173 protein-coding genes, 1 tRNA gene and 5 pseudogenes are annotated in these 187,428 nt (G+C 70.6%); 96 read left to right on the forward strand and 83 right to left on the reverse strand.

Annotation, left to right across the window (positions count from 1 at the left end):
• Positions 1–89: 89 nt before the first annotated feature.
• The 12 genes from ADK36_RS17120 to ADK36_RS17175 all read left to right on the forward strand — a co-directional run bounded on the left by ADK36_RS17120 (position 90) and on the right by ADK36_RS17175 (position 16,800).
• Positions 90–1,451: an ABC transporter substrate-binding protein gene (locus tag ADK36_RS17120; protein ID WP_048587491.1), complete on the forward strand. Its 1,362-nt coding sequence runs from the start codon at positions 90–92 to the stop codon at positions 1,449–1,451.
• A 7-nt stretch (positions 1,452–1,458) separates the two neighbouring features.
• Positions 1,459–2,400 (forward strand): carbohydrate ABC transporter permease, encoded by a 942-nt coding sequence (locus ADK36_RS17125; RefSeq protein WP_053198120.1) that lies wholly within the window; start codon positions 1,459–1,461, stop codon positions 2,398–2,400.
• 2 nt (positions 2,401–2,402) lie between these two features.
• A complete protein-coding gene (locus tag ADK36_RS17130) occupies positions 2,403–3,293 on the forward strand; it encodes a carbohydrate ABC transporter permease (RefSeq protein ID WP_048587493.1) in 891 nt (296 codons plus the stop codon).
• Between the two features lie 4 nt (positions 3,294–3,297).
• Positions 3,298–4,563, forward strand: a complete 1,266-nt coding sequence (locus ADK36_RS17135) for a 6-phospho-beta-glucosidase (protein ID WP_048587494.1) — start codon at positions 3,298–3,300, stop codon at positions 4,561–4,563.
• Positions 4,554–5,525: an N-acetylglucosamine kinase gene (locus ADK36_RS17140; protein WP_048587495.1), complete on the forward strand. Its 972-nt coding sequence runs from the start codon at positions 4,554–4,556 to the stop codon at positions 5,523–5,525. The genes ADK36_RS17135 and ADK36_RS17140 overlap by 10 nt, the downstream gene beginning before the upstream one ends.
• A 548-nt stretch (positions 5,526–6,073) precedes the next feature.
• A complete protein-coding gene (locus tag ADK36_RS17145) occupies positions 6,074–7,261 on the forward strand; it encodes a hypothetical protein (RefSeq protein ID WP_234329797.1) in 1,188 nt (395 codons plus the stop codon).
• A 179-nt stretch (positions 7,262–7,440) separates the two neighbouring features.
• Positions 7,441–8,427, forward strand: a complete 987-nt coding sequence (locus ADK36_RS17150; protein ID WP_234329796.1) for a glutamate ABC transporter substrate-binding protein — start codon at positions 7,441–7,443, stop codon at positions 8,425–8,427.
• A gap of 80 nt (positions 8,428–8,507) precedes the next feature.
• Complete coding sequence (locus ADK36_RS17155) at positions 8,508–9,839, forward strand: hypothetical protein (RefSeq protein ID WP_053198123.1); 1,332 nt, start codon at positions 8,508–8,510, stop codon at positions 9,837–9,839.
• A 22-nt stretch (positions 9,840–9,861) separates the two neighbouring features.
• Positions 9,862–12,420: a serine/threonine-protein kinase gene (locus tag ADK36_RS17160; RefSeq protein ID WP_048587402.1), complete on the forward strand. Its 2,559-nt coding sequence runs from the start codon at positions 9,862–9,864 to the stop codon at positions 12,418–12,420.
• A complete protein-coding gene (locus ADK36_RS17165) occupies positions 12,421–13,800 on the forward strand; it encodes a PP2C family serine/threonine-protein phosphatase (RefSeq protein ID WP_048587403.1) in 1,380 nt (459 codons plus the stop codon). It begins immediately after the preceding gene.
• Positions 13,801–13,897: 97 nt separating this feature from the next.
• On the forward strand, positions 13,898–15,244 hold the full coding sequence (locus ADK36_RS17170) for a vWA domain-containing protein (RefSeq protein ID WP_048587404.1): 1,347 nt from the start codon (positions 13,898–13,900) through the stop codon (positions 15,242–15,244).
• A 125-nt stretch (positions 15,245–15,369) separates the two neighbouring features.
• Complete coding sequence (locus ADK36_RS17175; protein ID WP_053198125.1) at positions 15,370–16,800, forward strand: FHA domain-containing protein; 1,431 nt, start codon at positions 15,370–15,372, stop codon at positions 16,798–16,800.
• A 77-nt stretch (positions 16,801–16,877) separates the two neighbouring features.
• On the opposite strand, the gene ADK36_RS17180 is transcribed toward ADK36_RS17175, so the two are convergent.
• Entirely contained in the window at positions 16,878–17,864 is a 987-nt protein-coding gene (locus ADK36_RS17180) for a methyltransferase domain-containing protein (RefSeq protein ID WP_053198128.1), read from the reverse strand.
• Positions 17,865–18,014: 150 nt separating this feature from the next.
• Here ADK36_RS17180 and ADK36_RS17185 point away from each other — a divergent pair, with 150 nt between their 5' ends.
• Positions 18,015–18,419, forward strand: coding sequence for a globin (locus tag ADK36_RS17185; RefSeq protein WP_048584883.1), 405 nt, complete (start codon positions 18,015–18,017; stop codon positions 18,417–18,419).
• 19 nt (positions 18,420–18,438) lie between these two features.
• On the opposite strand, the gene ADK36_RS17190 is transcribed toward ADK36_RS17185, so the two are convergent.
• Genes ADK36_RS17190 through ettA form a run of 3 tightly spaced genes read right to left on the reverse strand, consistent with a single transcriptional unit; the run spans position 18,439 to position 21,284 of the window.
• Positions 18,439–19,188, reverse strand: coding sequence for a hypothetical protein (locus ADK36_RS17190; protein ID WP_053198130.1), 750 nt, complete (start codon positions 19,186–19,188; stop codon positions 18,439–18,441).
• On the reverse strand, positions 19,185–19,613 hold the full coding sequence (locus tag ADK36_RS17195; RefSeq protein ID WP_048584885.1) for an acyl-CoA thioesterase: 429 nt from the start codon (positions 19,611–19,613) through the stop codon (positions 19,185–19,187). Before ADK36_RS17195 ends, ADK36_RS17190 begins: the two co-directional genes overlap by 4 nt.
• Before the next feature lie 6 nt (positions 19,614–19,619).
• Complete coding sequence (ettA, locus tag ADK36_RS17200; RefSeq protein ID WP_048584886.1) at positions 19,620–21,284, reverse strand: energy-dependent translational throttle protein EttA; 1,665 nt, start codon at positions 21,282–21,284, stop codon at positions 19,620–19,622.
• 351 nt (positions 21,285–21,635) lie between these two features.
• On the opposite strand from ettA, the gene ADK36_RS17205 reads away from it, so the two are divergent.
• Positions 21,636–21,920, forward strand: a complete 285-nt coding sequence (locus ADK36_RS17205) for a hypothetical protein (protein WP_048584887.1) — start codon at positions 21,636–21,638, stop codon at positions 21,918–21,920.
• 103 nt (positions 21,921–22,023) lie between these two features.
• Here the strand turns inward: ADK36_RS17205 and ADK36_RS17210 are convergent, their stop codons facing one another.
• From ADK36_RS17210 to ADK36_RS17225, 4 genes are all read right to left on the reverse strand, one after another.
• Positions 22,024–23,445 (reverse strand): Cys-Gln thioester bond-forming surface protein, encoded by a 1,422-nt coding sequence (locus ADK36_RS17210; protein WP_053198132.1) that lies wholly within the window; start codon positions 23,443–23,445, stop codon positions 22,024–22,026.
• A gap of 260 nt (positions 23,446–23,705) precedes the next feature.
• Positions 23,706–24,170, reverse strand: a complete 465-nt coding sequence (locus ADK36_RS17215; RefSeq protein WP_048584943.1) for a single-stranded DNA-binding protein — start codon at positions 24,168–24,170, stop codon at positions 23,706–23,708.
• 435 nt (positions 24,171–24,605) lie between these two features.
• The gene (locus tag ADK36_RS17220; RefSeq protein ID WP_234329786.1) at positions 24,606–26,978 is read right to left on the reverse strand and encodes a GTPase; all 2,373 of its coding nucleotides are present in this window, start codon (positions 26,976–26,978) and stop codon (positions 24,606–24,608) included.
• A 3-nt stretch (positions 26,979–26,981) separates the two neighbouring features.
• Positions 26,982–28,589, reverse strand: coding sequence for a dynamin family protein (locus ADK36_RS17225; protein ID WP_048584889.1), 1,608 nt, complete (start codon positions 28,587–28,589; stop codon positions 26,982–26,984).
• A 320-nt stretch (positions 28,590–28,909) separates the two neighbouring features.
• Between ADK36_RS17225 and ADK36_RS17230 the strand changes: the two genes are divergently transcribed.
• Positions 28,910–28,982: transfer RNA gene (locus ADK36_RS17230), tRNA-Arg, on the forward strand.
• Between the two features lie 181 nt (positions 28,983–29,163).
• On the opposite strand, the gene ADK36_RS17235 is transcribed toward ADK36_RS17230, so the two are convergent.
• The 11 genes from ADK36_RS17235 to ADK36_RS17280 form a co-directional block, all read right to left on the reverse strand.
• On the reverse strand, positions 29,164–30,558 hold the full coding sequence (locus ADK36_RS17235) for a tyrosine-type recombinase/integrase (protein WP_053198136.1): 1,395 nt from the start codon (positions 30,556–30,558) through the stop codon (positions 29,164–29,166).
• Complete coding sequence (locus tag ADK36_RS17240) at positions 30,558–30,755, reverse strand: helix-turn-helix transcriptional regulator (RefSeq protein WP_053198138.1); 198 nt, start codon at positions 30,753–30,755, stop codon at positions 30,558–30,560. The genes ADK36_RS17235 and ADK36_RS17240 overlap by 1 nt, the downstream gene beginning before the upstream one ends.
• The gene (gene repSA, locus ADK36_RS17245) at positions 30,752–32,119 is read right to left on the reverse strand and encodes a replication initiator protein RepSA (RefSeq protein WP_199830202.1); all 1,368 of its coding nucleotides are present in this window, start codon (positions 32,117–32,119) and stop codon (positions 30,752–30,754) included. The genes ADK36_RS17240 and repSA overlap by 4 nt, the downstream gene beginning before the upstream one ends.
• Positions 32,120–32,246: 127 nt before the next feature.
• Positions 32,247–32,564, reverse strand: a complete 318-nt coding sequence (locus ADK36_RS17250) for a hypothetical protein (protein WP_053198141.1) — start codon at positions 32,562–32,564, stop codon at positions 32,247–32,249.
• Between the two features lie 24 nt (positions 32,565–32,588).
• Positions 32,589–32,744, reverse strand: a complete 156-nt coding sequence (locus ADK36_RS47960; protein WP_107086877.1) for a hypothetical protein — start codon at positions 32,742–32,744, stop codon at positions 32,589–32,591.
• Between the two features lie 12 nt (positions 32,745–32,756).
• Positions 32,757–32,948 (reverse strand): mobile element transfer protein, encoded by a 192-nt coding sequence (locus tag ADK36_RS17255; RefSeq protein ID WP_053198142.1) that lies wholly within the window; start codon positions 32,946–32,948, stop codon positions 32,757–32,759.
• Between the two features lie 63 nt (positions 32,949–33,011).
• Positions 33,012–33,716: a DUF2637 domain-containing protein gene (locus tag ADK36_RS17260; RefSeq protein WP_053198143.1), complete on the reverse strand. Its 705-nt coding sequence runs from the start codon at positions 33,714–33,716 to the stop codon at positions 33,012–33,014.
• A complete protein-coding gene (locus ADK36_RS17265; RefSeq protein WP_053198145.1) occupies positions 33,716–33,919 on the reverse strand; it encodes a hypothetical protein in 204 nt (67 codons plus the stop codon). Before ADK36_RS17265 ends, ADK36_RS17260 begins: the two co-directional genes overlap by 1 nt.
• Positions 33,920–34,001: 82 nt before the next feature.
• The gene (locus ADK36_RS17270; RefSeq protein WP_053198146.1) at positions 34,002–35,357 is read right to left on the reverse strand and encodes an FtsK/SpoIIIE domain-containing protein; all 1,356 of its coding nucleotides are present in this window, start codon (positions 35,355–35,357) and stop codon (positions 34,002–34,004) included.
• Between the two features lie 2 nt (positions 35,358–35,359).
• A complete protein-coding gene (locus ADK36_RS17275) occupies positions 35,360–35,716 on the reverse strand; it encodes a hypothetical protein (RefSeq protein ID WP_053198148.1) in 357 nt (118 codons plus the stop codon).
• Positions 35,717–35,854: 138 nt separating this feature from the next.
• Positions 35,855–36,634: a GntR family transcriptional regulator gene (locus ADK36_RS17280; RefSeq protein WP_053198149.1), complete on the reverse strand. Its 780-nt coding sequence runs from the start codon at positions 36,632–36,634 to the stop codon at positions 35,855–35,857.
• An 18-nt stretch (positions 36,635–36,652) separates the two neighbouring features.
• Here ADK36_RS17280 and ADK36_RS17285 point away from each other — a divergent pair, with 18 nt between their 5' ends.
• Together ADK36_RS17285 and ADK36_RS48875 are read left to right on the forward strand one after the other, a co-directional pair.
• On the forward strand, positions 36,653–37,117 hold the full coding sequence (locus ADK36_RS17285; RefSeq protein WP_053198151.1) for an NUDIX hydrolase: 465 nt from the start codon (positions 36,653–36,655) through the stop codon (positions 37,115–37,117).
• Positions 37,118–37,505: 388 nt separating this feature from the next.
• On the forward strand, positions 37,506–38,519 hold the full coding sequence (locus ADK36_RS48875; protein ID WP_159391167.1) for a hypothetical protein: 1,014 nt from the start codon (positions 37,506–37,508) through the stop codon (positions 38,517–38,519).
• 350 nt (positions 38,520–38,869) lie between these two features.
• Here ADK36_RS48875 and ADK36_RS48880 read toward each other — a convergent pair whose 3' ends face one another.
• Positions 38,870–40,177: a hypothetical protein gene (locus tag ADK36_RS48880; RefSeq protein WP_159391168.1), complete on the reverse strand. Its 1,308-nt coding sequence runs from the start codon at positions 40,175–40,177 to the stop codon at positions 38,870–38,872.
• Between the two features lie 430 nt (positions 40,178–40,607).
• Between ADK36_RS48880 and ADK36_RS17290 the strand changes: the two genes are divergently transcribed.
• From ADK36_RS17290 to ADK36_RS47965, 3 genes are all read left to right on the forward strand, one after another.
• Positions 40,608–41,231, forward strand: coding sequence for a hypothetical protein (locus ADK36_RS17290; protein ID WP_053198153.1), 624 nt, complete (start codon positions 40,608–40,610; stop codon positions 41,229–41,231).
• A 546-nt stretch (positions 41,232–41,777) separates the two neighbouring features.
• Positions 41,778–42,383, forward strand: coding sequence for a hypothetical protein (locus ADK36_RS48885; RefSeq protein ID WP_159391169.1), 606 nt, complete (start codon positions 41,778–41,780; stop codon positions 42,381–42,383).
• A gap of 148 nt (positions 42,384–42,531) precedes the next feature.
• Positions 42,532–43,269 carry a hypothetical protein gene (locus tag ADK36_RS47965; RefSeq protein ID WP_199830198.1) on the forward strand — a complete coding sequence of 246 codons (738 nt, stop codon included), beginning with the start codon at positions 42,532–42,534 and terminating at the stop codon, positions 43,267–43,269.
• Positions 43,270–44,067: 798 nt separating this feature from the next.
• On the opposite strand, the gene ADK36_RS17295 is transcribed toward ADK36_RS47965, so the two are convergent.
• The 4 genes from ADK36_RS17295 to ADK36_RS17310 form a co-directional block, all read right to left on the reverse strand.
• A complete protein-coding gene (locus ADK36_RS17295) occupies positions 44,068–44,370 on the reverse strand; it encodes a hypothetical protein (protein ID WP_053198155.1) in 303 nt (100 codons plus the stop codon).
• A complete protein-coding gene (locus ADK36_RS17300; protein ID WP_053198250.1) occupies positions 44,367–45,098 on the reverse strand; it encodes a GntR family transcriptional regulator in 732 nt (243 codons plus the stop codon). Before ADK36_RS17300 ends, ADK36_RS17295 begins: the two co-directional genes overlap by 4 nt.
• Positions 45,099–45,106: 8 nt before the next feature.
• Entirely contained in the window at positions 45,107–45,331 is a 225-nt protein-coding gene (locus tag ADK36_RS46325) for a hypothetical protein (protein WP_078942718.1), read from the reverse strand.
• 523 nt (positions 45,332–45,854) lie between these two features.
• On the reverse strand, positions 45,855–46,133 hold the full coding sequence (locus ADK36_RS17310) for a hypothetical protein (protein ID WP_053198161.1): 279 nt from the start codon (positions 46,131–46,133) through the stop codon (positions 45,855–45,857).
• 79 nt (positions 46,134–46,212) lie between these two features.
• Here ADK36_RS17310 and ADK36_RS17315 point away from each other — a divergent pair, with 79 nt between their 5' ends.
• Both ADK36_RS17315 and ADK36_RS17320 read left to right on the forward strand, forming a co-directional pair.
• Complete coding sequence (locus tag ADK36_RS17315) at positions 46,213–46,968, forward strand: GntR family transcriptional regulator (RefSeq protein ID WP_053198162.1); 756 nt, start codon at positions 46,213–46,215, stop codon at positions 46,966–46,968.
• 52 nt (positions 46,969–47,020) lie between these two features.
• Positions 47,021–47,269, forward strand: a complete 249-nt coding sequence (locus ADK36_RS17320; protein WP_053198164.1) for a DUF7660 family protein — start codon at positions 47,021–47,023, stop codon at positions 47,267–47,269.
• A gap of 658 nt (positions 47,270–47,927) precedes the next feature.
• Here the strand turns inward: ADK36_RS17320 and ADK36_RS17325 are convergent.
• Complete coding sequence (locus tag ADK36_RS17325) at positions 47,928–48,326, reverse strand: DUF5994 family protein (RefSeq protein WP_053198167.1); 399 nt, start codon at positions 48,324–48,326, stop codon at positions 47,928–47,930.
• 41 nt (positions 48,327–48,367) lie between these two features.
• On the reverse strand, positions 48,368–49,369 hold the full coding sequence (locus ADK36_RS17330; RefSeq protein ID WP_053198169.1) for an acyl-CoA desaturase: 1,002 nt from the start codon (positions 49,367–49,369) through the stop codon (positions 48,368–48,370).
• A gap of 502 nt (positions 49,370–49,871) precedes the next feature.
• Between ADK36_RS17330 and ADK36_RS17340 the strand changes: the two genes are divergently transcribed.
• The 8 genes from ADK36_RS17340 (at position 49,872) to ADK36_RS17375 (ending at position 55,871) form a co-directional block, all read left to right on the forward strand.
• Positions 49,872–50,219: a hypothetical protein gene (locus tag ADK36_RS17340; RefSeq protein ID WP_048584894.1), complete on the forward strand. Its 348-nt coding sequence runs from the start codon at positions 49,872–49,874 to the stop codon at positions 50,217–50,219.
• Positions 50,220–50,258: 39 nt separating this feature from the next.
• Positions 50,259–50,963 carry a DUF5994 family protein gene (locus tag ADK36_RS17345; RefSeq protein WP_048584895.1) on the forward strand — a complete coding sequence of 235 codons (705 nt, stop codon included), beginning with the start codon at positions 50,259–50,261 and terminating at the stop codon, positions 50,961–50,963.
• 10 nt (positions 50,964–50,973) lie between these two features.
• The gene (locus ADK36_RS17350; protein ID WP_048584896.1) at positions 50,974–51,249 is read left to right on the forward strand and encodes a hypothetical protein; all 276 of its coding nucleotides are present in this window, start codon (positions 50,974–50,976) and stop codon (positions 51,247–51,249) included.
• A gap of 354 nt (positions 51,250–51,603) precedes the next feature.
• Positions 51,604–52,845 (forward strand): PP2C family protein-serine/threonine phosphatase, encoded by a 1,242-nt coding sequence (locus tag ADK36_RS17355; RefSeq protein ID WP_053198173.1) that lies wholly within the window; start codon positions 51,604–51,606, stop codon positions 52,843–52,845.
• 365 nt (positions 52,846–53,210) lie between these two features.
• A complete protein-coding gene (locus tag ADK36_RS17360; protein WP_053198175.1) occupies positions 53,211–53,636 on the forward strand; it encodes an STAS domain-containing protein in 426 nt (141 codons plus the stop codon).
• The gene (locus ADK36_RS17365) at positions 53,633–54,313 is read left to right on the forward strand and encodes a hypothetical protein (RefSeq protein ID WP_234329787.1); all 681 of its coding nucleotides are present in this window, start codon (positions 53,633–53,635) and stop codon (positions 54,311–54,313) included. Before ADK36_RS17360 ends, ADK36_RS17365 begins: the two co-directional genes overlap by 4 nt.
• A gap of 61 nt (positions 54,314–54,374) precedes the next feature.
• Complete coding sequence (locus ADK36_RS17370; protein ID WP_234329788.1) at positions 54,375–55,076, forward strand: ANTAR domain-containing protein; 702 nt, start codon at positions 54,375–54,377, stop codon at positions 55,074–55,076.
• Positions 55,077–55,154: 78 nt separating this feature from the next.
• A complete protein-coding gene (locus ADK36_RS17375; RefSeq protein ID WP_048584901.1) occupies positions 55,155–55,871 on the forward strand; it encodes a GAF and ANTAR domain-containing protein in 717 nt (238 codons plus the stop codon).
• A 30-nt stretch (positions 55,872–55,901) separates the two neighbouring features.
• On the opposite strand, the gene ADK36_RS17380 is transcribed toward ADK36_RS17375, so the two are convergent.
• Together ADK36_RS17380 and ADK36_RS17385 are read right to left on the reverse strand one after the other, a co-directional pair.
• Positions 55,902–56,180 carry a hypothetical protein gene (locus tag ADK36_RS17380; protein WP_048584902.1) on the reverse strand — a complete coding sequence of 93 codons (279 nt, stop codon included), beginning with the start codon at positions 56,178–56,180 and terminating at the stop codon, positions 55,902–55,904.
• Between the two features lie 256 nt (positions 56,181–56,436).
• Entirely contained in the window at positions 56,437–57,270 is an 834-nt protein-coding gene (locus ADK36_RS17385) for a ribonuclease BN (protein WP_053198179.1), read from the reverse strand.
• A 160-nt stretch (positions 57,271–57,430) separates the two neighbouring features.
• Here ADK36_RS17385 and ADK36_RS17390 point away from each other — a divergent pair, with 160 nt between their 5' ends.
• A complete protein-coding gene (locus ADK36_RS17390) occupies positions 57,431–57,787 on the forward strand; it encodes a PRC-barrel domain-containing protein (protein ID WP_048584904.1) in 357 nt (118 codons plus the stop codon).
• 39 nt (positions 57,788–57,826) lie between these two features.
• Entirely contained in the window at positions 57,827–57,997 is a 171-nt protein-coding gene (locus tag ADK36_RS49545; protein ID WP_199830199.1) for a hypothetical protein, read from the forward strand.
• Positions 57,998–58,196: 199 nt separating this feature from the next.
• Here ADK36_RS49545 and ADK36_RS17395 read toward each other — a convergent pair whose 3' ends face one another.
• The 3 genes from ADK36_RS17395 to ADK36_RS17405 form a co-directional block, all read right to left on the reverse strand.
• Positions 58,197–58,628, reverse strand: coding sequence for a DUF2267 domain-containing protein (locus ADK36_RS17395; protein WP_053198181.1), 432 nt, complete (start codon positions 58,626–58,628; stop codon positions 58,197–58,199).
• Positions 58,629–58,749: 121 nt separating this feature from the next.
• Complete coding sequence (locus ADK36_RS17400; protein WP_048584906.1) at positions 58,750–59,145, reverse strand: DUF2267 domain-containing protein; 396 nt, start codon at positions 59,143–59,145, stop codon at positions 58,750–58,752.
• 94 nt (positions 59,146–59,239) lie between these two features.
• Complete coding sequence (locus ADK36_RS17405) at positions 59,240–59,674, reverse strand: Hsp20/alpha crystallin family protein (RefSeq protein ID WP_048584907.1); 435 nt, start codon at positions 59,672–59,674, stop codon at positions 59,240–59,242.
• Positions 59,675–59,800: 126 nt separating this feature from the next.
• Between ADK36_RS17405 and ADK36_RS17410 the strand changes: the two genes are divergently transcribed.
• Positions 59,801–60,481 (forward strand): hypothetical protein, encoded by a 681-nt coding sequence (locus tag ADK36_RS17410; RefSeq protein ID WP_048584908.1) that lies wholly within the window; start codon positions 59,801–59,803, stop codon positions 60,479–60,481.
• 312 nt (positions 60,482–60,793) lie between these two features.
• Positions 60,794–61,267, forward strand: coding sequence for a protease inhibitor I9 family protein (locus tag ADK36_RS17415; protein ID WP_053198183.1), 474 nt, complete (start codon positions 60,794–60,796; stop codon positions 61,265–61,267).
• Here ADK36_RS17415 and ADK36_RS17420 read toward each other — a convergent pair.
• A complete protein-coding gene (locus ADK36_RS17420) occupies positions 61,240–61,782 on the reverse strand; it encodes a hypothetical protein (RefSeq protein WP_048584910.1) in 543 nt (180 codons plus the stop codon). The two genes, ADK36_RS17415 and ADK36_RS17420, sit on opposite strands and share 28 nt — an antisense overlap.
• Positions 61,783–62,122: 340 nt before the next feature.
• On the opposite strand from ADK36_RS17420, the gene ADK36_RS17425 reads away from it, so the two are divergent.
• Complete coding sequence (locus ADK36_RS17425) at positions 62,123–62,881, forward strand: dienelactone hydrolase family protein (protein ID WP_048584911.1); 759 nt, start codon at positions 62,123–62,125, stop codon at positions 62,879–62,881.
• Between the two features lie 86 nt (positions 62,882–62,967).
• Here the strand turns inward: ADK36_RS17425 and ADK36_RS17430 are convergent, their stop codons facing one another.
• The 9 genes from ADK36_RS17430 to ADK36_RS17470 are packed head-to-tail and all read right to left on the reverse strand — an operon-like array spanning position 62,968 to position 75,423.
• Positions 62,968–65,028 (reverse strand): protein kinase domain-containing protein, encoded by a 2,061-nt coding sequence (locus tag ADK36_RS17430; RefSeq protein WP_053084737.1) that lies wholly within the window; start codon positions 65,026–65,028, stop codon positions 62,968–62,970.
• Positions 65,025–67,259, reverse strand: coding sequence for a protein kinase domain-containing protein (locus ADK36_RS17435; RefSeq protein WP_053198186.1), 2,235 nt, complete (start codon positions 67,257–67,259; stop codon positions 65,025–65,027). Before ADK36_RS17435 ends, ADK36_RS17430 begins: the two co-directional genes overlap by 4 nt.
• 24 nt (positions 67,260–67,283) lie before the next feature.
• Positions 67,284–67,682, reverse strand: coding sequence for a hypothetical protein (locus ADK36_RS17440; RefSeq protein WP_053198188.1), 399 nt, complete (start codon positions 67,680–67,682; stop codon positions 67,284–67,286).
• A 3-nt stretch (positions 67,683–67,685) separates the two neighbouring features.
• Positions 67,686–70,235 carry an Hsp70 family protein gene (locus ADK36_RS17445; protein WP_053198190.1) on the reverse strand — a complete coding sequence of 850 codons (2,550 nt, stop codon included), beginning with the start codon at positions 70,233–70,235 and terminating at the stop codon, positions 67,686–67,688.
• Positions 70,232–70,720 (reverse strand): hypothetical protein, encoded by a 489-nt coding sequence (locus ADK36_RS17450; RefSeq protein WP_159029270.1) that lies wholly within the window; start codon positions 70,718–70,720, stop codon positions 70,232–70,234. The genes ADK36_RS17445 and ADK36_RS17450 overlap by 4 nt, the downstream gene beginning before the upstream one ends.
• A gap of 17 nt (positions 70,721–70,737) precedes the next feature.
• Complete coding sequence (locus tag ADK36_RS17455) at positions 70,738–71,055, reverse strand: hypothetical protein (RefSeq protein ID WP_048584916.1); 318 nt, start codon at positions 71,053–71,055, stop codon at positions 70,738–70,740.
• Between the two features lie 21 nt (positions 71,056–71,076).
• Entirely contained in the window at positions 71,077–72,297 is a 1,221-nt protein-coding gene (locus ADK36_RS17460) for a hypothetical protein (RefSeq protein ID WP_048584917.1), read from the reverse strand.
• Positions 72,294–73,514, reverse strand: a complete 1,221-nt coding sequence (locus ADK36_RS17465; protein WP_048584918.1) for a serine/threonine-protein kinase — start codon at positions 73,512–73,514, stop codon at positions 72,294–72,296. Before ADK36_RS17465 ends, ADK36_RS17460 begins: the two co-directional genes overlap by 4 nt.
• The gene (locus ADK36_RS17470; protein WP_053198192.1) at positions 73,507–75,423 is read right to left on the reverse strand and encodes an AAA family ATPase; all 1,917 of its coding nucleotides are present in this window, start codon (positions 75,421–75,423) and stop codon (positions 73,507–73,509) included. Before ADK36_RS17470 ends, ADK36_RS17465 begins: the two co-directional genes overlap by 8 nt.
• Positions 75,424–75,584: 161 nt before the next feature.
• Between ADK36_RS17470 and ADK36_RS17475 the strand changes: the two genes are divergently transcribed.
• From ADK36_RS17475 to ADK36_RS17495, 5 genes are all read left to right on the forward strand, one after another.
• Entirely contained in the window at positions 75,585–76,991 is a 1,407-nt protein-coding gene (locus ADK36_RS17475; RefSeq protein WP_053198194.1) for an Hsp70 family protein, read from the forward strand.
• A gap of 115 nt (positions 76,992–77,106) precedes the next feature.
• On the forward strand, positions 77,107–77,691 hold the full coding sequence (locus ADK36_RS17480; protein WP_053084739.1) for a hypothetical protein: 585 nt from the start codon (positions 77,107–77,109) through the stop codon (positions 77,689–77,691).
• Positions 77,692–77,733: 42 nt separating this feature from the next.
• Complete coding sequence (locus ADK36_RS17485) at positions 77,734–80,220, forward strand: Hsp70 family protein (protein ID WP_048584920.1); 2,487 nt, start codon at positions 77,734–77,736, stop codon at positions 80,218–80,220.
• Positions 80,217–81,197, forward strand: a complete 981-nt coding sequence (locus tag ADK36_RS17490) for a hypothetical protein (protein ID WP_053198196.1) — start codon at positions 80,217–80,219, stop codon at positions 81,195–81,197. The genes ADK36_RS17485 and ADK36_RS17490 overlap by 4 nt, the downstream gene beginning before the upstream one ends.
• Before the next feature lie 44 nt (positions 81,198–81,241).
• Complete coding sequence (locus ADK36_RS17495) at positions 81,242–83,131, forward strand: hypothetical protein (RefSeq protein ID WP_053198198.1); 1,890 nt, start codon at positions 81,242–81,244, stop codon at positions 83,129–83,131.
• Positions 83,132–83,137: 6 nt separating this feature from the next.
• On the opposite strand, the gene ADK36_RS17500 is transcribed toward ADK36_RS17495, so the two are convergent.
• Together ADK36_RS17500 and ADK36_RS17505 are read right to left on the reverse strand one after the other, a co-directional pair.
• On the reverse strand, positions 83,138–83,944 hold the full coding sequence (locus tag ADK36_RS17500; protein WP_199830200.1) for an SDR family oxidoreductase: 807 nt from the start codon (positions 83,942–83,944) through the stop codon (positions 83,138–83,140).
• 64 nt (positions 83,945–84,008) lie between these two features.
• Positions 84,009–84,974 (reverse strand): NAD-dependent epimerase/dehydratase family protein, encoded by a 966-nt coding sequence (locus ADK36_RS17505; protein ID WP_053198199.1) that lies wholly within the window; start codon positions 84,972–84,974, stop codon positions 84,009–84,011.
• A 100-nt stretch (positions 84,975–85,074) separates the two neighbouring features.
• On the opposite strand from ADK36_RS17505, the gene ADK36_RS17510 reads away from it, so the two are divergent.
• Positions 85,075–86,034 (forward strand): D-2-hydroxyacid dehydrogenase family protein, encoded by a 960-nt coding sequence (locus tag ADK36_RS17510; RefSeq protein ID WP_053198201.1) that lies wholly within the window; start codon positions 85,075–85,077, stop codon positions 86,032–86,034.
• A gap of 36 nt (positions 86,035–86,070) precedes the next feature.
• Here the strand turns inward: ADK36_RS17510 and ADK36_RS17515 are convergent, their stop codons facing one another.
• From ADK36_RS17515 to ADK36_RS17535, 5 genes are all read right to left on the reverse strand, one after another.
• Entirely contained in the window at positions 86,071–86,670 is a 600-nt protein-coding gene (locus ADK36_RS17515; RefSeq protein ID WP_048584925.1) for a DUF2087 domain-containing protein, read from the reverse strand.
• 83 nt (positions 86,671–86,753) lie between these two features.
• Entirely contained in the window at positions 86,754–87,614 is an 861-nt protein-coding gene (locus ADK36_RS17520) for a tyrosinase family protein (protein ID WP_048584926.1), read from the reverse strand.
• Positions 87,598–88,095 (reverse strand): tyrosinase family oxidase copper chaperone, encoded by a 498-nt coding sequence (locus ADK36_RS17525; RefSeq protein WP_048584927.1) that lies wholly within the window; start codon positions 88,093–88,095, stop codon positions 87,598–87,600. The genes ADK36_RS17520 and ADK36_RS17525 overlap by 17 nt, the downstream gene beginning before the upstream one ends.
• Before the next feature lie 90 nt (positions 88,096–88,185).
• A complete protein-coding gene (locus ADK36_RS17530) occupies positions 88,186–88,806 on the reverse strand; it encodes a vitamin K epoxide reductase family protein (protein WP_048584928.1) in 621 nt (206 codons plus the stop codon).
• Between the two features lie 106 nt (positions 88,807–88,912).
• Positions 88,913–89,635 carry a glycoside hydrolase family 16 protein gene (locus ADK36_RS17535; RefSeq protein ID WP_053198203.1) on the reverse strand — a complete coding sequence of 241 codons (723 nt, stop codon included), beginning with the start codon at positions 89,633–89,635 and terminating at the stop codon, positions 88,913–88,915.
• 291 nt (positions 89,636–89,926) lie between these two features.
• Here ADK36_RS17535 and ADK36_RS17540 point away from each other — a divergent pair, with 291 nt between their 5' ends.
• The 4 genes from ADK36_RS17540 to ADK36_RS17555 all read left to right on the forward strand — a co-directional run bounded on the left by ADK36_RS17540 (position 89,927) and on the right by ADK36_RS17555 (position 91,862).
• A complete protein-coding gene (locus ADK36_RS17540; protein WP_234329789.1) occupies positions 89,927–90,316 on the forward strand; it encodes a hypothetical protein in 390 nt (129 codons plus the stop codon).
• Between the two features lie 444 nt (positions 90,317–90,760).
• Entirely contained in the window at positions 90,761–91,096 is a 336-nt protein-coding gene (locus ADK36_RS17545) for a hypothetical protein (RefSeq protein ID WP_048584930.1), read from the forward strand.
• Between the two features lie 63 nt (positions 91,097–91,159).
• On the forward strand, positions 91,160–91,480 hold the full coding sequence (locus ADK36_RS17550) for a hypothetical protein (RefSeq protein WP_048584931.1): 321 nt from the start codon (positions 91,160–91,162) through the stop codon (positions 91,478–91,480).
• Positions 91,481–91,541: 61 nt separating this feature from the next.
• The gene (locus tag ADK36_RS17555; protein ID WP_048584932.1) at positions 91,542–91,862 is read left to right on the forward strand and encodes a hypothetical protein; all 321 of its coding nucleotides are present in this window, start codon (positions 91,542–91,544) and stop codon (positions 91,860–91,862) included.
• 373 nt (positions 91,863–92,235) lie between these two features.
• Here the strand turns inward: ADK36_RS17555 and ADK36_RS17560 are convergent, their stop codons facing one another.
• Entirely contained in the window at positions 92,236–92,541 is a 306-nt protein-coding gene (locus ADK36_RS17560) for a hypothetical protein (protein WP_048584933.1), read from the reverse strand.
• A gap of 249 nt (positions 92,542–92,790) precedes the next feature.
• On the opposite strand from ADK36_RS17560, the gene ADK36_RS17565 reads away from it, so the two are divergent.
• The 9 genes from ADK36_RS17565 to ADK36_RS17605 all read left to right on the forward strand — a co-directional run bounded on the left by ADK36_RS17565 (position 92,791) and on the right by ADK36_RS17605 (position 102,879).
• A complete protein-coding gene (locus tag ADK36_RS17565) occupies positions 92,791–93,930 on the forward strand; it encodes a glycosyltransferase (RefSeq protein ID WP_048584934.1) in 1,140 nt (379 codons plus the stop codon).
• Positions 93,927–95,390: a sugar transferase gene (locus ADK36_RS17570; protein WP_048584935.1), complete on the forward strand. Its 1,464-nt coding sequence runs from the start codon at positions 93,927–93,929 to the stop codon at positions 95,388–95,390. The genes ADK36_RS17565 and ADK36_RS17570 overlap by 4 nt, the downstream gene beginning before the upstream one ends.
• A gap of 6 nt (positions 95,391–95,396) precedes the next feature.
• On the forward strand, positions 95,397–96,794 hold the full coding sequence (locus ADK36_RS17575) for an O-antigen ligase family protein (protein WP_078916539.1): 1,398 nt from the start codon (positions 95,397–95,399) through the stop codon (positions 96,792–96,794).
• On the forward strand, positions 96,791–98,497 hold the full coding sequence (murJ, locus tag ADK36_RS17580; RefSeq protein ID WP_048584951.1) for a murein biosynthesis integral membrane protein MurJ: 1,707 nt from the start codon (positions 96,791–96,793) through the stop codon (positions 98,495–98,497). The genes ADK36_RS17575 and murJ overlap by 4 nt, the downstream gene beginning before the upstream one ends.
• Positions 98,487–99,278 (forward strand): polysaccharide deacetylase family protein, encoded by a 792-nt coding sequence (locus ADK36_RS17585; RefSeq protein WP_053198205.1) that lies wholly within the window; start codon positions 98,487–98,489, stop codon positions 99,276–99,278. The genes murJ and ADK36_RS17585 overlap by 11 nt, the downstream gene beginning before the upstream one ends.
• On the forward strand, positions 99,275–100,417 hold the full coding sequence (locus ADK36_RS17590; protein ID WP_048584937.1) for a glycosyltransferase: 1,143 nt from the start codon (positions 99,275–99,277) through the stop codon (positions 100,415–100,417). Before ADK36_RS17585 ends, ADK36_RS17590 begins: the two co-directional genes overlap by 4 nt.
• Positions 100,414–101,091: a lipopolysaccharide biosynthesis protein gene (locus ADK36_RS17595; protein ID WP_053198208.1), complete on the forward strand. Its 678-nt coding sequence runs from the start codon at positions 100,414–100,416 to the stop codon at positions 101,089–101,091. The genes ADK36_RS17590 and ADK36_RS17595 overlap by 4 nt, the downstream gene beginning before the upstream one ends.
• The gene (locus ADK36_RS17600; protein ID WP_048584939.1) at positions 101,088–102,266 is read left to right on the forward strand and encodes a GNAT family N-acetyltransferase; all 1,179 of its coding nucleotides are present in this window, start codon (positions 101,088–101,090) and stop codon (positions 102,264–102,266) included. The genes ADK36_RS17595 and ADK36_RS17600 overlap by 4 nt, the downstream gene beginning before the upstream one ends.
• A 127-nt stretch (positions 102,267–102,393) precedes the next feature.
• Positions 102,394–102,879 carry a nitroreductase family deazaflavin-dependent oxidoreductase gene (locus ADK36_RS17605; RefSeq protein ID WP_048584952.1) on the forward strand — a complete coding sequence of 162 codons (486 nt, stop codon included), beginning with the start codon at positions 102,394–102,396 and terminating at the stop codon, positions 102,877–102,879.
• Here ADK36_RS17605 and ADK36_RS17610 read toward each other — a convergent pair whose 3' ends face one another.
• Positions 102,880–104,820 carry an AMP-dependent synthetase/ligase gene (locus tag ADK36_RS17610; protein WP_053198210.1) on the reverse strand — a complete coding sequence of 647 codons (1,941 nt, stop codon included), beginning with the start codon at positions 104,818–104,820 and terminating at the stop codon, positions 102,880–102,882. It lies immediately after the preceding gene.
• 157 nt (positions 104,821–104,977) lie between these two features.
• Here ADK36_RS17610 and ADK36_RS17615 point away from each other — a divergent pair, with 157 nt between their 5' ends.
• Entirely contained in the window at positions 104,978–105,610 is a 633-nt protein-coding gene (locus ADK36_RS17615) for a chorismate mutase (RefSeq protein WP_048584941.1), read from the forward strand.
• Between the two features lie 26 nt (positions 105,611–105,636).
• Here the strand turns inward: ADK36_RS17615 and ADK36_RS17620 are convergent.
• The 9 genes and pseudogenes from ADK36_RS17620 to iolC all read right to left on the reverse strand — a co-directional run bounded on the left by ADK36_RS17620 (position 105,637) and on the right by iolC (position 118,348).
• Positions 105,637–107,240, reverse strand: a pseudogene (locus ADK36_RS17620) (YfbK domain-containing protein).
• A gap of 147 nt (positions 107,241–107,387) precedes the next feature.
• Positions 107,388–108,254, reverse strand: a complete 867-nt coding sequence (locus tag ADK36_RS17625; protein WP_048585946.1) for an ABC transporter permease — start codon at positions 108,252–108,254, stop codon at positions 107,388–107,390.
• Positions 108,251–110,908: an alpha/beta fold hydrolase gene (locus tag ADK36_RS17630; protein ID WP_053198212.1), complete on the reverse strand. Its 2,658-nt coding sequence runs from the start codon at positions 110,906–110,908 to the stop codon at positions 108,251–108,253. Before ADK36_RS17630 ends, ADK36_RS17625 begins: the two co-directional genes overlap by 4 nt.
• Positions 110,909–111,021: 113 nt before the next feature.
• On the reverse strand, positions 111,022–112,536 hold the full coding sequence (locus ADK36_RS17635; RefSeq protein ID WP_234329790.1) for an APC family permease: 1,515 nt from the start codon (positions 112,534–112,536) through the stop codon (positions 111,022–111,024).
• Positions 112,537–112,742: 206 nt separating this feature from the next.
• On the reverse strand, positions 112,743–114,245 hold the full coding sequence (gene mmsA, locus ADK36_RS17640; RefSeq protein ID WP_048585948.1) for a CoA-acylating methylmalonate-semialdehyde dehydrogenase: 1,503 nt from the start codon (positions 114,243–114,245) through the stop codon (positions 112,743–112,745).
• Positions 114,246–114,259: 14 nt separating this feature from the next.
• Positions 114,260–116,143 carry a 3D-(3,5/4)-trihydroxycyclohexane-1,2-dione acylhydrolase (decyclizing) gene (gene iolD, locus ADK36_RS17645; RefSeq protein WP_053198214.1) on the reverse strand — a complete coding sequence of 628 codons (1,884 nt, stop codon included), beginning with the start codon at positions 116,141–116,143 and terminating at the stop codon, positions 114,260–114,262.
• Positions 116,144–116,249: 106 nt separating this feature from the next.
• Positions 116,250–116,357: pseudogene (locus ADK36_RS50240) on the reverse strand (5-deoxy-glucuronate isomerase); the annotation flags it as partial.
• 138 nt (positions 116,358–116,495) lie between these two features.
• Entirely contained in the window at positions 116,496–117,377 is an 882-nt protein-coding gene (locus ADK36_RS17650; RefSeq protein WP_048585950.1) for a Cgl0159 family (beta/alpha)8-fold protein, read from the reverse strand.
• Positions 117,374–118,348: a 5-dehydro-2-deoxygluconokinase gene (gene iolC / locus ADK36_RS17655; RefSeq protein ID WP_053198216.1), complete on the reverse strand. Its 975-nt coding sequence runs from the start codon at positions 118,346–118,348 to the stop codon at positions 117,374–117,376. The genes ADK36_RS17650 and iolC overlap by 4 nt, the downstream gene beginning before the upstream one ends.
• A 501-nt stretch (positions 118,349–118,849) precedes the next feature.
• Between iolC and ADK36_RS17660 the strand changes: the two genes are divergently transcribed.
• Positions 118,850–119,050: a helix-turn-helix transcriptional regulator gene (locus ADK36_RS17660; RefSeq protein ID WP_048585952.1), complete on the forward strand. Its 201-nt coding sequence runs from the start codon at positions 118,850–118,852 to the stop codon at positions 119,048–119,050.
• 61 nt (positions 119,051–119,111) lie between these two features.
• A complete protein-coding gene (locus ADK36_RS17665; protein ID WP_048585953.1) occupies positions 119,112–119,678 on the forward strand; it encodes a GNAT family N-acetyltransferase in 567 nt (188 codons plus the stop codon).
• Here the strand turns inward: ADK36_RS17665 and ADK36_RS17670 are convergent.
• Together ADK36_RS17670 and ADK36_RS17675 are read right to left on the reverse strand one after the other, a co-directional pair.
• A complete protein-coding gene (locus ADK36_RS17670) occupies positions 119,626–120,702 on the reverse strand; it encodes a zinc-dependent alcohol dehydrogenase family protein (RefSeq protein WP_048585954.1) in 1,077 nt (358 codons plus the stop codon). The genes ADK36_RS17665 and ADK36_RS17670 overlap by 53 nt on opposite strands.
• 116 nt (positions 120,703–120,818) lie before the next feature.
• Positions 120,819–123,053 carry an MMPL family transporter gene (locus ADK36_RS17675; RefSeq protein ID WP_048585955.1) on the reverse strand — a complete coding sequence of 745 codons (2,235 nt, stop codon included), beginning with the start codon at positions 123,051–123,053 and terminating at the stop codon, positions 120,819–120,821.
• A gap of 197 nt (positions 123,054–123,250) precedes the next feature.
• Here ADK36_RS17675 and ADK36_RS17680 point away from each other — a divergent pair, with 197 nt between their 5' ends.
• The 3 genes from ADK36_RS17680 to ADK36_RS17690 all read left to right on the forward strand — a co-directional run bounded on the left by ADK36_RS17680 (position 123,251) and on the right by ADK36_RS17690 (position 126,567).
• Entirely contained in the window at positions 123,251–123,934 is a 684-nt protein-coding gene (locus ADK36_RS17680) for a TetR family transcriptional regulator (RefSeq protein WP_053198217.1), read from the forward strand.
• Positions 123,935–124,013: 79 nt separating this feature from the next.
• Positions 124,014–124,253 carry a heavy-metal-associated domain-containing protein gene (locus ADK36_RS17685; protein ID WP_048585985.1) on the forward strand — a complete coding sequence of 80 codons (240 nt, stop codon included), beginning with the start codon at positions 124,014–124,016 and terminating at the stop codon, positions 124,251–124,253.
• 7 nt (positions 124,254–124,260) lie between these two features.
• Complete coding sequence (locus tag ADK36_RS17690) at positions 124,261–126,567, forward strand: heavy metal translocating P-type ATPase (protein ID WP_048585957.1); 2,307 nt, start codon at positions 124,261–124,263, stop codon at positions 126,565–126,567.
• A gap of 770 nt (positions 126,568–127,337) precedes the next feature.
• Here the strand turns inward: ADK36_RS17690 and ADK36_RS17695 are convergent.
• The 3 genes from ADK36_RS17695 to ADK36_RS17705 form a co-directional block, all read right to left on the reverse strand.
• Positions 127,338–128,627 (reverse strand): citrate synthase, encoded by a 1,290-nt coding sequence (locus ADK36_RS17695; RefSeq protein WP_048585958.1) that lies wholly within the window; start codon positions 128,625–128,627, stop codon positions 127,338–127,340.
• 264 nt (positions 128,628–128,891) lie between these two features.
• A complete protein-coding gene (recD2, locus tag ADK36_RS17700) occupies positions 128,892–131,147 on the reverse strand; it encodes an SF1B family DNA helicase RecD2 (RefSeq protein WP_048585959.1) in 2,256 nt (751 codons plus the stop codon).
• 65 nt (positions 131,148–131,212) lie between these two features.
• Positions 131,213–131,578, reverse strand: a complete 366-nt coding sequence (locus ADK36_RS17705) for a hypothetical protein (RefSeq protein ID WP_048585960.1) — start codon at positions 131,576–131,578, stop codon at positions 131,213–131,215.
• 234 nt (positions 131,579–131,812) lie between these two features.
• Between ADK36_RS17705 and ADK36_RS17710 the strand changes: the two genes are divergently transcribed.
• From ADK36_RS17710 to ADK36_RS17785, 16 genes are all read left to right on the forward strand, one after another.
• Entirely contained in the window at positions 131,813–132,850 is a 1,038-nt protein-coding gene (locus ADK36_RS17710) for a LacI family DNA-binding transcriptional regulator (protein ID WP_053198219.1), read from the forward strand.
• Complete coding sequence (locus ADK36_RS17715; protein ID WP_053198221.1) at positions 132,847–134,391, forward strand: sugar ABC transporter ATP-binding protein; 1,545 nt, start codon at positions 132,847–132,849, stop codon at positions 134,389–134,391. The genes ADK36_RS17710 and ADK36_RS17715 overlap by 4 nt, the downstream gene beginning before the upstream one ends.
• The gene (locus ADK36_RS17720) at positions 134,381–136,333 is read left to right on the forward strand and encodes a substrate-binding domain-containing protein (protein WP_053198222.1); all 1,953 of its coding nucleotides are present in this window, start codon (positions 134,381–134,383) and stop codon (positions 136,331–136,333) included. Before ADK36_RS17715 ends, ADK36_RS17720 begins: the two co-directional genes overlap by 11 nt.
• Positions 136,334–136,412: 79 nt before the next feature.
• A complete protein-coding gene (locus tag ADK36_RS17725) occupies positions 136,413–137,315 on the forward strand; it encodes a ribokinase (RefSeq protein ID WP_048585964.1) in 903 nt (300 codons plus the stop codon).
• Positions 137,312–137,701 carry a D-ribose pyranase gene (gene rbsD / locus ADK36_RS17730; RefSeq protein WP_048585965.1) on the forward strand — a complete coding sequence of 130 codons (390 nt, stop codon included), beginning with the start codon at positions 137,312–137,314 and terminating at the stop codon, positions 137,699–137,701. The genes ADK36_RS17725 and rbsD overlap by 4 nt, the downstream gene beginning before the upstream one ends.
• 248 nt (positions 137,702–137,949) lie before the next feature.
• Complete coding sequence (locus ADK36_RS17735; protein WP_048585966.1) at positions 137,950–138,336, forward strand: DUF937 domain-containing protein; 387 nt, start codon at positions 137,950–137,952, stop codon at positions 138,334–138,336.
• A gap of 93 nt (positions 138,337–138,429) precedes the next feature.
• Positions 138,430–138,759: a gas vesicle protein gene (locus ADK36_RS17740; RefSeq protein WP_048585967.1), complete on the forward strand. Its 330-nt coding sequence runs from the start codon at positions 138,430–138,432 to the stop codon at positions 138,757–138,759.
• 62 nt (positions 138,760–138,821) lie between these two features.
• Complete coding sequence (gvpJ, locus tag ADK36_RS17745; RefSeq protein WP_107083915.1) at positions 138,822–139,316, forward strand: gas vesicle protein GvpJ; 495 nt, start codon at positions 138,822–138,824, stop codon at positions 139,314–139,316.
• Positions 139,317–139,324: 8 nt separating this feature from the next.
• The gene (locus ADK36_RS17750) at positions 139,325–140,038 is read left to right on the forward strand and encodes a GvpL/GvpF family gas vesicle protein (protein WP_048585969.1); all 714 of its coding nucleotides are present in this window, start codon (positions 139,325–139,327) and stop codon (positions 140,036–140,038) included.
• Positions 140,039–140,084: 46 nt separating this feature from the next.
• A complete protein-coding gene (locus ADK36_RS17755; RefSeq protein ID WP_048585970.1) occupies positions 140,085–140,348 on the forward strand; it encodes a gas vesicle protein GvpG in 264 nt (87 codons plus the stop codon).
• Positions 140,349–140,393: 45 nt separating this feature from the next.
• A complete protein-coding gene (locus ADK36_RS17760) occupies positions 140,394–141,107 on the forward strand; it encodes an ABC transporter substrate-binding protein (RefSeq protein ID WP_199830201.1) in 714 nt (237 codons plus the stop codon).
• On the forward strand, positions 141,100–142,296 hold the full coding sequence (locus ADK36_RS50985; RefSeq protein ID WP_053198225.1) for an SRPBCC family protein: 1,197 nt from the start codon (positions 141,100–141,102) through the stop codon (positions 142,294–142,296). Before ADK36_RS17760 ends, ADK36_RS50985 begins: the two co-directional genes overlap by 8 nt.
• A gap of 17 nt (positions 142,297–142,313) precedes the next feature.
• Positions 142,314–142,853, forward strand: coding sequence for a gas vesicle protein (locus ADK36_RS17770; RefSeq protein WP_063784535.1), 540 nt, complete (start codon positions 142,314–142,316; stop codon positions 142,851–142,853).
• Between the two features lie 2 nt (positions 142,854–142,855).
• Positions 142,856–143,668: a GvpL/GvpF family gas vesicle protein gene (locus ADK36_RS17775; protein WP_048585973.1), complete on the forward strand. Its 813-nt coding sequence runs from the start codon at positions 142,856–142,858 to the stop codon at positions 143,666–143,668.
• Positions 143,665–143,934, forward strand: a complete 270-nt coding sequence (locus tag ADK36_RS17780) for a gas vesicle protein (protein WP_048585974.1) — start codon at positions 143,665–143,667, stop codon at positions 143,932–143,934. Before ADK36_RS17775 ends, ADK36_RS17780 begins: the two co-directional genes overlap by 4 nt.
• Positions 143,918–144,319, forward strand: a complete 402-nt coding sequence (locus ADK36_RS17785) for a gas vesicle protein K (protein WP_048585975.1) — start codon at positions 143,918–143,920, stop codon at positions 144,317–144,319. Before ADK36_RS17780 ends, ADK36_RS17785 begins: the two co-directional genes overlap by 17 nt.
• Before the next feature lie 87 nt (positions 144,320–144,406).
• Here ADK36_RS17785 and ADK36_RS17790 read toward each other — a convergent pair whose 3' ends face one another.
• From ADK36_RS17790 to ADK36_RS17800, 3 genes are read right to left on the reverse strand one after another with little or no spacing between them, the layout of a single operon-like run.
• Complete coding sequence (locus tag ADK36_RS17790) at positions 144,407–145,204, reverse strand: sugar phosphate isomerase/epimerase family protein (protein ID WP_048585987.1); 798 nt, start codon at positions 145,202–145,204, stop codon at positions 144,407–144,409.
• 38 nt (positions 145,205–145,242) lie between these two features.
• Positions 145,243–146,394, reverse strand: a complete 1,152-nt coding sequence (locus ADK36_RS17795; RefSeq protein WP_048585976.1) for a dihydrodipicolinate synthase family protein — start codon at positions 146,392–146,394, stop codon at positions 145,243–145,245.
• Positions 146,391–147,548, reverse strand: coding sequence for a Gfo/Idh/MocA family protein (locus ADK36_RS17800; protein ID WP_048585988.1), 1,158 nt, complete (start codon positions 147,546–147,548; stop codon positions 146,391–146,393). Before ADK36_RS17800 ends, ADK36_RS17795 begins: the two co-directional genes overlap by 4 nt.
• 351 nt (positions 147,549–147,899) lie before the next feature.
• On the opposite strand from ADK36_RS17800, the gene ADK36_RS17805 reads away from it, so the two are divergent.
• Entirely contained in the window at positions 147,900–148,949 is a 1,050-nt protein-coding gene (locus ADK36_RS17805; RefSeq protein ID WP_048585977.1) for a LacI family DNA-binding transcriptional regulator, read from the forward strand.
• 54 nt (positions 148,950–149,003) lie between these two features.
• Here ADK36_RS17805 and ADK36_RS17810 read toward each other — a convergent pair whose 3' ends face one another.
• Positions 149,004–149,801 carry a DUF4389 domain-containing protein gene (locus ADK36_RS17810; RefSeq protein WP_048585978.1) on the reverse strand — a complete coding sequence of 266 codons (798 nt, stop codon included), beginning with the start codon at positions 149,799–149,801 and terminating at the stop codon, positions 149,004–149,006.
• A 307-nt stretch (positions 149,802–150,108) separates the two neighbouring features.
• Between ADK36_RS17810 and ADK36_RS17815 the strand changes: the two genes are divergently transcribed.
• The 4 genes from ADK36_RS17815 (at position 150,109) to ADK36_RS17830 (ending at position 154,168) form a co-directional block, all read left to right on the forward strand.
• Complete coding sequence (locus ADK36_RS17815; protein ID WP_053198228.1) at positions 150,109–150,708, forward strand: dihydrofolate reductase family protein; 600 nt, start codon at positions 150,109–150,111, stop codon at positions 150,706–150,708.
• 107 nt (positions 150,709–150,815) lie between these two features.
• Complete coding sequence (locus tag ADK36_RS17820; RefSeq protein WP_048585980.1) at positions 150,816–151,748, forward strand: bifunctional helix-turn-helix transcriptional regulator/GNAT family N-acetyltransferase; 933 nt, start codon at positions 150,816–150,818, stop codon at positions 151,746–151,748.
• Between the two features lie 95 nt (positions 151,749–151,843).
• A complete protein-coding gene (locus ADK36_RS17825; RefSeq protein ID WP_053198230.1) occupies positions 151,844–152,644 on the forward strand; it encodes a sugar phosphate isomerase/epimerase family protein in 801 nt (266 codons plus the stop codon).
• A 285-nt stretch (positions 152,645–152,929) separates the two neighbouring features.
• Complete coding sequence (locus tag ADK36_RS17830; protein WP_048585982.1) at positions 152,930–154,168, forward strand: MFS transporter; 1,239 nt, start codon at positions 152,930–152,932, stop codon at positions 154,166–154,168.
• A gap of 52 nt (positions 154,169–154,220) precedes the next feature.
• Here the strand turns inward: ADK36_RS17830 and aroA are convergent, their stop codons facing one another.
• Positions 154,221–155,459 carry a 3-phosphoshikimate 1-carboxyvinyltransferase gene (gene aroA / locus ADK36_RS17835; protein WP_053198232.1) on the reverse strand — a complete coding sequence of 413 codons (1,239 nt, stop codon included), beginning with the start codon at positions 155,457–155,459 and terminating at the stop codon, positions 154,221–154,223.
• Between the two features lie 536 nt (positions 155,460–155,995).
• On the opposite strand from aroA, the gene ADK36_RS17840 reads away from it, so the two are divergent.
• The 4 genes from ADK36_RS17840 to ADK36_RS17855 all read left to right on the forward strand — a co-directional run bounded on the left by ADK36_RS17840 (position 155,996) and on the right by ADK36_RS17855 (position 163,317).
• Positions 155,996–157,867: a glycoside hydrolase family 3 protein gene (locus ADK36_RS17840; protein ID WP_048583986.1), complete on the forward strand. Its 1,872-nt coding sequence runs from the start codon at positions 155,996–155,998 to the stop codon at positions 157,865–157,867.
• A 218-nt stretch (positions 157,868–158,085) separates the two neighbouring features.
• A complete protein-coding gene (locus ADK36_RS17845) occupies positions 158,086–158,751 on the forward strand; it encodes a hypothetical protein (RefSeq protein ID WP_048583987.1) in 666 nt (221 codons plus the stop codon).
• A gap of 79 nt (positions 158,752–158,830) precedes the next feature.
• Positions 158,831–159,154, forward strand: coding sequence for a CU044_2847 family protein (locus ADK36_RS17850; protein WP_048583988.1), 324 nt, complete (start codon positions 158,831–158,833; stop codon positions 159,152–159,154).
• The gene (locus ADK36_RS17855) at positions 159,127–163,317 is read left to right on the forward strand and encodes a trypsin-like peptidase domain-containing protein (RefSeq protein WP_234329791.1); all 4,191 of its coding nucleotides are present in this window, start codon (positions 159,127–159,129) and stop codon (positions 163,315–163,317) included. Before ADK36_RS17850 ends, ADK36_RS17855 begins: the two co-directional genes overlap by 28 nt.
• 9 nt (positions 163,318–163,326) lie before the next feature.
• On the opposite strand, the gene ADK36_RS17860 is transcribed toward ADK36_RS17855, so the two are convergent.
• The 4 genes from ADK36_RS17860 to ADK36_RS17875 all read right to left on the reverse strand — a co-directional run bounded on the left by ADK36_RS17860 (position 163,327) and on the right by ADK36_RS17875 (position 169,637).
• The gene (locus tag ADK36_RS17860) at positions 163,327–163,719 is read right to left on the reverse strand and encodes a hypothetical protein (protein WP_048583990.1); all 393 of its coding nucleotides are present in this window, start codon (positions 163,717–163,719) and stop codon (positions 163,327–163,329) included.
• A 93-nt stretch (positions 163,720–163,812) separates the two neighbouring features.
• Positions 163,813–167,544, reverse strand: a complete 3,732-nt coding sequence (locus ADK36_RS17865; RefSeq protein WP_048583991.1) for an ABC transporter ATP-binding protein — start codon at positions 167,542–167,544, stop codon at positions 163,813–163,815.
• 93 nt (positions 167,545–167,637) lie between these two features.
• On the reverse strand, positions 167,638–168,678 hold the full coding sequence (locus tag ADK36_RS17870) for an esterase-like activity of phytase family protein (RefSeq protein ID WP_053198252.1): 1,041 nt from the start codon (positions 168,676–168,678) through the stop codon (positions 167,638–167,640).
• 77 nt (positions 168,679–168,755) lie between these two features.
• On the reverse strand, positions 168,756–169,637 hold the full coding sequence (locus ADK36_RS17875; RefSeq protein WP_234329792.1) for a serine hydrolase: 882 nt from the start codon (positions 169,635–169,637) through the stop codon (positions 168,756–168,758).
• 211 nt (positions 169,638–169,848) lie between these two features.
• Between ADK36_RS17875 and ADK36_RS46345 the strand changes: the two genes are divergently transcribed.
• The 5 genes from ADK36_RS46345 (at position 169,849) to ADK36_RS17900 (ending at position 173,573) form a co-directional block, all read left to right on the forward strand.
• Positions 169,849–170,274 carry a hypothetical protein gene (locus tag ADK36_RS46345; RefSeq protein WP_159029227.1) on the forward strand — a complete coding sequence of 142 codons (426 nt, stop codon included), beginning with the start codon at positions 169,849–169,851 and terminating at the stop codon, positions 170,272–170,274.
• A 125-nt stretch (positions 170,275–170,399) separates the two neighbouring features.
• Entirely contained in the window at positions 170,400–171,149 is a 750-nt protein-coding gene (locus tag ADK36_RS17885) for an ATP-binding cassette domain-containing protein (protein WP_048583992.1), read from the forward strand.
• Complete coding sequence (locus ADK36_RS17890) at positions 171,143–172,459, forward strand: DUF7224 domain-containing protein (protein ID WP_053198234.1); 1,317 nt, start codon at positions 171,143–171,145, stop codon at positions 172,457–172,459. Before ADK36_RS17885 ends, ADK36_RS17890 begins: the two co-directional genes overlap by 7 nt.
• Positions 172,456–173,052 carry a hypothetical protein gene (locus ADK36_RS17895; protein WP_159029228.1) on the forward strand — a complete coding sequence of 199 codons (597 nt, stop codon included), beginning with the start codon at positions 172,456–172,458 and terminating at the stop codon, positions 173,050–173,052. Before ADK36_RS17890 ends, ADK36_RS17895 begins: the two co-directional genes overlap by 4 nt.
• 26 nt (positions 173,053–173,078) lie before the next feature.
• Positions 173,079–173,573 (forward strand): nucleotidyltransferase domain-containing protein, encoded by a 495-nt coding sequence (locus tag ADK36_RS17900; RefSeq protein WP_048583995.1) that lies wholly within the window; start codon positions 173,079–173,081, stop codon positions 173,571–173,573.
• 77 nt (positions 173,574–173,650) lie between these two features.
• Here the strand turns inward: ADK36_RS17900 and ADK36_RS17905 are convergent, their stop codons facing one another.
• The 3 genes from ADK36_RS17905 to ADK36_RS17915 all read right to left on the reverse strand — a co-directional run bounded on the left by ADK36_RS17905 (position 173,651) and on the right by ADK36_RS17915 (position 175,524).
• Positions 173,651–174,046, reverse strand: coding sequence for a hypothetical protein (locus tag ADK36_RS17905; protein WP_234329793.1), 396 nt, complete (start codon positions 174,044–174,046; stop codon positions 173,651–173,653).
• Positions 174,047–174,140: 94 nt separating this feature from the next.
• Positions 174,141–175,037 (reverse strand): ArsR/SmtB family transcription factor, encoded by an 897-nt coding sequence (locus ADK36_RS17910; protein ID WP_234329794.1) that lies wholly within the window; start codon positions 175,035–175,037, stop codon positions 174,141–174,143.
• A 121-nt stretch (positions 175,038–175,158) separates the two neighbouring features.
• Positions 175,159–175,524 (reverse strand): hypothetical protein, encoded by a 366-nt coding sequence (locus ADK36_RS17915; RefSeq protein ID WP_425315477.1) that lies wholly within the window; start codon positions 175,522–175,524, stop codon positions 175,159–175,161.
• Positions 175,525–175,756: 232 nt separating this feature from the next.
• Here ADK36_RS17915 and ADK36_RS17920 point away from each other — a divergent pair.
• The 5 genes and pseudogenes from ADK36_RS17920 (at position 175,757) to ADK36_RS17940 (ending at position 178,759) form a co-directional block, all read left to right on the forward strand.
• Positions 175,757–176,555 (forward strand): annotated as a pseudogene (locus tag ADK36_RS17920) (helix-turn-helix domain-containing protein).
• Positions 176,548–176,763, forward strand: a complete 216-nt coding sequence (locus tag ADK36_RS17925; protein ID WP_053198238.1) for a DUF397 domain-containing protein — start codon at positions 176,548–176,550, stop codon at positions 176,761–176,763. Before ADK36_RS17920 ends, ADK36_RS17925 begins: the two are co-directional and overlap by 8 nt.
• Positions 176,764–176,823: 60 nt before the next feature.
• Positions 176,824–177,416, forward strand: a pseudogene (locus tag ADK36_RS47975) (hypothetical protein); the annotation flags it as partial.
• Between the two features lie 207 nt (positions 177,417–177,623).
• A complete protein-coding gene (locus ADK36_RS17935; protein ID WP_053198242.1) occupies positions 177,624–178,430 on the forward strand; it encodes an endonuclease I family protein in 807 nt (268 codons plus the stop codon).
• A gap of 101 nt (positions 178,431–178,531) precedes the next feature.
• On the forward strand, positions 178,532–178,759 hold the full coding sequence (locus ADK36_RS17940) for a hypothetical protein (RefSeq protein ID WP_048584003.1): 228 nt from the start codon (positions 178,532–178,534) through the stop codon (positions 178,757–178,759).
• 125 nt (positions 178,760–178,884) lie between these two features.
• Here the strand turns inward: ADK36_RS17940 and ADK36_RS17945 are convergent, their stop codons facing one another.
• The 7 genes from ADK36_RS17945 to ADK36_RS17975 form a co-directional block, all read right to left on the reverse strand.
• Positions 178,885–179,478, reverse strand: coding sequence for a hypothetical protein (locus ADK36_RS17945; RefSeq protein WP_048584004.1), 594 nt, complete (start codon positions 179,476–179,478; stop codon positions 178,885–178,887).
• Complete coding sequence (locus tag ADK36_RS17950) at positions 179,475–180,665, reverse strand: DUF7224 domain-containing protein (RefSeq protein ID WP_159029230.1); 1,191 nt, start codon at positions 180,663–180,665, stop codon at positions 179,475–179,477. The genes ADK36_RS17945 and ADK36_RS17950 overlap by 4 nt, the downstream gene beginning before the upstream one ends.
• Positions 180,666–180,733: 68 nt before the next feature.
• Entirely contained in the window at positions 180,734–181,432 is a 699-nt protein-coding gene (locus ADK36_RS17955; RefSeq protein WP_234329795.1) for an ABC transporter ATP-binding protein, read from the reverse strand.
• Positions 181,433–181,569: 137 nt separating this feature from the next.
• The gene (locus tag ADK36_RS17960; RefSeq protein ID WP_048584007.1) at positions 181,570–181,950 is read right to left on the reverse strand and encodes a hypothetical protein; all 381 of its coding nucleotides are present in this window, start codon (positions 181,948–181,950) and stop codon (positions 181,570–181,572) included.
• Positions 181,951–182,428: 478 nt separating this feature from the next.
• Positions 182,429–184,117 carry a thiamine pyrophosphate-binding protein gene (locus tag ADK36_RS17965; protein ID WP_048584008.1) on the reverse strand — a complete coding sequence of 563 codons (1,689 nt, stop codon included), beginning with the start codon at positions 184,115–184,117 and terminating at the stop codon, positions 182,429–182,431.
• A complete protein-coding gene (speB, locus tag ADK36_RS17970) occupies positions 184,114–185,094 on the reverse strand; it encodes an agmatinase (protein WP_048584009.1) in 981 nt (326 codons plus the stop codon). The genes ADK36_RS17965 and speB overlap by 4 nt, the downstream gene beginning before the upstream one ends.
• A 54-nt stretch (positions 185,095–185,148) precedes the next feature.
• The gene (locus ADK36_RS17975; RefSeq protein ID WP_048584010.1) at positions 185,149–186,618 is read right to left on the reverse strand and encodes a sodium:solute symporter; all 1,470 of its coding nucleotides are present in this window, start codon (positions 186,616–186,618) and stop codon (positions 185,149–185,151) included.
• A gap of 129 nt (positions 186,619–186,747) precedes the next feature.
• On the opposite strand from ADK36_RS17975, the pseudogene ADK36_RS17980 reads away from it, so the two are divergent.
• Positions 186,748–187,401 (forward strand): annotated as a pseudogene (locus tag ADK36_RS17980) (PucR family transcriptional regulator ligand-binding domain-containing protein); the annotation flags it as partial.
• Positions 187,402–187,428: the final 27 nt, after the last annotated feature.

Below are 187,428 nucleotides of genomic sequence, written 5' to 3' on the forward strand. Positions count from 1 at the left end.
CCCCCCCCCCGCCCGCCCTCCGCGGCCGTCCCCAGCTCCACCCCCCGCTTTCCTCACCCAACCCCGTCCCGCCCTTGGGAGACCTCGCCATGCCCGGAAAGTCCTGGAAAGTCACACCCTCACCGTCCCGCAAGGCAGCCGCGGCCCTCGCCGCCACCGCCTCCCTGGCCCTCCTCGCCACGGCCTGCACCGGCCAGTCGGAGTCCGCCGCCACCGACGACCCCAACGCCCGGACGACGATCACCTTCTGGCACGGCTGGAGCGCCCCCGCCGAGGTCAAGGCGATCCAGGCGAACGTCGACCGCTTCGAGAAGGCGCACCCGAACATCACGGTGAAGGTCGTCGGCAACATCAACGACGACAAGCTCAACCAGGCCCTGCGCGCGGGCGGTTCGAACGGCCCGGACGTGGTGTCGTCGTTCACGACCTCCAACATCGGCAAGTTCTGCTCGTCCGGCGCCTTCCTCGACCTGAAGCCGTTCATCGAGAAGTCGCAGCTCGACCTCGACAAGCTCATCCCGAAGCCGATGCTGGACTACACCCAGTTCGAGGGCATCCGCTGTGCCCTGCCCCTGCTGGGCGACGCCTACGGCCTCTACTACAACAAGGACGCCTTCGAGAAGGCGGGCATCACGTCCCCGCCGAAGACCTGGTCGGAGTTCGCGAAGGTCGCCAGGAAGCTGACTGTCAACAAGGGTGACAGTTACCGGCAGCTCGGCTTCATGCCGACGTACCACGGCTACGAGACGGTCGTGGACCACTACATGTCCCAGTGGGACCACGCCTACTTCGACAAGGACGGCAAGTCCAACATCGCCAAGGACCCGGCCTTCGCCGAGATGTTCACGTACCAGAAGAAGCTGATCGACGACCTCGGCGGCTTCACGAAGCTGGAGAGGTACCGCAACACCTTCGGTGACGAGTGGGGTGCCAAGCACCCGTTCCAGACCGGCCAGGTGGCCATGCAGCTCGACGGCGAGTGGCGCCTCGGCATGGCCCAGCAGGCCGGCACCGACTTCGAGATCGGCACCGCCCCGATGCCGGTCGCGGACGACGAGGTCGACGAGTACGGCAAGGGCTTCCTCTCCGGCACGATCATCGGCATCGCCCCGCAGAGCGAGAAGCAGAACGCGGCCTGGGAACTGGTGAAGTACCTGACGACCGACACCGAGGCCGTCGTCTCCTTCGCCAACGCCATCCACAACGTGCCGTCCACCTTCGCCGCCCTGAAGTCGCCCGACCTGAAGGTGGACGAGGGCTTCCAGACATTCCTGGACATCGCCCAGAACCCGCACTCGAACACCCCGCCGGCCTCCGTCAACGGCTCGACGTACCAGACGACGCTCCAGGACTTCGGCTACCAGTACGAGTCAGGCAAGGTGAAGGACCTCAAGGCGGGCCTGGAGAAGACCGCCCGGCAGATCGACACCGACATCGAGCAGGCGAAGTAGAGCCCCGATGTCCACGCACACTCTCCGCGCGAAGCGCCGCAGGTCGGCGCTTCGAACGGTGGCCTTCCTGTCACCGTGGCTCGTAGGTTTCGGCGTCTTCTTCGCCTACCCGCTGGTGTCCACCGTGTACTTCTCCCTCATGAAGTACGACGGCTTCGGCACACCGGTCTTCCGCGGCCTGGGCAACTGGGCCTACGTCTTCAACGACTACCCGCTGTTCTGGCCGGCGCTGCGCAACACGCTCTGGCTGGTCCTGGTGATGGTGACCTGCCGAGTACTCTTCGGCCTGGGCATCGGCCTCCTCATCACCAAGATCAAGAGCGGCGCGGGCGTCTTCCGGACCCTCTTCTACCTCCCGTACCTGGCTCCCCCGGTCGCCGCCACCCTGGCCTTCGTCTTCCTGCTCAACCCCGGCACCGGCCCGGTGAATTCGGTGCTCGACGGCCTGGGCCTGCCGACCCCCGGCTGGTTCACGGACCCCACCTGGTCCAAGCCAGCCCTCACGGCACTCGCGCTGTGGGGCGTGGGCGACCTCATGGTCATCTTCATGGCCGCGCTGCTCGACGTACCGAAGGAGCAGTACGAGGCCGCGGAGCTGGACGGTACGTCGGCCTGGCAGCGGTTCCGCTTCGTGACGCTCCCGAACATCTCGCCGATCGTGATGTTCGCCGTCGTCACGGGCGTGATCCAGACGATGCAGTACTACACCCAGCCCCTGGTGGCCGGGAAGGTCGCCTCCGGCATCATCGGCGGCTCCGGCCAGCAGTTCGAGCCGGGCTACCCGGACAAGTCGACACTCACCCTCCCTCAGCTCGTCTACAACCTCGGCTTCCAGCGCTTCGACTACGGCTCGGCCTGTGTGGTCGCGCTCGTACTCTTCGCCCTCGCCATGGCGTTCACCGCGCTGCTGATGCGGCGCCGGGGCGGACTGATCCAGGCAGGTGACTGACCATGACCCAAGTACTGGACAAGCCAGTGGAGTTGGACGCCCCGACCACCGCCGAGCGCACGGCCCGACGCAGGGCGCTCCTGGAATGGATAGCGATCCACTCCCTCGGCGTCGCGGCCGCGCTCTTCTTCACCCTGCCCTTCGTGTTCGTCGTCCTGACCTCGCTGATGAGCGACCAGCAGGCGCTCACCCGCGACCTGGTCCCGGACACCTGGGAATGGAGCAACTACACCAAGGTCTTCGATACCCCCGGCTTCCTGACCTGGTGGAAGAACACCCTGATCTACGCGGGCCTGGGCACGCTTCTCACTGTGGTGTCCTCCGTCCCCGTGGCGTACGCGCTCGCCAAGTTCCGCTTCCGTGGCCGGAACCTGTCGCTGATGCTGGTCATCTCGATGATGATGCTGCCGCCCCAGGTCATCATCATCCCGATGTACCTGTTCTGGGCGAAGCAGCTGGACCTCTCGGGCACCCTGTGGCCGCTGATCATCCCCATGGCGTTCGGGGACGCGTTCTCGATCTTCCTCCTGCGCCAGTTCCTGATGACGATCCCGAACGAGTACCTGGACGCGGCGAGGGTGGACGGCTGCGGCGAATTCCGCACACTCATCCGCGTCGTCCTCCCCATGGCAAAACCGGGAATAGCCGCGGTGGCCCTCTTCCAGTTCTTCTACGCGTGGAACGACTATTTCGGTCCCCAGATCTACGCGTCCGAGAACCCGGGCGCCTGGACGCTCTCCTACGGCCTGGAGTCCTTCAAGGGCGCCCACCACACCGACTGGAACCTCACCATGGCCGCCACGGTCCTCGTGATGGCCCCCGTGATCCTCGTGTTCTTCTTCGCCCAGAAGGCGTTCGTAGAGGGAGTCACACTCACCGGAGTAAAGGGTTGATGGCATGAAACTCACCGTGGTCGGCGGAGGCTCGACCTACACCCCCGAACTCATCGACGGCTTCGCCCGCCTCCGCGACACCCTCCCCATAGAGGAACTGGTCCTCACCGACCCCGCGACGGACCGCCTGGAACTGATCGGCGCCCTGGCCCGCCGCATCTTCACCCGCCAGGCCCACAACGGCAGGATCATCACCACCACCGACCTGGACGCGGCAGTGGACGGCGCCGACGCCGTCCTCCTCCAACTCCGCGTCGGCGGCCAGGCGGCCCGCGAGCAGGACGAGACCTGGCCCCTGGAATGCGGCTGCGTCGGCCAGGAGACGACGGGCGCCGGCGGCCTGGCGAAGGCCCTGCGCACCGTCCCCGTCGTCCTCGACATCGCGGACCGGGTCCGCCGCACCAACCCCACCGCCTGGATCATCGACTTCACCAACCCGGTCGGCATCGTGACCCGGGCCCTGCTCCAGGAGGGCCACAAGGCGGTCGGCCTGTGCAACGTGGCGATCGGCTTCCAACGCAAGTTCGCGACGCTGCTCGACGTCCCCGCCTCCGAGATCCACCTCGACCACGTGGGCCTCAACCACCTCACCTGGGAGACCGGCGTACGCCTGGGCGGCCCCGAGGGCGAGAACATCCTGCCGAAACTCCTGACCGACCACGGCGACACGATCGCCGCCGACCTGCACCTCCCCCGCGCCCTCCTGAACCGCCTCGCCGTGGTCCCGTCGTACTACCTGCGCTACTACTACGCCCACGACGAAGTGGTACGGGAGCTGCGAACAAAGCCCTCCAGGGCCGCGGAAGTGGCCGAAATGGAACGCCAGTTGCTGACCCTGTACGCCGACCCGTCCCTGGACGAGAAGCCGGACCTGCTGGCCAAGCGGGGCGGCGCCTACTACTCGGAGGCGGCCGTGGACCTGGCGGCGGCGCTGCTGGGCGGGGCGGGCAGCCCGTACCAGGTGGTGAACACCCACAACAACGGCACGCTCCCCTTCCTCCCCGACGACGCTGTGATCGAAGTACAGGCATCAGTGGGGGCGAAGGGCGCGACCCCCCTCCCCGTACCACCCGTCGACCCCCTCTACGCGGGCCTCATGGCCCAGGTGACGGCCTACGAGGACCTGGCCCTGCGAGCGGCCCTGCACGGCGGCCGCGACCGCGTCTTCAAGGCCCTCCTCTGCCACCCGCTGGTCGGCCAGTACGAGTACGCCGACACCCTCACCGACCGACTGATCGCACACAACCGGGAGCACCTCGCGTGGGCATGACCGCACGTGTCCTCGCCGTAGACGCGGGCAACAGCAAGACCGACGTGGCAGTCGTGGCACCCGACGGAACCGTCCTGGCCACGGCCCGCGGCGGCGGGTTCCGGCCACCGGCGGTGGGCGTCGGGCCGGCGGTCGACGGCCTCGCCGAAACGGTGAAGCAGGCGTTCACCGCGGCCGGCGTGACATCGGCCGACCACGTCTCGGCCTGCCTGGCGAACGCCGACTTCCCCGTGGAGGAGGAACAACTGGCGACGGCCCTGCACACACGCGCGTGGGGCACGACCGTCGAGGTCCGCAACGACACCTTCGCGATCCTGCGCGCGGGCGTGACGGAACCCCGCGGGGTGGCCGTCGTCTGCGGCGCCGGCATCAACTGCGTGGGCATGCGCCCCGACGGCCGTACGGCCCGTTTCCCCGCGCTGGGCCGCATCTCCGGCGACTGGGGCGGCGGCTGGGGCCTGGCGGAGGAGGCGCTGTGGCACGCGGCACGCGCTGAGGACGGCCGCGGAGCGCCCACGACACTGACGCACACCCTCCCCGCCCACTTCGGCCTCCCCACCATGTACGCCCTGATCGAGGCCCTGCACCTCGAACACATCGCCCCGACCCGCCGCCACGAACTGACCCCGGTCCTCTTCACCACGGCAGCCTCCGGCGATCCGATCGCCCGCGGCATCGTCGACCGCCTGGCCGACGAAGTGGTCACGATGGCGACGGTGGCTCTGACCCGGCTGGACCTGCTGGAGGAAGAAGCACCGGTGCTGCTGGGCGGAGGCGTCCTGGCGGCCCGGCACCCCCAACTGATCGACGGTATCCGCGACTTGCTCGCCTCCCGCGCTCCCAGGGCGGTACCGGGCGTGGTCGCGGCGAGTCCGGTGCTGGGGGCGGCGCTGTTGGGGCTGGACGCGGCGGGAGCGCCGGAGGAGGTGCACGCCCGGCTCCGCCGACACTTCGAGCCGTGAACAGCGACCCCACCAGGGGGCTCCCCGCCCCCTGGGCCCCCATCGGCCCGAAGGGCCTCGGCCGCGACCCGCGACCGCACCCACCCTCGAACCTGGAACCGAACAGATTCCCCCGGCGTATTCATGGGCAGGGGGCTCGTGCGAAACGTGTTTCGGTATGCCGGAATTTCGGGATCCGCGCTGCGATCCGATCAAGATCCAGCGAAGGCCGGTGCGGATGTCAGTCCCGGCAGCGATACTTGCGGCGACGGATGACCACGGGGGAGGTCAACAGTGACACAGACGCCGAACAGCAGCGCACCCACCATGCCGTCGGTTCCGCCACAGCCCGTACCCACCGCCAACGGCCACCCGGTTCGCCCCCCCCCCCCCCCCCCCCCCCCCCCCCCCGAACCCCCCCACCCCCCACGGAACCCCGCCGCACCGCCTTCGCCGAGGGCTTCGACCAGCTTCGCGCGGCCGCCACCACCGAACCCGGCCGCCTTCGCATCATCGGCGCCCTCCTCGCCGCCCTGGTCGTCGCGTTCGGCGCCGTAACGGCCTGGCAGATGACCGACAGGTCCTCCGCCGCGGACGACGTCGTCAACCGCAGCCAGCCCCTCAGCTCCGACGCGGCCGACATCTACCGCTCCCTCGCCGACGCCAACACCGCCGCCGCCAGCGGCTACCTGGCCGGCCTCCAGGAGAAGCCGGCCATGCGCGAGGGATACGAGAGGGACATCCGTACGGCCGCCGCCAAGCTCGTCAAGGCCGCCGCCAACTCCGAACCGGGCTCCGCCTCGGCGAAGACCATCGCGGACCTGAGCAGACTGCTCCCGGAGTACAAGGGGCTCGTCGAGACGGCCAGGGCCAACAACCGCCAGGGCTACCCCGTCGGCGGCGCCTACCTGCGCGCGGCGAACGAGATGATGCAGCAGAACATGCTGCCCAAGGCGGAGAAGCTCTACCAGACGGAGAACCAGCGCCTGCGCGACGACTACGCGGACGCGAAGTCCTTCCCCTGGGCGGCCGCCGGCCTCGGCATCGCCGCCCTGGCCGCCCTGGCCTGGGCCCAGCGCCGCAACTACCAGCGCACGAACAGGGTCCTGAACCACGGCCTGGTCACCGCCACGGCCGCCTCCGTGGTCGTCCTGCTCTGGCTCACCGTCTCCCACACCGTCGCCCGCGCGGGCCTGAACGACTCCTACGACCACGGCGTCCGCTCCCTGGACGTACTGCACCAGGCCCGCATCGCCTCACTGACCGCCCGCAGCGACGAGAACCTGACCCTGGTCCGCCGCGGCGCGGACACCAAGACGCTCGCCGACGACAGGGTCGTGGACGCGTACGAATGGGGCTACGACCAGCAGATCGACCAGCTGGGCAAGGCCCTGGACCGAGCCGGGGAACTCGCGGACGACTCGGCGGGCAAGAAGCCCGTACAGGACGCGAACGGCTTCATGAAGGTCTGGAAGGACCGCCACGGCATCGCCCGCGACGACAACAACTCCGGCGACTACCAGGCGGCCCGCGACCGTGTGATCGGCGCCGCGAAGGAGCCGACGAGCGTGTGCTTCGACAACGTGGACAAGGCCCTGGCGACGGCGCTCACGCACGAGCAGAACGAGTTCAAGCAGGCCGCGAACGACGGCCGTGGCTCGCTGACCGGCCTCCCGACCGGCGCCGCGGTCCTCGCGGTCCTGGGCGCGGCCGGCGCGGTCCTCGGCATCGGCCGCAGGCTGTCGGAGTACCGGTGAGAGGGGGCAGGACGATGAACGCACGCGAGAGTACGACCTCACACGAGACGCCGCCCGCACGCGAGACGACGACCTCGCACCCGCCGGCGCCCGCACACGATCGCTCGCCCCGACTCCGCGGCGCGGCCGGCTGGCGGCGGCTGCGGGCCGGCCTGCGCGGCTGGGGCGGCGTGGGCGCCATGGCGACCGTCTGCGCCCTGGCGGTGGCCTTCGCGCTGCTGCTGCCCCTCACCCAGCCACCGGGCCACCACCGCGGCACGGCCACCGCCGGCCAAGGCGTCGCCCGGGTCACCCAGGTCACCCAGGCGAAGGCGGACGACTGCGAGAACCCGCAGGACCAGAGCCTCTCCCCGTCCGGCGGCGGCGACACCCCGACCGTCGACGCCATCAAGGCCCGCAAGGACCGCCGCCTGATCGTCGGCGTCGACACCAACAGCTACCGCTGGGGCTACCTCGACCCGAACAACCCGTCCGGCGAGCTGGAGGGGTTCGACATCGACCTGGTCCACCGCATCGCCGAGGACATACTCGGCGACCGCGACGCGGTGCGGTTCAAGGCCATCCCGACCAGCCGCCGTATCGAGGCGATCCAGAAGGGCGAGGTCGACATGGTGGTCCGCACCATGACGATCAACTGCGACCGCATCAAGGAAGTCGCCTTCTCCGCCCCGTACTTCGTCACCGGCCAGCAGGTCCTGGCCCCCAAGACCTCGACGATCACCGGCTACAACAAGACCCTGGCCGACAAGAAGGTGTGCTCGGCGCAGGGCTCCACCGCGTACGACAACCTGGAAGAGGGCAGGAAGAACGGCGACCTCCCCGGCTCCACCGACATCGGGACCACCGTCCCCAACCAGCTCGACTGCCTGGTGAAGTTGCAGCTCGGCGATGTCGACGCGGTCGTGACGGACGGCGCCCTCGCGGCCAGCCAGGCCGCGCAGGACCCGGCGGTGGAGCTCAAGGGCGGTCTGTTCACGGACGAGTACTACGGCGTGGCGATGAAGCGGGGCTCCGACGATCTGGTACGCCAGGTCAACCGGACCCTGGAGAACTACATCGAGGACGGCGGTTGGAGGGACTCGTACGAGAAGTGGCTGCATCCGACCATGGACCAGGGCGACAAGAAGTCGGCGTCGGCCACCCCTCCCGGGGCCCGCTACAAGTGACCGACCATCAACTGACGGACGACCGACGGCCCGACAGCACGAGAAGAACTCACGTAACACGACTCAGCGAGAGGTGATCGATGGGCGTCACGGACCCCGCCGGGCCGGTGATGGACCGGGACGAGGTGGACCGTGCGCTGGCGCGGCTCGGCCAGGAGCACGAGGCGATCGAGACCTCGCTTCTCGCCCTGCAGGACCACGCGGGCCGCAGACTCCTCGAAGGCGCCGAGCTCACGGGCGTCACCAGGGAGCGCTGGACGACCGCGGAGGCGTCGATCACGCTGCTGTGGGCGTACTTCGACGCGTACACGGACGCGTTGCGCTCGGCCCGCGAGATCCGCTCCCGCCGCCGCTGGTCCAGCCGCGACGACCTGGTGGAGCTGACGGAACTGCTGCGCGGCGAGTCGGTGACCGTAGCCGGCTCGGCGACCGCCACGGCCAACGCACCGACGCTGCAGGGCGGTTCCAGCAAGCTCAGCGAGCAGTTCACGCTCGTCACCCTGGTCGACCGGATGAACGAGCTGTACGCGACGTCGCTGGACATGGTCGTCGCCGCCGACGCGGTGTGGTCCGCGCTGCCCGCCCGTATCGATTTACTGGCCGCGGAACTCCAGCGCACCCGCCGGCTCGCGCACTCCGTCGGCGTACGCCCCGGCGAGCACCCGGCCGGCGACGACCTGGAGCGCATCACCCGCACGCTCACCAACCTGCGCGCCCAGGTGGTGTCCGACCCGCTCGCGTACTGGGTTCCCACACAGGGGAGTTCGGCGCCGGGCGGCGGACGGCCGGACACCACGGTCTACGACCGTGAGGCGCGGGCCCTGGAGGACGTACGCCGTGAGATTGACGCCGTACTGACGGTCCGTCAGGACGCCGAGCAGCGCCTGGTCAAGCTGCGTGACGTGCTGTCCCGCGCGGACCGTACGCTCGCCGAGGCCCGCACCGCGCGCGGCGAGGTCCTCGCGAAGATCGCCGCGACGGAGGTGCCCGTCGTCAGCGGCCCGCCGACGGTGCTTCAGGAGCAGCTGGCGACGGCCGCCGAGTACCGCAGACACGCCCAGTGGCACCGCCTGTCACCGCTTCTGGAGTCCCTGGAGCAGAAGGCGGAGGACGAACTGCTGCGCGCCCGCGAGTCGTTGACCGCGGTCACCGCACCCCTGGCGGTCCGCGCCGAGCTGCGCGGCCGCCTCGACGCGTACAAGGCGAAGGTGGCCCGGCACGGGCTCGCGGAGGACCCGTTCCTCATCGAGCGGTACGACGCGGCGCGCCGGATGCTGTGGAGCGCGCCCTGCGACCTGCGCGTCGCCGAGCAGGCGGTCCTGCGCTACCAGCACGCCGCCGCCGAACTGCTCGGCGGCCCACGCGTGCCGGGTCCGCGCGGCCCCCAGGACCGCGGGGGGCCGGGAGCATGAGAGACAGGGGGGAGTCGTCGTCATGAGTCAGGCACAGCAGAGCTGCCAACGTCCGGACTGTGACGGGTCGTACGAGGACGTGGGCGGCGGTGAGCTGTACTGCGACACCTGCGGCCTGGCCCCGGTCGTCTCGGCGACCGGCATGGTCGGCTCGCCGCCCACGGGCGTGACGAGCGGCGGCAAGGGCTCACGCGGCTCGGCGGGCAGCGGCAGCTCCCGCTCGACCAGCCGCGGCAGTTCCCGTACGTCGTCGCAGTCGTCGAAGTCCCGGCGCTCGGTGTCGGGGCGGCTGTCACGCGCCCTGTCGGGCCGTTCCACGGGCCGCTCGGTGTCGGTGCGCAGCTCCGGCTCGACGGCCGGCTCCAGCGGCCGCGGCCGGCTCGGCGTCGGCCTGGTCCAGGTCCCGGACGTGCCGCGCCCCGACCCGCGCGCGATGGTGCTGGAGAACCCGGAGGTGCCCGAGCGCAAGCGGTTCTGCTCCCGTTCGGACTGCGGCGCACCCGTCGGCCGGGCGCGCGGCGAGCGCCCGGGCCGTACGGAGGGGTTCTGCACCAAGTGCGGCCACCCGTACTCCTTCGTCCCGAAGCTGAAGGCCGGCGACATCGTGCACGGCCAGTACGAGGTCGTGGGCTGTCTGGCGCACGGCGGCCTCGGCTGGATCTATCTCGCCGTGGACCGGGCGGTGTCCGACCGCTGGGTGGTGCTCAAGGGCCTGCTCGACACCGGCGACCAGGACGCGATGGCGGCGGCGATCTCCGAGCGGCGCTTCCTCGCGGAGATCGAGCACGCCAACATCGTGCGGATCTACAACTTCGTCGAGCACCTCGACCAGCGCACGGGCTCGCTCGACGGCTACATCGTCATGGAGTACGTCGGCGGCAAGTCGCTGAAGGAGATCGCCAACGGCCGCCGTTCGCCCGGCGGCAAGCGCGACCCGCTCCCCGTCGAGCAGGCGTGCGCGTACGGCATCGAGGCGCTGGAGGCCCTCGGCCACCTGCACAGCCGCAACCTGCTGTACTGCGACTTCAAGGTCGACAACGCCATCCAGACCGAGGACCAGCTCAAGCTGATCGACATGGGTGCGGTGCGCAGGATGGACGACGAGGAGTCGGCCATCTACGGCACGGTGGGCTACCAGGCACCGGAGGTCGCGGACGTCGGCCCGTCGGTGGCGTCCGACCTCTACACCGTCGCCCGCACGCTCGCCGTCCTGACCTTCGACTTCCAGGGCTACACGAACGTCTACGTCGACTCCCTCCCCGACCCGGACAACATCGAGGTCTTCCGCCAGTACGAGTCCTTCTACCGCCTTCTGGTCCGCGCCACCGACCCGGACCCGGCCCGCCGCTTCGCCTCCGCCCAGGAGATGACGGAGCAGCTGACGGGCGTCCTGCGCGAGGTCGTCTCCCTGCAGACGGGGCGCGCGAGGCCGGCGCTGTCGACGCTGTTCGGCCCCGAAGTGCGTGTCACGGACACGGAGTTGTTCCCGAAACTGGACGGGGAGGTGTCTCGGCTGGGCGCGCGGGTCGTGCGCACCGAGAAGGGGCCCGCGCTCGCCTCGGCCGGCCCGCCCGCCCTCGCCGTCGGCTCCGCCCCCACCGCCGCCGGTGCCGTAGGCGCCGCCGGCATCCCCGGCATCGTCAAGGGCGTCAACGCCCCCGCCGCCGCCCTCGCCCTTCCGGTTCCGCACGTCGACCCCGCCGACCCCAACGCCGGTTTCCTCGCCGGGCTGATGACGACCGCGCCGGCCGAGCTGCTCGGCGCCCTGGCCGCCGCACCGGCGCCGTCGACCGAGACACGGCTCAGGCAGGTGCGGGCCTGGCTGGAGAACGGCGACACCGGCACCGCGCACGAGGCGCTGCTGAAGCTGGAGGACGAACGGCCCGACGACTGGCGGGTCGTCTGGTACCGCGGCGTGGCCGCGCTGGTCACCGGCGACCACGAGGGCGCCGCGCTCGCCTTCGACGCGATCTACGACGCCTTCCCCGGCGAGCCCGCCCCCAAGCTGGCCCTCGGCCTGTGCGCGGAGGTGCTGGGCCAGTTGGACAACGCCGCCGAGTACTACCGGCTCGTGTGGGCCACCGACCCCAGCTATGTGAGCACCGCCTTCGGACTGGCCCGCGTCCAGCTCGCGACCGGCGACCGCCGCAGTGCCGTACGGACCCTGGAGTCGGTGCCGGAAAGCTCCATTCACTACACGGCCGCCCGGGTGGCGGCCGTCCGCGCCCGGCTGCGTCAACGCACGGCGGCCGCCGGTGACGTACCGTTCCTGGACGACCTGACCGCCGCCGCGGGCCAGGTCGAAGCGCTGGACGCGTACGGTCTGGACCCGGCGCGCCGGGAGCAGTTGTCGGCGGAAGTCCTCGGCTGCGCGCTGGACTGGATACTCTCCGGTGGCCAGGGTTCCGCCCCTTCCGCCGCCGGAGGACGGACGCTGCTCGGCAGCGGCCTGGACGAGCGGGGACTGCGCTTCGGTCTGGAGCGCTCGTACCGCACGCTGGCCCGGCTCGCGCGGGGCGGCGAGGAAAGGATCGACCTGGTGGAACGTGCCAACCGTTACCGCCCCCGGACGTGGGTGTAGTTGATGTCGCAGATGCCCCAGCTGTCCGCCTGCCCGAGCTGCGAATGGCCGCTCGAGTCGGGTGACCGTTTCTGCGGTGCGTGCGGATACGACCTGTCCGCCGTGCCCGTACGGCCGGACGACAACCCGACCATCGCCATGAACGGCTCACCGCCGCCCCCTGGCGTGCCCGGCATGGGCTGGCCCGTCGCCCCCGCACCGGACGGCTCCGGCACCCCGGCGGCCGCCCATCGGCCGACGGACCTCCAGAGCACCGACTCCGGCGGCCACGACCTGCCCCCGGGCACACCGCCGCTCCCGCAGTCACCGCCGCCCCCCGCTCCGGCCGGCTCCCCGGACTCCCCGGCCTCCGGCGTCCGCTTCGACCATCCGCCGCAGCCGGACGAGTACGCGCTGCCCGACGAGTACACCCTGCAGGCGCCCGACCCGCGCGTGGCCTCCGCCCCGCCGACCCCGCCCGAGGGCACCAAGGTGTGCGTCGCGTGCCGTGCGGGCCGTGTCGACCACGACGGGTACTGCGAGAACTGCGGGCACGCCCAGCCGCGCGAGCGCGACCACATGGAGCTGGACGCCGGTCCGGTCGCCGCCGTCAGCGACCGCGGCCTGCGCCACCACCGCAACGAGGACGCTTTCGCCGTCGGGAGCGGCACGCTGCCCGACGGCCGGCCCGCGGTGCTGGCGATCGTCTGCGACGGCGTGTCCTCGGCGACCCGCCCCGACGACGCCTCGATGGCCGCCTCCCGGGCCGCGAGCGAGTCGCTGCTGGCCGCCCTGCCGCGCGGCGCGCACCCGCAGCAGGCCATGCACGACGCGATCATCGCCGCCTCGAACGCGGTCAACGCCCTGGCGGGCGAGCCGGCCACGGCCCGCGAGCAGGGCCCCCACCAGAACGCCCCGGCCTGTACCTTCGTCGGCGCCGTGGTCACCGCGGGGCTGCTGGTCGTCGGCTGGGTCGGCGACAGCCGCGCCTACTGGGTCCCGGTGGACCGGAGCTCTCCCCCGGCCCGGCTCACCGAGGACGACTCCTGGGCGGCGCAGATGGTCGCCGCGGGTCTGATGAACGAGGCCGAGGCGTACGCCGACGAGCGCGCCCACGCCATCACGGGCTGGCTCGGCGCGGACGCCTACGAACTGGAGCCGCACACCGCTTCCTTCAAGCCGGACCGGCCGGGTGTAGTGGTGGTGTGCACGGACGGGCTGTGGAACTACGCGGAGGCGGCCGAGGACATGGCCGACGTGGTGCCCCTCGACGCCGCCGCGCGGCCCCTGCACAGCGCGCAGGTCCTCGTCGGTCACGCGCTCGACGGCGGGGGCCACGACAACGTAACAGTGGCCGTCCTGCCGTTCCCTGCACCGCCGATGGGGGCAGGATCGGCCTGAGGCCGCGCCGCGGGGACGGCCTCAACGGACCGGAGGGGACCGGTCCGTCGACAGCCGTTGCCCCACCACGGGGTGTTTTAGGGGGATTTGAGAACGCATGGCCAATTTCTCGAAATCGAACGTGCCACAGTTCTCGGTGGACGTGTACCAGAACGAGTACCTGCCGGAGGGCGGTCGCGAGGTCAACGCGATCGTCACGGTGACCGCGACCGGCGGCGGCACGGTCGGCAGCGCGGTCGCCGCGCCCCACCTCTACTCGCCGGGCCAGGGCCCGTCCGCGGCCGTGGCGATCATGGTCGACTGCTCGGGCTCGATGGACTACCCGCCGACCAAGATGCGCAACGCCCGCGACGCCACGGCCGCCGCGATCGACACCCTGCGCGACGGCGTGCACTTCGCGGTGGTCGGCGGCACGCATGTGGCCAAGGAGGTCTATCCGGGCGGCGGCCGCCTGGCCGTGGCCGACGCCACCACCCGCGACCAGGCCAAGCAGGCACTGCGCCGGCTCAGCGCGGGCGGCGGCACGGCCATCGGCACCTGGCTGCGCCTCGCCGACCGCCTGCTGTCCTCGGACGACGTCGCGATCCGGCACGGCATCCTGCTCACCGACGGCCGCAACGAGCACGAGTCGCCGGAGGACCTCCGGGCCGCGCTCGACGCCTGCGCCGGACGCTTCACATGCGACGCCCGCGGCGTGGGTACCGACTGGGAAGTGAAAGAAGTCACAGCAATCGCCTCGGCCCTGCTCGGCAGCGCCGACATCGTCGCCGACCCGGCCGGTCTCGCCGCCGACTTCACGCAGATGATGGAGACGGCGATGGGCAAGGAGGTCGCGGACGTCGCCCTGCGGGTGTGGACGCCGGTCGGCACCACCATCAAGTTCGTCAAGCAGGTCGCGCCCACGGTCGAGGAGTTGACCGAGCGCCGCACCGAAGCCGGCCCCCGCGCCGGGGACTACCCCACGGGCTCCTGGGGAGATGAGTCCCGTGACTACCACGTCTGCGTCGAGGTGCCCGCCGCGAACCTCGGCCAGGAGATGCTCGCCGCCCGGGTCTCCCTGGTCATTCCGCAGCCCGACGGCACCGCCCAGAACCTCGGCGCCCAGGGGCTCGTACGGGCCGTATGGACCGACGACATGGTCGCCTCGACCTCGATCAACCCACAGGTCGCCCACTACACCGGCCAGGCCGAACTGGCACAAGCCATTCAACAGGGCCTCGATCTTCGCAAGTCAGGCGATATGGATGGAGCCACGGCCAAACTGGGCCGGGCGGTTCAGCTCGCCAGCGCCTCCGGAAACGCGGATACGGCGAAACTCCTTGCGAAGGTGGTGGACGTGGTCGATGCCGCGGCGGGTACTGTGCGACTGAAGGCGAAGGTCGCGGAGGCCGACGAGATGACTCTCGAGACACGGTCGACAAAGACTGTTCGTGTAAAGAAGTGACCGAGTAGTGCCCCAGCAGTACCCCAGTAGTGCACTAGCAGGACCCTGAAAAGCAGCGAGCCTGACCCCTTGGGGTTGGAGAAATCCGGTCGAAGCGGCCGGAAAGGAGAGGGGGAAGCGCCGACATGCCGACCTGCCCGAACGGACACCAGTCGGGTTCCGACGACTGGTGCGAGGTCTGCGGTCACCGCATGGCCGGTGCCGTTCCTCCGCCCCCTCCCCCACCGCCCCCGCCCGGCGGCGGCTACGGCTTCCCGCCGCCCGGTGGCCCCGGTGGCCCCGGTCCGGGTCCCGGCCCCGGCGGTCCGTTCGGTGGCCCGAACGCCGGCCAGCCGGGCGGCCCGCCGCCCGCGCCCGCCGCCCGGGAGCCGGAGCTCTGCCCGCAGTGCCGTACGCCGCGTGAGGGCGGTGCGCCGTTCTGCGAGGAGTGCCGGTGGAACTTCCTCACCAACACGGCGACGTCGTACACCCCCGCCGCCCCGCGCCAGCCGGCGCCGGGCCCCGGCCCGGGTGGCCCGTTCCAGCAGCCGCCGGGTCCAGGACCGTCGTACGGCGGCGGTGACTCGTACGACTACCAGAGCTCGCGTCCGTCACAGGTGAACCGCCCGGCCGAGCCGATCCCGCCGTTCGGCGGGGAGCCTCAGGGGCCGGGAGGCCACGGCGGACCGGGTGGGCCGGGCGGACCGGGCGGCTTCGGCCCCGGCCCGGGCAACCCGAACTCCGGCGGCCCCGGCGGCCCGGGAGGCTTCGGCCCCGGCCCCGGCGGTCCGGGCAACCCCAACCCTGGTGGCAACGGCCCCGGCGGCTTCGGCGGCGATCCCTCGCGGCCGGTTCCGCCGCCGCCCGGCCCCACGCCCCCCGGCGGCCCCGGTGCCACCGGCGGCCTTCCGCAGGGCTTCATGCAGGGCGCACCGGGCGGCCCGCCGGCCCCGCCCGCCTTCCCGCAGGAGACGAACCGTCCGCAGCAGGGCGGCCCGTCCTTCGGCGGCGGTGACGACGACTGGGTGATCTCGCCGCCGTCCGGTCCCGGCGCCCCGGGCGGTCCCGGTGCACCCGGTGGCCAGGCTCAGGGCGGTTACGGCTACCCGCAGCCCGGCGCCACGCAGGCCCCGCCCCCGCCCGCCCCCGCCTTCCCGCAGCAGCAACAGCCGCTGAACTGGACGGCGACCATCGGGCCGGACCGCGAGTACTTCATGGCGATGATGCAGCGCTCCGGCCCCGAGGCCGCGGGGCTCAACCTGCCCGCGTACTCGCCCGAGCAGCAGCGTGCGCTCACCGGCAACCAGGTCACCATCGGCCGCCGCCGCCACTCCACCGGCGACACCCCCGACATCGACCTGTCGGTGCCGCCGGAGGACCCGGGCGTCTCGCACCAGCACGCGGTGCTGGTCCAGCAGCCGGACGGCACCTGGGCGGTCGTCGACCAGAACTCGACGAACGGCACCACGGTGAACGGCTCCGAGGAACCGATCCAGCCGTTCGTGCCGGTACCGCTGCAGGACGGCGACCGGGTGCACGTGGGCGCCTGGACGACGATCACGATCCGGCGCGGCTAGATCTCCGGATCTCTCCACACCGGGAGGGGGCGGTCGTACGGCGAGAAAGTGCCGTACGACCGCCCCCTCCCGGCGTCTCAGCCCGGCAGTGGCCAGGCGTACGGCCCCTCGGGGTCGTCCAGCCACGCCCACTCGTGCTCGCCGCTGACCGTGATCCCGTACCGCTCCCGCTGCGGCTGCCCCTCGCGCTCCCACAGCGCGTAGGCCTCCTGTGGGTCGAGGGTGCCGCGGGTCAGGGCCAGCAGGAAGCGGAACAGCTCGTGCTCCCTGGCCCGGCGCGGCACTCCGCCCACCTGCACGGGCTCCGGTTCGGACCGGGTTCCGCCGCGCAGCGGCACGAAGTAGGCGGGCGTGTGCAGGAAACGCCCTTCGGCGTGCTCGGCGTCACGTACGGCGAGGGCGACCAGGCCGGTGGCGAGCGGCGTCAGGATGCGGGCGCCGGGGCGGCACTGGGCGAGCCAGGCGCGTGGGATCGACGGCAGGGCGCAGGTGGCGATGACGCGGTCGAAGGGGGCGCGCTCGGGCACACCGCGTGCGCCGTCGCCCGTGAGGACGACGGGGTGGTATCCGGCCGCCGCCAGGTGCTGCCGGGCCGACTCGGTGATCTCCGGCTCCAGGTCGACGGTGGTGACGAGGTCGTCGTCGCCGAGCCGGTGGGCGAGCAGGGCGGCGTTGTAGCCCGTGCCGGCGCCGATCTCCAGCACCCTGTTGCCGTCCGCCACCTCCAGCGCCACCAGCATCATCGCCATCAGGGACGGCTGGCTGCTGGAAGAGAGCAGCTCACCGTCGCGCAGCCGGGTGGCCAGCGGGGTGTCCGCGTACGCGCCGCGCACCCATCGCTCGCGCCCGACCGGGTCGGGGCTCTGGCCCCAGCGCCGCTCGTAGCCGCCGGCGACGCCCACGTAGTAGTACGGCACGAACAGATGCCGTGGCACGGCGGCGAAGGCGTCCCGCCACACGGGGTCGTCGGCCCAGGCCCCGCCCAGGTCGATCTCACGCACCAGCGCGGCCCGCGCCGAGGCGGCGAGGTCCTCCAGGTCAGGGTCGAGAGCGTGCGCGCTCATACGTCCACTGTCCTGCGGGAGGCGACGGGAGGCGAGCACACAGCCGCCGGCTCGCCCCCTCAACCTCCTCGTCCTGTCGCCCCTCGCATGATCCAGAGCGCTGGTCCTAAGCCTGGAGTCCTCCGTCTCCGCGTCTGAGACCATGGACGGGTGAATGAGATTCGGCGCGGCACGCTTCAGGAGCAGACCTTCTACGAGCAGGTCGGCGGGGAGGAGACCTTCCGCCGTCTCGTCGACCGTTTCTACGAGGGTGTCGCCGAGGACCCGATACTCAAGCCCATGTACCCCGAGGAGGACCTGGGCCCGGCCGCGGAGCGCCTCACCCTGTTCCTGATCCAGTACTGGGGCGGCCCGACGACGTACAGCGAGAACCGCGGCCACCCCCGCCTGCGGATGCGCCACGCCCCGTTCACCGTGGACCGCGCGGCCCACGACGCCTGGCTGAAGCACATGCGGGACGCCGTCGACGAGCTCGGCCTGTCCGAGGAGCACGAGCGGACGCTGTGGAACTACCTCACGTACGCGGCGGCGTCCATGGTGAACACGGCGGGCTGAGCCACACCGCTTCGGGGAGTCAGCGGACGCTGACGTCCAACGCTCCGAGGCCCGCCCTGCGTACGGCGATCGAGCCGTAGGGCGTACGCAGTCTGAGCCACGCGCCCGACGAGAAGAGGCCGAGGGCCGCCTCGTCGGCAGTGGTGTGCGTGTCTGGGGTAGTGCGTGTGTCTGGGGTAGTGCGTGTGTCTGGGGTGGTGTGCGTGTCGCCTCGTGGGCGGAGGAAGCCCAAGGACTGGGCGGCGTGCACGGCCCGGACCGGGAGCCGGGTGTCCCCGACCGTCCGGGACCAGATCTCGCGCCCGATCCGGTCGAGTTCGGCCCGGGTACGCAGCTCGGGTGCCAACTCCTGGGTACGGGACCGGAACTCGGCGACCGCCGCGCCGACCATCGCCCCCAGCTCGCCCGGCGCCGGCAGCCCGGTCTCGCGCCGCCAGCCGCCGCGCGGCGGGAGCACGCCCGCCCACGGCGGCCCGGTGACAGCGGCCGGGACGGCGGCCGTGCACGCCGACTCGTCGACGGACTCCAGGAGTTCACCCGCGGAGACGGTCACGTCCAGCGTGACGTCGAGCCCGTTCTCGTACGGCTTCCCGAGCCGTACGGCACGGATCGCGAGTACCTCGAAGGACGGCGGGCGCCCGAAGACGGCGAGCGCGGTGCCGGCCGCCTGGAGGCGCACCGCGGCACCGCGGTCGTAGTGGAGCAGCCGGGAGAGGAAGGCCGCGAGATCCGCCGCCTCCCTCTCGTCGGCGAGGTGGAGCACCGTCATGCGGCGACGGCCTCCTCCTCGTCGGCTCCGTCGGCCGCGTCGTCCATGTACTCCCGGAGGAACTCCTTCTCCTCCGCGGTGATCCGGCGCGGCCGTTCCGCCTCGAAGTCGAACGGCACGACCACCGTCGAGGCACGGACGTAGACCAGGTCGTCGTCCTTCACCTCGTAGCTGATGGTGAAGGACGCGGCCCTTATCTCACTGACCCACAGCTCGATGTCCACCGGGTGGTGCCGGTGGACGAGCTGCCGCTTGTAGTCGATCTCGTGGCGCGCCACCACCGACCCCTGCTTGAAGTCCTTCTCCGGACGGAACAGGAAGTCGATACGCGCTTCCTCCAGGTAGCGGACGAAGACCGCGTTGTTGACATGCCCGTACGCGTCCATGTCGGACCAGCGCAGGGGGCAGCGGTAGATGTGGCGCAAGATCGATCAGCCCCGGGTCAGCTTCTTGTAGGTGGCACGGTGCGGACGGGCGGCGTCCGGGCCGAGCCGCTCGATCTTGTTCTTCTCGTAGGACTCGAAGTTGCCCTCGAACCAGAACCACTTGGACTCGCCCTCGTAGGCGAGGATGTGCGTGGCCACTCGGTCCAGGAACCACCGGTCGTGGGAGACGACCACGGCCGCGCCCGGGAATTCCAGCAGCGCGTTCTCCAGGGAGCCGAGGGTCTCGACGTCGAGGTCGTTCGTCGGCTCGTCGAGGAGCAGCAGGTTGCCGCCCTGCTTGAGGGTCAGCGCCAGGTTGAGACGGTTGCGCTCACCACCGGAGAGCACACCGGCCGGCTTCTGCTGGTCGGGGCCCTTGAAGCCGAAGGCGGAGACATAGGCCCGCGAGGGCATCTCGACCTGACCGACGTTGATGTAGTCGAGCTCGTCGCTGACGACGGCCCAGAGGGTCTTCTTCGGGTCGATGTTCGCGCGGCTCTGGTCGACATACGAGATCTTGACGGTCTCGCCGACCTTGATGTCGCCGGAGTCCGGGGTCTCCAGACCCTGGATCATCTTGAAGAGGGTGGTCTTGCCGGCGCCGTTGGGGCCGATGACGCCGACGATGCCGTTGCGCGGCAGGGTGAAGCTGAGGTCGTCGATGAGGACCTTGTCGCCGAAGCCCTTGGTGAGGTTGGAGACCTCGACGACGATGTTGCCGAGCCGCGGGCCCGGCGGGATCTGGATCTCCTCGAAGTCCAGCTTCCGCATCTTGTCGGCCTCGGCGGCCATCTCCTCGTAGCGAGCGAGACGGGCCTTGGACTTGGCCTGCCGCCCCTTGGCGTTCGACCGCACCCACTCCAGCTCTTCCTTGAGCCGCTTGGCGCGCTTGGCGTCCTTCTGCCCCTCGACCTTGAGACGGGTCTGCTTGGTCTCCAGGTACTTGGAGTAGTTGCCCTCGTAGCCGTGCAGCCGGCCGCGGTCGACCTCGCAGATCCAGCCGGCGACGTTGTCGAGGAAGTACCGGTCGTGGGTCACGGCCACGATGGTGCCCTCGTACTTGGCGAGGTGCTGCTCCAGCCAGTTCACCGACTCGGCGTCGAGGTGGTTGGTGGGCTCGTCGAGAAGCAGCAGGTCGGGGGCTTCCAGCAGCAGCTTGCACAGCGCCACGCGCCGCTTCTCACCACCGGAGAGATTGGTGACGGCCCAGTCGCCCGGGGGGCACCCGAGAGCGTCCATGGCCTGCTCCAGCTGAGCGTCGAGGTCCCACGCATTCGCGTGGTCGAGCTCCTCCTGAAGCTTGCCCATCTCGTCGAGCAGCGCGTCGGAGTAGTCGGTCGCCATCAGCTCGGCGATCTCGTTGAACCGGTCGAGCTTGCCCTTGACCTCGGCGACACCCTCCTGGACGTTCTCCAGGACGGTCTTGTCCTCGCTCAGCGGCGGCTCCTGCAGGAGGATGCCGACGGTGTACCCCGGCGACAGGAAGGCATCGCCGTTCGACGGCTGCTCCAGCCCCGCCATGATCTTCAGAATGGTCGACTTACCGGCACCGTTCGGGCCGACCACACCGATCTTCGCGCCGGGCAGGAAGTTCAGCGAGACGTCGTCAAGGATGACCTTGTCGCCGATTGCCTTGCGCGTCTTGCGCATGGTGTAGATGTACTCAGCCAAGAGAAACCGTCCGGCAGCTTGAAATCAGGCAGTGGGCAGATACACCCCATCTTGCCGGATCGCCACCCCTGGGGGGAAACCCGTTTGAGGGAGGGGCGCTGACCTGGGGTTTCACTGTTGGCAGCCGCGGCCGTTCCCCATCGGGAGGCGTGGCCGCCCATCACTGGCGGTCACCGCCGACCGCTCATCGCCGACCGGCCGCCCGCCCGGACTCTTTCCGTCTCTTCCGTGATGCGAGCGCGATTCCCGGCGCGCCATCAGGACATATAGGAATTCTTCACATTAGCCTCCCATAACTGTACGAAGTCGATCTCTCACGGATCGCACCCACCTCACTCCTTCGGAGATGACATGCACAAGCTTCGCAAGGCTGCCGTCGTGGTCGCGGCCATCGGCACCGCCGGGCTCCTGGGCGCCGGGACGGCCACCGCCGACGGTCACGGTGGCCATGGCGGGGACAAGGCCAGCGTCCTGCAGAGCTCCAACTGCAAGTCGCACGACCTGAACCTCGACGTCCTGGGCCAGGTCGGCATCCTCAACGGTGCGCTGGGCAACGCGCTCAACGGCGAGGGCCACACGGGCGCGCAGGACACCCACATCGGCTCGACCATGGGCTGCGACAACAGCGCCTGGTAATCGCGTTCCTTACCGGTGGAGAACGGACCGTGCCACACGGTCCACCTGCCAGGGGCCTGGTCCGCGTGCGTGGATCAGGCCCCTGGTCTGGCTTCTCCGAGTCTCAGTCCCGCGTCGGCTGTTGCTTCTTGCGTACGACGACCAGCGCCGCGCCACCGATCAGGACCAGGCCGATGGCGACGCCCGCGATCAGGGGGGTCGCGGTGGAGCCACCTGTGGCGGCGAGGTTGGTGTCGTCGGACGCCGTACCGACCGTGGCGGGACTCGGCTCGCTGAGGGTCTGGGTGGCGCTGCCCGCCTCGTCGGCCTCGCTCACCTGCGTCTTGCAGTCCAGCACGCCGGTGAACCGCTTCTCGAAGCCCCCCGGCCCCTCGATGGTGAAGTCGTAGGCCTGGTCCTCCTGCAACGGGACCGTCACCGTCTTCGACTCGCCCGCCGGGACGCTGTACTCGATGCCGAGCAGGTCAAAGGTGAACGGCTCGGTGCCCTCGTTGGCCGCGGTGATGTCGACGCCGCCCTTGTCGCAGTTCTCCGCTGCGGACAGCGCGGGTATCGCACCCGTCCTGGCCCAGGTCGCGGTCGCCGTCGCCGAGACGGTCGACTCGCTGGAGCCCGCCAGGATCTGCGTCTGGCTGCGGCTCTCGGCGGCGAAGGCACGCCCCACCGGCACTGTCGTCGAGGCCTGCACGGTCAGCTCCGCCTGCCCGGCCGCGGCGTCCTCGGGCACCTCGAAGAACACCTGGCTGCCGTCCGTGGCGGAGGTGACGGCCACGCCGTCCTTGTCCACGATCCGCACCCCGCTGGTGGCGGCGTCCGCCGGGGGCGTCACCGTCGCGCTGCCCGAGTTGGTGTGCACCGTCACCGGACCGAGCCGCTCACCGGGGAGGCCGGAGACGGCAGGCGGGTCGAGCGTGAGCGACGCCTGGGGCTCGGCCACGCTCCGCGCGTTCTTCTCCAGATAGTCCGCGAGCTGCTCGGCCTGCGGGTCGACGGCGTCGACGTCCACACCGTCCGAGTAGCGCCAGACGGCCACCTGGGTGCCGGCCGCCGCGTCCTGCTCGGTGAGGCCGCCCCTGACGCCCGCCTTGCCGGCGAGCACGGCGAGGTCGTTCACCTGCGGATAGGAGTTCTGCAGGATCCAGCGGATCCTGCCCGCGTCCTTGTTGGCCCCCAGCGAGGTGCCGCTCCAGGGCGTCTCGTGATACCTGGCGTCGCGCTGCGTGGGGTTGTGGATGTCGACGCAGTACGTCTGGAGCATGCCGCCGCCGTCGACGGACATCTCGAACAGACCGGCGGAGATCTCCTGGTCGCCGGAGCCGGCGTGGACGACCGCGGCGCCGTAGGTCTTCAGGCCGCCTATGGTGGCCGTCGCCCCACCCTGGCTCCACGCTGCCTCGTCGGCCGAGGCCGGGCCGGCGCCGGCCATCACCGAGGCGGCGACGAGCCCGGACACCAGGGTCGCGGCGGCGACGCGGGCCGCCACCCCTCGCCCGTGCACCGACAGCGCAGAGAACGCAGCAAACACAGAATTCCCCTTCGAGCAGGACCCGTTGACGTGGGGGTACGGTCCCACCAGCAGAATCAGAAGCCCCGAGGGCTACGTCCGGCATCCTAGGTACGCGACGCACCACGCTTCCCTGTGATCCCGTCGGAGGGCCGATCCGACTCGGAATCGTTATCCCCAAGATCCCTTACGAGCAGGGCTTATCGACAAATCCACCGGGGTCGTTCGGAACGCATTCGCCGATAAGCCGCAGTTCGGTCAGGGTCGCGAGGTGACTGACGTCACGTCACCGCCACTGGTTCCTGGGCCTGTTGGGCGTCGGCCTCGGCGGGTGGTGTCTCCCAGTCGGGCTCGGGCTGTGTCGGCGCGGCGGCGGCCCCCGCCTCCGGCCGCGGGGAGCGCCGGAAGGCCGACGTGCCGCGCGCGAGGTCGTGGCCGATCGCCGTCGCGTCGATGTCGGCCGAGGTCCAGCTCTGCCCCTCGCGCACGTCCGAGCGCACCTTCAGCCTGCCCTGCACCACGACGGGATCGCCCACGTTCAGCGACCCGGCGGCGTTGGTCGCCAGCTGGCGGTTGGCCCACACCGTGAAGAAGTTGGTGTGCCCGTCGGTCCACTCGTTCTTCCCCCGGTCCAGGTAACGCGAGGTCACCGCCAGCCGGAAGCGCGCCGACGGCCCCGTCGCCAGCTCCCGGTACACCGGCTGCGTCGCCACGTTGCCCACCGCGCAGACGATCGTCTCGTTCATCTCGAACCCCTCCCTCGCCCGGCCTCTCCGCCGGGCCGATACGCGTACGGGCCCGTCCCGTACGGCTGCGTCCGACATGACGGCCGCGCAGCCGGACAGGTCCTGCCGCGCCACCATCACCGTCACCGCGATCGACCGCGTCCGTCGCGATCGCCGCGAAGCCAGACTGCCTCCGTCGGGCCGAGCCCGCTGAGCCCTGTGGATCACCGCTCGTCTGTGGATATCTCCGCCACTCACACGGGTGACCCGCGTTCCCCCGACCAGATCAGTTCCCGGGGCTCTGGTCGCTTACCTGGTCTCAGGTCGCTTCGCCGGTCTCAGGTCACTTTCCTTGTCTCAGGTCGATTCCCCGGTCCCAGATCGTTTCCCTGGTCCCAGGTCATCTCCCCGGTCCCAGATCACCTCCCTGGTCCAGATCACCTCCCTGGTCCCAGGTCACCGCGCCGCAGAACCCACCCCCATCACCCGCCCGTACTGCTCCCGAACCTCCCGGTACCTCAGCAACTCCGCCGCCACCGGATCCAGCACCCGGGCCCGCCCGCACCCGGCCGCCGCCTCCCGCAACCGCCGTTCCGCGTCCATGCCGTATCGCCGGGCCGGGCCCCGTGCCGCCATCCGGCAACCCCACTCGACCAGCGGTCCGCCGACGATGCCGGCCACCATCAGCAGCACCGGCACGCCCAGATTGGGCGCCATGACGCCGACGATCTGCCCCACCAGCCAGAGCCCGCCGAGGACCTGAAGGATCGTCATGGACGCCTGTACCAGGACGGCCGCCGGCCACCAGCTGGGCCGCGGTGGCCGCCCGGGGGGCAGACCGGCCCGGGCGCCCAGCTCGTCCAGCGCCTCGGGCAGCCCCTGGGCGCCCCGTACGGCCGCCTCGCGCACCGCCTGTGCCCACGGTGTGGGCAGCCCTGCCGACGCCTGGTCGGCGACCGTCCGCACGGCCTGTTCGACACGCTGGCGCGCGGTGGCCTCCTCGTCCGTCTGGGCCCGCAGGGACAGTCGCCCCGTCGGGGGTACACTACGGTCCTGGTACCAGCGCCACAGCCGCAGCCAGGGCGTCCCGCACGCGCGGTTGGCGTTGCGCAGCCAGGCCCGCTCGGCGGCCTCGCCCGCGGCGGTGGCGCCGATCGCGTCCGCGAGCCGGGCGGAGAACTCGTCCCGCGCCTCCTCGCTGAGCCCGGTCCGCCGCCGCGCCGCGTACACCGGCCGCAGCTTCCACCCTGCGGAGTCCACGTCGGCCGAGATCCGGCGCGCGGCCGCCCCGCGCTCCGCCACGAACTGGCCGAGCGCCTCGCGCAGGTCGCCGACGCCGTCCCCGGTGAGTGCGGAGAGCGCGAGCACGACGGCGCCAGGTTCGCCGTGCTCGCCCAGCGCGATGCCGTCCTCGTCGAGCAGCCGCCGCAGATCGTCGAGAACCTGGTCGGTCGCCTCCCCGGGCAGCCGGTCGATCTGGTTGAGGACGACGAACATGATCTCGGCGTGCCCCGCCATGGGCCGCAGATAGCGCTCGTGCAGCACGGCGTCGGCGTACTTCTCGGGGTCGACGACCCAGATGACCGCGTCGACGAGCGCCAGGACGCGGTCGACCTGCTCACGGTGCTGTACGGCCGCCGAGTCGTGGTCGGGCAGGTCGACCAGGACGAGCCCGCGCAACTGCCCGTCCGCGGCCGCGTTCTGTGCGGGGCGCCGCCGCAGCCGTGGCGGGATGCCGAGCCGGTCGATGAGGCCGACCGCGCCGTCGCTCCAACTGCACGCGAGTGGCGAGGAGGTCGTCGGCCGCCGTACGCCCGTCTCCGAGATGGTCACTCCGGCGAGCGCGTTGAACAGCTGCGACTTGCCGCTGCCCGTGGCGCCCGCGATGGCGACGACGGTGTGCTGCCCGGACAGCCTGCGCCGGGCCGCCGCCTCGTCGAGCACCCGGCCCGCCTCGGAGAGCGTCCTGTTGTCGAGCCGGGTGCGCGAGAGCCCGACCAGTTCACGCAGCGCGTCGAGCCGGGACCGCAGCGCGCCGTCGTAGGCGAGCGGAGTCACGACCTGCGCCCCGGAAGCGCGGGGCTCCACGATGGCGGGCTGCTCCGGAACAGCGGTTTCATTAACCCTCCGTGCGATCAGCCCGTCGTCCCAGGGGGACGCGGATTCCGTACTGGTGGAGGAGTCCGTGCCGGTGGAAGAGTCCGTGCCGGTGGAAGCGCGCGTACCGGCGGGAGGTTCGGTACGGGAGGGGGATTCCGTACGCGCGGGGGATTCCGTACGCGCGGGGGATTCCGTACGCGCGGGGGATTCCGTACGCGCGGGGGATTCCGTATGCCGGGAGGTGCCGGCCGCCTTACGGCCCTCGGTGTCGCGGGCGCCCTCACGCGCGGGCGGGTCACCGTTCTTGCGGCCGCCGGGCTCAGGGACGGTCACCCGCGCCTGCTGCTCGTCACCCTCACGGCCGCCGGAGTCGGGGGCATCCACGCGCGCGTGCGGGTCGCCGTCCTCCGCGTCCTCCAGGCGTGCCTCCTCCACGCGCGCGTGGTCGTCGCCGACCCGGGACTCCTGCTTCGCCAGCTTCCTCCAGAGTTTGCGCATCTCCGACTCCTCGGCAGCTGCGGAATCCTCGCCCTCGTCGAGCTCTCCCTCCGCGCGGTCACCCGTCGCGGGGAAGCCGTTCTCGGAAGCGGAAGTGGGAGCGGAAGCGGAAGCGCCCTCCACAGGGGCCGCGCTCGCCGGGACGTGGTGCTCGCGCTCATCGTTCTTGGTCGCGCCGTCCTCCTGCTGATCGGCGTGTTCCGTGTGGTCCTGGTCAGTGACGGCAGTCACCGGTCACCTCTCCTTCTGCAGTACGGACAGCGCGGCGATGAGTTCGGCCTGGGGTTCCGGATGGACCTCCAGGGCGTCGAGCGGGGCGAGCCGTCGCTCGCGTTCGTTGTGCATGACCCGGTCCAGGTGCTCGGTGAGCAGCCGCCCGGCCCGGTCACGCAGCCGCAGCGCCCCGTGCGCCCCGATCCGCTCGGCGAGTCCCTCCCCCGCGGACCGTGCCCGGCGGCCACCCAGTAGCGCGGTGGCGACCAGAGCGGTGACGACCTCGGAATCCGGGGCGACGCTGCGGTCCAGGACGCTCACCTCGTCCTCGGCGTACTCCTCGAGCTCCCTGCGCCAGCGCCGTACGGCCACGCCGATGCGGTGTTCGACACTCGCGGGCCGCGGGTCACGGCCCGTCAGTTCGGGAGCCTCGGCGGCCGGTTCGCGCCGCCAGGCGTCGTCGACGCGCTCGTCGGCGGCGGTGACGGCGCACAGCAGGAGGGTGCTCAGGCTCTCCACCAGCGAGTCGAGGAGCTCACCTGCGGTGCTGTCGAGCGGGAAGGCGCGCCAGCGTTTCAGCGCGTCGCCGGCGAGCACGGCACCGGCCTGCAGCCGGCTCCGCACGCGCGCGTACTCGCTGTCGTACGCGCTGTCCACGGCGCCGGTGAGCCGCAGTGCTGCCGCGTACTGGGCGGCGGCGGCGTTGGCGAGCTCGGGCATGCGGACCTTGAGGGAGTCGAGCAGACCGTGGGCCGTACGGGCGACGGCCTGCTCCCGGGCTCCCGGGTCCAGGGCCTGCTGGCTGAGCCAGGTGCGCAGCGGAGCGACCGCCGTGGCCGGCAGCAGCCCGCCGCCCCAGGCCGACTCGGGCAGCTCGGGCACGGTGAAGCGGGGTACGTCGCCGAGGCCGGCCTTGGTGAGGAGTGCCCCGTACTGCCGGGACACCTCGGACACGACCTGGTGGGGCACCCGGTCCAGAACGGTCACCAGGGTGGCGTCGTACTCCTTGGCGGTGCGCAGCAGATGCCAGGGGACGGCGTCGGCGTACCGCGCGGCCGTGGTCACCATCACCCAGATGTCGGCCGCGCAGATCAGTTCGGCGGCGAGTACGCGGTTGTCGGCGATCAGGGAGTCGATGTCGGGGGCGTCGAGGAGGGCGAGGCCGCACGGCAGGGTGTCGGCGGTCTCGATCCGCAGCACGCGTGCGGAGTCCTCGGCGGACAGCATCGGCTCGTCCGCCGGATCTTGTTCGGGCACCCACACGCGCGTGAGGTCCGGCAGTACGCGCATCCCGCTGAACCAGTGATGGTCCTCGGGATGGCAGACCAGTACAGGGTTTCGCGTCGTCGGCCGCAGCACGCCTGCCTCGGTCACGCGTCGGCCCACGAGGGAGTTGACGAGCGTCGACTTGCCGGCGCCGGTGGATCCTCCCACCACGGCCAGCAAGGGCGCTTCGGGCTCCCTCAAGCGGGGCACCAAATAGTCGTCGAGCTGCGCGAGCAGTTCGTCGCGGTTGGCACGCGCGCGTGGCGCCCCCGCCAGGGGCAGCGGGAAGCGTGCGGCGGCGACACGGTCGCGCAGTGCGGAAAGTGCGTCGAGCAGCTGAGGCCGTACGTCCAAGGTCACCACATGCGAAGAATGCCCAATTTTAGGGGAATTCTGAAGCATATGAGCATGTCTGCGCGCCGACGGGACACAAGGGATGGAAGGGACGACCGGGACAGAGGCGCAGTCCAGGCATAACGAGTGCACAACACCCGGTGCGCGAGAGGCCGAAAGCGGTGCACGATTCGTACCTGCCTGCGATTATCAGGACCGCTTCACCGAACCTCCACATCGAGCCACGGAGGCGAAGCAACAGGGACACGGATGTGGGAGCCCTATCCTTGTCTCCGGCAACGTCACGGATCAGCCCCACCAGGGCACCAAGAACGAGGCCACCACAACCGGCCCCCGTAGCTCAGTGGATAGAGCAGGCGCCTTCTAAGCGCTTGGCCGCAGGTTCGAGTCCTGCCGGGGGCGCCCAGTCTCCGCCCTCCTTCGGGAGGGCGTTTTTGCTGGTCAGGGCGGGTGTCGACTGGCATGACGAAGCCCCGGACGCCCTCTTGATGATCAAGTGCAGGGTCCGGGGCTGTCCGGCTGTCACCGGGTTTTCGCGGGTGGCTGTGTCGAATACGTGTCGAAGTTCTGGGCGGCCGAGGGGTCAGCCAGCGGACGACCGCTCGGGGAGATCTCCGGCAGCTTCGAGCCGCCTCTTCAGGTCGGGCAGCTGACCTTCGACGCATCGGGCGTAGGTCGCCAGGAGCACGGCCACGCTGTTCCCAGCCCAGTCGGCCACCTGGGCAGGCGGGATCCCATCGTTCAGCCACTTCGTCAGGCGCGTGTTCCGGTTGTCGTAGACGCGCCGTCCGGTGGGTGACTCGAAGACGTGCGGGGGCAGTACGGCCTTACGCGCACTGCGCCACGCCCGTCGGATGACGGAACCAGCGAGGATGCCGCCCGACTCGCCTTGGAACAGCAGGTCACCCGGCTTGAGCCGTTCATCCTCGATGTGCTGCCGCAGGATGCGCGTGAGGGCAGGATGCCCTGGGACAGTGCGGGTCTCGCCCTCTGCGCGGCCTTTGAGGTCGCGTTGTTCGTGGATCTCCCCCGTGTCGGTCCACTGCTTTCCGACCTCAGGGGTCGCGGTGTGGATCAGCAGCTCGCACCACTGGTCGTCGGCGTCAGGCTCGGGCAGGGTCACGTCCTCCACCCGCATGGCAACGGCTTCCTCGGGCCGAGGGCCGCAGTAGTACAGCGTGGCGAAAAAGGCGTGAAGTCGCTCGCCGCCGCGCGGCCGGCGCCGTATCCAGTCGAGGATCGCCGCCGCCTGCTCCGGGTTCAGCAAGGAACGTTTGTCCACGGCGTTCGTGGTCTTTACGGCGGCCGTCGATTCCTTGCCCTTGGGAAGCGGGTTGGTCCGCAGGATGCGCCGCCGAATCGCGTACTTCATGGCGACGTTGAGGATCCGGCGGTTGCGCTTCCGGGACCAGGCCGCCGCTTGCTTGCCGTCGAGGCGGGTGTCGATAGCGCGCAGCACCTGGTCCACCTTTTCCGGGTCCTCCCAGGCCGAGACGGGCAAGGAATTCCGCTCGACCCATCGGAGGATGGCAACCACGTCTCGGGGTGCGTCGGGGCGCCGGTTGGTGTTGAAGGCCCACTCACGCAGAGCGGTGCGCATGGCCGCAGGTGCGAACTGGGTGGGCTTGGCCCGCAGCAGCGCGATGGTGGTCGAGGTCAGGGTCTTGGCGATGTTCTTGCGGCTGTTGCCGCCGAGTTGAGGCCAGCGGGCATCCATGTACTCGACGGCGAACTTGTACCAGCTCATGGCAGCCGACTTGGAACGGTGGGACACCGGAAGCCCGGTGGCCACGACGAATGCCTCGCCCTTGCCCGTGGCCCGGATGAGTTCGGAGCGGAAGCCCTCTGCGAGCGCGACAGTGTCGAAGGGCTCACGCCAGCGCTTCCCCGCGACCACCCAACGCACGGTGTACGTGTTCTTCCGGGCGCCCTTGTACGCGAGGATCTTGTAGACCTTCACGTCGTACGTCGTCTCCATCAGGCGGCGTCCTCGCGGTCATCGAGCCAGTGATCGAGGTCGCTCCGCCGGATCCTTAGGTCACCGTTCGGGAGCTTGATGCAGCGCGGCGCACGGCGCTTGGCTCGCCAGTCGTAGAAGGTCGAGCGCGAGACGGCCAGTTCGTCGCAGACCTCCGCGAGGGTGAGCATGGTGCGTGACCGGATGGCCGTGGTCATTCCGTGCTCCCTTCGGTCAGGAGAGCCTCGCGGGCGGTCTCGCGGTTGGTCTGGAGGTCCCGGGCGATGGTCGCGGCGAGGGCGGCTTCGCCCGGTGTGTGGCCGTGGCCGGCGTACTGCCAGTCCGTCAGCACGAGGACGGTGTCCGGCTCGCGGTCGTCGAGGCCGAGGAGGGATGCCTCCTGGGCGGCGCGGAAGTCGGCGCGTTCCTGGCGGAGGGCGCCGAGAGTGGTGGAGTACGTGCGCGACTTGGACGAGAAGTGCCCGCGGAAACCGAGCATGTGGGCCCAGGCCCAGAGGCGCCGATCCGGATAGAGGCTGTCCAGGTCGCGGCACGCGGTGATGAGCCGCCGGGTGTGGTCGGGGACCTGGTGGCGGTCGAGTTCGGCGAGTTCGCCTATGCGCCGGTCCAAAGTGCCGGTGTTCTCGGCGGCCTTGGTGGCGTACTTGGCAACGTACGAAGCGACGGCCTGTTCGGTGATGTCGGAACCGTCGCCGAAGGCCTTCACTGGCCGGACGTCGAGTTGGGTGCCCCAGCGGAAGGTACGGGTGGGCTGGTCCTCGGCGGCCGGCACCGACACCGAGGTGTAGGAGTGCGCGGCGGCGGCGCGTAGAGCGGCCGTGAGGAGGTCGACCGTGGCCCAGGCGGGCGGTGGCGTTCCGGGCCCCTCCGGGCCGTCGAGGCGTACGACGGCGTGGAAGTGCAGGGCGCCACGCTTTTGGAACTCCGCGACCTTGCCGTACGAGACGCGAAGGTGGTCGGTGAGTTCCCGGCGGGGCAGGCCGGCGCGGGCGGCGAGTTCGCGCCGGAGTCGGGTGGTGAAGCGCTGCCAGAGCTGTCCGGCGTGGTTGTTGAACAGCACGGCACCCGCGTAGTCGTAACTGTCCGAGTCGAGGGCAGTGCCCAGCTCCGGGGCGTCGGACGCGTGTGGGGTGCCGCAGCGGCAGGTGCCGTGATCGGGCCGGTTGTGGACCGGGCCGAACGACGGAGCCGTGAGGGTGGCGAACACGCGCGGGTGGTCGCGGACAGAGCCGGGGATGTCGCGTCGGTCGTCTCCGGCGAGGCCTGCGCGGATGAGGTGGTAGGTGTCGCCCGCGTAGGTCCAGGCGCAGGACGGGCAGCGGGAGGCGCGCCGGTTGCCGCAGGCGAGGCGGAGGCGTTCGCCCGGTTCGTTCGCGGTGGAGTAGTGGTGCAGGGTCTCACCGGTGGTCTTGTCCTTCTGGAGGACCCAGCCGGTGAGGTGGACGGGGTCGGAGCAGCCGCCGGTGCGGCGGATCTGGTCTTCCCATCGGGTGTAGTCGGAGGCCGAGGCCACCCGGAGCACGTCCCCGAGGGTGATCGGGTCGAGCGATGTGTCCGGCAAGGGCGCACTCGGTGTCGCGGGTGAGGCGCGGTGGGCCATGCTGGGGGTTCCTTCCGGTTGCGAGATCGGACAGGGACGGCGCCCGGGCGGCGGATGCTTGGCGGTATCGAGGCCGCCCGGGGGCCGGTCAGCGTCGCTTGGCTTCAGAGGCGAGCAGGGAGCGCAGGACGACCGCGCATACGGCGACCGAGGCGCCGGTGATGGCGACCGCCAGGAGCAGCGAAACCAGGACGGCACCGAGGACCAGGACGACGGCCGTGCCGCCGCCGACGAGGGCGAGTGCGGTGCCGGGGGTGAGCTGGACCGTGGGCCGGGACGGTGTCGGCGTCATCGGGGTGGCCGGCGGGGTCTGTACGTTCGGGCTGACGGTGGTCGGCTCGACGACGGCGGGCGGCTTGGCAAGGCCCGTCGGCGTGGGCATGGTGGGGATCTTCGGGCGGAACATCGGTGGTCTCCTCTCGCGGGTGGGCTACTTGACGAGCGCGTTGATGGCGGAGGCGAGGACGCTGTCGCCGAGGAGGAAGCCGCCGAGCAGGAGTACGGCGATGAGCCAGGCGGGCGGCCGGATGAGCTTGACGCCGAGGTAGCCAACGACGATCAGCGCGAGCCAGAGCGGGACCTGCATGACGGTGGCCTCCTAGCGGATGCGGCAGCGGTGGGTGCGGGCGGCGAGCTGGGCGGCGGACTGACTGGAGTAGTCGGAGGACCAGCCGCAGTTGTCGGAGGTGCACACGGCGGCGTGCTTGGTCTGGCCGTGGCGGTCACGGTGGGTGCCGATCTGCACCGGACCGATGCGCATCACGGAGTGGAAGTGGTCGCGGGCGGGCATGTCAGTCGGTCCCCTCTCGGGCCGTGGTTGGGGTGGAGAAGCTGGCGCGGACAGCGGCAGCGGTCAGGCGAGGTGAGCAGCGATGGCGTCGGCGAGGTGAGGCGGGACGCCGAGGCGGGAGCGCAGGGTGTCGGGGTCAATCGAGGCGCCGGTACGGGCGTGGTACTCGTCGGCGACCTTGCGGGCGTGGTCGAGCAGTACGGCGGGGACCTGAGGCGCGGTGGCCGGAGCGGGGTCCGGGGCCGGAGCGGCGTGGGCTGTCGCGAGGGTGGGGGTGACGTCGGGTTCAGGCATGGCTTCCGTGACCGAAGGGCGTGGGGCATCCGGTACTGGTTGCTCGGCCGAAGGCTCGGCGTCCGATGCATCCGCGACGGGTGCCTGCGGAAGCGGCTCCGGCTGGGCAGTTGCCGAGTGGGCGAGGAGTGTTCCGCCGAGGAAGGCGACCGCGGGCCATCCGGCGATGCCAAGACGGAGTAGGGCGGGCGGGTCGGTCAGGTCGAGGAACCCGGCGGTGGCCACGTTGGCGCCGAGCGAGGCGAACAGTGCGACGAGGAACCAGCACCAGGCCAGCCGGGACGGCCCCTCGCTGCGCAGGCGTCGCCATGCGGCGACCAAGAGCAGGTCGACACTGACGGGGTAGGCCCACGCCTTCCAGCCGTCCTGTCCGGCAGCGGCGGCCAGGTCGTGCAGGTGAGCGAAGGACAAGGCACCGGCGATCACGGCCTGAACCAGGACTGCATCGACACGGAGACCGTGACGGGTACCCATCAGAAGTCACCCGGGGAGGCGGGGCCACCGTCGGGGTCGTAGCCGTCCAGAAACACACCAGGCGGCGGCTCGGGCAGCGAGACGGCGAGGGACTGGCTGACGGCTTCCACGAAGTCGAGGTCAGCGCCAACCATGTCCGCGTACAGGGCGAGTTGGCCGAGCAGGAGCACTGTTCGGGCAAAGTCCTCGCAGTCGGGGCACATGGCGGTTCTCCCTTCTTTGGGCATGGCGGGGGTAGGGACTTGGCGCGAAGGCGGTCACGCCGGCCGTTGGGAATCCGAGAGATCAGGCGGTGGCCGGGGAAGGCTTGGCAGGCTGCAAGGGCGCGCCGGCCAGGGCGGAGAGGGCGGGCCGGTACGGAGCCAGCTCAGGCAGGTCTGGAGTCCGGTCGGCGTGCCGGTTGCAGATGTTCACGGCCTGCCGGAGCGAGGTGTGCGGAGCACGGATGCGGTGCCACCCTCCGGTCGAGTCGCCGGCGATGGCGAGCCCTCGCTTCTCCGCCGGGATCTGGATGGCGGCTAGGACAGCGTCCGGAGCGATGTCTCCGAAGGCCATGTTGGCGGAGGTCTCGTCGTTGACGCGGTGGGCGGTACGGCCGGTGAGCTGGGCACGGAGCATGGTGATGCCCTTGCCGAGTTCGGAGCCGAAGCGCTGCCCACAGATTTCGAGGTAGATGCCGGCCGCACGGCCGAGCTGGGCGAGGCGGACCAGGGAGGTGATGATGCGGTCCCGGCGCTTCTCCTCCTCCTTGTTGGCGTACAGGGCGAGTTCGGCAACCTCATCGACCAGGACAACGACCGGGACTGGGCGCAGATCGGTCGACAGATCCCAGATGTCGGCGGCGATCTCCGCATCCGGCACGTCGGCGGCGATCCGCTGCTGAGCCCGGATGAGCTGATAGTTGCGCTCCATCCGGACCACTAGCGCGTCGAGCACTTCGGCCGCGGTGTCGGGGTCGTCGGCCAACGCGGAGAACCGCCGGGCCAGCGGGAACAGCTCAACCCCCTGCTTGCAGTCGATGCCGACGAGGGCAACGTCCATCGGGGCGAGCCCGGCGACCAGGTTGCGCTGGTAGACGGACTTGCCGGACTCCGTGGCGCCGAGGGTGAGGGCGTGGGGTATCGCCCGGTAGTCGCGGTAATGCACTGAGCCGTCCTGCCGCAAAGCGACCGGGACACGCATCGGACGGATCTCGGTCTCACCCGGCATCTGCACCCGCTTGAGCACGTCGTAGCCGGTCATCCGCACCTCGACGACACCAGAGCGCAGCTCACGCGAGGTCACGCCGTACATCGAGAACGAGTGCCGGAGCCGGTCCGAGGCGGCAGCGATGTCGAAGGCGTCCTGCCCGGGGCGGAGCTTGAGCCGCAGGACCAGGCCAGTACGAGTCGGCCGCAGCCGCAGGATGCGCGGGGAACGGGACTCCGGCAACGGCCGGCTGATGGCACGGGCCAGGGCGAGCCGCCACCGCGCCGGCGGAACAGTCAGTCCACACGCATCCATGACTGAGCCGTACCGGACCAGCACCCGAACCACGGCCAGCGTGACCCCGAAGGTCAACCAGTACCAGGCGGGGCGCCGCCACCGCAGGAGTCCCACGGCGGCGACGACCAGCACCAGGGTGACCGTGAAGGCGGTCATGATCAGGCCGCCTTGGGCCCTGCGGCGGTGTCGGCGAGCGAGGTGACCGCGACCGCGCGGAACGCGATGCCGTGTCGCTTCTGGCCGTTGAAGTCGTTCTCCCAGGGCCGAGCGATCAAGCCGGTGAGCGCGACCGGCGTGCCCATGGACAGCTCGCCGGTGATCCCGAGCTCCGGGACGGTGACGGACAGGATCTCCACCTCCTCGTTAGCCGCGAACATCACGTCGACCGTCATCAGCTTCGCCCCGGTCTCCATGTCGGTCGCGACCTCACCGGTCCGACGGTCACGGACCTTGACCTGCGGGGTCTTGGCGACCATCACGACCGCTCCGGAGGTGTCTACAGGGATCTGACGCACAGAGATCACTCCTCTATAGATGCTGAACTTCGTCACTCATGTACATGAGTGACATGAAGAAGAGTGCATCACTCATGCACATGAGTCAACCCGCCGCTAGGAAGAACTCGCGACGGGTTGCGGGAAGTTGAGCGGTCGTCAGTCGGCGGCAGGGATCCGATACTCGAAAACGAACTGGTCAGCGGCCATGAGCGTGTCGCACACCTCGACCACGAGGCCCTCGGTCGTACGGGCCTCCCGGATGAGATGAACCACCGGCGCACCCGGGCTCAACGCCAACTCCGAGGCCTCCGCCTTGGAGGCCGGCCGCGCTTGCAGCGTCTCGACGAACTCCGTGAACTCATGCCCGTGGTCTTCGAGTCGGGCGTAGATGCCACCGCCGCCGGGGTTCTCAGCGAACAGCTCCGGGATCTCCTTCACGACCTCCCAAGGGAGGTAGGAGGTGGCGGTCTCGACCGGGGTGCCGTTGCGGAAGTAGAGGCGGCGACGGGCCAGCACCTGCGAGCCGACGGGGACGCCCAGGCGTTCGGCGGCATCCTCGGGCGCCTCCATGGGCCCGATGTAGAGGACGCTGACCTTGGCGGTGGCGCCGGACTGTGCGGACTCCGCGAGATACGCCGCCTGTCCCCCTTGCCGGAGCGAACGCCGGAAGCGATCGGAGGAGCGGTGCCTCACGGGAGGCCGGTTCTTCACGATCGAGCCCTTACCGTGCCGAGTCTCGACCAGCCCACTCGCCCGCACCTCGACCATGGCCTTACGGATCGTCCCGCCGGACACGCCGTAGCGGTCCACCAGCTCGGACTCACTCGGCACCATGTCACCAGGCTTGAGAACCCCCGCCCGAATCTGCTGCACGATCTCGTCCGCGATCTGCACGTACCGAGGCCCGGAACCGACCCCTCCAGCCGCAGTTCCCATAGTCCTTCCCTGCCTCCTATGCTCCTCTACATGAGTCAACCACAGGAAGCGACGCCGTCTCCCCTGCACTCCGTGTCCGTGGCCGGAGTAGTGGTGCGCGAGGACGGGCGCCTCCTAGCGATCCGCCGAGCCGACAACGGCACCTGGGAGCTCCCGGGCGGCATCCTCGAACTCGACGAGACCCCCGAGGCCGGCGTGGCCCGCGAGGTCCTGGAGGAGACGGGTGTCCACGTCGAGGTGGACGAACTGACCGGCGTCTACAAGAACTTGGCCCGCGGCATCGTGGCCCTGGTCTTCCGCTGCAAGCCTTCCGGCGGCACCGAGCGCACCTCAAGCGAGTCCACGGCTGTCTCCTGGCTCACGCCCGACGAGGTCAGCGAGCGCATGTCCGAAGTCTTCGCGGTCAGACTCCTGGACGCCTTGGACGGCGACGGCCCCCACGTACGAAGCCATGACGGCAAGCACCTCATCCCAGCGGGATAAGATTTTCTCTCCTTCATCAAGCCCGCGCACGGCGCGGGCGCGCGCCGCCTCTGCGGCGCGGCCTGCCTCCTGTCTGCGCCCCGGCTGGCCGCGCCCGGCGGCGCGCTCGGCGGCTGCGGGCATGAAGGTGGGAGACACCCTCTATGGCTGGGGCGGTCGGCTCCACGGCTTTAGGCAGCCACTTTGGGGCGAGCCTCTAAGATCATGGCCCCAACGTCGTGCTTTAACGGGCAGGTCCACAGACTGCCCGACTCGCCGGAAGCTTACGGGGCCATGATCACTCGCCCCAAAGCAGCTCCAGCCCAAAGCCGCTCCGCCGACCTCTCCGAATGTGCCCACACCCGTAAGCCCCACCCCTTATAATCACCTCAAAGTGAGAAGGTGGTAAATGGGAAATGCATCAGAAGCGCGCGACCTGATTGAGGAATACCAGGCTGAAAGCGCACGAAAATCTGAACTTCTAACAAATCTGCCAGCTTATGCCGGGGCAGGAATCCTGGCCGCCGTAGTACTGAAAGTCGCACTAATCTCCCATGGTTCCGTTGCAACTTCTCTCGCCCTAATCAATTCGGCCGGGCCAGTTCAGGTAATCGGTGGAGTTCTGGTACTCCTCGTGCCAACTCTCGGAACCCTCGCAATCGTGCTCATCAACTCAAGCATTGATTTTAAGGAGATGTCGAAGCCTAAACGAGTCAGCCTCTACATTGATTTCGCGGTTGCACTCCTCCTCCTCACCTTCGTCCTGTACTGGGGGGCGGTTCTCGTCCTACTGGGTATCATCGCCACTAAAGGAGTCGTAAATCTTCGGCGACACTTGAAGGCTAGGCGCCAAGCGAGTCCTGATACTAACGAGTCGACCAATGAAGATTCAAGGCCAAATTGGCCAAGCGACCCTCCACAAGACGTCGTGCTACATGAGATTTGGGAGAAGCAGGTAGCATGTGGGGGCCAACTGATCCAAGCTCGAAGCGAACCGGAACCGAACCTTGGAAGATTGAGCGAGCTTGAAAATCAAATAAGGTCACTCGCGGCAGAGTACAATTCACGGGTTCGTCAGATTAATCGGAGCCGTCCAAGCGCGGAGAGCTTGGCGCTCACCACGGCGCTTTCAGTCGTCACCTTCTACGTTGTGTTTACTTCATTGGTATCCGATCGCCCTTGGCTTCCAGCTGAGATTTTGGACATCAAGGGAGATAGAGCGACCGTAGGATACGTAGTCACCGAGGGTGACAATTGGACAACGATCCTTACGGAAGGAGATCGGCGCATCATTAGAGTCAATTCGGACTCTATTGTCGATCGATCTATCTGCGCAACAGAGAAATCAGAAGGAAAAGAGGTCAAAACATTGTGGAAGGTTTTCTCTGATGTGAAAACAATCTACAAGGAATGCCCCAACTAGGCTCGATTGGGGCATCTGCCGCGTTGAGGGTCTCTGGCGTCCAAGGCTGACATCAACGACGGCGGACGGAGATGTACCTCACCGCCCCGCTCGGCCGTTGCGCCAACTGGGGCGAATCCCTTGTTGGTTCGATCGAACTCCCGATGCGGTGATGATGAACGCGCCGTGGACCATCGCTAGCGGCCTCGTGGTCAGCTCGCAGACCTCCATGAGTGTCCGACCCGCAGTTCGCGTCGAGGGGGCAAGCGCCACAGGACGCGCAGCGGCCTTAGGGAATTGGACCTCGATTCCCTAATTTCACTTGTCGGCGCTTAACGCGCCTTTATCGAGTTCCGCAGACCTCGCGGGAGCTAGTCACTATCATAGTCGGGCGGTAGCTGAGAAGACATGGCCACAATGACAGTCATGAAGAATGACTCACCCAAGTCTTGGAGGCGCGTGATAGCCTCTTCGGTCGAGATTTCATATTCCTGTCTAAATCTCTTCTCAAGTTCCACGCCCGCAGTCTTGATCTTCGCCACGGCCTCCTGTGCGGCAGCATCCTGCTCGACCTGGCGACGATTGATTAGAAACTGAGTAACTAGCGCCGTAATAAAAAGCGGAGCTACGATGTTAGTTGCAATCTTCACGAAGATCGCAATTCCCGAAACGGGCGTAAGTGCGGACCCCGCACCGTTGAATAGTGAGTAGTAAGCTACCTGCAAATAGCTTGGATTCCCTGAGTAGGAGAAGGCTGCAGGGTCAATCTTGAGAATTGACCAGTTGATTGCCGAGAATGCGATAGTGCCTTGCAGGTAAAGGCTGGAGTATGCGACCGTACTCAGGATGAGTGCGGCTGCGCTCTTCCTGTACTTCTCCAGCTGATATGCCCAGTAGTAGGTTGCCCTGCTGCATAGCACTGCCATTCCCAAGTTCGACTGAAATGTAGCAAGCTGAGCCGCGCTGAACTTCTCAATGCTTGCATCTCTAAGCTGAGGGCTGACCGAAGTAATCTGAGCAACGAAGCTTGCGCTTGAGACGTGGTCGATCAGCTTTTGCTGAGACTTGAGAAAGTGTGAAGGTCTGACTGAGAACCAAATGGTTCGCGTCATGAGAAGGAAGAAATAGAGGCCTAGGTAGGCTGCACAAATAGCCAGGAGCACACGGTTCGAGATTACAGCTGATCCAACGAGGGCAAGAATGGCACAAAATCGGGTGATCAAATTGAACTTGAGGTGTCTGATTGCCGTAGCGGCTACGTTGACAAAAGTGAAGACCGCGACCCAGCTCTTCGCTTTGTAGAACCACTTGGGTACTTTCCAGAACGCGACAACAAACGGGAAGAAGCTCACGTAGAGATACTTTAACCGTCGACCCTTCGAAAACAAGATAAGCAGCACAAAAAGGCCGCCGATAAACAGGAATCGGTAGTTGAGGATCGATCCCGCACCCGGAAGGAATTTTTCGATTAGATAGTTGTCAACGTCGAAGATGAAGAGCTTGACGAAAATGTAAAGCCAAACAAGAGAGCCGACTCCGTCAAGCAGGCGAACCGTCCACTTCGGCCACGCCTTCCAACGACTCTCGAAGCTGGAGTCTTCACCCTCGCTAGGTGCCCCATGACTGGACGTGCCCTGAACTGATAGATCGATCTTGGACCACAGGCTGTCCACGCTCACGAGCGCCTCCGCTGAAAGACGTACCTCTGCGCTAGGTTGGGGGGGGCGAACGTGGAATGTCCGAGCCTGCGCACTTCCAGCGTAGCGATGGAGTCTGACAGTTGAGGTCCCGTCAGTTCAGTTCCTTGACACCGCCAGGCTGTCTAGATCCGGTCGACTGTCCTGTTCCGGGGCTGCAACCCAAGAAGCGCCTCTCCGGCTGCCGCAGTCGAAGGCGGAAGCCGTTATGGCGATATCTCAAGCATCCGTGCTGTTCAGCGCACACGTCGCATCGCAAGAACCTAGCGCCTTCAAGCCCTCGCTCCGAGCCTGTCGGTACACCACAGCAGACCCCTTCGCGGCGCATGGCCGGATCCGCTCCCTTGTTGATGCTTCATGCACGTGTCACACAGTTGGTAGGCAGGGGTGACTGGAGGAGGGGGGACTCTGCATGTCCGTGCTGGGTAGTAACCACGAGCCGTCGGACTGGGCCGTGGAGCGGTTTGGACGGCATGCCGGCAGGCTCGTCGAAGCGATTCCGGAGCAGCTGGCCAGGGCCCACGCTCGGGCTCATGCCGTCCACCTCACCGCGAGGCTGAAGAAGCGCAGCCCCTACGGCGTCACCCTGGCCGAGGCCGTGCGCGAGAACCTCGCGGATACAGCTCGTGAGCTGGACGAAGCCGTGCGGGACGTGCGCGGGTATGAGTACGCCGTCATCAACGACCACGCGCTCTTCCCCTTCAAGTACGCCGACCGTCCCAAGCCCCTCGAACGGGCGCGGCTGGCAGCCAACGCTTCCCCTACGCGCCGTCGGATGCTCCTGAGCCACGGGCCCGAGCCGCAAGACGGCCTCTTCCCCCTTGATGATGAGTTCACGACCGAGGAGTACGAGGAGCTGCACGAGACGTTCGAGGCCCTCGGCGCCTCCACGAAGCTCGTGTGTCTCTTCTTCACGGCCGACCCAGAGAACGGCATCCACCTCATCCACTGGGGAGACGCCCACCTCGAACCCGACCGCACCTTCACTTGGCTCCACAGCGAGCAGCTGCGGGTAGCGGCCCAGTCTCTTGAGTGAGCACCCCCGATCCTGGGCCGTCCCTGGGCCGTGCAAGGGCGCCCGACGCCGACCGGCGGCGACCGGCGTTGACAGTCGAGTCAGGGCCGCCAACAGGGAAACCCCAGGTCAGAGCCCCCCGCCCATACGCGTTTCCCCCCAGGGGTAGCCGTCGGGCAAGATGGGGTGTTTCTTACCGCTTGTGGCAGGGCGTCAAGTGGTGCCCGACCTTGGGCCCTTCTCCTGATCATGTCACCAGCCATCCTGCATAATGCCGCCCTCTGAGGCGAGAGGGCGAGAATGACATCGCGGCGTCAGCGGGCAGGGACATCGGGAGCTCACGCACGGCTCCGGCAGGCGCGGACACGGACACGGACAGCCGTTCAGCAACGAGTTCAACCGGGTATCACCAGGCCGGCACCGACGCCGCGTTGGAGATCGTCGATCGTTCGAAGCGTGGCACTTCGCTCGGCAGCTCGCTCTGTCCCAGCGACGCAGCCCGATCCGACAGCGCGCCGGGCCACTTGGCTCTCATCGTGGGGAACTTTTGCCTCCGCCATCGCAGCCGTGGTTGGTCTGATCGTTTCGGCAGTTGCCACCTATTACACGGGGCTTGCACTGCGCGACCAACAGATAATCAACAGGGATCAAAACGAACGGGAGCATAGGTCGCAGGCCATGCAGGTGGGCTTCTGGTACACGAATAGTCAACCCAATAACGGGGACGTTGCGGTCGTCAGCAATCGGTCTCCCGACGCGGTCTATCAGCTGACGGTGAGGTTCTCGTTCCTCAAGTGGCCGTCAGGACCAATCCCCACCGAAAAGGCCAGGCTTAAATTGCATAAGGTGGTTGCGGAATACACGTCAGCTAGCTTGCCCCCTTGTACACAGCTAGTCTTCACTAAGAAGATCCTTCATGCGTCTTTTGACCGACTAGAAAAGGAGGAGGATGTCGATGTCGAGCAACCAATATCGACGGCTCTCATATTCGAAGACGCCCAGGGAGCCAAGTGGGCGCGAGGAACTACGCTTCGCGAACTGAGTTCCCTCGAAGGATTTGGGATGGAAGTTAAAAATTTGGGACAGCGTATACAGTCAGGCAAACTTGTTCCGGAAGTTCCCAATGGAAATGTAGCCAAGACGCGCCCAGAGCCCAATTGCGGGAAGTTTTAGTCAAGTCCCCTTCTTCGCAAGTTCTCGCCACACTGGGTCTAGGCATTCACCGCTGGCATTAAACAGACCTATTCATCAGCAGAAACCCACGGACGGGCTCAGATAGAAGAAGTCGCGCGGTAGAGTTACACCGGCGAGAAGGGCACACGTGATCGAGAACTTCATTTACCCCTTGGGGCTTCTTGTGCTCGCCACAATCGGGGTCGCAGTAAGACGCTGGGTGAAGCGCGGTGATCCCCTAGCAGTGACGGGAGAGATCATCGTTCCTAAAGCCTGGGAGGTGGCCCTGCCAACGGTGGACTCCCTGCCGTCGAAGGTCCCTGAAGATCAGCGCACTTATTGGCCGATGTACTGGCTACTCCGTCAACGAGGTGCCGCTGACTTCCGAACCACCAGTGCAAGGGTCCTCGTGGAGAACCGTTCAGAGCAACCTCTGACCATCACTGATATCACGGTGCACAAAAAGCTTGAGGACGTTCCGTTCGATGCCGCCTGGGTTAGGTATCCCCCGGCCGGGGCCGCAGAGGCCCTGGTACTGGACTTCCTACTCGACGACGACCGCCCCAAGGCATGGAGTGCCACGTATGAAGGGTCGGCCGAAAACCTGATCCGCACAGGCAGTCGACCTTACTTCGAGGATCACTCCATTACGCTTTCCCCAGGAGAAACTCAAACTCTATTGATTACTGGCCGTGCCGATAGTGTGCGGTGCTCGTGGCGGTTGGAAATCGAAACCTTCCAGGCAGGAAGGCGCAAGGTAGTCCCCGTGGTGCCAGAGGGCGGCGCCTTCCTCACTTCCGGAACGCCGGCTGAAGGCTTCAGCAACCGGTGGGAGTGGAGTTGGTACGAAGGCGACGCTGCACGCTTCGTACCTCCGCCTACATGACTGATTCCCGGACTCATCCGGGAATCAGCAATCAGGCTCTGTGGATTCTTCTCACTGCCTGGCCGCACCAGGAGCCGGAGAGCCCGCTTCATGACGGGACGAGGTTAAGGAACCACTCCCGGAAATCCCACACCCGCCTCAGGGCCTTTCACCCCAAGGTCAGCCCGCATGGCCGATCTGAGGCTCTGGAGTTTGCTTTCAAATACACTAACAAGTTCGCGGTATTCAGACGTGTCTTGAAGGAGGCCGTTAGCGATGGGGTCTTTCATGTTCCGTAGCGATTTATATGCAGCTTCCGAGTGACGCACAACCTCAGGAGGAGCAGTGATGAACATCTCCATTCGCCTCTCGTAGGCCTGACTTTCAGGTAACGCCCGACGCGCTATTTCCCACCGTCCCTCAGACGTCAGGGAAGAATCGTAAGCCACTTCCCGGAGACCGTTACGCCATTTGGCGAGCGCTACCAAATAGGCCACATACACTTCCCTCCTCGTGGTCTCCTGTCGAGCATCTTTTTCTCGCCTCCACCTCAAAGCATCCACTATTAGAGTTGACCCCATTCCAATTCCAGCACCAACAAGAGCGCTCGCTAGTGAAAACCAATTCATGAGATGAGAATAACGGCGCAGCCCCAGCAGGTGAAGCCGCATGTCCGTTGGTCGACTGACACGCGAGTGCTAAAGCGGCCTTCGGAGCCGTGCGTGTCACCGACTCTGGCCCGCATAGTGCAACGGGGGAGAAGCCCAGGCGCATAACCGGACTTCTCCCCGACGTGGACGGGCGTCTTGCGGCCGCTGACTAGAAGCGGTGAGGTTCGCTTGCCGCTAGGACGTATCCGCGGCTGGTCGCAACACGGAGCACGTCCCGCAAAGCCCCCGTCAGCTCCTTCGCCAACCGTCGCAGGTCTTCCGGGCCCGCCTCCTGATCGACGAGTGTGTCTGAGGCCTCCTCCAGCAGCTCGACTGCCGTTCCCAGTTGCACCGCTTCGATGTTGTCTGCCAGGCGAGACATGTAGCCGCCGTTGTCGTCGGTGCTCAGGAAGCAAGGCTTACCCTCCGGCCCCGACCACGGGAGAAGCCGCAGCTCGTTCGGTTCAGTCATCTTTGCTTCTGCCTTTCGTCGGTCACGTGGTGAGTGGTGAAGACGGCATCAACGCGATCCCCCGGGAACACCAGAAGTGCGGCCTCGACGACTCGCCCGGTGGCGTCGATCGCGACGCGTGTGACGGCGAGGACTGCCACGGCGGAGCGGAGCCGGAGGCCTGATGCTTCGTCCGGTGTCGGTGGGCGGGCACAGACCGTCTCCCGGACAGTTGCCGGCGGCGAGCTCAGGACGGCAAATCGCGTTGCTGTCTCCCGCCATGAGGACTCGTCGTCCAGCACTCCGGCGGGTGCCTGGTCGCGCGGGATGTAGATGCGGGCCAGCCCATGCGGTGACTCTCCCTCGTGGCTGATGCAGAAGAGCTCGGCGAGAGGGCTGCCTGTCGGCACATTCAGCAAGGTCGTCAGATGCCCCTCTGCCGGAACCGTGTTGGTGCGGACCGTGACACGGAGAGCCGTTTCAGCGGCGGTCCACGGGTCCAGCGTTCCCCATCCCCCGACGTACACGATCTTCCGCGGTGGGCGGCGGACGAAATTGCCCTTGCCGTGGATCTTCTCGATGAGGCCTTCGCCCTGGAGGACCGCGAGGGCACTCCGCAGCGTCACCGTGCTGACCTTGTACCGGTCGGCAAGGCTGGCCTCGGACGGCAGGCGTTCGCCGGGCTCGATGTGGCCCGTCGTGATCTGTTGCCGCAGATCATCGGCGATCTCGTAATGTCTTGAAGGCACGGACCGGATCACCGCCTTCTCTGCATGCGAACGGCAACGAGCCGGGTTCGCGCATGCATGGTCAGCAGCTCTCCCGACTCGAAGAGAAGTCGCTTGCCGCCTTGGGGAAGTTGGAAGAGGTCGCTCACCCGGCGCGCCTGGCCACCGAGTTGGATGATGTCGCCGCGCTGCACAGTGGCCGCGGTGACCTCGACGTTGGCTGCCAGCGCGCCGCCAGGTGCCCAGCCGTTCACCTCTCCCCCTCCATGGGCGCGGAGTGGTGGGCCGCCGAGTGACACGGGCAGGCGCACGTCTCGTAGACAATCGGCAGGTCGACCGGTGCGGGGACTGGGGAGGACTCCGCGCAAGCAGGGTGTGTGCCGATACGGCAGGCGGTCGACCGGTAGGGAACGGCCGAGCCCTCGACGGCGTGGGGCTGTTGACGAGCAGGCATCAGCGCACCCCCGCGAGGGACGACCAGGCCTCAGCAGGCAGGTTAGAAGCGACTACCACCGCGCGTGGCCGTACTCGACGCTCCCAAGCCAGCAAGTACGGGCGGACGAGCGCGTTTTCCTCCCCCGCGAGCGGGTCACAGTGGTTCGCGGTATCGAGATCCCCGCCCAGGACCACCGTCGACACGTCAGCAGACGCAGGGACAACGAGCGCGGCCGTCGGCCGGGAGGGCCCTAAGGGGCGGCGGTGCCTGCCCGTGGGGAAGTACCGCGCTCTGGTGAGCGAGGCGGCACGGCGGATACGGTTGAGCACGCTGCTCAGCTCCTATCGCTGATGGCTCGGTCCCCCGACATCGCCCGTCGAGGGGACCGCTTTGTGTACGACCGCCCAGAGGGTGCGGCCGTTCAGGCTGGTGGCGAAGAGCCCGAACCGATCGGCCTCAGCCACCACTTCCAGGACCTCCCGCCATAAGTCGGCGGAGAGCGAGTCCGGCACCTCCGCTTCGACCGACGTGTACTGGTCGTGCTCCTCCACCCGCGCCGGGAGCCCGACGTCGGACAGCCGGGCAGCGATGGCCGCCGCGCTAACTCCCGAAGCGGGCACAGGGCAGCCTCCGTTAACCGGCGATCACTTTGAGTAAAGCTAGTTAACTAGATTAGAGCTAGTGGACTAGATTTTCCATATGCCTGAGCAGCCGCCTTATCTCCGCATCGCTGACGAACTCCGGCGGCGGATCGCGGAGCACGTGTGGGAACCCGGGGACCGCCTGCCTTCCCGCGCCCAGATCGGCCAAGAGTGCGGGGTGGGCGAGAACGTGGTCCGTCGGGCACAGGAGCTGCTGATCTCCCAGGGCGTGCTGGAGGGCCGTGCTGGATCAGGCACTTATGTCGCCGAGCCCCGGCAACGGGTCCGGGTCGTTCGGTCGTCGGCGCGAGAGCGGCCCGACTCGTCACCGTTTCGGGCGGACATGAAGGCCGTGGGCAGGCAAGGGGATTGGGAGAGCAGGACCGAGGCCAAGGTGCCAGCTCCGGCAGACATCGCGGCGCGGCTCGGCATCACCGAGGGCGACCTGTGCGTCCGTACGGCGTACGAGTTTCTGGCCGACGGCAGGCCGGTGCAGCTGTCGACGAGTTGGGAACCGTACGACCTCACCGCTGGCACGCTCGTCGTTCTCCCCGAGGGAGGGCCGCACGCCGGGGCCGGTGTCGTGAACCGCATGGCCGCGATCGGAGTCACCGTCAGCCACGCCGTGGAGCAGCCGGAGCCGAGGCAGGCGACCGCTGAGGAGGCGTCACTCCTCGGTATCCAGAAGGCTGCTCTCGTCACGCACATCCGGCGGACGTACTACAGCGACCAAGGGCGGCCCGTGGAGACGGCGGACATCGTGGTGCCCGCCGCTCATTGCGAGATCGTCTACGAGATCCCGATCAACCCCTAGCTAGCGCTCCCAGGGGCACTTCGGTGCTGGTGTCCAAGTAGGGTCCGCAGCCATGACCACTTCTCCCGATCACGTCACCAATAGAGAAGACCTGGCAGCCTTCGTTCGTTCCTTGCAGCGCAGTCACGCCGAGCACGGAAGCTCATGGGAGAACGCTGACCTTTCGAGCTTCCTGGAGGCCTTGGCGGCCTGGATCGACGACGCGGACGGCTGGTACAGCAACACCGACCAGGAGCTGCCGCCCGGCGGTGACTGGACGTTTTTCGCACGAGCTCTTCAAGCGGCGACCATGTACGAGTAGTCCGATAGTCCGGTCCGGGCCGTGTCGAATACGGGTCGACGGCCCAGTCGATGAGGCGCTCAGGAACGGGAGAAGGGCAGGTCAGCGCGGCTTCGGCACCCGACCCGCCAAGCGCCTTCTAAGCGCTTGGCCGCAGGTTCGAGTCCTGCCGGGGGCGCAAGTCTCCGCCCTCCCATCGGGAGGGCGTTTTTGCTGGTCAGATGCGGTTTCGCCACGGTCTGTGGTCGGCCACGGGCATCGCCCTCGGCCGCGCAGACGGGGGCCGCCGTCATGGACGGAGGCTGGCACCCGCCCACGCTGCGTTGACGCTGCCCGACGGTGGCAGGTGCCGTTGCCACGACGGATGAAAACACGTTGGCGGGCCGCCTCCTAGCTGCGACCATGCAGCCGTTTCCCTTACGGAGGGTGCCATTGTTCGTTTTCATTTGTGCGCGCTGCGGTGCCGAGGGGCGCCCGCTCGGCCGCCCGGCTGATGGCCGTCTGCGAGCGCGAACGCCCTCGGCGCGGCGGAGGCGGAGCAGGCCGGCGAAACCTCCTCGTCGTGCGCGGCCACCACCGACCTGCCCGGCCGACCGATGATGAGGATGTGACGGCCCTCGTCGCCGAACCCGGCCTCCGGTGCCCTGATGATTCGCCGGGCGGACCGTGGTGGGCCGGATCAGGCGTGGCCGCTTGCCGCGGCCGCCATGAGCGGTTCCGCGGCTTCCTCGGTCGTATCCGGAGGGACGACCAGCAGGTCCCAGCGCCCCCGGCCGGGGGCGAGCAGGAGGATCGTGTGCGGGGCGGATGCCGCCACGGTCCTGCGCAGTCGTACGACCTGGTTGGAGACGAGCATCCGGCCGGGCACCGCGGACCATGTCGCCCCGTTGACGGTGACGCTGGTGATGTGACCCCACGTGCGCGGCAACCCGGCGAGCAGCCGGGGGAGTTCCGCGGGCAGGTCGTACGAACGGGGCCACCACGCTCCGTCGATGAGCCGGGGCATGCCGCTGCGGGCTGCGAGACGCAGCCGGAGGACGGGGTGGGAGGGAAGCGGGGAATGCAGTGCGGTGGTCATGAGGCTCCTGCCAACTGCCGTAAAAGGCTCAATGGTTGACGTCAGGCGCGGCGGGCCGCGACCCGCTCCGCCGTCGGCCAGCGCACGTCGTGCACCCAGCCGAGGCGTTCGAGGAGTCGGATGACGGCGGCGGAGGGGTCGAGCTGACCGCGGTCGACGCCGTGGCGCGCGCTGGTGGGGTCGGCGTGGTGGAGGTTGTGCCAGCTCTCGCCGAACGAGAGCAGGGCGAGCGGCCACAGGTTGGTGGCCCGGTCGTGGCGCCGGGTGCGGAAGGGGCGCTCACCGATCATGTGGCAGAGGGAGTTCACGCTCCAGGTGACGTGGTGCAGCAGGGCGATGCGGACAAGTCCCGCCCACAGCAGGGCGGTCACGCCGTGCACCCACGTACCGCCGATGAGCCAGCCCGCCGCGAAGGGCAGGGCGAGGGTGAGGACGCACAGCGCCGGGAAGGCGCGGGCGACGGCGCGGATGTCGCGGTCGGCGAGGAGGTCGGGGGCGTAACGCTCGGGCGGAGTACGGTCGTTGCGGAACAGCCAGCCGACGTGCGCGTGCAGCAACCCGCGCAACTGGCCGCGCAGATGTGTGCCGTAGCGGTACGGGGAGTGCGGGTCCCCCGGCCGGTCGGTGAAGGCGTGGTGGCGGCGGTGGGTGGCGACCCAGCCGATGACGTCGCCCTGGAAACTCATCGAACCGGCCACCGCGAGCGCGATGCGCACGGGGCGGACGGCCCGGTAGCCGCCGTGTGTGAGGCCACGGTGGAATCCGACCGTGACGCCGAGACAGGTGATCGTGTAGAGGACGACGGCGAGCACGATGTCGGTGGGATGGATGAGACTCCCCCACAGCAGCCAGCCGGCGAGACCGATCGCCACGAACGGCAGGACGACGATCACCGCGGTCACCGTGACGTACAGCCGGTCACTGCCGCTGCGCGCGGGCGCCGGGCCGTCGGGCGGGAACGGGGACGTCCCGTCGTAGCCCTGGGGCGGCGGGGCGGGGTCCGACGGTGTCACCGTCGGGGACGTGGTGGGACTGAGTGGCATACGTGGCTCCTCGGCCGGGATGCGGATGGCGCGGCCGGGGTCACGGGCTGCCCATGTGAGGGAGACGCGAGGGCGGAGCCGGTTCGGACACCGGCATGCGAAGAGTCCTCGCTTCCTCCACCGTACTCCCGCAGGCTCCGGGACGAGGCGGGCCGGATCGCGTGGCCACCGCGTTGACACGGGCCGTGGCCGGACGTTGACTGGCGGCACGGTGCAGGGCCATGCCACCCCGGAACACACGGCGAAGCATTCCGCCTTCCCGCCTCGCCCAGACCCCGCGGGAACCCACCCACCGGACCACAGTGAGGCCGGCCATGACCGTTTCACGGACCATCAAGAACCAGGCGCAGACGATGAAGGGCAGGATCACGGAAGAACCCGGCCGAGTCACCCGCAACAGGCGACTGCAGCGCCGAGGCAGGACCGACCGGGTCTCCGGAAGCCTGAAACAGGCCGCGGAGAAGGCCAAGGGCGCCTTCAGGCGGAACGGAAGCGGCCCCCGATGATGTACGACCAGAAACGCGCCCAGCAGCCGGCGGGCCGGCCTCGGGGCCCCGCCGAGCGCCGTACCCCGGGCCCTGAGCCGCTGCTCCCGTCGGACGAGCAGGACAAGATCGTCCAGTCCCTCCGGCACGCTCTCAACACCTTCGCCGACACTCCGCTCAAGGCACTGGAAGAAGCCGAGAGCGCCTATGACGAAGCCACCGCCCAGCTCGTGAACGCCCTCGCGGAACGGCGGCGTCTCCTTCGCGCCGGCTGGCAGGACCAGGACCCCGGGACACAGTCCGACGGACTCCGGCTCGCGCTCAGGCAGTACCGGGAGATCATCCAGCGACTGCTCCACGTCTAGGGCGCCACTACTCCGCGCCGCGGGGCGGCGCGGAGTAGTGTGGACAGTACCGAGGGCATTTCGCACACCGGCTTCCACGCCGGGTCGTTCTCGGAGAACGATGAAACCCGGGCCGCCGCAGACGCGGCCCGGAGACGGGTCCGCATCATGTCGGCGACCTTGCTTCCACCACTGCCACAACCCGAGCCCGTCGCAGCCCCGGCCGCGCGTCTCGCCCTGAAGACCGACGGCACCTCCCGTGGACTCCTGGACGGTGCCTGGTGGCCCCGCTCCCGGGATCTGCTGAGCGAACTACCCGCACTGACCGACGTGTTGGACCCCTTGTGGGGCCGCATCACCCGCATCGCCGTCAACCCGGAGCACTGGCCGGTCATCCCCCGCAAGGTTCCCGTGGACGGCCACATCGTCAAGGTCGGCTGGTTCACCACGGAGATCGACCCGCACAAGCTGCTGCTGCTCTCCTACGGCACCGGCCGTTGGGACCTGCTGGTCATCCCGCCCGAGACCGGCGCGGAGTCGGCGGCCCGGCTGATGGCTGCCGCGTCCGACTACGACGGCCCGCCACTGACCGCGAGCGCACTCATCGCCGCGGACGAGGCCCGGCACGGCGTCTCCGTGACCGACGGGCCGATGGACCCGGACGCGGCATGGGAGTACGAGGGCGGCGCCTCCGCGGTGTCCGCGGCCGTTCCGGAACAGACCCGTCCGCCCGGCCGTACCAGCCGCCTGATCGTCGGTATGTGAGGTGGCCGCCATGAACGCCTTCCTGACGGCCGCTGCCTTCGTGGTTCTCATCGCGGGGGCGGCATACGTGATCCACCGGCTCAACATCCAGCACGCCGAGAGAATCGCCGTGCACCGGTACAGCGCTCCTCTGCCCGGCCGCCGCGGGCGCGGCGCCCCGCAGCCCCCGGTGGGACCGGACCGGTCCGAGTCGCCGACCACGGGCGAACGGCGGGACCACCGCGACGGGGGCCGCGGCCGCTTCCCACCGCGCCGCCGCAGCAGCCGTACCACTCACCACAGGTGACCAGGCGGTTTCCGTCGGCGCGCCATCGACCGTAGACCTCCGCGACAACAGCGGCCTGGCTCCGGGAGAGGTGTGACGCGCAACGGGACGGAGAGCCGTCTGTTCCGCTCGTGTGTGACATGCCGCCTCTGGCGTAATGGGCTGTTCGGCGTGGCCGGGCCCGTCACGCTGTGCGGGTTGACCGCGGTCGTGTCAGGAGCGGGCCCGTGTGTGCAGATCACGTGAGCGGGTCGAGCGCAGCCCTTGTGACCACGGGACGGACCGCACGTGTCGTGCGGGCGCTGGACGCGCGGCATGAGGTGAGCATGGACACGGCGGCCGAAGCTTCGACGAGGCCGGTGCGGGAGTGCGGCTATGGCGGAAGGTGAGCGCGGATCCGACAAGGGCATGCTGGACCGGTCGGAAGGGTTCGGTGAGCGGCTGCTGGGGGTGCTGCTGGACCGGGCGCACGAGATGCCGCCGCAGCTGATCGCCCCGCTGATCGCGGAGGAGGTGACCAGGGTCGGTGGCCGCGACGTCTCGATCCTGCTGCAGGACTACGGCCAGCTGGTGTTGGTGCCGTTGCCGGGTCGGCGACTGATGGTCGGCGAGCCCGAGCCGATCGGTGACTCTCCCGCCGGTACGGCCTTTCTGCACGCGACCACTGTCGAGGTGCCGCATTCCGACGGCGTGCGGATGTACCTGCCGTTGCTGGACGGCAGCGACCAGGTGGGCGTGATGGCCCTCACCCTGGACACCGTCGATGACGACGACCGGCGGCTGCTGCGCAGGCTCGCCGGCCTGGTCGCCGACATGCTGGTCACCAAGCACAGCTACACCGACCAGTTCTTCCTGGCCCGGCGCCGCGAACCGATGAGCGTGGCCGCGGAGATCCAGTGGTCCCTGCTGCCGCCGCTGGCGATGTCCGTCCCGCAGGTCGCGGTGGCCGGAATCCTGGAGCCTGCCTACAACGTCGCCGGCGACAGCTTCGACTACGCCCTCAACGAGGACATCCTGCACGTGGCCATGGTCGATGCGATGGGCCACGGCCTGGACGCCGCCACGATGGCGACCGTCGCCGTCGGGGCCTACCGGCACGCCAGACGTGCGGACATCGGCCTGTCCGAGATCTACACGTTCATGGACCGGGCCATCGCCGAGCAGTTCGGGCCCGACCACTTCGTCACCGCCCAGATGATGCGTCTGAACATCACGACGGGCCACCTGCAGTGGGTCAACGCGGGCCACCCCGCACCGCTGTTGATCCGTGACCACAAGGTCGTCCGGCAACTGGGAGGCCCGACCACCTTGCCCGTCGGCTTCGGCGGTGAAGAGCCCCGGATCAGCCGGCAGAGGCTCCAACGCGGCGACCGGGTGCTGTGCTTCACCGACGGCCTGATCGAGGAGCACGAAGCCGGCGAGGAACAGTTCGGCGAAGAACAACTCATCCACTGGGTCAACCGCATCGAACACACAGAGAAGGGAGTACGAGCGGTGGTGCGCTCGCTCTCCCACACCCTGAAGCAGCAACGGGGCGGCCGCACCACCGACGACGCGACCCTCTTCCTGATCGAATGGCGCGGGGGCGCCGCAGACCACCTCGTGCTCCTGGAGTGAGTCGACAACCGCACGACCGACTCCGTCACGCGTGTCACCGCGTCCTTCGCACCGTCCATATCCTGGGATTGGGCTGCTTCGGACCGTCCGACACACGGCGCGAGGACTACGCTGCTGTGTAGCGTCCCAGACCCCGGCGGCATGCTGTTGCTGAACACAGATGGCTGCGGGGTGCGGACGCTTCGTCTGTCGCCCGGCGCATCCCTGGAGGGAAACTGGGTGGGTCCTGCGACCTGCTGCGCAGGCTGTCGGACCGGCTGTCGCCCTGCCTCCGCCGAAAGTACGCCCCTGCCGGGAGCACGCCCAGGGGGCCGGAACTCCGGCTCACCGTGCCGCTGCCGGATCGTCTTCCGAACCGAGGCGTCATGCCCCTCTCACAGCTCACCGTCTACCGCCATGACCAAAGGGAACAGGCGCTGGTCACCCTGTCCGGTGAGATCGACCTCGATTCCGCGCCGTTGGTGCGCGAGTCCCTGGAGCGGTGCCTGCGGGACGGTATCCGCACCATCGACGTCGACCTCGCCCCCGTCACCTTCTGCGACTGCAGCGGGCTCAACGCATTCCTCCACGCCGCGCAGCAGACCACCGTGGCCGGTGGGACTCTGCGACTGCACCATCCGCCGACGACACTGGCTCGGATTGTCGACCTCGTCGGTTGCGGGTTCCTGCTCCTCGGCCTTCCCCTCGACCGCCTGTCCTCTCCTCTCTCCGACACCCCGGCCTCGCCCCGTCCAACCCCGCCGCATCGGCCTGTCCCGTCTGCGCCCGTTCTCTCGGGGGATGTGCGATGACGGCCGGACCTGGGCGGGGACCGGCACGGAAGCCGGGGGACGGCGAGCCGTCCGCCGTGGCTCCGGCGCGGTTGCGTCGGCTGAGCCGTTGGCTGGTGGAGGGCCTGCGTGAGGATCTGGTGACGCTGTATGCGGAGTCCCGCGCGACGCCGCCGGGTGACCCGTACCGCCGTCCCAGCAGCCAGAACTTCCTGAACCGTCTCACCTCGGACATGCGCCGACCGGGATTCGCCATGGTGATCGCCGAGACGGAGAGTCTGCGGGGATGCGCCTTCGGATTCCCGGTAGGCGGCGACGGCTCCTGGTGGCGCGACTTCGACGGAGCGCTTCCGCGCGGCATCGAGCAACTCACGGCGTCCGGCAACGTCTTCGCGTTCACCGCCATCCTGATCCGGCCAGGCCCGCAGGACCGGGAGCTCGCCCGTCGTGTGCAGGAACGGCTGCTGACCCACCATCAGTCATCGCTCGGCGCCACCCTGGTGGACCGGGCCGATCGCCCGACCCTCGCCGCGCTCCGCTCCTGGGGGTGGCTGGACATCGGAGAGCTGCGCAGGCCGGCGGGCGCCACCACGTTCCGCGCGCTGGTCCTTCCCTTCGGGGAACGCACCACGGCGAGGTTGGAGGGCCTTGTCACGATGCCCGGAGACGGTGGAGACGGTGGCCCCAGTGGGGTCTGACAGGCGGTCGACCCGCATTCGGATGCTGGTGGCCGAGCAGGCGGTCCGACGAGGTGCCCGGGTGAGTGTGGTGGACGTATGCGCCGCGGCCGTGGCCGCGCTGCCGGTCGGCGGGGCCGGGCTGTCGGCGATGTCCAAGGCCGCGGCGAGCCACCCGTTGTGCAGCACCGACGACATCAGCGAGCAACTGGAAGAGCTCCAGCTCACGCTGGGCGAGGGGCCCTGCGTGGACGCCTTTGTACGCGGCTCGGCCGTCCTGACACCCGATCTGCTCACCACTGAACTCCAGGACCGCTGGGCCGTGTTCGCCGACGCGGCCCTGGAAGCCGGAGCCCGCGCGGTGTTCTCGCTCCCCCTGCAGATGGGGGCGATCAGCCCGGGAGTGCTGGACCTCTATGCCAACATTCCGACCGTACTGGACACGGAGGAACTGGCCGACGCACTGGCGTTCGCCGATCTCGCGACGCTGCTCCTGCTCGACACAGGGATCGACGAGGCGGGCGCGCCGACCGGCGGGCCGACCGGCGGGCCGATGCCGGACCGCGGCTTCGGGGACCTTGGCGCATACCGATCGGAGATCGACCAGGCCAGCGGGATGCTGACGGTTCAGCTCGGAGTCGGCATCGAAGAAGCCTTCGTCCAGCTCCGCGCCTACGCCTATGTGCAGGGACGCCGACTCGCGGACGTGGCCGCCGACGTGGTGGCCCGACGGCTTCGCTTCTCCCCGGCCGCGGAGCCGGGTCAGGCCGAGGGGGAAACCTGACGATCGGTCCCGGCCGAGGAACGTGCCGTACTTCCCGCCCCTTCGGGCAGGGACTAGTCTCAATCGAGGGTGCCCGCGATGGATCAACAGCTTCTGGCCAAGACCTTCGTCGAGTTGGCCGACAATCTGGTCGCCGACTTCGACCTCATCGATTTCCTGCGCCTGCTGACCGACCGCTGCGTGAGCATGCTCGACGTGAGCGCCGCCGGGGTGCTGCTCGCCGACCGGGACGGCAAACTCCGTGTCATGGCCGCCTCCGACGAACAGGTGCGCCTGCTGGAGCTCTTCCAGCTCCAGAACGACGAAGGCCCCTGTCTCGACTGCTTCCGCACGGGTGTCCCGGTGATCGTCCCCGACCTCGGTACGGCGACCGCCCGCTGGCCGCGCTTCGCGGTGGCGGCCCAGCGCAGCGGGTTCGGGGCGGTCCAGGCCCTCCCGATGCGTTTGCGGGACGATATCGTCGGCGCCCTGAACCTCTTCCGCACCGCCTCCGGCCCCTTCGACCCGGCCGCCGCACCCGTCGCCCAGGCCCTGGCCGACGTAGCCACCATCAGCCTGCTGCAACAACGCACCGCTCAGCGCAGCACGGTGCTCAACGAACAGCTGCAGACGGCGCTGAACAGCCGGGTGCTGATCGAACAGGCCAAGGGGAAGCTGGCCGAACGCCAGGACATCGACATGGAGCAGGCGTTCACCGCGCTGCGCGGCTACGCCCGCTCCCACAACCGGCGCCTGGCCGATGTGGCCCGCGCCCTCATCGACAGTTCCGAACCCCTCACCGGCCTGGGGTCCTGACCCACACCTTGGCGGTGCCCGTTACTGCTGTCACCTGCGGTGCTCGCGGTCCTGACGGTCCTCGCGCCGCCAGCGCGCCCGGTTCTGACGGCTGTAGCGGCGGTCCCAGCGTTCCTGGCGATAGCGGCGCTCCCGGTAGTCCCGGTAGTCCCCGAGCTCGGAACTGCCGCCGCGGCTCCGGCCGCCGCCGCGATCGCGGCCGTGTCGGGTGGCGGCATAGACCAGCACCGCCGCGGCCACCCACCAGATGGGATGGAGGAAGCCGAAGCCGAACAGGACCGCGATGAGGATGAGGAGCAGGACGAACACGGTGGGCCTCCCCGGGAGCGGGACAGTGCATCGACACCGGGGACTGGGGCCTCACCCCACAGCGTAGTCCTGCCCAAGGGTTGCGGATAGCGTGCGAGGCAGGCGCGTCCTGCCTGGCCCGGATGGCTGCTTGACACCTGTCGGGAACCCGCGGCGAGGACTGGCGTGCGCCATGCCGCCCCGGCCTCCGGCAGCGTCGCACACGGCCCGAACACGAACTCGCGGCCCAAGCGGACGACCAGTTGCAGGGCGCATCTCATCTACGCCGTTTCAGTGCGTGTGCCATGCGTGGGAGTTCCTCGTACAGCAGCCGGCCGACCAGGGCACCGCCGAAGACGACGACACCCACGCCGACCAGCCAGGACTGGATGACCAGGACAGTTCCGACCGGTCCGAAGGTGACGGCGTTGGATGCGATCAACGGCGAGAAGACGAGCCTGGAGAAGACCCTCAGGCCGAGCAGCCCGATCACGGTGGCCACGGCGCCGGGCAGCAGGGCGCGCCAGCGGATCCTCCCGCCGAGCAGCAGCCGCTGGGACCACCACAGGAACAGCACGGCGCTCAGCGACGCGACGGCCCCACCTGCCAGGGGTTCGCGCCGTAGCGTGGTGGTGGCGGAGACGTAGAGATATCCGGTGAGAACGCCGAGCCACACCACATGCCGCCACCTGGCCCACCAGCGGGCCGCCGGCAGGCCCCAGACCTTTTCGTAGCCGGTCTGCACCGCCGCCCCGAAGCTCAGGCCGAACACGGCAAGGGCGGCGATACCGAACGCGGTCGTGGTCCGCAGTGCCTGGCCGGGCGGGGTGAACAGCTGCTCGACCTGCCGCCTGGAGGCCGTCGACACGCCGAGCCCCTCCCCCAGCCACTGCGCGAATCCCCGCCCGTGCTCGGGATCGGCAGAGGAGACAATGATCAGCAACGGCACCAGCGTGAGAAACCCCAGCGCGGCAAAGCCCAGCGAGCGCGACCACAGCTCGATATCCCTGCTCCGCCGCCATCCTCGCCCGACCGGCGAACGGCTGATCACGTGGCGCAGCGGCCCGAACCGAGATGAACGGTCCGCGGCGCCGGAAGGCTTCATCGGCATGCCTGTCGACTACCAGGTTTCGGAAGCCTTGCCCCGCGAGGGCGCGACGCGGAGATTCCCGGATAACCTGGAAGAACAGTGGGCTACCGGGCTCAGCGGGCTGCGACTGCCCGAGGGGGCGGCTCGTGCCGGCCCGGATCAACGGCTCAGGAGGCAGGCCATGATCCATTCAGCCGATATCCGCGAGTGGCGCAACCGCAACGTCGTCGACCCGAAGGGCCACAAGATCGGCGTACTCGAAGCGGTCTACGTCGACACCGCCACCGACGAACCGGCCATGGCCACGGTCCGCACCGGGCTCCCCACCCGCCACCACCTGGCCTTCGTCCCCCTCGACGAGGCGACCCTCGGACCGGACTACGTCAAGGTCTCCTACACCAAGACGCTGGTGAAGAAAGCGCCCTCGGTCGGCGTGGACGACATCCTGCCCGCCGAGTCAGAGGAAGCGATCTTCCAGCACTACGACATGCCCTACCAGACGGGCGCAGGCGGCGAGCGGCAACTCGCGCGCCGCTGATCGTCCGCGCTCAGCCACCCCAAGGGAGGTGGAAGCGTCATGGCCCTCTTGCTGTTCCTCGTTCTGGTCGCCGTCGTACTGGGAATCATCGGAGTGGCGGCGGAGGGGCTGGGCTACCTGCTGATCATCGGCATCGTGATCCTTGTGGCTGCGCTGGGCCTCACCGCCGTCCGCTGGTCCCGGCGCACCAGTCACCGCCCCATCCGATGACGAACGACACCCACCGACGTCCTGCACCGTGCGACGAACGGCGTGCGTCGGCTCACCGGTCAGCTGACCGGTCGACGGCGCGTAGCCGACGGCATCTTCGTCACACCCCACCCCGACCGCACCCGCGGCCTGTTCCCGGGCATGTCGACTCGACCGACCGAGTGACTGACTGACAGGTCGGTCCGAGTCCGCACGCGGGTCAGGCCGCCGCCCGGGTGAGCTCGGCACGGCCGAACAGCAGGGCGTAGCCGGAGGGGAGTTGGGCGAGGATGCGGCTGAGGAGCTCCTCGCCGGCGAGCCGGGCCACGACGCGAAAGACGGTGCCGGTGTCCCAGCGGGTGGTGGCCGGGCTGCCGCCGATGCGGGATGCCAGGTCCTTGACGAAGCCCCAGCCGGTGAGGGGTTCGGTGGCGGGGATCTGGGAGGTGAAGGTGACGGCGGCCTCGTACGGCAGCCGGGCGGCGAGTTCCACCCGCTCCTCCCCGGTGACCTGGCGCCCGAAGGCCGCCAGCACGGCGCGCACGGCCTGCTCGGCCTGCGCGCGGGTGGCATAGGCGCCTTCGTAACGCACCTGTTCCAGCATCTGCTCGAACGTCATGCCCACGATCGACGGCTGCTGCTGGTCAATCATCGCTGACGTGGTTGCCCTTCTCGTGTGAGGTGGTCGCGACATCGGTGGCGGGAGTCCTGCGCCCGCCACCAGTACCACCTGGGGTCAGAAAAGAGGAGTGTGGCTGCCTGTGGGACGGGGGTCAGACGGGCTGGGGGTGCCCGAACAGCAGGTCGTAGCCCGCCGGGAGCTGGAGCAGGATGCGGCCGGTGAGCTCGTCACCCGCCGCGTCCGCGGCCACGCTGAGCACGGCGCTCACGTCCCAGGCGGCGGTCTGTTCGGTGGCTCCCTCGATCCAGGCCGCGGTGGCCCGCACGAACCGCTCGGGAGACAGCGGCTCGTGCGCCTTGAGTGGATTGAGCAGGACGAGTGCCAGATCCTCCGGCAGCCGGGCGGCCAGTTCCGCCCGCACCTCGCCCACCAGGTGCGCGCCCAGCAGTGCCAGCACCGTGCGGGCCGCCCGCTCGGCTTCCCCGGTGGTCTCGTACGCGCCGCGTTCCTTGACCTGGTGAAGGAACGCCTCCCATCGCATCACCATCGCTGCTCCCGTGCGTGTATACGGCGGCGAGCGGAGGACGGGGCGGTCTCGGGGGCGGGGCCGCCCCCGTCCTCCGGTGCGGCCGGGAGGGTACTCAGCCGCTGATCTGCTTGCGCGCGGACCCGCCGCCGATGGTGACCTTGCGGGGCTTGGCGCGCTCGGCGATCGGGATCCGCAGGGTCAGCACCCCCGCGTCGTAGTCCGCCTCGATGTGCTCGGTGTCCAGGGTGTCGGCCAGCACGACCTGGCGGGAGAAGACGCCCAGGGGCCGCTCGGAGAGCTCCAGTTGTACGTCGTCCGCCTTGGCGACGGGCCGGCGCTCGGCCTTGACGGTCAGCATGTTCCGCTCGACGTCGATGTCGATCGCGTCCGCGGCCACGCCGGGCAGGTCGAAGGCGATCACGTACTCCTCGCCCTCGCGGTAGGCGTCCATCGGCATCGGCGACGGACGTGACCAGGTGCCGTTGGTGCCGAGGAGCTGCTGGGTGAGCCGGTCCAGCTCACGGAATGGGTCGGTACGCATCAACATCGTCAAACACCTCCAGCGTTCGGGTCAGGCACTGCCAATGCGTTCACCTGCCAACGTTGTAACATGTCATCCAAACGATGACAAGTTCCGCGTCATCGATAGGATGACAGAACCGCTGGAGGTCCGATGACCAGGGACGATCAGCCCGCCCCCCGCGCTCGCGGTCTCGCACCGGCGTCCTTTCTCGCCGCCGCCGCGGCGCTGAACACGATCCACGAGGCCCTGCACACCGCCCGGGCCACGCCGGCCGGCACCGACTCAGGGCCGGACCAGAACAGCTCCGAGGACGCGCTCGCCGCACTGCTGCTGCTGCGCGAAGCGCGCGAGCAACTCGCCGACTGGGAGCCCGGCCTGATCGAAGCCGCACGGGAGGCGGGCGCCAGCTGGGCCGACCTCGCCCACCCCCTCGGCGTCTCCAGCCGCCAGGCCGCCGAACGCCGCTACCTGCGCGTACGCCCCGGAACTCCGGGGTCCACGGGCGAACAGCGGGTGACGGCCACCCGCGACCGCCGCGCCGCCGACCGCACCGTCACCGCCTGGGCCCGGGCCAACGCCGCCACCCTGCGCCAACTCGCCGGCCAGATCACCGCGCTCACCGACCTCCCCGCCGCCGCTCGCACCCCGCTCACCGAGCTCACCGCGGCCCTCGCCGACAACGACCCGGCCGCCCTCGTCGCCCCCCTGACGGACACGCACCCGTACCTGGCGTCCGGTCACCCCGCTCTCGCCGCGCGCGTCGACGACCTCACCCACCACACGGACCGACTCCGCCGGCACAGCGGAAACCAGCGCCGCAACCGAACCTGACATACCGCTCCGACCAGCGTGAATTACTCCGGGCACGTTCGCTTACCTGCCGTCAGCGCACCGGCACCGCCCTCTCCGTACGGGCACCCGCACGCAAGGCTGGGTACCGGGTCGCTGTCAGCCGCCTGGCGGGCGCCGGTCCGCCGCCCTGGCCGCCGTCGGCCACTGAACGACCTCCTGAAGAAGCGCCCGTGAAGCATCTGTGCAGGGGAGAGCAAACTTTAAGTCTCAAGATTCCATTTCGCTGCGACTCCTGTGACAGTGGGGCCACGGGGAGATCGCGTTGTCAAGTTCGACCGATTTGGAACCGATTTGTCCTATAAACACCATCCTCTCAGGACGGCGGGCACACTTCTGATACCCGTCCTGGCCGGGGCCCTGGCACTCGGCAGCGCCGTGCTGCCCGAGGGACCAGGCCCCGGGCAGCAGAACGACCCGGGCGTCTACGTCGTGAAGCTCAGCGACGCGTCGACCACCTCGTATGACCACGACGCGCTGGACACCGTCCCGGACCTCACGAAGCTGCACGCCTACCACTTCACAGCCCACGGTTTCACCGCCCGCCTCACCGGCGAACAGGCCGCCGCGCTGGGTGCGTTGCCCTGCGTGACCTCTGTGATCCGTGGCTCGGTCGAGGCGCCGACCTCATCGGTGCCGTCCGACGAGGGCCCCGCTCCGCTGCCCCCTGTGCCCTCGCCCACCCCGTTGCCGGCACCTTCCCCTCCGACGGACCACGGCGAAGATCCCGGCCCCGTGCCTCAGTCCATGGGCGGGCAGCGCGCATAGGTCGGCCACACCGGCGAGTCGGCACTCGGTACGGCTCTCACCGGGTCGGGCGGTGCGCGGCGCCGGGCAGCACGCCGGGTCGGGCCAGCCCTTTTCACGTCCTCGGCCGCCTGTACGTTCTCCTTTCTCACCTCTTCCAGGTCGTCGTCGCCGACCCTCGGCCGGTCTTCGTCCCTGATCTCCACCTCCACCTTCTTGAATGCCTCGTCCTTGGCCGAAGATGCCATACCGGACGTCGACCCGGGGTTTTCGCTGGCTTTCTCTTGCTCGGCGGCTGCCACCTGGGTGTTCTTGAACAGGGGGGTGATGAAGTTGTTCATGATGCCGAGCGCCTCAGGTGACGTCTCACGAATGATTTTCGGATCACGCACGGTTTCAATTCCGTCATAGAGCTCCGGATCGACTCCTTCCCGCTCGGGCCAAGCACCAGGAATTCCCTCGGAGACCTTCCTGGCGGACTCTTCGGCGGACTTCGCTTCACTCCCGCCGGCACCGAAAATGTTCTTGAAGGACATGAGATTCCCTCCGGGTTCTCTGAGTGAGCGCACACTCCCGTAAGCCGACAGTGGGCTGTCGTCATCAGGTGGGGTGGGCGCGCGCCCAGGCTGCCCGGCCTGCCGACGCGGCACCCCAGTGACCGCCGTGCTTCCTTCCAACGGGTGACCTGGCCGTTCCGTCAGGGCAGTAACGCGCCCAACGGGCGGACCGCCGAAGGCTCTTCCGCGTAGAAGCCCACGTCAAAGGCGCCGCGAATTCGAGGAGGTGAGACCGATCAGCGCTGTGACAGATTGGGGCTCGCTCCCTCGCATGGTCCAGGGAGCGCCTGCAGAAGGTCCCCGAAAGGCTTGAAACGCTATGCGCTTCATCTCCAAGACGTCGTCGGGCGGCGTGACCGAACAGCTTTTCAGCCTCGACGAGATCCCCGGCGTGCTGTGGACGCCGGAAGACGCCCACGGCTCCCCCGGCACTCGCCCCCTGATCCTCATGGGACACGGCGGCGGGCAACACAAGAAGGCCCCCGGCATCCTGGCCCGCGCGCGTCGCTTCGCCGCCGAAGGCGGGTTCGCGGTCGCCGCGATCGACGTGCCCAACCACGGCGAGCGGCCGACGGACGAGGAGTTCGACCGGATCGCGACCGAGTACCGGGCGCGTAGGGCCGCCGGAGAGGATACGGCTGCGCAGGACACCGCCATGTACACGCTATTAGCCGGGCGGACCGTCGCGGAATGGCAGGCGGTCCTGACCGCAGTCCAGCGACTCGACCATATCGGCGGCGGACCGGTGGGCTATTGGGGCGTGTCGCTGGGCTGCGCGTTCGGTATACCGTTCATCGCCGCGGAACCTCGAGTCCGCGCCGCGGTGCTGGGCCTGCAAGGGTCGCCCGCGCTGGCCGGGGCCGCCGCGCGGATCACTGTGCCGGTGCGGTTTCTGGTCCAGTGGGACGACGAGCAGATGCCTCGTGCACAGAGCCTGGCGTTGTTCGATGCCATCGGTTCAACCGAGAAGACACTGCACGCCAACCCCGGCAAGCACGGAGATCTGCCGCGGCTCGAGATGGACGACTCGCTGCGGTTCTTCGCCCGAACTCTCCAAGCGGCGACGGTGTACGAGTAGGCCGAAGAGGCAGGTCAGAGAGGCGCGGCACTCGTGCCACCCAGCGCCTCCTCAACGGCTCTCCGGGTCCCGGCGCGGGGATCGCGTCACTCCCGTACCGCCACCAGCGCCCGGCGGAAATCCGCCACGGTGGTGAAGCCGATGCCCGGCTGTTCGGTGAGGGCGTGGTCGATCACCTTCGCGAGGCGGTCCGGGACGTCGGGGTTGCGGCGGTGGATCGGTACGGCGGGGCTGTTCAGGACCACCTGCCAGCGATCGAGGTGCGGAGCGAAGTCGCGCGGTGCGGAGCCGGTGAGCATGTAGTACAGGCAGGCCGCGGCGGCCCAGACGTCGACCTCGGGCTGTGCTCGCTTGAACTGGAGCACCTGCTGCCTGGAGACGAACGAGGGATTGCCCCCGCTGGTGCCCGTGTGGGTCAGGCCGCTCAGGCCCGCCGCGTCGAACGCCTTCGCCAGCCCGAAGTCGCCGACCTTGGCCATGCCGCCGTGCAGGAAGATGTTGCGGGGGCTCAGGTCCCGGTGGACCAGCCCGCGGACGGCGACCGGGCGGCCCTCGAAGTCGTACGCCCGGACGTCCGCCTGGTGCGCGTGTGCCAGGCCGTCCAGTACCTGAAGCGTGATGCCCAGCGCCTGGTAGTCCGGGAGCCGGCCGCCCCGCCGGTGCACCAGCTCGGCGACGTCGCCCCCGTCGCAGTAGTCCATGACGAAGAAGTAGATCCCGTTCCAGCAGCCGTGGTCGTGCAGGCGTACCAGATGCGGGTGGCGCAGCATCTCGACCGTCGACATCTCGCGCAGGAACCGCGCCTTGGCCGCCTCGTTCCCCGCGGCCTGCGGCAGCATCACCTTGAGCGCGCACAGCTCGTCCGTCTGGTGGTCCCGGGCGAGGTACACGGCGCCCATGCCGCCTTGCCCGAGCTGCCGTTGGATCGTGTAGCCGCCGAACAGGTACAGGTTCCTGCTGCCGTCCTCGTCGACCTGCAGGAGCTGCTGCATGACCCGTTCCGGATCGCCCTTGCACGCCGCGCAGAGTTCCTCGACGAAGGGCTGGGCGGTGTGCTCGCCGCCGAGCCGGCCGCCGCACGCCGCGCATGTCCTCGCCCCGTGCGAGTGTGGAGAGAGGCCGAGTGTCGACGGTATCTCCGTCGTACGGCACAGCTCGCATCGGTACGCGGCCCGGTGGCCCGGCGCGCCCGCGCCCGCCTCCTCGGCCTCGGCCTCCGGGACCGTCCGGCCGCATGTCGCGCAGCAGAGGGGCACGTGGATGCCGACCCGCAGCCGGACGCCGCCCAGCCGGATCTCGTCGCCGTCCGCGAGCTCCCGCTCCGCCGACGGGAGTTGGTCCGCCCCGTGCGGTGCCGGCCCCGCGTCCCGTTGGCCGATCTTGTCGCCGTTGACATAGGTGCCGTTGACGCTGCCGAGGTCCCGTACCCGTACGTCGGGCGGGTTGATGTCCAGCAGGCAGTGGTGCCGGGAGATTCCCGAGTACTCCTCGTCCTCGGGGAGCTGGAGCGCGCAGTCGTCCGCCCGTCCGACGACGCACGTCGTGCGGTCCGGAAACTCGAACTTCCGGCCCTGGAGCGGGCCCTGGAGCACCGTCAAGGCCACTCGGGCGGAACGGTCGCCCGGTTCCTCTCCTCCCGGCCCCGTCCCCTCCCCCGGCTCCGGCCGCCGTGGGAGCAGCGCGCCGCGCAGGTCGTCGACCCCCATCTCGGCGGCGAGCGCCGCCCAGGGCGGGGAGGGGGTTTCCAGCACGGCGGACAGCAGGTGGGGCAGCCCCATGGCGACGCCGTGCTGTGCCGCGGCCAGTTCCTCCGCCCGGGAGACCAGTTCGCGCGCGACGGCGCTCCCCGGCGGTGCGCCGGCGCCCTGCCGGGCCCGATCCGGCCGGGCGATCCGGTCGCGCAGCCGTCGGCGGAAGGCCGCGGTGTCCAGCCCGGCCCGCTCGAAGGCGGCCCTGAGCTCTCTCACCTCGCCGTCCAGCTGCTCGGCGAAGCCGGGCGCCACGTCGGTCGCCGGCAGCTCGCACATCTTGCATATCCCGAGCAGCACGTGCACCGGCTCCACCTCGTCGGCACCGCCCCGAGCGGCTTCACTCAGGGCGATCACCAGGGCCAGCCCGACGCCGCCGCTGTAGGGCGCACTGGTCATCGAGAACCCCCTTCGTCCCGCGCCAGCGACTGGAGCCGGCCCTCCAGGCCCATCTCGGCGCTCAGTTCGGCCCAGGGGGGAGCGGGGATCTCCAGCAGCGCCCGCAGAAGTTCGGTGAGCCCCACGGACCCGCCGGAACTCTCCGCACTCGCCGCACTCGCCGCACGGGCCGCACCCAGCTCCTCCGCCCGGCGGAAGACTCCACGGGCGGCGGGCGTCCGGTGCATGACGCCGTCGCCGTACGCCGCGTCGGACGCCCCGCCGGGAGCCGTGCCGGGCGCGGGACGGGCGAGGCTCGTGCGCAGGCGGCGGCGGAACGGGGTGACCTCCAGCCGTGCCCGGCGGAATCTGCGGCTCAGCCCCTCGATCTCGGCCTCCAGTGAGGGAACCGTGCGCAGCACGGCGGCGGCCTGCCCAAGCGCCTGCCCGTCGCCCAGCTTGCACACCCCGAGCATGAGGTGCCCCGGCTCGATCGCGGGTGCGTGCCCTGCTTTGGCCTCGACCGCCGCGATCTGCCAGGCCAGCAGGGTGCCGGGCGAATGCCGGGGGGCGCGTCGTCCGGCTTGCGCGCCGGGCTCGTACGCGAGCCCGTTGCCCCGCCGACGGCCCGGCTCACTGCCCGGCCGACCGCCCTGCCCACCACCCCGCCCACTGCCCGGCCGACCGCCCTCCAAGGCTTCCCCGACATGGCCGAGCGCGTCCGAGAGGTCGCCGATACCCATCAGGGCGGGTGCCTTCCGTATCTGGGCCATGCACATGAGCGCCTCCTGGTGTCGCCCCATGGCGGTGAGGAGCTTGGCCTTGGCCGTGAGGGCCTGGGTGTAGCCCGGATAGCGTTCGAGCGCCTGGTCCAGGCAGGCCAGCGCCTCCTCGGGGCGTTTCAGCGCGATCAGGGTGAGGGCTTTGTTGTGCAGCGCCCAGCCGTCCCCCGGAGCGACCCGCAGCGCCTTGCCGAACCATGCCAGCGCCTCCTCGTGCCGGCCGAGTTCGTCCAGCGCCGCTCCCCTGCGGATGTACAGGTCCCGGTCGCCCGGCAGGGGCTGCGCCGGTGCCGGCGCCGGTCGCCGGGCGACGATCTCGTACACGGCCTGAAGCTCCCCCCGCAGGCCGCGAAAGCTCCGCGGCCTGCGCTGCGGCTCCCGTTCCACGCAGGCGAGGATCAGCTCCCGCAGCCCCGCCGGCAGGTCGTCCGCGCCGGTCCGCGCCCTGATGTGCTCGGCGGCGATGCTGCCGCTGACCGGCAGATCGCCGGTGACCATCTGGTAGAGCAGCACGCCGAAGCCGTAGATGTCGGTCCGTACGTCCACGCGCGCCCCGAAGCGGGACTGCTCGGGCGCCCGGTAGTTGCGGGTTCCGCCCGGCAACACGTAGATGGCCCGCACGTGCGGCTTCAGCTCCCGCAGCCGTCCGCCCACCGCCTGCGCGGGACCGAACACCTGGGCCAGGCCGAAGTCCGTGACCTTGAGCGTGTCGTCCTCGGTGAGAAGGCAGTTGGCGGCCTTCACGTCCCCGTGCATGACGCCGAGCGTGCGGGAGGCGTGCTCCATGCCGTCGCAGAACTGCAGGCCGAACCGGAGCGCGCGCTCCAGGCCGAGCGGCCCGGCGGCGAGGGCGCTGTCCAGGTCGCCGCCGGAGACGTACTCCAGCAGCAGGCAGTGGTGGTTCTCGACCCGTTCGACCCACAGCGCGGTGACGATGTTGGGGTGCCGTTCCAGGAGCACCCAGGTCTTGGCCTCGTTGGCGAAGCGCTCCCGGTCCTCCTCGCTCCACGGCTGGGGCATGTTGAAGGTCTTGAGCGCGTAGCGCCGGTATCCGACGCGGTCGAAGAAGCTGCTGCGCCCCTCCGGTTCCACGATCGACACCGCGCCGTGCGCGCCCATCCTGCGATCCAGTACGCGATAGGAGTTGTCCGGGCTCCGTACGATCTGCCCCAGGTCGAAGGCGTGCTTGGCGGACGGCTTGGCAGGCAGGCCGGCGACCGCGGCCGCGGCCAGGGGCGATGCCGGGTCGGTGCGGGCGGCGTACTCGTAGATGCGGCGGGCGACCTCGGTGTTGCCGGACTCCTGGAAGCACCGGCCGAGGTCGAGGTGGGCCGTCACCAGATCGGGGCGCAGACATACGGCGTCCCCGAAGGCGTCGATCGCCTCCGGCAGGTTCCCCGCCGCGAGGGCACGCCTGCCCCGGTCGCGGAGACGCTCATAGCCGGCCCCGGACGACGACGCCTCGCGCACGCACCTCACCTGCCTCACACGGTTTCATCGGCGCCGACGCTGCCGTCCCTGGCGGGCCCGGCGCTGCGGCCGGGCGGTCTCCTCCAGCGCCGAGCGCACGTCCTCGCGGTCCGGTGCCAGTTCGAGCGCCCGCTCCAGCAACTGCCTGACCTCGGCACGCCGCCCGCCCCGCTGACGGTAACGGACCTTCGCGAGCAGCACGATGGCGTCGACGTCGTTGGGGCTGAGCGCACGGGTGACCGCCAGGCTCTCGGCGGCGCCGTGCCACTGCTGCGCGCGGGCCAGTGCCACCGCCTTGTTGAAGTGCTCGTCGGCGAGCGCGGCGACCTGCGCGAGCGGACGCAGATCGCCGCGGCACACCGGGCACTCGGGAGCCGGCGCGCGCAGTGTCCGGCCGCACAGCGGGCAGTTGATGACGGCCACCCGCTACCTCCCGCCCCCCTGGGGAAGCCGGAGCCCGACCATTTCGGGGTCGTCGCCCTCGGTCTCCTCCGTCCAGCGCTCGATCCGCGCGGCCAGCGGCTGCACCTCGTTGCGGTAAATCCCCACGAAACGCTCGGTGGCCCTCGCGTCGTTCGTGGCGACGCCGCCCACCGCCGTGACGATCGCGGCCACCTCGGTGAGGAATGCCTCGGCCTGTCCCTGGTACTTCCCGCCGGTGAGCTGGTCGGTGCGCCGCAGCGCGCGGTCCAGTTCCGCCAGCTCCTGGTAGAGCAGCGACTGGAGATTCGCCGGGCTCGGCGGCGGCTGGTCGGCGCCCACCCTCCGGTGGACGGCCACACAGCGGTCCTCGACCGCCTGGTTGATGCTGTGCCAGTCCAGGCCGTTGCCCGCCTGGTACGCCGCGAGTCCCGCAGCCCGCAGCCCGGGGATGCTCTCCCGGTGCTGCTGTGCCTCCGTGGCGTCGGTGCGGGCGAGCTGGTCGCAGAGCGCGGCGAGTTCGGCCAGCTTGTTCTCGAACTCCGGCAGCGGCGGCTGCATCACGTCCGCTGCCGGGAGCCGGACGCCGCCCAGGAGCGTCTCTGCCTCACGCAGCCGGTGATGGCACTTGGCCCGGTCCTGGCGCTGGTCCAGCAGTGTCGCGCACTCCCGCAGCAGCGCGTCCAGTTGCGGCCCGATCCGCATGGCGTCCTCCGGCCGGGCCACCGCCCGGCGGTCCTGCCAGCCGGACCTGACCTCCAGGTACCGCCGGCGCAGCTCCTCCCAGGAGGGCACGTGCTCCCGCGGTACGGAGATCAGCGCCCGGCCCTGCATCCCGACGGCGGGGAGCCTGACCTCCGCGTCGATCGACCAGTCGGGCCGGAACTCCAGCTCCAGCTCGACCGTCGTACCGGCCTGCAGTGTGCTGGGCAGGTCGTGGATCTCCACCTCGCCGATGGGGATCAGCCCCTCGTCCAGCCGGACCCGCAGCACCACGCCCTGGCCGGCGGTCTCCAGCAGGAAGCTGGTGTGGTACGGCAGTTTGGTGCCCGCCTGGGCGATCCGGTACGGGCCGCTCTCCAGCTCCACGAAGAAGTCGTGCGCCAGCACGTCGCCCTCGTCGGTGGGCGGCGGCTCGTGGTCGGGCGCGACCGTGAAGCTCCGGCTCTCGATCTCCTCGCCGTCCACGACGACCGTGATCGTCAGCTCGTTGTCGCCCTCGTGCAGCGCGACGTCGTCGAAGACGAACCGCCCCTCGGTGTCGGTCTGCTGACGGAGGTTCTGGATCCCGTCCCCGGAGCGCAGCAGGACCCGCACGCCGTCCGGCGCCGGGCGGTCCGCGTCCAGGTGGACCCGGCCGGCGATGTCGGTCGCGGGCAGTGTGGCCGCCACCTGGTCGATCTCCAGAACGCCCTGCCGGACGCCGACGGCACCCGCCTTGATGCCGGCGCCGACGGCGACGCACAGGTCGGGGTCGATCAGCCGCGGTTCGAGCCCGTACCGCTCCCGCAGCAGGCGGCTGACCAGCGGCACCCGTGACGAGCCGCCGACCATGACGATCTCGTCGAGGTCCGCGGGACCGAGACCGGCCCGCTCCAGCGCGGCGTCGCAGTGGCCGAGCGTGCGCTGCACGTCGTCGTGGATCAGGGCTTCGAACTCGGCCCGGCTGAAGGGCAGTTTGATGGTCATGGGGATGCCGGCCCGGTCCGCCTCCCCCTCCACGTAGATCTCGGTCTGCTGCTCCCGGGAGAGGAAGTGCTTCTCCGACTCCACCCGGACCAGCAGCCGGGCGAGCAGGCGGGCTTCCTCGGGGTGGTCGGGTTCGAGCCGGAGGTCGTACGCGGGGCGCTGCTCGGCCATCCAGCGCACGATCGCCTTGTCGAACTCGTACCCGCCCAGATAGCGGTCGCCGTCGAAGGCGAGGTGCTCGAAGCCTGCCTCGGGGGTCCAGGCCACGACGGAGATGTCGAACGTGCCGCCGCCCAGGTCGTAGACGAGGAACGTCTTCGGCTCGGTCAGGCGGTGCCCGTGGGTGGACATCAGAGCGGCCGCGAACGGCTCGATGAGCGTCTCCACCTTCGCCAGTCCGGCGTCGAGGCCGGCCTGCACGGTCTCGTTCTTGGCGCGCATCTCGAAGTACGCGGGCACGGTCACCACCGCCTGGTCCACCGGGACCTGAAGCACCTCCTCCGCGAGGGACTTGAGGTGGCGCAGTACGTGCGTGGACGCCTGCTGCGGCGTCAGGTCGGCGTGGCCGGCGGTGACCCGCTGGTCGGTGCCCATCGTGCGTTTGAAGAACATCGCGGGCGGCGGTTGCCCGTCGTGCTTGACCTTGCTCTTGGCCAGGCTGCCCACGACCGCGGTGCCATCCTCCGCCAGCCACACCACCGACGGGGTGATGGGCGCCTGGTAGGCGTCGGTGATGATCAGCGCGCCGCCGACCGGCCGCAGCCGCCCCGCGTCGATCAGCTCCTGCTTGCCGGGGATGTCCGCGTCGGCGGGCACGGCGACACAGCTGTTCGTGGTTCCGAGGTCGATCCCGACGGTGATGCTCATTCCTGCTCCTCCTGCCGGTCGTCGGCGGCCGCGGGCACGGCCAGATACACCCGGGCTCGCTGGGTCAGCTTTCCGTCGGCCATCAGCACGCCGGGCCGCAGGGTCTCGGCCACCATGGCCCGCTCCAGGCCCGCCACCTGCTCGGAACCCTCCACGTCGGCCCACGTCTGGACCTCCTCGTAGGGCGTGCCGACCGGGTCGAGGTAGCGTGCGCCGGCCGCTTCCAGGGCCCTGGCCAGCCTGTGCGTGAGGGACGGCAGGACGTCGGCGGCGTTGGCGGCGGTGACGCCGTGCAGCCCGTGCAGCACGCCCGCGACGTCCTGGGCGAGGTGGGCGAGCGCTGTCTTGTGCTCCTCGACCTGGCGGCGGGTCTCCTCCGCGGCCGCTCCGCCGGCCTGGGCCTTCTCGCGCAGCAGCCGCCACACGACGCCCTGCGGGGGTTCCGGCCGGGCCCCGAGGGGGCGCTCCCGCTCGTCGATCCGCATCGCGTCACCCGGCCGCGTCATCGGGCCGGGCCGGTCGTGTCATCGGGCCGCTCCGGTCGTGCCGGTGGCTCGGGCCGGTGGGTGCACAGCTGGGCCAGCAGGCGCTGGGCCGGGTCCTTGATCCGGTCCTCGGCCGCGTTCACCTCGGCGACCCGCAGGACGCGTCCGAACAGCGGGTAGCGGTCGGCGCGCCGCTCGATGCGCTGCCGCCGCTTTCTGACGTGGTTGCGGATCGCCCCCCGCCCGCCGGCCTCCGGGCTGAGCGCGAGCACCTGGAAGGGTGTGGCGCGGTACGGGTTGTGCCCGTCGCGCCAGGCCCACGGGTTGTCTGCCACAGGTCATCTCTCCTGGTTCGCCTAGGCCCGCCGCACCGAGAGCAGGCTCTCGAGTGAGCGGACGAACTCCTCCAGCCCCGGGTCGGCAGCCGCGTACGCCCCGGCCGCGTCGAGGAGCCGCCGTGCCCGGGACAGTTCCCGGTCGCCGATGCCGAAGGCGGTGAGCAGGAACTGCGCCTCCACCGCGTCCAGCCACGCCAGGAACCCCGGCAACCCGTCGCCGCGCAGCTCGGCGGCGTCCGCGTAGCGCGGGTCGCCGCCCATCGCCGGGTACAACTCCAGGGCCCGGTCCATGTGTTGTACGGCCTTCCGGGCGCGCCCCCGGGCCTGCTCGATCTCGGAGAGCGAGCCCAGCGCGTCCGGTGAGGGCGCTGCCGTGCCGAGCGCTCCGAACGACCGCAGGGCGAGCAGGAACTCGTGCCGCGCGAGCTCCTTGGCGAGCTCACCGCCGGGCGCGGCGCCGGGGGCGAGCGCGGGCCGGACGAGGGCGTCCACGCGGCGGAGCAGGTCGTCCATCCGCCGTGTCGCGTACGGTTCCTCCCGCAGTCGCTCGACCCAGCTCCGGCTGGTGAAGAGGAGGGCGCGCAGGAGGTCGTGGCTGTCCGGGTCCAGCAGCAGCCATGACTCCAGGACGTCGACCGTCTCCGCGAACCTGCCTTCGGCGACCGCCGCGGGGACGCCGTCGAGCACGTCGCGCACGAGACCGACGCGCGCCTCGGCCACGGTCGCCTGCGGGAACGCGGAGCCGGTCACCAGCCGCACATGCCGCCGTGCCCGGCCGGGATCCGTGAGCCGCAGTCTGGCGGCCAGGGTCAGATGGGGCTCCAGCAGCTGGTACGGCAGCCGTGCGCGCGTCTCGGCCACGACCTCGTCCGGCACCGGGACGCCCAGGGCGGCGTCGAGGCGCTCCCGCATCCGCCGCCAGAAGTCCGGCTCCCCGTGCAGCGCGGCCCAGTACCGCAGTGCCCGCTCGAAGTGGCCGAAGGCGGCGTCGTCGCCGGCGGCCTCCAGGTCGTAGGCGCAGGCGTGGTGCGCGATGGCGAGGTGGTGGACGACCTCGATGTCCTCGGTGTCCTCCCGCTCCCACAGCCGGATCGCCGTACGGGTCCACGGCTGTTGCTCCCCGCCCTGCCACAGTGCCGCGTAGGCGGACTCCGGCTCGGCGGGGAGCAGCGCGCAGAGCTCGGCCCGCAGTCGCTCCAGCTCGGCGGCCAGGGTCTCCAGCTCGCTCCCGGCCGTCATCGGCTCGTCTCCTCCCGGCTCCGCCGGGCGAAGCCGCGGCCCAGCTCCGTGCCCGCGAAGGCCGTCGCCATCGCCTCGTACGTCACCCGGCAGCGGCGCCTGCCCAGCCCCTCGGTGGCCATCGCCCGGGCCTCGCCGGGGTCCTTGCGGAGCAGGGCCAGTTCGGTCGCGAGGAGGTAGACCTCGGCGACCATCGCGGTGTCCGGCAGTGCCCGGTTGAGGTCGAGCGCCTCACCCCGCAGCTCGTGTGCGAGGCCGAGGTCGCCGCGCCGCACCGCCGCCCGGAGGTGCGCCACCAGTTCCTCGGCCCGTTGCCGTGGTGTCGGGGTACGGACCGCCGCTGGCGCCGGGGCGGTCTCGTCCAGGGCGCGCAGGACGGCGCCGGCGTCCGGGTACCGGTCCGTGGCCAGGGGGCTGAGGGCCCGCATGACCACCGCTTCGAGCGGGTGGCCGCGCAGCTCCGGATTGCGGGTGCCGGGCGGCTCCACCTCGCGCAGCTTCAGCCGTACGAGCGCGTCGATGTCGACCCGGCCCCCGTCCCCCGGCGCGGCGGCCCGCAGCTGGTCCTGGCTCGGGAGGCGGCCGGTGAGCATCTCGTAGCAGGTCAGGCCGAGGGCGTAGACGTCGGCCTCGGGGCCCGCGTCCCGCAGTTGCAGGACCTCGGCCGGCAGGTACCACGCCGTCCCGCTGGGAGCGGGGGCGCGGCGCAGCAGGGTGCTGACACGACGCGCCAGCCCGAAGTCGCCGATCTTGAGGGAACCGGACGCCGAGACAAGGATGTTGCCCGGTTTGAGGTCCAGGTGGACGATGCCCCGCTGGTGCAGGAAGGCGAGGCCCTGGCAGAGCTGGACGGCGTGGTCGCGCACGGTCGCGGCCGGGAGCTGGCCGCCGTGCAGCCGCCGCGTCAGGTCGCCGCGGGCCAGTTCCGTCACCATGTACGGCCGTCCCGTGCCGCCGCTGTCGACGCCGGCGTCGTAGCAGGTGAGGAAGCGGTCGCGGATCACCGGATCCGGGCACTCGTCCACCACCCGGATCAACTGCACGGCCTCGCCGAGCAGTTCGTCCGCCGGGACCGTGGGGTCGGTGTCGAAGAGCTTGACCGCCACCTGCCGGAGCGGGTGGCCGAGGGCGCGGTGCTCGGCCCGGTGGACCGTGCCGAACGCGCCCCGGCCGAGCGTCTCGTGCAGCAGGTAGCGCCCGTCGAGCAGGTCAGCCACTGCTGTCCACCACCGTCAGCCGCTCGCCGTCCAGCACGATCCGCGCCCGCTCCACGGCTTCCCCGCGGGCGTCGGCCTCGTCCAGCAGCCGCAGCAGCGGGGCGAAGGCGCCGTCCACGTAGCGGTTCACGCCGCGGGCGGCCTCCGCCGGGCGCCGCGTCATCGCCAGTTCCGCGATCCGCGCCGGTATCTCCGGCTTCCAGCACAGGTCCACACCGAGTTGCGCGGTCACCCGGGCGGCCTGCCGCGTCAGCCCGCCGAGCGCGATGGCTTCGAGCTCGTCCGGCCGGAACGGCTCGAAAAGGACCACCTCGTCGATCCGGTTGAGGAACTCGGGCCGGAAGAACCCCTCCATGATCCGCCGCAGCTGGACGGCGGCCTCCGGCTGCGCCAGACCGGCGAACTCGGCGGCGCCGAGGTTCGAGGTGAGCACGATCACCGAGTCCCGGGCGTCGCGCACCGGTCCCGCGGGGTCGCTGATCCGTCCCTCGTCCAGCAGCCGCAGGAGGGCGTCGAGCACCCTGCCGTCCGCCTTCTCCACCTCGTCGAAGAGCAGCACCCGCCGGGGGTTGTCGCGCAGTCCGTTGGTGAGCTTGCCTTCGCCGTAGCCGACGTATCCGGGTGCGGCGCCGATGAAGTTGTTCATCGACTCCTTGGTGTTGAACTGCCCCATCTCGAAGAAGAGCAGGTCCTGCTCGGATCCGTACACGATGTCGGCGAGCGCGTGGGCGGCCAGGGTCTTGCCGGTGCCGCTGGGGCCGCAGAACAGGAATCTGCCCAGGGGCTGGTCCGCCAGGCGCAGGCCGCGCCTGAGCGACCGGGTGATCCTCTCCAGGGAGGGCGTCAGACGGTCGATGACCGCCTCCCGCCCGATGAGACGCTCGCGCAGCCGGTCGAGGGACTCCTCCAGGGGCGGCATGTGCACGGCTGTGTCCGGCTCCTGGGCGGGGAGTTCCCGGTAGTACTCCTCGGCATAGCGACGCAGCCGGGTGACGTCGATACGGCTGTCCCGGAGGAAGCCCGCGGTCAGGCCGGCCGGAGTGTCGAGCAGCGCGGCGAGCAGGTCCCGCTCGGCGACCAGGTCGCCGCCGCGCCGCGCCGCGACCACGGCCGCGCTCTCCAGCGTGCGGGCGAGCAGCTCCTGGAGGCTGTCGCGGGAGAGCTCCCCGCCGGGGCCGGACGGGACGGAGAAGCCGGAGGAGTCGGAGGAGTCGGAGCCGCCGTCGGTGAGGGACGTCATGCGCAGGCGCAGGACGCGGACGTCCTGGCCCAGGAAGTGGCAACCCTGCTCGATCAGGCCGTTGGGCACCGCGGCCATGGCCCGCAGCAGCAGCGCGGTGGTCAGCGGAGCGGGCCCGGGACCGTCCTCCTGCGCGGACCCCGCGGCCAGCGCGGCCAGCACGCGCCGCGCGCCGGGACCGAAACGGTCGAGCAGCAGCCGGCCGTCACCGCCGAACACCTCGCGGGCCGGGGCCGGCTCGGCGCGGCACTCGCGGACCCACTGGTCGAGGTCGGCCCGCGCGTACTCGCGCAGCAGCAGGTCGGCGGGCGCTTCCAGGCGGGGCAGGACCGCGGCCAGCAGTTCCCGCTCCCCGGCTCCGGGCGGCAGCGCAGCGAGCGCCTCCCGGGTGCCGGTGGCGGCGGTGCGGTAGGTCAGCTCGGTCGGCGGCAGCCCGTCGCGCCGCGGACGCTGGGCACGCAGCGCTTCCACGAACGCCTCCACGGGGATCCGGCTCCGGCCGAAGAGCCCCGCGGCCACGCTGCCCGGCACCCGGCCGAGCGCGATCAGCAGGTGGGACGGCTCGACGTGGGCGGCACCGGTCTCGACGGCCGCGGCGACGGCGCCGGAGAGGCGGTCGGTCGCCGCCAGCAGTGCCGGGTCCAGCCGGTCGATCCCCAGGTTCTGCAACGTCAGGCCTCCCCCGCGGACACTTCGCCGTAGGAAGCGCCCCTTGCGTCTGTTACCCGTGTCGGACTGCCAATACCGTTATAGCCACGCCTTCTTGGGACCCCTCCCGAAGCGGGCCTGATACCCCCGTCCGAGTGCCGGACGACGCGAGGCGGCAGCGTATGCGCGAAACCATCGACTTCGGGATCGACCTCGGGACCGCCCACAGTGCCATCGCGGTGGCGGAGAACGGCAGGGCCCGTGTCCTCAAGAACGGCGACGGCCGGGACCGTACACCGTCCGCGGTGTGGATGCCGCGGGAGGGCACGACCCACGTCGGCCGCAAGGCCCGTGAGCGGGTGGAGTCCGATCCGGACGACGCGCACACCGGGTTCAAGTCCCGGATGGGCGTGACCGGCGCCGAGTTCGGCTTCCGCCGGGCGGGCGTCTCGCTGACCCCCGAGCAGCTGTCCGCCGAGGTGCTGAAGTCGCTGTGCCGGGACGCCGCCCACGCGCTGGGCGAGCCGCCGGCCGCCGCCGTCATCGCGGTTCCGGCGGGCTGCTCACCGGGCCGGGCCGCCGCCACCGGCAGAGCGGCGGTGCTGGCCGGCCTGAGCGAAGACTGCCCTCTGCTCCCCGAGCCGGTCGCGGCGGCGCTCGCCTACGGCGCCTACGGCACGGATGGCGCGGACGGCGCCTCGGGGCCCGTCCACCGGATGGTCTTCGGCCTGGGCGGCGGGGACTTCACGGCCGCCGTGGTGGCGGAGCGGGGCGGCGAGTTCCGGCTGCTGCGGCATGTCGGAGACCCGCGGCTGGGCGGGACGCACCTCGACTGGGCCGTCGTGGACGAGCTGCTGGCGCCGGCCGTCGAAAACGAGCTCGGGCTGCGGGACTTCGTCCGCGGCAATCCGCGGTGGCGGACGAACTTCGCCAGGCTCAGGGCGGCCGCCGAAACCGCCAAGACCGAACTCTCCCGGGCCCGGAGGACGGAGATCATCGCCGATCTCAAGGACGACGACGGCCACGAGCGGCCGTTCCTGTACACGCTGACCCGCGGCGCCCTGGACGACCTGGCCTTGCCGTCGTACGCCCGTGCCGTCGAGTGGTGCCGGAACATGCTGGCCGACGCCTCCCTGCGGCCGGACCACATCGACCGGCTGCTGCTCGTCGGGGGCGGCACGCTCGCCCCGGGCCTGCGCGAGCTGCTCGCCGACCCGCGGCAGGGGCTGGGCATCCCGCTCGACCACAGCCAGGACCCCACCACGGTCGTCGCCCGCGGCGCCGCCCTGCACGCCGGCACCGTGCGCGTGCCCGTACGACGGCCGCGCCCCGCTGCCACCGCCGAGATCACCGACCTGCTGCGTGAGCTCCGGGGCGCGCTCGGCACCTGCGAGAGCCACCTCGACCGGGCCGGGCGGGAGAAGGCGGGCGGGTTCCGGACGCTGGTGGGCGAGTTGCAGCTGACGGTCGACCGGTTCGAGGACGCCCACGGGGCCGGCGGCGGCCCGCACACCGCCGCCCTGATGGGTCAACTCCTGGAGCGGATACGGCAGTTCGAGGGTGCTCTGCTCCGGGATCCCATGCGGTGAGCGCCCGGGACCGGTACGTTCGGGACCCCTCCCGAAGAGGCGCTGCCATAGTCGGCGGGAGCGGGCCCGACACGATCGACGGGGTGCCTTTCAGCGGGCGCCAGGGGGTGGGGATGTGAACCCGAGACACACGCAGGACCGCCTGACCGGCTGGTACCGGCAGTGGAAGCACCCTCGGGAGTTCCGCATCGCCCCGGAGCGGCTGGACGCCGGTCAGCGCGAGCGGATCGTCGGCCATCTCGCCGTACTCGACACCGCCCTCGCGGATCTCGCCGCCGCCCACGCGGACATCGCCACCGCCCAGGCGGCCGCCCGCCGGTCCGCCGCGTCCGCGACCGCCTCGAAGGAGAAGCCGGAGGAGAAGGTCGACACCGCCCGGCTGGCCGAAGCGGCCACCGGCGTGTGGAAGGCGGGGCGGAAACTGGAGCAGCAGGACGACGGGCTGGGGAAGACCTCCCGGCAGATCGGCCGCAGCGTGCGGACGGCACGCCAGGCGCTCCAGGAGGGCATCGAGCTCCGGATCCAGGACCACGACGGGGACGACTACGACCCCGGTCTGTCGCTGAAGGTCCTGTCGTTCGAGGACGACCCGGGCCTCACCCGTGAGGTCGTCCTGGAGACCTTTCTGCCCTCGGTCTATTTCCGCGGACGCCTCATCCAGATGGGTGAGGTCGTCGTCGGCAGGCCGCCTCTTCAATGACTCGCACACGCAGCCGATCGCGGATTCGGCAGGGGAGACCAGATGCGTGAGACCATCGATTTCGGCATCGACCTCGGGACCACCAACAGCGCCGTCGCGGTGGCGGAGGACGGCGGATCCCGGATCATCAAGAACAACGACGGCTGGGACTACACCCCGTCCGCGGTCTGGATGCCGCGGGAGGGAATGACCCACGTCGGCTACCGGGCCCGCCAGCGGGTGGAAGCCGATCCGGACGACGCGCACGCCGAGTTCAAGTCCCAGATGGGCGTGACCGGCGCCGAGTTCGGCTTCCGCCGGGCAGGTGTGTCCCTGACTCCCGAGCAGCTGTCCGCCGAGGTGCTGAAGTCGCTGTGCCAGGACGTCGCGCACGAGCTGGGCGAGCCGCCCGCCGTGGCCGTCATCACGGTGCCCGCGGCGTTCGCGCTGAACCAGTCCAACGCCACCGGCAAGGCGGCGGTGCTGGCCGGGCTCGGGGAGGACTGCCCGCTGCTGCACGAGCCGAACGCGGCCGCGCTCGCCTACGGCGTGGACAACGCCACCGATTCCGCCCACTGGATGGTCTTCGACCTGGGCGGCGGCACGTTCGACGCGGCCGTGATGAGCAAGCGGGACGGGGAACTCCAGCTGCTTCAGCACGCCGGGGACGCGCACCTGGGCGGGAAGAACATCGACTGGGCCGTCGTCGACGAGCTGCTGGCGCCGGCGGCCGGACAAGACCTCGGGCTGCGGGACTTCGTCCGCGGCAACGCGCGGTGGCGGACGAACTTCGCCAAGCTGAAGGCTGCCGCCGAAACCGCCAAGATCGAACTGTCCCGGGCCGGGTCGGCGGAGCTGTTCGTCGACCTCCGGGACGACAACGGTGACGAGCAGGTGTTCTCGTACACGCTGACCCGCGGTGCCCTGGACGACCTAGCCCTTCCCTTCTACACGCGGGCGATCGACCTGTGCCGGAAGGCGCTGGCCGACAGTTCCATGCGGCCGGACCACATCGACCGGCTGCTGCTCGTCGGGGGTGCCACGCTCGCCCCGGGCCTGCGCGACCTGCTCGTCGACCCGCGGGAGGGTCTGGGCATCCCGCTCGACCACAGCCAGGACCCCAGCACGGTCGTCGCGCGCGGCGCCGCGATCTACGCCGGGACCGTGCGCGCCCCCGCGACGCGTCCGCGCCCCCGCGCCGGCGAGTTCACCGCCGACCTGCACTACGAACCGCAGTCACTGGACACCACCCAGGTCCCGGTGGCCGGGACACTGCACAGCACCGGCCGGGTGGACTGGACCGGCTACACCGTCTCCCTGCACAACCCGGACGGGACACCTGCCTTCCACGGCCCGCAGGTCGCCCTCAACGCGAACGGCGCCTTCTACACCACCGTCACCATCACCCGGGACGCCAGGTCCCGGTTCACGGTGGAGCTGACCGACGCCTCGGGCGTCCGGCAGAAGCTCACGCCCGACACGCTGTCCATCACCCACACGAACACCCTGGCGCCGGGGCCGGTCCTGACGCACTCGCTCGGCATCGGCAAGTACGACGGCACCTTCGGCCGGATCCTCAACAGGGGGGCCGCTCTGCCGGTCCAGGACAGCGACACGTTCCGCACGACCATCGCGCTGACCCGCGACAACCCTGACGCGGTCATCCGTATCCCCCTCCTCGAAGGCGAGGAGGACGAGGCCAAGAACAACAAGGAAGTCGGGGAGGTCACCTTCCGCCGCAGCGACCTGCGCTACGACCTTCCGGAGGGCAGCGAGGTCGAAGTGACCTACGAGGTCCGCAAGATCGGGCAGGCCAGGGCCATCGTGGAGACGATGGGGGTGGAGTTCGAGGCCGAGGTGCGGCTGGAGGGCGCCCAGCCGGAGCACGCGGAACTCGTGGCCGCTCTGCGCGCCCTGGAGCGGCGGGCCGCCGAGCTCACCGAACGCGTGCGGGAGTCCCGGGCCACCGACGCGCAGGCCGTCCTGCGCAAGCTGTCCGACGACCTGGCGCGGCTGCGGACGAAGATCGACCATGCGGCCACCGACATGAGCGCCGGCCTGGAATGCGCCCAGCGCCTTCGTGACCTCCAGGCACAGCTCGACCGCATCGAGCGCGAGGCCGTCGAGGCGCCCCGGCTGATGCTGGAGTTCGGGGACGCGGTCAAGAAGTGCGAGGGCCTGCTCCGGCGCGGCGGCGGCACGGCCGAGCGACAGGAACTGGAGCGCCTGCGCGGCCTGGCGAACCAGGCCATGCGGAACGCCGACATCGCCGAGCTGGAGCGGCTGCTGAAGCAGGCGTGGGAGCTCAGTGCCGAGCTGAAGCGCGCCACCGGCGAGCTGGAGTACGACCTGTTCAAGCAGCTGTCCCGGATGGGCCACGTGATGACGCCGCGTGCCGAGGCCCAGGCCGCGATCGCGCAGGGCAGACGCGCCGTCGCCGCCCGCGACCGGGACACCCTCCTGGACGTCATCCAGCAGCTCATCGAGATGCTGCCGCCGGATCTCAAGCCCGGCGGCCCGACCGTGGAACAGAACGGCGGTGTCTGGTGACAGCGACGGAACTCGCGCGGCAGACGGTGCCCGAGCCCCGCACGGACCGCGACCCCGGCACCGAGCTGCGGGCCGAGCTGGTCGTGGCCCGGGCCGCCGCGGCGGCACGCTCCGGCGACCTGGACGCGGCGCTGCGCGAGCTGGACCGGTACGACGACGACCCCGCCGTCACCCGGCACCGCGACGTGACCGATCTGCGGGCCCGCGTGCACGCCCAGCGCGGCGAGCTGGCGGAGGCCGAGCGGTGCTGGCGCCAACTGCTCGACGAGCACCCGCGGGACGAGTCCGCCGCGGCCGGCCTGGCCCGCGTCCGGCGGTTCCGGCGCCGGGGCCCGGCGGCCGCCCTGGGCCGTGCCCGCCACCGGCTGCGGCCCGCCGTCGCCGTCGTCCTGTGCGCCGGCGCGGTCACGGCGGCGACGTGGGGACTCGCCACCCGGCTGCCGTCCGGCACCGGGGAACCCCGGTCCGACTCCGCGGCCGTGGCCCGCGCCGCCGAACAGGACGTACGGCAGGAGCTGACGGAAGAGCGGGAACGCGCCGCGGCCGAGGCCGAGGACCGGCGTACGAAGGCGCTCGACGCCCTCGCGCAGGAGGTCCGTACGCCCGGGACCCGGGTGGAGCGGCACGAGGACTCCGTGGAAGTGGTCTTCGACCAGGGCCTGTTCTCCGAGGCCGCCGAACTGACCGAAACCGGCGCGGCGCGGCTGGCCCTGCTGGGCGAACGCCTCGCCGGGCGGCAGCAGTTGCGCGTCGAAGTCCTCGGGCACATCGCCCAGGTGCCCGACGCGCCTGCCAGCGGCGGCTCGGTCACCTCCCTGTGGCGGGCCATGGCCGCCGCCCGCGCGCTCAGCGACGCCAGTGGCCGGCCGCTCACCGGCTTCTCCGTCGCCAGCGCCGAGCAGCGGGACGCCCCGCACGACACCGACGCGGCGAACCGGACCGTCACGGTGCTCCTGACCCCGCAGACCGCCCCGTAAGACGGCGAACGCGCCGTCGACCTCGCAGAACCTGGGAGGACGCCTTGCCGAACGGCACCGCACCGGTGGCCATGGAGCGCCTTCGCGAGCTCACCGTCCCCGAGCTCTATCAGCGCAACGCCTTCAGAGTGACCGGCATCTCCACCATGGCGACGCGCCGGACGATTCGTCAGCAGAAGCAGCACATCACCACCGCCGCCCGTGCCGGGGTGGACATCCCCGCCCCGGGCGAGCTGCCCGTGCCCGGCAGGCGGAGCGTGGAGCAGTACGGCGCCGCGTTCGACGTCATCGACCATCCGCAGCGCCGGATCGTGGACGAGCTGTTCTGGCTCTGGGACGCCCCCGACGGGGCCTGCGGATGCGACCCCGCGCTGCACCGGGCGCACGACGCGGCCGTACGGGCCCATGCCCGGGCCCTCGACGAGGAGTTGTCCGGGGGCACGGCACCCGCCGAGGGCGAGGGCAGCTGGGGCGCGGCCGCCGCCGGCTGGCAGGACGCGCTCGGCCACCCCGGCTTCTGGGACCATCTCCGGCACCGCGTCACCGCGCTCGACGACCACCGCCTGGCCCCCTCGGCCCTCTCCGCGCTAGAGGACGAGCTCCGCCGCACCCTGATCGCGCCCCTGGCGGTACTCGCCGCCCGGGCGGCGGCGCCACAGCGGATGATCGGGCTCTTCGGCGCCTGGTCGTGGGCCGGCGAGCGGCTGCTGGGCGAGGCGGTCGAGCAGCAGCTGCGGCCGGAGCTGGACTCCGCGCAGCTCGCCCTGGACCGCGCCCGTGACCAGCAGGCCGAGCACACCGTCCGCGCGGTGTCGATCGTGGAGAAGGAGATCGTGCCGCAGCTGACCAGGCTGCGTGCCTTCGACGCCGAGGGTGTACGGCGCACCGTCAGCAAGCTGACCGACCGGGCGGCGCTGCTCCTCAACAACTGCGTCATCTCCCCCGGTTCCGGCCCGTCGCTGCCGGCGGGGGAGGACGCCCGGCTGCTCGACCTGGCCCTGGCGCTGGCCGAGACTGCCGAGACCCGCAGGATCGTCACCGGCAACCGGAAGCACCTGGCGCTCAACTCGGTCGTGAAGTCGATGGAGAGGGTCCGCAAGCTCCTGGACGACAAGCAGGCCGCGAAAGCGGTCGCGGAGATGCGGAACCGGGTGCTGCCGATCCTCACCGAGCTGCGGCAGAGCGAGGACGGGGAAAAGCGGCAGAGCGCGGCCAAGCTCGGCGACACGACGGCGATACTGCTCAACAACTGCGCCATCGCGCTGTCTCCCGGCACCGCGCCCTCGCCCGCGCAGGAGAGCTTCGAACTGCTCGACGAGGCGGCGAAGCTGGCCGAGACGCGGCAGGCGCGCAAGCTCATCAGGAAGAACCGCCGGCGGCTCAACGACCACTCCCGCCTGGGCCCGTACACCGAGGCGCTCGACGCCACCCTGTCCGGCCTCAAGCGTGCGCAGGAACTCCTCCGCGGCAACAAGCCGGACCGCGCCGCCTCGGAGCTTCAGGAACGCGTGCTGCCGCAGGTCAAGAAGCTGGGCGAGTGCAGGGCGTGGAAGATCCGCTTCGCCGCGTCCCGGCTCAGCGACCAGACCGCGGTGCTCCTCAACAACTGTGCCGTGGCGCTCGTCCCCGAGGTCTCGGCGCCCAAGCAGCAGAGCATCCGGCTGCTCAAATCCGCGTTGACCGTGGCCAGGAAGGGAAAGACGCGCCGGCTCGTCACGAAGAACCTCGACGGCTTCCAGTACGCGGAACGGATCTACGGGAACGACCGGTTGTCCACGCTGTCCGGGCTCGGGTCGTCGAACCGGCTCATCGCGTCACCGGGGATCGACGACCAGAGGCTGTCCTATCTGCCGTCCTCCGTGCGCGACGCGCTGATGCGCATGTCCCCCGAGCAGCGGGCCGAGTTCCTCTCGCGTTACCGCGACCTTCTGTGAGGGCGCTCACAGGTCGGTGCCACCGCTGACGTCGAGGTACTGACCGGTGATCCAGCGGGAGTCGTCGGAGGCGAGGAACGCCACCACGTCCGCCACGTCGGAGGGTTTGCCGATCCGGTCGAAGACGGACCGCGCGGCCAGAGCGGCCCGCGCCTCGGGGGTCGTCCTGCGCCGGGCGTTCATGTCCGTCTCGATGAACCCCGGCCCGACCGTGTTGACGGTGATGCCGCGCCCGCCGAGTTCCTTCGCCAGAGCCAGCGTCATCGTGTCCAGCGCGCCCTTGGACATGGCGTACGCGAGGGACTCGGGAAAGGCTCGCCGGGTGGCGAGGGACGAGATGTTGATGATGCGGCCGCCGTCGCGCATCCTCGGCAGCGCGCCCTGTACGAGGAAGAACGGTGCCTTGGCGTTGACGGCGATCATGCGGTCGAAGATCTCGGGGACAGCCTGACCCACCGGCCCCGACCCGCTCGCTCCCGCGTTGTTGACCAGGATGTCGAGGGAGCCTCCGGCATCCGCCGCCTCGGCACCCGCCACCTCCTCGCCCCGCTCCTCGCGCAGCCCCGCGTCGAAGGCGTCGAAGACGGCGGCGGCGTCGCCCGGCACCCCGAGCTCGGCGCCGAGAGGGAAGGCCCGCCCCCCGTTCCGCCGTATCTCCGCGACGACTTCCAGGGCGGCGGCCGCACTGCGTCCGTAGTGGACGGCGACCAGCGCCCCGTCGCGGGCGAGACGTGTGGCGATGGCCCGGCCGATGCCGCGGCCGGCCCCGGTGACCAGTGCGGTCCTGCCGGTCAGTGCGCGTTCGATGTCCACGAAATCCCTGTGTGCTCGGAGATGGAGGAAGTACGGGGGTGCGTAGGGGAAGGGGAACCTGCCGTCAGCGAGCCGGCGTGTCCAGGAACTGCCGGTACCACGCGGCGTGTTCGGCCAGCTCCCGGGCGAATCCGGCTCCGGGATCGACGCCCGCGCCCGCCCAGAAACCGCCGTCCGCGAACCAGTGGTCCACGGCGAGCATGCCGAGGTGGTGCAGCGCGCGTGGCTGTCCGGCGAGGCGGGTCCGGGCCTCCTCGATGTCCAGTGGTGCGCCGGGCAGTCGTAGGCCGAGCCGGTCGGCCACCGTGTCCAGCAGTTCCGAACTGCCCACCGGGTCCGGGTGGTTGACGTGATGGACGCCCGCCAGGTCCCGCTCCGACAGTCCGGCGGCGACCACCGCGCGCCCCAACGCCCGTACGTCGACGACGGAGTGCCGCGCGGTGCGGTCCTTGAGGCCCGCCGACAGTCGTCCCATCAGGGTGACCAGCCCGGGCACCACCCATCGGTCGCCGGCCCCGAGCACCAGGTGCGGGCGCAGCACGACCCCGCCCGCGTCCAGCACATGCCGCTCGGCCGCGGCACGGGCCCGGCTGGTCGGCGAGGCGGGTGCGAGCGGCAACTCCCCCGGAAGCGCGCCGGTGAAGGGCCCTCGTCCGTACACGGCGGCCGTACTCACGTAGACGAAGCGGGCCACGCCGGCGCGTGTCGCCTCCTCGACGAGGGCGCGGGTGCCGTGGTCGTTGACGGCCTCGGTGAGCCGTTCGTCGTCGCCGATGTGGGAGGCGCAGTGCAGGACGACGTCGACGCCGGCGCAGACACCGCGCAGGGACGTCGGATCGGTCAGGTCGGCCCGTACGACATCCGCCGGCGGGGTGCCGTCGTACGGGCCGCCGCCGGGTGGCAGGCTCGCCGGATCGCGCAGGACGAGCCGGACCGGGGGTGGCGTGTCGCCCCGCGCCTCCCGGACGGCCGCGACGACATGGCGTCCGATGAAGCCGCTGCCTCCGGTGACGAGGATGCGTGGTAACAAGGTGGGGCCTCCCTCTGGCTGGCGGATCCGCGCCGCGATCAACAGTCGGTGACGGACCCGCCGAAGGTCAATCCGCTCCCGAGCAAAGGACCCCCCCCCCGTGCGACTGCGCTGTGCTGTGCTCGACGACTTCCAGAACGTGTCGACCGAGGTCGCCGACTGGTCGCCGCTGGCGGACGACGTGGAGGTCGTCCCCTTCACCACCCACTTCCCCGACGAGGACGCCCTGGCCACGGCCCTCGCCGAGTTCGACATCGTGGTGACCCTGCGGGAACGGGTCCCCTTCCCCGCCTCCCTGATCGCCCGGCTCCCCCGGCTGAGGCTGCTGATCGCCTCCGGCATGCGCAACTCGGTCATCGACTACGCCGCCGCCGAGGCGCACGGCGTCACCGTCTGCGGTACGGCCAGTTCGTCCACCCCGCCCGTCGAGCTCACCTGGGCCCTGCTGCTGGGCCTGGCCCGCGGCATCGTCGAGGAGAGCAACGGCCTGCGCTCCGGCGGGCCCTGGCAGCAGACGGTCGGCGCCGACCTGCACGGGCGTCGCCTCGGCGTGCTCGGCCTGGGCAAGATCGGCAGCCGGGTGGCGCAGGTCGGCCTCGCCTTCGGCATGCATGTCAGCGCCTGGAGCCAGAACCTGACCAAGGAGTACGCCGACGAGGTGGGCGTCCACCTGGCCGCCTCCAAGGAGGATCTGCTCGCCGAGAGCGACTTCGTCTCGGTCCACCTCGCCCTGAGCGACCGCACCCGCGGCCTCCTCGGCCCCGCCGAGATCGCGTTGCTCAAGCCGACGGCGTATCTGATCAACACCTCACGCGCGGCGATCGTCGACCAGGACGCCCTGCTCGGTGCCCTGCGTGAGGGCCGTATCGCGGGCGCCGGCGTGGACGTCTTCGACGTCGAGCCCCTCCCCGCCGACCATCCGATGCGCTCGGCGCCCCGTCTCCTCGCGACTCCCCACCTGGGCTATGTCTCGCGGGCCAACTACGCGACGTACTACGGCCAGGCGGTCGAGGACATCCGGGCGTACCTGGCGGGTTCACCGGTTCGACGGCTGCCCTGAAGCCGACGCGCCGGTGCGTCGGCGCGCCGACTGCGGTCAGGCGATGCCGGCGACCCCGGCGGCCGCGTCGGGAGCGGCCGGCCGTCGGTAGATTCCCTCGCTCCGGCTCAGATGGTGCAGGTCCACCAGGTAGCGCCGGAGCGTCACATGGTCGATGTCGTCGCTGTCCTCGCACCAGGCGCGCAGCTTCTCGTCGACGGTCCGCTCCGGGTACTCGACGCCCGGCTCGAAGGACTGCTCGGCGATGTGCCGCAGCACGACCTTCTTGCGGGTCCACCGCGCGGGAAGCCGCACCAGCCGGCCGTCGCGGACGAAGGTCCGCAGGACCAGGTCGACCTGCCGGTCCCCGGACGCCGGGCTCTCGGCGTCCCCGGCGTCGCTCTCCCGCTGTGCCGCCGCTCGCGCGTACTCCTTGAACAGGCCGTACGCGACGCCGAGTTCCCCGTCGTCGCCCGCCGTCACCACGCCCTGCTCCCGCAGCCGTCGCAGCGCGACAGCCGTCTCCTTCGCGGACAGCCCCGCCGCCCGGGCGACCTGCTCGGAGCTCCCCGCGCCCAGCGCCACGGCGGCGAAGGCGCGCACCCGGCTCTCCTCGGCGAACAGTCGGACCAGTTGTTCCGTCGGATCGGTTGCCATGTGTTCGGAGGCTAGTGGACATCCGTCCCGAAGTAGAGCGATTTTCGACGGGGCGCGGCGGGCTGGGCGGGGCTGAGCGGCCCTCAGGCGTACCGGTAGATCTGGGACATGTCCTCCAGATCGTCCGGGGTGACGTCCCACGGTGGCAGTCGCTCGTTCCGGGCGACGATCCGGCCGTACTGGTCACTCCTGCGGCCGGGGGGCTTCGCCGGCACGTAGCGGTGCTTGCGGTGGCGCCGCTGCCAGCGCTGCCACTGCATGTCGACGAAGGCGTGGACCAGCCAGAAGACGGGGTCGTTGACGGAGGCGCCGCCGAGCATGGCGCCGCCGACCCAGCGATGGACCCGGTTGTGGTTGCGCCAGGGGTTGTTGCTTCTGCCCCACCCCTCCATCTTGTTGCGGAAGCCCTTGGTCACCGTCGAGTCCCACGGGGAGACGTCGTAGACCGGATCCTTCAGCGCCCAGTTCAGGTCGTCCCGGGTGGGCAGGGCGATCGGCCGGCGGGAACGGCCCAGGTCCCGGGTGAGGAACTCGACGTTGGTGATGCGCTCCCTGAGGGTCCAGTTGCCGGTCGCGTAGGCGAACGGCCCGGTCATCACCCGCCGGTCCACCGGCCTCCCGTTGCCGCCGAGCAGATCGTCGGTCCAGGGCACCGAGGTGGTCGAACGGTCCCGGGTCCAGTCCCAGTACGGCACGGTCACCGAGTCGTCGACGCTGCGCAGGGCGGTCTCCATGTCGAGCACGAACTGGCGGTGCCAGGGCAGGAAGGAGGGCGTCATGTGGGCGGCGCGCAGACCCCGGTCACCGTCCCCACGGAAGTGCTCGATGTGCAGCCGTACGAACTCGTCGTACTCGCCACGCCGTTTGACCTCCAGCAGTGCCTCGACGAACCGACGCCGCTCGCTGGACGTCAGCTTGCTCACGTTCTTACGCACGTACACCATGCTGTGCCTCCCCGTGCGGGTGCCCGCCGCCGAACGGCCCGGGGGCCAGGTCATGCAACCGCCGCAGGGGACCGAGCTCGTCGACGGCGGCGCGGGTCGCCTCCAGCGGGGTCCGGTACCAGCTGTAGTGGTCGACCATGCTCAGCCAGGTGCCGTCGGCACGACGCATCAGATGCAGCGGCCGGCCGTCCACGGTGACCTGCCATTCGGCTCCGAGGGCGGACAGGCCCTGGAGGGGAAGGGGGGCGCCCTGGATGCGGCGACCGCGGTAGGTCTCGTCGAAGGGGGTGCCGCTGTCCCGCTTCCCGTCCGCGGGCTGCGCGGGCCGGGAGGCGGTGACGACCGGGGCGAGCGCCACGGCGGCGGAGGCGAGCAGCACCCGCGCGACCTCCCGCCGTGTCCGCCTCTCCGGCTCGCTCCGCTCCGGGGCGTCCGCCCCCTGCACCGCACCCACCGACACTCCGTCTGCACTGACGGCCATCGCTCACTCCTCGTACGGTTCGGCTGTTCGTACGAGTAACCGAGCGAGACGGCCCACGGTCACCACGGAAGCGCCCATACGGTGCAATGGTCAGCTGGTCCAGAAGTCCCACCAGCGGGTCAGGATCAGCATGCCGACGATCCCGATGTGCAGCACCGGAACCACCCAGGTGAACTCCGTGAAGAAGGTCCGTACCGGGCCCGGCGCGGGCAGGAAGTCGTGGCGCACGACGAACGACGTCACGTACCAGAACAGCGGGATCGTCCCGAGCCAGGCCAGACAGCACCACAGGCACAGGGCGTCGATCCGGTACAGGGACTCGTACTGAAGCCAGGAGACGAAGCCGATCCCGAAGAGGCATCCGGCCGCGAAGGTCAGCCAGTACCAGCGCGGATAGGCGGCCCCGGCCAGCAGACTGACGCCGACACAGATCACGATGCCGTAGGCCACGAGGCCCAGCATCGGGTTGGGGAATCCGAGGGCCTCGGCCTGGTCGCTCTCCATCACGCTGCCGCAGGACACCACGGGGTTCAGGCTGCATCCCGGCGTGAAGTCCGGGTCCTCAAGCAGCTTGAACTTGTCGAGGGTGATGACCCATGAGGCCACCAGCCCGGCCGCCCCGCAGACCACCAGCAGCAGGGCGAACGCCCGGCTGCCACCGGCGGCCGGGCGCGTCGGGCGGCGCACGGAGGCGCTTGAGTCAGGGGCCATCGCGCGACCATATCGACGGTCCGGAGAGCGCCCTGGGGCTCGCTCACCCGACCGGCCGACGACACGGGGTCCATCCCGCCCGATCGAGGGACGACCGCCGATGTCGTCAGCGGTAGACGCGGAGGTAGTCGACGTCGAAGGTGATCGGTGCCGGGCCGCGGGGGGCCGGGTGGTACTCACCGGCGCTCAGCGACAGGTTCAGGATCAGGTACGCCGACCAGTGGGGGCCGACGCCGGTGCCGTCGGAGAAGACGCGCTCGCCGTTGACGTACCACTCGACGCGGTGCGCGCCGTAGCCGGTCCCGATGGTGACCCGTCTGTCCGGGCCGATCGCGTCGACGTCGGTGTGGTACGTCGTGGCGCGGTTGACGTGGTTGGACAGCTCCAGCAGGTTCGGGTTGTCCGGGTGGTACTCGAAGGAGTCGACCTCGTTGTGGCCGTCCTTCCAGGTCCACAGCGCCGGCCAGGCCCCGGTCCCGGAGGGCAGTCGGACGCGGGTCTCGACGTAGTCCCCGGTCCGCACCTGGAAGCCCTCGGCGGAGTACTCGGTGGTGAGCAGCCCGGTGTGCCAGGCCTGTCGGCCGTTCTCCAGAGTGCGGCCGGCCGGTACGGCGGTGAAGGTGGCCACGCCGTTCGAGACGGTCACACAGCCGGGGGTGAGCCAGTCCAGTTTGCTGTCGTCCGGGTTGTGGTCGCAGTAGCGGTAGGCGCTCGATCTGTCGCCGACCCATCTGGCGCCCCAGGCGATCGGGGTGTTGAACTCCTCGGACCAGATGAGCGACCTGCCAGGGATCGTGGTCGGCGTGAAGGTGTCGCTGTGGGTGGTCATGGCGGCGAGGGTAGGCCGAGCGGGACATCCCGGCGGACCGGCTCGACGACGGTTCCGATGACAATTCTGAAATTCATCTTTCAGGTCGCGCAGGCGGCCCAACCGGCCGGGTGCACCATACGATCAATTGATTCGCCGACCAGATGCCAATCCCTCGGAATCCCTCTGCGCATTACATTCTTCACCCCCGCGACTTTCATGCGTATGGAGTAGCGCGTCGCATTTGCGGCGCCCTTGGACTGCTATGTTCTCCAACCGTCGGATCAGAGGTACTTTCAAGCGAGGTGAATCATGAAGAAGGCAGTTTTCACCACGGCGGCGTTGGCCATCGGTGCGGGTCTTGTGGGTGGCTCCGCCGCCGCGGCGGTCGCCGCCGGGGGTTCGGGTATTTCCACCAGCCCGCTCGGTCTCATGTCCCCGACCAAGGTGACGCCGGCGGTCGTGCCCGCGGCCGATGTCGTGACGCGGCTGGCCCGTGACGGCGGTGTCGCCAAGGGCAGCGCGTTCGACAAGAACAAGTCGGGGGGCATGTCCGGCGTCTACCTGGACGGCATGGACCCGAACGCCGCCAAGCGGCCCACGATTCCGGTGAAGAACCCGGCCGGAAGCGGTGAGGTCCAGATCCACCCGCTGCACGCGCCGACGGCCACCGGGCTCGGCACCCTGCTCCCCAACAAGTGACGACCCGGCATATTTTGAGTCGGCCGTACCGGCGCCTGCCGGCCCCGGAATTCTGAGACTCTGATCCGGTTCTCGACAGCCGGAGACCGCCGGCCGGCCCGGACACGTGGATCCGGGCCCGCAGGCGCCACCTCCGCATTGCGGCGGGCCCGCACCCACTGGCTCCCCGCGAACCATGCGTCCGGCCCATCGGCCCTCACCCGCCGGTGGGCCGGACGCATGTCGGCGCCCGTTCCGGCCGGCTTTATTCAGTCGGACCGAAAATTCCCCGGAACGCCACACGGATTCCATCCCGGGCGAAACCCGGGCGCACCGGCGGGCACACCGCATTGCGCCATCCGATGGAATCTGGCCACGTTTGAATGTTCCCACCGTGACTTATGCATGCATATACGGGTTTCCTTTTCGTAAGCGTGCGCAACCGTGAATTAGGAAGGAACCGAGTTGCCCAAGAAGTTCGCGGTCATCACGGCCCTCGCCCTCAGCACCGTCGTCGGCACCGCCGGCCTTGCCTCCGCTGGTGAATACGACGGCAACGGCAAGACCACCACCGTCAAGGGCGGTGACGGCTTCTCGTCGTCCCCCGTCGTCGTGAACGCGCCCCAGCAGGGCGTTCTCATCGTCAACGGCACCGTCGTCGACGGTCGCTGCCTCGCCCCGTGGTCCAACGGAGCCGTTCTCGGCGGCGTCGTCCCACCGAACTCGCACTACGCCGCCTGCAACACGGCCAAGGTCGACCAGGCGCAGAACGCCCCGTACTCCGGCGGCTTCCTGTTCTGACCTCTGCTCCGAGCTATTCGCAGCACGTGAATTACCCCAACGCAGCCCCGAAAGGCGCAACTCATGCGTAAGAAGGTTACGGCCATCTCCGCGCTCGCGGCAGGCATCGCCCTCGCGACCGGCGGCACCGCCGCGGCTGACGCTGACACCACCACCGTCAAGGGCGGCACCGGCTTCTCGTCGTCCCCGGTCGTCGTGAACGAGCCCCAGCAGGGCGTCGCCGTCGTCAACGGCACGGTCGTCGACCTCCGCTGTGCCGTGCCGTGGTCGAACGGTGCCGTCCTCGGTGGCGTCGTCGCCCCGAACTCGCACTACGCCTCCTGCAACACGGCCAAGATCGACCAGGCGCAGAACGCCCAGTACAAGGGCGGACTCCTGTTCTGACTCCTGCTCCGAGCAATTCGGAGCAGGTAAATCCCGAACGCAGCCCGGAAAGGCTCAACTCATGCGTAAGAAGGTTACGGCCATCTCGGCCATCGCCGCGGGCATCGTCCTCGCGACCGGCGGCACCGCCGCTGCCGACGGTGACACCACCACGGTCAAGGGCGGTAGCGGCTTCTCGGCGTCCCCGGTCGTCGTGAACGAGCCCCAGCAGGGCATCGCCGTCGTCAACGGCGCCCTGCTCGACGCTCGCTGCCTCGCCCCGTGGTCGAACGGCGCCGTCCTCGGCGGCGTCGCTGCTCCGAACTCGCACTACGCCGCCTGCAACACGGCCAAGATCGACCAGGCGCAGAACGCCGGGTACCACGGCGGTCTCCTGTTCTGAGCAGTGCTTCACCCGATGGCGGTCCGCCGGATTTCCGGTGGACCGCCATCGTTGTGTGCGCGCCCGCCGACGAGAGGTGCGGCGCACACGAAGACCGTGGGCCCCGTCTGCGCCAGCGTGCAGACGGGGCCCACGGTCAAGGAGCGCCAGCAAGGAGGAAAGAGCGCCCATTCAGTTGGTCCAACGGAGTTTTTCTCCCCGTGGTCACCCTGAATCCTCCGTTCGGCCCAACCGGAATACCAAAGGGCAATCGCACTCTCCCGAACCCGCCCGTACATACCGAAGGGCCGGCTCCGAGTGACACGGAGCCGGCCCTGGTCATCGAGCCGAAGGCGACGGCACGACAGAAAGGAACGATGGTCTGCCTGACCGCCTACCTGATCGGAAGCCCGCCGAGCAGCCGGCCGTCGACGGGGTTCGGCAGGGCGCCGCCGAAGACGGGGGTCTTCACCATTCCCTGCGACTGCACGCCCTTCTTCACCTTGTCCGCGGTGCGCTTCACACCGTTCCCCACGTAGCCCGTGGGCACCTTGGCGGCCGAGGGGAGGCTGCGGGCGACCGTCTTCCCGTTGTCGACGAGGCCCGTCGCCGGCATGTCCACCGCCGCGGCGCCGGGCACGGCGGCACCGGCGATGGCGAGGGAGCCGGCGACGACAGCAGCAGCCTTCAGGTTCTTCATCATGTTCCTTTCCAGGAAACTCGGTCTCGGTTCTCCTGGGCTAACGAGAGGGGATGCCCCGGGAAACCCCCGTGGCTCCAAATGGGTGGTCCCGTGCGTGAAACAACTTCGAAAGCGCCACCGTTCCAACACACTTGACTGTTTCTCAGATAAGTATGGATAAGGGCTGATGCTGCTCATCCCATTAGTCCAGGAATCCGGTTGAAACAGAGCCCCTCTCCTCTTTTCTTCGAAAGGGCAGCCTCGGTCATGCGCGTTGCGCCGCACATCCTGCATGTCGCCCAGCCCGTCGAGGCCGGTGTCGCGCGGGTCGTGACGGACCTGGTGGCGGCGCAACTCGCCGCCGGGCTGCGGGTGTCCGCGGCCTGTCCGGAGGGCGGCACGCTGGCGGACGGTCTGCGAGCGCTGGGCTGCACGGTGGCCCCCTGGGACGTGACCCGCGCACCGGGGCCCCGACTCCCCGGCGAGGTACGGCAGTTGGCGCGCGTGGTGCGCGGCGTACGACCCGACCTGGTGCACGCGCACAGCGCGAAGGCAGGGCTCGCGGCCCGGCTCGCGGTGCGCGGCGGCCTGCCGACCGTCTTCCAGCCGCACGCCTGGTCGTTCGAGGCCGCGGACGGAGCCGTCGCGCGGCTGGCGCTGGGCTGGGAGCGGTTCGGGGCCCGGTGGGCGGCGCGCGTGCTGTGCGTGAGCGAGGCCGAGCGGCGTACCGGGGTGCGGGCCGGCATCGACGCCGAGTGGCGTGTGGTCCCCAACGGTGTCGACACCCGCAGGTTCCGGCCGGAGGGAGAGCGCGCGCCGGCCGGGGCGGGCCCACTCGTCGTGTGCGTGGGCCGGCTCTGCCGCCAGAAGGGGCAGGACGTGCTCCTGGCGGCCTGGCCCGAGGTGGTGCGGCAGGTGGCGGGCGCGCGGCTGGTGCTGGTCGGTGACGGTCCGGACGCGGGACGACTGCGCTCGGGTGCGCCCGCGTCGGTGGAGTTCGTCGGTACGACCGCCGACACCGCGCCCTGGTACCGGGCGGCGGACGTCGTGGTGCTGCCGTCCCGCTGGGAGGGCATGGCGCTCGCCCCGCTGGAGGCCATGGCGTGCGCCCGGCCGGTCGTCGTCACGGACGTGGACGGGGCGGGCGAGAGCCTTCCGGCCGGCCATCCGCCGTCCTGCCTGGTGCCGTCGGAGGACCCCGGCGCACTGGCCCGGGCGCTGACGACGCTGCTGCTCGACGAGCCGCTGCGCGCGGCGCTGGGCGCCCAGGGCCGCGCGCATGTGCTCGTCGCCCACGATCCGCGGCGTGCCGCGGACGCGGTGACCGGCGTCTACCGCGAGTTGCTCGGCCTCGCTACCACGCGGGTCGTCGGACCGAACGGGGGCAGGAAGTGCATCACCACATGACCGCGGAGAGCACCGTCGCCTCGCCCGGCCAGCAGCGGACGTCGCAGGACGCCGCCTCCGTTCTCGGCCCGCGCGGCACCGCCGCCGGGCGCCGGACGGGCGGCGGGCGGGGATCGCGTCGTCCGCGGCCCGCGGTCCGGGCGTCGCTGTGGCTCGTCGACGGCGGCGCCGCGCTGCCGGCCGTGCTGGTCCTGCCCGTGCCGCACCGGTCCTCGCTGGTCATCGTGCTGCTCGCGCTCGGTGTGATCGGGATGAACCGCCGGGCCATGCTGTACGACGCCTTTGTCGTCCCCGGCGTACTCGACGAACTTCCCGCCGTCTGCGGGCGGATCGCCGTCGGCTGGGCGGCTGTCGTGCTGCTCTCCCCGCTGCGGTCGCTCCCGCCGGCCGTGCTGGTCGCCGCGGTCGCCGTGCACTGCCTGGCGGCCTGCGCGGGCCGCGAGGCGGTGCACGGGCTTCGGCGCCGGGGACTGCGGCGCCGGCCCTGTCCGGCCCTGGTGGTCGGTCCCGTCGCGGTGGCCCGGCGGGTCTCGGCCGCGCTGCTGCGCCAACCGGGCTGCGGCGTACGGCCGGTGGGCCTCGTGGCGGACGACCCGGACGTCCTCGGCGACGCCGACGACCAGCTCGGGCTGCCGGTGCTCACCACGGCGCAGGACGCGCGTCGGGCGGTGATCCAGAACGGTGTGGGGACGGTCCTCGTCGTGGGGGCCGCCACCCGGGTGGAGAAGGCCGCCGTGCTGCGGGGGCTGGCCGCGTACGGGTGTGCGCTGTGGGAGCTGGACGCGGATCCGCCGTCGTACGGCCTCGGCGGGCGCCGCCACGAGGTGGGGCAACTGGCCGGGTTCTCACGGAGGTTGCTCGGTGCCGGGGGCGGACGGCATCACGGGAGCGTGGGCAAGCGGGCGCTCGACGTGGTGCTCTCTGGTTCGCTGCTGGTGCTGGCCGGGCCGGTGCTGCTGGTGTGCGCGCTGGTGCTGCGGGTCATGGACGGGCCGGGCGTGGTGTTCCGGCAGGAGCGCATCGGCAAGGACGGGCGGCCGTTCACGATGCTGAAGCTGCGCACCCACCGGCCGGCCAGCGACCATGAGGCGGCGACCCGCTGGAGCGTGGCGAACGAGCAGGACATGAGCCCCTTCTGCCACTTCCTGCGCCGCACCTCGCTGGACGAGCTGCTTCAGCTGTGGAACGTCTTCCGCGGGGACATGAGCCTGGTCGGCCCGCGGCCCGAACGGCCGTATTTCGTCGCGAAGTTCAGCCAGGCGCACCCGGGCTATCCGGCGCGCCACCGGATGCGGACCGGGATCACCGGGCTCGCCCAGATCCAGGGGCTGCGCGGCGACACCTCGATCGAGGACCGGTGCCGCTACGACAACGCCTACATCGACAACTGGTCGCTGTGGCAGGACGTCTGCATCCTGCTGCGTACGGCGGCCCAGTTCGTCCGGCCGACGGGGAGCTGAGCGCCGATGAACACGTCCCCGGCGGTCTCCGCTCCGGTCGTCCGGCCGCGTCCGGTCCTGCCGCGCCCGCTGCGCCGGGCCGGCTCCGCCCTGTCGGTCCCGTCCCTCCTGTCCGTGCTGCCGATCGTGGCGGTCGTCGTCCTGCTGGGGCTGCCGGTCACGCCGGGCAGCGCCGCCACACCCGCCGACGCCGCCTCGGGGCTGGTCGTACTGTGCGCGGTCGTCCAGACCGTGCGGGGGGCGCGGCGCCCGCTGCCGCGGACGGCGGCGGTCGTGTTCGGGCTGCCCGTGGTGGGCGTCGCGGTCGCCGCGGCGGGGGCGCTGACCACCAGCGACGCGCTCGGAGGGCTGGCCCGCTATCTGCAGGTGTTCGTGCTCGTCCCGGTCGCGGTGCTGCTGCTGGTGCGCGACCGGCGGGGCGCCCGGCTGGTGCTGTGGTCCCTGGTCGGCCTCGCCCTGTGGCAGGGGGCCATCGGCGTGCACCAGAACCTCACCGGGACCGGCGCCCTGTATCAGGGGGCCGACATCCGGGCGGTGGGCACGTTCGGCCCGTCCGACGTGATGGGGATGGCGACCGTCGTGGCGTCCGGAGTGGTGGTCGCGACCGGTCTCGCCCTCGGCACGCGGGCGCGGCGGCTGGGGGCACCCCCGCCCGAAGGGTGGGGGAGGGTCGTGGCGGCCGGGTGTGCGCTGGCGCTGCTCGTGCCGCTCGCGTTGTCCTTCAGCCGGGGTGCCTGGATCGCCACGGCGTTCGCCTGCGGGGTGCAGCTGCTGCTGGCCGGGGTGCGGCGGGCGGCGAAGGTCTTCGCGGCGGCGGTCGCGGCCGCGGTGGTGCTGGTGGGCGGACTCGGCGTGGGCGCGGCGGTGCTGGAGGAGCGGCTGACCAGCATCACCCAGGTCGCCGACGCACCGGACCAGTCGGTCGTCGACCGCTACACCATGTGGGCCGCGGCGGCCGACATGTGGCGCGGGCAGCCGCTGACGGGCGTGGGCCTGAAGGCATTTCCCGCACACCGGGACGGCCATGCCTCGCTCGCGCTGTCGTCGGGCAGCGACACGGCCGGAGCCGGCCAGTCCTTCCGGCGCCAGCCCCTGCTCTCCCCGCACAACATGTACCTGCTGATCCTCAGCGAGCAGGGCCTGCTGGGCCTGGTCACGGTCGCGGGCAGCTGGTTCGCCCTGCTGGTGTGCGCGCTGCGCCGGCTGCGGCGGAGCGGACGCCAGGTCCGGGACTGCGCGCTCCCGGCGTGCGGGCTACTGCTGTGGCAGCTCGTCAACTTCCTGTACGCCGACATCGGCGGGCCCTCCACCACTCTGGCGGCGATCTGCTTCGGCCTGGCCGCCTGGTGGGCGCTGGCCCGCGACGCGGCTACGGCGCCGACCACGAAACCGGGTTCGCGATGAGCCCCCGCCCGGCCACGACCGGGACGGCTCCCGAGCCCCCGCCCGGCCTGGCCGGCCTGCCACGGCGCCGTACCGGCGGTGGGCGATCCGCCGCCGGAAGCGGTCCCTCGCGGCGGTTCCTCGCCAGGGCGACGTTGCTCTCCGCCGCGCTGTCGATGGCCGGGGCGGTGCTCGGGCTCGGGCGGGACCAGACGCTCGCGCACCTCTTCGGGGCCGGGGTGGACAGCGACGCGTTTCTGGTGGCCTGGACGTTGCCCGAGATGGCGTCGACGCTGCTCATCGAGGACGGGATGGCGTTCCTGCTCGTGCCCGCGTTCAGTGTGGCGCTGGCTCGGCGGGCGCGCGGGACCACCGGCCCCGACCCGGTGCGCGGCCTGGTCGCCGCCTCGCTGCCACGGCTGTGCCTCGTCCTCGCCGGTACGGCCGCCGTGCTCGCGGCGACGGCGCCGTCGCTGGTCTCCGTGCTCGCGCCCGGCCTGCCCGACCCGTCCCTCGCCGTGTCCTGCACCCGGCTGACCGCGACCTGCGTGCTGAGCTTCGGGCTGGCCGGGTACTTCAGCGCGGCGCTGCGGGCCCACCGGAACTATCTCGCGCCGGGGGCGATCTACATCGCCTACAACATCGCGATCATCGCGACGATGTTCGTCCTCGCCGGACGCTGGGGGGTACGGGCCGCCGCCCTCGGTGTCGCGCTCGGCGGGTGCGTCATGGCCGCCGTACAGGCGCCGTCCGTGTGGCGGCGGATCACGAAGGGCCAGGACCCCGGTGGTTTCGCGACCGCGTCCGCGGACGACGGTACCGACGGCCCGCCCCTCGCGCCGGCCCTCGTCTGCGCGGTCCTGCTCTTCACCCTGTGCCGGCAGTCGCAGGTCCTCATCGAGCGCTACTTCGCCTCCGGGCTGCCCGCCGGCGCCATCTCGCACCTCAACTACGCCCAGAAGGTCGCCCAGTTGCCGATGTCGCTGTCGATGATGGTGTGCGTCGTCACCTTCCCGGTGATGGCGCGGGCCATCGCCGAGGGCGACCTGCGACGGGCCCGGGACCGGGTCGAGCGGGACCTCGCGCTGATGGGCTGCCTCGTCCTGCTCGGTGCCGCCATGGTCGTGGCCTGCGCACCGCAGATCGTCCAACTCCTGTTCCAGCGCGGCGCGTTCACGGCACAGGACACCGCCGCGACCGCCGCCGTGATGCGGGTGTACGCGGTCGGGCTGCTCGGGCACACCCTGGTGGGGGCGCTGGTGCGGTCGTACTTCTCGACCGGCCGCACCACCTGGTTCCCGCTGGGCGCGATGGTCCTGGGCGCACTCGTCACCGTCGTCGTCAGTGCCTGGGCCGTCGATCCGTGGGGTGCGCCCGGCCTCGCCGCGGCCAACGCGGCCGGCATCACCCTCACGGCGCTGCTCCTGCTGCACGGGCTGGGGCCGCGGCGCGTACCGGGCACCGTGCCCGTGTGCGTCCGACGGGTGGTCGCCGAACTGTCCCGAACGGTGCGCGCGGCCGTGTGCGCCGCCGGAGCCGGGCTGCTCTGCGCGGGACTGTTCGACTCCCCCGCGGCCGCCGTCGCCGTCGGCTGCACCGGCGTGGCCGCCGTCTTCCTGCTGCTGGTCTGGCTCCTCGACGCGGCCGACGCCCGGTCGCTCCTGCTTCCCGTCACGCACTCCGTCCGTAGCTCCCTCACCCGAAGGCTTCGCCATGGTCGCTGACATCACCGCCGCGCCGCACGCGGCCGAACCCGATCCCGAGCCGGCCGCGGGGCGACGCCCGAGACGGGGTCCGGCCGCCTGGGTGGCGATGTACCACTCCGTCTCGGACTGCCGGGACGACCCGTACAACGTCACCGTCACGCCCGCGCGCCTGAACCGGCAACTCGCCTGGCTGGCCGAGCGCGGACTGCGCGGGGTGAGCATGCGGGAGCTGCTCGCGGCGCGCCTGCGGGGCGCCGAGCGTGGCCTGGTCGGGCTCACCTTCGACGACGGGTACACCGACTTCGTCACCACCGCGGTGCCCGTGCTGCACCGCTGGGGTTTCTCGGCCACGGTGTTCGTCCTGCCCGGGCGGCTCGGCGGCGAGAACTCCTGGGAGCCGACCGGCCCGCGCAAGCCGCTGTTCGACGTGGAGGACATCCACCGCGCCGCGGACGCGGGGATGGAGATCGCCTCGCACGGCCTGACCCACCTCGACCTGACCACGGCCACGGACCGGGTGCTGCACACCGAGGTCAACGAGAGCCGGCAGCGGCTCGCCGCCCTCACCGGCGGCGACGTCGACGGCTTCTGCTACCCGTACGGCTGTCTCGACCAGCGTGTCGTCGACGCCGTGCGCCTAGCCGGTTACCGCTACGCCTGCTCGATCGGCCCCGGCCCGGCCGGCTCCGGCGACTTCGCGCTGCCCCGCATCCACCTCGGGGAGGCGGACGGCTCGCTGCGGCTGGAGCTGAAGCGCCGCCTGGCCCGGGTCTACGGCCGTGCCCTGGAGGCCGTGTGAGGGCCCTGCACATCATCACCGGCCTCGGCGTCGGCGGCGCGGAACAGCAGCTGCGGCTGCTGCTGCGGCACCTCCCCGCGCAGTGCGACGTGGTGACGCTGACCAACCCCGGCTCGGTCGCCGCGGGTCTGGCCGCCGACGGTGTGCGCGTCGCCCACCTCGGGATGAACGGCAACCGCGACGTCGACGCGCTGCCCCGCCTCTCCCGGCTGATCCGGGCCGGCCGCTACGACCTGGTGCACACCCACCTGTACCGGGCCTGTCTGTACGGCCGGATCGCGGCGCGGCTCGCGGGAGTCGCGGCCGTCGTCGCCACCGAGCACTCGATCGGGGACAGCCGGCTGGAGGGCCGGCCGCTGACCGCGGGCGTCCGCGCGCTGTACCTGGCCGGCGAGCGCCTCGGCCGCGCCACGGTCGCCGTCTCGCCGACGGTGGCCCAACGGCTGCGGCACTGGGGCGTGCCCGGGCCGCGCATCCGGGTCATCCCGAACGGTATCGACGCGCCCCTGTTCCGCTTCGACGAGGTGCGCCGCAAGGAGGCCCGGGCGTTCCACGGGCTGCCGGAGGACGCCTATGTGGTCGGCGGGGTGGGACGCCTCGCCCCGGGCAAGCGCTTCGACCTGCTCGTCCGGGCACTGCACCAACTGCCCGACGGCGTAAGGCTGTTGCTGGTGGGCACCGGCCCCGAGGAGGCGGCGCTGCGGCGCACCGCCCACCGGCTGGGGGTCGCGGACCGGGTGGTGCTGACGGGCGAGCGCCCGTATCTGCCCGGCCCCGGCGACGACGCCCCCGGCCTGGCCGCCCTGCTGTCCGCGATGGACGTGCTCGCCTCGCCGTCGCCGGAGGAGTCCTTCGGCCTGGCGGTGGTGGAGGCGCTGGCGGCCGGGCTGCCCGTGCTGTACGCGAGTTGCCCCGCCGTCGACGACCTGCCGCCGGACGCGGTCCCCGGGGCCCGGCGGGTCAGGGGCGGGGCCGAGTCGTACGCGCGGGAACTGCTGCGGCTGCGGGCGGTGGGACCGGCCGAGCGGACCGTCCCGGACGTCGTACACCGCTACGACATCGCGGGCACCGCCCGGCAGCTGATGGATCTGTACACGGCCGCTCTGTCCGGCTCGAACCTGGAAGTGAGTTCCTCATGACAGACAACCCCACTGAGGGTGCACGGGTGGCCGACCGTACGCGCGCACGCGTGACGCGGCTGGCCTCGTGGTGGTGGCTGCCGGCCGCCGCGCTGGTCGGTGCCGTGGCCGGTGGCGCCTACGGCCAGCTGAGGCCGCCGCAGTACACGGCGACCAGTTCCGTCGTCGCCGTACCGAACGGCGGAACCGAGGCCGACTGCACCGACGCGCTCGGCTTCGCGCAGGCGTACGGCCGGGTGGCCACGCAGCTCGCGGTGCTCGGGGACGCGCAGGTGTGGGCGGGCGTGCCGGTCTCGACGCTGCGCGAGAGCGTGGAGGTGGCGACGTCGCCGGACGCGCCGATGGTCGCGGTCTCGGCGACCTCGTCGAAGCCCTCCCAGGCCGTCGACATCGCCAACGCCGTGTCCCGCGCGCTGATCACGGAGGCGGAGCACACCAGGGAACGCACCGGCATCCGGCTGGAGCGCCTCTCCCGTGCCCTGAAGCCCACCGAGCCGTCGTCCGCGTCCCCGGCGCTGACCTCGCTCGTGGGCGCGAGCGCCGGCGGTCTGCTGGGCGGTCTCGCGCTGCTGGCCAGGCCGCGGCGGACCGGGGACGACGACGAGGACGAGCAGAGCCGCGCCTCGGTCCCCGGTCCGGCCGGCGCCGCCGACGCCCGCGGGACGCTTGGGTGAGCGCGTACGGGCGGGCGCTGTCGGTGGAGGTGTGCACCGACGAGCGCGCCTTCGCGGAGCTGGCCCCGGAATGGGCACGCCTGCACGGTGCGTGCCCGTCCGCGACGGCGTTCCAGAGCCATCCCTGGCTGCACTCGTGGTGGCAGTCGTACGGCAGGCGGGGCCGGCTGCGGCTCGTCCTGGTGCGCCGGCGCGGTGAACTGGTGGCGGCGGCACCGCTGATGCGGGTGCACCGCCCGCTCCCGGCGCTGGTGCCGATCGGCGGGGCCATCACCGACATCTGCGATGTGCTCATCGACGAGGAGGTGGCCGCGCAGGGCGCCGGGGCACTGGCGGACGGCCTGGCCGAGCTGGCGCGCACCTCCCTGGTCGACTTCCGTGAGGTGCGGCCGGGCGGCGCGATGGAGCGGGTCTATCTGTGCTGGCGCGGCCCGCGGCACCGGCTGCCCGACTCGGTGTGCCTGGAGTTGCCCGCCGCACCCATGGACGAGTTGGTCGCGCGGCTGTCGTCGCGGCACGCCCAGCGGGTCCGCAACAAGGTGAACCGGCTCGCGCGGCTCGGCGTCGAGTGGCGCGTGGTGCATGCCGACGAGACCGAGGCCGCGCTGCGCCGGCTCCTCGCGCTGCACCGGCTCCAATGGGAGGGCAGGACGATGTCGTCGGAGCACGCCCGGCCGCGGTTCCTGGAACACCTGGTCCGGTCGGCGGCGCCCATGACCCGGTCCGGCCAGGCGGCGGTGATGGAGTTCGTGCTCGACGGGGCGGTGGTGGCGGTCAATCTGAATCTGCTGTCAGGAGGCCCGGGAGGGCTGGCGGGCACGTATCTGTACGGCTTTCATCCGCGGTTGCGGGAGCGGAAGGTGGACGTGGCGGCGATGCTGCTGCACGCGTCCACCGAGCACCTGATGTCCGGCGCCCGGCACCGGGTGCTGAGCCTGCTGCGCGGCGACGAGCCGTACAAGTACCGCTGGCATCCCGAGAAGGTCGTCAACCAGCGTCTGCTGCTGGCCCGCCGCCGCACCGCACCACTGCTGGCGGCCGCCGTCACGGAGGCGACGGCGCGACAACGGGCCAAGCAGGTTCTGCGCCGCATCCCCACTCCCGGTTCTGGTTCCGATTCCGGTTCGGGTTCCGGTTCCGGTTCTTCCGATTCCGGTTCCGAGGATCAGCGGTAGCGCTCCGGTTTGGGTGCGCCGGGTCATCATGGATATCGACGGAGTGCCGGTCGGCGCAGGATGAATCCGCACGGCGCTTGTGTTGAACTGCGCAACTCAATCCGTACGCGACGACAGGGTGACCACGATGCCTCTTGAGGGAGAGTACGAGCCGAGTCCGGCGCAGTGGATACGCGAACAGGTCGAGCTGTACGAGAGTTCGGGCGGAACGCAGGGGACGACGCTCTGGGACACGGGCCTGCCCGTCGTCATTCTCACGACGCGCGGCGCGAAGAGCGGCAAGATCCGCAAGATCCCGCTGATGCGCGTGGAGCACGAGGGGCGGTACGCGGCCGTGGCCTCGAAGGCCGGCTTCCCGCGTCACCCGCTCTGGTACTTCAACGTCAGGTCCGACCCGCACGTGGAGCTCCAGGACGGATCCGTACGCCAGGACATGACGGCACGTGAGATCACCGGAGACGAGAAGGCCGAGTGGTGGGAGCGCGCGGTCGCCGCGTATCCGCCGTATGCCGAATACCAGGAGAAGACCGACCGCGTGATCCCCGTCTTCGTACTGGAGCCCGCGTCCGCGGCAGGGACGGGAGCTCACGGGGCATCGCCCCGGGCCCGCTGATCACCGGTCATCAGCGTCCGGTCCCGCGCCGTACAGCGCCTCGATCTCCGCCGCGTACGCCACCGTCACCGCGTGCCGTTTCACCTTCAGGGACGGGGTGAGCAGGCCGTTGTCCTCGGTGAACTCGCCCTCGACCAGCGCGAACCTGCGGATCGACTCGGCGCGGGAGACGGCCTCGTTGGCGTGGTCGACGGCCTTCTGGACGTCGGCGCGCATGCGGGGGTCCTGAATCAGCTCGGAGAGTGGGGTGTCGGCGGGCATCTTGCGTACGGCCAGCCAGTGCGCCACGGCCTCCGGGTCGAGGGTGATGACGGCTGCGATGAACGGGCGGTTGTCGCCGACGACGAGGCACTGGCCTATCGGGGGGCGGCTGCGGAGGCGGTCTTCCAGGACGGCCGGGGAGACGTTCTTGCCGCCGGAGGTGACGAGGATGTCCTTCTTGCGGCCGGTGATGGTGAGGTAGCCGTCCTCGTCGAGGCAGCCGAGGTCGCCGGTGGCGAACCAGTCGTCCTGGAGTACGGCGTCGGTGGCGGCCGGGTTGTTCCAGTAGGCGCCGAAGACTATGCCGCCCTTGATGAGGACCTCGCCGTCGTCGGCGATGCGGACCGCGGTGCCGGGGACGGGCTGGCCGACCGTGCCCGGGCGGGGTTTCAGGGGCGGGACGATGGTGGCGGCGGCCGTCGTCTCGGTCAGGCCGTAGCCCTCGTAGACGATGATGCCGGCGGCGTAGAAGAACAGGTTGAGGTCGCGGTCGAGGGGGGAGCCGCCGCTGATGGCGTAGCGCATGCGGCCGCCGAGTTCCTTGCGGACGCGGCGGTAGACCAGGAGGTCGTACAGGGCCCAGGCGGCGTAGAGGCCGGGGGTGGGGCCCTTGCCGGTGCCGAGGAACTTGTTCAGGTAGGACTCACCGAAGCGGACGGCGATGCGGTCGGCGCGGTCGAAGGAGGCGCCGCGGCCCATCTTCTCGGCCGTCGCCCTTCCGGTGTCGTGGATCTTCTCGAAGAGGTAGGGGACGCCGACCAGGAAGGTGGGGCGGAACTCCTTGAGGGCCGGGCGGAGTTCGTCGGGCTTGATGCTCGGACAGTGGCCGATCTCTATGCGGGCCATCAGGCAGGCGATCTGGAGGGTGCGGCCGAGGATGTGGGCGAGGGGGAGGAAGAGGAGGGTCGAGGCGGTCTGGTGGGTGACCTCCTTGAAGATGGGGTGCAGGAGTTCGACGGTGTTGGCCGCCTCGGCGTACAGGTTGGCGTGGGTGAGGACGCAGCCCTTCGGTCTGCCGGTGGTGCCGGACGTGTAGCAGACGGTCGCGACGGTGTCGGGGGTGACGGCCGTGCGGCGTTTGGTGATCTCCTCGTCGGGGACGTCGCGGCCGAGGGTGGTGAGGTCGGCGATCGCGCCTGCCGTCAACTCCCATATCCGGGGGGCGTGTTCATGGGCGGCCGTGCCCACGATGGCCGTGGCGGTGTTCTCGGCGTTCTCGGTGACGATGTGGCGGGCGCCGGAGTCGCGGACGATCCACTCCACCTGGTCGGCGGAGGAGGTGGCGTAGACGGGGACGGTCTGGCCTCCGGCGGCCCAGATGGCGAAGTCCAGGACCGCCCACTCGTAGCGGGTGCGGGACATCACGGCGACCCGGCCGCCCGGTTCGAGGCCGGCGGCGATCAACCCCTTGGCGACGGCGGCGACCTGGTCGGCGAAGGCTGCGGTGGTCACGGGGTGCCAGGTGCCGGCCTGTTCACGGCGGAGGGCCACCGCGTCGGGGGCCTCGGCCGCGTTGGTGAAGGGCAGGTCGGCGATGCTGCCGGTGGTGGCGGGCGGGGCGAGGGGTGGGGTGCGGGCCTCGCGGACCACGCCGACGGCGTCCTTGACGACCTCGACCCTGGTGCGGTCCATCAGGTCGGTGCGCTGCTTCGCCCGCTTCAGATCCTTGCGTACGCCCATGGTGACTCCCGGGTACCAGTCGTACTTACCGGGGAGTCAACTTACTCGCGCGTAAGGAAAGGTCAATGGTTCACGCAAAGTGCGGGCGGGGTGCACCGGAAGGAGTGTGTGCTCTGTACGTTGCTGTACGACCACCTCCCCCACGGAAGGAACCCCCGTGCACTCCCGACGTCTCCGGTCCGCCCTGGTCGCCGTCTGCGCCGCCGCGGCCGTGTCCCTCGCCGGCGCCGCACCCGCCGCCGCACACTCCGCGACGCCCCCGGCGACGCACGCTTCGACTCCCGTTCGGGCGGCCTCCGTCTCCCCCGGACTCACCCCGCTGACCGACCTCTTCGCGGAGCGGCTCCTGCTCGCCGACAAGGTCGCCGCCGCCAAGTACGGCACCGACAAACCGATCGACGACCCGGTGCGCGAGCGGCAGATCCTGGACGACGTCGCCGTACGGGCGGCCGGGCTGGGCCTCGATCCTGACGGGGTGAAGGCCGTCTTCCGGGACCAGATCGAGGCCAACAAGCTGGTGCAGCGCGGGCTGTACGCACGCTGGGACGCGCACCCCGAGGAGCGGCCCACCGAGCGTCCTGACCTGGTCAAGGAGGTCCGGCCGCAACTCGACCGCATCACCACGGAGTTGCTGGACGCGTTGCGGGACACCCGGCGGCCACGGACGTCGCCGGCGTGCGAGCCGCGGCTGGTGGTGGCCGCCGTCCGGTCCGCGTACGGCCATGAGCTGGACGCGCTGCATGTCGAGGGCCTCGTACGGGCGCTGCCCTCCGTCTGCGCGGACTCCTGAGGCGCCGTTCCGGTCGCACCGCCGCCTCAGTCCATCAGCCGCTCCGCCCGGCCGACGGCCTCCGCCAGCTGCCGTACGTCCTCGTCCTCCGTCTCCTTCGCCAGGTCCTCGGCGTGGTCCGCGAGGCCCTGGAGGGACGGGGCGGCGGGGAGGGAGCTCCAGCGGGAGTCGCCGTCACGGAGGGCGTCGGCGAAGTAGGCGGCGGTCGCCGTCACCTGGAACCTCGCGGACGCGTCGTCCAGGGAGTCGTGCAGGGAGCCGGTCTCCAGCTGGCCCGACTTCTCGTGCGGGGCGCGGGTCTTCGGGTCGAGCCAGCGGACGCTCGCCGTGGCGAGGTGGCCTTCGGTGCCGGGCCTCGTGCGGACGGCGTAGAGGGCGGTGACCGTGTGGCCGGGGCCGATCTCGCCGCCGTCGACGCTGTCGTCGCGGAAGTCGTCGTCGGCGACCTGACGGTTGTCGTAGCCGAGGAGACGGAACTCCTTGACCGTCTGGGGGTCGAAGGCGACCTGGGCCTTGGCGTCGCGGGCGGTCAGGTCGATGTTCTGAGGGAGTCGGCGGCTGAAGAGCCGGTGGGCGTCCCGCTCGTTGGAGACGTACGTCGTGTGGCCGTCGCCCTTGTCGGCCAGGCGTTCCATCAGGGCGTCGCCGTAGTCGCTGCCGACGCCGACACCGAAGAGGGTGATGCCGTGTTCGCGGCGCTCGGACGCGATGCGTTCGAGGATGGTGTCGGCGTCCGTGTCGCCCGTGTTGGCCAGGGCGTCGGAGATGAGGACGACACGGTTGGTGGCGCCTTGGCGCAGGCCCTCGACGGCTGTCTCGTAGCCGGTCTCCATGCCCGCGCCCAGGTTGGTGGAGTCGGTGGGCTCCAGGTTGTCGATGGCGTCGTGGATCTCGTCCCGGTTGCCGTCCAGGCGGGTCATCGGCAGGACCGTCTCGGCCTCGTCGCTGAAGGTGACGAGGGCGACCGAGTCGTCGTCGCGGAGTTGGTCCGTCATGTGCCCGAGGGAGTCCTGGGCCAGGTCCAGGCGGCCCGGTTCGGCCATGGAGCCGGAGATGTCGATGACGAAGGTGAGGGCGGCGGGCGGGCGTTCGTCGGGGTCGGGGGCGGGGCGGGTGGCCAGGCCCACGCGGACCAGGGACCAGTCCTCGCGTTCGGTGCGGGCGCCGTCGACGGTCACCGTGAAGCCGTTGCCGCCCGGGCGGTCGTAGTCCTGGCGGAAGCTGTTGACGAACTCCTCGGGGCGGACCGTCGCCGGGTCGGGCAGGCGGCCCTCGGCGAGGGTGCGGCGGGCGTAGCCGTAGGGAGCGGGGGCGACGTCGAGGGGGAAGGGGGGGAGGGAGGCGGGGGCGGGGGGGGAAACGCGGGGGGCCTCTCCTAGTCGGGGTCGGGGGCGAAATCGCGGGAGTCCTCTCCCTCTCCCTCGCCTTCGCGTTGGTCGCCCTGACCGCCCTGGCTGTACGCGGGGGCCGGGAAGCCGCCCCCGCTGTTGCCGCCTCCCTTGTTGCCCTCCGCCGCACGGCCCCCGCGGTCGCTGCTGTCGCCCGCGCCGCAGCCGGTGAGCAGCAGCCCGACCGCGGTGGTGAGTGCCAGCAGTGTCTTGTTCAGCCGTCGTGTGTGGTACCGCTCCATCGGCCGTTCCCCCTTGGTCCGTTGACGTCGACTTCTGTGACTGTGACGGGCCGGGGGGCCGGAACGTGCGTTACGGAGGGTTGCGGATGCGTCTCGAAGAGGGCACGAGAGCTGCCTGCCGAGACCGGTGGGTGATCTTCCGGTGACCTACGACACCACGTCCTTGCGGGCGAAACCGCGGAAGGCCAGCGCGAACAGCACCAGGGCGTACGTTACCGACAGGGACGTGCCCTGGATCATGTCGGACCAGTCGAGCTGGGGCCGTACGGCGTCGAGCCAGGCGTACTGCCAGTGCGCGGGCAGGAAGTCGCGCCAGTCGCCGAGGGCCGTCACCTCGTCGAGGACGTTGCCGATGATGGTCAGGCCGACCGCGCCGCCGACCGCGCCCAGCGGCGCGTCCGTCCGCGTGGACAGCCAGAACGCCAGGGCTGCGGTGACGAGTTGGGAGATGAAGATGTACGCCACCGTGATCAGCAGACGCTGGGCCGCGGTTCCGGGGGCCAGCGAGTCGCCGGTGGGGAGCTGGAGCGGGCCCCAGCCGTAGGCCGCCGTGCCGACCGCGAGGGCCACCAGCGGGAGCAGGATCATCGCGGCCAGGCTGAGGGTGAGGCCGACGACCAGCTTGGACCACAGCAGGCGGGCCCGGGGCACGGGCGCGGCCAGCAGATAGCGCAGGGAGGACCAGCTGGCCTCCGAGGCGACCGTGTCCCCGCAGAAGAGGGCGACGGGGACGACGAGCAGGAAGCCCGCGGAGGCGAACAGGTTGACCGCGGCGAAGTTCGCCCCGGACAGCGTGGCCGTGTCCATCAGACCGGCCTGGTTGTTGCCCGATCCCGGACCGCCGCCCACCTGGAAGGCGATCAGCAGGACGAACGGCAGGGCGAACAGGATGCCGCCCATGACCAGGGTGCGGCGCCGCTTCAGCTGCCGGACCAGTTCGACCCGGATCGGCAGCGTGCGGCCCGCGCGGTAGCCGTCGGCGACCTCCGCGCGCTCGGTCGTCGTGCTGCTCATGCGGAGTCTCCGATCAGGGTGAGGAAGGCGTCTTCGAGGCGGCGGTGCGGGCCCACCGACTCGACGGGCACTTCCAGCCGGACGAGTTCGGCGACCAGGCGCCGTGCGCTGCCGTCCGCGTCGAGCCGTACGACGAGACCGTCGTCGGCGCGCACCGCCGAGGCCACGCCCGGCAGGGCGGCGACCTTCTCGACGACGGGCTCGTCCACGGGTTCCGCGGTGCCCACGAGGAGGGTGTCGCCGGAGCCGATGATCTCGCTGACGGGGCCCGCCTGGACGAGTTGGCCGTGGTCCATCACCACGAGGTGGGTGCAGGTCTGCTCGACCTCCGCCAGCAGGTGGCTGGAGACGATGACCGTGCGTCCGGCCGCCGCGTACCGGATCATGACCTCGCGCATCTCGCGGATCTGTGGCGGGTCGAGGCCGTTCGTCGGCTCGTCGAGGATCAGCAGGTCCGGCAGGCCGAGCATGGCCTGGGCGATGGCGAGGCGCTGACGCATGCCCTGGGAGTAGGTGCGGACGGCTCGCGCGAGCGCGTCGCCGAGGCCCGCGATCCGCAGGGCCTCGTCGAGGTGGGCGTCCTGCGGCGGGCGGCCGGTGGCCTGCCAGTACAGTTCCAGGTTCTCGCGGCCGGACAGGTGCGGGAGGAAGCCCGCGCCCTCGACGAAGGCGCCGACGCGGGAGAGCACCGGGGCGCCCGGCGCGATCGCGTGGCCGAAGACGCGGATCTCGCCGCCGTCCGGCTTGATCAGGCCCATCAGCATGCGCAGGGTCGTCGTCTTGCCCGCGCCGTTCGGTCCGAGCAGGCCGAGCACCTGGCCCTTCTCCACCCGGAAGGACAGGTCCTTGACGGCGTAACGGTCGGCGGACTTGGCGTAGCGCTTGCTCAAGTCGGTGATCTGGAGCGGCACTTCGGCCAGTGCGGGGTCGGGGGCGGCCGGTGCCGTGGTGCGGCGCCGTCCGGTCGCCAGCAGGGCGAGCGCGATCACCCCGCCGGTCAGGGGCAGCCACCACACCCAGGCGGGCAGCGACGCGGGCGAGTTCGTGTCACCGAGCGCCGAGGGGACCTTGAGGTCGCCCTTCAGGGAGACGGTGTACGTCGCCGGGGCCGCCGGGGAGGCGTAGCCGAGGTCCGTGGAGGCGAGGACCAGCCGCAGGCGGTGGCCGTCGTCGACCTCGTGGTCGATCGCGGGCAGGGTGATCTTGACGTCCTTGCCGGCCTTCGCGCCCTCGACCCGGAGGGGCTCGACGAGCTGCGAGGGCAGCACCTGACTGGCCTGACCGCCCGGGCCGACGTCGTACAGCTTGGCGAAGAGCACCGCGTCGTCGCTCGTGGACTTCACGTGGACGGTGGCCGTCGGCGACCCGGTGATCTGCAGGTCCTCCCGGACGGGCGCCGACTCGAAGGCGGCGAACTGGCCCGGGAAGTCGAGGGACACCCCGATGCCGAGCGAGGACAGCTGGGACAGTCCGCCGGCGCTGCCGAGTCCGGGCAGGGCCGACACGGCGGGCGGACTGGCGCCGGCCGGGTTCTCGAAGCTCTGCTCCCGCCCGGTGAGGGCGATCGAGCGCGGGCCGCTCTCCAGGCCGGGGTACTTGTCCGCGCTCACCCCGCTCAGCCGGGGCTCGCCGTCTCCGCTGCCGTTGCCGAGGGTGCGGGTGACGCGGAACTCGGGGCCGGTGTCGGCGCTCTTGTCGTTCTTGAGGTAGCGGTCGAACCAGGTCCGTACCCGCTCCTGGATCCGGCCCGTCTCCATGTCGCCGCCGTCGTGGCCGCCCGCGATCCAGTCGACGTCGACGGGTGCGCCGTTGGCGCGGATCGCCTTCGCGGCGGCGTCGGCCTGGTCCAGCGGGAAGAGGGAGTCGGTCTGGCCCTGCATCAGCAGGGTGGGGACCTTGATGCGGTCGCCGACGGCGGACGGCGAGCGCTCCTGAAGCATCCGCTCGGCCTGCGCGTCCGGAGTGCCGGACTCCGCGACCCGCTCGTACATCTCGCAGATCTGCTTCTCGAACTTCTCGCAGCCGCCGGCCGAGTTGACGAAGATGCCCGCCCAGAGCTTCTTGAAGACGCCGTTCGGGAACAGGGCGTCCGAGAGGTTCCAGTACGTGATCGCCGGTGCGATGGCGTCCACCCGGTCGTCGTACCCGGCGGCGAGCAGGGAGATCGCGCCTCCGTAGGAGCCGCCCGCCATGCCCACGCGCGGGTCGCCGGCCTTGTCGAGCTCCACCTGGGGCTGCTTCGCCAGCCAGTCGAGCAGCTTGGAGACGTCGGCGACCTCGCCCTTCGGGTCGTTCAGCCCGACCTTGCCGGTCGACTTGCCGAAGCTGCGGGCCGACCAGGTCAGAACGGCGTACCCGTCCCGGGCGAGGTCCTCGGCCTGCTGCCGTACGTCGTCCTTGCTGCCGCCGAAGCCGTGCGCGAGGAGGACGGCGGGACGGCGGCCGCTCCCGGCGGTCGTGAAGTACGAGGTGTCGATCCGCACCCCGTCGCCCATGTCCATGACGCGGTCGGCGTGCCGTACCGCCGGCGCGTCGTCCGAGGCGGCGGCGGTCCATGTCCCGGCACCGGCGAGGACGATGACGGAGGCCACGCCGGCGATCCACCGGCGCGGCCTCCGTACGCGCCCCCGCAGTGCGGGCAGTCGAAGATCCATGGTTCAACGGTACGGGGCCAACCTGTCGGTCAGTTATCGACCGAGGGCTGAATCGCGGGCCCTTCCAGGGGGGTACAGGGCCGCTTCCATATACCGCGTTCGTGGTACGACGGCTAAGAACTCGGTCCGTTCTGTGACCCGCCGACTGCGGGTTCGTCGTGGCTGGTCGCGCCCACGCGGCGGTAGCCGCATGTCGATGACGGCCCCGCGCCCCTGAAGGGCGCCTGCTCGTCCGTCGGTATCGAGACCAGCCAGCGTGTGTGGCGGCGCGGGCGCAGGTACAGCGCCCAGTACAGGGTCGCCACCGCCGTTGTTCCACCCGTCCACAGCAGGTGCGACGCCTCCTGCTGGCTCAGGATATACACCAGGACCGCGATCAGCAGGACCGGCATCGCGGGCCACAGCGGCATGCGCCACGCCGGGGTGTGCTTGTGGGGAGCGCGGCGGGACAGCAGGGCCGCGACTGCGACGAGCAGGTACATCCCCGTCACCGAGACCCCCGTCACGCCGTACAGGGTGTCGAGGTTGACGAAGCACAGGGCGGCGCCGGGTATGCCGACCGCGAGGGTGGCGACCCACGGGGAGCCGAAGCGGCCGAGCCTGGCGAGGACTTGGTTCATCGGCTCGGGCCAGGCCTTGTCGCGGGCCGAGGCGAACAGCACGCGGGAGTTCTGGATGACCATGACGATGCCCGCGTTGATGATCGCCAGGGCCACGCAGAGGCTGACGAAGGTGCCGACCGCGGAGTTGGACCAGGCGGTGACCATGGAGCTGATGTCGCCGCCGGTCAGCTCCCCGATGTCGGACGCGCCCAGGGTGATGGCGGCGACCGGGACCAGGATGATCACGGCGGAGATGGCGAGGGTGGCCAGCACCGTGCGGGCGACGTTGCGGCGCGGGTGCTCCATCTCCTCGGAGAGGTAGACGGCGGTCGAGAAGCCCTGGGTGACGAAGAGGGCGATCGCGAGTCCGGAGACGATCAGCAGGGCCGTCACGGTGTCGGTACGGCCGTCCGCGCCCGCCACCTCCATGGAGACCAGGCTCGCGGGGCCGCGCTCGGCGTGCGCGAACCCGAGCACCGCCACCACGGCCGCGGCGATGACCTCCAGGACCAGGAAGACGCCGGTGATCCAGGCGTTGGCGCGCAGGTCGAGCAGGCCGGCGAGGGTGGCGAGCAGCATCACGCCGGCGCCGGCCAGGGACGGGTCGAGACGGACGATCGGTGCGAGGTAGTCGGCCGTGCCCATGGCGATCACCGGCGGGACGATCATGACGACCAGCACGGAGAGCACGAAGACCAGCCAGCCCGCGAGCCGCCCGGCCAGCGTGGACACCATCGCGTACTCGCCGCCCGCGCTGGGGATGAGGGTCCCCAGCTCCGAGTAGCAGAACGCCACGGCGACGCACAGCAGGGAGCCGATGGCGATCGTCAGGGCGGTGGCGGTGCCGAGCGAGCCGAACAGGTCGGGCACGACCACGAAGAGGGTGGACGCCGGGGTCACGCAGGAGAGCGTGAGCAGCGTGCCGCCGACCACGCCGATCGAGCGCTTGAGCTTCCGGGGGCTGTCCTGGGGGCCGTCCGACGCCTCGACGACGGCGCCCTCGACAGGGGTGAGGGTGTCGGTCACGAGGGGGATGCAACATTGACGGAAACCATCACGTCAATGGCTCATTACCTACGGAATTCGTTGTCGAATGGCATCTTGACGCGTGTTAGCGTTGCGTCAAAGCCGTGTACAGCACGACTTTCGAGCATGCGGGAACCGCAGCGCGGGCCCGCAAAAAAATGGGGCCGTCCGCGATCCGGACGGCCCCAGACGCTCAAGTCGGTGCGTCAGTGGTTGCGCGGGAACCCGAGGTCGACGCCGGTGGGGGCGTCCGCCGGGTCCGGCCAGCGGGTGGTGACGACCTTGCCGCGGGTGTAGAAGTGCGTGCCGTCGTTGCCGTAGATGTGGTGATCGCCGAAGAGCGAGTCCTTCCAGCCGCCGAAGCTGTGGTAGCCGACAGGGACCGGGATCGGGACGTTGACGCCGACCATGCCGGCCTCGATCTCCAGCTGGAAGCGGCGGGCCGCGCCGCCGTCCCGGGTGAAGATCGCGGTGCCGTTGCCGAACGGCGAGGCGTTGATGAGGGCCACGCCGTCCTCGTACGTCTCGGCGCGCAGCACGCACAGGACGGGGCCGAAGATCTCGTCCTGGTACGCCTTCGCGCTGGTAGGCACCTTGTCGAGGAGCGAGATGCCGATCCAGTGGCCGTCCTCGAAGCCGTCCACCGTGTAGCCGGTGCCGTCGAGCACGACCTCGCAGCCCTCGGCCGCCGCGCCCTCGACGTAGGACGCCACCTTGTCGCGGTGCACGGCGGTGATCAGCGGGCCCATCTCGGAGGTCGGGTCGTTGCCGGGGCCGATCTTGATCTTCTCGGCGCGCTCGCGGATCTTCTCCACCAGCTCGTCACCGATCGAGCCGACCGCGACGACGGCCGAGATGGCCATGCAGCGCTCGCCGGCGGAGCCGTAGGCGGCCGACACGGCGGCGTCGGCGGCGGCGTCCAGGTCGGCGTCCGGCAGGACCAGCATGTGGTTCTTGGCGCCGCCCAGGGCCTGGACGCGCTTGTGGTTGGCGGAGGCGGTGGTGTGGATGTAGCGGGCGATGGGCGTCGAGCCGACGAAGGAGACGGCCTTGACGTCGGGGTGCTCAAGGAGGCGGTCGACGGCCACCTTGTCGCCGTGCACGACGTTGAAGACACCGTCGGGCAGACCGGCCTCCGCCAGCAGCTCGGCGATCTTGATCGCCGCCGACGGGTCCTTCTCGCTCGGCTTCAGCACGAAGGTGTTGCCGCACGCGATGGCGATGGGGAACATCCACATCGGGACCATCGCCGGGAAGTTGAACGGCGTGATGCCCGCGACGACACCCAGCGGCTGGCGGATCGACGAGACGTCCACGCGGCTCGCGACCTGCGTCGACAGCTCGCCCTTCAGCTGCACGCTGATGCCGCACGCCAGGTCGACGATCTCCAGGCCGCGCGCCACCTCGCCGAGGGCGTCGGAGTGCACCTTGCCGTGCTCGGCGGTGATCAGCTCGGCGATCGCGTCCCGGTTGGCGTCCAACAGCGCCCGGAACTTGAACAGGATGGACGTCCGCTGGGCCAGCGAGGACTGGCCCCAGGTCAGGTACGCCTCCTTGGCGGCGGCGACCGCCGCGTCCACCTCGTCGACCGAGGCGAACGCGACCTTCGTGGTGACCGCGCCGGTAGCCGGGTCGGTGACCGGCCCGAACGTGCCCGACGCGCCTTCGGCGGTCTTGCCGCCGATCCAATGGTTGACGATCTTCGTCATGACCGGTTACTCCCTCACAGATGGCGGCGTCGGGTCGAGACGTGCCGTTCGTACAGCTCACGTGCCTTGACCGCCGACGGTCGGGTCGCGGTCTCGGCCACGGGAACATCCCACCAGGCCTGCGCGGGCGGCGCGCCCGACACTGTGTCTGCCGTTTGGGTCTCGACGTAGACACATGTGGGAGTGTCGGCCGTACGGGCCTGAGCGAGTGCCTCACGCAGGTCGCTCACGGTCTTCGCGCGCAGCACCCGCATGCCCAGGCTGGCGGCGTTGGCGGCCAGGTCGACGGGGAGCGGGGTGCCCGTGAAGGTGCCGTCGTCCGCGCGGTGGCGGTACGCCGTGCCGAAGCGCTCGGCGCCCGTCTCCTCCGACAGGCCGCCGATGGACGCGTACCCGTGGTTCTGCACGAGCAACACCTTGATCGCGATCCCCTCCTGCACGGCGGTCACGATCTCCGTCGGCATCATCAGATAGGTGCCGTCGCCGACCAGCGCCCACACGGGCCGGTCCGGTGCGGCCATCTGCACGCCGATCGCGGCCGGGACCTCGTAGCCCATGCAGGAGTAGCCGTACTCCAGGTGGTACTGGTCACGCGAGCGCGCCCGCCACAGCTTGTGCAGATCGCCGGGGAGGGAACCGGCCGCGTTGATGATCACGTCCGACTCGTCGACGATCGCGTCCAGCGCGCCCAGCACCTGCGGCTGCGTCGGCCGTACGTCGGGCTCGTCCGCCTCGTAACAGGCGTCGACGCGCTGCTCCCAGCGTTCCTTGTCCTCGGTGTACTCGGTGACATAGGAAGCGGGGACGCGGTACGCGTGCATGTCCAGGGCCGCGGTCAGCTCCATCAGGCCGCTGCGGGCGTCCGCGATCAGCGGCGTCCCGGCGAGTTTGTGGCCGTCGAAGGGCGCGATGTTGAGGTTGAGGAAGCGGACGTCCGGGTTGGCGAAGAGGGTGCCGGAGGCGGTCGTGAAGTCGGTGTAGCGGGTGCCGACGCCGATCACCAGGTCGGCGGTGCGGGCGAGTTCGTCGGCGGTGGCGGTGCCGGTGTGGCCCACTCCCCCGACGTCCTGGGGGTGGTCGTGGCGCAGGGAGCCCTTGCCGGCCTGGGTGGAGGCGACGGGGACGCGGGTGACCTCCGCGAACTCGGCGAGCGCCTCCTCGGCGCGGCTGTGGTGGACGCCGCCGCCCGCGACGACGAGGGGACGGCGGGCGTCGCGGATCGCCCGTACGGCCTCGGCCAGTTCGGTCGGGTCGGCCCCCGGACGCCGTGTGGCCCAGATGCGCTCGGCGAAGAGGTCGTCGGGCCAGTCGTACGCCTCGGCCTGCACGTCCTGGGGCAGCGCGAGCGTGACCGCACCGGTCTCCACGGGGTCCGTGAGCACCCGCATCGCGTTCAGGGCGGACGGAATGAGGGCTTCCGGCCGGGTGATCCGGTCGAAGTACTTCGACACCGGGCGCAGACAGTCGTTGACGCTGATGTCGCCCGCGTAGGGGACTTCGAGCTGCTGGAGGACCGGGTCGGCGGGGCGGGTGGCGAAGACGTCGCCGGGGAGGAGCAGGACCGGGAGGTGGTTGACGGTCGCGAGCGCGGCGCCGGTGACGAGGTTGGTCGCGCCGGGGCCGATGGAGGTGGTCACCGCGTGCGTGGACAGTCGGCCGGACTGCCGGGCGTAGCCGACCGCCGCGTGCACCATCGCCTGTTCGTTGCGGCCCTGGTGGTACGGCATGACATCGCCGTACTCGACGAGCGCCTGGCCGATCCCGGCGACGTTCCCATGGCCGAAGATGCCCCAGGTGGCGCCGATCAGCCGGTGCCGTACGCCGTCCCGCTCGGTGTACTGGGCGGACAGGAAGCGGACGAGCGCCTGTGCGACCGTGAGCCTCGTCGTTGAGGTCATCGGTACCTCCGTGTGGTCCGGATGGAAAGCAGATCCGCCACTTCCGTACGGCTCAGCCGCCCCGTACGGCTCAGCCGTCCCGTGCGACTCGACGGCCCGGATCGTGGACCTCCGGCGCGGGGCCGTAGCGGGCGGGGAGTCTTCGCTCGCACTTCGCTCCTGCCAAAGCAAAGCGGCCACCCGCGCCGGAGGCGTTCTGTGCGTCGGTGCTCCGCTGGGAGAACCGACGGGGAGTTACGGGACGTTCGTGTACGGGTCGTTCAGGGCCGGCCACGTTCGCGCCGTCGAGCCGCGGGTCGGCACAGGCTTGTGGCCCTGCGCGGCGGGACGTACGGCTCGTGGTCATGGGCTCTCACAGCAGTCCTACGGCAGTGTCCACCGCGGCGGCAACGTCCCCGTCCGCCGGGTAGAGCAGCGAACGCCCCACCACCAGGCCCTGCACGGTGGGCAGTTGGAGGGCACCGCGCCACTTCTCGTATGCCCCGTCCTGGTCCTCGCCGACCTCACCGCCGAGGAGTACGGCGGGCAGCGTCGAGGTCGCCATGACCTCGGCCATGTCGTCCGGATTGTCGGTGACCGGCACCTTCAGCCAGGTGTAGGCCGAGGTGCCGCCCAGGCCGGAGGCGATGGCGATGGATCTGGTGACGGCTTCGGCGGACAGGTCGTTGGCGACCCTGCCCTCGGGGGTGCGGCCGCTGATGAACGGCTCGACGAAGACCGGGAGTCGGCGCGCCGCCATCTCGTCGACGGCGCGGGCGGTGGACTCCAGGGTGGTGAGGGAGCCCGGGTCGTCGTAGTCGACGCGCAGGAGCAGCTTGCCGGCGTCGAAGCGCAGGCGCTGGATGTCCTCGGGACGGTGGCCGGTGAAGCGGTCGTCGAGCTCGAAGCTGGCGCCCTGGAGGCCGCCGCGGTTCATGGAGCCCATGACGACCTTGTCGTCGAGCGCGCCGAGCAGCAGCAGGTCGTCGAGGATGTCGGCGGTGGCGAGGACGCCGTCGACGCCGGGGCGGGACAGCGCAAGGCAGAGGCGTTCCAGCAGGTCGGCACGGTTGGCCATGGCCAGGCTGCGGCCGCCGACGCCGAGCGCGCCGCGGGCCGGGTGGTCGGCGGCGACGATCATCAGTCGGCCGCTGTCACCGAGGAGCGGCCGGCGTATGCGCCGGGCGGCGGCCTCCGCGACGGCCTCGGGGTGCCGGGTGCGGGTGCGGACGAGTTCCGCGATGTCGACGGTCACTTGACGGCCCCGGCGGCGATGGCGGCCTCGATCTCGTCCGGCGTCGGCATCGCGGAGGAGCACTCCAGGCGGGAGGCGACGATGGCACCGGCGGCGTTGGCGTGCCGCATGGTCTTCTCCAGGTCCCAGCCTTCGAGCAGCCCGTGGCAGAGGGAGCCGCCGAAGGCGTCACCGGCGCCGAGTCCGTTGAGAACGTTCACGGGCAGCGGCGGGACCTCGGCCTGGTCGCCCTTGCTGTTGACGGCGAGGACGCCCTTGGGGCCCTGCTTGACGACCGCGACCTCGACACCGGCGTCGAGGAGCGCGCGGGCGGCGGCGTGCGGCTCGCGGACGCCGGTCGCGACCTCCACCTCGTCGAGGTTACCGACGGCGACGGTGGTGTGCCGCAGCGCTTCCGCGTAGAAGGGGCGGGCTTCGGCCGGCCCGCGGCGGGAGCCGCTGATGTCACCGCTCCAGAACATGGGGCGCCAGTCGAGGTCGAAGACCGTGGTGCCGGACTTGGCGCGATGGGCGAGAGCCGCGAGCGTCGCCGTACGGCTGGGCTCCTCGCTCAGGCCGGTGCCGGTGATCCAGAAGATCCGGGCGTCGCGGATGGCGTCGAGGTCGAGCTCGTGGGCGTCGATCTCCAGGTCCGGGGCCTTGGGCTGCCGGTAGAAGTACAGCGGGAAGTCGTCCGGCGGGAAGACCTCGCAGAAGGTGACCGGGGTGGGCAGGCCGGGGACCGGGGTGACCCAGCGGTCGTCGACGCCGAAGCCCTGGAGGGCCTCGTGGAGGTAGGTGCCGAAGGGGTCGTCGCCGGTGCGGGTGATCACCGCGGTCCGCCGTCCCAGCCGGGCCGCGGCGACCGCGACGTTCGTCGCCGAGCCGCCGAGGAACTTGCCGAAGGACGTGACCTGCGGCAGCGGGACACCGGTCTGCAACGGGTAGAGGTCCACCCCGATCCGGCCCATGGTGATCAGGTCGTACGCCATCGGTGTCCCTCGGTCTCCTCGTCGCGGCTCCGGTGCCGACTGCGCGGGTCGGCCCTCCACGGTTTTGTAGCCCTGCCGGGGGAGGCCTGTCAATGTTTTGTCCAGACATTCGAACGAGGCCCGAGCCTCCGGGGGACGGGCGCCTGGGCGTCTGCCGGGGTCCGTCGGGAGGCGAGTGCGGGTTGTCCGGGGCTGGCCGCGCAGTTCCCCGCACCCCTGGGGGGTGCAGTGCACGTGGGTGACAGAGGCCGGGGCCGGGGCGAGACGCTGTCAATGTGCCGCGCCCATGCGCCTTTGCGTCAGCTGTGTCACGAAGGCCGCTTTCCTGTTACGCATGTCGCATGTACGCGCGCCCTGCGTCACACCCGGCGCACAGGCCCTGTCCGCCTCTCACCGGGCGTCGTTGACGGGGCACAGGCTTTGTGATCGCCAGCGCAGCGCACGGTACCCCCGACGACCGCCCCCGGTCGCCGCCGCGGCGCGCGCAGGGAGGTGCAACCGATGACCGACCGAATGCTCTGGTCCTACAAGGAGATCGCGGCGCACATCAAGGTGCAGCCGGACACCGTGCGGTCGTACCGCAAGCACGGGTTGCTGCCACCACCGGACCACGTGGAGGGCGGCAAGCCCTTCTGGTACCCGGACACGGTGCGCGCCTGGGTGGAGTCCCGCCCGGGCAACCGGGGCAGAAGGGTGGACTGACGTCCCCGGCCCCGCGGAAAACAAGCTGTGCCCCATCCGACCCCTGGGGCACAGTCCTCGCATGAACAGCTTCTCCGTCAAACCCACGCTCATCGGCGACAAGACCGTGCTCAGGCCGTTCACCGGGGCCGACGCCGACATCATGTGGGAGATCATCGAGGACCCCGAGGTCGAGCGCTTCACCTTCTCGCCGGACAACGAACTCACCCTGGAGCGGGTGCGTTCCTGGTACGGCTCCCTGTCCGACCGGCCCGACCGTCTCGACCTCGCCGTCACCGACCGCTCCACCGGCGAACTCGTCGGCGAGGTCGTCCTGTACGAGTGGGATCCGCATGCCCGCAGCTGCACCTTCCGCACGCTGATCGGCCCGCGCGGCCGTGATCGTGGCATCGGCACCGAGGCCACCCGGCTCATCGTCGGATACGGCTTCGAGCAACTCGCCCTGCACCGAATCGAGTTGGGTGCCTACAGCCACAACCACCGCGCCCTGCGCGTGTACGAGAAGGTCGGGTTCGTGACGGAAGGGATCCGCCGGGAAGCCCAGTCGAGGGACGGCGAGTGGCTGGACGAGGTCCTCATGGCCGTCCTCGACCACGAGTGGGCCGCCCTCGACTCCACGGCTCGATGACCGTCACCCCCGCCCCCGGTGTCGTCCCGATCGCCGTCAGCGCGGCCGGCACCGCGTCCAGCGTGATGGTCGACGTCACCAGCAGATCCGGCCGCAGCACACCCGCCCGAACCAGCTCCAGCATCGTCGGGTAGGTGTGTGCCGCCATGCCGTGGCTGCCCAGCAGTTCGAGTTCCAGGGCGATCGCGCGGGCCATGGGGACGGGGGTGGTGCCGGAGGCGGAGGGCAGCAGGCCCACCTGGATGTGCCGGCCCCGACGGCGCAGGCCGTTGACGGAGGCGGCGCAGGTGACGGGCGAGCCGAGGGCGTCGAGGGAGAGGTGGGCGCCGCCGCCGGTCAGGGCGTGGATGGCGGCCGCGGTGTCCGGCGTGCTCGACGCGTCCACGCACTCCGCCGCGCCGAACTTCCGCGCCAGGTCCAGGGCCTGCGACGAGACGTCCACCGCGACGACCCGCGCGCCCGAGGCCGCCGCGATCATCACCGCCGACAGGCCGACCCCGCCGCAGCCGTGCACCGCGACCCACTCCCCCGCCGCCACCCGGCCCTGCTGCACGACCGCCCGGAACGCCGTGGCGAACCGGCACCCCAGCGAGGCCGCCGTCGCGAAGGACATCCCCTCGGGTACGGCGACGAGATTGACGTCGGCGTGGTCCAACGCAACGTACTGGGCGAAGGAGCCCCAGTGCGTGAAGCCAGGCTGAGTCTGCCGTTCGCACACCTGCTGGTCGCCCGCGGCACACGCGGCGCAGCCGCCGCAGGCGCACACGAAGGGCACGGTGACCCGGTCGCCGGGGCGCCAGCCCGTCACCCGGTCGCCCACCGCCTCGACGACACCGGCGAGTTCATGGCCCGGCACATGCGGCAGCGTGATGTCCGGGTCGTGCCCCTGCCAGCCGTGCCAGTCGCTGCGGCACAGCCCGGTGGCCTCGACCCGCACGATCACTCCGTGGGGCGCGGGGTGCGGGTCGGGCACCTCACGTACCTCGGCCGCTTCCCCGAACCGCTCGAACACCACTGCCCGCATGCCGCTCTCCCTTCCGCCGCGCCGCACAGGTACACGGAGGTCATCGCGAACGCTAGACGCTCCGCCGACCTCGCGGGTAGGGCGACCGTGCGGTCGGTACAGCCCCGCGCCCCAGGTCAGCGGCGTGCGCTCACCTTGTCCCGCTCCGGCGCGGGCGCGGTGGCCGGGGCCGGCGTCGACTCCCCCTCACTCAGCCCGAACCGCTCGTGGAACCGCCGCAGCGGACCCGGCGCCCACCAGGTCGCCCGCCCCGTGAGGCGCATGACCGCCGGGACCAGAAGGCTGCGGACGATCATCGCGTCCATCAGCACCGCCAGGGCGATCCCGAGGCCGAGCATCTTGGTGTTGGTCACCCGGGACGTGCCTATCGCGACCATCACCACCGCGAGGATCACCGCGGCTGCGGTGATCAGGCCGCCCGTGCGCTGAAGGCCGTGCCGGACCGCCTGGTCATGGTCGCCGGTCGTGTCGTACTCCTCCTTGATGCGGGAGAGCAGGAACACGCCGTAGTCCATCGACAGTCCGAAGGCGACGCAGAACATCAGCACCGGGAGGGTCGTCTCGATCGAACCGGGGCTGGTGAAGCCGAGCAGGCCGGACAGATGGCCGTCCTGGAAGACCCAGACCACCGCGCCGAACATCGCCGTCAGGCTGAGTGCGTTGAGCACCACCGCCTGGACCGGGATGAGCACACTGCCCGTCAGCAGGAACACCAGCAGCAGGGTGACGATCGCGATGAAGGCGGCCGCCAGGGGCAGGCGTTCGGCTATCGCGTCCTTGGAGTCGACCAGGACCGCCGCAGCGCCGGTCACCTTGGTGTCGAACGGGGCCGGTGCCGCGCGCAGGTCGTCCACCAGACCCTGGGCCGGGTCGTCCACGGCCTCGCCCTTCGGCAGCACCGTGAAGTACGCCGACTCGCCCTTCACGAGCGGCCCGTCGACCCGCAGCACTTCCGGGAGCGCGGCTATCCGGTGCTTGTACGCGGCGTACTGCGCCTGCGTCGCGCGGCCCTGGGCGAGCACCTCCAGGCCGCCTCCGGGACTGCCCGGGAAGCCGTCACGGATGTGCTGCTGCACGACATGGGACTCGGCGGTCGACGGCAGCTGGCGGTCGTCGGCGGTGCCGAACTTCACGCCCAGGAAGGGCAGTCCGAGCAGGACCAGGACGGCGGTGGTGCCCAGGGCGAAGAAGGGGGCGCGGCGCATGACGAGATTGGCCGTGCGGGTCCAGGCCCTGCCCTCCGTGACACCGGGGGCCGGCTCCGACGGCTTCGGCTGTCCGCGTCGGAACAGGCGGCGCAGGTCAAGGGAGTTGACCCGGTGGCCGAGCAGGACCAGTGCGGCGGGGAGCAGGATCAGCGCGGCCGCCGCGGCCAGCAGCACCACCGCGATCCCGGCGTAGGCGAAGGACCGCAGGAAGTACTGCGGGAAGAGCAGCATCGCCGCGAGGGACACCGCGACCGTGAGGGCCGAGAAGAGGACGGTACGGCCGGCTGTGCGCAGGGTCGTGCCGACCGCCGTCAACGGTTCGGCGCCGGTGGCGAGTTCCTCACGGAAGCGGCGGACGATGAACAGGGCGTAGTCGACGGCCAGGCCCAGGCCCAGCGCCGTGGTGAGGTTCATCGCGAAGACCGACACGTCGGTGACCTCGGTCAGGCCGCGCAGCACCGCGTTCGTGCCGAGGATCGCGACGATGCCGATACCGAGCGGCAGCAGGGCCGCGACGGCGCTGCCGAAGACCATCACCAGCAGCACCAGGGTGACCGGCAGAGCGATCACCTCGGCGCGGACGAGGTCCTCCTGGATGATCGTCTGCATCTCGTGCCGCACCGCGACCGGGCCGCCGACGCTGACCTCCACCGGGCCGTGCGCGCCCCGGAACTCGGGCGCGATGCGGTCCAGGGTCTCCCCCGCCGCCTTCTCCTCGCCGGTGATACGGGCGGCGATCAGCGCCTCATGGCCGTCCTCGGCGCGCAGGGCAGGGGCCGCCGAGGAGTCCGCCTGCCAGTAGGAGCCGACCCCGGTGACGCCCTTCTCGGCGGCCAGGCGCGCGGTGATGCGCCGGGCCTCCGCGGCGACCGCGGGGTCGTCCACCGAGGCGTCGCCCGCGTCCACGAGGAGCAGGAGGTTGGGCTGGGAGGCGGGGAACTCGCGCTCCAGCGCCTTGGTCGCGTACGTCGACTCCGCGTCCGGGTCCTCCCAGCCGCCGCTGCCCAGCCGGTCGGCGACCCCGCTGCCGGCCAGCACGGCGAGCGCGGTGATCACCAGGGCCACGAGCAGCGACAACCGGGGCCGGGCCGTCACGAAGCGGGTCCAGCCTCCGACGCGCGGCGGCCTGTTGACTTCGGTCATTGTGCGGTGTCCCCTTCGCTCTGATCCGTGCCGTCGCCCTGATTCATGCGGTCGCTCTGATTCGTGCGGTGCGGAGCAAGGCAGCATGGAGCCGTCACTGCCATAGACTGGCAAACACGAGAACTCGCTCGCGTTTCTCCAGAATGCGAGCGACCACTCGTCTTTGTCAATCGCGTCCGGAGAACTGGGGATAACGCGTGCCCGCCAACCAGGAGAAGGAACAGCCGCGCCGCCGCCAGGCCCGCGGCGAGCGCCGTATCGCCCAGCTGCTCGAAGCCGCGGCCGCCGTCTTCACCACCAGCGGCTACACGGCCGCCAGCACCAACGCCATCGCCCGCGAGGCCGGCGTCTCACCGGGCACGCTGTACCAGTTCTTCCCGAACAAGGAAGCGATCGCGATCGAGCTGGGCGACCGGCTCATGCGCGAGATGCGCGAGACGTTCGGCGAGGCGCTCGCGCCGGTCGATCCCGCGACCCCGCTGGAGGAGGCCGTCGGCTCGGCCGTCGACCGGTTCATCGCCTTCAACTGCGACCACCCGGTGTTCTTCGCGCTGATGCACGGCCCAGACATCCCCGGCCGCATGGCCGAGGAACACGACGCCCTGCACGCGACCCTGCTGTCCCGGATCGAGGGGCTGCTCTCCTCGTTCCTGCCCGACGCCGACCCGGGCGACCTCACCCGGACCTCCCATATGTGCCTGGGCCTGTACAAGGCCGGCCTGGAGCTGGTCCTCGCCCACGAGGGCGCCGAACGCGACGCCTACATCCAGGAGCTGAAGTACGCCCTGATCCGCTATCTCGATCCGCTGGTGGGTGACAGGCTCGGTCACCTCGACCCGCTTCCCGGCCACGCCGACCCTTCTTGGAGAAATACCCCGTAGGGGTATACCGTGGTAGAGGAGGGGCCCCGCGGGTCGCCGCGGGCCCCGTCAACCCCACATGCCCGACGAGGAGAACGACATGACCGCGCAGACCGACACCCCGGGTTCCGTCACCGCCATCTACAAGGTGAGCGGCATGAGCTGCGGACACTGCGAGGGAGCCGTCTCCGGTGAGCTCTCCGAACTCCCCGGTGTCAGCTCGGTGAAGGCCGTCGCCTCGACCGGCGAGGTCACCGTCGTCTCCGCGGCCCCGCTGGACGAGGAGGCCGTGCGCGCGGCCGTCGACGAGGCGGGCTTCGAGCTGGTCGCCAAGATCTGAGCCTGAGATGCCCCGCACCACCGACCAACCTGCGATAGCCGGGGCGGCCGAAGTCGAGTTGCTCATCGGCGGGATGACCTGCGCCTCCTGCGCGGCCCGCGTCGAGAAGAAGCTCAACCGCATGGACGGCGTGACCGCCACGGTGAACTACGCGACGGAGAAGGCGAAGGTCAGCTACCCCGCGGGCATCCAGGTCGCCGACCTGATCGCCACCGTGGAGAAGACGGGCTACACCGCCGCGGAACCGGCTCCCCCGGAACCCGCGCCACAAGAGCCACTGCGGCCACAGCAGCCGCAAGAGGCTCCGGGGGAAGCCCAGGAGGGCCCCGAACCGGCCTCCTACCGCCAACGCCTCACCGTCTCCGCCCTGCTCGCCGTCCCGGTCATCCTGCTGTCGATGGTCCCGGCCCTCCAGTTCGACAACTGGCAGTGGCTCGCGCTCACCCTCGCCTCGCCGGTCGTCGTCTGGGGCGGACTGCCCTTCCACCGGGCCGCCTTCACCAACGCCCGGCACGGCGCCGCGACCATGGACACGCTGATCTCGATGGGCACCCTGGCGGCGTACGGCTGGTCGCTGTGGGCGCTGTTCCTCGGCGACGCGGGCATGAGCGGCATGCACGACACCTTCGCGTTCACGGTCGCGCGCGTGGACGGCGCCTCGCAGATCTATCTCGAAGTGGCCTCCGGGGTCGTCACCTTCATCCTCCTCGGCCGCTACCTGGAGGCACGCGCCAAGCGCCGCGCTGGAGCCGCGCTGCGGGCGCTGATGGAGCTCGGCGCGAAGGACGCGTCCGTGCTGCGGGACGGCCGTGAGGTCCGCGTCCCGGTGGACAGGCTGGTCGTCGGTGACCGGTTCGTCGTACGGCCCGGCGAGAAGATCGCCACCGACGGCACGGTCGTCGAGGGCACGTCGGCGGTGGACGCCGCCATGCTGACCGGTGAGTCGGTGCCGGTGGACGTGACGGTCGGGGACGCGGTGACCGGGGCGACCGTCAACGCCGGGGGCCGGCTGGTCGTGGAGGCGAGCCGGGTCGGCGCCGACACACAGCTCGCGCGGATGGCGAGGCTGGTGGAGGACGCGCAGAACGGCAAGGCCGAGGTGCAGCGGCTCGCCGACCGGATCTCCGCGGTCTTCGTGCCGACGGTCATCGTCCTCGCGGTCGCCACCTTCGGGGCGTGGCTCGGCATCACCGACGACACGGTCGCCGCGTTCACCGCGGCCGTCGCGGTGCTGATCATCGCCTGCCCCTGCGCGCTGGGCCTCGCCACGCCCACGGCCCTGATGGTCGGCACCGGACGCGGGGCGCAGCTCGGCATCCTCATCAAGGGCCCCGAGGTGCTGGAGTCCACGCGCCGGGTCGACACCGTCGTCCTGGACAAGACCGGCACGGTCACCACGGGCCGGATGACGCTGCAGAAGGTGTACGTCGCGGAGGGCACCGACGAGGAGGAGGTGCTGCGGCTCGCGGGGGCCGTGGAGCACGCCTCCGAGCATCCCGTCGCGCGGGCGATCGCCGCGGGCGCGCAGGAGCGAAGCGAGATGCGGGTCCCCCCGGCCGAAGGCTGGGGGAGGGTCGGACGGCTGCCGGAGGTAACGGGCTTCGAGAACGTGCCCGGGCGCGGCGTACGCGCACGCGTGGAGGGCCGTGACGTGGCCGTGGGGCGCCTCTTCGACGCGCTGCCCACCGGGCTGGCCCGCGCGAAGGAAGAGGCCGAGAGGGACGGCCGTACGGCCGTCGTGGTCGGGTGGGACGGAATGGCGCGCGGTGTCCTCGCCGTCGCGGACGCGGTGAAGGAGACCAGCGCCGAGGCGGTGCGCGAGCTGCGGGCGCTGGGGCTCACTCCGGTGCTGCTGACCGGGGACAACCGGGCGGTCGCCGAGGCGGTGGCGGACGCGGTCGGTATCGATCAGGTGATCGCGGAAGTCCTGCCCGAGGACAAGGTCGAGGTGGTACGGCGGCTGCGGCGCGAGGGGCAGTGCGTGGCCATGGTCGGCGACGGCGTCAACGACGCGGCCGCGCTTGCCACCGCCGATCTGGGTCTTGCCATGGGGACGGGGACGGACGCGGCGATCGAGGCGAGCGATCTGACGCTGGTGCGCGGCGATCTCCGGGTGGCGGCGGACGCCATCCGGCTGTCGCGGCGGACGCTGGCCACGATCAAGGGCAACCTGGTGTGGGCCTTCGGGTACAACGTGGCCGCGTTGCCGCTGGCCGCGGCGGGGTTGCTGAACCCGATGATCGCGGGGGCGGCGATGGCCTTCTCCTCGGTGTTCGTGGTGACGAACAGCTTGCGACTGCGGACGTTCCGGTGAATTCGTAGTAAGAACCCCGCTGGGCCCCTCTGGAGTCCGACGCCCGGCTCACATAAGCTCTTCACAAGGCTCGCGCATCATCCTTACGCTTGGGTCCCGATCGGCATTTCGGGGCTCTTGCGCATCTAACGGACATATGCAAGAGACGCAGATCACAGTGATGTGAAGGTAACCATCGAAGGGGTTCGAAGGTCTAAGTTGACGATGTCAGGCAGCGTCTTGGGGGGCGCTAACTGGCATCTGAGGATGTCTTGGGGGACTTCCTCAGAGTTGCGTTGCCGGGGCACGCACTTCGGGAAGCTTTGAGCGGCCCTCCCGAGCGTGCGCTGTCCCGGCAGACCGCACACCACAACCCCATACATGAGTACGACGAGTTTTGCTCGTTCTGCTCAAACGGCAACACCGAAAGACGAAAGACAGCGAATTCAGGCGCTGCTCTCTCAGACGCCCGGCCGGATCCCGTGGGGGGAATCCGCACCGGGACATGGGAAGGCGCCCTGGACGTCGGCCCGTGGGGGGACCGCCGCCAGGGCGCCTTCTTTATTCCGCGCGTCTGTGCCACCCGCACATCTCCGCCACCCGCGCGGGCGCGCGAGCCCTCGAACGCACAAGAGCCCCGCACCCGACCGAAGCCGGGCACGAGGCTCTGAGAACCGGGCTCAGCGCTGCTCGACGGGACCGAAGCCGCGCTCGACCAAGGCGCCCGAAGCCCAGGGACCGCAGCGCCGTAACGGGGGCACCGGCGAACCCGGCGCCCCCACCGGCAGGTGTCAGCGCTGCTCGACGGGAACGAAGTCGCGCTCGACCACGCCCGTGTAGATCTGGCGCGGGCGGCCGATGCGGGAGCCCGGCTCCTTGATCATTTCGTGCCACTGGGCGATCCAGCCCGGGAGGCGGCCGAGGGCGAACAGGACCGTGAACATCTCGGTCGGGAAGCCCATGGCCCGGTAGATCAGGCCGGTGTAGAAGTCGACGTTCGGGTAGAGGTTGCGCGAGACGAAGTACTCGTCGGAGAGCGCGTGCTCCTCCAGCTTCAGGGCGATGTCCAGCAGCTCGTCGGACTTGCCGAGGGCCGACAGGACGTCGTGCGCCGCGGCCTTGATGATCTTCGCACGCGGGTCGAAGGACTTGTACACCCGGTGGCCGAAGCCCATCAGGCGGACGCCGTCCTCCTTGTTCTTCACCTTGCGGATGAAGGAGTCGACATCGCCGCCGTTGGCCTGGATGCCCTCCAGCATCTCCAGGACGGACTGGTTGGCGCCGCCGTGCAGCGGGCCCCAGAGGGCGGAGATGCCGGCGGAGATCGACGCGAACATGTTCGCCTGCGACGAGCCCACCAGACGGACCGTCGACGTCGAACAGTTCTGCTCGTGGTCCGCGTGCAGGATCAGCAGCTTGTCGAGCGCGGCGACGACGACCGGGTCGAGCTCGAACTCCTGCGCCGGCACCGAGAACGTCATCCGCAGGAAGTTCTCGACGTAACCGAGGTCGTTGCGCGGGTAGACGAACGGGTGGCCGATCGACTTCTTGTACGCGTACGCCGCGATCGTCGGAAGCTTGGCGAGCAGACGGATCGTCGAGAGGTTGCGCTGCGTCTCGTCGAACGGGTTGTGGCTGTCCTGGTAGAAGGTGGACAGCGCGGAGACGACCGACGACAGCATGGCCATCGGGTGGGCGTCGCGCGGGAAGCCCTTGTAGAAGTTCTTGACGTCCTCGTGCAGCAGGGTGTGCTGCGTGATGTCGTTCTTGAAGTTCGAGAGCTCGTCGACGGTCGGCAGCTCACCGTTGATCAGCAGGTAGGCCACCTCCAGGAAGGTGGAGCGCTCGGCCAGCTGCTCGATCGGGTAGCCGCGGTAGCGGAGGATGCCCGCCTCGCCGTCGAGGTAGGTGACGGCGGATTTATAGGCGGCGGTGTTGCCGTAGCCGCTGTCCAGCGTCACCAGACCGGTCTGGGCACGCAGCTTGCCGATGTCGAAGCCCTTGTCGCCGACGGTGCTGTCAATCACCGGGTAGGTGTACTCGCCGTCGCCGTACCGCAGTACTACAGAGTTGTCGCTCACGTCTTCCCTCACCGACGTTGTGCCTCATCTTCGAGGTTGCCCTGACTGTCTCTACCCTCCCCCATTCGGCTCAGGAGAGTGCACTCGGGGTCGACCATTGGGCCTATTGGCGGCACTGAGTGCCGCCAACTTGTCATCCTGCCCCCTGTTTTCCCCATCCGGAAGTGCTCTGTGACCTTCACGACTCGTTTGATCGATCATTTTTTTCGATGCCTCACGAATAGCCAGGTCAGGAGGGTGACCTCCGGCAGCCCCGGAGCAAGATCAGGAACCGGCGAGCCGGTAGTCGAGCGCCGTGCAGCGCCGCCCCGCCGACACCGTGCGCACCGCCTGGCCGATCGCCTTGCGTGAACCCACGAGGACGACCAGCCGTTTGGCGCGGGTCACGGCGGTGTACAGCAGGTTTCGCTGAAGCATCATCCATGCTCCGGTCGTGACGGGGATCACCACCGCGGGATATTCACTTCCCTGTGAACGGTGGATCGTCACCGCGTACGCGTGTGCCAGTTCGTCCAGTTCGTCGAACTCGTACGGAACCTCCTCGTCCTCGTCCGTCAGCACCGTGAGGCGCTGGTCGACCGGGTCGAGCGAGGTGACCACGCCCACGGTGCCGTTGAAGACGCCGTTCTTCCCCTTCTCGTAGTTGTTGCGGATCTGGGTGACCTTGTCGCCGACACGGAACACCCGGCCGCCGAACCGCTTCTCCGCCAGATCGGGGCGCCCCGGGGTGACGGCCTGTTGAAGCAGTCCGTTCAGCGTGCCCGCGCCGGCCGGTCCGCGGTGCATGGGAGCGAGAACCTGGACGTCCCGGCGCGGGTCGAGGCCGAACTTGGCCGGAATGCGGCGGGCCGCGACGTCCACCGTGAGCCGCCCGGCCGCCTCCGTGTCGTCCTCGACGAAGAGGAAGAAGTCCTTCATGCCGTCGGTGACGGGGTGCTGCCCGGCGTTGATCCGGTGCGCGTTGGTCACCACGCCGGACTGCTGGGCCTGGCGGAACACACGGGTGAGGCGCACGGCGGGGATGGGGCTGCCCTCGGCCAGCAGGTCCCTGAGGACCTCTCCGGCGCCGACGCTGGGCAGTTGGTCCACGTCGCCCACGAAGAGCAGATGGGCGCCCGGCGGTACGGCCTTGACCAGCTTGTTGGCGAGCAGTAGGTCCAGCATGGACGCCTCGTCGACCACCACCAGGTCGGCCTGGAGCGGGCGTTCCCTGTCGTATGCCGCGTCACCGCCGGGCTTGAGCTCCAGGAGGCGGTGGACGGTGGACGCCTCGGCTCCGGTCAGCTCGGCGAGGCGCTTGGCGGCGCGGCCGGTGGGGGCGGCCAGCACGACCCTGGCCTTCTTCGCGCGGGCCAGCTCCACGATCGAGCGGACCGTGAAGGACTTGCCGCAGCCGGGGCCGCCGGTGAGAACGGCGACCTTCCGCGTCAGCGCCAGCTTGACGGCGGCCTCCTGCTCCGGGGCGAGGTCCGTGCCCGTACGGCCCCTGAGCCAGCCCAGGGCCTTGTCCCAGGCCACGTCATGGAAGCCCGGCATCCGGTCCTCGTCGGTGCGCAGGAGGCGCAACAGCTGGGCGGAGAGGGAGAGTTCGGCCCGGTGGAAGGGGACGAGATAGACGGCGGTCACGGGCTCCGAGCCGCCGTCGGGACCGGGGACCTTCTCCCGTACTACACCGGGGTCGCCGCCGTCCTCGGGGACCTGGGCCAGCTCCGCGAGGCATTCGATGACGAGTCCCGTGTCGACCTGGAGGAGCTTCACCGCGTCCGCGATCAGCTGCTCCTCGGGGAGATAGCAGTTGCCCTGGTCGGTGGCCTGCGACAGCGCGTACTGCAGGCCCGCCTTCACCCGCTCGGGACTGTCGTGCGGGATGCCCACGCTCTGGGCGATCTTGTCGGCGGTGAGGAAGCCGATGCCCCAGACGTCGGCCGCCAGCCGGTACGGCTGGTTCTTCACGACGGAGATCGAGGCGTCGCCGTACTTCTTGTAGATCCGCACCGCGATGGAGGTGGACACCTCGACGGTCTGGAGGAAGAGCATGACCTCCTTGATCGCCTTCTGCTCCTCCCAGGCGTCGGCGATCTTCTTGGTCCGCTTGGGGCCGAGGCCCGGGACCTCGATGAGCCGCTTGGGCTCCTCCTCGATGATCGTCAGGGTGTCCAGTCCGAAGTGCTGGGTGATGCGGTCGGCGAAGACCGGGCCGATGCCCTTGACGAGCCCCGAGCCGAGGTAGCGGCGGATGCCCTGGACCGTGGCGGGGAGGACGGTGGTGTAGTTCTCCACCGTGAACTGCTTGCCGTACTGCGGGTGGGAGCCCCAACGGCCCTCCAGCCGCAGGGACTCGCCGACCTGGGCGCCGAGCAGCGCACCGACGACGGTGAGCAGGTCACCGCCGCCCCGGCCGGTGTCGACGCGGGCGACCGTGTAGCCGTTCTCCTCGTTGGCGTACGTGATCCGCTCCAGGACGCCTTCGAGGACGGCCAGTCGTCGCTCGCCCGTGGAACTCCCCGCCTGATTGGACATGATCCGACGCTACCGCCCGGGTCCGACAGTGCGCGCGGCCTGTGGACAAAGCGGCGTCCCGCCGGTCAACCCACCTGCGACTTCACGTGGTCGATCACCCTCTGGAAGTCCTCGGTCGGCGAGAACTCCACGAACTCGCAGTCCTCCATGGCCACGGGGACATGGCCGGGCGCCCAGTAGTACGCCTGTCCCGCCTCGTACTGCTCCTCGCCCTCGGCCGTCAGCATCCGCAGCCGGCCCTTGAGCAGGTAGCCCCAGTGCGGGCACTGGCAGGCGTCACCGTCGAGGCCCTTGAGGGCGGGGCCCATGTCCGTGCCCTCCGGCAGGCTGATGTAGCCGACGGACATGCCGCCACCGATGGGCTGGGTACGCACCTCCACACCGTCACCGGCGAGGGCGACGTCTACGTCGTCGCGTGTCGCTGCCGTCATGGTTCCTCCGCTCCGGCCCACGAGGGCCTTGCCTTGAGGACGAACCCCCTGCTCTTCCAGCGTGGACCCACCCCCGCGAGCGCCGCGACATCACGATCCGGTCTCGGGATGTGGTTGAGGGGTTGATTAACCCCCGTGTAATCGATTCCAATCCTCCGTGAAACGTCGATGTAATCGATTCCACGAGGATCGGCCATCGACTCCCCGAACGATCCACGAGGAGGTGGAGCGGCGATGGCGAGCATCAAGGACGTCGCTGCCGAGGCGGGCGTTTCCGTCGCCACGGTCTCGCGCGTCCTGAACGACCATCCGTCGGTCAGCGCCGAGGCACGCGCACGCGTGCTGGCCGCCGTCGAGAGCCTGGGCTACCGCCCGAACGCCGTCGCCCGCTCCCTGCGCACCGACCAGACCCACACCCTCGGCCTGGTCATCAGCGACGTGATGAACCCCTACTTCACCGAACTGGCCCGCTCCGTCGAGGAGGAGGCCCGCGCGCTCGGCTACAGCGTCATCATCGGCAACGCCGACGAGCGGCCCGACCTCCAGGACCATCACGTACGGAACCTGCTGGACCGCCGTATCGACGGCCTGCTGGTCTCCCCCACCGACGGCGGCTCGCCGCTGATGCTGGACGCCGCGCGCGCGGGCACGCCGATGGTCTTCGTGGACCGGTGGATCCCGGGCGTGGACGTGCCGGTGGTGCGGGCGGACGGGCGGGGTGCCGTACGGGATCTCGTCGCGCATCTGCACGGGCTCGGGCACCGCAGGCTCGCCATCATCGCGGGCCCCGCGGCGACCACCACCGGGCGGGAGCGGGTCGAGGCCTTCCGGGAAGCGCTCGGCGCGTACGGACTCGAACTGCCCGACGCCTACATAGGGCAGGGCGACTTCCAGGCCGACAGCGGGCGCCGGGTCACCGAGGGCTTCCTCGACCTGCCCGAGCCGCCCGAGGTCGTCTTCGCGGCCGACAACCTGATGGCGCTCGGCGCGCTGGACGCCGTACGCGCGCGCGGGCTGCGCGTACCGGACGACCTCGCGCTGGCCGCGTTCGACGACATCCGGTGGTTCGTGCACACCGATCCGCCGGTCACCGCGATCGCCCAGCCGACGGGCGAGCTGGGCCGGGCCGCCGTACGGGCCCTGGTCGACCGCATCGAGGGACGGCCCGGCGAGTCCGTCACCCTCCCCGCCCGTCTCGTCGTACGCCGCTCCTGCGGCGAACCACCGGCTCCCTCGGAGCCGTCCCCCGTAACGAACAGGAGCCAGTCGTGAGCAACGCGGACGAGTTGCTGCGCATCGAGGGCATACGGAAGGTCTTCCCGGGCGTGGTCGCGCTGGACGGCGTCGACTTCGATCTGCGCCGGGGTGAGGTGCACGTCCTCCTCGGTGAGAACGGCGCGGGCAAGAGCACCCTCATCAAGATGCTCTCCGGCGCGTACACGCCCGACGCCGGGCGGATCCTGGTCGGCGGTGAGGAGACGCGCATCCATGGTGCGCAGGACTCCGAGCGCCTCGGGATCGCCACCATCTACCAGGAGTTCAACCTCGTTCCCGATCTGACGGTCGCCGAGAACATCTTCCTGGGACGCCAGCCGCGCCGCTTCGGGATGATCGACCGGAAGAAGATGGAGGCCGACGCCGAGGTCTTCCTCGCGCGCGTGGGCGTGAAGGTGTCGCCACGCGCGCGCGTGCGTGAACTCGGCATCGCACGCCTTCAGATGGTCGAGATCGCGAAGGCGCTCAGCCTGAACGCGCGCGTGCTGATCATGGACGAGCCGACCGCCGTGCTCACCTCCGAGGAGGTCGAGAAGCTCTTCACGATCGTGCGCAGGCTGCGCGAGGACGGCGTGGGCATCGTCTTCATCACGCATCACCTGGAGGAGATCGCCGCGCTGGGCGACCGGGTGACGGTCATCCGGGACGGCAAGAGCGTCGGGCAGGTCCCGGCCGCCACGCCCGAGGACGAACTCGTACGGCTCATGGTGGGGCGCTCCATCGAGCAGCAGTACCCGCGCGAACGGGCCGACCGCGGCGCCGCGTTGCTGTCGGTCGAGGGGCTGACCCGGGACGGCGTCTTCCACGACGTCAGCTTCGAGGTGCACGCCGGTGAGGTGGTCGGCATCGCGGGCCTGGTCGGCGCCGGCCGTACCGAGGTCGTGCGGGCCGTGTTCGGGGCGGACCCGTACGACAAGGGGGCCGTGAAGGTCGGCGGTTCCGCCCTCCCCAAGTACGACGTCAACGCGGCGATGACCGCGGGCATCGGGCTGATCCCCGAGGACCGCAAGGGCCAGGGCCTGGTGCTGGACGCGTCCGTCGAGGAGAACCTCGGCCTGGTGACGCTGCGTGCGGCCACACGCGCGGGGCTCGTCGATCTCAAGGGCCAGCGCGAGGCGGCGGCGCGCATCGCGGGGCAGCTCGGCGTGCGGATGGCGGGCCTCGGGCAGCACGTCCGTACGCTCTCCGGCGGCAACCAGCAGAAGGTCGTCATCGGCAAGTGGCTGCTCGCCGACACCAAGGTGCTGATCCTCGACGAACCGACGCGCGGCATCGACGTCGGCGCCAAGGTCGAGATCTACCAGCTCATCAACGAACTCACCGCTCAGGGCGCCGCCGTCGTGATGATCTCCAGCGATCTGCCGGAGGTCCTCGGCATGAGCGACCGGGTCCTGGTGATGGCGCAGGGCCGGATCGCGGGCGAACTCACCGCCGACGAGGCCACCCAGGACTCCGTGATGGCACTCGCCGTCAGCAACCCCACCGACAAGACCGGAACCACCGACAAGACCGGAACGGAGGCCACCCGTGGCCACTGACACGCTCAAGAGCCCAGCGGGCGCGAGTGGCGCCCCGGGCGGCCTGCGCCGCCTCCTCCTCGACAACGGCGCGCTGACCGCGCTGATCGTCCTCGTCATCGCCATGTCGGCGCTGTCCGGCGACTTCATGACGACGGACAACCTCCTCAACGTCGGCGTCCAGGCGGCCGTGACCGCCATCCTCGCCTTCGGCGTGACCTTCGTGATCGTCTCGGCGGGCATCGACCTGTCGGTCGGCTCGGTCGCCGCCCTGTCGGCCACCGTCCTGGCCTGGAGCGCCACTTCGCAGGGCATTCCGGTCGTCCTGGCGGTCGTCCTCGCGATCGCGACCGGCATAGCGTGCGGCGTGGTCAACGGCATCCTGATCTCGTACGGCAAGCTGCCGCCGTTCATCGCGACCCTGGCCATGCTGTCGGTGGCCCGCGGCCTGTCCCTGGTGATCTCGCAGGGCTCCCCCATCGCCCTCCCCGACTCGGTCTCGCACCTCGGCGACACCCTCGGCGGCTGGCTGCCGGTGCCGGTGCTCGTGATGGTCGGCATGGGTCTGATCACGGCGTTCGTGCTGGGGCGGACGTACATCGGCCGCTCCATGTACGCGATCGGCGGCAACGAGGAGGCGGCCCGGCTCTCCGGTCTGCGGGTGAAGAAGCAGAAGCTCGCGATCTACGCCTTCTCCGGTCTGTTCGCCGCCGCCGCGGGCATCGTGCTCGCCGCCCGCCTCTCCTCCGCGCAGCCGCAGGCCGCGCAGGGCTACGAGCTCGACGCCATCGCGGCGGTCGTCATCGGCGGCGCCTCGCTGGCCGGCGGCACGGGCAAGGCGTCCGGGACGCTGATCGGCGCGCTGATCCTGGCGGTGCTGCGCAACGGCCTCAACCTCCTTTCGGTGTCCGCGTTCTGGCAGCAGGTCGTCATCGGTGTCGTCATCGCGCTGGCGGTGCTCCTGGACACGGTGCGGCGCAAGGCGGGGGCGACCCCGGTGGCCGCGGGCACCTCCCAGGGCGGCAAGGGCAGGCAGGCGGCGACGTACGTCCTCGCGGCCGTGGTCGCGGCGGCCCTCGTCGGTGCGATGTCCTTCCTGCACACCGGTTCGTCGGAGGCGAAGAGCAAGAAGATCGGGCTGTCGCTGTCGACCCTCAACAACCCGTTCTTCGTGCAGATCCGGGCGGGCGCGCAGGCCGAGGCGAAGAAGCTGGGCGTGGACCTGACCGTCACCGACGCGCAGAACGACGCCTCGCAGCAGGCCAACCAGCTGCAGAACTTCACCAGTGAGGGCCTCGGCACGATCATCGTGAACCCGGTGGACTCCGACGCGGTGACCCCGGCGGCGAAGGCCGTCAACAAGTCGGACATCCCGCTCGTCGCCGTCGACCGGTCGGTCAACAACGCCTCCACCGCCGCGCTCGTCGCCTCCGACAACGTCACCGGCGGCAAGCTGGCCGCCAAGTCGCTCGCCGAGAAGCTGGGCGGCCAGGGCAGGATCGTGATCCTCCAGGGCCAGGCGGGCACCTCCGCCAGCCGTGAGCGCGGCTCGGGCTTCGCCGAGGGCCTGAAGGCCTACCCGGACATCGAGGTCGTCGCCAAGCAGCCCGCCGACTGGGACCGCACCAAGGGCCTTGACGTCATGACCAACCTGCTCCAGGCCAACCCCGACATCGACGGCGTCTTCGCGGAGAACGACGAGATGGCCCTCGGCGCGATCAAGGCGCTCGGCTCCAAGGCCGGCAAGTCCGTCCAGGTCATCGGCTTCGACGGAACCGCGGACGGTCTCAAGGCCGTCGAGGCGGGCACGCTGTACGCGTCGGTGGCGCAGCAGCCGACGGAGCTCGGCAGGATCGCCGTGCAGAACGCGGTGAAGGCCGCCGCGGGCGACAAGGTCGAGAAGTCGGTGATGGTGCCGGTGAAGGTGGTCACCAAGGAGAACGTGGCCGGCTTCACGGGCTGAGCCCGCGGGCCGAGACCAACAGGGCGGGCGGTCCAGGAGCGTGGCCGCCCGCTCCCGTCACCTACCAGGGGAGCAACTCATGTACGACTACGACCTCCTGGTCGTAGGGTCGGCCAACGCCGACCTGGTGATCGGCGTCGAGCGTCGGCCGGGGGCCGGCGAGACCGTGCTCGGCTCCGATCTGGCCGTCCATCCCGGCGGCAAGGGCGCGAACCAGGCGGTCGCGGCCGCCCGGCTCGGTGCCCGTACGGCCCTGCTGGCCCGGGTCGGCGACGACGCGCACGGCCGGCTGCTGCTCGACTCGCAGCGGGCGGCCGGCGCCGACACGGTGGGCGTCCTGGTCGGCGGCGCGCCGACCGGCGTCGCGCTGATCACGGTGGACCCGTCCGGGGACAACAGCATCGTGGTCTCGCCGGGCGCCAACGGCAGGCTCACCCCCGAGGACGTGCGGGCCGCCGCGAGCCTCTTCCAGGCGTCGCGGGTGGTGTCGGCCCAGCTGGAGATCCCGCTGGAGACGGTCGTCGAGGTCGTGCGCAGCCTCGCGGACGGCAGCCGTTTCGTCCTGAACCCGTCCCCGCCCCGCCCGCTGCCGGCCGAGGTGCTGGCGGCCTGCGACCCGCTGATCGTGAACGAGCACGAGGCGAAGGTGATCCTCGGCGACTCCGCGGTCGGCGACACCCCGGAGGACTGGGCGCGGATCCTGCTCGCCAAGGGCCCCCGCTCGGTCGTCGTGACCCTCGGCGCGGAGGGCGCGCTGGTGGCCTCCGCGGAGGGCGTGACCCGGGTCCCGTCCGTGCGGGTGGACGCGGTGGACACGACGGGCGCGGGTGACGCGTTCACGGCCGCGCTGGCCTGGAAGCTCGGGACGGGCTCGTCCCTGGCCGAGGCGGCGGCGTACGCGGCCCGGGTCGGGGCGGTGGCCGTGACGCGGGAGGGCGCGCAGGTGTCGTTCCCCACCGCGGCGGAGGTCGAGGCCCTGTGAAGAAGGCCGGAATCCTGAACCGCCATCTCTCCGGCGCCCTCGCCGAGCTGGGCCACGGCGACGGGGTGCTGGTGTGCGACGCGGGCATGCCGATACCCGACGGTCCCCGGGTCGTGGACCTCGCCTTCCGGGCCGGGGTGCCGTCCTTCGCCGAGGTGCTGGACGGTCTGCTGGCCGAGCTGGTGGTGGAGGGCGCGACGGCGGCGCGGGAGATCCACGAGGCGAATCCCGCGGCGGCCGCGCTGCTGGCGGGGGAGTTTCCCGAGCTGGAGCTGGTCACGCACGAGCGGCTCAAGGAGCTGTCGGCCGGGGCGCGGCTGGTGGTACGGACCGGGGAGGCACGGCCGTACGCGAACGTGCTGCTGCGCTGCGGGGTCTTTTTCTGACCAGGGATTCTGAGCAGGGAATCTGAGCAGGGGTGCCAGGAACGTTTCGAGGGGCCCGGTCCGTTGACCGAGCCCCTCGGGGTTTCCCCTCCCCGTCAGAACCCCCGCGATCCCCCCAGATCCCCCTCCAAGAGTCCTGACTCCAAGTACGACCCGCGAGGTGGGGGAAGGGTTGTACGTTCTCCGCTGATTTTTTTCGACGCGCCTTCGACGTGCCCCGGAATCGGGACAGACGTAGCGTTTCAGACATGCAAGAGGTAGACGAAAACCCCCTCACAGCCCTCCAGGACGACGTACTCGACGAACTCGGCGACGGCCGGATCGGCGACATCGCGGAGCTGCTGGGAACGGACGAGGCAGGGGCCCGACAGCTGGTCGGTACGACGGTGGCAGCGCTGTCCGGCGAGGCGGAGACCGTCGCGACGCCGCACGACGCCCCGCTCACCGGCGTGGCCACCCTGGGCGGCTTCGCGACCGGCGGCCTCATGGCCGGGCTGCTGGCCGAGGAGGCCAGGCCGGTCGCGGACGCGGTGGCCCGGAAGACGGGGCTGCCGCAGGAAGCCGTGTCCCGGGTGGTGGAGATGGTGATTCCGGTGGAACTGGCGGTACTCACCAAACGGGCGGCCGGGAAATAGCGGCCCAGGTCAGGTACTGGTCCGCGCGATGAACCGAGTGGCGTGGGCTCTGTGTGAGGCAGAAGATTGAGGGGTACACCGAGAGGGTGAAAGATCACGGGTGATCGTGAGCCGCGCAAGGCTCGTTCCTCATCACGACAGAAATCCGCCGGAGCGCGGGTGTCCGCCGCCGATGCGATGCGGTCCGCGATCGAACAACTCAGTGAGCTGCTGGGGAGGGCTCCCGAGTCGGTTTCCTCGCTGAGGCCGACGGATCAGGGCTGGGAAGCCGATGTCGAGGTCGTGGAGCTGGAACGCATTCCCGAGACAACCAGCGTGATGGCCAGCTACCAAGTGGTGCTGGACCCGGAGGGGAAGCTGCTGGCGTACGAGCGCGGGCGTCGCTACACGCGCGCGCAGGTGGACAGGAAGGACGGCCGCTAGGGGAAGACGCCCCGAGGTCGCTCGCCCTTTCGCCGGGAATTCGGGCCGGAAGGGATTTCACCGTGACTGTGGTGCCACAGGGCAACGGTGCTGGTGGTGCCCCCGCCGCCGGAGGCGGTTCGGGGAACCTTTACGACGTACTGGAACTCGTCCTGGACCGAGGCTTGGTCATCGACGCGTTCGTGCGGGTGTCCCTGGTGGGCATCGAGTTGGTGAAGATCGACGCGCGGGTGGTCGTCGCCAGCGTCGACACGTACCTGCGCTTCGCCGAGGCGGCCAACCGGCTGGATCTGGAGTCCGGCCGCAAGGCGCCCTCGCAGCTGACCGACATCGTCGAGGGCTCCGTCGAGAGCGGCGCCCACGGCAAGAGCAAAGGGGCGCTGTCGGGCGCGGTCGAGGCGATCACCGAGTCCTTCAAGGGCGACGGTGACGAGAGCGAGGACAAGGAGTACGAGGCCGAGGACGCCGAGCGTGAGCGCAGGCCGGCGCGCGAGAAGCGCCGCGAGCGGCCCGAACGCCGCTCGGAACGCCGCTCCACACGGGACCGGGAGGAGTGAACGAGCCCATGTCCGTGTATGTGTACGCGATCACCAAGGAGTCGCACCCGCTGGACCTGGGCGACGTCAAGGGCGTGGGCGACCCGCCCGGCGAGGTGCGCGTGGTGCGCGGCGCCTCCCTGTGCGCGGTCGTCAGCGAGTGCCCGGAGGATCTCTCGGTGGCCCGCCGGGACATCCAGGCGCATCAGGACGTCCAGGAGCGGCTCTGGGCCGACGGCCCCACCCTGCCGCTCAGCTTCGGGTTCGTCGCCGCCGACGAGGAGGCCGTACGCGGCGTCCTGGAGGAGCGGGCGCAGCTCTTCGCACAGCGTCTGGACGAACTCGCCGGGCGGGCGGAGTTCAACGTCAAGGGCGTTCTGGACGAGGACACACTGGTACGTGCCGTCCTCGAACAGAACACGCAGGCCCGCGAGCTGAACGAGCTGACCCGTTCGGGCGGCGGGACCTACGAGGACCGGCTGGCGCTCGGCGAGCTGGTGTCCCAGGAGGTGCAGGGCCGGCAGGACGCCCTCGCCGGGGAGGTCCTCGCCGCGCTACGGCCGCTCGCCGAGGCGGAGAAGGTCGCGCCGCCGTCGCACCAGTACTTCGTGAGCGCGTCCTTCCTCCTGGACGAGGACAGGGCCGAGGAGTTCAACCGGGTCGGGCAGGAACTGGCCGAACGCTACGGCGAGGGCGTGGAGTTGCGGCTGCGCGGCCCTCTGCCGCCGTACAGCTTCGTCTGAGGTTCGGGGCCCTGCCGGATTCAGGTCCTGTGGGAGAGGAGGTGCCGTGGGACTGGTCACCGGGATTCTGACGCTCCCGTTCGCGCCCGTCCGGGGCATCGGCTGGGTGCTCGACAAGGTGGTCAAGGCCGCCGAGGACGAGTACTACGACCCGGCTCCCGTGCAGGAGGCGCTCATCAACCTGGAGCGGGCGCGGGACGAGGACCGTATCGACGACGAGGAGTTCGCACGGCAGGAGGAGGCCCTGCTGCACCGCCTGGAGGAGATCAGGGCCTACCAGCTGCGACAGGGCGGACAGCCCGGTCCGTGACGGCCGGGTCGCGAGCCGCTGCTTGGTGAGGAAAGAAGACAGGTCATGAACAACGCCAAGATCGGCACCGCCCTGCTGGGCGGCTATGTGCTGGGCCGGACCAAGAAGGCGAAGCTCGCCATCGGCCTCGGTGCGCTGCTCGCCGGATCGCGGATCAAGCCCGGGCAGGTCGGCAAGGCCCTCCAGGAGTCCCCCTTCGTCCACACCCTCACCGACCAGGTGCGCTCCGAGCTGACCGACGCGGGGAAGGCGGCGGCGACCACCGTCCTGAGCTCGAAGGCCGACCACCTGGCCGACACCCTGCACCGGCGCACCGCCGGACTGCGGGGAGAGGCCGAGGAGCCGGGCGAGCGGGACACGGGCCGCGGTGAGGACGCCGAGGACGAGACCGAGCCCGAGGACGAGACCGAGCCCGAGGACGAACTCGAAGACGAGGATCTGGACGAGGACGAGGACGAGGACGAGCCCGAAGACGAGGACGAACCGGACGAAGAGCCGCGCGAAGAGAAGGCCAGGGAGCCCCGAAAGGCACCTCGGAGCGGGGGACGCGCCAAGCAGAGGCGCAGCAAGTCAGGGCAGTACATGAAGCAGGACGCGGAGCAGGACGCGGAGCAGGACGCGGAGCAGGACGCGGAGCAGGACGCGGAGCAGGACGCGGAGCAGGACGCGGAGCAGCCCCGCAAGCGGAAGACCTCCGCAGCACAGAGCCGCTCGCGCAGCGGCGGCACCGCGCGCTCGAGGAGGCAGGACGATGGCTGAGCGCAAGTCGACGGGAAGCGACTCGGGCGGCACTCGGACCCTCTCCAAGGCCGGCGACGCGGTGCCGGGCGCGGATCGGCTGAAGAAGGAGCTGGAGAGCTACGTCCAGGCCCGGCTCCAGCACGCGCTGGAGGGCATGGGCGACCGACTCGGCTCGGGCGCGCGCAAGCTGGGCGAGGCCCACATCGGTCCGCGCGGGCTGGCCGGCGCGGTGGCCAAGGGCGGCAAGAAGCTCGGCGAGCACCTGCCGTCGGGCATGGGGGCGCTGACCTCGACGGCCTCCCACGCGAAGGACTCGGCCTCGCACGCCAAGGACGCGGTGGTGGACAAGGCCAAGGATGCCGCCGGGCATCTGCCCGGGCAGAGCCGCGACAAGGACCCCGGCAACGACCCGGACAGCATGGGCAAAGGGCTCACCATCATCGAGGACATCGACGTGGGCGTGCCCGTGCGCGAGGCGTACGACCAGTGGACGCAGTTCCAGGAGTTCGACCGGTTCGCCAAGGGCGTGGTCGGCATCGAGCAACAGGACGACACCACGGCCAAGTGGCATGTGAAGGTCGCCAAGTCCAACCGGCGCTTCCGGAGCACCATCACGGAACAGGTGCCCGACGAGCGCATCGCCTGGACGAGCACCGGGGACAAGGCCACCACCCAGGGCGTCATCACCTTCCACCCGCTCACCGAGAACCTCACCAAAGTGCTGCTGGTCCTGCGGTACTTCCCCAAGGGGCCTGTCGAGCGGGTCGGCAGCTGGATGCGGGCCCAGGGGCGCCGCGCCCGCCTCGACCTGAAGCTCTTCCGCACCTTCGTGATGATGCGCGGGGAGGCCACCGGCGGCTGGCGCGGGGAGATCCGCGAGGGCGAGGTGGTCCGGGAGCCCGAGGAGGTCGAGGAGGCGGAAGCGAAGCAGGACGAGGAGGGCCGGGCCGAGCAGGAGGAGCCCGAGGACGAGTACGACGAGGAGGACGAGGAGTCGGAAGAGGACGGGGAGCCCGAGGACCGGTACGAGGACGAGGAGACCGAGGAGGACGACGAGGCCGCCACCGCCAAGGACGACGAAGTCGACGAGGACGACGAGGACGACTGGGAGGACGAAGACGAGGACGAGAACGAAGACCGGGAGCCTGACGACCGCTACGACGACACCGACGAGGAACCCCGCCCGACCCGCCGGCGCCGTGGCTGACCGCGGATGTGAACACCGTGACCGAGCCCGTCCCTACCCGCTCCACGCCGTCCCGGGCACTCTCCCCGTACGGCGAGTCATCCGGCGCGAACCTCGCCGACATCCTTGAACGCGTGCTCGACAAAGGCATCGTCATCGTCGGCGACATCAAGATCAACCTGCTCGATATCGAGCTGCTCACCATCAAGCTCCGTCTCCTGGTGGCCTCGGTCGACAAGGCCAGGGAGATCGGCATCGACTGGTGGGAGCACGACCCCGCGCTGTCCTCCGGCGCCGACCGGCAGAACAGCCTCAAGGAGCAGAACGAGCGTCTGCGCGCCGAGGTGGAGGAGCTGCGGCGGAAGGTCGAGACGTCCGAGAGGGCCGAATCCGCGGGCGAGTTGCCCGAGCGCGGATCGGGCGGTCGACGCCGGGCCCGTGAGACGGACCGGGAGCCCGGCACCGAACCACGCCGTCCCCGGCGCAGGAAGGACGACGCCGAGGACAGGGACCGGAACCAGGACAGGGACCGGGACAGGGACCGGGACAGGGACCGGGACAGGGACCGGGACCGATAGCCGTGAACGGGCCACTTCTGAGCTGTCTGAGCTACGCCTACGCCGTGGTCAGGTCGTCCGACCCCGCGGCACAGCGGGCGCAGGCGGCGCTGGCCGGCGTCCGCGGTGTGGCGGACGCACCCGTCACCCTGGTCCGCTCGGGCGCGGTGGCCGCCGCGGTGAGCGCGGTGCCCGGGGAGGAGTTCGCGGAGGGGGCCCTGAAGGCGCACCTGGAGGATCTCGACTGGCTGGAGACGACGGCCCGGTCCCATCACCTGGTCATCGAGACGCTGGCCGCCCGCACCACGGTCCTCCCACTGCGGCTGGCCACGGTGTACCTGGACGACAGCCGGGTCGAGCGGATGCTGGTCGAACGTCAGGAGGACTTCACCGCGCTGCTGGACCGGTTCGACGACCACGTGGAGTGGGGCGTGAAGGTCTACGCCGAGATCCCCGCGGCCTCCGACCCTGCCGAGCCGGGTCCGTCGGCCCCACCGGACACGGGCCGCGCGTATCTGCGCCGCCGCAGGCAGCACCGCCAGGCACGCGAGGAGACCTGGCGGGCCGCCGAGGAGGCGGTACGGCGCACGGAGCAGCGGGCGCGCGGTCTCGCGGTGGAACGCGCCCGGCACCGCCCGCAGCAGGGCACCCTGGCCCGCCTCCCCGGCGAGAACGTCACCAACGACGCCTACCTCGTCCCGCGCCACGCGGCCGAGGAGTTCCGCGACCGCATGCTGCACGCCGCCGACGACCTGCCCGGCGTACGCGTGGAGGTCACCGGCCCCTGGGCGCCGTACTCCTTCACCGCCCCCCTCGAAGGGGTGCGGCAACCGTGACCGAGCACGACGCGTACGACGACGACCGCCCGCTCACCGGAACCCAGGTCGCGCTGATCGACCTGCTGGACCGGTTGCTGAGCGGCGGGGTCGTGATCACCGGCGATGTCGTCCTGTCGATCGCGGACATCGACCTGGTGCGGATCTCGCTGCGCGCGGTGGTGATCGCCGTCCGCGAGCAGCTGGAGGAGCAGTGGGCGCCCGTCCTGCCCGACCGGACGCCCACGGAATACGACTACGGCGGCCACGGTGACACCCCCGGCTGACCGCCCGTCCCCCGACCGGCTGCGGGAGGTCGCGGACGCCGCTCATCGCGCCTTCTCCCTGCTGCCCGCCCAGCCGGACGACGTGGCCCCGCCGGCCGCGGGCCGGTCCGCCGCACGCCGGCTGCACACCGACCCCGAGACCGTGGAGCGCGACCTGGTCAGGCTGGTCCTCACCATCGTCGAACTGCTCCGCCAGCTGATGGAGCGCCAGGCCCTGCACCGCGTCGACGAGGGCGACCTGACCGAGGAGCAGGAGGAGCGCCTCGGGCTGACCCTGATGCTCCTCCACGACCGGATGACCGAACTGTGCGACCGCTACGGCCTCACCCTGGAGGACCTCAACCTCGACCTGGGGCCTCTGGGCACCCTGCTCCCACCGCCGTGAGGCGTCTGAGAACCGCCCTCTTCATCCTGCGGGACGCCGACGGCCCGCATGCCGTCGGCGTCCCGCCGTACCCTGCCGGCGCCCCGGCTAGCCCGCGTGCTCCACGAACCGCGCCGCCGTCTCCGCCAACAGCTCGCGGCCGTCACGCGCCCACAGCTGGTCGTTGAACAGCTCCACCTCGATGGCCCCGGTGTACCCGGCCGCCTCGACGTAGCCCTTCCACTCCCGCATGTCGATCGAGCCGTCCCCGATCTGACCGCGGCCGTTGAGGACGCCCTCGGGCAACGGGGTGATCCAGTCGGCGAGTTGGAAGGTGTGGATACGGCCGCCCGCGCCCGCCCGGGCGATCTGCGCGGGCGCGTTGTCGTCCCACCAGATGTGGTACGTGTCGACCGTGACGCCGACCTGCCGGGCGGGGAAGCGCTCGGCGAGGTCGAGGGCCTGGGCGAGGGTGGAGACCACGCAGCGGTCCGAGGCGAACATCGGGTGGAGCGGCTCGATCGCCAGCTTCACCCCGTGGTCCTCGGCGTACGGGCCGAGCACCGCCAGCGCGTCCGCGATCCGCTCCCGGGCCCCGTGCAGGTCCTTCGAGCCGGCCGGGAGGCCGCCGGAGACCAGCACCAGCGTGTCCGTGCCCAGCGTCGCCGCCTCGTCGACCGCGCGGCGGTTGTCGTCGAGCGCCTTGGCCCGCTCGTCCGGGTCGACCGCCGTGAGGAAGCCGCCGCGGCACAGGGTGGTGACGGTCAGACCCGCGTCGCGGACCAGCTTGGCCGTCGCCTCCAGGCCGTACGCCTGGACGGGCTCGCGCCACAGGCCGACGTTCACCACGCCCAACCGGCCGCATGCCTCGACCAGTTCGGGCAGGCTCAGCTGCTTCACCGTCATCTGGTTGATGGAGAAGCGGGACAGGTCCTTCTCGACGCTCACTGGGCCACTCCGTACAGGGACAGCAGGTTCTTCATCCGCTCCTCAGCCAGCTTCGGGTCCGGGAACAGGCCGAGGCCGTCGGCGAGTTCGTAGGCGCGGGCGAAGTGGGGCAGGGAGCGGGCCGACTGGAGGCCGCCGACCATGGTGAAGTGGCTCTGGTGGCCGGCCAGCCAGGCCAGGAAGACCACGCCCGTCTTGTAGAAGCGGGTGGGCGTCTGGAAGAGGTGGCGGGACAACTCGACGGTGGGGTCGAGGAGTTCACGGAAGCCGGAGACGTTCCCCGTGTCCAGCACCCGTACCGCTTCGGCCGCCAGCGGCCCCAGCGGGTCGAAGATGCCGAGCAGGGCGTGGCTGAAGCCCTGCTCGTCGCCCGCGATCAGCTCGGGGTAGTTGAAGTCGTCACCGGTGTAGCAGCGCACGCCCTGCGGGAGCCGGCGGCGGATGTCGATCTCCCGCTGGGCGTCCAGCAGGGAGACCTTGATGCCGTCGACCTTGTCGGGGTGGGCGGCGATGACCTCCAGGAAGGTGTCGGTGGCCGTGTCGAGGTCGCTCGACCCCCAGTAGCCCTCCAGCGCCGGGTCGAACATCGGGCCCAGCCAGTGCAGGACCACCGGCTCGGCGGACTGGCGCAGGAGGTGGCCGTAGACCTCCAGGTAGTCCTCAGGTCCGGAAGCCGCGGCGGCCAGGGCCCGGGACGCCATCAGGATGGCCTGCGCTCCGGTCTCCTCGACGACGGCGAGCTGCTCCTCGTAGGCGGCCCGGACCTCGGCGAGCGAACCGCCGGCGATCTGGTCGGTGCCCACACCGCAGGCGATGCGGCCGCCGACCGCCTTCGCCTCGGCGGCGCTGCGGCGGATCAGCTCGGCCGCGCCCGCCCAGTCCAGGCCCATCCCACGCTGGGCGGTGTCCATGGCCTCGGCGACGCCGAGCCCGTGGGACCACAGGTGGCGGCGGAAGGCGAGGGTGGCGTCCCAGTCGACGGCGGCGGGCGAGTCGGGCGACACGTCGGCGTACGGGTCGGCGACGACGTGCGCCGCCGAGAAGACCGTCCGGGAGGTGAGGGGCGCGCCCGGGGTGAGGGCGAGGGGCTCGGCGCGCGGTTCGTACGCCCGCAGGCCGCCCTTGAAGTCGGGCAGTCGGATCGTCACAGCTGGATCTCCGGAACATCGATACGGCGGCCCTCGGCCGAGGACTGCAGGCCCAGCTCGGCGAGCTGGACGCCGCGGGCACCGGCGAGGAGGTCCCAGTGGTAGGGGGCGTCGGCGTAGACGTGCTTGAGGAACAGCTCCCACTGGGCCTTGAAGCCGTTGTCGAACTCGGAGTTGTCGGGGACCTCCTGCCACTGGTCGCGGAAGGAGTAGGTGGCCGGGATGTCCGGGTTCCAGACCGGCTTGGGGGTGAGGGAGCGGTGCTGGACCCGGCAGTTGCGCAGGCCCGCGACCGCGGAGCCCTCCGTGCCGTCCACCTGGAACTCGACCAGCTCGTCGCGGTTGACGCGCACGGCCCAGGAGGAGTTGATCTGGGCGATGGCGCCGCCGTCGAGCTCGAAGATGCCGTACGCGGCGTCGTCGGCCGTGGCGTCGTAGGGCTTGTCGTTCTCGTCCCAGCGCTGCGGGATGTGGGTGGTGGCGGTGGCCTGTACGGACTTGACCCGTCCGAAGAGCTCGTGGAGCACGTACTCCCAGTGCGGGAACATGTCGACGACGATGCCGCCGCCGTCCTCGGCACGGTAGTTCCAGGACGGGCGCTGGGCGGTCTGCCAGTCGCCCTCGAAGACCCAGTAGCCGAACTCGCCGCGGATGGAGAGGATCCGCCCGAAGAAGCCCCCGTCGATGAGCCGCTTCAGCTTCAGCAGCCCCGGGAGGAAGAGCTTGTCCTGGACGACGCCGTGCTTGATGCCGGCGTCGGCGGCCAGCCGCGCGAGCTCCAGGGCGCCCTCCAGCCCCGTCGCGGTCGGCTTCTCGGTGTAGATGTGCTTTCCGGCTGCGATCGCCTTCCTGATCGCCTCCTCGCGGGCGGAGGTGACCTGGGCGTCGAAGTAGATCTCGACGGTCGGGTCGGCGAGGACGGCGTCCACGTCGGTCGAGATGTCGGCCGGGTCCAGGCCGTGCTGCTCGGCGAGCGCCTTGAGGGCGTGCTCACGGCGGCCGACCAGGATCGGCTCCGGCCACAGCACGGTGCCGTCGCCGAGGTCGAGACCGCCCTGCTCGCGGAGGGCCAGGATGGAGCGGACCAGGTGCTGGCGGTAGCCCATGCGCCCCGTCACACCGTTCATGGCGATACGCACCGTCTTGCGTGTCACGTCATTCCCTTCGTAGGCGTCGTACACAGCGTCGTACGCGGTTCTGCGTGCCGCGTACGCCCCTACCCTGATGAGCGTCACAGCAAGCGCTTTCTATCCGATAAGAAGCTAGCCTCTGACCAGGGGTCCGGACAAGACCGTGACCGGGTTGAGTTGTTCGAGGGGACGAACGACGGGGGTTCTTGGCCGTAAGGTCTGCTCGACATACACGGAACCGTGGCCGCCGACGGCCTGTCTACGAGGAGGCAGGCCTGTCTGTGAGCGGTCTGTCAGCAGCAGGACGCAAACCTGCCCTGGCCCTGAGGGCAGTACGAGGTGGTACGACGAGATGCGCGACCGGAGGACGACGAGATGACGGTGACCCTGGCGGACGTGGCGGCCCGCGCCCAGGTCTCCCCCGCGACGGTGTCGCGCGTGCTGAACGGGAACTACCCCGTCGCCGCCTCCACCCGGGAGCGGGTGCTGCGGGCGGTGGACGAGCTGGACTACGTACTGAACGGTCCCGCGAGCGCGCTGGCCGCGGCCACGTCCGACCTGGTCGGCATCCTGGTCAACGACATCGCCGACCCCTTCTTCGGGATCATGGCGAGCGCGATCCAGTCGGAGATCGGCGGCCCGGGCGGCCGGGCGGGCGGTGAGCGGCTGGCTGTGGTCTGCAACACGGGGGGCTCGCCCGAGCGCGAGCTGACATACCTGACCCTGCTCCAGCGGCAGCGGGCCGCGGCGGTCGTGCTGACCGGCGGCGCGGTCGAGGACGCACCGCACGCGGCGGCGGTCGCGGCGAAGCTGCAGAAGCTGGCGGACGCCGGGACGCGCGTGGTGCTGTGCGGACGGCCGCCGTCGCCGGACACCGGCGCGATCGCCCTGACCTTCGACAACCGCGGCGGCGGACGCGAGCTGACCGAGCACCTGATCGGCCTGGGCCACCGGCGCCTCGGCTACATCGCGGGCCCCGAGGAGCGGACCACCACCCGGCACCGGCTGGAGGGACACCGGGCGGCGCTGGAGGCGCACGGGATCGAGGAGGACGCCCGCTGGACGGTCTACGGCCGCTATGACCGGCAGTCGGGCTACGAGGCGACGCTGGAGCTGCTGCGCCGGGATCCGTCCCTGACGGCCGTCGTCGCGGCGAACGACTCCGTCGCACTGGGGGCGTGTGCGGCGCTGCGCGACTCCGGGCTGCGCATTCCGGAGGACGTCTCGGTCGCCGGCTTCGACGATCTGCCGTTCAGCGTCGACGCGGTGCCTTCCCTTACGACGGTGCGGCTGCCGTTGTCGGAGGCGGGGGCGCGGGCCGGGCGGATCGCGATGGGGCGCGAGGAGCCGCCGCCCGGGGGGATCGCGACGATTCGGGGGGAGCTGATGGTTCGGGGGTCTTCCGGGGGGCCTCGGGCGTCCTGAGGCGTGCCGTCGTCATCTCCCGGTGGGTGTCTGCGCCTGTGCCTGCGCCGCTGTTCAGCGTGCGGGCACCGCAGCCGGGGCCATGACGTCCTCGCCGTCCTGGCCGTTGTCGTCGTAGTCCACCGTGCCGCTGACGACATGGCAGGCCACGCCGAGCAGCAGGAAGAGCACGACGAGGACCTTGGCCGTGGTGTCCAGGAGCAGCGGCCGGGTGCCGGAGCGGGCCGGGTCCGGCGGGGGCGGCTCGTCGCCGAACAACCGCTTGGGGTAGGCGGGGGTCAGCATCGTGACGTAGGCGGTGAATCGCATCTGGTACCGGGCGACGGCGGCCGTGGCGGTGAAGACGGGCGCGGGCAGCCGCCCCAGCACGATTCCGATGAGCCAGAACACCCAGCAGATCGCGAACCAGCCCGCCTGCGCGAGGTTGTTGATGATCGCCGCCGGGATCATCAGGATCAGGCGGAAGAACACCGCGAGCCGGTTCAGCGGCGTGGCCCGCAGTTCGATCTGCACGGGGTGGTCGGGGGCCGAGAACGAGAACGGCGGATAGCGGTCGACCAGGAGCATCGCGCTCGCAGTCACCCGAGTCCGGTAGGCGAGGACCGAGCCGAGGAAGCGGAACACCGCGTCGGGCAGCCGTCCCGTGAACAGGGCGGCGAACCATCCGACGATGGTCACGAAGAACGCCGCGACGGAGAGCAGGCAGACCACCACGAACTGCGGCAGGAGCAGCAGCCAGCGCAGTAGGACGGTCCAGCGCCGCTGCCGTGCGGCGGCGGGGATGTCCAGGACGGGCAGCCACTCACCGCCCCCGGGGTCGGTAGCGGCCCGAGGATCCCAGCCCGTCGCCATGAAGACTCCCAGTCGTGCCGATGACACTGCCTGACACGACCATGCTGCGGCGACGCGGCGGGCTCCGCGCCCTGCGCAGGCCCAAACGGTGATGCGCCCGCCCCCTCAGGGCGGACAGGCAGAGCCTGGACACCGCCGGAAAGCAGGCCGCCCGGCCCCTGCCGAATGCCGCGTTCCGCGTCTTGACTCGACCGACCGATGATTTCCGGGCTCCACCCCGGTCTCCCATGCCGTGAAGACCGGCTCGCCCGGGCCGAGCGGACAGCGGACAGCGGACAGCGGACAGCGGACTACAGGAGCGAATCCCATGCGCATCGCGATCACGGAGTTCATCAGCCTCGACGGTGTCGTCCAGGCCCCCGGCGGTCCCCAGGAGGACACCGACGGCGGCTTCGCGCACGGTGGCTGGTCGCACCCGTACTTCGACGAGGAGGTCCTCGGCGGTGCCTTCGACGCGGGGATGCGGAAGGCCGAGGCGCTGCTGTTCGGGCGCCGTACCTGGCAGACCATGGCGGACGCGTGGCCGGAGCGGGCCGGGGACCCCTTCGCCGACCGGATGAACTCGATCAAGAAGTACGTCGTCTCCAGCACCCTCACCGAAGCCGACCTGACCTGGAACAACACCACCCTCGTCCCCGGCGCGGAGGCCGTCGACCGGGTGCGGGAGCTGCGGGCGTCGGAGGGCGGCGACCTGGCGATGATGGGCAGCCCCACCCTGGTGCGGACCCTCATCCAGGAAGGGCTGGTCGACGAGTTGCAGCTCATCGTGATGCCGGTGCTGCTCGGCGGCGGGAAGTCGATCTTTCCGGAGGACGGGGGGAAGCGGCCGCTGGAGCTCGTCTCCGCCACCACGGCCAAGACCGGCGCGCAGGTGTGCGTGTACCGGCCGGCGACCGCCGAGGGGTAGCCGTGGAGGCGCGGGCGTCCTAAGCTCGACCCGACGGAACCTCTGACTGAGTCAGAGATCGGCAGGCGGCCGCCGAACCGCCTCAGAGTCCAACGGGGTCGACGATCATGACCGTCCACGACATCCGCGCCTTCAACCGCTTCTACACCAACGTGATCGGCGCCCTCGACTACAGCCGCCACCTCTACGCCCCGTACACCCTCACCGAGTCCCGCGTCCTGTACGAGCTCGCGCACTCCCCGCGTACGGACGCGGCCGATCTGCGGGCCGAACTCTCCCTGGACGCCGGGTACCTGAGCCGGATCCTGAACAAGTTCGAGCAGGACGGGCTCATCGAGCGCACGGCCTCGCGGGAGGATCCCCGGCGCCGGCGCGTCACGCTCACCGCGCGCGGCCGGGAGACCGGCAAGCTGCTGGAGGAGCGGGCGACCGAATCGGTCGGCTCGCTGCTGTCCGGCGTGCCGGCCGCCGAACGGCCACGCCTCACCGAGGCGATGACGACGGTCCGTACGATCCTGTCCCACAGCCGCCCGCCCCGCCGCGAGGACGTCCTGCTGCGCGAGCCCGCCCCCGGCGACCTCGGCTGGATCGTGCAGCGCAACGCCGCCCTGTACGCCGCCGAGTACGGCTTCAACGCCGACTACGAGGGGCTGGTGGCGAGGATCGTCGCGGACTTCGCGGAGGATCACGATCCGCATCTGGAGCGGGTCTGGATCGCCGAGCTGGACGGGCGGCCGGTGGGCTGCGTGATGGTCGTACGGGACGAGGCCCCCGCCACGGCCCGGCTGCGGCTGCTGCTGGTCGAGCCCGACGCGCGCGGCCTCGGCATCGGCGACCGGCTCGTCTCGGCCGTCGTCGACTTCGCCCGTGAGGTCGGCTACCGCGACCTCGTCCTGTGGACCAACGACATCCTGGCCTCCGCCCGCCGCATCTACCGGCGCCACGGCTTCGTCCTGGCCGCCGAGAAGCCCCACCGCTCCTTCGGCAAGGACCTGAACGGCCAGGACTGGCGCCTGGATCTGCACGGCCCACAGGAGTGAGATCACCGGCACGGGGCATGAGGTGACACGTCCGGAGCGCCCCCGGCCCGCCTGCCGGATGGGCGTCCCCTCGTTTCCCTGGCAAGGTGGGATCCATGAAACTGGCGTTCTCCACCCTCGGCGTCCCCGGTCTCCCCCTCCCCGAAGTGCTGCGGCTGGCGACCGCCCACGGGTATCACGGCGTCGAGTTGCGCACGCACCCGGAGGAGCCGGTGCACCCGGGCCTCGGTCCGGACGAACGGGCGGACGTGGCCGCCGAGTTCAAGGCCGCCGGCATCGAGCTCCTGGGCCTGGCCGGGTACGCCCGGGTCGCCGCACCCGGTGCCGACGGGCCCGTGATCGAGGAGATCCGCAGGCTCGTCGACCTCGCCCACGACCTCGGCGCCGGCTTCGTCCGCGTCTTCCCCGGCGCCGACCCCGAGCAGAGCCGCCAGGCGGCGGACGCGATCGCCGCACGGCGGCTGGGCACGGCCGCGGAGTACGCCGCCGACATGGGCGTACGGATCCTGCTGGAGACCCACGACTCGCACCGCACCGCCGCCGACGCGATCCGTGTCCTGGGCCTGGTCGGCCACCGCCACGTCGGCTCGCTGTGGGACGTCATGCACACCTGGCTGGGCGGCGAGCAGCCCTCGGAGAGTTACGCGGCCCTCGCCCCGTACCTCGGCTACGTCCAGGTCAAGGACATCGCCTCCGCCGACGACACGACCCCGCTGCCGCTCGGCACCGGGGTGCTGCCGCTCGCCGAGTGCGTGGAGGTCCTCTCCCGGCACGGCTGGGACGGCTGGCTGTGCTGGGAGTACGAGAAGCGGTGGTACGAGGCCGCCGCGCCGCTCGCCGGACTGCTGGACGCGGGCCGTGACCACCTTTCGCGGCTGCTGAACGAGTCGGCCTAGAGGGCCCGGGAACCGGGAAGCCCGGGAGCGCGGGAGCCCGGGAGCCCGGGAACTCGGCGTGCTCGGCGTGCTCGGCGTGCTCGGCGTGCTCGGCGTGCTCGGCGAGGCGGTCCCTCTCAGGACCTGTCGTTCGGGTCATCCCGGCGTCGCGAGCCCGGCCGGCGCCGGGTCATCCCGGTGTCGCGGGGGCCCGGCCGGCGCCCGTAATTCGGTGGCCCGGCGCCGGGGCCGCCGTATAGCGTCCCCCCTCGTGCCCGAAACCAGCCCGCGCCCCGCCATGCCCTCATGAGCCTCGCCCGTACGTTCATCGACGTGCGGCCGCTGCGTACCTCACCGGTCTTCCGGCGGCTGCTGATCGGGCGGACGGTCTCCGTGCTCGGCAGCTTCATGACCATGGTCACCGTCATGTACCAGGTCTGGGACCTGACACACAGCGCGGTCTGGAGCGGTGCGGTCGGTCTCGCGCAGGCGTTGCCCATGGTGTGCGTGGGCCTGTTCGCCGGGTCGTGGGTGGACCGGGGCGACCGGCGGCGGATCTTCCTGATCGCCACCGTCGGGCAGGCGGTCTGTGTACTGCTGCTCGCGGTGCAGGGCTTCACGGGGCAGGTGCCGGTGGCCGGGATTCTGGCCCTGGTGGCGGCCGGCTCCTGCTTCGGCGCGGTCGGCGGTCCGGCGGCGGGTGTGTTCGTGCCGCGGCTGCTGCCCAAGGAGCAGGTGGCGGCGGGGCTGGCCCTCAACCAGGTCACCGGCCAGGCGATGATGCTCCTCGGCCCGGCGCTGGGCGGGCTGTTCCTCGGCTGGTTCGGCATCGGCGTCTGCTATCTGCTGGACGCCCTGAGCTTCGGCCTCGCCTTCTACGGCGCCTTCGGCCTGCCCGCGCTGCCGCCCGAGGGCGAGCCGTCGCGGGCCGGGCTGCACGGCGTCCTGGACGGCCTGCGCTTTCTGACCGGTCACCGGGTGGTGCGCGGCGCGCTCGTCACCGACCTCGCCGCCACGGTCCTCGCCATGCCGGTCAGCCTCTTCCCGCTGGTCAACGCCGAACGCTTCGGCGGCAATCCGCGCACCCTCGGCCTGTTCCTGTCGGCCGTCGCGGTGGGCGGCGTGACGGCGACGGCCCTGTCCGGTTCCGTCACGCGCCTGGGCCGCCCCGGCCTGGTGATGCTGTGCGGAGCGGGCACCTGGGGCGCGGCCCTCGCCCTGTTCGGCCTGACGACCAGCCCGTGGGTGGGGCTCGCCCTGCTGGTGGTGGCGGGTGCCGCCGACGCCCTGTCGGTCGTGTCGCGCAGCACGATCGTCCAGACCCGCACCCCCGACGCCCTGCTCGGCCGGGTGACGGCCGCCGAGCAGATCGTCGGCCAGGCGGGTCCGCATCTCGGCAACCTGCGCGGCGGCCTGGTCGCCGGCTGGTCGTCCGGCGCGACCGCCCTGGTGACGGGCGGGCTGCTGTGTGTGCTGGCGGTGGCCTACGTGGGTGCCGCCACTCCGGAACTACGGGACGGCAAGCTCACCCCGGACGAGCCATGAGCGGCGGCCCCGCTTTCGGCCTCCGAGGGGCAGCAGGACCGGCCGTCTCGCGTCACAACCGTGCGCGCAGCGCCCCGAACTCCTCGTGGAAGCCCGGGAAGGTCTTCCGTACGCATCCGGGGTCGTCGAACGAAACCCCCGGCACACGCAGCCCCGTCACCGCGAACGACATGACGATGCGATGGTCGCCGTACGACTTGATCTCCGCGCCCGCCGGGACGTCGCCAGCCCTCGGCTGGATCTCGATCCAGTCCGGGCCCGTCGTCACCTCCACGCCCAGCCGCCGCAGGTTCTCCGCACACGCCTCCAGCCGGTCGCACTCCTTCACCCGCGTGTTCGCCACGTCCTCGATCCGCACCGGGCCGGAGGCGAAGGGCGCGATGGCCGCCAGCGTCGGCATCGTGTCGGAGATGTCACGCATGTTCACCGTGACGCCCCGCAGTTCGCCCGTGCCCCGGACCGTCGTCCCCTGCGCGCCCACCGTGACCCGCGCGCCCATCCGCCGCAGTACGTCGACGAAGCCCAGGTCGCCCTGGAGCGCTCCCTCGCCCAGGCCGGGGACGGTCACCTCGCCGCCGGACAGCGCGGCCGCGGCGAAGAAGTAGCTCGCGGTGGACGCGTCGGGCTCCACGGCGTAGGTCGTGGCGCGGTAGCCGCCCGGCGGGACCACGAACGTGTTCCCCTCCCGACCCACCTCCGCCCCGAAGGCCCGCATCATCGCGATCGTGATCTCGACGTACGGCACGGAGACCAGGTCGGTGACGGTGATGCGCAGGCCCTGCCGGGTCAGGGGTCCGAGCAGCAGCAGGGCCGTCAGGTACTGCGAGGACTGGCCCGCGTCCAGCGTCACCCGCCCGCCGTCCACACCGGACGCCGTCACGGTCAGCGGGTGGTGGCCCTCCTGCTCCTCGTGCCGCAGGTCCACGCCCAGGTCGCGCAGGGCCCGGGTCAGCGGCAGCAGGGGGCGGCGGCGCATCTGGGGCGAGGCGTCGAAGCGGTAGGTGCCGTGGCCGGCGGCGGCCAGGGTGGGCAGGAAGCGGGCCGTGGTCGCGCCGTCGCGGCAGTAGACGTCCGCCTCCGGGACCGCGGGGCCCTGCGGGCGGCCGTCGACCTGCCAGGTGTCCGGGGTCCGGCCGACGCGGTAGCCGAGGCGGGTCAGCCCCTCGGCGAAGCCCTCCGTGTCGTCCGAGCGCAGCGGCCGTACGAGGGTGGTGACCCCGTCGGCCGCGGCCGCCAGGAAGAGGGCGCGGGCGGTGACGGACTTGGAACCGGGAATGTCGACTACGGGCATATCGCCATGATCGCCCGGCCCCGCACTCCCGCGCCGCACCGTCCACGAGATGGACCCGCCCCCGCCGCCCCTACCCGTCCCTTCCCTGGGGGCTGCGCCCCCAGACCCCCCGCGTTCGACCCTGCGGGTCTCGTCCTCAGAGGCCGGACGGGCTGAAAGACTCAGCCCCGTCCGGCGTTTGAGGAGCGGGGTGGTCGCTTGGCGGCTCACACCCGCCCCACCCACCACCGCCCTACCAACTTCGCCGATTCCGGCCGTCCCCGGGAACCCACCCCCACCCCCGCTCGTCCAAACCGCGAGCTGCTGGAGAGTCACCGTGGTGCGGTGTCGGCCCTCGCTGCTGGCTGCGATCGCTGACCAACCCTCTCCGCCGTGCCGCGGCCGGCAGCACGCCGTCATCGGCGCGCCCCCCTCCAACTGCGCCGATGGCGGCCCCTTCCCGGTTACGGCGCTCTCCCTTGACTGGCAGAAACTTCCCGGTTATTGGTGACTTCTCGGAAGTTTCCTTCAGCGCACCACCTCCGGAAGGAGCGCACGTGCCCGACACCAGCACGGGAAGCACGGGAAGCACGGGAAGCACGGGAAACACCGCCACACCTTCAAGACGTACGGTCCTCGCGGCCACCACCGGACTCACCACCGCCCTGGCCCTGGGCGGCACCGCCCACGCCGCCGCCCCCGACGACCGGAAACTGCGCGCCCTCATCGCCCGGATGACCCTGCCGGAGAAGGTCGGCCAGCTCTTCGTGATGCGGGTCTACGGCCACTCCGCCACCGCCCCCGACCAGGCCGACATCGACGCCAACCTCAAGGAGATCGGCGTCCGGACAGCCGCCGAGCTGATCGCCAGGTACCGCGTGGGCGGCATCATCTACTTCACCTGGGCGCACAACACCCGGGATCCGCATCAGATCGCCGACCTCTCCAACGGCATCCAGAAGGCGTCCCTCGCCCAGCCCCGCGGCCTGCCCGTCCTCGTCTCCACCGACCAGGAACACGGCATCGTCTGCCGCGTCGGCGAGCCCGCCACCCTCTTCCCGGGCGCCATGGCCATCGGTGCGGGCGGCTCGCGCACCGACGCCCGCACCCTCGGCCGTATCGCCGGACAGGAACTGAAGGCGCTCGGCATCCGGCAGAACTACTCCCCCGTGGCCGACGTGAACGTCAACCCGGCCAACCCGGTCATCGGCGTCCGCTCCTTCGGCGCCGACCCGGCCGCGGTGGCCGGCATGGTCGCCGCCGAGGTGGCCGGATACCAGCGCTCGCGGCACGACCGGCAGGTCGCGGCCACCGCCAAGCACTTCCCCGGGCACGGCGACACCGCCGTCGACAGCCACTACGGCTTCCCGGTCATCACCCACACCCGTGAGCAGTGGGAGACCCTGGACGCACCGCCCTTCCGCGCCGCCGTCCGGGCCGGCATCGACTCGATCATGACCGCCCACATCATGGTCCCGGCGCTCGACGACTCCGGCGACCCGGCCACTCTCTCCCGCCCGATCCTCACCGGCATCCTGCGCGAGGAACTCGGCTACGACGGGCTGGTGGTGACCGACTCGCTCGGCATGGAGGGCGTACGGACGAAGTACGGCGACGACCGCGTCCCCGTCCTCGCGCTCAAGGCGGGCGTGGACCAGCTCCTCAACCCGCCGAACCTCGCCATCGCGTGGAACGCGGTCCTCAAGGCCGTCCAGGACGGCGAGTTGACCGAGGCGCGGCTCGACGAGTCGATCCTGCGGGTGCTCCGGCTGAAGGCGAAGCTGCGGCTGTTCGAGGAGCCGTACGTCAGCCAGGGCGGGGTCGACCGGAACGTCGGCACCCGGTCCCACCTCGCGACCGCCGACCGCATCGCCGAGCGGACGACGACGCTGCTGGTCAACGAGGGGCAACTGCTTCCCCTGTCCCGGCGCACCTGCCCCAGGCTCCTGGTCGTGGGCGCCGACCCGGCCTCCCCGTCCGGCACGACCGGACCACCGACCGGCGTACTCGCCACCGCCCTGACCGAACTGGGCTTCACGACGACCGCCCTGTCGACGGGTACGGCGCCCTCCTCCGCCACCATCGCCAGGGCCGTCGAGGCGGCTCGGGCGGCGGACGCGGTGGTGGTGGGGACGTACAACGTCACGGCGAGCAGTACGCAGAAGGCGCTGGTCGAGCAGCTCCTCGCGACGGGGAGGCCGGTGGTGGCGGTGGCGATCCGCAACCCGTACGACGTGGCCCATCTGCCCACCGTCCGGGCCTGCCTGGCGTCCTACTCCTGGACCGACGTCGAGCTGCGCGCGGCCGCGCGGGTGATCGCCGGGCGGGTGTCCCCGCGCGGAAGGCTGCCGGTGCCGGTGCAGCGGGCGGACGATCCGACGCGGGTGCTGTATCCGCTCGGGCACGGGCTGTCGTACGGGCGCGGCTAGCACCGCACAGCACCGTGGAATAGCACTGTGGGCGTAGCGCCCGTACGCCACACAACGGGCACACTCACCCCCAACCGACGCAAAGGACCCCACATCTCTGGCGTGCACCTGCTGCGGCGGGTCACGCTGGGCCAGGCCCTGTCGTCGGATTCCCGCCGTCAGCCCGCCGTGCAGGCGGGAATCTGACGACAGGGCCCAGGGGTACCGGGGGGAGTGCGATGCGTGAGAGAAGTGGCGTGGGGGTGGCGTGTGCGCTGCTGGTGCTGTTCGTCGCGCTGCTGACGGGATGCCAGAGTCCGTCGGGGGCGGCCGAGGAGGACGGGCGGCTCGGGGAGAGCGGGAGTTCGAGCGTCGGCCCCGGTGAGCAGCGGGTGACGCCCCCGACCCGGCCCGCCGGATACGGCGTGATGTTCCTCGGCGTCGACGAGTGCAGTTCCTTCGGGACGACCAGCTTCACCGAGGTGCCGTGCACCGGTGAACGGGCGGCGGCGCGGGTCGTGGCCCGGCACGACGGCACAGTGGGTGACGGACCGCAGTGCCCGGGGACCACGGACTTCGTGCTGCACATCAGCGAACAGAGCCGGACGTCCGACGAGGACGGCGACGGCGCGATCCCGCAGGGCTACGCCTGTATGCGCAACCTGGCCCCGCCCCACCCGGGCGACCCCGGCGGCGGAGGCGGCCCCCGCACGATCGTCGGGGACTGCGTGTACAGCTCCGGGGACGGTCAGGTGCGCGAGACGCCGTGCGACGGCGAGGGGAAGCGGAAGCCTCAGTACAAGGTCTCCAAGGCGGTCACGAAGCGAGCCGCCTGCCCGCTGTCGACGGCCCTGTACGTCCAGCTGGGGGGCGAGAAGCCGGTGGGGTGCGCGCGGCCGGTGTGAGGCGTACGGCCTAGTCCGAGGTGCCGTCGCTGCGGGATATGGCGATCCTGGCCGGGAGGACAACGCTGGAGGAGACGTCTTGGCACCTCTGACTCGGATTCCGCTGGCGGGCGGGGGCTGCGTTCTGGTCGAGGCACCGGCCGCGGTGGAGGGGCCGGTGAAGGCAGGCCGCGTCAGCGATGCCATTCGTGATGTGCCGGGGACGTTGCAGGAAGCCCTGGAGCCGGTCACGGAGGCCGCGCGGGCGGCGCTCGATCAGCTGCGCAAGGCCCGGCCCGACGAGATCACGGTCGAGTTCGGGGTCGATCTCGCCTTCGAGGCGGGTGCCGTGATCACCAAGAGCCAGGCCGGCTGCCATCTGAAGGTGACCGTGGCGTGGAAGAGCCCGGAGCCGATCCCGTGAACAGCGCCGAGAAGTGGTCCGACGACAGCTTGGCGACGAAGCTGCCCGCTGCCGTGGCCCAGGTCCTGGGACCGGGCGGGACAACGGCAGGGGCGGGCTTCCTGGTGGCGGAGGGCCTCCTGGTCACCTGTGCTCACGTCGTGCGAGCCGCCGGGAGCGGGCCCGGGGAGCGGGTGAGACTGGCCTTCCTCCGCAGGGAAGGTGCGGACGAGGTCGAGGGGGACGTCGTCCCCGACCTGTGGCGCGCCCCCGAGAACGAGGACGTGGCCTTCGTCCGGCTGAGCGGCACGCCGACGGACAGGCGGACGCTGCCGTTGGGCTCGGCGGAAGGGCGCCGGGGCCACCCGGTGCGCTCCTTCGGGTTTCCCGCCCAGGCCCCGCCCGAAGGGCACTTCGGTTTCGGCGAGGCCGGCGATCTGCTGCCGAGCGCGGACGGCAGGGGCGTGCATCTGCAGCTGACGGCCGCCAACGACCTCACGACCGGGTTCAGCGGAGGGCCCGTCCTGGACGAGGTGACCGGCCTCGTCATCGGCATGCTCACCGAGATCACCGCACCGGACGAGTGGGATCGGGGCCTCGGCGTCGCGTACGTCACACCGACCCAAGTGCTGCGGGAGATCCTGCCGGAGCTGGCCGAGCGGGAGGTGTGCCCCTACCGAGGGCTGGAGCCGTTCACCGCGGAACACGCGAGGTGGTTCCAAGGCAGGTCGGACGCGGTGCGGCAGGTCCTGATGAACCTGGCCCAGCAGCGGCGGCTGACACTGCTGCTCGGACCGTCGGGATCGGGCAAGTCGTCGCTGATCCAGGCGGGCGTACTGCGCGCACTGGCGGACGGCGAGCTGCCAGGAAGCGACCGGTGGCTGCCCGTCCTCGCGCGGCCTCGGCAGGACATGCTGGCGGAGATCGAGCGGGCCGGGCTGCCCGGGGCGAGCACGGTCGGCATCACGACGGCGGTCAACCGCAGGCTGGCCGCCGAGCCCGCGTACCACCGGGTCCTGCTCGTCATCGACCAGTTCGAAGAGCTTCTGGTGCAGACGTCCAACGGCCGGCTGCGGGAGCTGCTCGGCGTCATCGACGGGGTGACGACGGCCGCCGACCAGTACACGAAGATCACCGTGATCCTGATCATGCGTGACGACTTCTATCCTCAACTGGCCGCGCTGGCACCCAAGTTGCTGGAATCCGCGATGCCGGGACTCCTGAACGTGCCGGGCACGCTGAGCCAGGAGGATCTGCACGACATCATCGTGCTCCCCGCCCTGGACGTGGGACTCAACTTCCAGCCAGGGCTGCCCGAGCAGATCATCAGCGACGTCCTGGAGACCACGCCCGAGGCGGCCATCACCCGCCAGGCCCCGGCCACCGTGCTGCCGCTGCTGGAGATGACGCTCAGCCAGCTGTGGCTGCGCCGAAAGGACGGGTTCCTCACCCACGAGGCCTACCGGCGGATCGGCGCGGTCAGCGGCAGTCTGACCACGTGGTGCGACAGCGCCCTCGACGAACTGGACGCGGAGCAGCAGGTCATCGCCCGTCGGACCCTGACATCGCTGGTCCATCCGGCTCTTCCCAGCCACAACATCAGTGCCGTGCGGACCCAGGTGCCGCTCGATGAACTGCGCCACCTGGCGGCCGACCCGAGGAGTACCCCCAGCCATGAGCAAGCGGCCGTCGACGCCGTCATCGCCACGCTCACGCGCCGCCGCATCATCACCACCCAGACGCTTCAGGAGCCGCAGCACCCCGGGGCTCCTCCCGGTGAGCCGGTCGCCGAGCTGATCCACGAGTCACTCATCCGCGACTGGGGCGTACTGCGCAACTGGGTCGACCAGGACCGCCGCTTCCAGGAGTGGCTTCGCCTCACGCGCGAACGACAGGCCCACTGGGCGGAGGAGAAGCATCCGGGGGACCTGCTCGGCGGGACGGCGCTGGAGGAGGGGCTGGAGTGGTCGCAGCAACGCCGGCTGCCGACCGAGATCGCGGACTTCCTGACGGTGAGCAAGCAGCGGCGGAAGGCGGCGATCCGGCGGAGCCGACGGCTCAACACCGTGCTCAGCGGCCTGCTGGCACTCGCGCTCATCGCCGCCGCGGGCGCCGTCTGGCAGTGGCGTACGGTGAGCGCCGCCCGGCATACGGCGCTGTCCCGTCAGCTTGCCGCCCAGTCGAACGAACTGATCGGCACGAACCCGGATCTCGCCTCGCTGCTGGCCGTCGAGGCGTATCGCGCGAGCCATACGTCCGAGGCCGTCGAGAGTCTGCGAAGCGCCGCGACCCTGCCGAACCATCGCCGCCTGACCGGGCACAAGGACGCGGTGCGCTCGGTGGCGTTCAGCCCCGACGGCCGCACCCTCGCCACGGGTGGCGCCGACGACACCGTACGGCTGTGGAACACGAGGACCGGCAAAGTCCGCCGCACCCTCACCGAGCACGCGGACCAGGTGACTTCGGTGGCCTACAGCCCCGACGGCCGTATCCTCGCCACCGCAAGCCAGGACGGGACGGTTCGCCTACGGGAAGCAGGCACCGGCAGAGTACGGAATTCCCTCAAGGTGCGAAATTCCCTCACCGGCAAGGCGACCGCCGTGGCATTCAGCCCCGACGGCCGCACCCTCGCCACGGGCGGCACCGACAACACCGTACGGCTGTGGGACACAGAAACCAGCGAGGTCCGCGACACCCTTGAGGGGCATACCAACGAAATCCTCACGGTTGCGTTCAGTCACGACAGCAGCCTGCTCGCCTCGGCCGGCCGCGACAAGAAGGTGCGGGTATGGGATGCGAATACAGGAAGGCTCCGCACCGAAATCACCAAACACACTGAAGTGGTGGACGCGGTGGCATTCAGTCCCAAAACCCTGACCCTCGCCACCGCAAGCTCCGACGCCACTGTTCAGCTGTGGAACGCGGAAACCGGCCGGCATCTCCTCAGCATCATCGACGGGACCGACTACATGTACGGGGTGGCGTTCAGCCCTGACGGCCGCACCCTCGCCACCGTCAGCTACTACGGCAACGCAGCGCTGTGGGACGTGGAGACCGGTTCACCTGGCGCCACGTTCACCGGGCACAGCGGTGAGGGACTCGCGGTGGCCTTCAGCCCCGACGGCCGCACCCTCGCCACCGCCGGCCGCGATGAGACGGCGCGCCTGTGGGACGCGGGCACGAACAAACATGACATCACCCTCAAAGGGCACCGAAACATGGTGGAGGCCGTGGCCTTCAGTCCCGACGGCCGCACCGTCGCCACCGCCAGCGACGACAAGACCGCACGAATCTGGGACGCCAAAACCGGCAAGCCTCGCACCAGACTCACCGGACACACCGACGTGGTGCAAGCCGTGGCTTTCAGCCCTGATGGCCGCACCGTCGCCACCGCCAGTCACGACAAGACCGTGCGGCTATGGGACGCCGAAACCGGCAAATTCCGCACCCAACTCACCGGACACACCGACGTGGTGTGGGCCGTGGCCTTCAACCCCGACGGCCGCACCCTCGCCAGCGCAAGCGAGGACCGGACCGCACGAATCTGGGACGCCAAAACCGGCCAACTCCGCACCCAACTCACCCAACACACCGACGCGGTGTATGCCGTGGCCTTCAGCCCCAAGGGCGACACACTTGCCACAGGCGGACTCGGCTCGATCGTACTGCTCTGGAACCCAGCCACTGGCAAGCTCCGCGCCAGAGTGCCCGGGCACACAGGAGCGGTGCCTTCGGTGGCCTTCAGCCCAGACGGTCGCACCCTGGCCACCGCCAGCTACGACAAGACCGTGCGGCTGTGGGACGCCGAAACCGGCGAGCCCCGCGCCGCGCTGAACGGGCACACCAGCGCGGTCAACTCCATGGCATACAGCCCCGATGGCCGCACCCTCGCCACCGCCAGCGCAGACTTCACGGTGCGGCTGTGGGACACGGATACCGGCAAGAGCCGCACCACCGTTCTCGGGTTCACCAACTCGATGCTGTCGGTGGCCTTCAGCCCCAACGGCCGGACCGTCGCCGCCACCAGTCAGGACGAGACCGCACGGCTGTGGGACATCACCTACCCCGACCCCGACGACGCGATCAAGAAGATCTGCCGCATCGTCAACCGCGACCTGACCACCCAGGAACGCACCGCCTACCTCCCCGACGACACGACAGACCCGGTGTGCCCGACGAACTGAACGGACCGGTCAGCACAGGATCCAGCCCTTGCTCACCGACCCGCTCCCCACCCGGCCCTTCACCCACACACACCGCTGCCCGGCGTGGACGGTGACCGGACCGGCCCGGCGGGTGTACTGGCCCTCGTCGATGACCGGGTTGGCCCGGAACGCCTGCACGCTGACCTTCATCGTCTGCTGACGGCCGGGGCGTTCGGGGAGGACGATGGCGCAGACGTGGCCGCGCTTCTTGTAGACGTACAGGGTGCCGGTGGAGAACGGGTACGTCTTGACCTTGCGGCCCTCGCAGCGCGTGGGGGCGGCTGCCTGTGCCGCCGTGGGCGCCGCGACCGCGAGCAGTCCGGACGCGGTCAGTACCGCCAGACCGACTGTCAGTCGGCGGCGTATCGCACCTCTGTCCACTTGGTTGTCCTCCCGGTACACCGGCGATGAGCGTACTGGTGTACGGACGCACGACGTAGGCCCGATGGTTGCACGGCCGTCGCGCCGACCCCCTTATCGGGCCGCCCCGACCGGCTCCTCCGGCTCGGCCTGCCCGAGGAAGGTCCGCCACAGCTCGGCGTACCGCCCGCCCCGCGCCAGCAGCTCCTCGTGCGTGCCGTCCTCGGCGACCCGTCCGCGGTCCATCACCACGACCCGGTCCGCGCGGGCGGCCGTGGTCAGGCGGTGGGCCACGACGAGTGTCGTACGGCGACCCGCGAGCCGGTCCGTCGCCTGGTTGACCTGGGCCTCCGTGGCCAGGTCGAGGGCGGCCGTCGCCTCGTCGAGGAGCAGGACGTCGGGGTCGACCAGCTCGGCGCGGGCCAGGGCTATCAGCTGGCGTTGCCCGGCGGAGAGATTGCGGCCGCGCTCGGCGACCTCGTGGAGGTAGCCTCCGTCGAGGGTGGCGATCATCTCGTGGGCGCCGACCGCCCGGGCCGCCGCCTCGACGTCGGCGTCGGTGGCGTCCGGGCGGCCGTAGGCGATGGCGTCGCGGACGGTGCCCTGGAACAGGTACGCCTCCTGCGGGACGACCCCGAGACGATGGCGGTACGACGTGATGTCCAGGGCGCGAAGGTCCGTGCCGTCGACCGTCACCCGGCCGCCGGTCGGGTCGTAGAAGCGTGCCACCAGCTTGACCAGGGTCGACTTGCCCGCGCCCGTCTCGCCGACGAACGCGACCGTCTGACCGGCGGGGATGCGGATGTCGATCCCGCTGAGCGCCTCCTCCTCGTCGCCGTACCTGAAGTGCACGTCCTCGAACGCCACCTCGCCCCGCAGCGACAGCACCTCCAGCGGTTCCTCGGCCGCCTTCGTGGAGGTCGGCTCCTGGAGGAGTTCCCGGATGCGGCCGAGCGAGACCGTGGCCTGCTGGTAGCCGTCGAAGACCTGGGAGAGCTGCTGGACCGGGGCGAAGAACAGGTCGATGTAGAGCAGGTACGCCACCAGCGCACCGGTCGTCAGCGTCGCGGCCTCGATACGGGCGCCGCCCACGATCAGCACCGCCGCCGCGGCCCCCGACGACAGGAACTGCACGAAGGGGAAGTAGATCGAGATCAGCCACTGACCCCGGATGCGGGCCTGGCGGTAGCTGTCGCTGCGCTCGGCGAACCGCGCGCCGCCATCCCGCTCGCGCCGGAATGCCTGCACGATCCGCAGCCCGGACACCGACTCCTGGAGGTCGGCGTTGACCAACGACACCCGCTCACGGGCGAGTTCGTACGCCTTCACGCTCGCCCGGCGGAAGAAGTAGGTCCCGATGATCAGCGGCGGCAGGGTCGCGAAGACGACGAGCGCCAGCTGGAGGTCGAGCACCAGCAGGGCGACCATGATGCCGAAGAAGGTGACGACGGAGACGAAGGCGGTGACCAGGCCCGTCTGGAGGAACGTCGACAGCGCGTCGACGTCCGTCGTCATCCTGGTCATGATCCGGCCGGTCAGCTCCCGCTCGTAGTAGTCGAGTCCGAGCCGCTGGAGCTGGGCGAAGATCTTCAGACGGAGGGAGTACAGGACGCGCTCGCCGGTGCGCCCGGTCATCCGCGTCTCGCCGATCTGGGCCACCCACTGCACGGTGACCGCGAGCAGGGCGAGGAGGGACGCCGCCCAGACCGCGCCGAGGGCGGCCTGCGTGACGCCCGAGTCGATGCCGTGCCGGATCAGGACGGGGAGGAGGAGGCCCATGCCGGCGTCCATGGCGACCAGACCGAGGCTGATCAGGAGCGGCAGCCCGAAGCCTCGTAGCAGCCGTTTCAGGCCGTACGACTCCTCCGGGCGCACCGCACGCGCCTCGTCGATGTCGGGGGTGTCGGCCGCCGGGGGCAGCGCCTCGACCTGGGCGAGGAGCTCGGGGGTGGCCGGGGACTCCGTCAGCGCCAGGTCCTTGCGCTCGCGGTCGCCGGTCCACAGCCGCGGAGTCACCCCGCGTTCGGCGTCGAACTCTGCGTCCAGTTCGTCGCGTACGGAGGTGTCCTCGCGGGGGCAGGCGGGCTGGGCGTGGCCGGGTGAGACGCCGCCGAGTTCGTCGGGGTCGGTGAGCAGACGGCGGTAGAGCGCGGACCGGCGCTGGAGTTCCTCGTGGGTGCCGATGTCGGCGAGGCGGCCGGCGTCGAGGACGGCGATGCGGTCGGCGAGGCCGAGGGTGGAGCGCCGGTGGGCGATCAACAGTGTGGTCCGGCCCTCCATGACCTGCTTCAGCGCCTCGTGGATCTCGTGCTCGACGCGGGCGTCCACCGCCGAGGTCGCGTCGTCGAGGACGAGGAGCCGGGGGTCGGTGAGGATCGCGCGGGCGAGCGCGATGCGCTGGCGCTGGCCGCCGGAGAGGGTGAGGCCCTGCTCGCCGACCGTGGTCTCGTAGCCGTTCGGCAGCTCGGCGATGAAACGGTCCGCCTGGGCGGCGCGGGCGGCGGCCTCGATCTGCTCGTCGGTCGCGTCGGGGCGGCCGTACGCGATGTTGTTGCGGACCGTGTCCGAGAAGAGGAAGGAGTCCTCCGGCACCAGCCCGATCGCGGCCCGCAGCGAGTCCTGGGTCAGCTCGCGGACGTCGTGGCCGCCGACGAGGACGGCGCCGCGGGTGACGTCGTAGAAGCGCGGCAGGAGGAGGGAGACGGTGGACTTGCCGGAGCCGGAGGAGCCGACCACGGCGAGGGTCTCGCCGGGGCGGATCTCGAAGCTGAGCCCGTCGAGGACGGGGGCGGCCGGGCCGGAGGGTCCGTCGTATGCGAAGGCGACGTCGTCGAACTCGACGGTCGCGGGCGCGTCGGCGGGCAGGGCCTTGGTGCCGTCCTTGATCGAGGGCTCGGTGTCGATCAGCTCCAGGACACGCTCGGTGCCCGCCCTGGCCTGCTGCCCCACCGTGAGGACCATCGCGAGCATGCGCACGGGGCCGACCAGCTGGGCGAGGTAGGTCGAGAAGGCGACGAACGTACCCAGCGTGATGTGCCCGCGCACCGCCAGCCAGCCGCCGACCGCGAGCATGGCGACCTGCCCGAGCGCCGGGACGGCCTGGAGCGCCGGGGTGTACCTGGAGTTGAACCGGATGGTGCGCAGCCGCCCCGCGAAGAGCCGCCGGCTGACGTCCCTGAGCTTCCCGGTCTCCTGCTCCTCCTGCCCGAACCCCTTCACCACGCGTACGCCGCTGACAGCGCCGTCGACGACGCCCGCGACGGCGGCGGCCTGGGCCTGGGCGTACCAGGTGGAGGGGTGCAGCCTGGTCCGGCTGCGTTTGGCGATCCACCACAGGGCGGGGGCGACGGCGAGGGCGACCAGTGTGAGCGGCAGCGACAGCCACGCCATGACGGCCAGGGATATGACGAAGAGCGCGAAGTTCCCGATGGTCATCGGGAGCATGAAGAGCAGACCCTGGATCAGCTGAAGGTCGCTGGTGGCCCGCCCGACGACCTGCCCGGTGGACAGCTCGTCCTGCCGTCGCCCGTCGAGCCGCGTGATCGTCTCGAACATGTCGGTCCGCAGGTCGTGCTGGACGTCGAGGGCGAGGCGGCCGCCGTAGTAGCGGCGGATGTAGGTGAGGACGTAGACGGCGAGGGCGGCGGCGATCAGCAGACCCGCCCAGACGGCCATACGGCGGCTGTGGTCGCCGATCACGTCGTCGATGATCACCTTGGTGATCAGCGGGACGACCGCCATGACGGCCATACCGGCGAGGGAGGAGCCCAGGGCCAGGACGACGTCCCTGGGGTAGCGCCAGGCGTAGCCCCACAGTCGCCGTGCCCATCCCCGTTGCGTCGTCACGCCGGTGCCCTCCGCTGGTCCTGATCTACCGGAAGGCACCAACACGGACAGCCCGGGATTTCATCCCTCCGCAACAAAAGCCGGAGGCCGGGGTCAGACGCGTACCCGCAAGTAGTAGAACCGCGTCGTCTGCGCCGCGTTCTGGTTGTCGTCGCTGACCAGCAGCACCTTCAGGCGTCCCTTCGAGTACCCCGTGATCGCCATGCCCTCGATGTTGTCGAGGAGCGGGTTCGGCTGGGGCTGCTTGGCGGTCGCTCCGAGTGACGGGCAGTTCACGATGTCGGCGAGGAGCGTCTTCTTGATCAGGCGTACGCCGTTCTGCCCGGTGAGGGTCTCGACACCGCTCGTGTCGGTGGCGCGGCGCGGGTCGGCCAGGTAGAGCCGGACCGTGTTGCCGACGCCGGCGGTGAATCCGCGCTCCAGGATGAGGAGGCGGCCGTCGGGGGTCGCCTGGACCTCGGGGACGCCGAGGCCGGCGTCGGTGCGGTAGGCGTACTGGGCGCCGGCCTCGAAGTGGCCACCTGTCGTCCGGGGCCGCTGCCAGGTCTGGAAGCGGACGATGTCCGTGCTGTCGCCGGAGAGCGCGTACTCCATGGAGGCGAGCAGGGTGCGGCCGCCGGGGAGCAGGGTCAGCCCCTCGAAGGTGCCGTTGGGGACGGCGCGGCCCGCCGGGGCGACCGACAGCGCGTCCGGCACGGGCAGGCGGTCGAGGATCCTGCCGTCGCGGGAGTAGCGGCGTACGGAGGGCTCGGTCTCGGAGGAGATCAGCCGGGTGCCGTCCCGGTCGACGACGAGGCCCTCGGAGTCGAGGGCGGCGCCGCTCTCGTCGGCGAGCGGGACGACGCCCTTCGGCGCGAGCGTCTTCCGGTCGAGGCTGAAGAGGGCGGAACGGTCGGAGACGGCCGCCAGCGATCCGTCGCGGTGATCCACCGCGAGCGCGGAGAAGTTGCCGACGAAGGTGCCGTCGTACGTCGTCTTGTCGAGCGCGTCGGAGAAGCGGTCGATGGAGACGGAGGGCGAACAGGCGTGGCTGTCCTGCGAGGTGGCGTGGGCGTTCGCCGGGCCGGCGGCGGTCAGGCAAGTGGCCGCCGCCAGCCCGGCGGTGGCGGTCGCGAGTACGGTTCTCAGGCGCATGGGGGTCACCGTAGGGCGGGTCGGTGACGGAGGGGAGACCGGCTCATGAAGCGTCGTACACGCGAGGCCCGGGTCCCTCAGCTCGCGGCCAGGTCCCGGTGGATGACCTTGGCCACGCCCTGGATGGTCGTGATGCCGTAGTTCATGGTGCTGTTGCCATGGGTGAGCACCGTGATCACGTAGTCGTGGCCGCCCCCCTTGAAGGCGCCGACGCTGTGCACCCGCCAGCCGTTGGTGGCCCGCTGCAGCCAGCCGTTCTTGACGGCCACGGTGACGCCGGACGGCACTCCGTACGGGGTGCCCCAGCGCTGGGAGGAGACGACCTGGCCCATCAGCTTCAGGATGTAGGCGCGGGAGTTGTCGCTCAGTATCGCGTTCTTGGCGGTGATGAGCTTCAGCAGCTTCTGCTCGTCGGTGACGGTGATCTGGGTCAGGCCCCAGTAGCCGTTCGCGCCGGGCTTGGTCTGGGTCATGCCGGCGGCGGTGAGGAAGCCCTTGATCTTCGTCAGGCCGAGCTGCTTCCAGAGCGTGCTGGTCGCGGCGTTGTCCGACTTGGTGATCATGGCCTTGGCGAGGGACGCCTCACGGTCGGTGAGGTACCGGTTGTGCTTCTTCGCGTCCCACAGCAGCGCGGCCAGCACCGTGACCTTGACGACGCTGGCGGAGTCGTAGGCGCTGGAGGCCCGCAGGGCGCAGGTGGTGTTGGTGGAACGGTCGTGGAGGCCGACCGCGATGGTCCCCTTGCGGTTGGCCAGGGCGGCGGTGATGTCCTTCTTCAGCTTGTCGGCGAGGCCGGCCTTTGCGGACGTACAGCTGACGGTGGGGGTGGTCGCCGCGGTGGCGGGGGTGGCGGCCGCGACACACGGTATGAACACCCCGGCCACCAGGCCTGTCGTGAGGAGTGCTCTCGCACGTCCGGAAACGCCTCTTGATGTCGGTCTCGATGGCCCTTGAGTCATGCCCTGTTGACTCGCGAGACCGAGGGAATGGTTGTACGCACGTAGACCCTTTTACACAGCGAAACGGTCACGGCGCGCATGGCCACAGCGCGAGGGCTTCATGATCAATTCCCCTGCCGTACACCCGACGCCAAGATCGTCCGGCGTAGCGTCACCCCGACCAGACTGGCGTGATCACGTCAGGCGCACGCAAAATCGGAGGGGACCTCACATGCGTAGACAGAGGATGATCGCGGCCATCACGGGATGCGCCTCGGCCGCGGTGCTCGCCAGTGCGATTCCGGCCCACGCCGAAGGCAGCTGGAGCTCCAGCATGAGCGGGGTGCGCACGGGCTTCAACTCCCGTACGTGGACGGACAACAACAACGACAGCGTCAGCACCTCCATATCGCTCAGCGGTTGCAGCAACGGCGGGCTGGGCCCCGCGGTCAGCAACACACAGCTCCAGCTGACCCGCGAGACCCCGATCGTCCAGCCCGACGAGGACCGGGGCCGCTACACCTTCCACTGCAGCAGCTCCGCCTCCCACGCCTTCGGCGACCAGCCGAAGGGTGACTACCACTTCACCGTGACGAAGATCCAGGACAGCTCGTCGGGCTACTACCTGAAGGTGAACTCGGTCTCGGTCCGGTACTGAGCCCTCAGGCACGGCAAGCACCGCAGTGCCACAAGCACCGCAAGTGCCCCAGCAGCGCAGGCGCCACGAGCGCCACGGGGCGCCACACTGAAACGTCGTCATTCCTTGTAAGAAGGCCGTGGGCTGTGTCTGTTGAGTTCGCCACCTGCACCTACCAGTACCGTCGGGGCCCGGTCGTCCTCGACAGACTCAGCTTCGCCTTCCCTCCGGGCCGCACCGTGCTGCTCGGTCCCAACGGCGCGGGCAAGACCACGCTGCTGGCACTCGCCGCCTCCGCCCTCAAGGCCCATTCCGGCACGGTCTCCTTCGCGGGACTCGACCCCGCCGTCCGTTCCCAACTGCGGGAGTACCGGCGCCAGGTCGGGTGGATGCCCCAGCACATCACTCCCGCCCCCGGCATGACGTGCCGGGAGCAGGTCGCCTATGCCGGATGGCTCAAGGGCATGTCCCGACGGGAGGCGTGGGACGGAGCCCTCGCGGCGCTCGACCGCGTGGGACTCGCCAGGAAGGCGGACCAGCAGGCTTCGTCCCTGTCCGGCGGCCAGCTGCGCCGGGTCGGCGTGGCCCAGACGCTGGTGCACTCCTCCCGGCTCGTCCTGATGGACGAGCCGACAGCGGGTCTCGACCCGGCGCAACGGGGCACGTTCCGCAAGGTCGTCGAGGAACTCGCCGGAACTGCCGACGTCGTCGTCTCCACCCACCAGACCGAGGACCTCTCCGAGGTCTACGACCATGTCGTCGTCCTGTCCGACGGGGTGGTCCGATTCACCGGCACCGTCGAGGAGTTCTACGCCCTCGCCCCGCAGGACACCGCGTCGGGCCGCGTCGCGGACGGCGCCTACACGGCGGTTCTCGGCGGAGGCGAGGCATGGTGATGTTCCGTCTCCACCCGCGCGCCAACGCGGCCGTTCCCGCCGCTCCCGTGCTCCTCTGCATCGTCGTCCTCTACGTCACCTCGGACTACGTCGCCGGGGACCTGGACGGCTACTGGACGGCGGCCACCGCCAAGGCGGTCTCCGCGCTGATCTTCATCGCCCCGGTCACCGCGGCCTGTGCCGCCTGGGAGGCCGGCAGGCTCCGCCGCGCCAAGGTCGGGGACGGCACCCCGACCCGTAACGGGTGGCAGATAGCCGCCGCGTCCCTCGCACCGGTCATGTTGCTGGGCTTCCTCGCCCTCGCGACGGCACTCGCCGTGGTCCGCCTCCAGATGGAGTCGGCTCCGGGGTGGCCGGATGTCCGGATCATCGCCGCGGCGTGCGTCATCCTGTGCGCCCACGTCGCCCTCGGGTACGCCGTCGGCATGTGGCTGCCCGCCGTGGCCGCCGTCCCGGTGGTCCTGGTCGGCGACTACCTGTGGAACGTCTATCCCCCGGCGCTGGAGCCCCTGTGGCTGCGCCATCTGACCCAGCCGGCCTTCGGCTGCTGCTCGAACGCCTCCGCGGTCTACCCGGGGGCCGTCACGGCACCCGCGCTCGTGGCCGTCGGTCTGGCCGCGCTGGCCGTCGCCGCCGCGGCCGTCTGCCGGCGTACCCCCCGGCGGGGGAGCCTGCCCGGGTCCGTCCCGTACTGGGGTGCCGCACTGGCGGTGGTCGCCGCCACGGTCACCACGTCCGCGGGCGTCAGGCTGGTGGACGGACTCGGCCCCGACGCGATCGAGGCACGTCCGGTCTCCGATCTGGTCTGCGCCGACCCTCGGGGCACGCGGGTGTGTGTCTGGCCCGAACACGCGTCCCGGCTGACCGAAACGGCCCGCACCGTGAGCACGGCGGTCGAACGCCTCCGTCGCGTCGGAGTGAGTCCGCCCGAGGTCGTCACCGAGAGCGGACAGCGGCCCGGGACCGGGCAGTGGACGGTGACCGTACGGCAGGATCCCGCCTTCACCGACCAGGACCTGGTGACCAGCCTCACCTCCGACCTCACGGTGATCCTCGTCAACAGCCCGCACGGCGACGGCCGTACCCACTGCCCGGCGGATCCGGCGACGGCCGCGCAGCGGGCGTTCGACTCCCAGGACCAGCTCGGCGTCTGGCTGTCCGTGCGGGCCGGCCGGAGTCAGCAGGAGGCCCGCGACAGCACCGATCCCCGGATCTGGGCGCCGGTCGGCCGTGTCCTCGGCACCAGCGCGGCCAGCCAGGAGACCTGGTTCCAGGACACCCTCGTCCAGGCGCGGTGCATGCCGCGATGACCTGGTGGATCCACACACGGCGGCTGGCCCTGCTCACACTCGTCACCGCCGGCTTCTGGGCGGCGGCCTTCACCCTGGGCAACAGCCGCCTGCCCCTGCCTCAACTGGGCGGCGCCACCTCGGCGGACGTCCCGTTCATCCTCTTCGCCCCCTTGGCTCCGGCCATCGCCCTGAACGCGTGCTACGGCACGCCCACCCCCATCGAGAGGACGGCGCTACGACGGGTCGCCGCTCTCGACTCCCTGCTCGCCGTCGCGGTGGTGGCGGCCACAGCCGCCGTGGCCGCCCCGGTCATGGCGGGATGGCTCAGCGGCACCGACCCCTTCGCGGCCGAGTCGGCCGTCCGCAACCTCGCCCTCTACACCGGGCTCGCCCTGATCGGCCGGGCGGCACTGGGCAACCACGCCTCCACGGTGATCCCGACGCTGCTCGCGCTGGTCGTGTCGGTCTTCGGCTACGGCCCGGAGCAGACGGCCCACTGGTGGGCCTGGCCCGCGGCACTCCCGTCCGACCCGCTCTCCTGGGCCGGATCCGCGGCGCTCCTGTCGATCGGCCTGTACCAGACGGCCCGGGGGGACTTTCCGCGGCGTTGAACGGTCCCGCATGAAAGTATCTGCGCATGATGACTGCTGACGGCGTGTTGGCCGTCCTGTCCCTGTTCCGGAAGGCACAGGTCGCGGTCTGGATCGGCGGCGGCTGGGGCATCGACGCCCTGCTCGGCGAGCAGACCCGCGACCACCGCGATCTGGACCTGATGCACCGCCAGGAGCAGGAGCCCGCGGTGCTGTCGGCTCTCGCGGACGCGGGCTTCGTGGAGACCCTGGACTGGCGCCCGGTCCGATTCGTGGTCACGGCTCCGGACGGCCGGGAGATCGACCTCCACCCCCTGTCCTTCACCGAGGACGGCTCAGCGACCCAGGCATCCCCCGACCCGTCGCACCCCTTCCGCTACCCCGCGTCGGCCTTCGTGACGGGCAGGATCGCCGGTACACCGGTCCCGTGCCTGTCCGCCGAGCAGCAGGTGCACTTCCACCAGGGGTACGAGCCCACGGACCGGGACCGGCATGACATGGCTCAGTTGCGGCGAGTGTTCGGGATCGACACGCATTTCTGATCCCGACGGCCGGGCCCCTCGGTGAAGAGGAGCCCGGCCCTGCCCCTGTCCCGGTTCTTCGTGCCCGGTCCGCGGGTCTAGGGCTTGATGTAGATGGAGTTGATCGGTGTCAGGTTCTGGTCGATGTACCAGCCCGGCCCCATCTTGTCCCCGCAACCCGTTCCGTTGCCTCCCGTGCACATCTGCACGGTCCAGCCGTCGGTCTGGTTGTTGAAGACGCGGTGCTGCCCGTACTGGTTGTAGAGCTTGTGGACGCCCGCGCTCCAGTAGGTGTGGGACGGCTTGTCGTTGTTCCAGCTCGGACCCGGATAGATGCACACCGCCCCGGAGGGACAGCCGTAGCGGGTCGCCGCCGCCTGGACACGGTCCGCCCCGGAGGCGCCTGCCGCGGCCGGTCCGGCGCCGGCCAGCAGCCCGGCCCCGAGGGCGACCGCGGCGGTCCCGCCCGCCAGAGCCATCCTGAACTTACGCATGTGTTGCCTCCCCGTAGTGGCTTTGCCGCAGCCGCGACCGCGCCTGCACCAGCAGCCTCGCCCGAACGTCACCTCCGCGCACCACCCTTTGGCTTCAGCCGAAGTGACCGCCCAGCAGCCGCCGCCCCAGCGGTGTCGCCGCATGCAGAACATGCTTGCCGTCCCGGTGACTCGACAGCAGCCCGGTCTCGCGGAGCACCGTCAACTGCTGGCTGGCGCTGGGCAGCGAGATACCGACCTTCGCGGCCAGTTGGGAGGTGGTGCCCCAGGCCCGCACGGCTGCCTCCTGGAGCAGTGCGGCCCTGGTGGAGCCGAGCAGCCTGGACAGCTCGGCCTGTCCGGCAGCGGACACGAGTGGCGCCGACTTCTCCACCGGGTAGACCAGTACCGGTCGCAGCGAGCGGTCGACCAGGGTGATCGGGCGTCGCCAGCAGAAGTACGAGGGGATCAGGAGCAGGCCCCGTCCTTCGAGGTACATGTCCCGGTCGACCGGGTAGTCGGCCTCCAGGACGGGCGACCGCCATCGTGCCATCGGGCTGAACGTGTTCAGCAGGCCGCCGATCCCGTCGGTGAGCAGGGCCCGGGAACGCCGGCTCACATCCGCGCGTACCGCCGCCTCCATCGCCTCCCACACGGGGGCGACGAACGCTTCGTGGTAGACCCGCAGCAACCCGCCGAGCAGCAGCAGGACCTCCCGCTCGCCGCGAGCCAGGGCCGGCCCGGCGAAGGGGGTGCGGCCATCCGCCGCGACGAGCCCGATCTCGTGGTTCAGCTGTCGGCGCGGCGTTGCCAACACCCGGTCGATTCCGTCTTCCAGGGCATGGTCCTGCCGCTCACCGCTCGGCGTGAGAAAGTCCGGGAAGTACTTGGCATACGGCACCAGGCTGCCCAACGCCCGGACCGACCGCCCAGGCGCTCCCCCGCGCCGCTGCCCGTCCCGGACCTGGCGCCGCCACAGGTCGAAGGCCTGTGGCCCCTCCCTGGTCTGCAATCGGCAGACACTACAGATGATCTCCCAGAGCGGGTCCGGCCTGTCGGCGATCCGTAAGCACTCCAGATCCCGGCTGGTGAAATGGATTCGCAACAATTTTCCCCCGAATGCCGCGAAGACATCAATTCTTCTCCTCAGTCTGCACCGGGGAGGCGGCGCTCGGGCGGCGTGATGGCCGGCTTTCGGACTTACTGTCTGGAAGAGAAACACACGCGCCCCGACTCTCCGCGATGCGCCGGACGTCGGTCAGCGCCTCGCCCATCCGGGCAACCAGAAACCGGAGCTGCGCGGGTGTCGCCCGGCGGTCGGCGAGCATGTCGGCCGCGTGGTCGAGGAGGTCGTCGGCCATGGCGATGGCGAGCTGCACGCTCTCGACGGTGTCGGCCAGGCTGGCGACAGGGCCGGTACCGTCGCTCACGAGATAGCAGGGCTTACCGTCCGCCCCGGTCCAGGGCAGCAGGCGTACGCCGCCCATGTCGCGCGTCACTTGATGCCCCCTACGACCACCGTTGGCATGCCGACCGATCCGACGCCGACCCCGAGTACGGCGGCCGGACGTGCCGCCCGCGAGGGCCGGGAGCCGGTGTGGTGGACGGTCGGCCCGTTGAGGCACCGACACCCACGCCGTCGGCGGCGGCGCGTAAGCCGTAGCAACGGCCCGAAGAGTCGGGCGATGCGGTGACGCATGTCGTGAACTCCGTTTTCACAAGGGATTGGCCATGGGCAACACATACGGTGACTGGCTCAGGCAGCAGCGCGAGGCGGCGGGGCTGACACACGTGGAGCTGGCCGACCGGGCGTTCATGACGCGTTCGCACATCGCGCATATCGAGGCGGGGCGGCGCGTGCCGTCGAAGGAGGACGCGCGGCGGCTGGATATGGCCCTGGGTGCGGGGGATGTGCTGAGTAGCTTTCTGCCGCAGGGCGACGAAGCGTCGATCGCCGAGTACTTCGAGGCGGTGCTCGTACTCGAACAACAGGCCGTGATGATCCGCGAGTTCGGCCTGGCGTACTTCCCGGGCATCCTCCAGACGAAGAGGTACGCGCGTGCGATTCTGAGTGCGGCGTTCCCTCCGGTGAGTGAAGAGGAATGCGACAGACGCGTTGTCACACGCCTTGAGCGCGCGAGGATCCTGGAAGATCCGGTGACGCCCGTGGTGTGGGTGGTGCTGGACGAGACGGTGCTGCGACGCCCTCTGGCCGGCAGGGACACCATGGCGGAGCAGATCACGCACGTTGCTCGGCTCGCCGAGACTGGACGCATCCGCGTACATGTGCTGCCGTTCGGTGTGGGCCATCATCCGCTGATGCAGAGCATGCTCACGCTGATGTGGTTCGAGGACCAGCCGCCTCTGGCATACAGCGAGGGGGGACAAGATGGGGAAACTGCATGACTCCCCGTCCGTGGTCCGGGAGTTGCAGACTCGGTACGATCTCGCGCTCAGCGACGCACTGCCGCTGAAGGAATCACTCGCCCTGCTCAAGGCCGCTGCGAAGGACTACGGACACCATGACTGACCGAGCCATCCCGAACGCTTCCATACTCAGCGGCTGGCGCAAGTCGTCCCACAGCAACTCCGATGCCGGCAGCTGCCTCGAAGTCCTCGACAACCACCCCTCCGGCGTCCCCGTCCGCGACTCCAAGGTCCCGCACGGCCCGGCGCTGCTCTTCTCCGCTGCCAATTGGTCGGCCTTCGTCACCACCGTCAAGGAATCGCAGACCTGAGCCAGGGACCCCCTTTACGGGGAAGACCGATCCGGCGCTTCTGGCTGTTCACACTGACCACAGAACGGCCAGGCTCCCGGCGGCACCGGCGAGATGGGCGGTACGCCGCCGAATGGCACCGCCAACGGCGGTACGGCCCCCGGCGGTACGGCCCCAGGCGGAACGGACACCGGCAACAGCGGCCGGCCCGGCGGCATGGGCGGCGGCATGGGCGGCCCCGGCGGCGGCATGGGCGGCCCCGGCGGCGGTGGCGGTACGGGCGGCGGCGCGAGCAGCGAGCTCCTCACGTATCTCAAGAAGCACCAGGACGGCGCCAAGTGGCTGCTCGCGGTGTCGAGTTCGCAGGGCGCGGCCCAGCTGATCGTCAGCAGCGGTGAGCCCGTCATCTCCATGCGGGGCTGGTCCGGCAGCGACAAGGCGATGACGCTGGCCAAGCTCAAGGAACTGGTGAAGAACGGCGAGCTGCACTACATCCAGGCGACGTCAGCTCCGCGGTCACGGAGTGGGTGCGGAAGAACGGGACGGTGGTGAAGGAGAGCGAGTACAGCAAGAGTTCGACGTCGGGCTCCTCTTCCTCCTCGCGAAACGACACGTCCTCCTCGCAGAGCAACACGTCGACGGTCCACCGCCTGGACCCGTCGGACGTCAGCTGACACCGACCCGGCTCCCGCGTCACGGCCCCCGACGCCCTGTCGGGGGCCGTTGCACGCTCCCGTTCGGGCTGCAACTCGCGTAGACAAGCCCCGATTTGCCGTTTCCCGTCACCCAATGGACACGCGCAAGCCCTCGACACCACCGCATGTCCATGCCACTCTCCCGTTTGCCGCCTCCATTCAACCCGCGTAGATGGGACACCCCACATGCTGGCGACACGCATACGCCCCCGCTGGAAACCAGTGGCGCTGACGACCGCCGCCGTCCTGGTCGGCCTCATGACCCCGGCGCTCACCGCGGCCCCTGCCGCGGCCACGACGACGGAGTACGACGACACGTACTACGCCGACGCGATCGGCAAGACCGGTACGGCCCTGAAGGAATCGCTGCACACGATCATCAGCGACCAGACGAAGATCTCGTACTCAGCGGTCTGGAACGCGTTGAAGGCCGCCGACCAGGATCCGAACAACAGCAGCAACGTGCTCCTGCTGTACAGCGGCGTCTCCCGCAGCAAGTCCCTCAACGGCGGCAGCACCGGCAACTGGAACCGCGAGCACACGTGGGCCAAGTCCCACGGCGACTTCGGCGAGGTGACCGGTCCCGGCACGGACCTGCACCACCTGCGCGCCTGCGACGTCCAGGTCAACAGCATCCGCGGCAACCTGGACTTCGACAACGGCGGCAGCAGCGTCACCAACGGCGGCGGCAGCCTCGTCGACTCCGACTCCTTCCAGCCGCGCGCCGCGGACAAGGGCGACGTGGCCCGCATGATCCTCTACATGGCCGTGCGCTACGAGGGTGACGACGGCTTCGCCGACCTGGAGCCCAACGAGAAGGTCGGCAACGGCAGCAACCCGTTCATGGGCAAGCTCTCGATCCTCAAGCAGTGGAACGAGCAGGACCCGCCGAGCGCCTTCGAAGAGCGCCGCAACGAGGTCATCTACGACTCCTACCAGCACAACCGCAACCCGTTCATCGACCACCCGGAGTGGGTCGAGGCGATCTGGTAGGCGAGCTGTCGACGTGCCAGGGGCCTCGTCCGGCCCCTGGCGCACCCGGTACCACCTGTGCAGCGGAGTGACCTGCGCCGATGTGATGCTGTTGACCGGCCATGAAGAAGATCAGCGCGCTCGCCGCGTTCACCATGGCAGCCCTCGTCCTCGCCGCCCCGGCCCAGGCCGACGACGGCGACCGGGGCCGTATCAACATCGCCGGCTACACCAGCGCCGGCCTCTGCAGGCAGGCCCTCGCGGTCGTCCCGTGGGCCGTACCGTGGACCGGCCCCGCGGTGGACGACGCCTGCTACAACCGCGACCACGTCGACTACACGCGCGACTAGGCGGTTTCAACGGCCGGGGCCCGCCAAAAGGGGCCCCGGCCGGCGAACCGGACAACCTTGCCGTCAGCCGGTCCCGCGGCGGACACGTCGGCCGCAAGCAGCACACGAAGCCGCGCAGGAGCCCGCTATCGCAGTCTGCGTCCGGCGGTCGACCGGCCCAGCACTCCCAGTCCCGCGGCGAAGCAGCAGCCGGCCAACGCGATGCCGGCGACGTCCCCTGGCGCGAGCCCGAGTACGGCCCACACGCGCGGTGTGCGGTAGGCGTCGTACCCGACGAGCGTCACCATGACCACCCATCCCGCGGCCACCAGCATTCCGACGCCGCTGCCCCACGCGGCCCGGACGCACAAGGCCAGCCCCATCAGGAACAGCGCGTTGCGCCCGGCCGCCACAGCCACCGGCGCGTCCCGGAGCACGGCGGCCAGAGCGGCCGAGCCGACCGCCGTCGCACCGGTGAGCGCGGTCAGGCACCGGTCATAGGTGGCGATGTGCCGAGCCCCCGTGATCTCCGCGGCCTGTGCACCGCTGTCGAGGCAGAGCAGCAGGCCCGCGCAGACCGCGAGTGGAACGAACAGCAGCAGGGGCACCGTGGTGGTCCCCGTGCCGCTCAACGAGGGCAGCCCGACGAGGCGCCCCCCAACCGCGGTGGAAAGCGCCGCGAACACCAGGATCCCAGCCGCCAGGACCGCCGGACGGCGGGCTTTCAGCCACAAGGTCATCGGACGATCGCCTGCGTTTCGGGCGACGGCTCACACTGCTTCAGCAGATTCAGGTTCCGCCGGAACCAGTCCAGTTGCTTCTCTTCGCTCTGCGCACGGACACCGGCCATCGCGGGAAGGGCGTCGGGTCCGTAGTGCTCGGTGACCACGTCGTCGGGCACCCCGCCCGCCAGCAGGAGCCACACGCGCAAGGGCAGGGGATCACCCACGTAGGCGTCCGTGTGGGCGAGGCAGTCGGGCAGGTCGGGCAGGGCCGCCTCGGCGATCTCGGCCCGGGCGTCGTCCTCGGTCAGGTACGGGCTCGCATAGACCCGCCAGGTCTCCGGCCCCACGCGCGTCGCCGTCGAGGCGGTGCTCAGCCGCTGCGGGGCGGGGATGCCGGCGTCGGCAAGCCGGGGCAGTACGGCTGCCGAGGCGCCTTCCAGCTCCGGTAGCACTGAGGCGAGTTCTCTCGGAACGCAGATCTCGGGCTTCTTCCCGGCGCACGCGGGCTGGTCCGTGCGGGCCAGGGCCGGCGCCGACGGCCCCCAGTCGGCGACCAGGTGCTGACCGGCGAGTCCTCCGAGCCCGATACCGAGTACTCCTGCCAAGGCCGCCGCCATCCGGCGTCTGCCGCTCGTGAGTGCCACGAGGAGTCCGGCCGCCGCGATCCCCGCCGCAACGACCGCCGGGGCGATGACCGAGTCCGGATTGATGCGGTCGGTCACCGGCAGACCCGTCTCCAGATGCCCGGTCAGGTGCCGCACCCACATGGTGTCGAAGGTGGGCGGCAACGTCATCCAGAGGTAGTCCAGTACCAGGATCAGCGCTGGGGCCAGGAGTCTCGGCAGGGCGTACCCCACCACGAAGCCGAGCAGCATGTGTGCGGCGAGCACCACTGTGATCATCCCGATCACGGACACGGAGGGCCAGTCCAGGGCCGATCCCATGGAGACACGGACCGTCAGGAACGACCCGGTCACCGCCGCCAGCCCCAGCAGGGCGACAGGAGCCAGCGCCTGTGCGACCACCATGACCTGGGCACGGGCCGCCCCCAGTTGGGCCACCCCGCCTCGCTTCAGCCGTCCTGCTTCCCAAGCAGCACACGCCGCGCATACCGGCGCGATGGCGAACAGGCAGTACGCCGGGATCGAACTCGCCGACTCCCAGTAGGCCGGGACCACTCGCCTGCCCAGGTCGTCGGACATGTACCAGACAAGCAGAAACAATGGTCCTGCGGCCCACGGCACGGACGACGTGCGCACCATTGTCCTGATCAGCATGCCGGCACTCCGCCCACGATGCTGTCGTACGCGCTCTCAGCCCTGCGGCCGGGCGCCGCATCCGCTGAGGCGTGCGCCAGGAACTGCTTCACGGGACCGCTGAACCTGATGGTTCCCGCGTTCAGAACCACGACGTTGTCGTAGATCTCGTCCAGGTCCGCGACGTCGTGGGTGGACAGCACCACGGACACCTCCTCCGGCAGCGCCCCGAGCACCTCGTGGAAGACTCGGCGCTGGCGAGGATCCATTCCGGCCGTCGGCTCGTCGAGCAGGAGTACCTCCGCGCCATGCACCAGTGACTGCGCCACTCCTACCCGGCGCTTCTGACCGCCGGACAGCTCGGACACCTTACGGTCCTGATGGTCTTCCAGTTCGACCCGGCGTAGCGCATCGACCGCCCGACTCCACGCCTCGGCGCGCGACATGCCCTTGAGCCAGCCGACGTAGGCAACCTGCTCGCGGGCGGTCAACCCCGGTACGCAGTCGATCTGCTGGGGCATCCAGGCGACTTTCTGGCGGTACGCCTTGAGGTCTCTGCCGCGCCGCGGCGAGAGCTCCCCGAGACGCACGCTGCCCGAACGCGGCTGCAAGGCCGACGCGGCAAGCCCCAGGACGGTGCTCTTTCCCGCCCCGTTGGGGCCGAGGAAGACGCTTCGCCCCGCTGGAAAGCCGAAGTCCAGGGCCTCGATCACCGTTCGGTTCCGCCGGTACCCGAAGCTGCATCCCTCGAAGCAGACCGACTCTGCACTCATAGTGTTCCCTTGCCAGAGATGGGGGAGCGGCGGGCCCCGGAAGCGATCGCTGTCCAGGGCCCGCCGACTACGCTCGATCAGTACCAGACGTCGACGTCCTTGACCGTCAAGCGGTCCTGCCAGTCGACTCCGTCGATCTTGATAACGGCGAAGCGGTACTCGTCCCCGCCGCCGCGCTGCGCTCCCCAGTTGCCCTTGGAGATGCTGCTGCTCCCGTCGAAGCAGGCGGTGAAGGTCTTCCGCCCCCGGTTCTCGTCCGGCAGCGGGCCGGTCTTGTACTTGGTGAGCTGGATCTCGGTGCTGTTGCTGGAACCGATCGCCGTCGTGCACCCGGTGAACTGGATGACCGTGTCACGGTCGTAGTTGTTGTGCTTGGTCCACCAGCGGGACTGGAATCCAGGGGCCGCGCCGGAAATGCTGCTGTCGAAGTAGCCCTCGGCAAGGGCCGACGGCGCCATGGCAAGCACCAGCGACGCCGCGCAGGACGCAACTACGGCAGCCTTCTGTACTCTGTTTGCAGAACGCAAGGCTCACTCCCAGTGAGACAAAAAGTGTTCACGGGGGGCCCAACAACCCCCCGTAGGCGCGCTCGGGCCCAATCCCGAGCGACGCTGACCTCCCATGGGTCAGATGGGAGGGCAACTCGCCGTGCACAGCGCGCTTCACGCTGTGCACGGCGATCTTGTCTGGATCTTATAGAGAAAGCATGTTCGGATCTATAGGTTTCGTAAACAAACGGTCTTCGTCGGCTGTCAACGCCGGTCTCCGGCAAGCCTGTTGTACGACCGCGCACATCGTCTGACCTGCTGCGATCTCCCGTTGAGGGAACTCGTCACACGGCCGTCCCGCGCTTGAAGATGTCAAGCCGCGACTCTTCCTCCCTCTACTTGAAGGAGGGAAACCGGCCACTGCTGCCGGCACCAGGCCGTTGAGGCGTCACATCGCGAGGTGCGTCGGCGCGAACATCCGCAGTACCGCCGGGAGGACGACCACCGACGGGCCGGAGGTCTGAAGCGCCTTCGCCAGATCCGCCTCCAGCGTCTCCGGGGTCGTACGCACGCCGGGGACGCCGAAGGACTCGGCCAGCGCCACGTAGTCCGGCCGCGTCAGCTCCGTGGCCGTGGCCTCGCCGAAGGCGTCGGTCATGTACTCGCGCAGGATGCCGTAGCCGCCGTCGTCGACGATGAGCCAGGTGACGTTCAGGTCGTACTGCCGGGCCGTCGCCAGCTCGGCGATCGAGTACAGGGCGCCTCCGTCGCCGGACACCGCGAGCACCGGACGGGTCGGGTCCGCGGTGGCCGCGCCGAGGGCCGCCGGGAAGCCGTATCCGAGGCCGCCGGCGCCCTGGGCGGAGTGCATGTGGTTGGGGCCCTTGGCGTCGAAGGCCGACCAGGCCCAGTAGGCGAGGATCGTCATGTCCCAGAAGGACGGGGAGTCGGCCGGCAGGGCCTTGCGGACGGACGCCAACACGTCCTGCTCCAGGGTGAGTTCCTGGGCGGCGATGCGGTCGGCGACCTTCGTGAGGACCTCACGGACGCGCTCCGGCGCCGTCGCGTCCTCCCGCTCCCGCACCGTCTCCAGCAGCGCCTGCAGGGCGAGGCGGGCGTCCGCGTGGATGCCCAGCGCCGGGTGGTTGGACTCCAGCTTGCCGAGGTCCGCCTCGATCTGGATGACCCGGCCGCGCGGCTTGAACGTGTGGTAGTTGGAGGAGAGTTCGCCCAGGCCGGAGCCGACCACTAGGAGTACGTCCGCGTCCTCCAGGAAGTCCGTGGTGTGCCGGTCCTCGATCCAGGACTGGAGGGACAGGGGGTGCGTCCAGGGGAAGGCCCCCTTGCCGCCGGGCGTGGTGACGACCGGCGCCCGGAGCGTCTCCGCCAGCTGGCGGAGCTTCTTCGAGGCGTCCGCGCGGACCACTCCCCCGCCCGCGATGATCGCCGGACGGGTGGCCTGGGACAGCAGGTGGGCGGCCACCGCCGTCAGTTCGGGGCGCGGCGGCAGCTCCTCCGGGAACGCGTCGCCGCCCGTCACCACCGGGATCGACGTCTCGGCCAGCAGCACGTCCTGCGGGATCTCCACCCACACCGGGCCGTGCGGGGCCGTCAGCGCCGACTTCCAGGCCGCCTCGATCGCGGAGGGGATCTGGGAGTGGGCGCGGACCGTGTGGACCGACTTCACCACGCCCCTGAACGACGCCGCCTGGTCCGGGAGTTCGTGCAGGTAGCCGTGGCGGCCCCCGCCGAGCCCCGCCGTCGGGACCTGGCTGCTGATCGCCAGCACGGGGGCCGAGGCCGCGGCCGCCTCCTGGAGCGCGGCCAGCGAGGTCAGCGCTCCCGGGCCGGTCGACAGCAGCAGCGGCGCCGCCTCACCCGTGATCCGGCCGTACGCGTCCGCCGCGAACCCGGCGTTGTTCTCCACCCGCAGCCCGATGTACCGCAGGTCGGACCGCCGTAGCGCGTCGAACATGCCCAGCGCGTGCTGGCCGGGCAGCCCGAAGACGGTGGTCGCGCCGAGCGCGGCCAGCGTCTCCACGACCAGGTCTCCGCCGTTGCGGCCGGCGGGAGGGTTCAGAGCAGCGGCGATCTGCGCCTCCGTCGGGCGGAGCACCAGGTCGTGGTCGTGAGTCACTTCGCTTCCGAGTCCTTCCGGGCCGCCGCGATCTGGCGGGACATGATCGTGGTCAGTTCGTACGCCGTGTGGGACGCGGCCACCGACGTGATCTCGGCGTGATCGTACGCGGGCGCCACCTCGACGACGTCGGCCGATACCAGGTTGCACCCGGCCAGCCCACGCAGGATCTCCAGCAGCTCCCGCGACGTCATGCCGCCCGCCTCCGGCGTCCCCGTACCGGGGGCGTGGGCGGGGTCGAGGCAGTCGATGTCGATGGAGATGTACAGCGGGCGGTCGCCGATGCGCTGGCGCAGCTGGTCGGCGACCTCGTCGGCGCCGCGTCGGTAGACGTCCGCCGACGTGACGATGCCGAAGCCCATCTTCTCGTCGTCCGTGAGGTCCTGCTTGCCGTACAGCGGACCGCGGATGCCGACGTGGGAGAGGGCGGAGGTGTCGAGGATGCCCTCTTCCACCGCGCGCCGGAACGGGGTCCCGTGGGTGTACTCCGCGCCGAAGTAGGTGTCCCAGGTGTCGAGGTGGGCGTCGAAGTGGAGCAGGGCGACCGGGCCGTGCTTCTTGGCGACCGAGCGCAGCAGCGGCAGCGCGATGGTGTGGTCGCCGCCCAGCGTCATCAGGCGGGCGCCCGTGCCGAGCAGGTCGTCGGCGGCGGCCTCGACGGTCTCCACGGCCTCGTTGATGTTGAAGGGGTTCACGGCGATGTCGCCACCGTCCGCCACCTGGGCCAGGGCGAACGGCGACGCGTCCTGCGCCGGGTTGTACGGGCGCAGCAGCCGGGACGCCTCGCGGATCGCGTTGCCGCCGAAGCGGGCGCCCGGCCGGTACGAGACCCCCGAGTCGAACGGCACGCCGACCACGGCGACATCGGCGCGACCGACCTCGTCGAGGCGCGGGAGCCGGGCGAAGGTCGCGGGTCCGGCGTACCGCGGGATGCGGGAGGAGTCGACGGGGCCGCGGGGCGTCTCGTTGCCAGTCATTGTGAAATGCCTTCTTTCTTACGCTTCGTCGCGTATGTACATCTACCTGAGACTCTACTGGGGAGTCGGCACCGGTTCGGACACGAGTTCGGGAGCCCGCCCCGCGAGGCGCTCACGCCAGGCGGCGAGTACGGCCGCGTCGGTCGGCCTCGTCATCAAGGAGACGGCGACGTACGCGGCGAGGGAAGACAGCAGGCCGTAGTACACGGGTTCGTTGGCGAGGATGCCGTGGGTCGCCATCAGGCCGATGACGGCGAGACCGCCGACCACGACGGAGGCGAGCGCGCCCTGGGCCGTGCCCCGCTTCCACAGCAGCCCGCCGAGGATCGGCACGAGCAGCCCGCCGACGAGCAGGTTGTAGGCGACGGTCAGCGCCTCGACGACGTTGTTGAGCGCGATGGCCGTGCAGATCACGGCGACGCCCATGATCAGGATGAAGGCGCGGTTGCCCTTCACCTCGTCGTGCGCGTCGTGCCCGTCCGCGGTGCGGCTGACCACGCCCCGCAGCCGCGACCAGATGTCGTTGTTGGCGACGGTCGCGCAGGCGATGAGCGCGCCCGAGGAGGTGGACATCACCGCGGCGAGGGCGGCGGCCAGCACCAACCCCCGTACACCGACCGGGAGTTCGTCCTTGACGATGGTCGCGAAGGCGTCGTCCGCGCTGCCGAGCCTGGGGTAGAGCACCTTGGCCGCCGTGCCGATGACGGCACCCGCGAGGGCGTAGACGAGACAGTAGGTGCCGGCGACGGTGCCGCCCCACTTGGCCGTCTTGTCGCTGCGGGCGGTGAACACGCGCTGCCAGATGTCCTGCCCGATGAGCATGCCGAAGGTGTAGATCAGGACATAGGTGAAGATCGTCTCGCCGCCGATGCCCAGCGGGTCGAAGTACTCGGTCGGCAGCTGCGCCTTCATCTCGCTGAACCCGCCGGCCTTGACGACGGCGATGGGGAGCAGGAGCAGCAGCACACCGATCGTCTTCACCACGAACTGGACCATGTCCGTCAGGGTGATCGACCACATGCCGCCGAGCGTCGAGTAGGCGACGACGATCGAGCCGCCGAGGACGATCGCGACGGTGCGGTTCATGTCGAAGAGGACGTCGAAGATCGTGGCGTACGCGATGGTCGACGTGACGGCGAGCATGAGGGTGTACGCCCACATGACGACGCCGGAGATGACCCCGGCCCGGCCGCCGTAGCGCAGGTCGAGCATCTCGGAGACGGTGTAGACCTTCAGGCGGGCGATGCGGGCGGAGAAGAAGACGGAGAGGGCGAGGAGTCCGAGGCCGATGGTGAACACCATCCAGGCACCGGAGAGCCCGTACTGGTAGCCGAGCCCGACGCCGCCGATGGTGGACGCGCCGCCGAGGACGATCGCGGCCATGGTGCCGGAGTACATGGTCGGGCCGAGCCGGCGCCCGGCGACCAGGAACTCGCTCTTGGACTTGGCGCGGCGCATGCCCCACCAGCCCATGGCCAGCATGCCGGCCAGATAGACGACGATCACTGTGTAGTCGACGGCCACGGGGACCTCCCTCAATCGAACGCTCGAGTCGGCGGGGGGGTGACAGACGTCGACACTAGGTGGCCGGAAAGCGACTGCGAAGTGTACGTTTCATCCATCCGCGGTTGCGCGACTGGAGGAAACATCCACATGCCGGACCCGGCCGTCCCGCCCACCCCACCCGTACCGCTCTCGGCGCTCCTGGCCCGCGAGGACCTCGGCCTGCGCCAGGTCGCCGGCCCGCCGATCGCGGGCACGGGCACCGACACAGGCACCGACACAGTCATCCACTGGGCGCACACCTCGGAAATGGCCGACCCCTATCCGTATCTGCTGGGCGGCGAGCTGCTGCTGACGGCCGGGGTGCACATCCCGGAGGCGGCGGGTTCGGGGACGTACTTCGACGACTACGTGTCGAGGATCGTGGCGGCGGGCGGGGCGGCGCTCGGCTTCGGGCTCGCCCCCGTCCACGACACGGTGCCGCGCGCGCTGGTCGCCGCCTGCGACGCGTACGGCCTCCCGCTCCTGGAGGTCCCGCCCCGGACGACCTTCTCGGGCGTGGCCCGCGCGGTCTGGCAGCTCATGGCCCGGGCCCGCCACGCCGAACTGCGCCGCGTGGCGGAGGCCCAGCAGAGCCTGGCCGCGGCGGCCTCCCGCCCGGATCCGGTACGGGCGGTACTGCGGCAGCTGGCCCAGCGGACGGGGGGCTGGGCGGTGCTGTACGGCCCGGACGGGTCGGTGGCCGGGGAGGCGGGGCGGGGGCCGGGGGGGGCGGGGAGGGGGGCGTTTTCCCAGGTCGCGGGGGGCTGACGGGCCCCGGGGCCGGGGGGG

This window comes from Streptomyces viridochromogenes (assembly GCF_001270495.1).
Lineage (GTDB): Bacteria > Actinomycetota > Actinomycetes > Streptomycetales > Streptomycetaceae > Streptomyces > Streptomyces viridochromogenes_A.

Excerpts from the sequence above, each read along its gene's own strand:
- ADK36_RS17425 (WP_048584911.1), top strand. The coding sequence starts at position 62,123 with ATGCGCTTCATCTCCAAGACGTCGTCGGGCGGCGTGACCGAACAGCTT.
- ADK36_RS17540 (WP_234329789.1), top strand. The coding sequence starts at position 89,927 with ATGAAGAAGGCAGTTTTCACCACGGCGGCGTTGGCCATCGGTGCGGGT.
- ADK36_RS17665 (WP_048585953.1), top strand. The coding sequence starts at position 119,112 with ATGAACAGCTTCTCCGTCAAACCCACGCTCATCGGCGACAAGACCGTG.
- ADK36_RS17535 (WP_053198203.1), bottom strand. The coding sequence starts at position 89,635 with ATGACCACCCACAGCGACACCTTCACGCCGACCACGATCCCTGGCAGG.
- ADK36_RS17265 (WP_053198145.1), bottom strand. The coding sequence starts at position 33,919 with ATGTGCCCCGACTGCGAGGACTTTGCCCGAACAGTGCTCCTGCTCGGC.
- ADK36_RS17390 (WP_048584904.1), top strand. The coding sequence starts at position 57,431 with ATGATCCATTCAGCCGATATCCGCGAGTGGCGCAACCGCAACGTCGTC.
- ADK36_RS17430 (WP_053084737.1), bottom strand. The coding sequence starts at position 65,028 with ATGACCAGTGCGCCCTACAGCGGCGGCGTCGGGCTGGCCCTGGTGATC.
- ADK36_RS17250 (WP_053198141.1), bottom strand. The coding sequence starts at position 32,564 with ATGTTCCGCCCGAAGATCCCCACCATGCCCACGCCGACGGGCCTTGCC.
- ADK36_RS17460 (WP_048584917.1), bottom strand. The coding sequence starts at position 72,297 with ATGACGGCCGGGAGCGAGCTGGAGACCCTGGCCGCCGAGCTGGAGCGA.
- ADK36_RS17830 (WP_048585982.1), top strand. The coding sequence starts at position 152,930 with ATGAGCCTCGCCCGTACGTTCATCGACGTGCGGCCGCTGCGTACCTCA.
- aroA (WP_053198232.1), bottom strand. The coding sequence starts at position 155,459 with ATGCCCGTAGTCGACATTCCCGGTTCCAAGTCCGTCACCGCCCGCGCC.
- ADK36_RS17450 (WP_159029270.1), bottom strand. The coding sequence starts at position 70,720 with ATGCGGATCGACGAGCGGGAGCGCCCCCTCGGGGCCCGGCCGGAACCC.
- ADK36_RS17205 (WP_048584887.1), top strand. The coding sequence starts at position 21,636 with ATGCACAAGCTTCGCAAGGCTGCCGTCGTGGTCGCGGCCATCGGCACC.
- ADK36_RS17595 (WP_053198208.1), top strand. The coding sequence starts at position 100,414 with ATGACAGACAACCCCACTGAGGGTGCACGGGTGGCCGACCGTACGCGC.
- ADK36_RS17240 (WP_053198138.1), bottom strand. The coding sequence starts at position 30,755 with ATGACCACGGCCATCCGGTCACGCACCATGCTCACCCTCGCGGAGGTC.
- ADK36_RS17870 (WP_053198252.1), bottom strand. The coding sequence starts at position 168,678 with ATGCGCCTGAGAACCGTACTCGCGACCGCCACCGCCGGGCTGGCGGCG.
- ADK36_RS17330 (WP_053198169.1), bottom strand. The coding sequence starts at position 49,369 with ATGCCACTCAGTCCCACCACGTCCCCGACGGTGACACCGTCGGACCCC.
- ADK36_RS17320 (WP_053198164.1), top strand. The coding sequence starts at position 47,021 with ATGACCACTTCTCCCGATCACGTCACCAATAGAGAAGACCTGGCAGCC.
- ADK36_RS17175 (WP_053198125.1), top strand. The coding sequence starts at position 15,370 with ATGCCGACCTGCCCGAACGGACACCAGTCGGGTTCCGACGACTGGTGC.
- ADK36_RS17710 (WP_053198219.1), top strand. The coding sequence starts at position 131,813 with ATGGCGAGCATCAAGGACGTCGCTGCCGAGGCGGGCGTTTCCGTCGCC.
- ADK36_RS17360 (WP_053198175.1), top strand. The coding sequence starts at position 53,211 with ATGCCCCTCTCACAGCTCACCGTCTACCGCCATGACCAAAGGGAACAG.
- ADK36_RS47960 (WP_107086877.1), bottom strand. The coding sequence starts at position 32,744 with ATGCAGGTCCCGCTCTGGCTCGCGCTGATCGTCGTTGGCTACCTCGGC.
- ADK36_RS17385 (WP_053198179.1), bottom strand. The coding sequence starts at position 57,270 with ATGCCGATGAAGCCTTCCGGCGCCGCGGACCGTTCATCTCGGTTCGGG.
- ADK36_RS17290 (WP_053198153.1), top strand. The coding sequence starts at position 40,608 with ATGTCCGTGCTGGGTAGTAACCACGAGCCGTCGGACTGGGCCGTGGAG.
- ADK36_RS17475 (WP_053198194.1), top strand. The coding sequence starts at position 75,585 with ATGCGCGAAACCATCGACTTCGGGATCGACCTCGGGACCGCCCACAGT.
- ADK36_RS17445 (WP_053198190.1), bottom strand. The coding sequence starts at position 70,235 with ATGAGCATCACCGTCGGGATCGACCTCGGAACCACGAACAGCTGTGTC.
- ADK36_RS17820 (WP_048585980.1), top strand. The coding sequence starts at position 150,816 with ATGACCGTCCACGACATCCGCGCCTTCAACCGCTTCTACACCAACGTG.
- ADK36_RS49545 (WP_199830199.1), top strand. The coding sequence starts at position 57,827 with ATGGCCCTCTTGCTGTTCCTCGTTCTGGTCGCCGTCGTACTGGGAATC.
- ADK36_RS17790 (WP_048585987.1), bottom strand. The coding sequence starts at position 145,204 with ATGACGGTGAAGCAGCTGAGCCTGCCCGAACTGGTCGAGGCATGCGGC.
- ADK36_RS17670 (WP_048585954.1), bottom strand. The coding sequence starts at position 120,702 with ATGCGGGCAGTGGTGTTCGAGCGGTTCGGGGAAGCGGCCGAGGTACGT.
- ADK36_RS17705 (WP_048585960.1), bottom strand. The coding sequence starts at position 131,578 with ATGACGGCAGCGACACGCGACGACGTAGACGTCGCCCTCGCCGGTGAC.
- ADK36_RS17125 (WP_053198120.1), top strand. The coding sequence starts at position 1,459 with ATGTCCACGCACACTCTCCGCGCGAAGCGCCGCAGGTCGGCGCTTCGA.
- ADK36_RS17405 (WP_048584907.1), bottom strand. The coding sequence starts at position 59,674 with ATGTTGATGCGTACCGACCCATTCCGTGAGCTGGACCGGCTCACCCAG.
- ADK36_RS17420 (WP_048584910.1), bottom strand. The coding sequence starts at position 61,782 with ATGTCCTTCAAGAACATTTTCGGTGCCGGCGGGAGTGAAGCGAAGTCC.
- ADK36_RS17155 (WP_053198123.1), top strand. The coding sequence starts at position 8,508 with ATGGGCGTCACGGACCCCGCCGGGCCGGTGATGGACCGGGACGAGGTG.
- ADK36_RS17235 (WP_053198136.1), bottom strand. The coding sequence starts at position 30,558 with ATGGAGACGACGTACGACGTGAAGGTCTACAAGATCCTCGCGTACAAG.
- ADK36_RS17610 (WP_053198210.1), bottom strand. The coding sequence starts at position 104,820 with ATGGGCGTACGCAAGGATCTGAAGCGGGCGAAGCAGCGCACCGACCTG.
- ADK36_RS17145 (WP_234329797.1), top strand. The coding sequence starts at position 6,074 with ATGACCGACAGGTCCTCCGCCGCGGACGACGTCGTCAACCGCAGCCAG.
- ADK36_RS17170 (WP_048587404.1), top strand. The coding sequence starts at position 13,898 with ATGGCCAATTTCTCGAAATCGAACGTGCCACAGTTCTCGGTGGACGTG.
- ADK36_RS17485 (WP_048584920.1), top strand. The coding sequence starts at position 77,734 with ATGCGTGAGACCATCGATTTCGGCATCGACCTCGGGACCACCAACAGC.
- ADK36_RS17825 (WP_053198230.1), top strand. The coding sequence starts at position 151,844 with ATGAAACTGGCGTTCTCCACCCTCGGCGTCCCCGGTCTCCCCCTCCCC.
- ADK36_RS17685 (WP_048585985.1), top strand. The coding sequence starts at position 124,014 with ATGACCGCGCAGACCGACACCCCGGGTTCCGTCACCGCCATCTACAAG.
- ADK36_RS17520 (WP_048584926.1), bottom strand. The coding sequence starts at position 87,614 with ATGGTGTACGTGCGTAAGAACGTGAGCAAGCTGACGTCCAGCGAGCGG.
- ADK36_RS17395 (WP_053198181.1), bottom strand. The coding sequence starts at position 58,628 with ATGATTGACCAGCAGCAGCCGTCGATCGTGGGCATGACGTTCGAGCAG.
- mmsA (WP_048585948.1), bottom strand. The coding sequence starts at position 114,245 with ATGACGAAGATCGTCAACCATTGGATCGGCGGCAAGACCGCCGAAGGC.
- ADK36_RS17675 (WP_048585955.1), bottom strand. The coding sequence starts at position 123,053 with ATGACCGAAGTCAACAGGCCGCCGCGCGTCGGAGGCTGGACCCGCTTC.
- ADK36_RS17805 (WP_048585977.1), top strand. The coding sequence starts at position 147,900 with ATGACGGTGACCCTGGCGGACGTGGCGGCCCGCGCCCAGGTCTCCCCC.
- ADK36_RS17950 (WP_159029230.1), bottom strand. The coding sequence starts at position 180,665 with ATGTCCGACGACCTGGGCAGGCGAGTGGTCCCGGCCTACTGGGAGTCG.
- ADK36_RS17410 (WP_048584908.1), top strand. The coding sequence starts at position 59,801 with ATGACCAGGGACGATCAGCCCGCCCCCCGCGCTCGCGGTCTCGCACCG.
- ADK36_RS50985 (WP_053198225.1), top strand. The coding sequence starts at position 141,100 with ATGGCTGAGCGCAAGTCGACGGGAAGCGACTCGGGCGGCACTCGGACC.
- ADK36_RS17120 (WP_048587491.1), top strand. The coding sequence starts at position 90 with ATGCCCGGAAAGTCCTGGAAAGTCACACCCTCACCGTCCCGCAAGGCA.
- ADK36_RS17575 (WP_078916539.1), top strand. The coding sequence starts at position 95,397 with ATGAACACGTCCCCGGCGGTCTCCGCTCCGGTCGTCCGGCCGCGTCCG.
- ADK36_RS17605 (WP_048584952.1), top strand. The coding sequence starts at position 102,394 with ATGCCTCTTGAGGGAGAGTACGAGCCGAGTCCGGCGCAGTGGATACGC.
- ADK36_RS17570 (WP_048584935.1), top strand. The coding sequence starts at position 93,927 with ATGACCGCGGAGAGCACCGTCGCCTCGCCCGGCCAGCAGCGGACGTCG.
- ADK36_RS17350 (WP_048584896.1), top strand. The coding sequence starts at position 50,974 with ATGAACGCCTTCCTGACGGCCGCTGCCTTCGTGGTTCTCATCGCGGGG.
- ADK36_RS17340 (WP_048584894.1), top strand. The coding sequence starts at position 49,872 with ATGATGTACGACCAGAAACGCGCCCAGCAGCCGGCGGGCCGGCCTCGG.
- iolC (WP_053198216.1), bottom strand. The coding sequence starts at position 118,348 with ATGGCGTACGACCTGATCACCATGGGCCGGATCGGGGTGGACCTCTAC.
- ADK36_RS17515 (WP_048584925.1), bottom strand. The coding sequence starts at position 86,670 with ATGGCAACCGATCCGACGGAACAACTGGTCCGACTGTTCGCCGAGGAG.
- ADK36_RS17280 (WP_053198149.1), bottom strand. The coding sequence starts at position 36,634 with ATGGGAACTGCGGCTGGAGGGGTCGGTTCCGGGCCTCGGTACGTGCAG.
- murJ (WP_048584951.1), top strand. The coding sequence starts at position 96,791 with ATGAGCCCCCGCCCGGCCACGACCGGGACGGCTCCCGAGCCCCCGCCC.
- ADK36_RS17565 (WP_048584934.1), top strand. The coding sequence starts at position 92,791 with ATGCGCGTTGCGCCGCACATCCTGCATGTCGCCCAGCCCGTCGAGGCC.
- ADK36_RS17160 (WP_048587402.1), top strand. The coding sequence starts at position 9,862 with ATGAGTCAGGCACAGCAGAGCTGCCAACGTCCGGACTGTGACGGGTCG.
- ADK36_RS17760 (WP_199830201.1), top strand. The coding sequence starts at position 140,394 with ATGAACAACGCCAAGATCGGCACCGCCCTGCTGGGCGGCTATGTGCTG.
- ADK36_RS17315 (WP_053198162.1), top strand. The coding sequence starts at position 46,213 with ATGCCTGAGCAGCCGCCTTATCTCCGCATCGCTGACGAACTCCGGCGG.
- ADK36_RS17585 (WP_053198205.1), top strand. The coding sequence starts at position 98,487 with ATGGTCGCTGACATCACCGCCGCGCCGCACGCGGCCGAACCCGATCCC.
- ADK36_RS17890 (WP_053198234.1), top strand. The coding sequence starts at position 171,143 with ATGGTGATGTTCCGTCTCCACCCGCGCGCCAACGCGGCCGTTCCCGCC.
- ADK36_RS17690 (WP_048585957.1), top strand. The coding sequence starts at position 124,261 with ATGCCCCGCACCACCGACCAACCTGCGATAGCCGGGGCGGCCGAAGTC.
- recD2 (WP_048585959.1), bottom strand. The coding sequence starts at position 131,147 with ATGTCCAATCAGGCGGGGAGTTCCACGGGCGAGCGACGACTGGCCGTC.
- ADK36_RS17925 (WP_053198238.1), top strand. The coding sequence starts at position 176,548 with ATGACTGACCGAGCCATCCCGAACGCTTCCATACTCAGCGGCTGGCGC.
- ADK36_RS17260 (WP_053198143.1), bottom strand. The coding sequence starts at position 33,716 with ATGGGTACCCGTCACGGTCTCCGTGTCGATGCAGTCCTGGTTCAGGCC.
- iolD (WP_053198214.1), bottom strand. The coding sequence starts at position 116,143 with ATGACCTCAACGACGAGGCTCACGGTCGCACAGGCGCTCGTCCGCTTC.
- ADK36_RS17215 (WP_048584943.1), bottom strand. The coding sequence starts at position 24,170 with ATGAACGAGACGATCGTCTGCGCGGTGGGCAACGTGGCGACGCAGCCG.
- ADK36_RS17905 (WP_234329793.1), bottom strand. The coding sequence starts at position 174,046 with ATGCGTAAGTTCAGGATGGCTCTGGCGGGCGGGACCGCCGCGGTCGCC.
- ADK36_RS17935 (WP_053198242.1), top strand. The coding sequence starts at position 177,624 with ATGCTGGCGACACGCATACGCCCCCGCTGGAAACCAGTGGCGCTGACG.
- ADK36_RS17945 (WP_048584004.1), bottom strand. The coding sequence starts at position 179,478 with ATGACCTTGTGGCTGAAAGCCCGCCGTCCGGCGGTCCTGGCGGCTGGG.
- ADK36_RS17400 (WP_048584906.1), bottom strand. The coding sequence starts at position 59,145 with ATGGTGATGCGATGGGAGGCGTTCCTTCACCAGGTCAAGGAACGCGGC.
- ADK36_RS17875 (WP_234329792.1), bottom strand. The coding sequence starts at position 169,637 with ATGACTCAAGGGCCATCGAGACCGACATCAAGAGGCGTTTCCGGACGT.
- ADK36_RS17255 (WP_053198142.1), bottom strand. The coding sequence starts at position 32,948 with ATGCCCGCCCGCGACCACTTCCACTCCGTGATGCGCATCGGTCCGGTG.
- ADK36_RS17940 (WP_048584003.1), top strand. The coding sequence starts at position 178,532 with ATGAAGAAGATCAGCGCGCTCGCCGCGTTCACCATGGCAGCCCTCGTC.
- speB (WP_048584009.1), bottom strand. The coding sequence starts at position 185,094 with ATGACTGGCAACGAGACGCCCCGCGGCCCCGTCGACTCCTCCCGCATC.
- ADK36_RS17815 (WP_053198228.1), top strand. The coding sequence starts at position 150,109 with ATGCGCATCGCGATCACGGAGTTCATCAGCCTCGACGGTGTCGTCCAG.
- ADK36_RS17190 (WP_053198130.1), bottom strand. The coding sequence starts at position 19,188 with ATGACGGTGCTCCACCTCGCCGACGAGAGGGAGGCGGCGGATCTCGCG.
- ADK36_RS17630 (WP_053198212.1), bottom strand. The coding sequence starts at position 110,908 with ATGGATCTTCGACTGCCCGCACTGCGGGGGCGCGTACGGAGGCCGCGC.
- ADK36_RS17295 (WP_053198155.1), bottom strand. The coding sequence starts at position 44,370 with ATGACTGAACCGAACGAGCTGCGGCTTCTCCCGTGGTCGGGGCCGGAG.
- ADK36_RS17560 (WP_048584933.1), bottom strand. The coding sequence starts at position 92,541 with ATGAAGAACCTGAAGGCTGCTGCTGTCGTCGCCGGCTCCCTCGCCATC.
- ADK36_RS17150 (WP_234329796.1), top strand. The coding sequence starts at position 7,441 with ATGGCGACCGTCTGCGCCCTGGCGGTGGCCTTCGCGCTGCTGCTGCCC.
- ADK36_RS17550 (WP_048584931.1), top strand. The coding sequence starts at position 91,160 with ATGCGTAAGAAGGTTACGGCCATCTCCGCGCTCGCGGCAGGCATCGCC.
- ADK36_RS17750 (WP_048585969.1), top strand. The coding sequence starts at position 139,325 with ATGTCCGTGTATGTGTACGCGATCACCAAGGAGTCGCACCCGCTGGAC.
- ADK36_RS17725 (WP_048585964.1), top strand. The coding sequence starts at position 136,413 with ATGTACGACTACGACCTCCTGGTCGTAGGGTCGGCCAACGCCGACCTG.
- ADK36_RS17130 (WP_048587493.1), top strand. The coding sequence starts at position 2,403 with ATGACCCAAGTACTGGACAAGCCAGTGGAGTTGGACGCCCCGACCACC.
- ADK36_RS46345 (WP_159029227.1), top strand. The coding sequence starts at position 169,849 with ATGCGTAGACAGAGGATGATCGCGGCCATCACGGGATGCGCCTCGGCC.
- ADK36_RS17960 (WP_048584007.1), bottom strand. The coding sequence starts at position 181,950 with ATGGCGCCGTCGGCCCTTGCCGAGGGCTACTTCGACAGCAGCATTTCC.
- ADK36_RS17555 (WP_048584932.1), top strand. The coding sequence starts at position 91,542 with ATGCGTAAGAAGGTTACGGCCATCTCGGCCATCGCCGCGGGCATCGTC.
- ADK36_RS17895 (WP_159029228.1), top strand. The coding sequence starts at position 172,456 with ATGACCTGGTGGATCCACACACGGCGGCTGGCCCTGCTCACACTCGTC.
- ADK36_RS17810 (WP_048585978.1), bottom strand. The coding sequence starts at position 149,801 with ATGGCGACGGGCTGGGATCCTCGGGCCGCTACCGACCCCGGGGGCGGT.
- ADK36_RS17355 (WP_053198173.1), top strand. The coding sequence starts at position 51,604 with ATGGCGGAAGGTGAGCGCGGATCCGACAAGGGCATGCTGGACCGGTCG.
- ADK36_RS17525 (WP_048584927.1), bottom strand. The coding sequence starts at position 88,095 with ATGGCCGTCAGTGCAGACGGAGTGTCGGTGGGTGCGGTGCAGGGGGCG.
- ADK36_RS17365 (WP_234329787.1), top strand. The coding sequence starts at position 53,633 with ATGACGGCCGGACCTGGGCGGGGACCGGCACGGAAGCCGGGGGACGGC.
- ADK36_RS17135 (WP_048587494.1), top strand. The coding sequence starts at position 3,298 with ATGAAACTCACCGTGGTCGGCGGAGGCTCGACCTACACCCCCGAACTC.
- ADK36_RS48875 (WP_159391167.1), top strand. The coding sequence starts at position 37,506 with ATGGGAAATGCATCAGAAGCGCGCGACCTGATTGAGGAATACCAGGCT.
- ADK36_RS17900 (WP_048583995.1), top strand. The coding sequence starts at position 173,079 with ATGATGACTGCTGACGGCGTGTTGGCCGTCCTGTCCCTGTTCCGGAAG.
- ADK36_RS17325 (WP_053198167.1), bottom strand. The coding sequence starts at position 48,326 with ATGACCACCGCACTGCATTCCCCGCTTCCCTCCCACCCCGTCCTCCGG.
- ADK36_RS17530 (WP_048584928.1), bottom strand. The coding sequence starts at position 88,806 with ATGGCCCCTGACTCAAGCGCCTCCGTGCGCCGCCCGACGCGCCCGGCC.
- ADK36_RS17845 (WP_048583987.1), top strand. The coding sequence starts at position 158,086 with ATGCGTGAGAGAAGTGGCGTGGGGGTGGCGTGTGCGCTGCTGGTGCTG.
- ADK36_RS17735 (WP_048585966.1), top strand. The coding sequence starts at position 137,950 with ATGCAAGAGGTAGACGAAAACCCCCTCACAGCCCTCCAGGACGACGTA.
- ADK36_RS17285 (WP_053198151.1), top strand. The coding sequence starts at position 36,653 with ATGCTCCTCTACATGAGTCAACCACAGGAAGCGACGCCGTCTCCCCTG.
- ADK36_RS17625 (WP_048585946.1), bottom strand. The coding sequence starts at position 108,254 with ATGAGCAGCACGACGACCGAGCGCGCGGAGGTCGCCGACGGCTACCGC.
- ADK36_RS17375 (WP_048584901.1), top strand. The coding sequence starts at position 55,155 with ATGGATCAACAGCTTCTGGCCAAGACCTTCGTCGAGTTGGCCGACAAT.
- ADK36_RS17660 (WP_048585952.1), top strand. The coding sequence starts at position 118,850 with ATGACCGACCGAATGCTCTGGTCCTACAAGGAGATCGCGGCGCACATC.
- ADK36_RS17270 (WP_053198146.1), bottom strand. The coding sequence starts at position 35,357 with ATGACCGCCTTCACGGTCACCCTGGTGCTGGTCGTCGCCGCCGTGGGA.
- ADK36_RS17180 (WP_053198128.1), bottom strand. The coding sequence starts at position 17,864 with ATGAGCGCGCACGCTCTCGACCCTGACCTGGAGGACCTCGCCGCCTCG.